This is a genomic window from Pseudomonas azerbaijanorientalis (assembly GCF_019139795.1).
In the GTDB taxonomy this organism is placed as follows: Bacteria; Pseudomonadota; Gammaproteobacteria; order Pseudomonadales; family Pseudomonadaceae; genus Aquipseudomonas; species Aquipseudomonas laurylsulfatiphila.
Genome location: NZ_CP077078.1, coordinates 1,421,545 through 1,650,040, shown reverse-complemented (window position 1 = coordinate 1,650,040; position 228,496 = coordinate 1,421,545). Strand labels below are relative to the sequence as shown.

Sequence of the window (228,496 nt, the reverse complement as noted above, 5' to 3'; positions counted from 1 at the left end):
AATGAGCGAGCTGGCGGAAAAGGTCCAACAGGATTTGGTTGAGGCCATCAATAACGATGACCTGGTTCTGCCAACGTTACCGGAAGTGGCCCTGCAAATTCGCAAGGCCGCGGAAAACCCGGAAGTCAGCGTCAGTACCCTGAGCAAAGTGATCGGCCGTGATACCGCGCTGTCGGCGCGCCTGATCAAAGTGGTCAACAGCCCGCTGTTGCGCGCGACCCAGGAAGTGACCGACCTGCACACCGCGATCACTCGCCTGGGCATCAACTACAGCTGCAATCTGGCGATCGGCCTGGTCATGGAGCAGATTTTCCACGCCCGCTCCGACGTGGTGGAACAGAAAATGCGCGAAGTCTGGCGCAAAAGCCTGGAAATCGCCGGCGTCAGCTATGCCCTGTGCCGCAGTTACACCCGACTCAAGCCCGACCAGGCCGCCCTTGGCGGGCTGGTGCATCAGATCGGCGTACTACCGATCCTGACCTACGCCGAAGATCACTATGAATTGCTGTCCGACCCGGTCAGCCTCAACCATGTGATCGACCGGATTCATCCCCTGATCGGCGAAAAACTGCTCAGGGTCTGGGACTTTCCCGACATGCTGGTGCAGGTACCGCAGCTCTACCTGAATTTCAAACGCCAGTCGGCGCAGGTCGACTATGTGGATCTGGTGCAGGTCGCCAGCCTGTATTGCCACAAGGACACCGACCATCCGTTCGCTCGTATTGATCCGTTGAGCGTGCCGGCCTTCCATGCAATTGGCATCGACATCGACGACGACGCGATGTGCGCCGACCTGGAAGAAACCCGCACGATGTTTTACTGATCAAAGACCGCGTCGCCCCCTTCGCGAGCAAGCCCGCTCCCACATTTGATCTGCGGCGACTCGGTTCAATGTGGGAGCGGGCTTGCTCGCGAAGGGGCCAGAACAGACACTGCATCAATCCCCTGCAACAAAGCTCACCCGCACCTTCAACCCCGCCCGCTCTCCATCATGCAGGCTGATCTGCGCCAGATGCGCGCGGCAGATTTCGCCGACAATCGCCAAACCCAACCCTGAGCCAGCCACTTGCTGATTGCGCCGGTAAAAACGCTCGAATACCCGGTCACGCTCCTCAAGAGGAATACCGGGGCCATCATCTTCGACTTCCAGCACGGCGGGGGCCGAGACTCGCAGAATCACATTGCCGCCCGGCGGCGTGTGAGCCAGTGCGTTATCCACCAGATTGCTCAGCAGTTCGTTCAACAGCGTCGGCTCGCCCCGCAACCAGACGGGTTCATCCGCTTCCAGCGCCAGCGCGATGCCGCGCTTGTGGGCCAACGGCGCCATGGCCATGCCCAGCTCCCGAGCCAATTGACTGAGGTCGAGCAACTGCGCGCCCCCCTCGGCAATCGCCCGGGCGCCATTTTCGACCCGTGCCAGGGAAAGCAGCTGATTGGCCAGGTGGGTCAAGCGGTCAGTGCCCTGGGCGGCGGTCTCCAGCGTGCTGCGCCAGGTTTCGGGCTCGGCTGAGCGCATGCCCAGCTCCAGTCGCGCCTTGAGGGCTGCCAATGGCGTGCGCAACTCGTGGGCGGCATCGGCTATGAATTGCGCCTGCTTCTCGAACTGTCCACGTAGACGCTCGGTAAAGTGATTGAGGGCGCGCACCAGCGGCCACAATTCGCGCTGCACTTCCACCAATGGCAAGGGGCGCAGATCGTCCGGCTGGCGCTCTTCCACCGCCGTGCGCAGGCGCTCCAGCGGGCGCAACGCGGCACTCACCGCAAACCACACCAGCATCAACGCACCGATTGCCAGCATGCCCAGGCGCAGCAAGGTATCCGCCGCCAGACTGCGGGCCATGCTGACGCGCGCCTCATCGGTTTCCGCCACGCGGATTTCCGCCATGCCGTTCATGTTTGGCTCGCTCACGGGCTTGAGCAGGCTCACCACACGCACGTTCTGCCCGCGGTACTGGGCGTTGTAGAAGCGCGCCAGCGCCGGGTAATCATCGGTGCGCGGCGTTCCCGGCGGTGGCGCGGGCAGGTTTTCGTAACCGGAAATCAGCTTCTGATTGATGTCATTGACCAGGTAGAAAATTCGCCCGGCACTGTCGTAGGCAAAGGTATCGAGGGCCACGTAGGGCACGTCGGCACTCAGGGTGCCGTCGCGCTGGGAGACGCCGGCGGCGATGGTGCGCGCCGAGGCCAGCAAGGTCCGGTCATAGGCCGTATCGGCGGCTTCACGACCGTTCCAGTAGGCGCTCAACCCGCTGGCCAGCATCAACACCACCAGCAACAGCGCCAGGTTCCACAACAACCGCCAGCGCAAGCTGCTGGGCTTATGCATCGCGGCTTTCCAGCAAGTAACCGAGGCCACGGAAGGTCACGATGGCGACCGGCTGGCCATCCAGTTTCTTGCGCAGGCGGTGCACGTAGATTTCGATCGCATCGGGACTGGCCTCTTCATCCAGACCGAACACCTGCGACGCCAGTTGCTCCTTGCTCATCACCCGACCGGGGCGCGCGATCAGGGCTTCGAGTACCGCCTGTTCGCGGGAGGTCAGGGTCAGCAACTCTTCACCGAGGGTGAAACGCCGGGTTTCCAGGTCATAGGCCAGCACACCACAACGCTGGATACGCTCACCGCCCAGCACACTACGACGCAGCAACGCCTTGACCCGGGCTTCGAGTTCGGTCAGTTCGAACGGCTTGGCCAGGTAATCGTCGGCGCCGAGGTTCAGGCCATGGACCCTATCCTTGACGTCACTGCGGGCGGTCAGCATCAGCACCGGCAGGTTCTTGCCCCGCGCCCGCAGGCGCGCCAGCACTTCGAAACCATCCATGCGCGGCAAGCCGACATCGAGGATCGCCATGGCGTATTCCTCGCTGCCCAGCGCCAGGTCGGCGGCCACGCCATCGTGCAGAACGTCCACGGTCAGCCCGGTGCTCTTGAGCGCCTGGGCGACACTTTCGGCGAGCTGCAAATGGTCTTCGACGAGCAGGACACGCATGGATCTATACCTCGTTCAGGGATGGCCGACGCCATTCTTTGGCGCGGAGTTTACAGCCGCAATCACCGCTGTGAAGCCCGAAAAACCGTGAAAGCCCGCTGAAAGGTTAGCGAAAGGTTGGGTCGTTAGAGTCGCCCCACGGATGGTTTCGACTGCAGACCATCGAATCGTAGTTTGAAAACGTGCTTTGACATGTAACTACCGAAAAACGCCTCGAAGCGTTTTCGCCAATAAAAACAATAAACGAGGTACTGCACCATGCTGTCCACACAGCTTCAGGCTTGCCCGCCCCGCCCTTTCTCTCGCTCCCCGATTTTTATGCTTGCCAGCGCCGAAGCCGGCTGCCCGTCGTTCGATCCGTGCGGATTCGAACACGCCAGCACCGCGCGAAATCGTCGCACCTGAATCATCCCAAAAACAAAAACTCCACTGGAGACAAAAATGAATCGTTCAATGCGCCGTTTCGCCCTCGCCGCCAGCTGTGTGCTGTTCGCCGGCCAACTCATGGCTGAGCCCAAACGCCCGGAATGCATCGCCCCGGCCTCGCCCGGTGGTGGTTTCGACCTGACCTGCAAACTGGCGCAAAGCGCGCTGGTCAACGAAAAACTGCTGACCAAACCGATGCGGGTGACTTACATGCCCGGCGGTGTCGGCGCGGTGGCGTACAACGCGGTAGTCGCCCAGCGTCCGGCCGATGCCGGTACGCTGGTGGCCTGGTCCAGTGGTTCGCTGCTGAACCTGGCCCAAGGCAAGTTCGGTCGTTTCGATGAAAGCAATGTGCGCTGGCTGGCCGCCGTCGGCACCAGCTACGGCGCCATCGCGGTGAAGAGCGATTCGCCCTACAAGACCCTCGACGATCTGGTCCAGGCACTGAAGAAAGATCCGAGCAAAGTGGTGATCGGTTCCGGCGGCACCGTCGGCAGCCAGGACTGGATGCAGACCGCGCTGATCGCCAAGGCCGCCGGGATCAATCCGCGTGACCTGCGTTACGTCGCCCTCGAAGGTGGCGGCGAGATCGCCACGGCCCTGCTCGGCGGTCATATCCAGGTTGGCAGTACCGACATTTCCGACTCCATGCCGCACATCCAGAGCGGTGACATGCGTCTGCTGGCGGTGTTCTCCGACAAGCGTCTGGACGAGCCGGAAATGAAGAACATCCCGACCGCCCGCGAACAAGGCTACGACATCGTCTGGCCGGTGGTTCGCGGCTTCTACCTGGGGCCGAAGGTCAGCGACGAGGACTACGCCTGGTGGAAGGACTCCTTCGACAAACTGCTGGCTTCACCGGAGTTCGCCAAGTTGCGCGACCAGCGTGAACTGTTCCCGTTCGCCATGACCGGTCCGGAACTGGACACCTATGTGAAGAAGCAGGTCGCGGACTACAAAGTGCTGGCCAAAGAGTTCGGCCTGATCCAGTGATCGCCTCTGTCTAGCGGCCGCGACTCCGTTTGGCGGAGTCGCGGCACAGGAGTTCCCCATGCTCTTACAACGCATTTTTGCTTCGGTGCTGTTGCTGGCCTGTCTCAGCCTGGTGCTGATGGCCTTACCCTACCAGGCACCTTTTTCCTACGAACCGATCGGCCCACGCGCGTTCCCCCTGTTGATGCTGGGGCTGATGGGCCTGGCGCTGGTTTACATGGTGTATCGGCCCTCGCCGATCAAGCACACCGATGAAGATCCGCCGATGGATCGCGAGACCCTGACCAAAATTGGTGTTTGCGTGCTGTTGCTGCTGGTCTTCGCCGGGCTGTTCGAACCGCTGGGTTTCATCCTCAGCAGCATGCTGGTTGGCATTCCAATGGCTCGCCTGTACGGCGGGCGCTGGCTGCCGGGCGCGATCATCATCAGCCTGATGAGTGTCGGCCTGTACCTGCTGTTCGACAAAGTCATGGACGTGCCACTGCCTCTGGGCCTGCTCGACGTTCTGGAGAACTGATATGGATACGCTTGGTTACTTGAGTCACGGCTTCGGCGTCGCACTCACCCCTTACAACCTGGTGACCGCTCTCAGCGGCACGCTGATCGGTACGGTCGTCGGCCTGCTTCCGGGGCTGGGCCCGATCAATGGCGTGGCGTTGTTGATCCCGATCGCTTTCGCCCTCGGCCTGCCACCGGAGTCGGCGCTGATCCTGCTGGCCGCGGTTTACCTGGGTTGCGAGTACGGCGGTCGTATCAGTTCAATCCTGCTGAACATCCCGGGCGAAGCTTCCACCGTCATGACCACCCTCGATGGCTACCCGATGGCCCGCCAGGGTCTGGCCGGTGTGGCGTTGTCGTTGTCGGCGTGGAGTTCGTTCATCGGCGCCTTCATTGCGACCTGCGGGATGGTCGTGTTCGCGCCGATGCTGGCGAAATGGGCGATTGCCTTCGGTCCGGCGGAGTATTTCGTACTGATGGTGTTCGCCATTGTCTGCCTCGGCGGCATGGCGGGTGACAGGCCGCTCAAGACGTTCATCGCGGCGCTGATCGGCCTGTTCCTGTCGACCGTCGGCATTGATGCCAACAGCGGCGTTTACCGTTTCACCGGGGACAACATCCACCTCACCGACGGCATTCAATTCGTGGTCCTGGTGCTGGGCCTGTTTTCCATCAGCGAAATCCTCCTGCTGCTGGAAAAAACCCATCGTGGCCAGGAAGCCTTCCAGGCCACCGGCCGGATGCTGTTCAACTTCAAGGAAGCCGCTTCGGTGTTCTGGGTGAACATGCGTTGCGGTGTGCTCGGTTTCATCATGGGCGTGTTGCCGGGTGCGGGCGCCACACTGGCCAGCGCCGTGGCCTACATGACCGAGAAACGTATCGCTGGCCCAAGCGGAAAATTCGGACAAGGCGACAAGCGTGGCCTGGCTGCACCGGAAACCGCCATTGGCGCAGAAGCGTGCGGTGCACTGGTGCCGATGCTGACCCTCGGCGTTCCCGGTTCGGGAACCACGGCCGTGATGATCGGTGCGTTGTCGCTGTACAACATCACGCCGGGCCCACTGCTGTTTCAACAGCAACCGGACATCGTCTGGGGCCTGATTGCTTCGTTGTTCATCGCCAACATCATGCTGGTGATCCTCAACATTCCGATGATCCGGATCTTCACCAAAATCCTTGCCGTACCAAACTGGGCGCTGGTGCCGATGATCGCAATCATCACCGCCATTGGCGTGTATGCCGTGCATGCCACGACCTTCGACCTGTTCCTGATGATCGGCATCGGCATCTTCGGTTACATCCTGCGCAAGCTGGACTTCCCGTTGTCCCCGGTGTTGCTGGGTTTCATCCTCGGTGGCTTGATGGAACAGAACCTGCGTCGGGCGCTGTCGATTTCCAACGGTTCGCTGGATATTCTCTGGTCGAGCGGTATCACCGTCGGTGTCTGGGGGTTGATCGTGGTCATGTTGCTGGTGCCCATTGTGCGTATCTGGCGTAAACGTTCGGTTACCCGGCGCGTCATCGCCGATGTCTGATCGAACACCTTTCAAAGCCTGGTGGGGAACCCCGCTGGTCGGCCTGCTGGGCGGTTACCTCGCCAGCCAGGTCGGCTGGCCTTTGCCGTGGATGGTCGGCTCGTTGCTGGCGATCATCCTCGTGCGCTGCCTGACCCCCTGGCAACTGGCCGAAATCCCTGGCGGCCGCAAGTGCGGCCAGTGGATCGTCGGCATCGGTATCGGCCTGCACTTCACCCCGCTGGTGATGGAGCAGGTGCTGAGTCATTTCGGTCTGATCTTCTTCGGTGCGTTGGTCACCAGCCTGTCCGCAGTGGTCGCCGTGTGGCTGATGCGCCGCACCGGTGAAGATCGCGCCACCGCGTTCTTTTCCAGCATGCCCGGCGGTTCCGGGGAGATGGTCAACCTCGGCGCGCGCAATGGTGCGGTGCTCAGCCGTGTGGCGGCGGGACAAAGTTTGCGGGTGTTGGTGGTGGTGCTGTGCGTACCGGCGGCCTTCAAGTATTTGCTGGGTGACGGTGCGCCGATTTCCCACGCGGGCAGTATCGATTGGCGCTGGCTGGCGGTGCTGTTTCCTGCTGGCGCATTGGCGGCGTGGATCTGGGAACGCCTGCGTCAACCCAACCCCTGGCTGTTCGGGCCGTTGCTGGTCAGTGCGGCGGTCAGCATCGGCTGGGATCTGCACATCGGCCTGCCCAACGGCGGCAGCCAGATCGGCCAGTGGTTGATCGGCAGCGGTCTGGGCTGTCACTTCAACCGGCAGTTTTTCCGGCGTGCGCCATCGTTCATGGGCCGCACCTTGATCGGCACGGTGCTGTCCATGCTGATTGCGACTGCCGCAGCACTGGGCTTGAGTGCGCTGACCCACCTGGATCTGCGCTCACTGACATTGGGCATGATGCCGGGCGGTATTGCCGAGATGAGCCTGACGGCGGAGACCCTGCAATTGTCGGTGCCGCTGGTGACGGCGATGCAGGTGATGAGGTTGTTGTTTGTGCTGTTTCTGGCGGAGCCGTTGTTCAAGTATTGGAATCGCAATCCGGATTCAGACAACTAATCCGAGTCGCCCCCATCGCGGGCAAGCCCGCTCCCACAAGGACCGCGCAAACCCTGTGGGAGCGGGCTTGCCCGCGAAGAGGCCCTCGAAATCAACGCTTAAACCGGCGGCAACCGCCACTCGATCGGCGTCTCGCCATTCTGCTCCAGAAACTTGTTGGTCCGGCTGAAATGCCCGCAACCGAGGAAGCCGCGATAGGCGGACAGCGGTGACGGGTGCACCGAGGTCAGCACCAGGTGCTTGGTCGCATCGATCAGCTTCTGCTTGCTCTGGGCATGGGCGCCCCACAGCATGAACACCAGGTGCGGCTGCTGCTGGCTGACCACTTCAATGACCCGATCGGTGAAAAACTGCCAGCCCTTGTCCTTGTGGGCATTGGCGTTGGCGCGCTCGACGGTCATGGTGGTGTTGAGCATCAGCACGCCCTGATCGGCCCAGCTCTGCAGGTAACCATGGTTGGGGATGTCGATGTTCAGGTCGCGCTTGAGCTCTTTATAGATGTTCACCAGCGACGGTGGCGCCGGTACGCCGGGTTGCACCGAGAAGCACAAACCGTGGGCCTGGCCCGGGCCGTGATAGGGATCCTGGCCGAGGATCACCACCTTGACCTTGTCCAGCGGCGTGGAATTGAGCGCGTTGAAAATCATCGGCCCCGGCGGATAGATCTCCTTGCCGGCCGCCCGCTCCTGTTGCAGGAAGTTTCGCAACTCTGCCATGTAAGGCTGGTCGAATTCGGCACGCAGTGCCTCCTTCCAGCCCGGTTCGAGTTTGATACGGTCGTCAGCAGTCATGGTTACATCCGGCAAAAACAATGGGGCGAACCCTAGGAAAGCTCACCACGCTTGTCAATTGATCTGATGCAGATCCGGCACTTTCCCACACAGCGATCATACTTAACCCTCAAATTCCCGATCGAGGTCACGATGAATCTGCACTTCGAAGAACTCACCGGCACCGACGGCGCGCGCATCGGCATCGCCAGCCTGGATGCCGAAAAATCCCTGAACGCCCTGTCCCTGCCCATGATCAACGCCCTGCGCGACCGCATGGAAGCCTGGGCCAAGGACCCGCAGATCGTCTGCGTCCTGTTGCGCGGCAATGGCGCCAAGGCCTTTTGCGCTGGCGGTGAAGTGCGCAGCCTGGTGCAAGCCTGTCGCGTCCATCCGGGTGAAGTACCGCCACTGGCTGCGCAGTTTTTTGCGGCGGAGTATCGCCTGGACTTCAAACTGCACACCTACCCCAAGCCGTTGATCTGCTGGGGGCACGGCTATGTGCTCGGCGGCGGCATGGGACTGTTGCAAGGGGCGAGCACCCGTATCGTCACGCCGAGCAGCCGCCTGGCCATGCCGGAGATCAGCATCGGCCTGTACCCGGATGTTGGCGCCAGCTGGTTCCTGTCGCGCCTGCCCGGCAAGCTCGGGTTGTTCCTGGGCCTGACCGGCGCGCACATGAACGGCCGCGATGCCATCGATCTGGACCTGGCGGATCGTTTTATGCTCGATGAGCAGCAGCCGAAGTTGATCGAAGGCCTGCTGCAACTGAACTGGCAGGAACAGACACCCATGCAGCTCAACAGCCTGCTCAAGGCCTTGCAGCAGGAAGCCGTGGCGCAGATGCCCGAAGCCCAGTGGCTGCCGCGTCGTCGTCAGATCGACGAGCTACTGGATGTCAGCGATGTGCGTTGCGCCTGGAAGGCCATCAGCGCCCTGCGCGACCACAGCGACCTGTTGCTCAGCCGTGCGGCCAGGACCCTGAGTGAAGGCGCGCCGCTGACCGCGCATCTGGTATGGGAACAGATCATCCGGGCCAGGCACCTGTCGCTGGCCGAAGTCTTCCAGATGGAATACACCCTGAGCCTCAACTGCTGCCGTCATCCGGAATTCAGTGAAGGCGTGCGTGCGCGGTTGATCGACAAGGACCAGAAGCCGCACTGGCACTGGCCGGACATCAACACCGTGCCGGACGCTGTGGTCGAGGCGCATTTTCACAAGGCCTGGGAAGGTCGGCATCCGCTGGCGGATTTGTCCGAATACTGAAAATTGCACACAACACTGTGGGAGCGGGCTTGCTCGCGAAGGCGTCATTTCAGCAACATTGATGTTGACTGACACTCCGCCTTCGCGAGCAAGCCCGCTCCCACATTAGAACCGCGATTGGCTATCGGTGACCGCCCCGCCCGTTGCGATAGCCGCGACCGTTACCGCGATAGTCGTTGTTCCAGTTCCCGCGGTTACGGCCATCCCAGCCATGGTTCTGATGCGTGCGGTAGTCGCCCCGCGACGGCTGATAATAACGAGTGGCCGACTGGGAATGGCGCGACGATTGATGCATCCGCGGCTGCGAGTAATAGCGCGACGGTTGATATATCCGCGGCTGTGAGTAATAGCGCGGTGTCGGCTGGTAATACCGCGCTGGAGGCACGTAGTACCGGGGCGGCGGTGTGTAGTAACCGCCACCATTGGAGTAGTAGGAACTCCCTCCGGCGTAATAGGTTGGCGATGGCGAGGTATAGACCTCGGAACTGTAGTAACTGCCTCCTTCATCGTAGTAAGGCACGCACCCACCAAGGGACAATCCCAACACTGCAAGCAGTAGAATTCGGCGCAGCTTTTTTTGACAGAGCATGGCGGCCTCCTGGACCGCGGATGAGCCACACCAGCGACGCTGGCAGGCGACAGTCAAATGTTCGGTGACTGTCGAAAGATCAGACACCGAATTCGGAATCTGGTGCGCCCCCGAAACAAGTAGAAACATCTGCCCGATGAAAGGTTTTTCATCCATTCACGCCCTGATCAACGGTGTCCACCACGATGTCCACCACCATGATGTCCACCACCGTGACCACGGTAGTAACCATGCCCGCCGTAGTAATAGGCGCGATAACCACCGTAATAGCGCGGACCGTAGTAACCGTAGTAATAGGGCGAGTAATAGCCGGGGTAGTAATAAGATCCCCCGTAGTAATCGGCAGGACCGTCGTAGTAGTAGCAGCCAGACAATCCGAGACCGAGCACTGCTCCCAACAACAATCGACGTAACATGGCGGCCTCCGTAAAGACCTGTGACAGCAGTCGGCACACACCGGCTGACACCTGTTTTGACTGGCAATCCCCTGCCAAGTGCGATGTTGCACCCACCTTCTGATCAGCGGCGGACAGGTTCCAATGCGGTGCACCCGCGCACCATCACAAGGCAGTACACCTTTCCAATTAACACCGTCGACCTCCCCGTCGCCCGAACTAGAGCGCTCGGGCCAACTTGGCACGCCTCTCGCTTTAACAACCGGGTGCAGGAGTCACTACAGGTTCGCGGCACCACAATTTGCAAATGGCTGACTAGGGTTCCGGCTCGCAAACGCGAGTGACTGGTCCGAGAGTTGGCGACCTCCAGTTGAGGTTACACGGCGGGACAAAAGCCCGGGAGACAAGCCACCGTTAGCGGTGCCGCTGCCGTCCTGTCCGTCCTTGATCAACTGGAGAACCACCATGTCCCAGCTTCGTTTACCCGCCCTGCTCGCCGCTGCGTTCGCCGCCCTCGTGAGCTTCTCGTCCCAGGCTGCCCAGAAAGACCACTTCAGCGTGTGCTGGACCATTTACGCCGGCTGGATGCCATGGGAGTACGCCGGTAGCCAGGGCATCGTCGACAAATGGGCGAAGAAGTACGGCATCCAGATCGATGTGGTGCAGCTCAATGACTATGTCGAATCGATCAACCAGTACACCGCCGGCCAGTTCGACGGCTGCACCATGACCAACATGGACGCGCTGACCATTCCGGCCGCCGGCGGCGTCGACAGCACCGCGCTGATCGTCAGCGATTTCTCCAACGGCAACGACGGCATCGTGCTCAAGGGTGAAGGCAAGACTGTCACCGACCTCAAGGGCATGGACGTCAACCTGGTAGAGCTCTCGGTCTCCCATTACCTGCTGGCCCGGGCGCTGGACTCGGTGGACCTCACCGAGAAAGACCTGAAAGTGGTCAACACCTCCGACGCCGATATCTCCGCCGCCTTCAACACCGAACAGGTCAACGCCGTCACCACCTGGAACCCGATGCTCTCGGACATCAAGGCCAAGCCCGCGGTGACCGAAGTGTTCAATTCGAGCCAGATCCCCGGCGAAATCATGGACATGATGGTGGTCAACAGCGCCACCCTCAAAGACAACCCGGCCCTGGGCAAGGCACTGACCGGTGCCTGGTTTGAAGTGGTCGAGTTGATGAACGCGAAAAACGCCGCCGGCAAAGCCGCGCTGGAACACATGGCCAAGGCCTCGGGCACCGATCTGGCGGGTTTTCAGGCGCAACTGGATACCACCCGATTGTTCGCCACACCCAAGGAAGCCCTGGCGTTCAGCACCAGCAAGCAACTGCCGGAAACCATGCGCAAAGTCGCCGAGTTCTCCTTCCAGCACGGCTTGCTGGGTGAGGGCGCCAAGGACACCAGCGCTGTCGGCATGGCCTTCGCCAACGGCGTGACCAGCGGCGACAAAGGCAACCTCAAGCTGCGTTTCGACCCGAGCTACGTGCAGATGGCCGCCGACGCCAAGCTGTAATCAGGAGAACCGGCCATGCGCCTGATCAACCGTCATCCGGACCGCCCGAGTCGCCTGTTGTTGGTGATCCTGCCGTTCGCCCTGGTGCTGTTCGCCTATTTCATGGGTTCGGCCGAGCGACTGCTGGACAACCCCAACGACAAGCTGCTGCCCAGCGCCGTGCAGATGGCCGATGCAGTGAAACGCCTGGCCTTCGTGGCCGACACCCGCACCGGCGAATACCTGCTCTGGCAGGACACGGCCTCCAGCCTGCAACGCCTGGCCATAGGCCTGGGCATCAGCGCCCTGGCCGGGCTGTGCCTGGGCATCGCCGCAGGCACCCTGCCGCTGTTCGGTGCGCCGTTGTCCCCCCTGCTGACGGTGCTGTCGATGGTGCCACCGCTGGCGATCCTGCCGATCCTGTTCATCGTCTTCGGCCTGGGGGAATTGTCGAAAGTGATGCTGATCGTCATCGGCATCACCCCGGCGCTGGCCCGGGACCTGGAACAGCGTGCCCGGGAAATTCCCGTGGAACTGCTGATCAAGGCCCAGACCCTCGGCGCCTCGACCTGGACCCTGATGCTGCGGGTGGTGTTGCCGCAACTGTTGCCACGGCTGTTGATCTCGCTGCGCTTGATGCTCGGCTCGGCATGGCTGTTCCTGATCGCCGCCGAAGCCATTGCCTCCACTGATGGCCTTGGCTACCGGATCTTCCTGGTGCGTCGCTACCTGGCGATGGACGTGATCCTGCCGTATGTGGTGTGGATCACCCTGCTCGCCTGGCTGATGGATTGGGGCCTTAAACGCCTGACCCGGCGTGCGTTCCCCTGGTATGAGGGGGCCGCCAAATGAGCTTCATCACCGTTAAAAACGTCTGGCAGCAATACGCCGATCAAGTGGTGCTCGAAGGCCTCAACCTGAACGTCAACGAGGGTGAGTTCTGCACACTGGTGGGGGCGTCCGGTTGTGGTAAATCGACCTTCCTGCGTCTGCTGCTCGGCCAGGAACGCGCCAGTCGCGGCGAGATCCTGCTCGACGGCCAGCCCTTGGCCGGTGAGCCGGACGCCAGCCGTGGCGTGGTGTTCCAGCGCTACTCGGTGTTCCCGCACCTGAGCGTGCTGGACAACGTCGCCCTCGGCCTCGAACTGCCGCGTTCGCCCTTGTTCGGGCGCCTGTTCGGCAGTGCGAAAAAAGAGGCCCGCGAACAGGCCTCGGTGCTGCTGCACAAGGTCGGCCTCGGCCATTCGCTGGACAAGTATCCGGCGCAGCTCTCCGGCGGCATGCAACAACGGCTGGCCATTGCCCAGGCGCTGATCATGAAGCCGCGGGTGTTGTTGCTCGACGAACCCTTCGGCGCCCTCGATCCGGGCATCCGCAAAGACATGCACGCTTTGCTCCTGGAGCTGTGGCGCGAGACCCGGCTGACGGTGTTCATGGTCACCCATGACCTGTCCGAAGGCTTCAGCCTCGGCACGCGCCTGCTGGTGTTCGACAAGGTCCGTCTCGACCCGCATGCGCCCGGTCGCTATGGCGCACGCATCACCTACGACATCCCTTTGAACAGCGACCGCCGCGCCCAGTGCAAAGCCGTCAACGCCCTGCCGCTGCCGGTGGCGGGCACGCTTCGTATCGCTTAGAGGATTTTTCACAATGACTGATTCGACTCAACTGTTCCCGCCCTTCGCCGAAGAAATGCTCCCCGGCGGCGGCCATCGTTCCTTCGTGCTCAAGCGCGGCCAATTGCTGCGCCTGACCGACCTGCGCGGCGGCGCCAACGTCAGCCTGACACTGCTCAACGCCAACGAAAAAACCGAGCGCCTGAACCTGCCCGACAGCCTCAAATGCCAACACACCGCCAAGCTCACCGCCGGCCATTGCCTGTACTCGGACATGGGCCGCGTGCTGGCCGCCATCACCGCCGACACCTGCGGCTGGAGCGACAGCCTGGGCGGCGTGCTCTGCGCCGAAGAAGTGGCAGAAAAGTACGGCGCGGGCCGCTATCAGGAACTGCGCAACGGCTTCTTCCGCAACGGCACCGACAACCTGCTGGTGGAGCTGGGCAAGTGGGGACTTGGCCTGTCCGATCTGCTGATGACGCTCAACCTGTTCAGCCGCGTGAACGTCGATGACGCCGGACGCTTCCATTTCGTCGAGGGCAATTCCAAGGCTGGCGACTACATCGAGTTGTACGCACCGATGGACACCCTGGTGGTGCTCACCGCTCTGCAGCACCCGATGGATCCATCGCCGGAATATGCACCGAAACCGCTGAAGCTCAGCTGGATGAACGCCGACGCCAGCGTCGCCGAACACTGCCGCACCTCGCGCCCGGAAAACGAGCGCGGCTTCATCAACACCGACCGTCTGTTCGCCTGAGGATCGCTGCCATGTCACTCGCAATCGCTACCGCTGCCGTTCACACAAGCAGACAACCAGACACCGCGATCTACCGCGCCACCATCCCCGCCGGCGAACCCTGGCTGATGGAGGTCAAGGCCGGCCAGACCCTGCGCATCCTCGATCTTGAAGGCAATCAGGCCGTCGACACCTTGTTCTACAGCGTCGCCAATCCCAAGGAACGCTACGACGTGCAGCGCACGTTGCGTCGGCAGAACAGCGTGTACCTGAGCACCGGCAGCGTGCTGTATTCCAACCTCGGCAAACCGATGCTGACCATCGTCGCCGACACTTGCGGGCGTCACGACACCCTCGGCGGCGCCTGTGCGCAAGAGAGCAACACCGTGCGCTACGCCCTGGAGAAGCGCTACATGCACAGCTGCCGCGACAACTACCTGCGCGCCTGTGTCCACGACGGACGCCTGGGCAAGGGCGACATCGGGCCGAACATCAACTTCTTCATGAACGTGCCGGTCACCGCCGACGGCGGCTTGACGTTCGAAGACGGGATTTCCGCGCCGGGCAAGTACGTCGACCTGCGCGCCGAGATGGACGTGATCGTGCTGATCTCCAACTGCCCGCAACTGAACAACCCGTGCAACGCCTACAACCCGACACCAGCGGAGCTACTGGTATGGAACTGAAACTCGCGCGCTTGCGCCGCTGGCTGTTCACCCTGTGCCAGGCCCGTTCAGGGCAGTGCCTCAGAAAGTAAAAGCCACCACCGCCCTCTGTAGGAGCGAGCTTGCTCGCGAAAAACCCAAGAGCGCCGCTGGGTATCTGGTTTTACGCGTAATCGTTCACGACCATCGCGAGCAAGCTCGCTCCTACAAGGGGCCAATGGTGTTTTGGAACGAATTGATTCAGTCATCCGGGACGGCCCGGATGCATTTCGAAAAACTGCGGGACGGCCCGCATCCCAGTCGAGGCTGATGCGCAATCGCCTCCGGGGGTTATGCCATGTTCGAAAAAGTCCTGATTGCCAACCGTGGCGCCATTGCTTGCCGCATCCTGCGGACCTTGCGTGAACTGCACGTGCGGGGTGTCGCCGTTTACTCCGAAGCCGACGCGGCCAGCCTGCACATCCTGCAGGCCGACGAAGCGCACAGCCTCGGTGAAGGCGCAGCCGCCGGCACCTACCTGGCGATCGATAAAATCCTCGCCATCGCCAAGTCCAGCGGCGCCACCGCGATCCATCCCGGTTACGGCTTCCTCTCGGAAAACGCCACATTCGCCGAAGCCTGCGAAGCCGTCGACATCGCCTTCATCGGCCCGACACCGGAACAACTGCGGGTGTTCGGCCTCAAGCACACCGCCCGCGCCCTGGCCCGGCAACAGGGTGTGCCCATGCTTGAAGGCACCGAGTTGCTCGAGAGCCTCGACGCAGCATTGATCGCCGGTGAACAGGTCGGCTACCCGGTGATGCTCAAGAGCACCGCCGGCGGTGGCGGCATCGGCATGCGCGTGTGCCGCAGCGCGGTCGAGTTGAGCGAATCCTTCGAAGCAGTCAAACGCCTGGGCCAGAACAATTTCAGCGACGCCGGGGTGTTCATCGAGAAGTACATCCAGCGTGCCCGTCACCTGGAAGTGCAGGTGTTCGGCGACGGTCGCGGCGAGGTGATCGCCCTCGGTGTACGCGACTGTTCGGTGCAGCGTCGCAACCAGAAAGTCCTCGAGGAAACCCCGGCACCGAACCTGCCCGAGGGCATGGCCGATGAACTTTGCACGGCGGCGATCAAACTGGCCAAAGCGGTGAACTACCGCAGCGCCGGCACCGTGGAGTTCGTCTTCGACAGCGATGCGCGGCGTTTCTATTTCCTGGAAGTGAACACCCGTTTGCAGGTGGAACACGGCGTCACCGAACAGGTGTGGGGCGTCGACCTGGTGCGCTGGATGGTGCAACTGGCGGCCGGTGAGCTGCCGCCGCTGAGCGATCTGGTACAGGGTTTGAAGCCGCAGGGTCATGCGATTCAGGCGCGGTTGTATGCCGAGGATCCGGGGCGCGATTTCCAGCCAAGCCCCGGTTTGCTCACGGCGGTGAATTTCCCTGACGCCGACGGCAAACGACTGCGCATCGACACCTGGGTCGAAGCGGGCTGCGAAATCCCGCCGTATTTCGACCCAATGATCGCCAAAGTCATCAGTTGGGCGCCGACGCGCGAAGAGGCTGCTGCGGATCTGCATCAAGCGCTGGGTGCCAGCCTGCTCTACGGCGTGGAAATCAACCGCGATTACCTGCGCCAGATACTGCTCGATACGCCTTTCGCCAGCGGCCAGCCGTGGACCCGTTGCCTGGAAGGCCTGGTGTATCAGGCCAACACGTTCGAGGTACTCAGCGCCGGTACGCAAACCAGTGTTCAGGATTATCCGGGGCGCCTCGGTTACTGGGCGGTCGGCGTGCCGCCTTCAGGGCCGATGGACAGTCGGGCGCTGCGCCTGGGTAACCGTTTGCTGGGCAACGACGAAGGCGCGGCGGCGCTGGAAATCACCATGAGCGGGCCGTTGCTGCGCTTCAATTGCGAGGCGGTGGTGGCGGTGACCGGTGCGGTGATTCCATTGCTGCTCGACGGCCAAAGCGTGCCGATGAACACTGCGCTGGTGGTTCCGGCAGGCGCCAGCTTGAGCCTCGGCACCATTGCCGGCGCAGGCGCGCGCAGTTATCTGTGTCTGCGTGGCGGCCTGCAGGTGCCGGACTATCTGGGCAGCAAAAGCACCTTCACGCTGGGGCAATTTGGCGGGCACGGTGGTCGCGCCTTGCGGGCCGGTGACGTATTGCACCTGCCAGCGCTGAATGACCGCAGCGCCGGTCAACAACTGGCAGAAGATCAGGTCACCGGGTTGCCGGCGGTTCGGCAGATTCGCGTGATCTACGGCCCCCACGGTGCGCCGGAATACTTCACGGAAAACTACATCAGTACCTTCTTCGCCACGCAGTGGGAAGTGCATTTCAACTCCAGCCGCACCGGTGTGCGCCTGATCGGGCCGAAGCCTGAATGGGTGCGTGCCGACGGTGGGGAGGCCGGGCTGCATCCGTCGAATATCCACGATAATCCCTATGCGATCGGAGCAGTGGATTTCACCGGTGACATGCCGGTCATCCTCGGCCCGGATGGCCCAAGCCTGGGCGGGTTCGTGTGCCCGGTGACGGTGATCGAGGCGGATCTTTGGCAACTGGGGCAGCTCAAGGCAGGGGACAAGGTGCAGTTCTCCCCCATCGACATCAAGACCGCCCGCACCCTGGCCTTGAAATGGGATCAATGTGGGAGCGGGCTTGCTCGCGAAGAGGGCGCGTCAGTCAACATTGATGTGTCTGAAGCACCGCTTTCGCGAGCAAGTCGGACCGCCGCACCGCCGCTCCCACAGGGGATGGTGTCGCCTGTTGTATTGGACATTGGCCAGGGAGATACGCGGCTGGTTGCACGACTGTCCGGCGATACGCATCTGCTGCTGGAGATCGGCGCACCGGAACTCGACCTGGTCCTGCGCTTCCGCGCCCACGCCCTGATGCAAGCCCTGGAAAGCCAACACCTGCACGGCGTGATCGACCTGACGCCAGGCATCCGCTCACTGCAAGTCCACTACCAACCCGAACAACTGCCACTGGCCGACCTGCTCGGCATCGTCGCCGGCGAATGGGACGCCGTGTGCGCCGCCAAAGACCTGCAATTGCCCTCGCGCATCGTCCATCTGCCACTGTCCTGGGACGACCCGGCGTGCCAGTTGGCCATCGAGAAATACATGACCACGGTGCGCAAGGACGCGCCCTGGTGCCCGAGCAACCTGGAGTTCATCCGCCGCATCAACGACCTGCCGAACCTCGATGAAGTGCAACGCACAGTGTTCGACGCCAGTTACCTGGTGATGGGCCTGGGCGACGTTTACCTCGGCGCGCCGGTCGCCACCCCGCTCGATCCGCGCCATCGCCTGGTCACGACCAAGTACAACCCGGCGCGCACCTGGACCGCGGAAAACTCGGTGGGTATCGGTGGCGCGTACATGTGCGTCTACGGCATGGAAGGCCCAGGCGGTTATCAGTTTGTCGGGCGCACGCTACAGATGTGGAACCGCTACCGCGAAGTCGCCGCGTTCGATGGCAAGCCATGGTTGCTGCGGTTTTTCGACCAGATCCGTTTCTACCCGGTCAGCGCCAATGAACTGCTGCGCATTCGCCAGGATTTCCCCCTCGGACGCTTCCACCTGAACATCGAACACAGTCAGTTGAACCTGGCGGATTACCAGGCGTTTCTGACGCAGGAAGCCCAGACCATCGGCGCGTTTCGCGAGCAGCAAAAAAGCGCATTCAATGCCGAGCGTGAGCGCTGGATCGCCAGCGGCCAGGCGCATTTCGACAGCGAAGAGCCGGCCCCGGAGACGACCGAGGAGGCGCCGCTGGCCAGCGGTCAACAGAGCGTCGACAGCCACATCGCCGGCAACCTCTGGCAGGTTCAGGTCGAGGCCGGCAAGCGCGTCGCGGCCGGTGATGTGCTGGTGATCCTGGAGTCGATGAAGATGGAAATCCCCCTGCTCGCCCCCATGGCCGGTGTGGTGCGCGAGGTGCGCGTGCAACCGGGTTCGGCGGTGCGCGCCGGACAGCGCGTCGTGGTGCTGGAACTTGACTGAACCCATTTTGAAAAGGACGCATGCCATGAATATCAATCTGCAACTCGACGCCCTGCGCAGCGCCTACCGCGACGGCAGCCTTAACCCCCGTCAATTGCTGACGAACCTGCGGGACAAAGCCGCCGCGCTGAATCCGGACTATCACCTGTTCATCCACCTGCTAAGCGCCGAGGAACTGGAGCCGTACCTCGCCGCCCTCGATGGCCGCGACCTCGACAGCCTGCCGCTGTACGGCGTGCCATTTGCGATCAAGGACAACATCGACCTGGCGGGCATTCCGACCACGGCAGCGTGCCCGGCATTTGCCTACGTGCCGCAGCGTTCGGCGACCATCGTCGAACAACTGCTGGCCCTGGGTGCGATTCCGTTGGGCAAGACCAATCTCGACCAGTTCGCCACCGGGCTCAACGGCAGCCGCTCACCCTATGGCGTGTGTCCCAACAGCGTGTTGCCGGAGTATCCGTCGGGCGGCTCCAGCGCCGGTTCGGCGCTGGCGGTGGCGCTCGGGGTCGCGAGTTTTTCCCTGGGTACCGACACCGCCGGCTCCGGGCGCGTGCCGGCGGCGTTGAACAACCTGGTCGGCATGAAAGCCACCAAGGGCCTGATCTCGACGGCCGGCGTGGTGCCGGCCTGTCGTACCCTCGATTGCGTCACTACGTTCACCGCCACCGCGCGGGAGGCCAGTCAGTTGCTGGCGCTCACCGCACGCTTCGACCCGCGGGACGAATACAGCCGCAGCAACCCGCTGTGGAATGACGGCTCGGCGTTCGGCACACCACGGCCGTTCCGGTTCGGCGTACCACGTGCACAGGACCTGCAATTCTTTGGATGCCCTGAAGGCCCGCGGTTGTTCGGTGATGCCATCGACCGTCTCAAGGCCTTGGGCGGCGAAGCGGTGGAATTGGACCTGTCACCGTTTCTGGAGGCTGCACGCTTGCTCTATGAAGGCCCGTGGGTGGCCGAGCGCTACAGCGTGGCCGGGGAGTTGATGGCACAAAACCCCGAGGCCGTGTTGCCGGTGATTCGCGCTGTATTGGCCAAGGCACCCGCCGTCGACGGCGTGCAGACCTTCCGCGCCCAATACCGGCTGCAAGCGCTCAAGGCCCTGTGCGACGCAGCGCTGGAAGGTCTCGATTGTGTCGTCACGCCCACCATCGGCCGCCCGGTGTCGCTGGCGGAACTCGAGGCCGAACCGGTGCTGCGCAATTCGGACCTCGGCTACTACACCAACTTCATGAACCTGCTCGACTACGCCGCCGTCGCCGTGCCCAGCGCCTTCATGGACAACGGCCTGCCATGGGGCGTGACATTGTTTGGCCGGGCCTTCACCGATCAGTACCTGTTGAGCGTGGCGGATGCCTTGCAGCGCCAGCAAGGCCTGGCCGCTCCCGCACCGGCACCGGTTGCCCGCCATGATCGAGCGCGGCTGGTGGTCTGCGGCGCGCATCTGGACGGGCTGGCGTTGAACTGGCAGCTCAGGCAGCGTGGCGCCCGGTTGCTGGAAACAACCTTCAGCTCGCCGGATTATCAACTCCATGCCCTGGCCGGCGGCCCGCCGTTGCGTCCGGGCATGGTCCGCGTGAAGGATGGCGGCGTGGCGATTGCCGTGGAAGTCTGGGAGTTGCCCAGCCGAGAACTGGGTTCGTTCCTGACCGGGATTCCGGCACCGCTGGGATTGGGCAAGGTGCAACTGGCGGACGGCCGCTGGGAGAGCGGGTTTATCTGCGAGGCGTATGGACTGGAGGGCGCGGTGAACATCAGCCATTTCGGCGGCTGGCGGATGTACCTGAAAACACTGGGCTAAACACCAGACTCATAACCCTGTGGGAGCGAGCTTGCTCGCGATAGCGGTGTGACATTCAGCCTTGATGTGGCAGACACGCCGCCATCGCGAGCAAGCTCGCTCCCACAAGGTCCGTGCAAGATTTACGACCATTCGCAGCGCACATGGAGCAGTTATTTCCCGGCAGTACCCTTAGAATGCCTGCCATCGGATGACTGCCAATGGAACTGCCATGCCGCTTCGCTCGCCGCTGTATTCTCAACGCTCGTTGGTGCTCACGCTGGTCGCATTGCTGGGCGCAGGCTTCCTCGCCACCTCCTTTCTCAGTTACTACGCCTCCCGGGCCTCGATCCGCGACAACATCGTCAACACCGAACTGCCGCTGACATCGGACACGGTCTACTCGGAAATCCAGAAAGACCTGGTCAGGCCGATCCTGATTTCCTCGATGATGGCCCGCGACACCTTCATGCGCGACTGGGTGGTCAATGGTGAAAAGGATTCCGACCAGATGACCCGGTACCTCAACGAGGTCATGACCCACTACGGCGCCTACACCGCGTTCTTCGTCTCCAACACCAGCCTGACTTACTACCACGCCAAGGGTGTGCTCAAGCAGGTCAAGGCCACCGAGCCCCGCGACGCCTGGTATTTCCGCGTGCGGGACATGAAGGATCCGTACGAGATCAACGTCGACCCGGACCTCGCCAACAAGGACAACCTGACCTTTTTCATCAACTACAAGGTTCACGACTACAACGACCGGTTCATCGGCGCAGCCGGCGTTGGCCTGACCGTCGACGCCGTGATCAAGCTGATCGACAAGTACCAGCAGCGTTATCAGCGCAGCGTGTATTTCGTCGACAACTTCGGACGCCTCGTGCTGACAGGCGCCGAAGGCGGTCCGCAGGGTGCGCGCATCGGGCAGAAACTCGGTGAACTGGACGGCATGAAGGACCTGGTCAGTCGGCTGCCCAAACCCCACAGCGGCAGCTACGAATATTCCGTGCAGGGCCAGGGGCATTTCCTCAATGTGCGGTTCATCCCGGAACTGAACTGGTACCTGTTCGTCGACAAACGCGAGGACAGCGCCCTGGGTGAAATCCGCCAGTCGCTGTACCTCAACCTGCTGATCTGCCTGCTGGTCACGCTGATCGTGCTGGTCCTGCTCAACCAGGTCATCAAGCGCCTTCAGGACAAGATCCAGGCCCAGGCCACCCTCGACAGCCTGACCGAACTGCCCAACCGTCGCGGCTTCGACCTGCTGGCCATACAGGCCATGCACGAAGCCCGGCGCGAGCCCAAACCGCTGACTGCCTTGCTGCTGGACCTCGACCGCTTCAAGGTGTTGAACGACACCTATGGCCACCTGGCCGGCGATCAGGTATTGAATGGTTTTGCCCAGGATCTGAAGAGCTGCCTGCGGCACTCCGACATCGTCTGCCGCTGGGGCGGTGAAGAGTTCATCGTGCTGCTCAAGGACACCGATGGTCAGACCGGTCTGATAATCGCCGAGAAAATTCGTCAGTACGTGGAGCAACAGAGCTACACCTACAACGGCCAGATCTTGCGAGTGACCGTCAGCATCGGCCTGACCACCCTGCAGCCCGATGACACCTTGCACACCCTGCTGTCACGGGCGGATCATGCGATGTACCGGGCCAAGCAAAGTGGCCGTAACCGAACCTGCGTGGAAATGGCTCACTCCATCCATGAACCAGCCTGACCTCTGCCCCGCCTGCGGCGCACCCAACGACTGCACCCTGGCCGACCCGCGAACCGCCGACCGCGCCTGCTGGTGCTACGGCGTCAGCATCGACCCGGCCGTGCTCCAGGCGCTGCCGGCGCAACTGCGCAATGCCTCGTGCCTGTGCCCGCGCTGCGCCGAGGTCGAGGCGCAGTTGCAAGCAGCGTCCGAATCGATCAAGTAAGATGCGCGGCCCTTTCTTCACTGATCCCTAAGTCATGCGTGTCGACCGATTTCTCAGCAACCTGCCGTGCTTCAACCGTAAGCAGGTGCGCCTGTTGCTGGTGGAAAAACGCGTCAGGATTGATGGAAAAGTCGTCAGCGACCCACACAGTGAAGTCCGCGAGTTCAGCCGCGTCGAAGTCGACAGCGACGTGCTGCAAGTCGGCAAACCCCTGCGCCATTTCATGCTGCACAAACCCGCCGGATGCGTCAGCGCCACCCGGGATCCGCAGCACCCGACCGTGCTCGATTTGATCCATGAGCCAGACAAGGACGAACTGCACATAGCCGGTCGCCTGGACTTCAACACCACCGGCCTGATGCTGATCACCAACGACGGCAGCTGGTCGCGGCGCCTGACCCAACCGCAGACCAAATTGCCCAAGGTCTACTACGTCGAAACCGAACAGGACATCGGCCCTGAATACGCGATCAAGTTCAGCCAGGGGCTGTACTTCGCCTTCGAAGACCTCACCACGCAACCCGCCGGGCTGGAGCTGCTCGGGCCGAAAAGTGCGCGCCTGAGCATCGTCGAAGGCCGTTATCACCAGGTCAAGCGCATGTTTGGCCACTTCAACAACAAGGTGATGCGCCTGCACCGCGAGCGCATGGGCCCGCTGGCGCTCGACGACAGGTTGAAACCGGGCGAATACCGCCCACTGAGCGATGAAGAGATCGGATTGATCTAAGCAGGCGACCGCTGAGCAGAAGTTGTCGAACAATTTACCAATGGCACTTGCGCGATGACGTGACCCCTGCTTGAATCAGGACGTCGGCCGAAATGTGACCGATGAGTCACCCCATACTTCTAAGAAACTTTTTGCCGGTAGGAACCCAAGGGTTCCGGCCTCATCCGGCAGACTGCCCGCCAATAACAATACCCGTCGACCGGACTGCATTGGATCGACATGGGCCTCTCAAATTCCAGGCGTATGCCTACCTGTCACAAAGCTCGTGCAATCTCTATTGCGCGCATACCCGCTTGCCAGGAGTCTTATGACATGAGGCCAGAAATCGCTGTGTTGGATATACAGGGTCAGTATCGGGTTTACACGGAGTTCTATCGCGCAGACGCCGCAGAGAAGACCATTATCCTGGTCAACGGCTCGATGGCCACGACTGCGTCGTTTGCACAAACCGTGAAAAACCTCCATCCGCAGTTCAACGTCGTCTGCTACGACCAGCCCTATGCAGGCCGGTCAAAAGCCCACAACCTGCACGAGAAATTGCTGACCAAGGAAGTCGAAGGGCAGATCCTTCTGGAGCTGATCGACCACTTCGCCGCCGAACACGTGCTGTCGTTTTCCTGGGGTGGCGCCGCGACCCTGGTCGCCTTGGCCCAACGGCCACGACGCATCGAAAAAGCCGTGATCAGCTCGTTCTCCCCGGAGATCAACGCGCACATGCTCGACTACCTCGAGCGCGGAGTCGATTACCTCGGCAGCCGGGATGGCGACCGGGTCGGCAACCTGGTGAACAGCACCATCGGCAAACACCTGCCGACCCTGTTCAAGCGCTTCAACTATCGGCACGTCAGCAGCCTGGCAGATCATGAATACGGGCAGATGCACTTCCACATCAGCGACCTGCTGCACAGCGATCGCCAATGCTTTTTCAAAGCGGCGGAAAAAATCAACGTGCCGGTGCTGTTCATGAACGGCGAATGGGACGAATACACCGCCGCCGACGGCGCACGGTTGTTCGCCAACCACGTGCAGCACGCCACCTTCACGACCCTTCAGGCCACCGGCCACTTTCTCGACATGGAACACAAAGCCGCCTGCCGAGACAGCCGCAACGCACTGATGGGGTTCCTGAAACCGGCCCAGCACGATAGCCGACCGCGTTACCACTACGTCCAGGACCACCATGCATTGGCACTTTGAAACAGAGTCATCGCGAGCAAGCCCCACCCTGCTGAATCAAACGTATTCTGCAGGCGCGAGGCTGCCCGCGATCGACCGCCATGCGCCCCACGCCTTGTCGGTACATCGCGTTAAACCCGCCCCACGTAAAGAAAAACTTCAAATCGCCGGCCGTATCTGGTACAAAGTCAGCGCTCCGAGCGGGTGTCGTATAATGGCATTACTCCAGCTTCCCAAGCTGATAACGAGGGTTCGATTCCCTTCACCCGCTCCAATCGAATTTTGATCTCACGTCAGGGTGGTTTTGACGGGGGATGCAGAGACAGAAAAAACCGGTCCAAGTGGCCGGTTTTTTGTGGGCGGGATTTGGGTTAGCGTCTCCAAACCCTGAAAATTAGCGTTTTCGCGCAAGATCCACGTTTTGTTAACGTTTTACTTGTCTCGATAATGGATTTCCTCCACGACATCAGAGATTGCAACTCTCCATAACTCAGACTAACATCTCCCAAAACGGGAGGACGTGCAGTGCGTGTGATTGCAAAAGGGACATTGCGGGAGTTCTGGGAAAGTAGCCCGGCTTATGCTGACTCCGAAACACCACTGGTTGAATGGTATCGGCACATGGAAAAGCCGTTTATGGCACACCGCAAGAGGTCAAAGCGGAGCTGAGAACGGCCAGCATCCTCAAGGGCGGCAGGGTTGTATTCAACATCGGCGGCAACAAATACCGAGTGATCATGGCAATCGACTATCAGCGCCAGCTCGGTTTCATACGATTCGTTGGCACCCACGCCCAGTACGATCAGATCAACGCGGAGACCGTGTGATGGACATTAAACCTATTCGCAACCAAGAAGACCTTACCGCTGCATTTGTACGCGTGGAACAACTGTGGGGAGCTGAAATGGGTTCACCCGAGGGTGATGAGCTGGAAATTCTGGCGCTGCTCATCGAAAAGTACGAAGACGAGCATTACCCAATGCCTCCGTCCGATCCGATTGAGGCCATTAAATTTCGCATGGATCAGCAAGGCCTGACTCCTCGTGACCTGGAACCCTTTATCGGCACAAGCGGACGCGTATCCGAGGTACTGAACCGCAAACGCAAATTGAGCCTGTCAATGATCAAGCGTCTGCACGATGGGTTGCGAATTCCTTACGAAAGCTTGCTCGCGGGTGTAGCCTGATAGCTCTCCCCCAATTCCAACCTCAGCACAGGTTGTCTGACGGGAGACGCAGAGTTAGAAAAAACCGGTCCATGTGGCCGGTTTTTTTGTGCGCGGAATTTGGTGATGCGCCCTCCAACGTTAGTGCTAAGACCCACATTTATAGGCCCAACAGAGATCAACGCTAGAAAAAGCAATGTCCTACACGACACTGGGAATTGTCCGTACACTTGCGCATTGCTGTGCCTTTGTCATGACCCCTATAGTCCGACCGCGCCCAAATGGCGTATCGGGTTTGGCGACTCGATGGCAAAGCATAGAAACCTCCGAGCCATCTCGGAGCGTTTCTGAACGCACTTGGCTACCTGTTTATGGTGGCTGTGCGTGGGAGACCTTTGGGTCTGCCGGTTTGCCTTGTCCCGGTTCGCCAACCTGCGTACAGCTACCACCCTTTGTTTGGCGACACTGAGTGGTGGTTCACCTCAATTCAAGGAATCACTCATGAAAGAATTCATGGCTTTAACCAGCAACGCCGACGACCTCCCCTCGCTGTACGTGAACACCACCCAACCGCTGCACTCCCTGCTCAGCACCGCCAGTTACCGCATCCGAGCGGTAACGCAACTCCTCGAAAATCTTGCAATGCGCGGCGACCTAACCTCTGACACCGTGGTGCTGAGCGACTTCGCATTGCTCTGCTGCGTGCCGTTGCGCGATGGTTGCGATGTGCTGGATGTGATCGCTCGCCGCATGGACGCAGAACCGTCCTAAGATTGCACCGGGCGGCATGCTGTTGTGGCGAGGGAGCTTGTCGGATCGCCGCACCGTCCCGTTGGACTGCGCAGCAGGCCCTGTTCGGGCTCGCTTCGCGACCCAACGGGAGCAAGCTCCCTCGCCACAGGTGCCTTCACTTATCATGTGAACACTTCAACAGAGCAACCCGAGCATGACCCAAAACATCTACGACGACCCTCAATTCTTCCAGGGCTACAGCCAGATGGCCCGCTCCGTCGGCGGTCTCGATGCCGCGCCGGAATGGCCGGCGCTGATGGCCATGCTGCCGCCCATGCAGGGCTTGAAGGTGGTGGATCTCGGCTGCGGTTACGGCTGGTTTTGTCGTTGGGCCAGTGAGCAAGGGGCTGACAGCGTGCTCGGTCTGGATGTTTCGCAAAAGATGCTGGAGCAGGCACGCAAAACCACCTCCGCATCAAACATCCGTTATGAGCGCGCCGACCTGGAAGCCCTCCATCTGCCCGCCGGCGGTTTCGACCTGGCCTACAGCTCCCTGGCGTTGCACTACATCAAGGACTTGCCGGGGTTGTTCGCCAATGTGCACGCGGCGCTCAAGCCCGGTTCGCAGTTCGTGTTTTCCATCGAGCACCCGATCTTCATGGCACCGCGTAATCCTGGCTGGATCATCGATGCCGAGGGCTGCAAGCGTTGGCCGGTGGACGGTTATCAGCGTGAAGGCGAGCGCGTGACCAACTGGCTGGCCGAGGGTGTGATCAAGCAGCATCGCACCATTGGCACCTTGCTCAACCTGCTGATTGCAGCGGGTTTCAGCATTCGCCATGTCAACGAATGGGGGCCGAGCGATGCCGAGGTGGCGGCGCAACCGGCGCTGGCCGAAGAGCGCGAGCGGCCGATGATGATGTTGGTCGGCGTTCAGCGCTGAGCCACGCGCGTATCTTTTGCGTATAGATCCCGGCACGCGAATAAAGAAACCGTAGCGCGGCGTTGAGCTCGGAAATAGATCCCTTATTCTCCCGGCTCATCCATCGCCCCGAGATCGACATGCACAATTCAGAGTTGGGAATCATGATCATTTCATTGATCGGGTTGTTCGGCTTTGCCTCGTTTGCTTTTGAATACTTGAGCGCCCGACGCTCGAAAAAAAACAAACTGCCGTGATTGTTCCAAGCGATAAAAGGGACAGGTGACGCTCATCAACTGTCCCTTTTTCTCATCAGCGAGTCGCGACGATAAACAGTCGCGGGAACGGCAACAGCACCGCCCCATCGGCCAAGGCCGGATACGCCCGCTCGATAGCCGCCTGGTATTGCTTCAGATACTGCGCCCGTTCCGCCTCGTCCAGCGGTTCCAGAAACGGCCGCAAGCCACTGCCCTTGAACCACTCCACCACGCCAGACGCGCCGCCTGCGAGCGGATGATGGTAAGTGGTGCGCCACACATCGACGCGTGAGCAACAGGCCTTGAGGATCGAGTAATAACCACTGGCATCGGCCATCTCGGTCCGCTGCCCGGCTGCGCCTGCCAGTTTGCTGGCCCAAGGACCATCAGCGGCGACTTCACGCATCAAGCGGTGCGAAGGTTCATTGAGGTTGTCGGGCATCTGGATCGCCAGGCTGCCACCCGGTGCCAATTTACTCAACAGTGAAGGAAACAGCGCCGCGTGATCGGGCAGCCACTGCAACACTGCGTTGGCGAAAATCACATCGAAGGGGCCTGCGTCGTTCCAGGTGTCGATGTCGGCGATGTCGAACTGCACCTGCGGCAAGCGATTGCGTGCGGCCTCGATCATGTCGGTCGAACTGTCCAGGCCTCGGATCGTGGCGTTGGCAAAACGCTCGACCAGCAACTCGGTGGAGTTACCGGGGCCACAACCGATATCGATGGCCGAACGCACATCCCCGGCGGGGATGGCCGCCAGCAGGTCTCGGGCGGGACGAGTGCGTTCATCTTCAAAAGCGACGTACTGTTTGGCGGACCAACTCATTGCGTTCTCCTGTCGGTGCGTTGTCCTCGGGTCGCTACGATACCGCGGCGAGCGCCGCCAAAGGTTTCAGAAAACTACCTTTTCACGTTTGAGCTGGAGAAACTGAGAAAGCACTACCGCAGCCTTGGCGAAGGCCTGACCATTGACCTGGACGGCACCGTCGTCCAGGTCAATGGTCAGCAAAATCTGAATAATTGCTGATGATCAGCTTCTGGCTTGCAGGGCCTTGGCCATTTGCAGATGATTTTGCAATTTTGGCAGGGTTTCTTCGGCGAACGCCTTGATTTGCGGCACGTCGGTGGTCTGCGCCTCCTGCTGCAACCGTTCGATGGCTTGCTGCGTGGTCTTCACCTGGCTGGCCGTATAGGCCTCATCGAAGGTCGTCCCCTCCATGACTTGTGGCATCAGGGCTTTGGCCTTTTCGACGATTTCTTCGCGCGGCGCTACCGGCAAATCCAGTTGTCTGGCGATTTTCGCCAGGTGCTGGTTCGCCGTGGTGCGGTCGTTGATGACGACGATGGTGTAGTCCTTGACCTCTTTGGACTCGGACTTCTGGTGTGCCAGGCGACTGGCCTCGATATCGGCCATGCCCTGGGCCGACGCATCGTCGATGAATTCGGCAGGTGACTGGGCGAAGGCGTTGCTGGCAAACAGGCCCAGTAATGTGGCAATACTGGCATTACATAATCGGGTGGCCATCCGTTTCATGGTCGCGCCCTCCTTTTTCAAATTCAAACGGGAGCTTGCGCCCCCGCTTCTCAATCAAAACCACCTGCATCCATTACTTGGATTTCTGTCCGGGTTTGCGGCCCATGTCGGGTTTCGCAGGTTCTTTATCGACAGTCGTCGTGGTGGTTTTCCCACCCTTGCGACCGGCTTCAGACGCCTTCGTTCGATCGTTGGCGAAATTTCCCGAGTTCGAGTTTCTTGAATTAGGCATGATTCTCTTCCTCTTGGTGATAGTCGCGGCGAGCTGGCGCCCGCATAGAATCTGAATTTGCGCGTCGCAAAAGGTTTAGAAAAATGCGTGGATCGCACGACGAACGGTGTACGGACTATCAGACCATTCGCAGGTGATGCTCACGTTTGGCGCAGTACATCGCCTCGTCGGCATACCGGAATAACTGCTTCTCTTCAGTGCCGTGTTCGGGGTATCGGGCGACGCCGATGCTTGGATGGATGCTCAGGTTGTGCCCGTCCAGACGCAGGGGCCGGGCCAGGACCTGACGGATTTTTCCGACCACGATGTCGGTATCGTCTGCGGCATGAATGCGGTGCAGCAACACCACGAATTCATCGCCGCCAATGCGGGCCACGGTGTCGGTTTCCCGCACACAGCCCTTGAGCCGGTTGGCCACCGCTTGCAGCAGCATGTCACCGACCGCATGGCCATGGGTGTCATTGACTTGCTTGAAGCGGTCGAGGTCGACGTACAACAGGGCCATGCGCCCGCCGTCCATGCGGGCCAATTGCAGTGACGCCTTGAGGCGGTCGCGCAACAGTTCACGGTTGGGTAGCTGGGTCAGTTGGTCGTACTGGGCCAAATGTTGCAGGCGGGCGTGCAACTGCTTGCGCTCGATGGCCGTCGCGACCTGGGCGCAGACGTACTGCAGCAATTCCTTGTCTTGCTCGGTGTAGCGCTCGCCGCCCGGAACGCTTTTGACGATCAACGCGCCGATGGTGCCGTTCTGCGAGTTCAGCGGCACACCCAGCCAGCAGGGTGCGTTCTGCCCGGTCATCAGCGCTTCGAAGCCGGCAGACGGCGTGCACGGGTTCGGGTTCGGGGTCAAAAGGATCGGCTGCCCCGTGCGGATCACTTCGGTGCACACCCGCCCGGTCATGGTCCCGGGCAGTTCGGGTTGTGGCTCCTGGTCATCGACGTGATAAGGGAAATTGAGCTGCGCACAGTGCTCGTCGTACAGCGCCACGGAAAAATTCAGCGCAGGCAGCCACTCGCCGATGATCATGTGGATGCGCCTGAACAACGCCAGCAGATCCTCCGCCGCGTGGGCCGCTTCGGATATCGCATACAACGCGGCCTGCCGGGATTCGGCCTGCTTGCGTTCGGTGATGTCGCGCGCCACGGCAATGCGCAACTGGTCGACCTCGGACCAACGTGCCGACCAGAGGATGTGCACCACACGGCCATCCTTGCGCAGGTAGCGGTTTTCGAAGTTGAGCTTGGGCTCGCCGCCCATGATTTCCCGGGCGGCATCGAGGGTACGCAAGCGATCTGCGGGGTGCACCATGTCGATCATCAATTGACCGATCATTTCATCGGCGCTGTAGCCGAAAATGCGCTCGCACGCCGCACTGACAAAGACGAAGCGGCCCTGCTTGTCCACTGCACAAACGGCGTCCAGCAACAGATCGATATAGCTCGCCAGTGGCGCGGAATTACGGTTTTCCATGGTTCAGCGTGGGTGTCCCGATAATGCAGCGCTCATCAATCATCCCTGCCCGGTCGGCCTTGCTTCCTTGTGATCACATTCAAGCCTTGTTCGGCATCAGCCCCGGCAACGCATGGACCAGCGCGTTGATGGCAAAGCCGATGAACATTACCCCGCACAACCGGGTGATCGCCAGTTCATGACGTTGATACAAAGTGCGCACCCGCCGAGCCCCAACGATGCCGATGAGGATAGCGTAGGCGAGCAATCCACCGACAAAGCTCAGGCCAATCAGTGCTGGCAGCATTGACCAGTTGAGCAGTTCCGCGCGGCTCGACAACAGCGCCGTGAATGTCGCCACCGCCACCGGATAAGCCTTGGGATTGGTCAGGCCGAACAGAATGCCATGCCAGAACGGCTGCCGCGCCGGACCCTGTGGCGCATCGCCATTGCTGCGCCGGGCGCGCACCGCACGCCAGCCGAGCCAGAACAGGTACAGGCCGCTAAGCACACCCAGCACGTCGAACGCGGTACTGCCGATCTCCCGAGCACCGACAATCGCGATCAACGCCGTGCCGCACCAGATCACATCGCCGAGCAAATGCCCGCACAGAAACCCCGCCCCGGCCCGTCGCCCATGGGCCGCGCCAATGCCGAACACTGCCAGCACGCCCGGTCCCGGGGTGATGCCGTAGATAAATCCCGAGGCAAGCACGGCCATTAGTAGCGATGGGGTCATGCGGCGTCCTTTTGTACTGCTGGGTAAATGGTGGCCAGTCTATATCAGGTCCCGCAACATCGACTTACAGATCGTCGAAGAACTTCATCCCCGCATCGAGACGGCGGATCAGGCTTTTTTTGCAGCAACGGGTACTCGGCGAAGTCGGCTCGGGCGAAGTCGCAGCATAACGTTCTTCGCCCGCGTCGTGCCGTGGTCGGGCAGCCGGTCGTGATAAAGTCGCCGCCCAAAGACCTTTTGCCGTGAGACGAAGACCGCAATGACCGATTTCCAGGATGTCGACGCCCAACTTGAAGACTGGAACGCCTTGCGCAGCACCGCTTCGTTCAGTGGTTTGCTGGTGGGCAACGGTGCCAGTCGCGCGGTTTGGGACGATTTCGGCTACGAGTCGCTGTTCGAAAATGCCCGCACCGTTGAAGAAAAACCCCTGAGCCCGTCCGAGCTGAGCGTGTTCGACGCGATGCAGACTCGCAGTTTCGAGCAGGTACTGAGCGCGCTGAAAACCACCAGCCGGGTCAACAAGGCCCTGGCAGTCAGCTCCGCCGCCCCGCGCAATCGTTATTACGCGATCAAGGAAGCGCTGATCAACACCGTGCATGCGGTGCATATCCCGTGGCGACTGGTGGTGCCTTCGACGCTGGCGACCATCAATCAGGAACTGGCCAGCTACCGCACGGTGTTCACCACCAATTACGACCTGATCAACTACTGGGCGGTGCAACACCGGCCCGAGGCGATCACCGATCTGTTCCAGGGTGCCGAACCCGCTTTCGACCTGAGCGACACAGCCACCGAAAAGACCCGTTTGCTGTACCTGCACGGCGGTCTGCACCTGGTGCGCAACCAGGACGGCACGGCGCGCAAGCTGATGTCGACCGAGGGCACGTTGCTGGGCAACTTCGCCATCAACAACACGATCAAGACCCTCGACGACGTGCCGCTGTTCGTCAACGAAGGGCCGAGTGCGGACAAGCTCAAGACCATTCGCAGTTCGGATTATCTGTCGTTCTGCTACGAGCAATTGCTCGGTCACGGCCAGGCGCTGTGCATCTTCGGCCATGCGTTGGGGGAGCAGGACAGCCACATCATCCACGCTTTGCGCCTGGCGAAACCGCAGGTGCTGGCGATCTCGATTTACCCGCGCAGCAAGGCCTTCATCCAGCACCAGAAGCGGCATTACGCGAAGGTGTTTGAGGGGACGGGGGTTGAGTTGCGGTTTTTTGATTCCAAGAGCCATGCGTTGGGTGGCCCGAAGCTGACCGTTCCAGTCGAGGTTTAGCGGCGACTGATCTGACGCATTCGCGAGCAGGCTCGCTCCCACAGTAAAGTACATGACCCCTGTGGGAGCGAGCCTGCTCGCGAAGCTTTTAAGGTTGACTCATTCCTCGGTGCTGTGCACCACCACCAGCAACTGCGCCTGTACCTCACCCACCGAACGAATCCGGTGCGGTTTTTGCGCATTGAAGTGCAGCGCATCGCCACGATCGAGCAGCACGCGCTCGTGCATGAAGTCCACTTCCACCCGCCCTTCGTGGACGAACAGAAACTCCTCGCCCAGATGCTCCTTGAAGGTTTTGTCGGTGAACTCCGCCGGCGGGTAAATGATGAACGGCAGCAGGCTGCGTTCACTGACCTGATGGGCCAGCACCGCGTAACCCGGATTGTTGCCGCTGGCCCCCAAAGGTTGCCGCTCGTGGCTGCGCACCAGGCTGTAGCTGTCGAGGCCGGCGTTGTCTTCAGAGAACAACTCCTCGACCTTCACGTTCAGCGCCTTGGCCAGTTTCAACGCTGCCGCAATCGACGGCGTGTTCAAGCCGCGCTCGACTTTCGACAGGTAACTCTTGGTCATGCCGGATTGTTCGGCCAGCGCTTCCAATGTCACGCCAAGTTTTTTTCTTAGTAATTTCAAACGGATAGACATGTGGAGCGATTAATCCATCAAGGAGGCAACGATTTGTCCTTGCCAATGACACAATGTGTCATTTAGGCTCTTTAGTGTCATTTGCGCTCACCGACGACTTTGCGAGGAACCGGTGAGCGACAAACCCGACGTCCATTGAATCACCCAAAGGACACCGATATGGCCAAGACATTAGCACTGCCCAAAGAGCAACTGGTCAAGCACGCGCTGAGCCAAATGCAAAATACCCTGGCGGATAATACGTGGACCGCCCGGCAAAAGCTGGCCCTGACCTGCCGCATTCTGTTCGAGCACGGTCACGATTCCGGTCTTGCCGGGCAAATCACCGCCCGTGGCCCGCAGCCCGGCACTTACTACACTCAACAACTGGGCCTGGGTTTCGACGAAATCACCGCAGGCAACCTGCTGCTGGTCAACGAAGACCTGGAGGTGCTAGAAGGCCACGGCATGCCCAACCCGGCCAATCGTTTTCACAGTTGGGTGTATCGCGCCCGTCCGGATGTGAACTGCATCATCCACACCCATCCGACCCACATTGCAGCCTTGTCGATGCTGGAAGTACCGTTGCAGATTTCCCACATGGACCTCTGCCCGCTCTATGAAGACTGTGCGTTTCTCGAGGGTTGGCCAGGTGTGCCGGTGGGCAACGAGGAAGGCGAATTGATTGCCGGGGCGTTGGGCGACAAGCGGGCGATCCTGCTTTCGCACCACGGCCAATTGTCCACCGGCAATACCATCGAGGAAGCCTGTGTCATCGCGCAACTGATCGAACGTGCCGCGAAGCTGCAATTGCTGGCGATGAGCGCCGGGACCATCAAGCCGATCATCCCCGCGCTGGGCCGTGAAGCCCATGACTGGATTGCCCGCCCGAAACGTCACGCCGCCGCTTTCAACTACTACGCCCGGCAGAGCCTGCGCCAACACGCCGATTGCCTGAACTGAACTGAACCCAGACCTTTTTGAACGGAGAGACACCATGTCCACCGCCAACATTCACGGCATCATCGGCTACACCATCACCCCTTTCACCGTCCATGGCGAAGGCGTTGACCTGGACGCCCTCGGGCGCTCCATCGACCGCCTGATCGAGGGCGGCGTGCACGCTATCGCCCCGCTGGGCAGCACCGGTGAAGGTGCCTACCTGAGCGACGCGGAGTGGGATCAGGTCAGCGAATTCAGTATCAAGCACGTGGCCAAACGCGTGCCGACCGTTGTCAGCGTGTCCGACCTGACCACCGCCAAAGCGGTGCGTCGCGCGCGCTTCGCCGAAGCCCATGGTGCCGATGTGGTGATGGTGCTGCCCGCGTCCTACTGGAAGCTCAGTGAAGCGGAAATCCTCGCCCATTACCGCGCCATCGGCGACAGCATCGGCGTGCCGATCATGCTCTACAACAACCCGGCCACCAGCGGCACCGACATGTCGGTGGACCTGATCCTGCGTATCGTCAAGGCCGTGGAAAACGTGACCATGGTCAAAGAGAGTACCGGCGACATCCAGCGCATGCATCAACTGCAACGTCTCGGCGACGGCCAGGTGCCGTTCTACAACGGCTGCAATCCGCTGGCCCTGGAGGCCTTTGCCGCTGGCGCGAAAGGCTGGTGCACCGCTGCGCCGAACCTGATCCCGCAACTCAACCTTGATTTGTATGATGCAGTGCTGGCCAACGACTTGGTCAAGGCCCGGGAGCTGTTCTACCGCCAGTTGCCGCTACTGGATTTCATCCTCAAGGGTGGCTTGCCGGCGACGATCAAGGCGGGTTTGCGGGCGACAGGTCTGGAGGTGGGGGAGCCGCGGCTGCCGGTGTTTCCGTTGGGTGAGGCGGGTTGCGCTCAGTTGCAAGGGCTGTTGAAAACCCTGCGCTGATTCTCAGCCACACACAAAACCAAAAAATGTGGGAGCGGGCTTGCTCGCGAAGAGGTCGTCACATTCAGCATATGTGTTGAATGTTCCATCGCCTTCGCGAGCAAGCCCGCTCCCACAGGGGATATGTGTTGATCTCAAAGCACCGGTAAGGTTTTGTCCTTGACCACCTTGCTCGGGCCGTTGGCCTTCACGCTGGCGATGCCTTTCTCCATGGCGGCAGCGGAGGAATAGGTCTCGCTGCTGCCGATGATTTCGTGATTGCCGGCCTTGAGGTTGAAATACGGATGGCCATCCTTGGTGGTTTTTTTCTCGTAGCGCTCATCCAGCGGGCTGTTGGCCTGGACCGAGGCGATGCCTTTGTCGGCGGCGGCGTGGGTGGTGTACAGCTCGCTGGTCAGAATGGTCTCGGCGTTGGCCGCCTTGAGGACGAACCTGAACTGGCCATTGCTGCTTTTGCTCACTTCATACCATCCGGACATGCTGTTTCTCCTTGGCGATTGAGAGGTTGTGCGCTTCACAGTAAAGACCAGCCAGGTGTTTCTGTCGCCTGTACCGGCCCCTTCGCGAGCAAGCCCGCTCCCACAGGATCAGCGTAATCCCTGTGGGAGCGGGCTTGCCCGCGAAGGGGGCGACGCAGTTTTGACTACTTCGCCACTGCCCGCACCACCGACAACTCCGGCGCCTGCGTCCGCCGCTGGCTCAAGTACCGCGTACAACTGACCCGCAGGAACGAAGCGAAATTGACCACCTCGCCGCGATAGTCCATCACCTCTTCATACAGCTTGGCGATCAACTGGTTGGTGGTCATGCCGTCGACCTCGGCGATTTCGCTGAGGATGTCCCAAAACTGATTTTCCAGCCGCAGGGTGGTGACCACCCCGCAGATGCGCAGCGAGCGGGAGCGCGATTCGTAAAGAATCGGGTCGGCTTTGACGTACAGCTCGCACATGGACATGTCCCTCGTTACAGCGTGATTTTGGTACCCAGCAACCCCAGGAAACCGGCCAGCCAGTTCGGGTGCGCAGGCCAGGCCGGCGCCGTGGCCAGATTGCCCTGAACATAGCCGTCCGTCACCGGGATGTCGATATACGTACCGCCCGCCAGGCGCACTTCCGGAGCGCAGGCCGGATAAGCGCTGCATTCACGGCCTTCGAGAATACCCGCTGCCGCCAGCAACTGCGCGCCATGGCACACGGCGGCGATCGGCTTGCCGGCCTTGTCGAATGCGCGCACCAGCTCCAGGACCTTTTCGTTCAGGCGCAGATACTCCGGCGCACGGCCACCCGGAATCAGCACGGCGTCATAATCGGCGGCGTTGACCTTGGCGAAATCGAAGTTGAGGGCAAACAGGTGACCGGGCTTTTCACTGTAGGTCTGGTCGCCTTCAAAGTCATGGATCGCCGTGCGCACGGTCTGGCCCGCAGACTTGTCCGGGCAAACGGCGTGCACCGTGTGACCGACCATCAGCAGCGCCTGGAACGGCACCATCACCTCATAGTCTTCGACGTAATCACCAACCAGCATCAGAATTTTTTTCGCAGCCATGGGGAGGACTCCTCTGGAAGTGGGCGTGCAGGAGTATTCAAGGTAGTCCTTATCCGGCGGGCCGGGTAACAACCGGCTACTACCTGATGGACCGCGTTATCGTTCTTCGCGAGCAAGCCCGCTCCCACAGGGGGAACGCATTCCAATGTGGGAGCGGCGGTGCGGCGATCCGACTTGCTCGCGAAGAGGCCCGCAAACTGTACGGATAAGTCTGTGCCTAGCTGTAACAGCGGACAACCCATGGTTTATGGCTATATGGAGCCTTACCTCATCACCCAAAATTCTGGTTGCCATCATGTCCTCGCGCGAAAACACCGGCATGGCCCTGGGCCTGCTCGGCGTTGTGATCTTCAGCCTCACCCTGCCCTTCACGCGGATCGTCGTGCAGGAACTCCACCCGCTGCTCAACGGCCTGGGCCGGGCATTGTTTGCGGCGGTTCCGGCGGCGGTGCTGTTGCTGTGGCACAGGGAAAAATGGCCGACCTGGAAACAGCTCAAAGGCCTGACCCTGGTGATGGCCGGGGTGATTCTCGGTTTCCCGGTGTTGTCGGCCTGGGCCATGCAAACCTTGCCGGCGTCCCACGGCGCGCTGGTCAATGGTTTGCAGCCGCTGTGCGTGGCGCTGTACGCCGCGTGGCTTTCCCACGAACGGCCTTCGAAAGCGTTCTGGGCCTGCGCCGCATTGGGCAGTGCGCTGGTACTCGGTTATGCACTGATCAGCGGTGCCGGCAGCATTCAGGCCGGTGACCTGCTGATGCTTGGCGCCATTGCCGTGGGCGGACTGGGCTACGCCGAGGGAGGCCGACTGGCCAGGGAGATGGGCGGCTGGCAGGTGATCTGCTGGGCGCTGGTACTGTCGACGCCGCTGTTGATCGGCCCGGTGGTGTATCTGGCGCTGCAACACCAGGGCGGGATTTCCGCCAGGACCTGGTGGGCCTTCGGTTATGTCTCGCTGTTTTCGCAGTTCATCGGCTTCTTCGCCTGGTACGCCGGGCTGGCCATGGGCGGCATTGCCCGGGTCAGCCAGATTCAGTTGTTGCAGATCTTCTTCACCATCGCCTTCTCGGCGCTGTTCTTCGGTGAACATGTGGAGCCGATCACCTGGCTGTTTGCCGGTGGGGTCATTGTGACGGTGATGCTGGGCCGCAAGACCGCAATCAAACCCAGTGTGGGAGCGGGCTTGCTCGCGAATACCGCTCCACATTCAACACCAATATCGACTGACCCAACGCCTTCGCGAGCAAGCCCGCTCCCACAGAATCAGAGGTAGCCGTCAGCGCGCAGCAACGTTTCCAGGCAATGCTCGCTGATGTGGTAGAAATCCTTCAGCTCCTGAATCTTCGCCAATAGCTGGGCCGGTTCCACCGGTTCGGCGCGCTTGACCGCCAGGATCATCTTGTTCTTGTTGGTGTGGTCCAGCGAGATGAACTCGAACACCTTGGTCTCGTAGCCGCAGGCCTCAAGGAACAACGCGCGCAAACTGTCGGTGACCATCTCCGCCTGCTGGCCCAGGTGCAAGCCGTATTGCAGCATCGGCTTGAGCAGCGCCGGGCTCTGGATTTGCAGGCGGATCTGTTTGTGACAGCAAGGCGAGCACATGATGATCGACGCGCCGGAACGGATACCGGTGTGGATCGCATAGTCGGTGGCGATATCGCAGGCATGCAGGGCGATCATCACGTCCAGCTCGCTCGGTGCCACGCTGCGCACGTCTCCGCACTTGAACACCAGGCCGGGGTGCTCAAGCCTGGCGGCCGCGGTGTTGCACAGGGTGACCATGTCTTCACGCAGCTCGACACCGGTCACTTCGCCTTCAGCTTTCAAGGTGTTTCGCAGGTAATCGTGGATGGCGAAGGTCAGGTACCCCTTGCCCGAACCGAAGTCTGCCACACGCACCGGTTTGTCCAGCGCCAGGGGTGACGAGGTCAGTGCATGGCTGAACACTTCGATGAACTTGTTGATCTGCTTCCACTTGCGCGACATCGCCGGGATCAGTTCATGCTGCTTGTTGGTCACCCCCAGGTCGGCGAGAAACGGCCGGCTCAGGTCAAGAAAACGGTTTTTTTCACGGTTGTGCTCGGCTGATGGCACTTCGCGCAATTGTTGAGGTTTGCTCTTGAACAGCGATGACTTGCCCTTTTTGCTGTATTCAAGCTGGGCTTCGTCGGTCAACGACAACAAATGCGCATTTTTGAACGACGCCGGCAGCAACCCGGCAATGCTCGCCACGCCTTCGGCCAGCGCCAGGTTCTTGGTGATATCGCGGGTCTTGTAGCGATAGACGAAAGACAGGCAAGGCTGCGCCTTGACCGTCACCGGCTTGATGATGATCCGCTGCAGGTCCGTTTCATCGCCCGCGTACTTGGCCAGCACCAGTTTGATGAACGCATTGTGCTCGAGGCTGGCTTGCAGCAGCTCGATGAACTGGGCGTGATGATCCGGCGCGAGGCTGGCGGGAGTGGCGGTGACGGACATGGAAAAACGGCCTCAGGCGATGCAAATCGGAGAATGCCGGTATTTTAAGGTGGACGAGGACTTTGGGCACGGGGTTATTTTGTGGCAGGTCCCAGTCACGCAGCCCAGGACCTCGATACAAACGTTGAAGCCTCAGGGTTCCACCAGACGAAGCTTGCGATTGTTCGGTGAATTAATGATGTGTTTGACGATCAGTCCCACTGGCACTGCCCAGGTCAGGCCATTGGCAGGGTCGGTCACCACGGCGACCGTTTCGGAACTTGCATCGATGTCCAGGCGCCGACGATCATTGCACGACTTGAGTAAGCCATAGGCACGGCTAACCATCCTTTCGGCCAGGAACATCGGTACATCCATACTCTGCAGATGCTTCACCGCGCGACAGAACAGGACTTGATCATCGATCCCCCCTTCACTTTCATGACGCCCCAGAAACGCCTGGGCAATAGCCAATAACTCCTCATTCAGACCTGCATTTTCATCGGTAACCTTCATGCTCAAGTCTCCTGTGGCGCTTCTAACGTGTCAGGACCGACGGCAACAGGCCGGGAAGCACGGCGCAAATCGGGTCCGGCGCAAGGCAGGCGTACGGCCGGATTAGGCATGCCACTGGGCGAAAGCTCATGGGTCATTTCAAATTCGGCACGCACGGACCAACCACAAGCTTCCGACGTGCATTGCAGATACGCCACCCGCAGGAAAATATGACGGCCTTCGCTGGTGCGGATGCGCATCCGGCTCAAGCAGTGCGGGCACACCATTTTATAAGTACTCATGCTTGAATCCCGAGGGTCATTGGGTGGCAATCAACCTGATCAAACGCAATACTGCTTGAGGCGTTCATCGCGGCACTCCGGGCTTGCGAACAGTGTCTGCCAGGCATAAGGAACTGCATCGGGCAGACGCGTAATGGGGTCGAGCCATGCTCGTAGGAAATCCCCCTGATACCATTAGGAAGTTTCGACATCGTATTCTTCTGACTCATCTTTGATGATTGATTACTTACAAGAAAAAAAGTACTCATTACGCATAAATTAGGCACTCAAAAAGCATATGTCAAAAGGAAGCGGCTCAAATTGCGTAGCAAAAAATCACAAGCTGTTCTGGCTCGTCTAAAGCAAGTTACCGGTACAAAAACCGATGCTTCTTTATCTTCCGCGCTACAGATCAGCCCGCAAACCCTTAGTAGCTGGCGAGGCCGCGACAGCACACCTTACTCATTATGCGTAGAAATCGCGCAAGCCCGGGGAATATCCCTTGACTGGCTGTTGCTGGGCGAAGGGCCGATTTTGAGACAAACAATTACTGATTCTTCGGAGAGTGGTCAGGAAAACACCACACGGGAAAACACCATTCTCGCGCTCTGGCGGTTGCTCGACGAAAACGATCGCTGCGCCATACAAAACGCACTCGAGGAAAAGCAACGACTGCGTGATATGGAACTCAGGCTTTCCGAAATGGCCACCATCCTGGCAACACTCAAACCTTCGAATGAAACCTGATGAACTGTGTCATCCGAAGTTGCATGGCTTCCCGTTCCGGATATCAAGACAACCCCATTCACGGACCATCATCTTCGTCCTCTCAGGTGTCGAATGATTTCGCCGATACCGGCACCATCGACCCATTGCATGAGCTTGATGCTGATGGGAATAACGATCAGCGCACAAAGAAATGCCGTTACACCTTCTGTCAGAAATGGCGCCAGCGAATGTGCGACAGGCGTAAAGAGGTAACCGACACCCGCAGACAGCAACCAGGAACCGATGCGCTGCCAGGCCTTGAAGCTGGTGCGAGTGGTGGTGACCAGCCACGCGCCGAGCATCGCACCGAACAGTACCTCGCCATTGACCACTGGCAGCGTTGCAATCCCCATTCCCAACATGAGCCCATTGATGCCGTTGTATGCCGAATCAGTCAGGCTCATGCGCACCTCGCGCAACGACCGAATCCACCTGGATCGCTCCCGACTCGATCGCCCTGAGCAATGCGCAAGTGCGGGAGCTGACGTCGAACTTTCGGCGAATATTGGCGAAGTGAAAATTGACGGTAGATTCCGTGCAATTCTCGATCCTGGCGATTTCCCAGGAAGTTTTGCCCTTGAAACACCACATCAGGATTTGCGTTTCTTTCGCCGTCAGTTTCGCCTTGGGCTTGTTTTCCCCAGCGCCATTGGCTGCACGTGCCAAAGAGTCAATCGATTGTCGGGTTGCCATAAGAATCCCTCTTCGCGGGAACGCCCGTCGCTGGGCGTCCACTGTTGGAGAGAAATACTGACGACAAGGCTGAACCCGGACAATTGACGGGAGTTGTAGCGGCAAGCGCTACACAACGCCAGGGAGGACTTAGCCGAGTACCACCAAGCGGTTCGGCAGTTCATTGCGCACGTGGGTCACGGGCACATGCACCTTGAGCAGCTCGCCGCAGGCTTCGACGCAGCTGACAAAACCTTGCAACGTCTGCCCCTGCTTCACCTGTTGGGTGAAGGTGGCGACGATGGCATCCCAGTTCTTGTTGTCCAGCCGACTGGAAATGCCTTCATCCACCAGAATCTCCACATAACGCTCGGCTTCGGAGACGAAAATCAGAACACCGGTGCTGCCTTCGGTGTGGTGCAGGTTCTGCTCCAGAAACTGCCGGCGCGCCAGGTTCGAGGCGCGCCAGTGGCGCACCGAGCGCGGGACCAGATGGGTAGTGACTTTCGGCAGACGGAACACCAGGCACAGGACGATGAAGATGGCCCATTGCACCAGCAGCAGGCTGTGCAGGGTCAGCCAACCGGTGAGGTAATGCACGATGCCCGGCACCAGCAGCGCCAGCAGGCTGGCCCACAGCAACGGGATGTACGCGTAGTCGTCGGCGCGGGCCGCGAGCACGGTCACCAGTTCTGCGTCAGTGTCGCGCTCGACCCGGGCGATTGCCTCGGCGACTTTGCGTTGTTCGTGTTCGGTCAGTAATGCCATGTCGTGAATTGCCTGCTCATTTTTATTATCACCAGCCGCCGGACGAACCGCCGCCGCCGAAACTGCCTCCGCCGCCGCTGAAGCCTCCGCCTCCACCGCCGCCGCCAAATCCACCACCGCCAAAACCGCCCCCGGATCCTCCGGAGCCGCCCCGGCCGGCGGGAAGAATACCGAGCATCTGACACACAAAAACAGTCAGGATGAACAGCATCACCAAAAACACCAACAAGCCGGGATGTCGCGAGACGAAATCGTCCCCTGGATCGCCTCTGGACTCATACGCCGTGGAGGGTTCGTCCAAGGGGTTGCCGCCCAGCACCACCAGCATCGCCGCCACTCCGTCGCTGATGCCTTTACTGAAGTTGCCGGTCTTGAACGCCGGGGTGATGACCTGGTTGATGATCACTGAACTCTGGGCGTCGGTCAGGCGATCCTCCAGGCCATATCCGACTTCGATACGCAACCTGCGCTCGTTTCGGGCGATGATCAGCAGGGCGCCGTTGTTCTTGTCCTTCTGCCCGATCCCCCAGTGGCGGCCGAGCTGGTAACCGAAATCGGCGATGTCGGTGCCCTGCAAGTCCGGCAACGTCACGACCACAAGCTGCTCGCCTGTGGCCTGTTCATGGGCCTGAAGCTGTTGGCTGAGCTGATCGCGCACCACAGGCTCGATCATCTGCGCGTTGTCGACCACGCGCCCGGTCAGCGCCGGAAAACTCAGTTCGGCCCGGGCCGTGATCGCCACCATCCACAACAACAGCATCAGGCCCGTTTTCAACACGCGCATTGGCTACCTCTTCCATCCCGAACCTGGTCTGTAGGAGCTGCCGAAGGCTGCGATCTTTTGACGTTGCGCTAAAAGATCGCAGCCTTCGGCAGCTCCTACAGGGTTGCGTCAGAATTTGACTTCCGGGGCCTTTTCCGAACCCGGCGTGGCTTCGAAGGTCTCACGCACCGGCAGGTCGCTGTACATCACCGTGTGCCACAGGCGACCGGGGAAGGTGCGGATCTCGGTGTTGTATTTCTGCACCGCGAGGATGAAATCGCGCCGAGCCACGCTGATGCGGTTCTCGGTGCCTTCGAGCTGCGATTGCAGGGCGAGGAAGTTCTGGTTGGCCTTGAGGTCCGGATAACGCTCGGAGACCACCATCAAACGACTCAAGGCGCCACTGAGCTGATCCTGGGCCTGTTGGTACTGCTTGAGTTTTTCCGGGTTGTCGAGGGTCGAGGCATCCACCTGGATCGATGTGGCCTTGGCCCGCGCCTCAATCACCGCGGTCAGTGTCTCTTCTTCATGTTTTGCGTAGCCCTTGACCGTTTCCACCAGGTTGGGAATCAGATCGGAGCGCCGCTGATACTGGTTCTGCACCTGGCCCCAGGCGGCCTTGGCCTGTTCGTCGAGGGTCGGGATATTGTTGATGCCGCAGGCGGTCAGCAACGTGGCCAGCATCAGCAGCGTGACTACCTGCAAACGCGAGCGGTAGGTTGGACTTGCATTCATCAGGATGTCGCTCCCTTGTACATTCATGAAAAAACCGACCGTGAAACCTTCTAGGCCGGCTCTTGGGGCATAATCGCCCGCGCCTCTGGATTGCAACGGGCCGATGGGCTAAAAAGAGGCCCTGCGTGAAAACGCATCCGCCACCTGGCTGTCGTTTTTTGGCTCTGGTTTTTTGAGCCGGCACCCGAACAACAATAGACGCTCCCTAAATTTTGGCTGGCCGGCGTGCATATCGCCGTTTGGGCCCTTGAGAAAACTATTCATGAAGAAGCTGTGTTTGCTGGGCCTGTTCGTCAGCCTGGCCAGTCATAACGTATTGGCCGCCACGACGCCCGCACCCCTGGAGAACAAGGAAGCCTTCGTCAGCAACCTGATGAAGCAAATGACCCTCGATGAAAAAATCGGCCAGTTGCGCCTGATCAGCATCGGCCCGGAAATGCCTCGCGAAATGATCCGCAAGGAAATCGCGGCGGGAAACATCGGCGGTACGTTCAACTCGATCACCCGTCCGGAAAACCGGCCGATGCAGGACGCGGCCATGCGCAGCCGCCTGAAGATCCCGATGTTCTTCGCCTACGACGTAATCCACGGCCACCGCACCATTTTCCCGATCCCGCTGGCCCTGGCCTCGAGTTGGGACATGGATGCCATCGGCCTGTCCGGGCGCATCGCCGCCAAGGAAGCCGCGGCTGACAGCCTCGACATCACCTTCGCGCCGATGGTCGACATCTCCCGCGACCCGCGTTGGGGCCGTACCTCCGAAGGCTTCGGCGAAGACACCTACCTGGTGTCGCGCATTGCCGGCGTGATGGTCAAGGCGTTCCAGGGTACTGGCGCGAACGCGGCCGACAGCATCATGGCCAGCGTCAAGCACTTCGCCCTGTACGGCGCGGTCGAGGGTGGCCGCGACTACAACATAGTCGACATGAGCCCGGTCAAGATGTACCAGGACTACCTGCCACCGTACCGCGCCGCCATTGATGCCGGCGCTGGCGGGGTCATGGTCGCGCTGAACTCGGTCAACGGCGTGCCGGCCACCGCCAACACCTGGCTGATGAACGACCTGCTGCGCAAGGAGTGGGGTTTCAAGGGCCTGGCCGTCAGCGACCACGGGGCGATTTTCGAGCTGATCAAACACGGCGTTGCCGCCGACGGTCGCGAAGCGGCGAAGCTGGCGATCAAGGCCGGCATCCACATGAGCATGAACGACACCCTGTACGGCAAAGAGCTGCCTGGGCTGCTGAAGTCTGGCGAGATCCAGCAGAGCGACATCGACAACGCCGTGCGTGCGGTGCTCGAAGCCAAATACGACATGGGCCTGTTCAAGGACCCATACCTGCGCATCGGCAAAGCCGAGGACGATCCGGTCGACACCTACGCCGACAGCCGCCTGCACCGCGCCGAGGCCCGTGATGTGGCGCGCCGCAGCCAGGTGCTGTTGAAGAACCGGAACGAGACCCTGCCGCTGAAGAAGACCGCGAAAATCGCCCTGGTCGGTCCGCTGGCCAAGGCGCCCATCGACATGATGGGCAGCTGGGCCGCCGCGGGCAGGCCTGCGCAGTCCGTCACCCTGTTCGACGGCATGACCAACGCCCTGGGCGATAAATCGACGCTGATCTACGCCCGTGGCGCCAACATCACCAGCGACCCGAAAATCCTCGGTTACCTGAACTTCCTCAACTTCGACGCCCCGGAAGTGGTGGATGATCCGCGTCCGGCGAACGTGCTGATCGACGAAGCGGTGAAAGCGGCCAAGGATGCGGATGTCGTCGTTGCCGCCGTTGGCGAGTCCCGTGGCATGTCCCACGAATCGTCGAGCCGCACCGACCTGAACATCCCGGAAAACCAGCGCGAGCTGATCCGTGCCCTGAAAGCCACCGGCAAACCGCTGGTGCTGGTGTTGATGAACGGCCGCCCGCTGACGATCCTCGAGGAGAAAGAACAGGCCGACGCGATCCTCGAAACCTGGTTCACCGGCACCGAAGGCGGCAACGCCATCGCCGACGTGCTGTTCGGCGACTACAACCCCTCGGGCAAACTGCCGATCAGCATCCCGCGTTCGGTCGGCCAGATTCCGACCTACTACAACCACCTGACCATTGGCCGGCCGTTCACCCCGGGCAAGCCGGGCAACTACACTTCGCAGTATTTCGATGACACCACAGGCCCGCTGTACCCGTTCGGTTACGGCCTGAGCTACACCGAGTTCAGCCTGAGCGACATGGCGCTGTCGTCGACCACGTTGAACAAGACCGGCAAGCTCGACGCCAGTGTCACGGTGAAAAACACCGGCAAGCGCGACGGCGAAACCGTGGTGCAGTTGTACATCCAGGACGTGGCAGGCTCGATGATCCGCCCGATCAAGGAACTGAAGAACTTCCAGAAGGTGATGATCAAGGCCGGCGAACAGAAGGTCGTGCATTTCACCATCACCGAGGACGACCTGAAGTTCTACAACACCCAGCTCAAGTACGCGGCGGAACCGGGCAAGTTCAACGTGCAGATCGGCCTGGATTCAGAGGACGTGACGCAGCAGAGTTTTGAGTTGCTCTAACTCCGTTACACCGCAATACAAATGTGGGAGCGGGCTTGCTCGCGAAGACGGAGTGTCAGTCGAAATCATCGTTGACTGACACTCCGTCTTCGCGAGCAAGCCCGCTCCCACAGTGGTTTGTGGTGTTCAGAAACCCGAGATCAGCCCCTCCGATCCAGCAGATTCACCACCACCCGATCCACCCATCCCCACACCCGCTGCTTGATCCGCCGCCACAGCGGCCGACGCCTCCATTCTTCCAGGCTGACTTGCTGGCTCAGGGCGAAGTCGTGCTCGAAGCTCGCCGCTACCGCTCGGGTCAATCCGGGGTCCAGTGCTTCCAGGTTGGCTTCCAGGTTGAAGCGCAGGTTCCAGTGATCGAAGTTGCACGAGCCGATGCTCACCCAGTCGTCGATCAGGACCATTTTCAAGTGCAGGAAACACGGCTGGTATTCGTAGATCTCCACCCCGGCCTTGAGCAGTCGCGGGTAGTAGCGATGGCCGGCGTAGCGCACGGAGGGGTGATCGGTACGCGGGCCGGTCAGCAGCAGGCGCACATCCACGCCGCGGGCAGCCGCCCGGCGCAGGGAACGGCGCACTTTCCAGGTCGGCAGAAAGTACGGCGTGGCCAGCCAGATCCGTCGGTGACCGCTGTTCAGGGCGCGCACCAGCGATTGCAGAATGTCCCGGTGTTGACGGGCGTCGGCATAGGCCACCCGGCCCATACCATCGCCACTGGCCGGTACACGGGGTAAGCGCGGCAAGCCGAAATGCGAGGCCGGTCGCCAGGCGCGACGATGGCGGTTGGCGATCCACTGACGATCGAACAGCAGCTGCCAATCGAGCACCAGCGGGCCGGTGATTTCCACCATCACTTCGTGCCATTCGCTGACGTCTTCGCCCGGCGTCCAGAACTCATCGGTGACGCCCGTGCCCCCGACCACGGCCAGACTCTGGTCCACCAGCAATAATTTGCGGTGGTCGCGGTAGAAGTTGCCGACCCAGCGCCGCCAGCTCAGACGATTGTAGAAACGCAGCTCCACCCCGGCGGCCATCAGCCGCTGGCGCAAGGCCAGGGTGAAGGCGAGGCTGCCGTAATCATCGAACAGGCAGCGCACCCGCACACCGCGCTCGGCGGCCTGAACCAAAGCCTGGACCATGGCTTCGGCACAGGCACCCGCCTCCACCAGATACAGCTCCAGCTCCACCTGTTCTTCAGCCCGGGCAATCGCCACCAGCATGCGCGGGAAAAACTGCGGGCCATCGATCAGCAGTTCGAAGTGGTTGCCTTCGCGCCAGGGAAAAATCGCTCCGGCCATGTCAACGCGCCGTGAAAATCAGCACCGCACCCACCGGCACCGAAAGACTGATGGCCGAGAGGCCGGCCATTTTGCGCAACGTTTCCAGACCCGGTGCCAGATCGAAATCCTCGGCGTTGATCACCAGCGGTTCGAGGGTCACCACCTGGAAGCGCCGGTCATCGAGACGGGTGGCCAGCAGTTCGGCCTGGTATTGGTGTTGTTTGCCGTGCAGGTCGACCATCAGCGGCAGGCGCAACTCCAGCTGTGCACCGGGAGCGAGGTCGTTGATCGGGCGCAGATCGATTTTCGTGGAGATCAAGGCGTCGGGGAACCGCTCGATCTGGAACAGCTCCTTGCGCATGCGCTCATCGCGCAACGGGATGCCGCTGTTGATCGACTCCAGCTCGACTTCCACCTGCGCCAGCCCCTGGGGATCGACTTTGCCGTGCAGCACCAGAAAGCGCTGCACTTCGGAAACATTGGCGTTCTTGGTGCTGACAAACGACAGGCGTGAAGACTCGCCGTCCAGGTACCAATCGGCACGGGCCGACAACGCGGCACCGGTCAGCAGCAGGAAAGCGAGGGTTTGAAGGGTGGAGCGCTTGAACATAGAGACTCGTGAGGGCAGATAAACCTGTGCTGAACCTTAACCGGCCCTCAGCGCATTGCAAGCCGTCTACTGCACCAAACCCGCTTTTGTGGCGAGGGGGCTTGCCCCCGTTCGGCTGCGAAGCAGTCGTAAACTCGGTGATCGCGGTTTTTCTGGTTCACTGAAGTTGCAGGTTTTGGGGCCGCTTCGCGACCCAACGGGGGCAAGCCCCCTCGCCACAAGAGCCCTCGCCTGGCCTCACCATTTCAGCGTGATCAAGGTTGCAAGCGACAGCCCTGACGCTCGCCGATCCACACGGCGCTGTTGCTGCGCCCCATGCCGCTGACCGTTACGCGTCTGGCGCTCGGGTCATCGATAAAGCCACTGCTGGGCAGCCATTGCTTCACATAGCCGTGGCAGTACTGGGTATCGTTACCCATCACGTAGCGGCACGAACAATATTCCTTGGCGGTGTAGGCGCTGATGATGTCGGGGAACGCCCACAGCGCCTCACGCTCGTGCCAGATCCAGCCGAGCAAGGCAATCAGTGCAATCAGCAATAGCGAACTGACCGGTCGACGACGGATGAACCCGGTCATGGCTGCACCTTCCCGGCAAAGGCCTTGAGCGCGAGCCTGAGCAATTCGTTGTGCCGGTAACTGTCGTCGCGGTCATCGCCGTAGCGGACGATCACCAGCTGTTCACTGGGGATCACATACATCGCCTGCCCCCAATGCCCCAGCGCCGCGAAGGTATCGGCGGGGGCATCGGGCCAGGGTTGTGGCGCGCCCTCAACCGCTCGATTGAGCCACCACTGGCCGCCGGGGACGGCATCGTCTTGCCGGGCATGATAATGAGCGAACGGCTCGCGGTTGAACGCCACCCAGTCCTTGGGCAGCAGTTGCCTGTCTCCCCAGCGCCCCTCGCGGGCCATCAACAGACCGACCCGGGCCAGATCCCGTGCCGTCAGGTAGGCATAGGACGACGCGACGAACGTGCCGGTGTCATCGGTTTCCCAAACGGCGTGGCGAATGCCCAGCGGTTCGAACACCGCAGTCCATGGATAGTCGGGATAGCGGTCGGGGCCGACGATGGTTTTCAGCGCGGCGGACAACAGGTTGCTGTCACCGCTGGAGTAACGAAAGGCCTGACCCGGCGCGGCGTACGCAGCATGCGCCGCAGTGAACCCGGCCATGTCGTGGCGCCCGCGGGTGTAGAGCATGGCCACCACCGAAGATTTCAGCGGTGCGTATTCGTAGTCCTCCTGCCAGTCCAGGCCTGAGGCCCAGTGCAGCACGTCGGCCATTGTCATGTCGGGATGTTTTTGCAGGGGCGGATAAAACTTCGCCACCGGATCACCGAGTTTGAACAAGCCTTCGCCATAGGCCACCCCGAGGACGGCGGCCATCAGGCTCTTGCTGATCGACCAGGTCAGGTGCGGCGTCTCGGCCGTCGTCGGGCCGGCGTAGCGCTCGTAGAGCAACTGGCCGTCGCGAATCACCAGCAAGGCATCGGTGCGAATGCCCTGGCGAGTGCTGTCATCGCGGGACGGGAAGGCGTAGGCCTCCAGGGCTTGAAGCGTCGGGCCGGTCGGCGTCGGGGCGGTCGGCCATTGCTCGGCGGGCCAGTACTCGGCCTGGGCCGTGAAGCTGAGCAACATCAGGAAAATCAGGGACAAGCCTTTGGCCATGGCGGGGGCTCGGAGATTGAACCTGCTGAGCCTAGTCGAGGTTGATGACAGTCTGAAATTTGTAGCGCCAATAAAGACGTCTTCACTGGCAAGCCAGCTCCCACAGGGATCTCTGGCGCACACAAAATCATGCAAGACACAGAACTTGTGGGAGCTGGCTTGCCAGCGATGAGGCCCGTCAATGCGCCGCCAACGCCTTGGCCAGCCTCTTCCCCCGGGCCCCCGCCGCCAGATCCATCACCGCTTGATCGCGCTGCCACATCGCCGCCCACTCCGGCGGCCCATCGGCCAGGGCCTCATTCACCTCAGTCTTGAGCGCGTCAAACTGCGCGAACAACCCGCCAAGCACCACATGCCCGGCCAGACTGGTCGGTGGCTGGCGGCTGGCCTCCGCGCACCCTGCCAACAGCCCCAGCAGACGCAATTGCAAGGATGGCGGCCAGGCACAGTCCTGACCGACCCCATACAGCCACGCCGTCATGGCGCTCAGTACATAGATGTCTTCCAGCGTGCGAAACGGTTTGACGTATGCATCCCAGCCGTCCCCGGCGAGCAATTCGCACAAGGCATTATCCAGAAACAACCGGCCGTGGCTGATATCTGGCATCAACGGGATCGGCGCCAGTTTTTCCACCCGCACGCCCGGCTCATCGCGATAGATCACCGCCAGGCTCAAGCGCGGGTCGGCGCCGGGTTCCTCGCAGCGTGCAGCCACCAGCAACCAGTCGGCGGCATCGCCGGCTGTGACGAAATCCTTGCGTCCGCTCAGACGCAAACCGCTCAGGCGGGTTTGCATGTCGGCCGGTCGCAGGCTGCGCTGTTCCGTCGCGCACAAGGCGCCGAGGCTCAGTGGCGCGCTCGGCCAGAGCATGCGCAATGCCGCTTGATATCCCACAAGAAACGCCAGCCCCGGCGTTGCCATCAGCCGCCCGCCCAGCACGGCCAATTCAAACGGCGCGACCGTGCCCAGCTGCTGCAACAAAGTCGCGAAACCTTCGGCCAGGTCCGGGTTGGCGGGCAAGCGATCACGGCGGTTCAACAGGGTTTGCCAGGGCATAAGAGGCTCCTCGTGGGCTGTCATATAAGCATCACCAAAGCTTAATGGCGATGACACCAGGGCTACATAGCCTGACTTTGCACAACACGGCTAGACAAAGAAAGTCGATTCGCTGTAGCCCAAAGACGGGTGAGCAGCCCGCACGGAGATTCGCCATGACTCAGATCGCCCGCATCAGCGACACCGCCAACGAACGCCGCCTGCAAGCCGAACGCCTGGTGGGCGCCGAGGCGCTGCAGGAAGCCCAGGCCTTGCGTTTCAACGTGTTCAGCGGCGAATTCAACGCCAAGCTCAAGGGCGCTGAACGGGGTCTGGACATGGATGACTACGACGTTCACTGCGCCCACATCGGCGTGCGTGACCTGAACACCGGGCGCCTGGTGGCTACCACCCGTTTGCTCGACCACACGGCTGCCAGCAGCCTGGGCAAGTTCTACAGCGAAGAAGAATTCAGCCTCCACGGCCTGGTACACCTGCAAGGCCCGATCCTGGAAATCGGTCGCACCTGCGTCGACCCGGCCTACCGCAACGGCGGCACCATCGCCGTGCTCTGGGGCGAACTGGCCGAAGTCCTGAACCAGGGCGGCTACAGCTACCTGATGGGTTGCGCGAGCATTCCGATGCAGGATGGCGGTGTACAGGCCCACGCGATCATGCAGCGTCTGCGCGAACGCTACCTGTGCACCGAACACCTGCGCGCCGAGCCGAAAAACCCGCTGCCAAGCCTGGACATCCCGTCCAACGTGATTGCCGAAATGCCACCGCTGCTCAAGGCCTACATGCGCCTGGGCGCGAAGATCTGCGGCGAGCCTTGCTGGGACGAAGACTTCCAGGTCGCCGACGTATTCATCCTGCTCAAGCGCGACGAACTCTGCCCACGCTACGCCAAACACTTCAAGGCGGCTGTGTAATGAGCCGGTTGCGGGTGTACGCGCGAATCGCGCGGGTGCTGATGGTGGTGACGCTGGGCCTGGGCATGGCCAGTGTGTTCGGCGTGTTCGAACGCCTGGGCCTGGCCCATTCGATGGCGCGCCGTCAGCGCTGGTCGCGATTTTTCATGGCCCGCCTGGGCAACGCCCTGCCCTTTGACGTGACCGTCCACGGTGAGCTGCCGAAGACACCGATGCTCTGGGTCAGCAACCATGTGTCCTGGACCGATATTCCGCTGCTGGGCATGCTCACGCCGCTGTCGTTCCTGTCCAAGGCCGAAGTGCGCACCTGGCCGGTGGCCGGCTGGCTGGCGGCCAAGGCCGGCAGCCTGTTCATCCGTCGTGGCGCGGGTGACAGCCAGTTGATCCGCAAGCAGATGACCCGCCATCTGGAACAAGCCTACCCACTGCTGATGTTCCCGGAAGGCACCACCACCGATGGCCGTTCGCTGCGCACCTTCCATGGCCGCCTGCTGTCCGCCGCCATCGACTCCGAAGTGGCGCTGCAGCCGGTGGCGATCCGTTATGTGCGTGACGGCCAGCCTTGCGCGCTGGCGCCATTCATTGGCGACGATGATCTGCTGTCGCACCTGATGCGTCTGTTCGCCAATGACCGTGGCGGCGTGGAGATTCATCTGCTCAAGCCAATCGCCTGTGAAGGCCGGGAGCGCGCGGCACTGGCGTTCGAGGCGCAGCAGGCGGTGCAGAAGGCGTTGTTTGGGACTGTCGTTGAACCTCAGCGAGCACCGATGCGCCCTGCCATTGCGGCGTGACGCGATCCTTGATTCACTGAAATACCCTGTGGGAGCGAGCTTGCTCGCGATAGCGGTGGGTCATTCAGCATCATCGTTGAATGTTGATCCGCTATCGCGGGCAAGCCCGCTCCCACAGTGGTTTTAAGTTGCTGGATAGTTCCGGGCGAAATCCTGCAGTTGCGGATAGAACAACCGAAAGTCCTCGCTCAACGGTTCATACAACCGTCGCAACTCCTGCATCGCCGCCGCCAGTTCCTCCGGCCGGGTCAGGCGCCGCGAGATCCCGCGCAACACCTGCTCCAGTACTTCAAATTCCTGATACGAGCCCAACCAGTCATTGGCCACCATGTGCGGCGCAATTTTCGCCAGCCGCTCCGGCAGTTGCCGCTCGCTGGACAGCACGCGATAAACGTCCGAGGTGAACAGTTCCAGCGGCTGGTCGGCATACAACCTCCAGTCCCGGGCCAGGCAATGGTCGAAAAACACGTCGAGCACGATCCCCGCATAGCGACGACGGGTCAGGGAGAAACGCGACAACGCGACATCCACCTGCGGATGGCGATCGGTGAACACGTCGATGCTGCGGTGCAACTGGATAGCCCCCTCGATGTCCGGAGCGAACTGCCCTTGCAGCCGCCCCTTGACGAAATCGCCATACAGACTGCCGAGCAATTGGCCGGGACGCTGGCCACCGAGGTGAAGATGTGCGAGATAGTTCATGGGCGCAGCTTAGCACTGCCCCCTTGTCTTGTTACACTCAACGTATCGTTATAACTCGATATACCGAAATATGAGCTGGTCAGAGCCAAATCATATTTGTATATCGCGAAATACCGATTTAAAGTTCGCCTCATCGCGATATAGCGTTTTAAACATCACGAGCCCACATCATGACCATCAATCTCGACGAAATAATAAAAGCCCTGGCACACCCAGTACGGCGAGAAATCCTGCACTGGCTCAAGGACCCGACCGTCGAATTTCCCGACCAGTCCCACAGCAACGAGCACGGCGTTTGCGCCGGGCAGATCGATCAACGTTGCGGCCTGTCGCAGTCCACGGTGTCGGCACACCTGGCGACCCTGCAACGCGCCGGCCTGATCAGCAGCCGCAAAGTCGGCCAGTGGCATTTTTTCAAACGCAATGAGGAAACCATTCAGGAGTTCCTCAAAACCTTCAGTAAAGAGCTCTGACCCTTAAAGTCAGTCAGCCGAAAAGGAATCAGACATGCCCCTCTCGCTACTCATCCTGGCCTTGAGCGCCTTCGCCATCGGCACCACCGAGTTCGTCATCATGGGCCTGCTGCCCAACGTGGCGGCCGACCTCGGAGTGTCGATTCCCGGTGCCGGCTGGCTGGTGACCGGTTACGCCCTGGGCGTGGCCATCGGCGCGCCGTTCATGGCGCTGGCCACCGCCAGGCTGCCGCGCAAGGCCGCCCTGGTGGCGTTGATGGGCATCTTCATTATCGGCAACCTGCTCTGCGCAGTGGCCGGCGACTACAACGTGCTGATGTTTGCCCGTGTGGTCACCGCGCTGTGCCACGGCGCCTTCTTCGGCATCGGTTCGGTGGTGGCTGCCGGCCTGGTGCCGGCGAACAAACGTGCCTCGGCCGTGGCCCTGATGTTCACCGGCCTGACCCTGGCCAACGTCCTTGGCGTACCGCTGGGCACCGCCCTCGGCCAGGAAGCCGGCTGGCGTTCGACCTTCTGGGCCGTGACCGTGATCGGTGTGATTGCACTGATCGGTCTGATCCGCTTCCTGCCGGCCAAGCGCGATGAAGAAAAACTCGACATGCGCGCCGAACTGGCCGCACTCAAGGGCGCTGGCATCTGGCTGTCCCTGAGCATGACGGCACTGTTCGCCGCCTCGGTGTTCACCCTGTTCACCTACGTCGCGCCGCTGTTGGGCGAAGTCACTGGGGTCTCGCCCCGTGGCGTGACCTGGACCCTGATGCTCATCGGCCTGGGCCTGACGGTAGGCAACATCATCGGCGGCAAGCTGGCCGATAAAGGCATGGCCGCGACCCTGATCGGTGTGTTCGTGACCATGGCCGTGGTGTCCACTGTGCTGACCTGGACCAGCGTCGCCCTGATCCCGACCGAAATCACCCTGTTCCTCTGGGCCACCGCGTGCTTCGCCGCCGTACCGGCGCTGCAAGTGAACGTGGTGACGTTCGGCAAAGCCGCACCGAACCTGGTGTCGACCCTGAACATCGGCGCTTTCAACATCGGCAACGCCTTGGGTGCCTGGGTCGGCGGCAGCGTGATCGCCCATGGCTTCGGCCTGACCAGCGTGCCGCTCGCCGCAGCCGTACTGGCGGTACTCGCCCTGCTGGTGACCCTGATTACTTTCCGCCAGAGCGGCAACCCCGATCTGGCACCTGCTACCAACTAACCACCTGAAACCTCACGAGGGTTGTACTTCATGACGACTATTTTCGATCCAATCAAACTGGGCGACCTCGAGTTGGCCAACCGCATCATCATGGCACCGCTGACCCGCTGCCGCGCCGACGAAGGCCGCGTACCCAATGCGCTGATGGCCGAGTACTACGTGCAGCGTGCGTCCGCCGGGCTGATCCTCAGCGAGGCGACCTCGGTGACACCGATGGGCGTCGGCTACCCGGACACCCCGGGCATCTGGTCCAACGATCAGGTACGTGGCTGGTCCAACGTGACCAAGGCCATCCATGGCGCGGGCGGCAAGATCTTCCTGCAGTTGTGGCACGTGGGTCGCATTTCCCACGGTTTGTACCTGAACGATGAAGCCCCGGTCGCCCCGAGTGCCATCCAGCCCAAGGGCCACGTCAGTCTGGTTCGTCCGCTGGCCGACTTCCCGGTGCCGCGCGCCCTGGAAACCGCTGAAATCGCCGACATCGTCGACGCTTACCGCGTCGGTGCCGAGAACGCCAAGGCCGCCGGCTTCGACGGTGTGGAAATCCACGCCGCCAACGGTTACCTGCTCGACCAGTTCCTGCAAAGCAGCACCAACCAGCGCACCGACAACTATGGCGGCTCCCTGGAAAACCGTGCCCGCCTGCTGCTGGAGGTGACTGACGCCGCCATCGAAATCTGGGGCGCCGGCCGTGTAGGTGTGCACCTGTCGCCACGCGCCGACCTGCATGACATGGGCGACGACAACCTGGCTGAAACCTTCACCTACGTCGCTCGCGAACTGGGCAAGCGTGGCATCGCCTTCATCTGCTCGCGCGAGAAAGAAGGTGCCGACAGCCTCGGCCCACAACTCAAGGAAGCCTTCGGCGGCCCCTACATTGCCAACGAGCGTTTCACCAAGGACAGCGCTAATGCGTTGCTCGCCAGCGGCAAGGCCGATGCAGTTGCCTTCGGCGTACCTTTCATTGCCAACCCTGACCTGCCGGCACGCTTGAAGGCCGATGCACCGCTTAACGAAGCACGCCCGGAGCTGTTCTATGCCAAGGGCCCGGTTGGTTACATCGACTATCCAACATTGTAAGACTGCGCAAACTCAAAAAGCCCGGCGTTTCGGACGCCGGGCTTTTTTTGCTTTAAATAAGCTAAAACCCGCTTGCCAGACTTAAACCCCTGACAACTTACCTGCCATTCAAACCAGTATCACACCCACACCCACCTGCATACAAACTTACAACTAAAATCCAGACAAACTCAAAAAAACAATTTAATACTTCACAACGCCTCGTCACAACATATCGAGCGCTATGGAAAGCCCCTAAAAAACTTTAAAGGATTAACAGCATGGATAACAACGGCCCGATACATGCGCCCCAAATCATTGCACAAACAGAATATGAAGCTGGAGACTTCAGCTTTTCTGCCTCAGCCAGCAAATTCCCTGATAAGTACACCGTGATGACCATCAACATCGCCAACAACACTAATGGCACGATCCGGCTCTTGAAAGCAGGCTGGGATTTGACCGGAACGTCGCTGTCAGACTTCGAAATCGAAATGAACGATGAGCAAACTCTCGAACTTCCATACTTTCGGGACTTCTCCAGTAATGGAATTCATTACAAAAAAAGGAAGTTCCCTCCGATCCTGCAAGAGTTCTCTTACATCACCGAAGATGGATTAATTTGCACGTTAGCTATTCAGCTGACAGTTTCAGTGGGTTACGGATTCCTGCATCCAACCCTGAATCCAATCTGGACAAAAAAAATAACGCGATCCGGAAACAGCAGCAGCTCATATAAAGTCACGGCCAACATCGTGAAAAAGAATGAAGAGGCGCCCTTCAGTTTTAGCGTCGACCTGATAATCGGTTAATATCAATCAGACAAAAAATACGCCGATGAAAAAACGTATCAGACCAGCTTACTGATGTCTTTTTTCGCCACATTCCAGACCCCGACTCGCAAAGCCGGGGTTCTTTTTCACGAGCGGCGGTATCGTTCGAAGTTCATGCCCCATGCAAGCTCGATACAAAATCCCTACAAATTATGTAGCTTGATAGCTGTCAACCTGACACGAGCCCATATATAAAAGCACCCCATTACAAAAAGGCGCATGAAGCAAAATGATCCTCGGGGGGGGATTTCAACGGTTGACTTGCCGGGAGCCAGTTTTTCATTTTGTTTCATTTGCGCAGGCTGGGGCTCAAGCGCAGCATGTCCAGCCCGGTATCGACCCATCGTTCGGCTTCGGTGTGCAATTCAAAACTGTCGGGGGCCAGCAACCACTGGTACAGGATGCCGTCAATATAAGCATGCAAGCTGATCGCGGCGCGGGCGGTGTCGAGGTTTTCCGGCAACTGCCCTCGATTGACGGCATTGCTCAGGGCCAGACCGATTCGCACGTTGCATTCGAGGCTGGCTGACACACGCTGTTGGCGCAGGTCGCACATTTCATCGGTGAATTCGCACTTATGAAAAAGAATCTCGTTGATGCGTCGGGTTTTCGGGTCCAGCGCAATTTGATGAAACAAATGAATCAGCAGCTTGCGCATGCAGCCCAAGGGATCGAGTTCGTCTTCACTCTCGCTGGCCTTGGCCATTTCTTCCAGCGGTTCATGCAAGGTGTCGAGCATGGCCTGCACCAGATCGGCCTTGTTGCTGAAATGCCAGTAAATGGCCCCACGAGTGACGCCGGCCAGGGTGGCGATATCCGCCAGGGTCGTACGCGCCACGCCTCGCTCGTAAAAGGCCTTTTCGGCCGCCACGAGAATTTGCGCGCGGGTTTCCTGAGCTTCCTCTTTGGTACGACGGACCATGGCAGTACAACCTCAATCAGGGTGCTTCAGCGATGTCTGAATATCAGCTGAATAAAAGTGGGGCGAACGTTCTGGGGGTTCGTCCCCGGCCTACAATTCCAGCGTTTCAACGGCTTGTGTAATGGCTTTTGTAACGGCGCTGATACGCAGCCTGGGTATTTACAAACAGCCATGTACGTAAGTATATTACTTAGCAAGCTACTTATCCACTCGGCAACCATATTTCAACCTTCCACCTTTCTAGTGCGCACGTTGCGCGCCTGACCCGAGGATTTTCATGCAATTCAAGCCAGCTGTTACCGCTCTGGTCGCCGCCGTCGCCCTGGCATCGCTGCTCAGCGGATGCAAAAAGGAAGAGGCAGCGCCGGCCGCCCCACCGCCTCAGGTCGGCGTCGTGACTCTGCAACCGCAAGCGTTCACCCTGACATCCGATCTGCCCGGCCGTACCAGTGCGTTCCGCATTGCCGAAGTCCGTCCTCAGGTCAACGGCATCATTCTCAAGCGCCTGTTCAAGGAAGGCAGCGACGTCAAGGCCGGCCAGCAGCTCTATCAGATCGATCCGTCGGTCTATGAAGCGACATTGAAAAGCGCCGAAGCCAACCTGCGCTCGACCAAGTCGATTTCCGACCGCTACAAGCAACTGGTCGACGAGCAGGCTGTAAGCCGTCAGGAATACGACACCGCCGTGGCCAACCGCCTGCAATCGGAAGCCGCACTGCAAACGGCACAGATCAACGTGCGCTACACCAAGGTCTATGCACCGCTGACCGGCCGCATCGGCCGCTCCTCGGTGACCGAAGGCGCGCTGGTCAGCAATGCCCAGGTCGATGCGATGGCGGTGATTCAGCAAATCGACCCGATCTACGTCGACGTGACGCAGTCTTCGGTCGAGCTGTTGCAACTGCGCCGCGAGCTGGAAAGCGGTCGCCTGCAAAAAGCCGGCGACAACGCGGCCTCGGTCAAGCTGACCCTGGAAGACGGCAGCGAGTACAAGCTGGACGGCAAGCTGGAGTTCTCCGAAATCTCGGTTGACCAGACCACCGGTTCCGTCACCCTGCGTGCCATTTTCCCGAACCCTGACCACACCCTTCTGCCTGGCATGTTCGTGCACGCCAAGTTGCTGGCCGGTGTGAACAGCGCGGCGATCCTGGCCCCGCAGCAAGGCGTGACCCGCGACCTCAAGGGTACCCCGACCGCTCTGGTTGTCGGCCCGGACAACAAGGTCGAACTGCGTCAACTCAAGGCCAACCGCACCGTCGGCAACCAGTGGCTGATCGAAGACGGCCTGAAGGCCGGCGATCGCCTGATCACCGAAGGTCTGCAATTCGTCAAACCCGGCATCGAAGTCAAGGCCAGTGAAGCGACCAACGTAGCCGTAAAGAACCCGGCCCCCGCTCAGACAGCTGATAAAGCCTCTGGCGGAAAAGGGGAGTAAACCATGTCGAGATTTTTTATCGACCGTCCGATTTTCGCCTGGGTAATTGCCCTGGTGATCATGTTGGTCGGGGCACTATCGATCCTGCGGTTGCCGATCAACCAGTACCCGAGCATTGCGCCTCCAGCGATCGCAATTTCCGTGACCTACCCGGGTGCTTCGGCACAAACGGTTCAGGACACCGTGGTTCAGGTGATCGAGCAACAGCTCAACGGTATCGACAACCTGCGTTATGTCTCGTCGGAAAGTAACTCCGACGGCACCATGACCATTACCGCGACCTTCGAGCAAGGCACCAACTCCGACACCGCACAGGTTCAGGTGCAGAACAAGCTGAACCTGGCCACCCCGCTGCTGCCGCAGGAAGTGCAACAGCAAGGTATCCGCGTCACCAAGGCGGTGAAGAACTTCCTGCTGGTGATCGGCGTGGTGTCGCGTGACGGCAGCATGACCAAGGACGACTTGTCCAACTACATCGTGTCGAACATGCAAGACCCGATCTCGCGGACCGCCGGTGTCGGTGACTTCCAGGTGTTCGGTTCGCAATACGCCATGCGTATCTGGCTCGACCCGGCCAAGTTGAACAACTACAACCTGACCCCGATCGACGTCAAGACCGCCATCGCGGCGCAAAACGTCCAGGTGTCGTCCGGTCAGCTCGGCGGCCTGCCTGCCCTGCCCGGCACCCAGTTGAACGCGACGATCATCGGCAAGACCCGCCTGCAGACCGCGGAGCAATTCGACAAGATCCTGCTCAAGGTCAACAAGGACGGCTCCCAGGTTCGCCTCAAAGATGTTGCCGAAGTCGGCCTGGGTGGCGAGAACTACAGCATCAACGCCCAGTTCAACGGCGCCCCGGCTTCCGGCCTGGCGGTGAAACTGGCCACCGGTGCCAACGCGCTCGATACCGCCAAGGCCCTGCGCGCGACCATCGACAACCTCAAGCCGTTCTTCCCGCAAGGGATGGAAGTGGTGTTCCCGTACGACACCACGCCGGTGGTGACCGAGTCGATCAAAGGTGTGGTGCACACCCTGGTCGAAGCGATCGCGCTGGTGTTCCTGGTGATGTTCCTGTTCCTGCAAAACTTCCGCGCCACCGTGATCACCACGATGACCGTGCCGGTGGTATTGCTCGGTACATTCGGGATCCTCGCGGCCGCCGGTTTCAGCATCAACACCCTGACCATGTTCGGTATGGTGCTGGCCATCGGCTTGCTGGTGGACGACGCCATCGTCGTGGTGGAAAACGTCGAACGGGTGATGAGCGAAGAAGGCCTGTCACCGAAGGAAGCCACCAAGAAGTCCATGGGCCAGATCCAGGGCGCACTGGTCGGTATCGCCCTGGTGTTGTCGGCGGTTCTGCTGCCAATGGCGTTCTTCAGCGGCTCCACCGGTGTGATCTACAAGCAGTTCTCGATCACCATCGTTTCGGCCATGGCCCTGTCGGTACTGGTTGCGCTGATCTTCACCCCAGCGCTTTGCGCCACCATGCTCAAGCCGATTCCGAAAGGTGAGCACGGCGTACCCAAGCGTGGTTTCTTTGGCTGGTTCAACCGCAATTTCGACCGCGGCGTGCGCGGCTACGAACGCGGTGTAGGCAATATCCTGCAGCGCAAGATCCCGTACCTGCTGGCGTACCTGCTGATCGTGGTGGGCATGATCTGGCTGTTCACCCGCATTCCAACGGCGTTCCTGCCGGAAGAAGACCAGGGTGTACTGTTTGCCCAGGTGCAAACCCCGGCCGGCTCCACAGCCCAGCGTACCCAGGTGGTCGTGGATGAAATGCGTGAATTCCTGCTGCGCCCGGGCAAGGATGGCGGCGAAGGCGATGCGGTGAACTCGGTGTTTACCGTGACCGGTTTCAACTTCGCCGGCCGTGGCCAGAGTTCGGGTATGGCGTTCATCATGCTGCGTCCGTGGGACGAACGTAACGCCGACAACAACGTGTTCAAGGTGGCGGCCCGTGCCCAGCAGCACTTCTTCACCTTCCGCGATGCCATGGTGTTCGCCTTTGCACCGCCGGCGGTACTGGAGTTGGGTAACGCCACCGGTTTCGACGTGTTCCTGCAGGACCGCGCCGGTATCGGCCACGAAAAACTGATGGAAGCGCGCAACCAGTTCCTTGGCATGGCCGCACAAAGCAAGATCCTGTCTCAGGTGCGTCCGAACGGCCTGAACGACGAACCGCAATACCAACTGGAAATCGATGACGAGAAGGCCAGTGCCCTGGGCATTACCATCGCCGACATCAACAACACCCTGTCGATTGCCCTGGGCAGTAGCTACGTCAACGACTTCATCGACCGTGGTCGGGTGAAGAAGGTTTACGTGCAAGGCCAGCCAGGCTCTCGAATGGGCCCGGAAGACTTGCAGAAGTGGTACGTGCGCAACGCCCAGGGAACCATGGTGCCGTTCTCGGCATTCGCCAAGGGCGAGTGGATCTACGGTTCGCCGAAACTGGCCCGTTACAACGGCGTGGAAGCGATGGAAATCCTCGGCGCCCCGGCACCGGGTTACTCCACCGGTGAAGCCATGCTCGAAGTCGAAGCCATTGCCAGGAAACTGCCGGCCGGTGTCGGTATTTCCTGGACCGGCCTGTCGTACGAGGAACGTCTGTCCGGTTCGCAAGCGCCGGCGCTGTACGCCCTGTCGCTGCTGATGGTGTTCCTGTGCCTGGCGGCGTTGTATGAAAGCTGGTCGATTCCGATCGCGGTGATGTTGGTGGTACCGCTTGGGATCATCGGTGCACTGATGGCCACCAGCCTGCGCGGTTTGTCCAACGACGTGTACTTCCAGGTAGGCCTGTTGACGACTATCGGTCTGGCGGCGAAAAACGCCATTCTGATTGTCGAATTTGCCAAGGAACTGCACGAACAGGGGCGTAGCCTGCGCGACGCGGCAATCGAAGCCTGCCGCATGCGTCTGCGACCGATCATCATGACCTCCCTCGCCTTCGTTCTGGGTGTGGTACCACTGGCGATATCCACGGGCGCAGGTTCGGGTAGCCAGCATGCGATCGGTACCGGCGTGATCGGCGGTATGATCACGGCCACTGTGCTGGCGATCTTCTGGGTCCCGCTGTTCTTCGTCACCGTGTCGTCCATTGGCCAGCGTAAGATTGCCGACCAGGATGACGCTACTGAAACTCCTAAAGAGGCTGGCTAATGAGCAAGTCGCTACTCTCCCTGGCAGTCGCCGCCTTCGTGCTCGGTGGCTGCTCGCTGATACCTGACTATCAGCAGCCCGAAGCACCGGTGGCGGGGCAATACCCGCAGGGCCCGGCGTATTCGCCGGCCCAGGCACCGGCGCAAGCGGCGGCCGAGCAGGGCTGGAAGCAGTTTTTCCATGACCCGGCGCTGCAACAGCTGATCCAGGTCGCCCTGGAAAACAACCGTGACCTGCGTGTCGCGGCCCTGAACATCGACGCCTTTGCGGCTCAGTACCGCATCTCCCGCGCCGACCTGTTCCCGGCCGTTTCGGCCAATGGCACCGGCAGCCGTCAGCGCCTTCCGGCTAACGCGTCGCAGACCGGCGAAGCCGGCATCACCAGTTCCTACTCGGCAACGGTTGGCGTCAACGCCTACGAACTCGACCTGTTCGGTCGGGTTCGCAGCCTGAACGAGGAAGCATTGCAGAAGTACTTCGCCACCGAAGAAGGCCGGCGCAGCACGCAGCTCAGCCTGGTGGCCAGCGTCGCCAACGCCTACCTGACCTGGCAGGCCGACAAGGAACTGCTGAAAGTCACCCAGGACACCCTCGCCGCGTTCGAGGAGAGCTACAAGCTCACCGCGCGCAGCAATGAAGTGGGAGTCGCCTCGGCCCTGGACCTGGCGCAGTCGCGGACCTCGGTGGAAAACGCCCGTGCGCAACTGGCCCGTTACACCCGTCAGGTCGCCCAGGATGAAAACAGCCTGGTACTGCTATTGGGTACCGGCGTCCCGGCCAACCTGCCAGCGGCCAAACCGTTGAACGACGATCTGTTGGCCGAAGTACCGGCCGGCCTGCCGTCGGACTTGCTGCAACGTCGTCCGGACATCCTCCAGGCCGAGCACAACCTCAAGGCGGCCAACGCCAACATCGGCGCGGCACGGGCAGCGTTCTTCCCGAGCATCAGCCTGACCGCCAACGCCGGAACCCTGAGCCCGGACCTGTCCGGCCTGTTCAAGGGCGGTTCGGGTACCTGGCTGTTCCAGCCGCAGATCAACCTGCCGATCTTCAACGCCGGCAGCCTGCGCGCCAGCCTGGATTACTCGAAGATCCAGAAAGACATTGGTGTGGCGAACTACGAGAAGTCCATTCAAACGGCCTTCCAGGAAGTCGCCGACGGCCTGGCCGCACGCGGGACCTATACCGACCAGGTACAGGCACAGCGTAATCTGGTCAGCGCCAACCAGGACTACTACCGCCTGGCCGAGCGTCGTTATCGCATCGGTGTCGACAGCAACCTGACGTTCCTCGATGCCCAGCGTCAGCTGTTCAACTCCGAACAGAATCTGATCACCGATCGCCTGGCGCAGCTGATCAGTCAGGTCAACCTGTACAAGGCACTGGGTGGTGGCTGGAACGAACAGACGGCGAAGAACGAGCCGTTGAAAGAAGAAGCGCCGAAGATGAAGTATTTCTGATAGCGCTGTGAAAACACGAAGCCCACCGATTGGTGGGCTTTTTGTTGGCTGCGGGAAAAGGTGTGTCGTCAGGCATGGCCTCTTCGCGAGCAAGCTCGCTCCCACATTAACCGGGTTCTTTCAGAAGGAATGCAGTCGACTGTGGGAGCGGGCTTGCTCGCGAAGAGACCGGTCCACAATCCACATAAACTTGGATCAAGGTTATGTTCGATAATCGCCCAGAACCCGCTTTTTACGATTGAACCATCCAGTACATCCCAAGCACCATCCGAACCACAAAACCAATAACAACAGGTTCGACACCATGCCCCCGCGCCCTGCCCTCCCCGGCTGATTCGCTTCGCTTTTCATGATTTCGACTGTTCGTCTGCAACCCGCGGGTTGCGGCATCACCGCGTTTCATCCCCAAGAATTAGAGAGACCCGAGCCCATGACGCCTACTCCCGCGCCGTACTTCGTTCCCAGCCTGATCGCCATTGCCCTGGCCTGCGCGGCCCTGCCCGCCAGCGCCGAGGAATCGGGTTTTGTCGAGGGCGCCAAGGTCAACCTGAACCTGCGCAATTTCTACATCAATCGCAACTTCACCAACCCGACCAAGGCCCAGGGCAAAGCTGAGGAGTGGACGCAGAGTTTCATCCTCGATGCCAAATCCGGGTTCACCCAGGGCACTGTCGGCTTCGGCATGGATGTGCTGGGTTTGTATTCGGTGAAGCTCGACGGCGGCAAAGGCACCGGCGGTACGCAACTGCTGCCGCTGGACCATGACGGCCGCCCGGCGGACAACTTCGGCCGCACCAACGTGGCGTTCAAAGCGAAGCTGTCCCAGACAGAAGTGAAGGTTGGCGAATGGATGCCGGTGCTGCCGATCCTGCGTTCGGACGATGGTCGTTCGCTGCCGCAAACCTTCCGTGGCGGTCAGATCACCTCGAAAGAAATCAACGGACTAACGTTGTACGGCGGCCAGTTCCGCGCCAACAGCCCGCGCGATGACAGCAGCATGAACGACATGTCGATGACCGGCAAAGCTGCGTTCACCTCCGACCGCTTTAACTTCCAGGGCGGTGAGTACGTGTTCAATGACAAGCGCACCCAGATTGGTCTGTGGAACGCCGAGCTCAAGGACATCTACAGCCAGCAATTCGTCAACCTGATCCACAGCCAACCGCTTGGCGACTGGACCCTGGGCGCCAACCTGGGTTTCTTCTACGGCAAGGATGACGGCAGCGCCCAGGCCGGCGAGCTGGACAACAAAACCCTGTACGGTTTGTTCTCGGCCAAATACGGCGGCAACACCTTCTACGTCGGCCTGCAGAAACTCACCGGCGACAGCGCCTGGATGCGGGTCAACGGCACCAGCGGCGGCACTCTGGCCAACGACAGCTACAACTCCAGCTACGACAACGCCCGGGAGAAATCCTGGCAAGTACGCCACGACTACAACTTCGTCGCCCTTGGCGTACCGGGCCTGACCCTGATGAACCGCTACATCAGCGGCGACAATGTGCACACCGGCAACATCACCGACGGCAAGGAATGGGGACGTGAATCGGAACTGGGCTACACCGTGCAGAGCGGCGTGCTGAAAGACTTGAATCTGAAATGGCGCAACTCGACCATGCGCCGGGATTACAGCAATAACGAGTTCGATGAGAACCGGTTGATCATCAGCTATCCGATCAGCTTGCTCTAGACCTTACGAGCGCCTTCGCGAGCAAGCCCGCTCCCACAGTTGACCGAGTCGCAATGGCAAACACGGTCTAATGTGGGAGCGGGCTTGCTCGCGAAGACGTCAGTTCAGTTAATGCAAGTCGCCGGGATCACTCCCGCGATTCGACCCCCAACTCCTCCCACACCGACTCGGCCAGGTGGAAGGTCGCATTGGCCGCCGGAATACCGCAGTAGATGGCGCTCTGCATGATCACTTCCTTGATCTCGCCACGGCTCACGCCGTTGTTGGCGGCAGCGCGCAGGTGCAGTTTGAGTTCGCCCTCGCGGTTCATGCCGATCAGCATGGCGATGGTGATCAGGCTGCGGGTATGGCGCGGCAGGCCCGGGCGGGTCCAGATGTCGCCCCAGGCGTGGCGGGTGATCATCTCCTGAAACTCCGAGTTGAACTCGGTCAGGGTCGTCAGGCTGCGGTCGACATGCGCGTCTCCAAGGACCGCGCGACGGACCTTCATGCCCTCGTCATAACGTTGTTTTTCGTCCACGAGAATCCCCTCAATCAGCCAACAGAAACGCCATCACGCGCTCGCTGAACGCGTCGCCTGCCTGGACGTTGGACAAATGCGCGGCGTAGAACTCGGCGTACTCGGCCCCGCGCACATGCTCCTGAATGAAATGCCCACCGGATGGCGGCGTCACCGCGTCTTCGGTCCCGGCAATCACCAGCAACGGCGCCTTGATCGAGGACAACCGATCGCGGAAATCGGCATCACGCACCGCCGCGCAATTGGCCGCATAGCCTTCGGGCGAAGTGGCCGCGAGCATGTCGGTAATCTGCTTGGCCGCCGCCGGGTTGGCGGCAGAGAAGTCCGGAGTGAACCAGCGGGCAATCGAGGCATCACGCAAGGCAACCATGGCCGCCTGACCATCACGCTGGACCATTTCGATACGCGGACTCCACACTGACGGATCGCCGATTTTCGCCGCAGTGTTGCACACGATCAGTTTGTTCAGGCGCTCGCTGGCATTGATCCCCAGCCACTGGCCAATCAGTCCGCCCATGGACAAGCCACAGAAGTGCGCGCGCTCGATGTGCAAGGCATCCAGCAAGGCGAGCACGTCGTGGCCCAGTTGCTCGATGCTGTAAGGCCCCGGTGTGACCAATGACTGGCCATGGCCGCGAGTATCAAAACGCAACACGCGAAAATGCTTGGAGAACGCCGGGATTTGCGTGTCCCACATGTGCAGGTCGGTGCCCAAAGAGTTGGACAGCACCAGCACCGGCGCATCGACCGGTCCATCCAGTTGATAATGCAGTTCGCCCTCGGCGAGTTGTACAAAAGCCACAGCAATTCTCCTTCAGGCAGAAAATGAAGAATGTTCGGCCACCGCCCGCTCGACCCAGGTTTGGGCCTGGCCGAGGTATTGGGCAGGGTCCAGCAGATGATCGAGCTCAGCCGCCGACAGCTCGGCGGTCACTTGCGGTTCGTCGCCGAGCACCGCACGCAGGTGACGCTGTTCGGCCACCGCGCGTTTGCAGCAGCGTTCGAGCAGATGGTGTGCGGTATCGCGGCCGACCCGTTGGGCGAGGACGATGCTCACCGCTTCGGCTAGCACCAGGCCCTGGGTCAGATCGAGGTTGTGCGCCATACGCCCGGCATCCACTTCCAGTCCCTGGGCAATCAGCAAAGCTTGCTGCAGGCTGCCCGACACCAGGCAGCAAATCTCCGGCAGGGTTTCCCACTCGGCATGCCACAGGCCGAGACTGCGCTCGTGTTCCTGGGGCATGGCGCTGAACAGTGTCGAGAGCAAACCGGGTACACGCGTCGCCGCGCCGATCAACACCGCCGCGCCCACCGGATTGCGCTTGTGCGGCATGGTCGAGGAACCGCCCTTGCCCGGCGCCGAAGGTTCGAACACTTCGGCGGCTTCGGTTTGCATCAGCAGGCTGACGTCGCGACCGAGTTTGCCGAGACTGCCGGCGATCAACCCGAGCACCGCGCCGAACTCCACCACTCGATCGCGCTGGGTGTGCCACGGTTGCTCGGGCAAGGTCAGTTGCAGCTCTTCGGCCAGCGCCCGGGCAATCGGCATGGCTTGCTCGCCAAGTGCCGCAAGGGTGCCGGACGCACCGCCGAATTGCAGCACCAGCAAACGCGGTTTCAATTCGGCCAGGCGTTGGCGACTACGGGTCACGGCGCCCAGCCAACCGGCGATTTTCATGCCGAGGGTCACCGGCGTTGCATGTTGCAACCAGGTGCGCCCGGCCAATGGTGTGGTCGCGTATTGCCGGGCCTGGGACGCGAGGACCTGCCCCAGTTGCGCCAGATCGCTTTCGATCAGCTCCAGCGCACGACGCAATTGCAGCACCAGGCCGCTGTCCATCACATCCTGGCTGGTCGCGCCCAGATGTACGTAACGCTCGGCCTCGGCATTCTGCGCAGCGATCTGCTTGCCCAGCGCCTTGACCAACGGAATCGCCGAGTTACCCGCCGTGGCAGTCGCCTCACCCAACGCCGCAAAGTCGTATAGCCCGACGCTGCAAGCCGCCTCAATCGGCGCGACTGCACTCGATGGTATCAAGCCGACTCGCGCTTGTGCCCGGGACAGTGCCGCTTCGAAATCGAGCATGGCCTGGACCCGGCCCTGATCGCAGAACACTTCACGCATATCGCGGGTAGTGAAATAGGCATCGAACAATTGATTGCCCGGTCGCTGGTTCATAAGCAGTTCCTGAAGGCGCGGGCCTTTGCGACCCGCGCGTGAAGATCAAAGATCGCGATGCAGATACTTCGCCTGTTTCGGCAAGAAGTCGAACCATTCGACCAGATTGCCGGACGAGGCACCGACGATGGCGAAGATCCGCTTGCTGCGCTCCTCATCGGCGTATAGCGCTGGTCGTTGTCATTGTTTTTCACTCAATGGGGACAGTCAGAGTCTAGACACGCCTTGCAACAGCCTCGTTCCACAGATAGATCGGCAACACAAATCCACTGTGGGAGCGGCGCTGCGACGATTCGACTTGCTCGCGAAGGCGTAGTGTCAGTCGATAAAAATGTTGCCTGACATGCCGCTTTCGCGAGCAATCCCGCTCCCACAGATTTTGCGGTGTTCATTCAATAATCGAAGAACACCGTCTCCGCATCAGTGCCTTGAAGAATCACATTCCACTGATAGACACCCGACGCATCCTTCCTGGCCAGCAAGGTACCGCGACGCTCGGCCGGCACGCATTCCAGCAACGGATCGTTTACGTTGGCCGCCTCACCCTCAAAGTAGATCCGTGTCAGCAGGTGCTTAACCAGACCACGGGCAAACACCAGCACCACCAGGTGCGGTGCCTGAGTCGTGCCTTTGAGCCCCTCGACCGTTCCCGGCTTGATGGTAGTGAAACGAAAACGCCCTTCGGCATCCACCGGCACCCGGCCAAAGCCTTCGAAATTCGGGTCCAGGGGTTTTTCCTGCTCGTCTTCCGGATGGTCATACTTACCGGCGGCGTTGGCCTGCCAGACTTCCAGCATCGCGTCGTTGACGATGTCGCCATTGCCGTCGAGCACTTGCCCGGTGATCGCCACGCGCTCGCCCAGGGTTTGTTCGACGGTCAGGTCTTCGCGGTTCAGCCAGGTCAGGCCGATGTGGTAGTACGGCCCGACGGTGTGGGACGTGGTCGCAGTCAGCGTCATCTTATTTCTCCATCGGCGTGGCGTCGCGGCCGCGCAAAACGATGTCCCAGCGATAACCGAGGGCATAGGACGGGATGGTTTTTTCCAGATCGAACGAGGCAATCAAGCGCTCTTTGGCGCGGGTATCGGGTACGCAGTTGTAGATCGGGTCGTACGCCAGCAGCGGGTCGCCCGGGAAATACATTTGCGTCACCAGGCGCGTCAGGATGCTCGGCCCGAACAGCGAGAAGTGGATGTGCGCCGGGCGCCAGGCGTTGTGGTGGTTGCCCCACGGATACGCACCGGGCTTGATGGTCTGGAACTGATACCAGCCATCGGCGTCGGTCACGGTACGGCCGGTGCCGGTGAAGTTCGGGTCCAGCGGCGCATCGTGCAGGTCACGGGCATGGGCATAGCGACCGGCGGCGTTGGCCTGCCAGATCTCCACCAGAATCCCCGGAACCGGCAGACCGTTTTCGTCCAGCACGCGGCCGTGAATGATGATGCGCTCGCCCTGTGGCTGACCGTCGTGCTGAGCGGTGAGGTCATTGTCCTTCTCGTTGACGCGCTCGGCGCCGACGGTTGGCCCGGTGATTTCCGACAACGAATGGGGCAGAAACACCAACGGCTTGGACGGCGAGCGCAGATTGGTGGATTGATAGGTCGGATGCAGGTACTCCGGCTGAGTACCCTCCTGCGGGCGACGGTAACCAGGCTTGTCAGTCATTACTCTTTCCTCAGTTCTTATTAGCCGACAGGGTGTGTCAGACCCGTTCGATTGCCAAAGCCAGACCCTGGCCGACACCGACGCACATGGTCGCCAGTCCTTTCTTGCCACCGGTCTTTTCCAGCTGATGCAACGCCGTCAGTACCAGACGCGCACCACTCATGCCCAACGGATGGCCCAGGGCAATAGCGCCGCCGTTCGGGTTGACCTGGGCGGCATCGTCGGCGATCCCCAGTTCACGCAGAACCGCCAAGCCCTGGCTGGCGAAGGCTTCGTTGAGTTCGATCACATCGAAATCGCTGACTGCCACGCCGAGGCGCTCGGTCAGTTTGCGCACCGCGGGCACCGGGCCGATGCCCATCACCCGCGGTGCAACACCGGCGCTGGCCATGCCCAGCACTTTGGCCCGGGCGGTCAGGCCGTGTTTCTTCACGGCTTCGGCCGAGGCCAGGATCAACGCGGCGGCACCGTCGTTCACACCCGAGGCATTGCCGGCGGTGACGGTTTTATCGGGGCCGTTGACCGGTTTCAGTCTGGTCAGGGCTTCCAGGGTGGTGTCGGCGCGAGGATGCTCGTCCTGGCTGACCACGGTTTCACCCTTCTTGTGGGCAATCCGCACCTCGACGATTTCTTCGGCGAAATACCCGGCAGCTTGCGCGACGGCGGTGCGCTGCTGGCTGCGCAGGGCAAAGGCGTCCTGGTCTTCGCGGGAGACGTTGTAATCGTCGGCCACGTTGTCAGCGGTCTGCGGCATCGCGTCCACGCCGTACTGGGCTTTCATCAGCGGATTGATGAAGCGCCAGCCGATGGTGGTGTCTTCGAGTTTCATGTTGCGCGAGAACGCCGCGTCAGCCTTGCCCATCACGAACGGTGCGCGGGACATCGACTCGACGCCGCCGGCAATCGCCAGCTCCATCTCGCCGCTGGCGATCGCGCGGAACGCGGTGCCGATGGCATCCATGCCCGAAGCGCAGAGGCGGTTGAGGGTCACGCCGGGAATGCTTTGCGGCAGCCCCGCCAACAGCAGCGCCATGCGCGCGACGTTGCGGTTGTCTTCGCCAGCCTGGTTGGCGCAGCCGAGGAACACCTCGTCCACGGCGCTCCAGTCCACCGACGGGTTGCGCTCCATCAAGGCCTTGATCGGCACGGCGGCCAGGTCGTCGGCACGCACCGTCGACAGACCGCCGCCGAAACGGCCGATGGGGGTACGAATCGCGTCGCAGATAAAAACGTCACGCATCACGCTTCTCCGGGTGCTTGGCCGTGGGCCGCTGCGGTACGGGCTTCGAGATCGCGCAGCGCGGTCAGCTCGACGTCGGTCGGCTCGGCGGTTTGCTCAACGTTGTCGGCAAAACGGATTGCCCAACCGGTGGCGGCGACCACTTGCTCGCGGGTCACGCCCGGGTGCAGTGCAGTGACCACAAACTCATGGGTGCCTGCTTCCGGCTCCATGATGCACAGGTCAGTGATGATCCCCACCGGACCGGCGCCTGGCAGGCCGAGACGCTTGCGCGAATCGCCGCCCTCGCCGTGGCCGACCGAGGTAATGAAGTCGAGTTTGTCGACAAAGGAGCGCGCCGACTGCTTGAGGATAATCAACACGCTCTTGGCGGAACCGGCAATCTCCGGCGCGCCACCGGCGCCTGGCAGACGCACTTTCGGCGCGTGGTAATCGCCGACCACTGTGGTGTTGATGTTGCCGAAACGGTCGACCTGCGCCGCGCCGAGAAAGCCGACGTCGATGCGTCCGCCCTGCAGCCAGTAGCGGAAAATCTCGCCGGTCGGGACCACGGTGTCGGCGGTTTCCGCCAATTCACCGTCACCGATCGACAGCGGCAATACGCTCGGCTTGGCACCGATCGGACCCGATTCGTAGATCAGTACCACATCAGGCGAAGACGTCAGACGCGCCAGGTTGGCCGCTTTCGACGGCAAGCCGATGCCAACGAAGCACACAGAACCGTTCTTCAAGCGGCGAGCGGCGGCGACGGTCATCATTTCATTGGTGGTGTAAGTCATTACTTCGCCTCCGAAGCGGCGGCCAGTTTGGCCTGGAACTCGCTGAAGTCAGCGCTGCCGTGGATGTATTCGTTGATCCACGCGGTGAAGGTTTCACGGTCGCGGGCAATCGGGTCCCAGGCCTGGTAGAAACGGTTGTCGCGTTCGGTGTAACCGTGGGCGTAGGACGGATGCGCACCGCCAGGTACGTGGCAAACCGCGCTCAAGGCCCAGGTCGGCAGCACGCAGGCGTTCATCGGTGCATTGAGGTCATCGACGATCTCTTCAACGGTGACAATGCAACGCTTGGCTGCCAGTGCGGCTTCTTTCTGCACACCGAGAATGCCCCAGAGCAGCACGTTGCCTTTGCGGTCGGCTTTCTGTGCATGGATCACGGTGATGTCCGGGCGCACCGAAGGCACGGCGGCGAGCACTTCGCCGGTGAACGGGCAGGTAACGGACTTGATCAGCGGGTTGACCTTCGGCAGGTCGGAACCGGCGTAGGCTCGCAGCACCGCGAACGGCAGGCCGGAAGCACCGGCGACGTAGGCATTGGCCAGGTCGGCATGGCTGTGCTCTTCGATTTCCAGCGGGTGCGGCCACTGTTTCTCGACGGCGTCACGCAGTCGATGCAGGGAACCGACACCCGGGTTGCCGCCCCAGGAGAAAATCAGCTTGCGGGCACAACCGGCACCGATCAACTGGTCGTAGATCAGGTCAGGGGTCATCCGCACCAGGGTCAGGTCTTTCTTGCCCTGGCGAATGATTTCGTGACCCGCGGCAGTCGGGATCAGATGGGTAAAGCCTTCGAGTGCGACCGTATCGCCGTCGTTCACGAATTGCTTCACCGCGTCGTGCAGCGAAAGAATTTCAGCCATTGGGGCAGGCTCCCGTTTGTTGTTAACCGACAGTGGAAGAAGGCGCCGATGCGCAGCGCCGGAATGACTGAAGGTTAAGCCTGTGCAAAACACCAAACAATCCGATAATCGACTAACTGTTCGATAATCGAACATATTGTTACTCGACTAACAGTCCAGATCAAAAGCTTCGCGAGCAAGCCCGCTCCCACAGGTGACCGCGTATCCCTGTGGGAGCGGGCTTGCCCGCGAATGGGTCCTCAAACCAACACGAGATTCCGGATCAGACTGTCAGGTCGCATCCGCATGACTGACCATGCCCTTGATCACAACGGCCGCAGTCGCCAGCGCCGCCGGAATCACCAGCGCCGTCAGCACTTGTTCGAAGTTCCAGCCCAACCCCAGCAGCGTCGCGCCCATCCACGCCCCGAGAATGGCGCCGAAGCGGCCGATCCCGAGCATCCACGACACTCCGGTGGCCCGCCCCTGAGTCGGGTAAAACCGTGCCGCCAGCGACGGCATTGCCGACTGCGCACCGTTGACACACATCCCCGCCACCAGCACCAGCGTCGCCAGTATTGTGATGTTGCCCAGGCTCTGCCCCACCGCGTAGGCAAACACCCCGGCCAGCAGGTAGAAAGTACCGATGACCTTGTGCGGATTGAACCGATCCATCGCCCAGCCCACGCCCACTGCACTCAGCACGCCACCGAACTGGAACAGCGCGCCGATGAAGGCGGCCTGCTCCATGCTCGCGCCACTGTCACGCATCAGCGTCGGCAGCCAGCTAGTCAGCAGGTAGACGATCACCAGGCCCATGAAGTAGGTCAGCCACAGCAGCAAGGTGCCGACGCTGTAGGTACCGGAGAAGATCACCGCAAACACATTGCGCGCCTTCACGGTTTTCTGTTCCGGCACGCTGAAACTGGACGCCTGGGCCACCACCGTCGGGTCAATCGGCGCCAGTGCCCTGCGCACTTTGTCCGTACCGCGGTTACGCACCACCAGGTAACGCGCCGACTCCGGCAGCCAGAACAGCAAAACGACGGCGAGGATCAGCGGCAGGACTCCACCGATCAGCAGCAAGCTGTGCCAGCCAAAGGCCGGAATGAGCTTGGCCGAGATAAAGCCACCGCCAGCCATGCCAAGGTTGAAACCGCAGAACATGCTGGTCACCAGCAGGGACTTCTTGCGCTCCGGGGTGTACTCCGACAGCAGAGTCGTGGCGTTCGGCATGCCGGCGCCCAGGCCCAACCCGGTTAAAAAGCGCAACACCAGCAATTGCTCGACGTTGGTGCTGTAGGCCGAAGCCAGGCTGAAGGCACCGAACAACAACACCGCCCCGACCAGTACGACTTTTCGCCCAAAGCGGTCAGCCAATGGCCCGGAGCCCAGTGCACCAAAGACCATGCCGATCAGAGCCGCGCTCATCACCGGGCCGAGGCTGGCGCGATCGATTCCCCAATCCTGCGAAAGAGCCGGCGCAATGAACCCCATGGCCGCGGTATCGAGGCCATCGAGAAAGACAATCAGGAAACACAGGATGACTACACGCCACTGGTAGCGCGAAATGGGTTGAGCATTGATGAAGGACTGCACGTCAAGGCAGTTTCCTACAGCAGACTGGGGCTGGTTCATTATTTTTATTCCGTGGATCACAGTCGATAAGGGGCCAGCGGAGGCTGACGCAGACGCGACAGTAATGATCCATAGGAAACAGCGTCAATTCGCCAAACGCAACTCTGTGCGTTTATCGAACAGCTTAGGTGAACAGTTGGGTACTGAGGTCGCGGCTGGCACTCAGCAGGCCGGGCAGGAAGCGTTGTTCCAGCTCGTTACGACTGACTCGCCCGGCGTGGGTACTGACATTGAGGGCCGCGACCACCTGGCCGGAGGCGTCGTACACCGGGACGGCAATCGAGCGCAGCCCCTGTTCAAGCTCCTGGTCGACGATGCACCAGCCTTGCTGTCGCACCTCTTGCAGGCATTCGAGCAGTGCCTCGGGGGTGTGAATCGTGCGACTCGTCTTGGCCTGCAGTTCGGCGTGGTCCAGGTATTCGCCCAGCGACGTGTCATCCAGCGCGGCCAGCAGGATCCGTCCCATCGACGTGCAATAGGCCGGCAGGCGCCCGCCCACCGACAGGTCCACCGAAATCAGGCGCTGGGTGGTCGCGGAGCGGGCGATGTACAGAATGTCATCACCTTCCAGCGTGGCCATGTTGCAGGCCTCGTGCAGCTGTTCGCTCATGCGGTCCAGATAAGGCTGGGCGGACACCGCCAGCGGCGTTGATGACACATAGGCATGGCCGAGGGTCAGTACTTTGGGCAGCAGCGAATAGGTGCGGCCGTCGGTGGTGGCGTAGCCGAGTTTGATCAGGGTGTGCAGGCAACGGCGCACGGCAGCGCGGGGAATTTCCGTGCGGTGGCTGATCTGGGCGATGGTCAGGTGCCGTTTGCGCTCCTGGAACGCCTGCACCACAGCCAGGCCACGGGCCAGGGACGTCATGAAATCCGGGTCGCCGGTCAGTGCCTGGATCCGTTTGGCCGGTGAGGCAACGATGGGGGGAGCCACTGAAGCGAAGGAATTGCGCATTTGATCGTTCATACAAGGTCCTTTTACCCACTCGGATCAGCGACTATTACAAAGGGCTACCGCCTGACGCTCAAGCCCGGCCCGCCAACTCCGGGCGATTATCGAACGCTCGACCGATAATCGCAATCCACCGTATCAATCACCGGGTGCGCTGATATCCGTTTTTCGCTGAATCACGAACTCGTTTACAGCCGATCGCCCCTGGGCCTTAATGAGGCATTCTAAATACCGTAACTTGTTCGACTTAATGGCGTCAGAAAGGCATCGCAGCAATCAGGGATCGGTCGACGTTCTAGTGGAACGTAAAGTTTCGCACAACAAAACTCTCCCCCCCAAGACCCGCTTTTAACTCTTTGGATATAGTGTTCTTCAAATAGGCCGCTATAATACAATTCAGTAGCGCTCCGGTTTTTTTACTTGCCGGACCTGCTGCCCGGCAATGCGATGTTCCATCGCCGTTGCCCGTTGCAAGCGCCAGATCTGCATTGCACCGCCTTGCCCGTGCGCTTGCTGAAACAGGAAACTGAAGCTACGTCAGCTGTTTATCTCTGGTGCCGTGGCCGCCTGTGACATGGAAGTATTGATCCCGGTTGTTGCCAAAACGATGCCTTGACGGGCATTGCCATTCGACGGACGTGATCAATCGATTTGATGCAGCGCGTTTTCACCAGAATTTATCCAACTCAATCAGGTAGCACTGTGACGAAAGACGAACTGCGCGCGGAACTAGAGCGCCAGGAACAACGCTACAAGGAAGTTTACGGCGGAGAAGTCACCACTTACGCCGCTCAACCCGAACCGGAACGCAAACCCTGGCGTAAACGCGCCACCGTTCAGGATCAGGTTTTCCAGCAAGAACTTGAAAAAATGGAAAAGGAACTCAAAGCCGAAGAGCCATGACTGCTTCGGCCTGATCCTTACAAGGACCTACCTCTGCACCTGTTAAAAGCGGGATGTATGGAGGTCGCCTTGCGCGCCCGCTACGAGCGGGCAGCGGCCACTGTCCTCCCCGGATGAAGGCAGATTTTGATATCTGATGTATTTCTCAGATATTTCGTACAGGCATTCGACCCCATCCTTCAGCCGTGCGCCCCCCTTGCCGTGGCGATCTTCTCTAGCAAAATCAATAAGTTAAAAAACACAGCAAAACCCTTGGGCTTTGGGTGCCGCGGCAAAAAAATTCGTTGAAGAATGTTACCGATGAGCAGCTAGTGCATTGATTAGCAGTCTTTTCTGGCATAATCGCGCCCCCTTATGACCGGGTCAGAAAACCTTCATGATCGATTTATTCAGCGGACTGGATGCTTGGGTGCTTGTGAGCCTCTTGCTCGCCCTGGCCTTTGTCCTCGCCTTCGAGTTCATCAACGGCTTTCATGACACCGCTAACGCGGTGGCCACCGTTATCTACACCAAAGCCATGCCGCCTCACCTGGCGGTGTTTTTCTCCGGGGTGTTCAACTTCCTCGGCGTGCTGCTGGGCGGGGTCGGCGTGGCGTATGCCATTGTCCACCTGCTGCCGGTAGAACTGCTGATCAATGTGAACACCGGTCACGGACTGGCCATGGTGTTCTCATTGCTCGCCGCCGCCATTACCTGGAACTTGGGCACCTGGTACTTCGGTATTCCCGCTTCCAGTTCCCACACGCTGATCGGTTCGATCCTCGGTGTCGGCCTGGCCAACGCCCTGATCAACGATATTCCGTTGGCCGACGGGGTGAACTGGCAAAAGGCGATCGATATCGGCATGTCACTGGTGTTCTCGCCAATGGCCGGTTTCCTGATCGCCGCGCTGATCCTGATCGGCCTTAAATGGTGGCGCCCTCTGTCGAAGATGCACAAGACGCCGGAACAGCGCCGCAAGATCGACGACAAGAAACACCCGCCGTTCTGGAATCGCCTGGTACTGGTGATCTCGGCCATGGCCGTGAGTTTCGTGCACGGTTCCAACGATGGCCAGAAAGGTATCGGCCTGATCATGCTGGTCCTGATCGGTATCGTGCCGGCCCAGTTCGTCCTCGACCTGAACAGCACGACCTATCAGATCGAGCGGACTCGCGACGCGACCCTGCACCTGAGCCAGTTCTACCAGCGCAATTCCGAAACCTTGGGCGAATTCCTGGCCCTGGGCAAGAGCCAGAACGGCGACCTGCCGGAGAAGTTCCGTTGCAACCCGCAACAGACCGAACCGACCATCACCGCCCTGCTCGACACCCTCAAGGGTGTAGCCGACTACCATTCGCTGTCGGCTGAAAGCCGTATCGAAGTCCGTCGCTACCTGCTCTGCCTGGACGATACAGCGAAGAAAGTCAGCAAGTTGCCAACTCTCGGGGCCCGTGAAAAGGCAGACCTGGACAAGTTGCGCAAAGACCTGACCACTACCACCGAATACGCCCCGTTCTGGGTGATTCTGGCAGTGGCGCTGGCCCTGGGCCTGGGCACCATGGTTGGCTGGAAACGCGTGGTACTGACCATTGGCGAGAAGATCGGCAAGCAAGGCATGACTTATTCTCAAGGCATGTCGGCGCAGATCACCACCGCCAGCCTGATCGGCATGGCGAACATCTTCAGCCTGCCGGTTTCCACCACCCACGTGCTGTCCTCGGGCGTGGCGGGCACCATGGTCGCCAATAAAAGTGGCCTGCAAGGCGGCACCGTCAGAACCATCCTGCTGGCCTGGGTATTGACCCTGCCAGCCACCGTGGCCCTGTCGGCCGGGTTGTTCTGGCTCGCTTCGAAGGCGCTTGGCAGCTGACAGGCAGCCAAACGAAAAAGGCGCGCTCCGCAAGGAACGCGCCTTTTTTATTGCCATAGTTTTCGCCACACCACAAGTCATTGTGGGAGCGAGCTTGCTCGCGATAGCGGCCTTGCAGTCAATATAGATGCTGAATGTTATGGCCTCATCGCGAGCAAGCTCGCTCCCACAGGGTTTGCGTGTATCGATAGAGTTTTACAGGCAAAAAAAAGGGCAACCGAAGTTGCCCAAAATGCCTTGCGTGCTCATTACATCCAGAAAGAACCACGGTTATTTCCGCTTGTGCGAATCCTTCCAGATAAAAAGTCCGAAACCTGCAAAAAATACAAACATGAGGCTGACAGTCAGCACTCCGGCGATCACCACGTTATCGAAAAACATGACGCGTCTCCTGCACTTGCCCTGTTGCGATAGGGCTAAGTTAACCAAACGGGCAGGAGAGAATATTGACCGGGATCAATGTCGCCCGAGACTGGGCAAGAGGAAGGGAAAAGTTTGACCCGCATCAATGAATGCGGGGAGGAGGATCAGCGTTTTTTCGGTTTGTTTTTCGGCTTTTTCTTCACCTTGCCCAACGGCATGGCTTGTTCGAACGCCTGGCGAACTTCATTGAGTCGTTTGTCATTGAGGTCATGAACACGCTTGGCGCGCTCAGCGTTGAGGTCAATCAGTTTGTCGTCTTGGCTCATGGCAGTCAGTGCATCGCTTGAAATGAGTTTCAGCCACCGTAGCGTTCGGCAACCCTGCGCCAATAATGCGGCCTGACGGCCGCGCTGACCAGCCGCGTGCTCAAATCTCGATGTCGACCCACAACCCCTGCCGCGGCTGATCCTCCATCAGCGGCGCCACCGGCACGGTGTTGTCGGCATTGAGTTCATCCCCGGGAATCGCCAAGTGAGCCTCGGGATCATTATCAGCCTCGTGGCGACGCCGTTCCTGCTCCTGCCTGCGGCGCTGCTCCTCGCGCAGCACCAGCCCGTCCTCTTCAGGATTGCGCTTTTGCAGGTCGATGGTGCTTTCACTGGAGCTTTCCTGCACCGGCACCACCGGTGGAATATCCGGGCGCTGGCGGATCGGATCAGTCTGTGAAGTGATCGGCACGGCACTCAAGGGAAGCATCGGTGGCAGCATGGTTTTCAGTCTCCTGTCAGCAGGCTGTCGGCTGCGGGGATGGCGACTTGAGCCATCGGTCGCAAACTGTGACCCAATTGGCACTCATTAGTGCACTGAGCGGCGCGTCATGCACAGGTGGGCTAACGTTTGACTGTGAGTTTTTCTGAGAGTCCTTTGGCCCTGAAGCCCTCATTCCGTTAAGATAGCCGGCTTTTTCAAGGTGGGAGTCAGGCAGCATGGCGCAGCAGTATCAACCGGGGCAACGCTGGATCAGTGACAGCGAAGCCGAGCTGGGTTTAGGCACCGTTCTGGCACAGGACGGCCGCTTGTTGACCGTGCTCTACCCGGCCACTGGCGACACCCGCCAGTACGCGCTACGGAATGCGCCTCTGACCCGCGTGCGGTTTTCGCCGGGTGACTCCATCACTCACTTCGAAGGCTGGAAGCTGACTGTCCGCGAAGTCGATGACATTGATGGCCTGCTGGTTTACCACGGCCTCAACGGGCAGAACGAAGTGGTCACCCTGCCGGAAACCCAACTGTCGAACTTCATCCAGTTCCGCCTGGCCAGCGACCGTCTGTTCGCCGGCCAGATCGACCCGCTGCCGTGGTTCTCCCTGCGTTATCACACTCTGGAACACACCAGCCGTCAGTTGCAGTCCTCCCTGTGGGGCCTGGGCGGCGTGCGTGCGCAACCGATCGCGCACCAGTTGCACATTGCCCGCGAGGTCGCCGACCGTATCGCGCCGCGGGTTCTGCTGGCCGACGAAGTGGGCCTGGGTAAAACCATCGAAGCCGGCCTGGTGATCCATCGCCAGTTGCTCTCGGGCCGCGCCAGCCGTGTGCTGATCCTGGTTCCGGAGAACCTGCAGCACCAGTGGCTGGTCGAGATGCGTCGGCGTTTCAACCTGCAGGTCGCGCTGTTCGACGAAGAGCGCTTCATCGAAAGCGATGCCAGCAACCCGTTCGAAGACACCCAACTCGCGCTGGTCGCGCTTGAGTGGCTGGTGGACGACGAGAAAGCCCAGGACGCGCTGTTCGCGGCAGGCTGGGACTTGCTGGTGGTCGACGAGGCGCACCACCTGGTGTGGCACGAAGATCAGGTCAGCCCTGAATACTCGCTGGTCGAGCAACTCGCCGAAACCATTCCTGGCGTACTGCTGTTGACCGCCACCCCGGAACAACTGGGCCAGGACAGCCACTTCGCCCGTCTGCGCCTGCTCGACCCGAACCGTTTCCATGACCTGCAAGCCTTCCGCGCCGAGAGCGAAAACTATCGCCCGGTGGCCGAAGCCGTTCAGGAGTTGCTGGATCAGGGACGCCTATCCCCGCAAGCCCACAAGACCATCCACGGTTTCCTCGGCAACGAAGGCGAAGCCCTGCTGGCCGCCGTCAACGATGGCGACACAGAAGCCAGCGCGCGCCTGGTGCGCGAATTGCTCGACCGTCACGGCACCGGCCGCGTACTGTTCCGCAACACCCGCGCCGCCGTGCAAGGCTTCCCGGAACGCAAGCTGCATCCGTACCCGCTGCCGTGCCCGGACGAATACCTCGAACTGCCGCTGGGCGATCACGCCGAGCTGTACCCGGAAGTCAGCTTCCAGGCCCAGCCGGACGCCAGCGAAGAAGAGCGCTGGTGGAAATTCGACCCGCGCGTCGAGTGGCTGATCGACCAGTTGAAGATGCTCAAGCGCACCAAAGTGCTGGTGATCTGCGCCCACGCCGAAACCGCCATGGACCTGGAAGACGCCCTGCGCGTACGTTCCGGCATCCCGGCCACGGTGTTCCATGAAGGCATGAACATCCTCGAGCGTGACCGCGCCGCCGCCTACTTCGCCGACGAAGAGTTTGGCGCGCAAGTGCTGATCTGCTCGGAAATCGGCAGTGAAGGCCGCAACTTCCAGTTCTCCCATCACCTGGTGCTGTTCGACCTGCCGTCCCACCCGGACCTGCTGGAGCAACGCATTGGTCGTCTGGACCGGATCGGCCAGAAGCACATCATCGAACTGCACGTGCCGTACCTGGAAACCAGCCCGCAAGAGCGCCTGTTCCAGTGGTACCACGAAGCGCTGAACGCCTTCCTCAACACCTGCCCGACCGGCAACGCCTTGCAGCACCAGTTCGGCCCGCGCCTGCTGCCGCTGCTCGAAGAAGCCGACGATGGCGAGTGGCAAGCACTGATCGACGAAGCCCGTACCGAGCGTGAGCGCCTGGAAGCCGAACTGCACACCGGCCGTGACCGCTTGCTGGAGCTGAACTCCGGTGGCGCGGGCGAAGGCGATGCACTGGTGGAAGATATCCTTGAGCAGGACGACCAGTTCGCGCTGCCGATTTACATGGAAACCCTGTTTGACGCCTTCGGCATCGACAGCGAAGACCATTCGGAAAACGCCCTGATCCTCAAGCCGAGCGAAAAAATGCTCGACGCCAGCTTCCCGCTGGGCGACGACGAAGGCGTGACCATCACTTACGACCGCAACCAGGCGCTGTCTCGCGAAGACATGCAATTCATTACCTGGGAGCACCCGATGGTGCAGGGTGGCATGGATCTGGTGCTGTCAGGTTCCATGGGCAACACCGCCGTGGCGCTGATCAAGAACAAGGCGCTGAAGCCGGGCACCGTGTTGCTGGAACTGTTGTATGTCAGCGAAGTGGTTGCCCCGCGCTCGCTGCAATTGGGCCGCTACCTGCCGCCGGCCGCCCTGCGCTGCCTGCTCGATACCAACGGCAACGACCTGTCGGCCCGCGTGTCGTTCGAAACCTTGAACGATCAGCTCGAAAGCGTGCCACGTGCCAGCGCCAACAAGTTCATCCAGGCTCAGCGTGACCAACTGGCACCGCGGATCAACGCCGGTGAGGCGAAGATCCTGCCGCGCCACACTGAACGTGTCGCCGAGGCGCAGCGTCGCCTGGCCGCCGATACCGACGAAGAACTGGCGCGCCTGACCGCCTTGCAAGCGGTCAACCCGACCGTGCGCGACAGCGAACTGGTGGCCCTGCGCAAACAACGCGAGCAAGGCCTGGCCATGCTCGACAAGGCTGCGTTGCGACTGGAAGCGATTCGGGTGTTGGTGGCGGGTTAATCCCCTCCCCGACTCACAAATAAAGAAGGCCCGCAGCGATGCGGGCCTTTTTTTTTGATTCAATTTCAGTAGTGCTGCTAATGGCCTCTTCGCGGGCAAGCCCGCTCCCACAATTGTTAGTGTCGAATACAAATCTCGTGAACAACACTAAACATGTGGGAGCGGGCTTGCCCGCGAAAGGGATCAGGCAGTCACCACAGAACCTTCAGGCTCACCCACCGCCACCAACCCGTCCTTCATCCGCTTGGCATCGCGCACAAAACACCGCGAAGCCAGGAACAGAAACACCACGGTAAGCAACAGCGCCACCGGAATCAGGTACATCGCGTCATGCAGGCCAACCGCCTTGAACGCTTCGGTCATCTGCTCGGCGCCAGCGGCGAGCATTGCCGTGTGGGCGAAGTGATCGGACAAGGCCCCGACCACCATCGGCCCCAGGCCACCGCCCAACAGGTACAGCCCGGCAAAGAACAGCGCCATGGCCGTCGCCCGCAAGCGCGGTTCGACCACGTCCTGAATCGCCGTGTACACGCAGGTGTAGAAGTTGTAGGCGAACAGCCAACCGACACTGAATACGGCGACGAACACACCGATCTCGATTCGCCCGGAATGCAGCGCCCACGCGGTGCAGACCGTCGAAATCACCAGGCTGAAGGCGGCAAACAATAGCCGCCCGTTAGCGACCCGCTGGTGAATCTTGTCCGCGATCCAGCCACCGAGGGTCAGGCCGACCAAGCCGGTCACGCCGACAATAACCCCGGTCGCCACTGCGGCTTCCTGCAACGGCATGAGGAAGTAGCGTTGCAGCATCGGCACCAGAAACGAATTACAGGCATAGGTGGCGAAGTTGAAACAGAGGCCCGCCATCACCAGCCACAGGAAGGTTGGTACGGCCAGGACCCGACGGATCGGTCGATCGATCTTTTCCTGCGAAACCTGAACGCTCTCGGCGGCGCCGCGTTTCGGTTCCCTGATGAAAAACATGAAGATCGCCAGGACCAGCCCGGGCACCGCCGCAATAAAGAATGGCGCGCGCCAGCTATCGAAGGCCTTGACCATCGCGCCGATGGTGAAGAACGCCAGCAACAGCCCCAACGGCAGCCCCAGCATGAAGATGCCCATGGCCCGTGCCCGGCGGTGAGCCGGAAACAAATCGCCGATCAACGAGTTGGCGGCTGGCGCGTAGCTGGCCTCGCCGATGCCGACGCCCATGCGCACGATCAGGAAGCTCCAGAAACTGCCCACCATGCCGTTCACGGCCGTCAACCCGCTCCACACCGCGAGTCCCCAGCCCATCAGCTTGCTGCGCGAGCCGGTATCGGCCATGCGCCCCAGTGGCAAGCCGGCAATGGCGTAGACGATGGTGAATGCCGTACCGATGATCCCCAACTGGAAATCACTGAGGTGCCATTCCATGCGAATGGGCTCGATGATGATAGCCGGGATGGTGCGGTCGAAAAAATTGAACAGGTTGGCCAGGAACAACAGGAACAGGATGCGCCAGGCATTGGCCGCTTGGGTCGAGTTCTGCATGGGTCCGTCTCTTTTATTGTTTTTGGGGTGTCACTGCCCCCGGACTTTGCAATCTAGACAGGCTGGCCGCACCTGTCTTTCATTATTCGCCAGGCTGATACCTGCCCATGGGACGCAACCCGTAGGAACTTTCGCAGGGCGGGTATTTCGCAGCTCGTCCGGTCGATGAAAAATACCTCTTGCCCCCCCTTCCCAAGCCGTTGCCGAAGCCTAGAATAGCGGCCTTGATTCCCCCCTGTGTCTCCACTCCTCCTCACGATAATCGCCCATGTCCGAAGCCAGTCCGTGTCTGAATTGCGGTGCCTGCTGTTCTCATTTTCGCGTGTCATTTTTCTGGGGTGAGTGCGCCTCCTCCGGGGGGACGGTACCCGATGAGCTTGTCGAGCAGATCAGCCCCAGCCGGGTTGCGATGATCGGCACCGGCTGCAAACCCGTGCGCTGCACCAGCCTGGTCGGAGACGTGGGCAGTACGGTGCAGTGCTCGATTTACGAAAAACGCTCCAGTACCTGCCGGGAGTTCGACGCTTCATGGGTCGATGGTCAGGCCAATCCCGATTGCGACGCGGCCCGTGCCGCATTCGGCTTGCCGGCCCTGCAACCGGTGTTCGAGACACCTCAGAAGCAAATGGCCTGAGTAATAGCACCAATTGCTATTAGGTTAATGTCAAAATATTTGGCACCAATGTGCCACTACCGCTTGCGCTCCATCCATGCCCTCTATACTCCATGACATTCGCTGGCGCTCTTGCTCCGGCCTGAAGGATAAAGATGGGGCATGCTATGGAGTGGCTTGGTCTGCATTTCATTACCGAGCTACCAGAGAGTGGGCAGGTCATACTCAATTGCACACATGACCCTTTTCTGGTGCTGCTGGCTTATCTGGTCGCCTGTGTCGGCTGTTTCGCGACACTGGACATGGCCGAACGGGTAGCCCACGCTGAAAAAACCGCGTCCAAAACGCGCTGGCGCTGGGTGGGCAGCGGCTGCCTGGCGGGTGGTATCTGGGCCATGCACTTCGTCGCAATGCTGGCATTCAAGGCGCCTGTCGACCTTCACTACCAACTGCCCGTCACGGTGTTCTCGCTAACCATCGCGCTGCTTGCCGCGTGGCTGGCCATGCATACCCTAAGCCTTCCCCAGCTGAGTTTTCGGCAGTGCCTCAAGGCATCGATCGGGATCGGCCTGGGTATCGCGACCATGCATTACGTGGGCATGACGGCGATGCACTCCAGCGCCACCGTCTATTACCATCCTGGTCTGTTCGCCCTTTCCATCGCGATCGCGATCGGCGCCGCGCTGGCAGCCCTGTTGCTGGCCTGGTATCTGCGCGATGGCGCTGGCATGCTGCATCAACTCTTCAAATACTGCGCCAGCCTGCTGCTCGGGGCTGGCATCCTGAGCATGCACCTCACGGCCATGGCCGCTTTCAATCTGGTGTTGCCCAGCGACAGCCTGCCAGTGCAAACCGGTGAACACAGCCATCTGCAACTGGCGCTGACCGTGACAGTCATGGCCCTGCTGATCATCGGAAGCAGCATCAGCGCGGCACTGGCGGACAAGAAACTGCAACACAAGGACCACGACCTGCAGCGGGTCAACTCCCTGCTCAGCCAACTGGACCAGGCGCGCATGTCGCTGCAGCAGGTGGCGCACTACGACGCGTTGACCAACCTGATCAACCGTCGCGGGTTCAATCAGATCTTCGCCGAAAAACTCATCGAGAAAACCAACGAGGGCGGGATGTTGGCAGTCCTGTTCCTGGACATCGACCATTTCAAGCGGATCAACGACAGCCTTGGCCACGATGCCGGAGACGAACTGCTCAAAGTGCTTGCCGCGCACATCAAGAGCTCGGTTCGCAGTCACGAGGATGTGGTCGCACGCTTCGGCGGCGACGAGTTCTGCCTGCTCATCGACCTGCATGATCGTGACGAAGCGCGACAGTTGGCCCAACGCATCATGCTGAAAATGAAGGAGCCCATCGAACTGGCCGGCAGGCGCATGGTGATGACCACCAGCATCGGTATCAGCCTGTTTCCTGAAGACGGCAAGACATGTGAGGAACTGTTGAAGAACGCCGACCTCGCGCTGTATCAGTCCAAGGGCAGCGGCCGCAACGGGTTGAATTTTTTCAGTGCCAACCTGAAAACCCGCGCAACGCTTGAGCTGCAACTGGAAGAGGAGTTGCGCCACGCGTTGCGTGAAGACACCGGCCTGATGCTCTATTACCAGCCGATCTATGACCTCAAGACTGGTCAGGTCAGCAAGCTCGAAGCCTTGATCCGCTGGCAACACCCGGTCCACGGTTTCCTCGTGCCGGATCGTTTTATCGCCATCGCCGAGGCCAACGGCCTGATCGCCGAGCTGGATAACTGGGTGCTGCGCAAAGCCTGCGAGGATCTGGGCGAGCTGTCGCGCCAAGGCTGTGAAGACCTCAAGATCGCCGTGAATTGTTCGCCCCTGAACCTGGCGCGCGAAGAACTGGCCGATGAGATCGAGTACGCGTTGCGGGCCGCCGGTGTCGAGCCCCATCGGCTGGAGCTGGAAGTCACGGAAAACGCCTTGATGGGCAATATCGCCAACACACTGGTGTTGCTGCGGCAGATACGCGCCCTCGGCGTATCGCTGTCTATCGATGACTTCGGCACCGGCTATTCATCCCTGGCCTACCTCAAGCGCCTACCGCTCAACACCCTGAAAATCGACCGTTCCTTCATCCAGGACATTCCCAAAGCGACCCAGGACATGGAAATTGTCCAGGCCATTATCGTCATGGCCCATACCCTGCAACTGCAAGTGGTCACCGAAGGGGTCGAAACCTTCGAGCAATACCAGTTCCTGGAAGACCATGGCTGTGACTTCGTTCAGGGCTATTTGCTCAGTCGGCCGGTACCGCTGACCGAGTTACTCCCGGTGCTCAACGAAATCAACCAGCGCAAGCACGCCTACACGGTCACGGCGCTGGGTCTGGCTCACGGTACATCTGCACTAATGTAGACGGATCTTTTTCAAGGAAACCCTGACTCCCGTGCAGGCGCATCAACTGCGCGGCCAGACCGCTGATCGGTGTCGCCGAGCCCTGCTCACGGGAAAACTTTACCGCGGCATCCAGATCCTTGAGCAAGGTGCGCACGTGCCACTTGACCGGTTCGAAACGGTTTTCAGCCATCTGCGGGGCCAGGAACTGCAGGGGTTTGGAATCGGCAAAACCGCCAGCCAGCGCTTCGGCGATCAGGCTTGCGTCAACCCCGGAACGCTCCGCCAGCGCGACCACTTCGGCGATCACCAATGCATTGCAGGCGACGATCATCTGATTGCACGCCTTGGTCACCTGCCCTGCCCCGATACCGCCCATGTGTGTCACACGTTGCCCCAGGTTCAACAAGACAGGCCGGACGCGTTCCAGATCCTGTGCGTCACCGCCGACCATGATCGCCAGGCTTGCGGCTTCTGCGCCGACCACGCCACCGGACACCGGTGTATCGAGCCAGCCCATGCCGGTTCTAACGGCGAGGTCTGCGGCCATCTCCCGCGTGGCGTTAGGCTCCAGGCTGGAAAAGTCCACCAGCAGCTGGCCTTTTTTTGCCCCCTCGACAATGCCTGCCGGGCCAAACACTACCTCGCGAACGACCGCCGTATCCGCCAGGCACAACATCACCACGTCAGCGTGCTGGCACAGTTCGGCCGGGCTGGCGACCTGGCGTGCGCCAGCCTCGACCAGTGGTTTGCACTTGTCCGGATTACGATTCCATACCGCCAGCGGATAACCCGCGGCCAGCAGTCGCCGGCACATCGGCAACCCCATCAGGCCGATCCCGGCAAACCCCAGCGAAGGTAGCGTTGACATCATTTAGCCTCCTTTTGATTAAAGATCGCCAAATACTGGCCGATTCATCATGACTTGGGAAAGGATTCCCCCAGAGCAATGCTCAAGCCAATGACCAAGGCATGGTCCAGGTACGCGCTGAAAAAAGACGCGATTCTATTCCGTGACGGTTCGACGACAGTCAGTCGGCCAACCAATCAGCCCAGGTAGATGGCGAACAATGACTTCTAAAAACAACCCGGCCACTGCGATAACCGATCTGACGCTGAGCCCCGCGGCCAACAGCCCGTCATCACCGAAGCCATTGATTCAATCCCGCCCGTTGGCGACCCAGCAATACCTCTACTTCACCGAAACCAACACCGACCGCATCCTCGACAACCTCGACGGCCTGCGCGACATGGTGTTCCCGCGCCCACCGCATCTGGAAGGCGACAGCGAGCAGCACAGCGACCAGGAATTCCCCTCGGTGTGCCTGATCGGCCTGGGCCGCTGCGGTTCGAACATTGCGCTGGACGTGGCAGAACTGGTGTACAACGCCCGCAAGTTCTACCTCAACGAATTCAACAACGAAGATCGCCTGTCACCGGACAAGCGTTTTGCCGAAAAGGGCTACAGCCCGGCCCAGTGGATCCGCAACAACCTGCGCCTGGGTCAGAACAAGAACACCAAACCGGTGTTTCTGGTCGAGCCGCTGGTGATGCTTGGCGACCTGGACAAAGACATCGCCGGACGCATCCGCTTCTCGCGCAAGGGCGAAAAAAGCGGTTTCCTGCGCGACTACAGCAAGATGAAAATCATGGACCTGTCGGAAGTCCACGCCGGTGGCGCCGGTAACGCGCCGATCCTGGGCCAGTACCTGGCCAAGATCATCCTGAACAAGGACACCCAGCGTTTCTCCAGCCCTGACTGGAAAATGATTCACTCGTACCTGATCGACAGCTGCGGCATCAAGGCCAACCAGTCGCGCCTGTATTTCTCAATCTTCAGTGCCGGCGGCGGTACCGGCTCCGGCATGGCCTCGGAATTCGGCCTGGCCCAGCAGCACTCGTACATGAACAAGACGTTCGACACCAAACCGATGGACGAGCACGACAGCAAGAGCGGCCACTCCTTCGTCTTCGAACCGATCTTCACCAGCGGCATCTGTGTACTGCCGAACATCTCCGACCACCGCAGTGAAATGTCCGAGGCGCTGCACATCAACGCCGGGCGCCTGCTGTGCAAATACCTGTCGGAAGAGTGGGACTTCTCCTACAACTTCGCCAACGAAGACAGCAGCGAAGCCAGCGTCATGGGTCGCATCCGCCCATGGAACGCGATGATGCTGATTTCCAACGACATCATGCGTTACGCCGAAGAGAACGATGACGGCAATATCCAGAACATTGATGTCAATGCCATGGAAAAGCACGCCAACCAGTACATCTCGCAGCAGATATTCAACATTCTGACGGCTCAGGCGGTCACCACCGACTACGACCAGAACTATTTCCGTCGGGCCGGCATCGACATCGGCGAAACCATTCGCCTGGACGCCAACGACCTGTTCATGAGCCTGGCCGGCCCGGTGGCGATTGCCTATGCCGAGTCCGTGGTGCCGGAAACCCCGCCGCCAAGCAGCGACAAGTTCAAGGTGTTCGAGAAAGAGCCGCAGCGCCTGAACATCGACGACCTGTTCTTCCGTTCGATCGACCTGCCGCACTTCAACAAGGTCACCCAGGCCATCGAAGGCATCAGCCTGTTGCCGATCGAGTCCAAGCGCTATCGCGCGTCGTTGGAGCAGTACAAGAACTCGGGTTACGACGCGGCGGCCCTGCACGACCTGCACTTCTTCAAGAATTGCTCGTCGGTGGTGTCGATCGTTTCCTTGCCGAAGGATTACAAGCTGTCCTACATGGACCTGAACCGGTTGAAGACCCACCTCAACAGCCTGTTCCCCAACACCACGCTCAAGCGCTACGCGCTGGTGATCGGTGCCTCGGCCAACCTGTCCCTGACCACCCTGATCGCCAAGAGCCCGTGCCTGTCGGACGATTTCCTGACGTTGATCGTGGCCTTCATCAAGCGCTGCTTTGCGAAGAATCCGTACCGCTTCGACGAGACTCTGGATAACTCGATCCTGGACTTCATCATCAACGAACAGTTCGATGAAGACCGGATCGACGAGTTGCTCAACGAATTCGAGAATCCGGCGAAGATCCTCGATACCAACTGGTACGCGATCAAGCCGATGTACGAGAAGAAGTACCGTGAACTGATCAACGACAAGGACAAGTTCGTATCAATCAACGACATCCGCCTGTCGCGGGACTGCGTGAAGAAATCGATCAAGTACCTGCGCGAGATCTATCGTCACCGGATCGGCAAGACCAAGGTTATTTCGCTGAATAACCATACGGGCAAGACTGCTTACTAAGCGTCGTCCCCATTCGCGAGCAAGCTCGCTCCCACATTCGACTGCATTCCTTCTGGAAGAACACGGTTAAATGTGGGAGCGGGCTTGCTCGCGAAGGCGGCCTTGAATTCACCGCAAATCAACATCCAGAAACAATTGAGCAGCCGTTCAGTTGTCTTCTCAACTGTTCCCGTTACGTTTACGTCACCGTGAGGCTGTGGCCTTTCTCTACGGCAACATGCCATCACGCTACTCGGCTACACACTTTCCTGTCTGAAAGGAGCGCACCAGGCCGGTGCAATCTTTTAAACCTGCGCCCTTTCCTGGATCAGAATCCACGGTGAAACAACCACGGCCCACAACTGCGGATCACGTTCAAAAAGATCCAGCGCCCGCGTTTCAGACAGCTTGGCGACCTTGTCTTCGGCCAGCCAGGCAGCCACTTTCTCACCTTCATCACTCGCTACGGCCTCTGCCGCGGCGATCAAATCCAGGCTCGGGTCGACCCACAATAGGGCACCCTTGGCAAAGAACGGCTCCAGTTCCTTCCAGGTAATAGATGCGGTTTCACCAAGCAGCTTGGCATAGAGGGTGCTAGGTTCTTGATTCATGGGACTGTCCGGAAAAGAAATCGACGCAGATGATAACGTCGGTGGACTGGCAGAAAAACCCGGATGCAATTGAGTGACCGAAATGAAAAGCGCAGGAAAGCCAGGGAATGCAGTGAATCCGGCTATAAGCCCCTCAACGCCCCGCCGCAATTCTGTCTTTTTCTTTCAATAAAGCGACACTTGCAGGTTTTGCCCCTCGGCGCTGCCTTCCCAGGCTGACAATCGGCGCTCTACACTGTACCGGTACAGTTGCCGAGGGGCTTTTCCGGGGAATGTCGTAGATATCTGACCCGGTTCTGCTGCTTTCGGCGCCAGGACTATAAAAACTACAACAGTAAGAGTGGAGCACTATGACTAAGGCTACTAAGCAGATTTCCAAACTGTTTGCCGCTATGGTTCTGGCCGGGGTTGCCAGCCATTCGTTCGCAGCTGACACCATCAAGATCGGCATCGCCGGCCCTAAAACCGGCCCTGTAGCCCAATACGGCGACATGCAGTTCAGTGGCGCCAAAATGGCCATCGAGCAGATCAACGCCAAGGGCGGCGTAGACGGCAAGAAACTCGAAGCCGTTGAATACGATGACGCCTGTGATCCAAAACAAGCCGTGGCGGTCGCGAACAAAGTCGTCAACGACGGCGTCAAGTTCGTGGTTGGTCACCTGTGCTCCAGCTCCACTCAACCGGCTTCGGACATCTACGAAGACGAAGGCGTGATCATGATCACCCCGGCTGCCACCAGCCCGGACATCACCGCCCGTGGTTACAAAATGGTCTTCCGTACCATCGGTCTGGACAGCGCCCAGGGCCCTGCCGCCGGTAACTACATCGCCGACTTCGTCAAACCGAAAATCGTTGCTGTCCTGCACGACAAACAGCAGTACGGTGAAGGCATCGCCAGCGCCGTGAAGAAAACCCTGGAAGGCAAAGGCGTCAAGGTTGCCGTGTTCGAAGGCGTCAACGCCGGCGACAAAGACTTCTCCTCGATGATCGCCAAGCTCAAGCAAGCCAACGTCGACTTCGTCTACTACGGCGGCTACCACCCTGAGCTGGGTCTGATCCTGCGTCAATCCCAGGAAAAAGGCCTGAAAGCCAAGTTCATGGGTCCGGAAGGCGTGGGTAACGACTCCATTTCGCAGATCGCCAAAGACGCTTCCGAAGGCCTGCTGGTGACCCTGCCGAAATCCTTCGACCAGGATCCGGCCAACGTTGCCCTGGCTGATGCGTTCAAAGCCAAGAAAGAAGACCCGAGCGGTCCATTCGTGTTCCCGGCCTACTCGGCTGTGACCGTGATTGCCGATGGTATCAAGGCTGCCAAGTCCGAAGACTCCGCCAAAGTGGCTGAAGCCATCCACGCCGGCACCTTCAAGACCCCGACCGGCGACCTGAGCTTCGACGAGAAAGGTGACCTGAAGGACTTCAAATTTGTGGTTTACGAGTGGCACTTCGGCAAACCAAAAACTGAAGCCAAGCCTCAGTAAGGCGTTGCCTGACTGACTGCCAATAAAGCCCACGGCGTGCCGTGGGCTTTGTTTTACGAACGTACTTGGGCCGCGCTGGCGTGATCCGCCAGTCTCCCCACCTGAAAATCTCAAAACCGTCATCAGCGGTTCGCTGGCAAACCCCGAATTCGAAGTGGATGCAGATCCACGGGGCTCGGGCGGGAAAATGACTCCACCAGTGAAATGCGTATCAGGTTTTTAGGAGCGCTGTAATGCCTGACATCTATCACTTTTTCCAACAGCTGGTTAATGGCATGACCATTGGCAGCACGTATGCCCTGATCGCCATCGGCTATACGATGGTCTACGGCATCATTGGAATGATCAACTTCGCCCACGGCGAGGTGTACATGATCGGCTCCTACGTGGCGTTCATCGCCATCGCCGGGCTGGCCATGCTGGGACTCGACAGCGTTCCGCTGTTGATGACCGCCGCTTTCCTTGCAACCATCGTTGTCACCAGTGCCTATGGCTACAGCATCGAACGGATCGCCTACCGCCCCTTGCGCGGCAGCAACCGTCTGATCCCGCTGATCTCCGCCATCGGCATGTCGATCTTCCTGCAGAACACCGTTCTGCTGGCGCAAGACTCCAAGGACAAATCCATTCCCAACCTGATTCCGGGCAATATTGCCTTTGGCCCAGGTGGCGCACATGAAGTGCTGATTTCCTACATGCAAATCGTGGTGTTCGTGGTGACCCTGGTCGCCATGCTCGGCCTGACGCTGTTCATCTCCCGCTCTCGCCTGGGCCGCGCCTGCCGTGCCTGCGCCGAAGACATCAAGATGGCCAACCTGCTGGGTATCAACACCAACAACATCATCGCCCTGACCTTCGTCATCGGTGCCGCGCTGGCGGCCATCGCGGCCGTGCTGCTGAGCATGCAATACGGCGTGATCAACCCGAACGCCGGTTTCCTGGTCGGCCTCAAGGCCTTCACCGCAGCGGTACTGGGCGGTATCGGCAGCATTCCGGGCGCCATGCTCGGCGGGCTCGTTTTGGGTGTGGCGGAAGCCTTTGGTGCCGATATCTTCGGCGACCAGTACAAGGACGTCGTGGCGTTCGGCCTGCTGGTTCTGGTGCTGTTGTTCCGGCCAACCGGCCTGCTGGGCCGTCCGGAGGTTGAGAAGGTATGACTAGGAATCTTAAACAGGCGCTGTTCAGCGCCTTGCTGGTGTGGGCCGTGGCCTACCCGGTACTCGGTCTGAAGCTGACCATCGTCGGCATCAACCTCGAAGTTCATGGCACCAGCGACGCCACCCTGATCACCATCGCCGTGTGTTCGGTGCTGATGTTCCTGCGTGTGCTGTTCGACCAGCAGATCAGCTCGGCCTGGCGTTCGTCGCCAGGCATGCCGCTGATTCCGGCCAAGGCCAGCAACTTCCTGACCCTGCCGACCACGCAACGCTGGATCATCATCGCGCTGATCGCCGGTGCCCTGGTCTGGCCGTTCTTCGGCTCCCGCGGTGCGGTGGATATCGCGACCCTGGTGCTGATCTACGTGATGCTCGGCCTCGGCCTGAACATCGTGGTCGGTCTGGCCGGCCTGCTCGACCTCGGTTACGTCGGTTTCTATGCCGTCGGCGCCTACAGCTACGCGCTGTTGTCGCACTACTACGGTCTGAGCTTCTGGATCTGCCTGCCGATTGCCGGCCTGATGGCGGCCACTTTCGGCTTTCTGCTGGGCTTCCCGGTGTTGCGTCTGCGCGGTGACTATCTGGCGATCGTGACCCTGGGCTTCGGTGAAATCATCCGTCTGTTCCTGCGCAACCTGACCGACATCACTGGCGGTCCTAACGGCATCAGCAACATCGAGAAACCGACGTTCTTCGGCCTGACCTTCGAACGTAAGGCCGCGGAAGGCCTGCAAACCTTCCATGAGTACTTCGGCCTGGAATACAACTCGATCAACAAGGTGATTTTCCTTTACCTCGTTGCCCTGTTCCTGGCACTGGCTGCGCTGTTTGTCATCAACCGTTTGCTGCGCATGCCGCTGGGCCGTGCCTGGGAAGCGTTGCGTGAAGACGAAATCGCCTGCCGTGCGCTGGGCCTGAACCCGACCATCATCAAGTTGTCGGCCTTCACCCTGGGTGCGAGCTTCGCCGGTTTCGCCGGCAGCTTCTTCGCCGCTCGCCAGGGCCTGGTGACGCCTGAGTCCTTCACCTTCATCGAGTCGGCGATCATCCTCGCCATCGTGGTGCTCGGTGGCATGGGCTCGCAGTTGGGCGTGATCCTGGCTGCCGTGGTGATGATCCTGTTGCCGGAAATGATGCGTGAGTTCAGTGAGTACCGCATGTTGATGTTCGGTGCCTTGATGGTACTGATGATGATCTGGCGCCCTCAGGGTCTGCTGCCCATGCAACGTCCTCACATGGAGCTGCGCAAATGAGCCGCGAGATCCTTAAAGTAGAAAACCTGAGCATGCGCTTCGGCGGCTTGCTGGCGGTCAATGGCGTGGCCTTGAGCGTGAAAGAGAAACAAGTGGTGGCATTGATCGGCCCTAACGGCGCCGGCAAGACCACCGTGTTCAACTGCCTGACCGGCTTCTACAAGCCAAGCGGCGGCAGCATCCTGCTGGACGGCGAGCCGATCGAAGGCCTGCCGGGTCACAAGATCGCCCTCAAAGGCGTAGTGCGGACCTTCCAGAACGTACGGTTGTTCAAGGACATGACCGCGGTCGAGAACCTCTTGATCGCCCAGCATCGCCACCTGAACACCAACTTCCTGTCCGGCCTGTTCAAGACCCCGTCGTTCCGCAAGAGCGAGCGCGAGGCCATGGAGTACGCCGAATACTGGCTGGACAAGGTCAATCTGCGTGAGTTCGCCAACCGTCCGGCTGGCACCCTGGCCTACGGTCAGCAACGTCGCCTGGAAATCGCCCGCTGCATGATGACCCGTCCGCGGATTCTCATGCTCGACGAACCGGCCGCCGGCCTGAACCCGAAGGAAACCGAAGACCTCAAGGCGCTGATCAGTGTGCTGCGTGAAGAGCACAACGTTACCGTGCTGCTGATCGAACACGATATGAAACTGGTCATGAGCATTTCCGACCACATCGTCGTGATCAACCAGGGCACGCCCCTGGCCAACGGCACGCCGGAACAGATCCGCGACAATCCTGAAGTGATCAAAGCCTACCTGGGGGAAGCGTAAATGCTGCAGTTCGAAAACGTTTCCACCTTCTACGGCAAGATCCAGGCCCTGCACAGCGTCAACGTCGAAGTCCGTCAGGGCGAGATCGTGACCCTGATCGGCGCCAACGGTGCCGGCAAGTCCACGCTGCTGATGACGCTTTGCGGTTCGCCGCGGGCCCACAGCGGCAGCATCCGCTACATGGGTGAGGAACTGGTCGGCCAGGACTCCTCACAGATCATGCGCAAGAGCATTGCCGTGGTGCCGGAAGGTCGTCGGGTATTTTCCCGGCTGACCGTGGAAGAAAACCTGTCGATGGGCGGTTTCTTCACCGCCAAGGGCGACTATCAGGAACAGATGGACAAGGTCCTCGGACTTTTCCCACGCCTGAAAGAGCGTTTCAACCAGCGTGGCGGCACCATGTCCGGCGGCGAACAGCAAATGCTCGCCATCGGCCGTGCACTGATGAGCAAGCCCAAGCTGTTGCTGCTCGACGAGCCGTCGCTGGGTCTGGCGCCGATCATCATCCAGCAGATCTTCGACATCATCGAACAGCTGCGCAAGGACGGTGTGACGGTGTTCCTGGTCGAGCAAAACGCCAACCAGGCACTGAAAATCGCTGACCGCGCCTACGTTCTGGAGAACGGCCGGGTAGTGATGCAAGGCACTGGTGAAGCGCTGCTGACCGACCCGAAAGTGCGCGAAGCGTACCTCGGTGGTTGAGCTATTGCGCTAAAACAAAAAACGGCCTTTGCAGGCCGTTTTTTATGCCTGACACCTTTTCCACAACGTTGAAGATCCCTTGTGGGAGCGGGCTTGCTCGCGAATAGGGAGGGTCAGTTGATAGGGTTGTTGTCTGACACGCCGCATTCGCGATGCAAGCCCGCTCCCACAGGTTTTGTGCAATCCATTACAACCGGTCCAGCACCTCCCCACTACGCTTGAACCAGCCAATCAAATAATCCGCCAGCACCTGCGTACGCTTGGGCAAACCGCCCTGATACGGATGCACCAGGTACATCGGCATGCTGCGGGTCTGATAGTCGCGCAGCAGCCATCGCAAACGCCCGTCCGCCAGCTCCGCTGGCAAACAGTAGGAGGGCAGGCGCGCAATACCGGCGCCAACCAGTGCGGCTTTCTTCAACAGGTTGTAGTGGTTGCTGGCGAACGGCCCCGACACCCGCACCCGCAACAACTCATGCTGCTGGTGATACAGCCATTCTTCGCGGCCGCTGTAATGACTGTTGAGCAGGCAGCGATGTTCGGCCAGCGCCTGGGGTGTTTGCGGTTCACCGTATTGCTCCAGATAAGCCGGGCTGGCACAGGTCAGTTCCTGCCACGCCAGCAACGGGCGCGCGACCAGTCTCTGGTCAAGGGCCACGTCAGAGCGAATCGCCAGGTCGAATCCGTCCCGGGACAATTCGCGGTAGCTGTTGTTGAGCTCCAGCTCAATCTGCACTTGGGGATACTGGGTCGAGAACTCCAGCAACAGACCATCGAAGAAGGTTTCCCCGAGCGACACCGGCACCGTCATCCGCACCGGGCCGGCCATGTCGTCCTTCAGTCGCGCCAGGGCCTGGCGTGCCCGCTCGACTTGCACCACCAGCGCCTGGGCCTGGGGCAACAACGCAGCGCCAGCGGCGGTCAGGCTCAAGCGGCGAGTGGTACGTTGCAACAGCACCACGGAAAACTGCGCTTCCAGCTGGCTGATGCGCTTGGACAGCTGGCCTTTGCTGCAACCGAGCTGCTGTGCCGCCAGGGTGAAACTTCCCGCTTCGATCAATACGGCGAACGCGGCCAGGTCATCCATCTCGCTCATGGATTGTTTCCATTTGAAAACCAAAGGTTGCCTATTAGCTCGCTTATCTACGAAAAAAACCACCCTAAACTGATACCTCGTTCAACCCATACGAGGATCAGCCCCATGAAAATTCTTTTGATCGGCGCAAACGGCACCATCGGCTCGGCAGTCGACAAGGAACTGTCGCAACGCCACGAAATCATCCGGATTGGCCGCAACAGCGGCGATTTTCAGGTGGACATCAGTGACAGCGCCTCGATTCGCAAATTGTTCGAGCAGACCGGCAAGTTTGATGCGCTGATCTGCGCCGCCGGCAACGTGACCTTCGCACCGCTCAACGAGATGACCGAAGAAAGCTTTGCCCTGGGCCTGAAAGACAAGCTCATGGGCCAGGTCAATTTGCTGTTGATCGGGCGCGACTTCGCCAATAACGGTGCGTCGTTCACCTTCACTACCGGCGTACTCAGCCACGACCCGATTCGCAGTGGCGCCTCGGCGGCGCTGGTCAACGGTGCACTGGACAGCTTCGTTCGCGCCGCCGCCATCGAACTGCCGCGCGGTCTGCGGGTGAACTCGATCAGCCCCAACGTCCTGGTCGAAGCCATGGGCAAATACGCACCGTACTTCCGAGGCTTCAAGCCGGTGCCAGCACTGGATGTGGCCTTGGCCTACGCCAAAAGCGTAGAAGGCCTGCAAACGGGTCAGACCTTTCACGTAGGCTGAGTCGGTTCAAGCTCAATCAACCAACGTGGGCAATAGGTCTTTGGCGATGGCTTTCGGGATGGACACCTGGAACTGCGAGCCCAAGGCCGATTGCACCGTCGCCGTAGAAATCTTCCAGCCATTGATCGACAGCGTCAATTTCTGGCCTATCGACTCACGGGTAATGCGATGCATACGCTCAGCTGCCTCAGGACTGAGCGTTACATTCATCTCCAGCACCGAATGAAGTCTGTCGTGGTCCTTCAACAGCAACTCCATCCGGGTGAAGTCGGTAGCCGAAGACAAATTGATCTCGGCAGCATGACTGCCCGTGGCCCCCGTCATCACCAACAGAAACAACCCGATCTTCCAGCCCATTGCCTGTTTCATATTCGCTTCCTGCAAAAAAGCGGCAGCTTACCTTTGGCATCCCGATACTCGGCATCGGAATAATTCACAAGATGTTGCCGGAAATCGTCCTCTGCTTTGCCAGAGCCCCACTCCAGCCTTGTGATGAACGGTCAGCCTGAGTAACGTGGCAGCACTTGTCAGGAGACCCCAAGATGCGTGTTGCCCGTTCCTTAGTCCTCGTTGCCCTGCTTCCGCTGTTCGCCGCTTGCCAGTTGTTCGAGGGTGAGCGGCAGAACGCCTCCCATGTCGGCCAGACACGCATGCAAGGCCAGTTGACTGCAGCGGACGGCAAACTGCTGTTCCAGCCGTGCAACCAGACAGCCCGCTACGTGGTCAACGACACCGGCGGTACCAGCGTCCTGCAGCAGGCCGCCAGCCTGGCGGACAAGCAAGGCAAACTGTTTGCCGACGTGCGTGGACGGGTTGTGGCCGGCAGCGGTGGTGACGGCCAACTCGATCTGGAGCAGTTGTACCGCGTCGAGCGCTCGAGCAACGCGTGTGAGGATCCGAATTTCAAGCTGCTGATCCTGCGCGCCGCCGGCCACAGCCCGGAATGGAGCGTGAAAGTCAGTGGCAAAGGCATGGTCATCGACCGGGCCGGCCAGCCACCCTTGGCCCTGCCTTACGTCGAAGAGCAGCTAGGCGATGGCCGTTTCAACCTCAGCACCGAAGCCAACAACCAGCACATCGAACTGTGGGTTGCACCGCAACGCTGCGTCGACAGCAGCACCGCCAGCATCCAGCACATGAGCGCCGAGCTGCGCATCGACGGTCAGGTACAGCGCGGCTGCGGGTATTTCGGCGGATCGCGCGACGACTGATCGTTTAAGCCTCACGGGCCTGCGCCTTTGAGGCTTATAATCGCGGGTTTCAAACGCCCTGGCGCAGTTGTGCGCCCCGCGAACCGGATCCCGCCATGTTACGAATCACCGAACTCAAGTTGCCGATCGACCATCCCGATGAAGACCTGCGCCCTGCCATCGTGCAGCGCCTGGGGCTTGCCAGCGATGACCTGCTCGACTTCACCTTGTTCAAGCGCAGCTACGATGCGCGTAAAAAGTCCTCCGAGCTGTGCTTCATCTACACCATCGACCTTGAAGTTCGCGACGAGGCAGCGGTGCTGCACAAGTTCGCCGATGACCGTAATGTCAACGTGGCGCCGGATGTCAGCTATAAAATGGTTGGCCAGGCACCGGTCGACCTGAGCGCACGTCCGATCGTCGTCGGCTTCGGTCCGTGCGGGATTTTCGCCGGGCTGCTGCTGGCGCAAATGGGCTTCAAGCCGATCATCCTCGAACGCGGCACCGAAGTCCGCCAACGCACCAAGGACACCTGGGGCCTGTGGCGCAAAAGCGTGCTCAACCCGGAATCCAACGTGCAATTCGGCGAAGGCGGCGCGGGGACATTCTCCGACGGCAAGCTCTACAGCCAGATCAAGGATCCGAAGTTCCTCGGTCGCAAGGTCCTGCACGAGTTCGTCAAGGCCGGCGCACCGGAAGAAATCCTCTACGTCAGCAAGCCGCACATCGGTACGTTCCGCCTGACCGGCGTGGTGGAAAACATGCGTGAGCAGATTCGTGCACTGGGTGGTGAAGTGCGCTTCCAGCAGCGTGTCACCGACGTGCTGATCGAAGACGGCCAACTGGTCGGCGTCGAGCTCAATGGCGGCGAACAGATCCATTCGAAACATGTGATCCTCGCCCTCGGCCACAGTGCCCGCGATACCTTCCGCATGCTCCACGGCCGTGGCGTGTACATGGAGGCCAAGCCTTTCTCGGTGGGTTTCCGTATCGAGCACCCACAGTCGCTGATCGACCGCGCGCGGTTGGGCAAGTACGCCGGGCACCCGAAACTCGGCGCCGCCGACTACAAACTGGTGCACCACGCCAAGAACGGCCGTTCGGTCTACAGCTTCTGCATGTGCCCGGGTGGTACCGTGGTGGCGGCGACGTCCGAGCCGAACCGCGTGGTCACCAATGGCATGAGCCAGTACTCGCGTAACGAGCGCAATGCCAACTCCGGAATCGTTGTCGGCATCACGCCGGAAGTCGATTATCCGGGCGGCCCGCTGGCCGGTATCGAACTGCAGGAACGCCTGGAATCCCACGCCTTTGTGCTGGGTGGCAGCAACTACGAAGCCCCGGCGCAACTGGTCGGCGATTTCATCGCAGGCAAGCCGTCCACCGAACTGGGCAGTGTCGAGCCGTCCTACAAGCCAGGCGTTGCCCTGGGTGATCTGGCGCTGGCACTGCCGGCGTTCGCCATCGAAGCGATTCGCGAAGCCTTGCCGGCGTTCGAGAAGCAGATTCGTGGCTACTCGCTGCACGACGCGGTGTTGACCGGCATCGAGACCCGCACCTCCTCGCCGCTGCGTATTACCCGCAATGAGTCGATGCAGAGCCTGAACGTGAAAGGCTTGTTCCCGGCCGGTGAAGGTGCCGGTTATGCGGGCGGGATTCTGTCGGCGGGTGTCGACGGGATTCGGATTGCAGAAGCAGTGGCCCGGGATATCCTCGGTCTCGACGCCTGATACCAGCCTGATGTGGGAGCGGGCTTGCTCGCGAAGGCGGTTTCACATCCAACATATGTGTTGGCTGATCCACCGCTTTGGCAAGCAAGCCCGCTCCCACATTTGATCTTCTGTGTGTCAGATATTGGCGCGCAGAACCGAGTCCGGCAGCGGCTCACCCCGCTCCACCGTCGCCGCGACCGCAGCCATCAAACCACTCAACTCATACCCCTGGGCCTTGAGCCACTGCGGATCGTAATAGGTCGTGGCGTAGCGTTCGCCGCTGTCACACAGAATCGCTACCATCGACCCCGTCTCCCCTGCCGCTTTCATGTGCTGAGCGGCCATCAGGGCGCCGATCAGGTTGGTCCCGCTGGACCCGCCCACATGGCGTCCCAGACGTTCCGCCAGGTAATGCATGGCCGCCAGTGACAGGGCATCCGGCACCTTGACCATGGCGTCGATCACCTTGGGCAGAAACGACGCCTCCACTCGCGGCCGGCCAATGCCCTCGATGCGCGAACCGTGGTCCAGTCGCAGGCTGGCATCGCCAGTCTGGTAGTAATCGAAGAACACCGAACGCTCGGCATCGGCACACAGCACGCGAGTGCAATGCTGGCGATAACGCACGTATCGGCCCAGTGTGGCCGTGGTGCCTCCGGTACCGGGGCTGGAAATCAGCCAGCTCGGCTCGGGATGCTGCTCGAATCGCATCTGCTGAAAAATCGACTCGGCAATATTGTTGTTCGCTCGCCAGTCGGTGGCGCGCTCGGCGTAGGTGAACTGATCGATGAAGTGCCCGTCGTGCTCACGAGCCAGACGCTCGGACTCGGCGTAGATCTGGGTCGGGTCGTCGACCAGATGACTTTGGCCACCGTAGAAGGCGATCTGCGCGATCTTTTCCTTTGAGGTAGTCGCCGGCATCACCGCAATGAACGGCAAGCCCAGCATGCGCGCAAAGTACGCTTCGGAAATTGCCGTGGAACCGCTGGAAGCTTCAATGACCGGCGCACCGGGTTTGAGCCAGCCGTTACACAGCGCATACAGGAACAGCGAACGGGCCAGGCGGTGCTTGAGGCTGCCCGTGGGGTGGCTGGATTCATCCTTGAAATACAACTCGATGCCCGGAAAACCCGGGAGCGGCAAGGGGATCAAGTGGGTGTCGGCGCTGCGCTGGTAATCAGCTTCGATGATCCGGATCGCCTCGCGGGACCACTGTCGGTTGTCGCTCATGATGGTTTTCTCGTTGAATCGGGCAAGAGTTGGCCTTTGTACAAGGCCCATCCAGCCAGCTTAGGAAAAATCCTGCATCCGGCACAGGTACAGCTGCGATCCAATACGTCCGACAACTGCTAGGCTCAGCTCGCTGGCGTCGGATCACTCTGTAACGGGATATAACAAAAAAGAATATAACTTTTGTTTTAACAACTAACAGTACTTGTTAGGGTGTAACACCTTTTGAATTCACAGATGGAGAGCGACCTTGCCTCTGCGTAGCACTTTCACGCGTTTCTTTCAGTTGGAAGCTGCCAGCGGTCTGTTACTGATCGCCGCTGCCGTTCTGGCTCTGATCATCAACAACTCACCGCTGTCGTGGCTGTACAACGGCCTGCTGGACACTCCAGTGGTGGCCCAGGTCGGCGCGCTGAAAATCGCCAAGCCGTTGCTGCTATGGATCAACGACGGCCTGATGGCCCTGTTCTTCCTGCTGATCGGCCTGGAAGTGAAGCGCGAAGTCCTCGACGGCCAGTTGTCCAAACCGTCGCAAATCGTCCTGCCTGGTGCGGCGGCCATTGGCGGCATGGTGGTGCCGGCGCTGATCTACTGGTACCTCAACCGCGACACGCCAGCGGCCCTCAACGGCTGGGCAATCCCGACCGCGACCGACATTGCCTTCGCCCTTGGCGTGCTGGCGTTGCTTGGCAAACGGGTTCCGGTTTCGCTGAAACTGTTCCTGATGACCCTGGCGATCATCGACGACCTCGGCGCGATCATCATCATTGCGATCTTCTATTCCGGTGCGCTGTCGACCCTCTCCCTGGCGCTGGCGGCAGCCTGTATCGCGGCGCTGATCGGGATGAACCGGCTTGGCGTAGTCAAGCTCGGGCCGTACATGATCATCGGCCTGATCCTCTGGGTCTGCGTGCTCAAGAGCGGTGTCCACGCCACGCTGGCCGGCGTAACCCTGGCTTTCTGCATTCCGCTGCGCACAAAAAATGCCGAACCTTCGCCACTGCTGGCCCTGGAACACGCCCTGCACCCGTGGGTCGCCTACGGCATCCTGCCGCTGTTCGCCTTCGCCAACGCCGGCCTTTCCCTGAGCGGCGTCACCGTCGAAAGTTTCACTCATCACGTTCCCATGGGTATCGCCATCGGGCTGTTGCTGGGCAAGGCTGTCGGTGTCTTCGGCCTGACCTGGCTGGCCGTGAAAACCGGTATCGCCGCCCTGCCCCAAGGCGCCAATTGGGGCCAGATATTGGGCGTAGCGATTCTCTGCGGTATCGGTTTCACCATGAGTCTGTTTGTCGGCTCACTGGCCTTTGAACCGGGTGTAAGCGATTTCGCCGGAATGGATCGCATGGGAATCCTGACCGGTTCGATTCTCGCCGCGCTGATCGGTTATGGGGTGACCGCGATGGCGAGTCGCAAGAGCTCTGGCCTGGCCTCCTGATAAACCGCGAAAACAAAAAACCCGATCAGTCACCTGATCGGGTTTTTGTTTATCCGGTGTTTGCGCTTAGTGCGAAACGCGGCTGGTGCCATTCACACTGGCGATGCGAACACGCTCGCCAACACGGAACACTTCGTTCGGCTGAACTTCCTGAACGTAGGCGCGCATGCTGCCATCGTCTTCGCGCACAGTGATTTCCACGCCCTGGGTGCGGGTCATACCCTCTTCTGCGGCCGAACCGATCAGGCCGCCAGCGACTGCACCGATGACCGCAGCAACGATACTGCCTTTGCCGCCACCGATGGCGCTGCCGCCAACGCCGCCAACCACTGCGCCTGCAGCGCCGCCGATCGGGGTTTTGGTGCCTTCGATTTTCACCGGACGCAATGCTTCGATGGTACCCATGCGAACGGTCTGCACGCGACGCGCCTCGTCACGGGAGTAGGAGTCACCGGTCAGGCTCGATTGGCAACCAGTGAGCAACATCGCCATCGTGGAAAAGGAAGCAACCAGCAGAACAGACTTACGCATAGCATCAACTCCAAAGAAACAGATGTTCATTAAACTCCGCAGCTTGACGCTTGTCACGGCACCGCTCGGGTAAAATTGCTTTGATTCAGGCTCCGTTAAGGCGCCTCCACGAACTCACACAGTAACGGCAAAATCGGAAAGCCGCCCACGGGCCAAGGATTTTCATGGACTACTTTATCATCGTCGTCACGACGGTTGCCGGTTTGTACTTCCACTGGTGGCTGTACGTACGGATCAAACGCTGGATGGACCGCGACCTGGCGCTAGCGCTGGCGGGCAAGGACGAGCAGAAAAAAGCCTTCATGCTCGAACAGTTGGCGAGTGCCCAGGCGCAGAAGATCAAGCGTCGAGACCTGCCCAAGTGGCTGGAGGCCGCTGCGGCAGGCTATCCCGATCGGTAGACTGCTCAGGGTGCCAGGCGTTCAAGAATCCAGTCGGCGCCCTGCTGGCGGTAATTGAGGCGGTCGTGCAGGCGGCTTGGGCGGCCCTGCCAGAACTCGATGCGCTCCGGCAACAGGCGATAACCGCCCCAGTGTTCCGGGCAATGCGGCTGGGTGTCGCTGAAACGTTGCGCGGTGTCCTTGAGCAGCGCTTCGAGCTCGCCACGATCGGCGATCACGCGGCTTTGCGGCGATGCCCAGGCTCCCAGGCGACTGCCCAGAGGACGGACCTGATAATAGGCATCGGACTCCTCAGGCGTCACCTTCACCACCCGCCCTTCGATGCGCACCTGACGCTCCAGCGCCGGCCAGAAAAACGTCATGGCCGCGAACGGATTCGCGGCCAGATGCTGGCCCTTGGCGCTTTCGTAGTTGGTGAAGAAGGTGAAACCCAGTTCGTCCAGCCCCTTGAGCAACAGAATGCGACAGTGCGGTCGACCGTCCTGGTCGACGGTGGCCAGGGTCATGGCGTTGGCCTCCACCGGCGCCTGTTCGGTTTTCACCGCGTCGGCGAACCAATGGTGGAACAACGCAAACGGCTCGGCCGGGGCTTGCACCTCGGTCAGGCCATCACGGGTGTAGTCACGACGCATATCAGCCAGGCCCTGGGTCATGGCGCATTCCTTTTGGTTAACGGATCACTGCTTTGCAGTATCAGTGGCGACGACTTTCTTGTCAGCCGTGGAGGCTTTGGCTGGCGTGGTTTTCTTCGCCGGCGTTGCGGTTTTCGCAGGTGCTTTCTTGGCCGCCGTTTTTTTCGCCGGGGCTTTTTTCGTCGCTGGAACAGCAGCCTTTTTAGTCGCCGGGGCCGGTGTCACAGGCTTGGCGACCGGCTTGACGTCAGCGGCTGCAACCATGTTCACAGGGGCTGGGGCCGGCATGTTGTACTTGCTCAGCAGCGCGACCATGGTGTTTTGCGGGGTCACCAGCAGTTCCACACGGCGGTTCAACGCACGGCCTTGCGCACTGTCGTTGGCGGCACGCGGCGCATCACCGCCCAGGCCACGCAGCATCAGGCGATCACGCTGCAAACCACTGAGACGGAAAATCGCCGCAACGGACTGGGCACGCTCCTGGCTCAGCTTGACGTTGGCAGGCGCCGCGCCCGACGTATCGCTGTGGCCGAGGATCAAGACAGCGGTCTTTGGATCGGCTTCAAGGATCTTGGCAACGCGGGTAAACGGACCGAGCGTGACCGGCAGCAGCATGGCCGGGCGGTCAGGGTTGAACGAGCCCTCGACCGGCGCCGTCACCACCAGCACGTTTTCGCGGCGCTCGAGTTGCAGGTTGCTGTCCTTGACCGCCTCGCGCAGACGCGGTTCGTAGTCGTCAAGCCAGGCCTGGGTGACTTTCGGGTCGGGCATCGGCACGACCTTCGAGGCGCTCTGCTCGTTACCGCCGAACGGCCACCACCACTTGCTGCCATTCTCGGTTTCGGCCTTGGCCTTGGCCACCGCCACGGGTTTGACTTCAGGTTTTACCTCCGGCTTGACCACAGGCTTGCCGGCGCTTTCGTCAGAACCGAACGGCCAGTACCAGTGGCTGCCGCTTTCAGTCTTGGCGACAGGTGCCGTCGCGTCTTTCTGTGGAGTCTGTGCGCAACCGGTAATGGCGAAGCACAGGGCCAAGGCGAGGGTTTTATTGGATGACATTGGATATCCACAAGAATGAAGTCAAAAAAATCAGGCCACGTCGGCCCGCACAAACTGATGTTTTGAAACTGAAAAGGCTATAGGGTTCCAGCCTTGGTGACCGATAGCCGCCTTTACAGACAGGTGGCCAGGACCCGCACCAGCTTTTGCGCGCGCGGGTCCATCAAGACGTAGGGGCCCAGGGTATTTGTCACAAATCCGAAGGCTACATCGTGCTCCGGGTCGGCAAAGCCGATGGAGCCGCCGGCACCCGGATGACCAAACGCCCGCGGGCCAAGGCCGAAGGTGGCATTGGCAACGTCCGGTTGATCGAGCATGCAACCCAGGCCAAAACGGGTCCGGGTCAGTAAAGTCTTGTCCTCGCCGAGGCTGTGCTCACGAGTCAACTCATCGAGCATTTCGCTTTCCAACAGGCTGCCGTCGAGCAGACCAGCGTAGAAACCGGCCAGGCTACGGGCATTGCCATGGCCATTGGCGGCCGGCTGCTGCATGCGTCGCCACTCGGGCTTGTTGGTGCTGGTCATGATCGACGGCGGGTTGGTGAACGCCCGGGTCGTCATGGCCGTTGGCTCACGCATGGTCACTTGCAGCAGGCGCTGGGCGGCGGCATCGCCGACATTGCCCTTGCCCCGCGCAATATGGGCCACGCGATAGAACTCTTCGTCGGCCAGCCCCACATGGAAGTCCAGGCCCAACGGTTTGGCGACCCGCGCGACAATGGATTCCCCTGGCCCACGACCGTCGGCACGGCGCAGCAATTCGCCGATCAGCCAGCCATAAGTGATCGCCGCATACCCGTGGCCTTCGCCCGGCGTCCACCACGGCGTTTCGGCGGCCAGGGCGTCGACCATGGTTTGCCAGTCGTAGAGGGCTTCGGGGGCCAGCAGCTCGCGCAATGCCGGAAGGCCGGCTTGATGGCAGAGCAGTTGACGCAAGGTGACGGACGCTTTGCCGGCAGCGGCAAATTCTGGCCAGTAGCGCGCCACCGGCGCATCCAGTTGCAGCTTGCCTTCGGCCACCAGTTGCAGCGCAGTGACGGCGGTAAAGGTCTTGGTGCAGGAGAACAGGTTGGCGATGGTGTCGCTGTGCCAGGCCTCGGCCCCGTCCTTGTCGGCGGTGCCGGCCCACAGATCAAGGACGGTTTCGCCACCAATCTGAATGCACAATGCTGCGCCACGCTCCTGGGGATCGTCGAACAGCGCTGCGAAAGCCTCTCGCACCGCTTCGAACTTAAGCTCGTAATGACCCTGAATCTGCACCCGCAACTCCCCCCGGATTAACGCTCTACAAAGTGGCGGGCATTGTTCCAGCCCTTGAGGGTTTTGGGAACAGGGTTGGGCCGGACGGTTGTTTCGCCACCGATCCCTTGTGGCGAGGGGGATTGTCGGATCGCCACAGGGTTTCAGCTTTTAATGGCCTTGGCCGGAATGCCCACCCGCGCCCTTCCCCGGCCCCTTGCCGGCCTCGGCCTTGCGACCGCCCTCGGCGTCGTGGCTGGCTTTGTCGGCGTCAGCTGCAGCCTTCCCGGCCTCTTTGCCCAATTGTTCGACCGTCGCCAGGTTGCTCTTGCGCACACTGTCGACAAAGCCCTGAAACGGCAGATCCGTGATGCCCACCAACCCGAAGTGACCGTTTTCACCATCAAGCAGGCGCCCGGTGACCGGTTGATCGAGATACTGGAACCAATGCACGCCAACAATCGACGGTTCGCTCATTGCCTGCTTGAGGAAGTTGGCATACGCCGCACCACGGTCCTCCTCTTTCGCCAACGGCGTGACACCGCTCCAGAACGGCCCACGATCAGCCGAGCCGAAATTGAACTCGGTGATCAGCACCGGTTTGTCGAGACTGCGCAGTTTGGCGAAGTCGTAACCATCCTGGGGTTGCAGGGTGTACATGTTGAAGCTCAGCACGTCGCAGTACTGGGCGCAGGACTCCACGGCTTCCGGCGTGCTGATGGCGAAACGGCCACCGAGCAGCAGCTGGTTTGGCGCGTGCCACTTGAGTGAGTCGGAAATGGTCTTGAAGTAAGTGTCGGCAAAGACCTTCTGGAAGTATTTGAAGTCGGCTTCGATTTCCGGGTGCTCGGCGCTCGGCAGCGGTGGCACGAATCCCGGATCCTCCATCAATTCCCAGGCGGGCAGATCAATGCCCCAGGCTTTCGACAGGCCCGCCTGATTGCGGTACTTGTCACGCAGTTGCTTGAGGAATGCACGTTTGGCCGGCACATCGGTGGTCATTTTCAAGGTGCCGTAGGCCAGGGCATAACGGGCTTTGGGATCATCCCCGGGACCGGCCCAGGCCAGTTCGTTGTCGGCGTAGTAACCGATCAGCCACGGATCATCACGATGGTCGCGGGCGGCAATCGCCACTGCACGTTCGGTGGCCATGGCAAAACGTGGGTCGAACGGATCGGGCATGCCGCCCCACCAGTCGGTACCGGTGCTGATGCTGGCGTAGTCGCCGACGATCGACAGCGGCAAGGTGTATGGCACGCGATCGGCGTTGCCCAGTACCGGGGCGCTCCAGTTGCCGATGGTATTGAAGCCCCAGGCCTGCAGGCGATCAAGGGTATGACTGGCCCAGCGCTGCTCGTCGAACAACGCTTTGCACGGTTCGACCGATGCTGGCTCTGCCGCTGTTACTACCGTCGCTTCAGTCTTGGCGGCTTCGGCGACGCCAGATTCGGCGGTTGCAGGAGCAACGGGTTGCTCCGCAGCCTTGATCGCTGTCGCTTCAACCGCATCCGCCTTGGCCGCTGTGGCGACTCCCGCTTTGGTGTCGCTGCCCAAAGCGCAAGGATCGCCATACAGACGTTGCAGGTTGGCACCGTAGAAGTCGTACCAGCGCCCGGCATTGTAGCCGCGCCCTTGATCGGCACCATTGCCGCCACGGTTGTCGCCTTCGCCGTAGTGGCTGGCCAGCGCCTCGTCAGCTTTGGGCAGGGACTCGAACATCCACTCGCGACCGGCCACATAGGTCTGGTTGACATCCGGGGCCATGGTATTGACCCCAAGGGAATAGAACGGATGGCCTTCAGGCGTCACCAGATACCAGCGACCGTTGCGCTTCTCGGTGTGGAAAAAGCCGCTGGCCTTGAACGACGGGCCTTTGGTCAATCCGCCAAATTTGTCCAGCGAAGACTTCTGACGTTCAGCGAGCCAGGTTTTCAGTTGTTGCTGCTCCTTGGCGGCGGCGCTTTTCATCTGCTCGTCGCTGCTGACTTTTTCCGGCCATTTGGCCCGGGTCGACTGGCCATACGCATCCACCAACCCGCCATACACGACTTGGCTGACCGACTCGCCGTCCTGCACACCAAAGCGCTCCAACAGGATGCTTTGCGCGGCTTTGGGCTGGTCCATCGACAACGTCACGGACACCACCTGGCTGCGATCCAGCTCACCGGCGCTGCTGGCCAGCAACACACGCTGGCCCTCAACGATCATCGGCATCGGCGGGCCGGCCTTCATGCCCTGGCTCAGCGGTGATGTCGCTTGCAGCGGCACCAACAGGGTTTGCGCAGGCCCGGCTGGCAAATCGACGCGACTGACCAGGGTCTTGCCGTCGTTGCTCTGGATGGTCACGTACAGGGTCAAGGCCCAGTTCATCGCGCTCTGGATCCGCAGGCTCATGACGCCTGACTGCGACCAGTCCCAGGCACCGGTTTGCGGGGTCAGGCGCAACGTCGGGCGGGCGACCGGGTTGAAGGTCACCCGGCGCAACACTTCGCCTTCAGGGGTTTGCTCGGCGTTGGATTGCGGCAGGCTGGCGTCCTGTGTCGCCACCTGGACCACGTCGGCGGGGCGCACAAAGTTGAACAGCGTCTGCTGGCTGGCGGGGGCGGCCAACAGCGGTGTTGCGAACAACAGGGCAAATACGGCAGGCAACGAACGGCAAATCATGAGAACGAAATTCTCCCTAACGACCTCAATGGGCCAGTGAAAAAGCGGTGGCAGAGAGATAGACAACGCGGTGGGCAAAACTGCCCACCGGTGCTTCAGGAAATTTCTCGACGGAACGGCGGCAACGCGTTGAGGATGGCTTTGCCATAGCGCTGGGTCACCAGGCGCCGGTCGAGCAAGGTGATGGTGCCGCGGTCCTCTTCGGTGCGCAGCAAGCGACCGCAGGCCTGGACCAGTTTCAGCGAGGCGTCCGGTACGGAGATTTCCATGAACGGATTGCCGCCCCGTGCTTCGATCCATTCCGACAGCGCCGCTTCGACGGGATCATCGGGTACCGAGAATGGAATCTTGGCAATGACCACGTGCTCGCAATAGGCACCGGGCAAGTCGACCCCTTCGGCGAAGCTCGCCAGGCCGAACAGCACGCTGGAATCCCCGCCATCGACCCGCGCCTTGTGCTTGTTCAGGGTTTCCTGCTTCGACAGGTTGCCCTGAATGAACACTTGCTTGCGCCAGTCGCGGTCCAGGCCATCGAACACGTCCTGCATCTGTTTGCGCGAGGAAAACAGCACCAGTGTGCCCCGCGAGCCCTCGACCAGTTCCGGCAGATCACGAATGATCGCGGCGGTATGTGCCGCTGCATCACGGGGATCGGCGTTCAGGTTCGGCACCCGCAGCACACCGGCGTCGGCATGATGAAAGGGGCTCGGCACCACCGCCGTCACGGCTTTTTTCGGCAGCCCGGCGCGCATGCGGAAGCGGTCGAAGGTACCGAGGGCGGTCAAGGTCGCCGACGTCACCAGGCAGCCATACGCCACGTTCCACAGGTTGCGCCGGAGCATTTCCGCCGCGAGGATGGGGCTTGCGTTGACCTCGATGTCGAACAGCGAACCGCTTTCGGCCAGGGTCAGCCAGCGAGCCATGGGCGGGTTGTCTTCCGGGTCTTCGACGGTGAAGGCGGTCCACAGCTCCCAGTTGCCGGAAGAGCGCGACAGCAGGCTGCCGAACAGCGGGTACCACTCTTCAGCCTGGTTGCTGGCGATGCCAATGTTGACCTCGCCGTCCATGCCTTCCTTGAGCAGGTCGGTCAGGCGGGTGAACAAGTCGGTCAGCCGAGCGAAGCCTTTCTTCAGTTCGATGCCCATTTCACGCATGTGCTCGGGAATCACCCCGCCGACGAATCGGTGACGCGGGCGCTCGCGGCCCTCAACGTCTTCGCCGGGTTTGAAGTCGGCAATCTGCTCGCACGCGGTGAACATGAACTGCTGCTGGGTCTTGATCTCCCGCGCCAGCTCCGGCACCTGCTCGATCAACTTGCCCAGGTCGCCCGGCAACGGGTGTTGGGCCAGCAATTTGGTGAGGTTCTTGGCGGTGGTTTCCAGCCAGTCGGCAGTGGAGCGCAGTCGCGTGTAATGGGCGAAGTGGCCGATGGCCTTGTCCGGCAGGTGATGGCCTTCGTCGAACACGTAGATGGTGTCGCGCGGGTCCGGCAGTACGGCGCCGCCGCCCAGGGCCAGGTCGGCCAGGACCATGTCGTGGTTGGTGACGATCACGTCGACCTTGCCCATGCCTTCGCGGGCCTTGTAGAAAGCGCACTGGCCGAAGTTCGGGCAATGACGGTTGGTGCACTGGCTGTGATCGGTGGTCAGGCGCGCCCAGTCGGCGTCTTCCAGGGCGGTGGACCAACTGTCGCGGTCGCCGTCCCACTTATTGCCGGCGAGCTTCTCGATCATGCTGGTGAACAGCTTCTGGCTGGCCTCGTCGACCTCGATCTTGAAACCCTCTTCTTCGAACAGTTGCGCAGTGGCAGTCTGCGCGTGGCCTTCCTGGAGCAACATGTCGAGTTTGGACAGGCACATGTAGCGCCCGCGCCCCTTGGCCAGGGCGAAGCTGAAGTTCAGCCCGCTGTTGCGCATCAGGTCGGGCAAGTCCTTGTAGACGATCTGCTCCTGCAGGGCCACGGTGGCCGTGGCGATCACCAGGCGCTTGCCGGCGGCCTTGGCCGTAGGAATCGCCGCCAGGCTGTAGGCCACGGTCTTGCCAGTACCGGTGCCGGCTTCCACCGCGACAATCGCGGGGTCGCCACTGCGCCGGCCTTCGTCGTCGGTGTCGATGTCACCCAGGACCTTGGCGACTTCGGCAATCATCAGGCGTTGGCCGTAGCGCGGCTTGAGGCTCTTGGCTTCGAGAAAACGCGAGTAGGCGCCCTGGATCGTGGTTTTGAGTTCGGTGCTGATCATGGATTGTCGGGCGCAAAAAACGCTGGATAAATTTTCAGTGGTTCGGATCGACGGCTATCATACCCCGCTAATGAATCCTGCGCAGAACGGAGTACCCGAATGACACCTTTTAGCCTCATATATAGCCTGCATGTACTGGCTGCCCTGCTCTGGGTCGGCGGCATGTTTTTCGCCTGGATGGTCCTGCGCCCCGCCGCGATCAAGGCACTTGAAGGCCCTGCCCGGCTGAAGTTGTGGGTAGAAGTGTTTCAAGGTTTTTTCCGCTGGGTCTGGGTGGCGGTGGTGCTGTTGCCGGTCAGCGGAGTGGGCATGCTGCATATGCACTTCAACGGCTTTGAAGCCGCACCGCGCTATGTGCAAGTGATGATGGGTCTGTATGTGGTAATGACCGCGCTGTTTATCCGCATTCAGGCGCTGATGCTGCCGGAACTGCGCACCGCCGTGGCCGAACAGGATTGGTCGGCGGGTGCTGCGATACTGGGGCGGATTCGCCGGTTGGTGGGGATCAATCTGTTGGTGGGGTTGGCTGTGGTGGCGATTGCGGCGGCTCGACCGATGTTTTGAATCTAAAGCGCTTTTGTGGCGAGGGGGCTTGTCGGATCGCCGCACCGCCCCGCTCGGCTGCGAAGCAGTCGTAAAACCAGACACCGCTAACCTTCAGCAGTATTGCGATTGCCGGAATTGGGGCCGCTTCGCGGCCCAACGGGGGCAAGCCCCCTCGCCACAGGCAAGCCCCCTCGCCACAGTAGTTCTTGGTTAACTTTATAACCGCTGCACAGTCACCGAACCCGCTGCACCTTCAGACCCCGGCTGCCCGTCGACGCCAGGTTTGCCGCTCTTGCCGCCATCGGCCTTGTAGACCAGGCAGCCCTTGGCCTTGCCGCCCGCCCCCGGTTTGCCGCCCGGGCCGGCCAGGCCACCGGCACCGCCAGCCACCTGCACCTTGATCCGGTCTGCCGGAAAGTCGTGGGGCACTGCCAGCCTGACCAACGCACCCGGCGCGCCTGGTTGACCATTGCTGCCATCACTGCCATCGGCACCGCGACCGGCCTGGCCCCAGGTGCAGCCAGGGTCCTGACCGTTGGCGCCATCCAGGCCGACAAATCCCGGTGCGCCTGCGCCGCCTCGTGCGTCCACCAACAATTGCGGTGCATTCAGTGTCTTGATCTGCAAATCAAGATTGCGCCCGGAGCGGGCGGCTTTCTGATAGGTCCCGGGCGCGCCACGCGCGGTGATCTGGCTGCCTTCGGACAAATCAGCGCGACGGACCTTCAGCGCCAGCGCCTGCTCTCCCGGCACAATGGCGATGCGCGCTTCACGTCCCAGATGCAACTCACCCACGGTGACTTCGGTGACGTTCGAAGGAATCAGCAAGGTGCCGTAATCGGCCACTTCCAGGCGTTCCAGTTGCAGGGTGCTGGCGGTGTTGGGCAAGCGCATCAGCGAGTTGGGTTCGACACTCACCACCTGTGCGCTGGCCAATGGACTGATGAGTGCAGCGAACAGACAGAGTTTACGCATGGGAAGCCTTCGAAGCGCCGGGGGCTGGAATGGTTTGCAGGTGGAATACACCGAAAATGACGATCTTCAGGCGGTCAAGCCAGGGATGGGCGCGACCTCGCAGGCTGCGATAGCACAACAGTGCTTCCAGAAGATGGATGAACCCCAACAGGCCCCCGGCCAGATTGACCAACAGGTGCAGCGGAAAGACAAATGGCGTGAGCTGATTGACCAGCACCACCAACCAGAACAGCAGGGTCAATAACCGCCCCAGCCCCCATAAGACTTTCATACGCTCCCCCGATGAGAATTATTGTTTGGGCGCACAGTAACGGCTTCCGCGCGGGATAAGCCAGAGGGCAACGGAAAATTCTTCATGAAGGCCGCCGAACGGCCGTCGCAGCGCTAACAACTGTCGCTCGACGGCTCTATCTCTTGGCTCAGCGGTTTACATGCAGTTCCACTCGACGGTTTTTCGCACGACCTTCGTCCGTTTCATTGTCGGCAATCGGCTGACTTTCGCCCCTGCCTTCGCTGGTGACTTTGTTCGGCGCCACACCCTGGCTGATCAAGTATTCCGCCACGCTGCTGGCGCGTCGCTCCGACAAGGCCTGGTTATAGGCATCCGAACCGACGCTGTCGGTATGGCCAACTACTTTGATGCTGACCACATCGGCATCCAGGAACTGGCTCATCAACGCATCCAGTTGACTCTTGGCCGTCGGGGTCAGATCGGATTGATTGAAGACAAACAGTAGATCGCTCAGCGTAATGACTTGGGTTTGCGCAGGCTCGATCTGGACGCGGTCCGGGTACTGCGGCACCGGGCAACCGCGATGGTCGGCCGGGGTATTGGCGGGAGTATCAGCGCAACGGTCGCGCCGGTCGAAAACGCCGTCGCCGTCTTCGTCGCCATCCTGGGCATAGCAGATCAAGCCGCCGGACAAGATACCCAGCGCCGCCCCGCCCGCGGCCCAGGCACCACTCTCGATTGCGCCCAGACCACCACCGACCAAGCCGCCGATAAGGCTGCAGATTGGCCAGGTTCGTTGATTGAGGGGGGCAGTGCCATCGCTGTGGGTCGCGCAGCCGGTCAAGAGGCTGCCAAGTAGCAGAACCGGCAAGACGGTCCTTGTGAGAACGATCATATTGAAAGCTCCTGTGTCACCGGCCCATACCGGTTACACAGGAGTAAAGACCCGCATCCGCGACTGCACAAGGCGCGGATGCGAGGGGCGGTTAACGCTGGATTTTGATTTCCGTACGACGGTTCTGTGCACGGCCGTCAGCGGTTTTGTTGTCCGCAACCGGCTGGCTTTCACCGGCACCGACCACCGACACGAAGTTGCTGCGAGGTACGCCTTGATCGATGAGGTATTCAACCACCGAGTGGGCGCGTTTATCCGACAGTTTCTGGTTGTAGGCGTCGCTGCCCACGCTGTCGGTATGACCGGTTACGGTCAGTTGAGCAGTCGGGGCTTCGGCTTTCAGGCGAGTGGCAATCTTATCGAGGACCTGTTTATCGGACGAGGTAAGCGTGGCTTTATCAAACTGGAAGTGAACATCGCGGATGACGATGGTTTCTTCCTTGACCACAACCACTTCTTCAACCACAGGCGCTGGTGGTGGGCAACCGTTGGCATCGACCTGAACGCCTTTAGGCGTGCCCGGGCACTTGTCGCGACTATCCGGCACACCGTCGCCGTCTTCGTCGCCATCACCGTGCACCCAGCAATAAGCCGCTGCCGTACCGCCGACAAGCAGAGCACCATACCCTGCCCATGCCGAGCTTTCGGTCGCACCGAGGCCCGCACCCACGACACCACCAACCGCCGCACAGGTCGGCCAGTCGGTTTTCTGCAAACCTGCGCAACCAGTCAACACACTGGTTAGCAGAACCAAGGGTAATGCTGTCCGAACTATGCTCATCTAGTTTTCTCCTGAAGGATCGGCTTAGAACCGATTCAGGTAGTAAAGACCCGAGTATTAATCTCCGCCAGCAATAGGCCATGCTGTTTATTGAGGCATTAACGGCAGCTTGGCGCATTTGTCGCCAAGCCGCTCTAGGCCCGAACGGCCGGGCAGGCTAGTCTTGGCAGATCTGATTGAGGATCTTCGATGATTGCAGGTATTTCTTCACGCACGCCGCAGCAGGCACTGGCCGCTTTACTTGACCGATATGCCCCCGCGCGCCTGTTGTTGATCGGCGCCAGCGAATTCCCGGCACTGGAAGCATTCAAACTCGCGCACCCGGACAGTTGCGTTGCTTTCGCGGCCCCAGGCCCATTGCCCGACGAGTTGGCGGCCCGCCGATTCGACCTGGCCCTGGTGGTCGATTGCCTGGAGCATTTGCCCAAGCGCGACGGCCTGAACCTGTTGGGCGGCATCCGCAACCTCAACGCCAGCCGCATCGCCGTGCTGGCGGATCTGCCGGCCTGTGGCTGGCAGGAAACCGACTTTTTCTCCCTGGCCCTGCAAGCCAGCGAGCGCTTTCAACGGGACGAACAGGTCTTGACCCTGTTTACCTACGATCTGCTTGAATACAAACAAGTCCCCGACTGGCTCAATTCGCGCTTCTGGGCCAATCCGGAAAACTTCGGGAAATACTGGTGGTAAAGCAATGAGTACATCCATTTGCCCTTGCGGCAGCGGCACCCTGCTTGATGCCTGCTGCGGTCACTACCATGCCGGACACTCGGCGCCATGTGCCGAAGCCTTGATGCGCTCGCGCTACAGCGCCTACGTGCTGGGGTTGGTCGACTATCTGGTGGCCACCACCCTGCCCGCCCAACAGGCCGGTCTGGACCGTCAATCGATCAGTGACTGGAGTGCGCAAAGTACGTGGCTGGGCCTTGAGGTGGAAAGCTCCGAAGTGCTGGGTGGCCAGCCTGAACACGCTTTCGTGACCTTCACCGCGCGGTGGCACGACAGCAGTGGCGAGCACAGCCATCGAGAGCGCTCATCGTTCGTTCAGAACACCGGGCGCTGGTATTTCATCGACCCGACCGTGCCACTCAAACTCGGGCGCAATGACCCCTGCCCCTGTGCCAGTGGACAGAAGTTCAAGAAATGTTGTGCGGGTTACTTCAGCAGCCAGTCCATGGAATGACTGCCCACCACGCAGCAGCTGTCGAAGGCTGCGATCCTTTGGGTCTAGACTGGGACTCAAGGGAGAAACTCCACGATGATCATCCGCCGCTGCGCACGCTGTCTGCTTACCCTGTTCCTGACATTGGGACTTGGCGGCTGTGCGTCGTGGTTCGACGACGACTTGCCGGACCCCGAGGTCCATCTGGTGAAGGTCGAAGTGGTCAGCGCCAAACTGCTGGAACAGAAACTCCTCCTGCATTTTCGCATCGACAACCCCAACGACAGTGACCTGACAGTGCGCAGTCTGGAGTACCGCGTTCACCTGGCTGACATACTGCTGGCCGACGGCGAGTACGAACACTGGTTCACCATCAGCCCCAGGCACAGTGCCTACTTCAAGGTACCGATCCGCACCAACCTGTGGTCCAAGGTCCGGGATCTGGCCAAACTGCTGAAAAAATCCGACCAACCCATTCCCTATCGTCTGGAAGGTGAACTGGAAACCGGTATATTCATCGCCCACTACGTGCACCTGGCGCGCAATGGCGTGATAATCGCCACCGATTTAATTCCGGAGCAACACCGATGACCCAGCAACCCCATGTCCACGGCCCTGACTGCAACCACGATCACGATCATGACCACCATGATCACGACCACGGCCATGTCCACGGTCCGAACTGCGGCCACGCCCACCAGGAACCGGTGCGCAATGCCCTGAAAGACGTCGGCCGCAACGATCCGTGCCCATGCGGCAACGGCAAGAAATTCAAGAAGTGCCACGGCGCTTGATACTTCGGGCGAAGACTTGCTTCGCCTGTTGAATCGTCTTCGCGAGCAGACCTGTGCTGTGAATGCAGTTCCCTTGTGGGAGCGGGCTTGCTCGCGAAAGCGGTGTGTCAGGCAAAAACGATGTTGAAGCTGAGGCCCTCTTCGCGAGCAAGCCCGCTCCCACAATAGTTGTCAGTCATCCATCAGAAGGGTGGCAGCGCTGACCACCGTCGCATACTCGCCATGCAGATTCCCCAGCGACATCGCATGCACCTCTTCGGCACTATGGGCATGGCCGAAAAAGTCAGCCTTGTCGAAGGTAAAGCACGCATCCTCGGCCACCCAGGTATCAAACCCCAGGTTGCCCGCGGTGCGCGCCGTAGACTCCACCGAGTTGTGGGTCGCGACACCCACAATGATCAACTGCCCGATCCCGACCTCGCGCAACTGCATCTCCAGCCCCGTCGAACAAAACGCATCCGGCACCTGCTTCTGGATCAAGCGTTCACCGGCCATTGGCGCGAACCGCTCCTGAAACTCCACTCCCGACTGCTGCGGCCAGAACACCGAGTCCTCCGAGCGGGACAGGTGCTGCACATGGATCACCGGCCGAGCGGTGCGCCGCCAATGCCCGAGCAATTCCAGCATGCGCTCTTCGGCCTGAGGGTTATTCCTGCGGCCAAGCCTGGGGTGAAGGATGCCTTTTTGTTGATCGATGATGATCAGTGCCGCGTTTGCCTTGAGCTCCATGCTGGTTTTTCTCCCAGGATTGTTGACCGTGTCGCACTTCAACATCACCGGTTACGGCTGGCAAGCCACTGTCGAGAATCAAAAGGACGCAGCCTTCGGCAGCTCCTACCGGGATACGCCGATCTTTGACAAATCCCGAAATAACCTTGTACCCCGCTTGCGCGGCCACCTCCCGCTCACTAACGTAGCGCCTTTATTGCGCCCCACCGCCTCTACCCCCCGCAGGAGCTTTGCCATGGCCTCGCCAGCCCTTACTCATTTTCTACCCCGGTTCGGCGTTGCCGCAGCAGTGGCGGGCGTTTTGAGCCTGAACGGTTGTCAGAACTTCAACGCCCAGGACACCCTCCCGCCGACCTCCGGCGTGCAGCCGCTCAAGGGCCTGGCGCAGAACGTTTCGGTGCGCCGCAATGCCATGGGCATGCCGCTGATCGAAAGCAACAGCTTCCACGACGCGCTGTTCACACTCGGTTACGTGCATGCCAGCGACCGCATCACGCAGATGGTCACCCTGCGCCTGCTGGCCCAGGGTCGATTGGCCGAGATGCACGGCGCGGACCTGCTGGATGCCGACCGTTACATGCGGGCGGTCAACCTGAAGAAAAGTGCCGGCGAGTTGTACAAGGCCTCTTCGCCGCGCCTCAAGCGTTTCTTCGAAGTCTATGCGCGGGGTGTCAACGCCTACCTTTTCCGCTACCGCGACAAGCTGCCGGCGGACCTCGCGGCCACCGGCTACCAGCCTGAATATTGGCAGCCGGAAGATTCGGCGCTGATTTTCTGCCTGTTGAACTTCAGCCAGTCGACCAACCTGCCGGAAGAGATTTCCTCGCTGGTACTGGCCCAGACCGTCACCACCGACAAACTGGCGTGGCTGACGCCGTCCGCCCCCGATGAAAAACTGCCGGTCGCCGAGAGCGAAAAACTCCAGGGCCTCAAGCTCAACGGGCAAGTACCGGGCCTGGCCGAACTCAGCAAAGCCACGGGACAACTGTCGGACCTGAGCCTGCTGGGCGCCACCTCGTCGAACAACTGGGCCATCGCCGCGCAACGCAGCCGCAGCGGCATGAGCCTGTTGGCCAGTGACAGTCACGGCCCGCTGGGCGTGCCTTCATTGTTCAGTTACGTGCAGATTCGCGCGCCGAAGTATCAGGCGTCCGGCGTGACCATCGCGGGCCTGCCGATGGTGCTCGGTGGTTTCAACGGTAAAGTGGCTTGGAGCATGGCGTCCGTGATGGGCGACAACCAGGACCTGTTCCTGGAAAAGATCAAGCGCCAGGGCAACGGACTTGCCTACGAAAACGCCGGGAAGTGGCAGCCGACGATCGTGCGCAACGAAACCTATTTCGTCAAAGGCCAGCGGCCGATTCGCGAAGCGGTGTACGAAACCCGCCATGGCCCGCTGCTCAACAGCGCCCAGGGCACCATGCTGGCCAATGGTTTCGGCCTGGCCTTGCAGATGCCGAACTTCACCGACGACAAGACCCTGGACGCGTTCTTCGACCTGTCCCGCGCCCAGAGCGCCGAGAGAGCATCGGATGCCAGCCGCGAAATCCGCGCCATCGCACTGAACCTGGTGTTTGCCGACGCCAGCCACATCGGCTGGCAGGTCACCGGCCGCTACCCGAACCGCCGCGAAGGCGAAGGCCTGCTGCCCTCGCCGGGTTGGGAAGGTCGATATGACTGGGACGGTTATGCCGACCCGATGCTGCACCCGTACGACCAGGACCCGGCCCAAGGCTGGCTCGGCACCGCCAATCAGCGGGTCATCCCCCATGGCTACGGCATGCAGCTGTCCAATTCCTGGGCCGCTCCGGAGCGCGGCGAGCGTCTGGCCGAACTGGCCGGCGCAGGCAAACACGACAGCCGCAGCCTGATCGCCATGCAGTACGACCAGACCACTACCTTCGCTGCCAAGCTGAAAAAAATGTTCGAAACGCCAGGCATGGCCCAGCCACTCAAACAAGCCATCGACGCCTTGCCGACGGCCGATCGCGCCAAGGCACACGAAGCCTACAGCCGCTTGATGGCGTTCGATGGCAAGCTCAGCCCGACTTCCACCGATGCGGCCATCTACGAACTGTTCCTGCAGGAAAGCACCCGGCAGATCTTCCTCGACGAACTGGGCCCGGAAGGCAATCCGGCGTGGAAGGCCTTTGTCGCCGATGGCAAGTTGTCCTACGCAGCCCAGGCCGATCACTTGCTCGGGCGTGAGGACAGCCCGTTCTGGGATGACGTGCGCACCGCACACAAAGAAGACAAACCGGCCATCCTCGCGCGCAGCCTCGCTGCAGCGATCAGCGCTGGCGACAGCCAGTTGGGCGGCGATCACAAAGCCTGGCAGTGGGGCAAACTGCATCGCTATGAATGGAAGAACAGCAGCGGCCAGACGGTACGCGGTCCGCTGCCAGCCGGTGGCGATCACACCACACTCAACACCGCCGCGTTCGCCTGGGGCCAGGACTTCAACACCACGCTGGCGCCCGCCATGCGCTTTATCGTCGACTTCGGCCAGTCCGAACCGCTGATGGCACAGAACGGCACCGGTCAGTCCGGCAACCCGGCCAGTGCGAATTACCTCAACAGCATCGAACCCTGGCTCAAGGGCCAGTACATGAGCCTGCCGATGCAGCCGCAAAACTTCGACAAGGCCTATGGCAAGAATCGACTGACACTGACACCCGGCAAGTAACGCTGATCCCTGTGGGAGCGGGCTTGCTCGCTCCCACACTGGTTTTCATCCGCTCATAAAGCCCGATAGTACTTCCCGCCCCGCGCCAACCTCATAGCTGACAAGTCACCGAGTCGACCTTTGGCCTGCCGATCTACCGCTGGCAACCCCAGGGTACAGGTGCTTGCAAATCTGCTCAGCTACCCCTCTATTCATCCTCAAATATTTTTCTTTTTGAGTCGCACTGGTGCAGCCATTTCCCTGCGCCCGTTTTCGTGCATAAATCTGTCTCCGGTTATTTCCAGACACCTTTTAAAACGCTTGTTCGGCACTCTGGTTCGGAAATTGCTACTTTCAACATGTCTTACGCTTTCCAGTAACAATAATTCTGCGCCACAAGCGCTCATATTGGTTTTAGGGATTGAATAATGAAAAAAGCATTGCTGACCCTTTCTGCACTGGCATTGTGCATGGCTGCTAGCTCCGCCATGGCGAAAGAATACAAAGAACTGCGTTTCGGCGTTGACCCTTCCTACGCACCGTTCGAGTCGAAAGCGGCCGATGGCAGCCTGGTAGGCTTCGACATCGATCTGGGGAACGCGATCTGCGCCGAACTGAAGGTCAAGTGCAAGTGGGTCGAAAGTGACTTCGATGGCATGATCCCTGGCCTCAAAGCCAACAAATTCGACGGTGTGATCTCGTCGATGACCGTTACCGAAGCCCGTGAAAAAGTCATCGACTTTTCCAGCGAGCTGTTCTCCGGCCCAACCGCCTATGTGTTCAAGAAAGGCTCCGGCCTGACCGAGGACGTCGCTTCGCTGAAGGGCAAAACCGTAGGCTACGAGCAAGGCACCATCCAGGAAGCCTACGCCAAAGCCGTTCTCGACAAGGCCGGCGTAAAAACCCAGGCCTATCAGAATCAGGATCAGGTGTATTCCGACCTGACTTCCGGCCGTCTCGACGCAGCGATCCAGGACATGCTGCAAGCCGAACTGGGTTTCTTGAAGTCACCAAAAGGTGAAGGCTACGAAGTCAGCAAGCCAGTCGACAGCGAACTGCTGCCAGCCAAAACCGCGATCGGCATTAAGAAAGGTAACACCGAGCTGAAAGCACTTTTGGATAAAGGTATCAAAGCGTTACACGATGATGGCACCTACGCCACCATTCAGAAGAAACACTTTGGCGATCTGAATCTGTACAGCGGCAAATAATGCCCGGCGCCCATCTTGCGATGGGCGCTTTTTTCATCCGATCAGGTTGCTGATTTATGTTCGAAAACCTATTAGAAAATCTGGGGCTCTCTGCCTTCAGCCTCAAGGGCTTCGGTCCGCTGCTGATGCAAGGCACCTGGATGACGATCAAGTTGTCGGCGTTATCGCTGTTGGTGGCCGTGTTGCTCGGGCTGCTCGGCGCCAGTGCCAAGCTGTCAAAAGTCAAACTGATGCGCGTGCCTGCCCAGTTCTACACCACCCTCATTCGCGGCGTTCCGGACCTGGTCCTGATGCTGTTGATCTTCTACAGCCTGCAAACCTGGCTGACCTCCTTTACCGATTACATGGAATGGGAATACATCGAGATCAACCCGTTCAGTGCCGGGGTCATTACCCTGGGCTTCATCTACGGTGCGTATTTCACCGAAACCTTCCGTGGCGCGATCCTTTCCGTCCCACGGGGTCAGGTCGAAGCGGCCACCGCCTATGGCCTCAAGCGCGGCCAGCGCTTCTGGATCGTGGTGTTCCCGCAGATGATGCGTTATGCCCTGCCGGGGATCGGCAACAACTGGATGGTGATGCTCAAGGCCACCGCCCTGGTGTCGATCATCGGCCTCGCCGACCTGGTCAAGGCTGCCCAGGACGCCGGTAAAAGCACCTATCAGCTGTTTTACTTCCTGGTGCTTGCCGCATTGATCTACCTGGTGATCACCAGCGCGTCCAACTTCATCCTGCGCTGGCTTGAGCGTCGTTACTCCGCCGGTACCCGGGAGGCCGTACGATGATCGAACTTCTGCAAGAGTACTGGAAACCCTTTCTCTATAGCGACGGCAACAACATCACTGGCTTGGCCATGACGATGTGGCTGCTCAGCGCGTCGATCCTCATCGGTTTTATCGTGTCGATCCCGCTGTCCATCGCCCGTGTATCGCCGAACTTCTACATCCGTTGGCCGGTGCAGTTCTATACCTACCTGTTCCGTGGCACGCCGCTCTATATCCAGTTGCTGATCTGTTACACGGGGATCTACAGCCTGGCCGCCATTCGGGCCCAGCCAGTACTGGACGCATTCTTTCGCGATGCGATGAACTGCACGATCCTGGCCTTTGCACTGAACACCTGCGCCTACACCACGGAGATTTTCGCCGGGGCAATCCGCAGCATGGCCCACGGTGAAGTGGAAGCGGCCAAGGCTTACGGCCTGACAGGCTGGAAGCTGTATGCCTACGTGATCATGCCGTCGGCCCTGCGTCGCTCGTTGCCGTACTACAGCAACGAAGTGATTCTGATGCTGCACTCGACCACCGTGGCCTTCACCGCAACCATCCCCGACGTCCTGAAAGTCGCGCGGGACGCCAACTCGGCGACATTCCTGACCTTCCAGTCGTTCGGCATCGCCGCGCTGATCTACCTGACCGTCACTTTTGCGCTGGTCGGCCTGTTCCGCCTTGCCGAACGCCGATGGCTGGCCTTCCTCGGGCCGACCCACTAGGTCTCAATCTGCTTCAGGAACAACAGATGCGCCACCAGAAACATGACCTGCTGGCCCCGCTGCCGGGGACCGCACGACAGATCCACAGTTTTCACTTCGGCCCACAACCAGCCAACGGCAAGATCTACATCCAGGCCTCTCTGCACGCCGACGAAATGCCCGGCATGCTGGTGGCCTGGCACCTCAAGCAACGCCTGGCAGAGCTGGAAGCCGCCGGTCGCCTGCGCAGCGAAATCGTGCTCGTGCCCATCGCCAACCCGGTGGGCCTGGAACAGGTGCTGATGGATGTACCACTGGGCCGCTACGAGCTGGAAAGCGGCCAGAACTTCAACCGCTGGTTCCTCGACCTCAGTGAAGAGGTCGGCAACGCGATCGAGGGCAAGCTCGGTGACGATCCGCAGCGCAACCAGCAACTGATCCGCAGCAGCCTGCGCGAAGCGCTGGCCCGACAGACTGCCGACACCCAATTGCAATCCCAGCGCCTGACCCTGCAACGACTGGCCTGCGACGCCGACATGGTGCTCGACCTGCATTGCGACTTCGAAGCGGTCGCGCATCTGTACACCACCCCGGAGGCCTGGCCGCAGGTCGAGCCGCTGGCCCGTTACATCGGCGCCGAAGCCAGCCTGCTGGCGACGGACTCTGGCGGCCAGTCGTTCGATGAATGCTTCACCCTGCTGTGGTGGCAGTTGAAAGAGCGCTTCGGCGAACACTTCGACATTCCACCGGGCAGTTTTTCGGTGACCGTCGAATTGCGCGGTCAGGGCGACGTCAATCATCCGCTGGCGAACCGTGATTGCCAGGCACTGATCGATTACCTGATCCATTACGGCGCGATCGCCGGCGAATCCGCGCCCCTGCCCGACCTGCCCTATCCGGCGACACCGCTGGCCGGTGTAGAACCGGTAGCCACGCCTGCCGGCGGGCTGCTGGTGTTCACCGCACTGCCGGGGCAATACCTGGAAGCGGGGCAACTGATCGCCGAGGTCATTGATCCGATCAACGATCACGTCACTCCCGTCCACTGCACCGCCGCCGGGCTGATGTACGCCCGCTCGCTGCGCCGCATGGCCACTGCCGGCATGGTGATCGCCCACGTCGCGGGCACCGAAGCCTATCGCAGCGGCTATCTACTTTCGCCTTGAGGATGCACGCCCCATGTACAAATTGACCATCGAAGGCCTGCATAAAAGCTATGGCGACCATGAAGTCCTCAAAGGTGTTTCGCTCAAGGCCAAGACCGGCGACGTCATCAGCCTGATCGGCGCCAGTGGCTCGGGTAAAAGTACCTTTCTGCGTTGCATCAACTTCCTGGAACAACCCAACGACGGCGCCATGAGCCTCGACGGGCAGAACATCCGCATGATCAAGGATCGTCACGGCATGCACGTGGCCGATGCCGATGAACTGCAGCGGATTCGCACCCGCCTGGCCATGGTGTTCCAGCACTTCAACCTGTGGAGCCACATGACGGTGCTGGAAAACATCACCATGGCGCCGCGCCGGGTGCTGGGCTGCGACAGGAAAGAAGCCGAGGACCGCGCCCGGCGCTACCTCGACAAGGTAGGGCTGGCCTCCCGTGTGGCGGACCAGTACCCGGCATTCCTGTCCGGCGGCCAGCAACAACGGGTAGCGATTGCCCGCGCACTGGCCATGGAACCGGAAGTCATGCTGTTCGACGAACCGACCTCGGCGCTGGACCCGGAACTGGTGGGCGAAGTGCTCAAGGTGATCCAGGGCCTGGCCGAAGAGGGCCGGACCATGATCATGGTGACCCACGAAATGAGCTTTGCCCGCAAAGTATCGAGCCAGGTACTGTTTCTGCACCAGGGCCTGGTGGAGGAAGAAGGCGCGCCGGAAGAAGTGCTGGGCAATCCGAAAAGCGAGCGGTTGAAGCAGTTCCTCAGTGGCAACCTGAAATAACCACCGACAGGAAGAGTGGAAGCCGGTTTGCCCGGCTTCCAACATCCGTCAACCGTTATGCCGTCGCTTCGTTTTCCAACCTGAAACTGCCATTACTCACCTGCAGACCATTAGCGTCCGTCCCGCTGAAGCGCCCGGCAAACTGCGCGTCACCTCCCACCGTCAACTCGAGCGTTCCCGGATAAAGCTCTGCCTCCGAGTTGCCGCTCACATGGATGACCATGGGCGATCCCTCGGTGAGCCCCAGGCTGAAACCGCCACTCTGGATTCCCATCGGCAAACACACGTAAAAGGCTGTCCCCTGACCGTTATCCGCCTCAATGCGATGAATGTTTGACCGCTGATAAAAATCGAGTCCATCCGTTACGCGAAACTGCATGGAGCCGTCCGTTGAGGTGACATCGGCACTCATATGTCCCGATCGATTTGCACTCATCTGAATGTTCCTTTTCATATTCGTCGTTAACTGACTGGCGCCCCCTTTTGCCAACGGCCGGGCACGCAGCTCACAGATGGAACCACGGCCATACCCGTCGATTGGTTTCGACGATAGACACAGTTACTTCCGAATATGAGCAGGCCGATTCAGACTCTACGTTCGTGAATGGCAAAAAACAGACGCAAACCTGCTTGCTGAAGACAACCACCGCCGTTCACCGGCCATGAATGGCGGAGATCGAAAATCAGGCAACAGGCGCAGGCGGTGGCTCATCCGGCAGGGTGGGCTCTCCCGGCTCGTTGGGTTGCTCGTTCGGGGTATCAGGATCAGGCTGGCCGGGAATGCCCCCTGCCATGCTGACGGGCGGATGTGCCAACAAGGACCAGGCCAGAACGCCAACCTGATTGGGTTCAAGCCTTGCCAGTTCGGCACTGATTCGCGGATCGATCTTCATTCGGCACTCCTGGGCGATGGCCCGACCCGCCTTGCGCGGATCGGAACAGTACACTCCATAGAGTGTACCCCCGCCCAGGAATTCCCGACATTTGTCAGACGGTTGACTCAGGTGCGCGGCAGGGTCACGCCACGCTGGCCCTGATACTTGCCGCCACGGTCCTTGTAGGACACTTCACACTCTTCGTCCGACTCAAGGAACAGCATCTGCGCCACGCCTTCGTTGGCGTAGATTTTCGCCGGCAGATTGGTGGTGTTGGAGAACTCCAGGGTCACGTGACCTTCCCACTCAGGCTCGAGCGGGGTGACGTTGACGATGATGCCGCAGCGCGCGTAAGTGCTTTTACCCAGGCAAATGGTCAATACATTGCGCGGAATGCGGAAGTATTCGACGGTGCTGGCCAGGGCAAAGGAGTTCGGCGGAATGATGCACACGTCGCTGTGGATGTCGACGAAACTGCCGGCATCGAAGTTCTTCGGGTCGACGATGGCCGAATTGATGTTGGTGAACACCTTGAAATGATTGGTGCAACGCACGTCGTAGCCGTAGCTCGACACGCCGTAGGAGATCACACGGCTATCATCGCTGCCGCGCATCTGGCGCTCGACGAAAGGCTCGATCATGCCGTGTTCCTGCGCCATGCGGCGAATCCACTTGTCCGATTTGATGCTCATGGCGGGTGTCCTGAATTGCGAGGTCGAAAAATTCTGTCCGGCATCTTACCGGGCGCGCCGCCGGGTTCAAAGTCCGGGGTGAAATTCTCGCTGAACAGGCAGGAATTACGCGCATTGGCGACGAACCGTCACACCGCCGATCCTTAAAACAGAGAAACCTTCGCAAGAAGCATTGGCACGTCCCGGAAAAAGGGTTAAGGTGGCGTCACTGTGCTGCTTGTGTCACTGAGAATCTCTACACGATATGTTGAATTTCGATCCAACCATCTACAAGAATTTTTCCTGCTCTTTGCACTCAGTCTCGGCCAGGGTTCTTCCTGAGTCGCAGTTATCTTTGTTCAAGGAGTTACACCATGTCTAATCGCCAAACCGGTACCGTTAAGTGGTTCAACGATGAAAAAGGCTTCGGCTTCATCACCCCACAATCCGGTGACGACCTGTTCGTTCACTTCAAAGCTATCCAGTCCGACGGCTTCAAAAGCCTGAAAGAAGGCCAACAGGTTTCTTTCATCGCTACTCGCGGTCAGAAAGGCATGCAAGCTGAAGAAGTTCAAGTTATCTAACTTGTACTTGCTTTAGTAAAAAGCCCCGCCCTCAACAGCGGGGCTTTTTTGTGCCTGTGTGTTTTTCACAGGTAAAAAAGATCGCAGCCTGCGGCAGCCCCTACAGAGCTGCCGCAGGCTGCGATCTTTAGCGGCTTACCAGGTCACGCCAAACCCTGCGGTGTAGCGCGTCTTGTCCAGATCCGCATCGTCGGTACCGCTGATGATGTCCCGCTCCGCCTTCAGGTTCAGCGAAGCCCAGTCAGTCACCTTGTAGCGCAACCCCATCTCGGCATCGAGTGCGTAGTCGGCCACACCCGACAGCGGCTTGGCGACCTCACCATTGGTGAAGAACTCGACACGCTTGCCGATCAGGTAGCGGTTGTAGTCCCACGTCATGGCCAGGGCGTAGAAATTTTCCTTGCTGCCATCGGAGAAATCATAGTCCGTGCGGTTGACCAGCGACCCCAGTGAGAACGCCCCGAGTTCGTTATCCCAGAACTGATATCCGGGACCCGTGCCAACGGTGCGTTGACGGGAAAGGTCTTCGACCTTGTCGCGCTTGTACACCAGGCGTCCCTGCCAGAACCATTGCTCGGTCAGGAACCGGTCGATGGAGTACTCGGCCCGCCAGTTGTCCGTGGTCACCACGTCGTCCTGGAACTCGCGGTTGTATTCGCCTTCGGCGGTATGCCGCCAGCGACCGTGGCGCGCAGTGGTCTTGAAATCGATGTCGTAGTCATCGGTTTCGTTTTCCGCCCGCTGATAGTCCAGCGCGACATCGACATTGCCTTTCCACACCAGATCCTCGACCACCGGTTTTGGCTTGAGAATCTGCTGAATGCTCGCCAGTTCGACCGTCTTCGGTGCCTCGCCGTTGGCCAGCGTGACCTTGCCGGCGTCCGCCGCTTTCAGCGACCTGGCTTTCTCGCCCGTGTAGGCATCCTGCTTGACCAGCAACTCCTGATCGCTGTCCAGGGTCTTGACCTGCTTCCAGTCGATCGTCACCGCACCGGCATACTCGGTCTGGATCAGCAGCTTGCCGCCATCGAACAGCGTGATCTTGCCACTGAGCTTGTCACCGTTCTTCAACCACACGGTATCGGCTAGCAAGGGAGTGGAGGCGCCAAGGACAGCGAGGCATAGCAGGGATCTGGACAACAACATAAGCAAAATACAGGCTCGGGATTGCGAAAAAAATCGGCATTATCCGTAGGAATAAGGCCCTGACAAGGACTGACCCGACTATTTCTGTTGAGTTCATTTCTCAAGCGCCCGTGCAGGAATTACTCTACAGACGGTAAAGCAGATTTCTTCAGGACTGACGGACGTGACCGATCCAACCGATGAACCCGAGAGCGCAGCGCAAATCCGACGCACGGCGCTGTATCTGACTCTGGCGCAAGTTCCCGAGGGCAAAGTCGTCAGCTACGGCCAGTTGGCCGAGCTTGCAGGATTGGGTCGCGCCGCTCGCTGGGTCGGCCGCACACTCAGCCAATTGCCGAGCGACAGCAAGCTGCCCTGGCACCGCGTTCTGGGCGCAAACGGGCGTATCAGCCTGCCGGTCGGCAGCCCTTCAGGCGATGAGCAGCGCGCACGATTACGCATGGAGGGCATCAGTGTCCTGAATAATCGTGTTGATATTCAGCGCCATGGCTGGCGCCCGGTAGAGCACAGCGGTTAGAGTGCGCGCTTTGTTTCCGTATTTCTTGAGGCAGACTCCAGCCCATGCCCCGTAAAACCTGGCGCGCCGCGCTCGCCGCTTATGCCAGCCCCTCGACACTCGTGCTGTTGCTGCTTGGCTTCGCCGCCGGCCTGCCCTACATGCTGGTGTTTTCGACTCTTTCGGTCTGGCTCCGTGAAGCCGGCGTGGCTCGTGAAACCATTGGCTATGCAAGCCTGATCGGCCTGGCCTATGCCTTCAAATGGGTCTGGTCGCCCTTGCTCGACCAATGGCGACTGCCATTGCTCGGCAAACTCGGCCGACGACGATCCTGGCTCGTATTGTCCCAGGCACTGGTCATCCTGGGCCTGATCGGGATGGGTTTCTGCGACCCGCAAAAGCATCTGTCCTGGCTGATCGCCATTGCCGTGGTCGTCGCTTTCGCATCAGCGACGCAAGACATTGCAGTAGACGCCTACCGCCTGGAAATCGCCGAAGACAATCGCCAGGCCGCCCTGGCCGCCAGCTACATGTCCGGTTACCGGGTCGCTGCGCTGCTGGCTACCGCAGGCGCGCTGTACTTCGCCGAAGGCTTTGGCTCCACCGGCTTCAACTACAAGCATTCGGCCTGGGCCGGCACCTACATCCTGTTCGGTGCGCTGATGGTCCCGGCACTGCTGACGTCCCTGTTCATGCGCGAACCACCCGTGCCGTTGCGCACGCAACTGCAGGCCGGGCGCTACAGCTTCATGCATCAACTGGCCTCGGTGTTCGTGCTGATCATTTTGCTGGTGTCCGTGCCAGCCATGTTCACCCAGCTCTACAACACCGACTTCGCCAGCGTACTGTTCGAAGGTGTGAGCCTGCTCGACCTGCTGCTCGAAGACCGCGCACTCCTGAGGGCCATCCTCTACATCACGCTCACCGCCCTGTGCCTCTCGGCCATGGGCCGTCGCGGCCTGGCGCCGGTGCTGACGCCGGTCAACGACTTCATCCTGCGATACCGCTGGCAAGCGCTGCTGCTGCTCGGCCTGATCGCCACCTATCGGATGTCCGATACGGTCATGGGCGTGATGGCCAACGTGTTCTACATCGACCAGGGCTTCACCAAGGACCAGATCGCCAGCGTGAGCAAAATCTTCGGCCTGATCATGACCCTGGTCGGCGCCGGCATGGGCGGCCTCCTGATCGTGCGTTTCGGCATCCTGCCAATCCTGTTCATCGGCGGCATCGCATCCGCGGCGACCAACATCCTGTTCCTGATGCTCGCTGACATGGGCCCCAACCTGAACATGCTGGTACTGACCATCTCCCTGGACAACTTCAGTTCTGGCCTGGCCACCTCGGCCTTCGTGGCCTACCTGTCGAGCCTGACCAACCTCAAGTTCTCCGCCACCCAGTACGCCTTGCTCAGCTCGATCATGCTGTTGCTGCCACGACTGATCGGCGGCTACTCCGGGGTCATGGTGGAGAAGTTCGGTTATCACGATTTCTTCCTGATTACCGCCCTGCTGGGCGTCCCGACCCTGCTGTTGATCGCCTTGCACTGGTTCCAGGAGAACCGCCGCGCAGGCCCGACACCCACCCCGGAACCGGTGCAGACACCGGTCGCCGAAGAATCGTAGGTTTTTACTGCAGGAAGAATCGCGGAGGGCCGAGTGAATCGCGCCCTCCTGCCACACCACCGACCGCACGCCTGTACGCCAGCGGATCTCGCCCGTACAATGCTCCGTCATTTCTCGTCATCAGCAATCGATAACGGCCAACCATGCGCACCAGTCAATTTTTGCTCGCCACACAAAAAGAAACGCCTTCCGACGCGGTCGTGATCAGCCACCAGCTGATGCTGCGCGCCGGCATGATCCGCAAGCTTGCCTCGGGCCTGTACACCTGGCTGCCGATGGGCTTGCGGGTAATGCGCAAGGTCGAAGCCGTCGTTCGTGAAGAAATGAACGCCGCCGGCTCTCTCGAAGTGTTGATGCCGAGCACACAACCGGCCGAGCTGTGGCAGGAATCCGGGCGCTGGGAAGAGTACGGCCCTGAATTGCTGCGCTTCAAGGATCGCCACGGCCGCGACTTCTGCGCCGGCCCGACCCACGAAGAAGTCATCACCGATCTGATGCGCAACGAGTTGAGCAGCTACAAGCAGCTGCCGATCAACCTGTACCAGATCCAGACCAAATTCCGTGACGAAATCCGCCCACGCTTCGGCTTGATGCGCGGCCGCGAATTCATCATGAAGGACGCCTACTCGTTCCACGCTGACCAGGCTTCGCTGCAGGTCACCTACGACCGCATGCACCAGGCCTACTGCAACGTGTTCACCCGTCTGGGCCTGAAGTTCCGCCCTGTTGAAGCCGACAACGGCTCCATCGGCGGTGCCGGTTCCCACGAGTTCCACGTTCTGGCCGAGTCCGGTGAAGACGACATCGTGTTCAGCAACGGCTCCGACTACGCCGCGAACATCGAGAAAGCCGAAGCCGTGCCACGGGAAACCTCGCGCGCCGCTGCGACCGAACAACTGCGCCTGGTCGACACGCCGAACGCCAAGACCATTGCGCAACTGGTCGAAGGCTTCAACCTGCCGATCGAGAAAACCATCAAGACCCTCGTGGTGCACGCCGAAGAGAAAGGCAAGCTGATCGCCCTGATCATCCGTGGCGACCATGAGCTGAACGAAATCAAGGCCGCCAACCAGCCAGGCGTGGCCAGCCCTCTGGTCATGGCCTCGGAAAGCGAACTGCGCGAAGCCATTGGCGCCGGCGCCGGCTCCCTCGGCCCGTTGAACCTGCCGCTGCCGATCATCATCGACCGCTCGGTCGAACTGATGAGCGACTTCGGCATCGGTGCCAACATCGACGACAAACACTACTTCGGCGTGAACTGGGAGCGCGACTTGCCTGTTCCGACCGTTGCCGACCTGCGCAACGTAGTTTCCGGCGACCCGAGCCCTGACGGCAAAGGCACCCTGGAAATCAAGCGCGGCATCGAAGTCGGGCACATCTTCCAGCTGGGCAACAAGTACAGCAAAGCGATGAAGTGCGAAGTACTGGGCGAGAACGGCAAGCCGGTCACCCTGGAAATGGGCTGCTACGGCATTGGCGTGTCTCGCGTGGTGGCGGCTGCCATCGAGCAGAACAACGACGAAAACGGGATCATCTGGAGCGACACGCTCGCGCCGTTCCAGATTGCCCTGGTACCGCTGCGCTACGAAACCGAGCAGGTTCGCGAAGCCACCGACAAGCTGTACGCGGAACTGACCGCTGCCGGCTTCGAAGTGCTGCTGGACGACCGTGACAAGAAAACCAGCCCGGGCATCAAGTTCGCGGACATGGAACTGATCGGCATTCCACACCGGATCGTGGTCAGCGACCGCGGCCTGGCCGAAGGCAACCTGGAATACAAGAGCCGTACCGAGGCCGACGCAGAAGCGCTGCCGGTCGCCGACGTGCTGTCCTTCCTTCAGGCCCGCATCCGCCGCTGATAGCAGATATAGAGACGTCATGTTCAAGCGAAACACCTTAGGCCTCGGTGGTGCCGCCTTGTGCGGCACCCTGCTGGTCAGCGGCTGTGCCAATCACATGTCACAACGCAGCGAGCACGAGGAACGGATCGAGCGCAAACTGCTCGATCACAGCCTGCAGATCGATGTCGGTGAGCCCAAGGTGCTTGAGCTGCCGCAACGGCGGGTGAAAATCCACGAGCAGAAGACTTTCGAAGTCACCGAGTACGAAGTCACGCGTCACTATGACCGCTATACACCGTACCAACCCTGGCGGGAGATCTACGAAATCCCGCTGGGCGCGGTGGCCGTGGTGGCGGGTGTCGGTGCCAACGTGGTCAATGTGTTCGCCCTCGGCAATCTGCCGGACAGCGTGACCAGGGACTGGCTGAGCTACGGTTTCGCCGGGCTCAACCCGTTCATGAACGTGCAGTCCCATGGCCGCGCGCAGCAGAACCTGGCCGGCATTGATGAAGTCCAGCGCGACAAACGCACGGAGTACTCAAGCCTGCCCTGGAGCGAGCGCCCGGTCGAGGTCAAGGCCGGCAAGGAAACCTTCGAACTGACCACCGACAAAAATGGCGTGCTGCGCCTGAATCTGTTGGATAACCCGTTCGCCGAACATGACATCAATCATCTGAGCCGCTTGCTGATTCGTGTTGAGGCTGCACAGGACAACGTGCACGCCGATTCCACCCTGGCCGTCAGCAGCACCTTGCGCAGCAAGCTCTACGAGGCTCATGGGCTGATTTATGACGATCTCGAAGGCGACGAAGTCAGCCAGTGGGTCCACCGGGTCAAACGCCTGTCGGAGCTGGGTCTTGAAGAGGAAGCCAGTGAGCTGGAACAGAGCCTGATCGAGCTGACGCGCAACGATCCAGAATTGCAGACCGAGTTCCTGAAGTCGCTGGCCCGCAATGGCGAGCGACTGGTGGCGAATCCGGGACTCAATTAAAGCCAAAAAGCTTCGTCGGATCGCCTTCGCGAGCAAGCCCGCTCCCACATTGGATTTCCATTACTCACAAATCCAATGTGGGAGCGGGCTTGCTCGCGAAGGCGACCTGACATTCACCACCAAACCTCTATCTTCCGCTACCGCTCAAACAACTCCATCTGCTCGAACCCGCCCCGCAAGTCCTCCAGCCGCACGCCCACGCCCAACAACCGCACCGCTTTACCGCCGCGATTGAAGGCCTGGGTCAACATCAACTGATAACTCCCCAGATCCCGCCCTGCCCCGGCCTGCTCCAATGTCGTCTGCGTGAAGTCGTGAAATTTCACTTTGACGAATGGCTTGCCCGGACGATAACTGCTGTCGATTCGCGCCATGCGACCGGCCAGGGTCTCCAGCAGCTCGGGCAACTTATCCAGGCAACTCTTCAGGTCCGGCAGGTCAACGTCGTAGGTATTTTCGACACTGATTGACTGACGACGACTGTCGTTGTGCACCACCCGCTCATCAATCCCACGGGCCAGGCTCCAGAGTCGCTCGCCAAAGCTGCCGAACTCACGCACCAGCGCCAACTTGTCCCACTCGCGCAATTGCAGGCAATCAGTGATACCCAGCTTGCCAAGCTTGTCGGCGGTGACTTTACCGACTCCGTGCAGCTTGCTCACCGGCAAGCCACTGACAAAGTCCTCGACCTGGTCCGGAGTGATGACGAACAGCCCGTTGGGCTTTTTCCAGTCACTGGCGATCTTGGCCAGAAACTTGTTCGGCGCCACGCCCGCCGACACGGTGATGTGCAACTGATTGGAGACCCGACGCCGGATGTCCTGGGCAATTCGCGTTGCACTGCCAGCGAAATGCGCGCTGTCCGACACATCGAGGTACGCCTCGTCGAGCGAGAGCGGCTCGATGATCTCGGTGTAATCGCGAAAAATCGTGTGGATTTCCCTGGAGGCTTCTCGATAGGCATCCATGCGTGGCTTGACGATGGTCAGGTCGGGGCACAGCTTCAAGGCATGCCCCGAGGACATCGCCGAACGCACCCCGTACGCCCGCGCCTCGTAATTGCAGGTCGCGATCACTCCGCGCCGGTCCGCCGAGCCGCCCACCGCCAATGGCTTGCCGGCCAGACGCGGGTCGTCACGCATCTCAATGGCGGCGTAGAAACAGTCACAATCGACGTGGATGATCTTTCGCTGGGTCATGGCAAAGCAGAGTTCATGGCAAGGAAAAGGCGTGTTGGTGTGACGGACATCCAGTATCTCACCGACACCTGTATATAGCACCAGTAGTCTGAATGTTCTTTTTGACGCGTGGGAAATGTCGTTGGTAAATTTATTTTCTCAATCAGAAAAACATTCCCGATAGAGCTGCAGGCCTTGCCCCGCCTGCCTCACAGGCTGACCAATCCGCTCATCGGCAAGCTAACCGATTGAAGATGAACAGGTTTTATCTGAATTGAAGGTTGACACCCCGGCGTATCTCTATAGAATGCCGACACACAGACGCGGGATGGAGCAGTCTGGTAGCTCGTCGGGCTCATAACCCGAAGGTCGTCGGTTCAAATCCGGCTCCCGCAACCAAACATCAAAAAAGGCTACTCGAAAGAGTGGCCTTTTTTGTGCGCGCCTGTTTTGTAGCGCCCTGCGTCAAACCAAGGTCTTGACACTCAGCGACGCCAAAACTGGAAATCGTTCTAATTCCGAAACTTAGGCCATCGCTGCGACCGTTTGCCGCAATTCAACGTTTATTTGACCTGCTTCAGGATTAACGGTTGACACCCCGGCGTATCTCTATAGAATGCCGCCACACAGACGCGGGATGGAGCAGTCTGGTAGCTCGTCGGGCTCATAACCCGAAGGTCGTCGGTTCAAATCCGGCTCCCGCAACCAAACATCAAAAAAGGCTACTCGAAAGAGTGGCCTTTTTTGTATCTGTTGAAAAAGTCCTTTCGCAACAATGATCTGTCACTGTGCAGCAAGCCGTTTGGGGCCATCCATGCGCCGGGTTCAGACTATGCTCAATCGCAGGCTGAAGCCCTCACGACTGATGTCGCGCCGTCCCCGCCGCCCGGTGACAGGCGTTAATATTTGTGATTATTTTTTTCTACAGGGATTGGTAACTTGGCTGGATACCCCCATCCTGTCGCGCACAATCCAAGAGGTGATTGATGCGCGCCAACTCGTCTGATTCACAAGACACTGTCACAGCGACACAACCGATCAAGGCTGAGCGTTTGCGCCTGCTTGATCGATTGAGCAAATACCGCCAACCCATTGGCCTGGCGATCACCCTGCTGTTGTTCGCGATCGCGTTGATTGCCTGTCGCCACCTGCTGAGCGAGCTCGACCTTTACGCGCTGCACGACTCGATCCTCGAAGTTCCGAAACCTGCCTTGATGGGCGCTCTGGGCGCAACCGTGGTGGGCTTCATCATTCTGCTCGGCTACGAATGGTCGGCCAGCCGCTATGCCGGGGTGAGCCTGGCACCGCGCGAGTTGGCGCTGGGTGGCTTCACAGCCTTTGCCATCGGCAACGCCATCGGCCTTTCAATGTTGTCGGGCGGCTCGGTTCGCTATCGCCTCTATGCCCGCCATGGCCTGGGAGCGGCTGAAGTCGCCCGCATGACGCTGTTCGCCAGCCTCTCGCTGGGTTGCGCCCTGCCGCCGCTGGCCGCCCTGGCGACGCTCAGCGACCTGCCTGCCGCGGCCACCGCCCTGGGACTCTCCGAGACATTGCTTGGCGTAGTGGCGAGTGCCGTGCTCATGTTGTTTTCGGTGCTGGCCATCGGCATCTACCGTCGCCGGCTGCCGGAACAGCCTTACCCGGACAACCTGCTGGTCAGGATCGGGCGCCGCACACTGCGCCTTCCCGGGACTCGCCTGACGTTCCTGCAATTGATCATCACCGCCCTTGACGTTGCCGCCGCCGCAACGGTGCTCTATCTGCTGCTGCCGGAAACGCCGCCCTTTGGTGCATTCCTTCTGGTGTACCTGCTGGCTTTGGCTGCCGGTGTGCTCAGCCATGTGCCGGGCGGTGTCGGGGTGTTCGAGGCGATCTTGCTGGCGGCCTTTTCCGACACCCTGGGTGCTGCGCCACTGGCGGCCGCCCTGCTGCTCTATCGCCTGATCTACGTGGTCCTGCCCTTGCTGGTGGCCTGCCTGCTGTTGCTGGTCAACGAAGGTCAGCGCCTGTTCCAGACCCGCCAGACATTGCGCGCGGCCTCAGGCCTGGCGGCGCCGATACTGGCGGTGCTGGTGTTTCTGTCCGGCGTTGTCCTGCTGTTCTCCGGCGTCACCCCGGAAATCGACACCCGCCTGGAACACATCGGCTTTCTGATCCCCCATCGACTGGTCGACGCTTCGCACTTCGGCGCCAGCCTGGTCGGCGTGCTTTGCCTGTTGCTGGCCCAGGGCCTGCGCCGCCGGTTGTCGGCCGCGTGGATGCTGACCACCATCCTGTTGCTGGTCGGCGCCCTGCTCTCACTGCTCAAGGGTTTCGACTGGGAAGAAGCCAGCCTGATGGTGCTGACGGCGAGCCTGCTCGGGGTATTCCGCCGCTCGTTCTACCGCCCCAGTCGCCTGACCGAAGTACCGTTCTCGCCGCTGTACCTGGTGGCCAGCCTGTGCGTGCTCGGGGCGTCGATCTGGTTGCTGCTGTTCGCCTATCAGGACGTTCCGTACAGCCATCAACTATGGTGGCAATTCACGCTGGACGCCGATGCCCCTCGCGGCCTGCGTTCGCTGCTCGGGGCTGCCGTGCTGCTGGTCGTGGTGTCGCTGACCTGGTTGCTGCGCACCGCGCGCCCGGTCATTCACCTGCCGACACCCGAGGAGCTGGAGCGCGCCAGCAAGATCCTCATGGCCTCCGCGCAACCCGATGGCGGCCTGGCCCTGACCGGTGACAAAGCGCTGCTGTTCCACCCCAACGACGAGGCATTCCTGATGTACGCCCGTCGCGGCCGCAGCCTGGTGGCGCTGTATGACCCGATCGGCCCGGGCCAGCAACGGGCGGAAATGATCTGGCAGTTCCGCGACCTGTGCGACATCCACCACGCCCGCCCCGTGTTCTATCAGGTACGCGCGGAAAACCTGCCGTACTACATGGACATCGGCCTGACCGCGATCAAGCTCGGCGAAGAAGCCCGGGTCGATCTCAAGCGCTTTGATCTCGAAGCCAAGGGCAAAGAGATGAAGGACCTGCGCTACACCTGGAACCGCGGCACCCGTGACGGCCTGTCGCTGGAGATCTTCGAGCCGGGCCAGGCGCCGATGGATGAACTCAAGGTGATTTCCGAAGCCTGGCTGACCGGCAAGAACGTCCGCGAGAAAGGCTTTTCGCTGGGCCGTTTCAGCGATGACTACCTCAAGTATTTCCGCATTGCCGTGATTCGCTTCGAAGGACGCCCGGTGGCGTTCGCCAACTTGCTCGAGACCTACGGCCATGACCTGGCCAGCCTCGACCTGATGCGCGCGCACCCGGACGCGCCGAAGCTGACCATGGAATTCATGATGGTCGGCCTGATTCAACATTATAAAAACCATGGATACGCGCGTTTCAGCCTGGGCATGGTGCCGTTGTCGGGGTTGCAACCCCGTCGCGGCGCGCCATTGACCCAGCGCCTGGGCTCGATGGTATTCCGCCGTGGTGAGCAGCTGTACAACTTCCAGGGCTTGCGCCGCTTCAAAGACAAGTTCCAGCCTGATTGGGAACCCCGTTATATGGCCGTGCCCGCCGGACTCGATCCGCTGGTTGCGCTGGCCGACACTGCCGCCCTGATCGCGGGCGGCTTGACCGGATTGGTGAAACGCTGATGATTCAACGCTCCTTGCGGTATGTATTGGGCACACTGGTAATAGTGGCCCTGATTCTCGCTGGCGGTTTCTGGTACCTGAAACGCCCGGCACCGGAACCGACCCTCGAATCGCTGACCCCGACCGACGGTGCGGCGATGACCCGTGTCATCCCCGGCACCACGCCACGCGCCCAGGTGCTGGTGGCGGTCAACGAAGACCAGAAACTCAGCGACAAACAATTGATGACCCTGAGCCGCAGTGGCTCGGCGCAGATTGTCCAGGTGATCCTGCCCAAGGACTGCCTGCTGCAAAGTCGCGCCCTGCAATCGGGCCTCAGAGAACTCGAAGGCCCGGCGACCCTGGTCAGCGGCATCGGCCCGGGTGCCGTGCTGGCCTGGCGCTGGTTGTCCGAGCAGAAGAATGACAAGGTCCAGGCCGTCTCGGTCGACCTGGCCCTGGAAAAGGGTGGCTGCACTCACCTGCTGCCCAAAAGCGCTGCCCACGGTCACTGGCTGGTCGCGTGGAACGACAACCCGGACGACACCAGTGCCGGCTTCGTGCGTGATCAGCCTAACGCCGAAACCAGTATCAGCGACTACGACATCAACCTGCCGCAAGTGCTGAACAACGAACTGCGCAAGATCCTCGTCGGCGGCGACAAAGCCGCTGGCGGCCTGCAGATTCCGGTGGTCGAAGTGCCAGCCGGCCAAGCCAGGGACACCGTCACCCTGTTCCTGTCCGGTGACGGCGGCTGGCGCGACCTCGACCGCGACGTGGCGGGCGAGATGGCCAAGATCGGCTACCCGGTGGTCGGCATCGACACCCTGCGCTACTACTGGCAGCACAAGAGCCCTGAGCAAAGCGCACTGGACCTGACCGAACTGATGCAGCACTACCGGCAGAAATGGGGCACCAAGCGCTTCATCCTGACCGGTTACTCGTTCGGTGCCGATGTTCTGCCAGCGATCTATAACCGCCTGGCCGAATCGGAACAGCAACGCGTCGACGCGATCATCCTGCTGGCCTTCGCTCGCACCGGCAGCTTCGAAATCGAAGTCGAAGGCTGGCTCGGCAACGCCGGCAAGGAAGCCGCCACTGGCCCGGAAATGGCCAAGCTGCCAGCCGCCAAAGTGGTGTGCATCTACGGAGAAGAAGAAACCGACGAGAGTGGCTGCACCGACAAGACGGCGGTGGGCGAAGCCATCAAGCTGCCTGGCGGCCACCACTTCGACGAGAACTACCCGGCGCTGGCCAAGCGTCTGGTGGAGGTGATCGAGAAGCGGCAGGTGAAGGAAACGGCGGCTGCAGAGTGATCTGACAGCCTGCAAAAAGCCCTCGTTACCTCACGGTAGCGGGGGCTTTTTCATTCCTGCGTGCACCATACATCCCCTGTGGGAGCGAGCTTGCTCGCGATAGCGGTAGATCAGTCAGCATTTCTGTTGAATGTGGCACCGCCATCGCGAGCAAGCTCGCTCCCACAGAGGTTCTGAAGTATCCAGCGACCATCCACAAAAAAGCCCCCGCTGCCGCAAGGCAACGGGGGCTTTTTGTGGGGCGCTTACATCTCCACCTGAGTACCCAACTCAATCACCCGGTTCAGCGGCAGATTGAAGAAGCGCAAATTGCCATTGGCGTTCTGCAGCATGAAGGCGAACAACGCCTCACGCCAGCGGGCCATGCCTTCGAGTTTGGAGGCAATGACCGTCTCGCGGCTGAGGAAGTAGGTGGTGCGCATCGGGCTGAAATCCAGGTCATCGAGATGACACAGCTTCAGCGCTTGCGGCACATCCGGCTCGTCGACGAAGCCAAAGTGCAGGATCACCCGGAAGAAACCCTCGCCGTAGGAGTCGACCTCGAAACGCCGTGATGCCGGCACCCGCGGGATGTCTTCGTACACCACCGTCAGCAGCACCACTTGCTCATGCAGCACCTGGTTATGCAGCAGGTTGTGTAGCAGCGCATGAGGCACGGCGTCCGGGCGTGCGGTCAGGAACACGGCGGTGCCCTGGACGCGATGCGGCGGTTGCACGGCGATGCTGCTGATGAAGATCGGCAGCGGCAAGCCGCCCTCGTCGAGACGATCAACCAGCAATTGCTTGCCGCGTTTCCAGGTGGTCATCAGCACAAACAGCACGATACCGGCGATCACCGGGAACGCCCCGCCCTGAATGATTTTCGGCACGTTGGCAGCGAAGTACAGACTGTCCACCAAGAGGAATCCGAGCAACAGCGGAACCGCCAGGACCGGTGGCCATTTCCACAGCAGCAATATCACCGCCGACACCAGGATGGTGGTCATCAGCATCGTGCCCGTCACGGCCACGCCGTAAGCCGCAGCCAGCGCGCCGGAGGACTCGAAGCCCAGCACCAACAGGATGACGCCGACCATCAGCGCCCAGTTCACCGCGCCGATGTAGATCTGGCCTTGTTCGGCACTGGAGGTGTGCTGAATGTGCATGCGCGGTATGTAACCGAGCTGAATCGCCTGACGAGTCAGGGAGAACGCACCGGAAATCACCGCCTGAGAAGCAATCACCGTGGCCAGGGTCGACAACCCCACCAACGGAATCAGGGCCCAGCTTGGAGCCAGCAGGTAGAACGGGTTGCGAGCGGCTTCCGGATCACCGAGCAGCAACGCGCCTTGGCCGAAGTAGTTCAGCATTAGTGCCGGCAGCACGAGGAGGAACCACGCGCGCGCGATCGGCTTGCGGCCGAAGTGGCCCATGTCGGCGTACAGCGCTTCGGCACCGGTCAGTGCCAGCACCACCGCGCCGAGAATCGCCACGCCCATGCCCGGGTGAACGATGAAGAAACGCACACCCCAGATCGGGTTCATCGCTTGCAACACTTCCGGGTGCTGCAAGATACCATAGACGCCCAGCGCCCCCAGCACGACAAACCAGGTCACCATGATCGGCCCGAACAGAATGCCGATCCGCGCGGTGCCGTGACGTTGAATCAGGAACAGCGCCACCAGCACGACCAACGACAGCGGCACCACCCAATGGTCGATGCCGTCAAACGCCAGCCCCAGCCCCTCAATCGCCGAAAGAACGGAAATCGCCGGAGTGATCATGCTGTCGCCATAAAACAGCGCCGCGCCGATCAGCCCGCAGACCACCAGCAACGTGCGCAACTTCGGATGCCCGGCCGCAGCCCGCCGAGCGAGGGCGGTCAAGGCCATGATCCCGCCTTCGCCCTGGTTGTCGGCACGCAGCACGAACAGCACGTATTTGATCGAAACGACCCAGATCAACGACCAGAAGATCAGCGCCAGAATCCCGAAGACTCCATAATGGTTGACCGGAACCCCATAGTGCCCGGCGAAAACCTCTTTGAGGGTATACAGCGGGCTCGTGCCGATATCGCCATAAACCACACCGACCGCCGCGACCAGCATGCCGATCGGTTTTGCCGCCGAATGCTCAGCGCCCGCCGCCTGACTACTTGCCTGCCCCATCCAAAACTCCTACTACTCAGACCCGGACTTCTTATAAGAAGCACTATGCTTTGCCGTGCAGCATGCGCCGTTTTACTAACTGTTACAGACGTTTTGTTGACTGTAAAAAACCAGTAAAGCGTAACGGCGCGAAGCATAGCGCAGCACTCGTCGTATTTCCCTGCATAAAGCTGGTCAAGTGAGCGACTCATCGCTAGAATTGCGCACTTTTTGATCAGAGGCGCAGTTCAAGCGCCCGTCCGTCGGTTTTGCCCTGCCCGGCAAGCGGCGTCACAAAATACCGAGGTTAGACATGTCCACCACTCCTGCGCCGGCCAATCCAAAGGTTGGCTTCGTATCCCTGGGTTGCCCCAAAGCACTGGTCGACTCCGAGCGCATCCTTACCCAGCTGCGCATGGAAGGCTATGACGTCGTGTCCACCTACCAGGACGCCGACGTCGTGGTGGTCAACACCTGCGGCTTCATCGATTCGGCCAAGGCCGAGTCTCTGGAAGTGATCGGCGAAGCCATCAAGGAAAACGGCAAGGTCATCGTGACCGGCTGCATGGGCGTCGAAGAAGGCAACATTCGCGACGTACACCCAAGCGTGCTGGCCGTGACCGGTCCGCAGCAGTACGAGCAAGTGGTCAACGCCGTGCACGAAGTCGTGCCGCCACGCCAGGACCACAACCCGCTGATCGACCTGGTGCCGCCACAAGGCATCAAGCTGACTCCGCGCCACTACGCCTACCTGAAGATTTCCGAAGGCTGCAACCACAGCTGCAGCTTCTGCATCATCCCGTCGATGCGCGGCAAACTGGTCAGCCGTCCGGTGGGCGACGTGCTCGACGAGGCCCAGCGCCTGGTCAAGTCCGGCGTCAAGGAGCTGCTGGTGATCTCCCAGGACACCAGCGCCTACGGCGTCGACGTGAAATACCGCACCGGTTTCTGGAACGGCGCGCCGGTGAAAACCCGCATGACCGAACTCTGCGAAGCCCTGAGCACCCTCGGCGTCTGGGTTCGCCTGCACTACGTTTACCCGTACCCGCACGTTGACGAACTGATCCCGCTGATGGCCGCCGGCAAGATCCTGCCGTACCTGGACATCCCGTTCCAGCACGCCAGCCCGAAGGTGTTGAAGTCGATGAAGCGCCCGGCCTTCGAAGACAAGACCCTGGCACGCATCAAGAACTGGCGCGAAATCTGCCCGGACCTGATCATCCGCTCGACCTTCATCGTCGGCTTCCCGGGCGAAACCGAAGAGGACTTCCAGTACCTGCTGAACTGGCTGACCGAAGCCCAGCTCGACCGCGTCGGCTGCTTCCAGTACTCGCCGGTTGAAGGCGCACCGGCCAATGACCTGGACCTGGAAATCGTCCCCGACGACGTCAAGCAGGACCGTTGGGAGCGCTTCATGGCGCACCAGCAAGCCATCAGCTCGGCGCGCCTGCAAATGCGCATCGGCCGCGAGATCGAAGTGTTGGTCGATGAAGTCGACGAGCAAGGCGCCGTCGGCCGCTGCTTCTTCGACGCCCCGGAAATCGATGGCAACGTATTCATCGACAACGGCAGCAACCTCAAGCCAGGCGACAAGGTCTGGTGCAAGGTGACCGACGCCGACGAATACGATCTGTGGGCTGAACAGATCTAATCGCAAAAAATACAAAAAGCCCCGCTCTCTTGACGAGATGCGGGGCTTTTTTACGACTATCGTTTGCACATGGAAGGATTCCTATCAACCACTGCATAAGAGGCAGACGGGCATGCGTCAGCATTCGGTCATCCACACGCCGAAACTCGGCGACTACGAAGAATTGACCCGGGTCTGGGAGGCCTCGGTGCGCGCCACCCACGACTTCCTGCCCGACAGCTACATCAAACTGCTGAAAAACCTTGTGCTGACCCGCTACCTCGACTCGGTGATGCTGATCTGCACCAAGGATTCGAGCCAGCGCATCACCGGATTCGCCGGCGTCGCGGCCGGCAAGATCGAAATGCTCTTCATCGACCCCGACCATCGCGGCCAGGGCCTGGGCAAGAAATTGTTGCGCTATGCCCTGGAACACCTGAACGCCGATGAACTGGACGTCAACGAACAGAACCCGCAAGCCCTCGGCTTTTACTTCAAACAGGGTTTCGAGGTCATCGGTCGCTCGGAAGTCGATGGCATGGGCCAGCCGTATCCGTTGTTGCATATGCGTATGCGTCAAAGCCAGCAACACTCCCGACATGGCTGACACAACACAAAACCACTGTGGGAGCGGGCTTGCTCGCGAAGGGGTCATCAACTTCAACAATTATGTTGGCTGACACACCGCCTTCGCGAGCAAGCCCGCTCCCACAAAAGTCAAACAGCGTAAATGGAACCGGGATTAACCGGCGCCAGGCAGGTACAATGCCCACCCCCTTTTTGTTACGGCCCTGACATGACTGACCCGATTCGTCTCTCCAAACGCCTCATCGAACTCGTCGGCTGTTCCCGTCGGGAGGCTGAGCTGTTCATCGAGGGCGGCTGGGTCACCGTCGACGGCGTGGTCATCGACGAGCCGCAATTCAAGGTCGACACCCAGAAAGTCGAGCTTGATCCAGAAGCCAAGGCCACCGCGCCGGAACCGGTGACCCTGCTGCTCAACGTGCCGGCCGGCATGGACGCAGACACCGCCATGGCCACCCTCGGCGCCGAGACCCTGAGCGAAGAACACCGCTACGGCAAGCGCCCCTTGCGTGGGCACTTCCTGCGACTGACCGCCAGCACCGACCTGCAGGCCAACGCCAGCGGGCTGCTGGTGTTCACCCAGGACTGGAAAATCCTGCGCAAACTCACCGCCGACTCCAACAAGATCGAGCAAGAGTATGTGGTCGAGGTTGAAGGCGAGATGGTGGCTCACGGCCTCAACCGTCTGAACCATGGCCTGACCTACAAGGGCAAGGAATTGCCGGCGGTCAAGGCCAGCTGGCAGAACGAAAACCGCCTGCGCTTTGCCATGAAGAACCCGCAACCGGGCATCATCGCCCTGCTGTGCCAGGCCGTCGGCCTGAAGGTCGTCGCCATCCGCCGCATCCGCATCGGCGGCGTGTCCATCGGCAAAGTGCCCGTGGGGCAATGGCGCTACTTGTCCGGCAAAGAGAAATTCTAAGGCTTTGCGCACCGCCACACTTTTCGGTGCTGCTGTTTTCGGCGGCACCCATAGCTGAATTATCAGGACTGCACACATGATTCATAACGACGTACTGCGCAGCGTGCGCTACATGCTCGACATCAGCGACAAGAAAGTCATCGAGATCATCAAGCTCGGCGGCCTGGACGTGACCCTGGCAGACCTGGTGACCTATCTCGACAAGAAAGAGGAAGACGAGGAAGGCTTTGTACGCTGCCCCGACGAAGTCATGGCACATTTCCTCGACGGCCTGGTGATCTTCAAGCGCGGCAAGGACGAAAGCCGTCCGCCGCAGCCGATCGAAGTGCCGGTGACCAACAACATCATCCTGAAAAAGCTGCGGGTCGCATTCGAGCTGAAAGAAGACGACATGCACGCGATCCTCAAGGCCGCCGAGTTCCCGGTGTCCAAGCCTGAGCTGAGCGCGCTGTTCCGCAAGTTCGGCCACACCAACTATCGCCCGTGCGGCGACCAGTTGCTGCGCAATTTCCTCAAGGGGCTGACTCTGCGAGTACGCCCGCAGTAAACCGTTCCCTGTAGGAGCGAGCTTGCTCGCGATGGATTCGACAACGCCGCAATTATCCAGCAAACACGCGTTATCGTTAGCGACCATCGCTGGCCAGCTCCTACAAGGCCGAATGCCCCCTCATTCTCTTCGAAAATAGTGGCTCCGCTGACCGCGGCTGACGACTAGGGTATCAAGACCCTCAGCTCTCAGGATTCGCCATGCATCCCTACTTTTCCCTGCAAGGCCGCACCGCCCTGGTGACCGGCGGCACCCGTGGTATCGGCAAGATGATCGCCAAGGCCTACGTCGAGGCGGGCGCCACCGTGTACGTCTGCGCCCGCGACGCCGAAGCCTGCCGGCAAACCGCCGACGAACTCGGAGCGCTTGGACACTGCCACGCCATGGTGACCAACCTCGCCACCGAAGAGGGCGTCCTGCAACTGGCCACACGCCTGGGCGAGCAGATTTCCCAACTGGACATCCTGGTGAACAATGCCGGCACCACCTGGGGTGCACCACTGGAGAGCTACCCGATCAAGGGTTGGGAAAAAGTCATGCAGCTCAACGTGACATCGGTATTCAACTGTATCCAGCAATTGCTGCCCCTGCTGCGCAAGGCCGGTTCAGCGCAAAATCCCGCGCGGATCATCAACATTGGTTCGGTGGCCGGGATTTCATCCTTCGGCGAACAGGCGTATGCCTACGGGCCGAGCAAGGCAGCGCTGCATCAACTGTCGAGGATTCTGGCGCGCGAACTGGTGAGCCAGCACATCAATGTCAATGTGATCGCTCCGGGTCGCTTTCCGAGCAAGATGACCCAGCACATTGGCGATGATGAACAGGCATTGGCTGAGGATACGGCGCTGATTCCCATGAAGCGTTGGGGCCGCGAGGAAGAGATGGCGGCGTTGGCGATCAGTCTGGCGAGTACCGCGGGGGCCTACATGACCGGGAATATCATTCCTTTGGATGGCGGATTCAGTCTGTAGATCGGCGGCGCGCCCATCGCGGGCAAGCCACGCTCCCACAGGGTTCTAGAGCGCACACAAAATTTGTGTCCATCACAAAACCTGTGGGAGCGTGGCTTGCCCGCGATGACGGACTGACAGGCGCCACCGGGCTAGAGGTCATGTGAGTTATCATGCCCCCCTCTTCCCGCCTCGACCTCAAACCATGACCTACAGCGTTTCCCCCATCGGCTTCGTACGCTCCTGCTTCAAGGAGAAGTTCGCCATTCCGCGCCAGCCGCAACTGGCCCCGGCCGCCCGTGGGGTACTGGAACTGGTGGCTCCGTTCGATCAAGGGGACGCAGTGCAGGGCCTGGAGCAGGTCAGCCACGTGTGGCTGCTGTTCCTGTTCCACCAGGCTCTGGAGGAAAAGCCTCGCCTGAAGGTCCGCCCCCCTCGCCTCGGCGGCAATAAATCCATGGGCGTGTTTGCCACCCGCGCCACCCACCGCCCCAATGGCATCGGGCAATCAGTGGTGAAACTGGACAGGGTCGAAGCCAACCGCCTGTGGATCTCGGGCATCGATTTGCTTGATGGCACGCCGATTCTCGATATCAAGCCCTACGTACCCTACGCCGACATCGTCGATACAGCCGCCAACAGCATCGCCAGCGCTGCGCCGCAGCTGATTCCCGTGCAGTGGACGGACACAGCGCTGCTGCAGGCTCACGAGCATGCCCGGCGCCTTGATGAGCCTTTGGTCGAGTTGATCGAGCAATGTCTGGCACAAGACCCACGCCCGGCCTATCAAACGCCGGCACCCGAGCGGGAATACGGCGCGCAGTTCTGGGATCTGGACGTGCGTTGGCATTACCCGACACCGGAGCTGATCCGCGTCCTGGAAGTCATTCCCGCAAAGGGCTGAACGCCGGAAACGAATAAGCCCGCATGACCTTCCCAAGTCATGCGGGCTTTTCAGATGCGCTGCAAATCTACTGTAGGAGCGAGCCTGCTCGCGAAAAACCTGAGGACGCCGCTGGGTATCAAGCTTCCCGCGTTATCGTTGACCTCCATCGCGAGCAGGCTCGCTCCTACAACGTGACCTGCGGTCACTTCTCTACGAACGCACGCTCGATCAGGTAGTCACCCGGCTCGCGCATCCGCGGCGAAACCTTCAGGCCGAAGCTGTTCAGCACTTCGCTGGTCTCGTCGAGCATGCTCGGGCTGCCGCACAGCATGGCGCGGTCGTCCTGCGGGTTGATCGGTGGCAGACCGATGTCGCTGAACAGCTTGCCGCTGCGCATCAGGTCGGTCAGGCGGCCTTCGTTCTCGAACGGCTCGCGGGTCACGGTCGGGTAGTAGATCAACTTGTCACGCAGCGCCTCGCCGAAGAATTCGTTCTGCGGCAAGTGCTCGGTGATGAACTCGCGGTAAGCGACTTCGTTGACGTAACGCACGCCGTGGCACAGGATCACTTTTTCGAAACGCTCGTAGGTTTCCGGGTCCTGGATGACGCTCATGAACGGTGCCAGACCGGTACCGGTGCTGAGCAGGTACAAATGTTTGCCAGGCTTCAAGTCATCCAGCACCAGCGTGCCGGTAGGCTTCTTGCTGATGATGATCTCGTCGCCTTCCTTCAGATGCTGCAACTGCGAAGTCAGCGGACCATCAGGCACCTTGATGCTGAAGAACTCGAGATGCTCTTCCCAGTTCGGGCTGGCAATCGAGTAAGCGCGCATAAGCGGGCGGCCGTTGGGCTGTTGCAGGCCGATCATCACGAACTGACCGTTCTCGAAGCGCAGGCCCGGATCACGGGTGCACTTGAAGCTGAACAGAGTGTCGTTCCAGTGGTGAACACTGAGGACACGCTCGTGGTTCATGTTGCTCATGTACGTGGGACTCCTGGAGATTGGTCTGCGCGTGTTCAGTGTGCTCTGCAAGAAAGCCAGCTCTGCGCAATTGCATCGCATTCTAAAGGCAGAGACAATATCTGTTAAATGGATTATTAAGATAAGGGTTATCGGTTATATCGATATGCGATTTACTCTCCGTCAACTTCAAGTATTCGTCGCCGTCGCCCAGCAGGAAAGCGTGTCCCGTGCTGCGGGCCTGCTCAACCTCTCGCAATCGGCGGCGAGCACCTCGATCACCGAACTGGAGCGCCAGTGCAGCTGCCAACTGTTCGACCGCGCCGGCAAACGGCTGAGCCTGAACGCCCTCGGCAAACAACTATTGCCGCAAGCTGTCGCCCTGCTGGACCAGGCCAAGGAAATCGAAGACCTGCTCAACGGCAAGTCCGGTTTCGGCTCGCTGGCCGTGGGCGCGACCCTGACCATCGGCAATTACCTGGCCACCCTGCTGATCGGCAGCTTCATGCAGCGCCATCCGGAAAGCCAGGTGAAGCTGCATGTGCAGAACACTGCCAACATTGTGCAGCAGGTGGCCCACTATGAAATTGACCTGGGTCTGATCGAAGGCGACTGCAGTCACCCGGACATCGAAGTGCAAAGCTGGGTCGAGGACGAACTGGTGGTGTTTTGCGCCCCTCAGCATCCGCTGGCCCAGCGCGGCACGGCCACCATGGACGAGTTGAGCCACGAAGCCTGGATCTTGCGCGAACAGGGTTCCGGCACACGGTTGACCTTCGATCAAGCCATGCGTCATCACCGTTCTTCCTTGAATATCCGCCTGGAGCTTGAGCACACCGAAGCGATCAAGCGCGCGGTGGAATCAGGTTTGGGGATTGGCTGCATTTCCCGGCTGGCTTTGCGTGACGCATTTCGCCGCGGCAGCCTGGTGCCTGTCGAAACGCCGGATCTGGATCTGGCGCGACAGTTTTATTTCATCTGGCATAAACAGAAATATCAGACCTCGGCGATGCGCGAATTCCTCGATCTATGCCGCGCCTTCACCGCCGGGGTTCAGCGCAGCGACGAGATCGTGCTACCGACGATCGCTTAGAGCAGGATGACCGCCCACACCAGGGCAATCATGCTCAATGCCACGAACTGGGCGGCACTGCCCATGTCCTTGGCATTCTTGGACAGCGGGTGCCGCTCAAGGGAAATGCGGTCGATGGCCGCTTCCACGGCCGAATTGAGCAACTCGACGATCAACGCCAACAGGCATACCGCGATCAACAACGCCTGTTCGACCCGGCTGACATTCAGGAAGAACGACAAGGGAATCAGGATGACGTTGAGCAATACCAGTTGCCGAAAGGCGGCTTCGCCGGTGAAGGCTGCGCGCAGGCCGTCCAGCGAATACCCGGAGGCATTGAGAATACGTTTCAGACCGGTCTGGCCTTTGAAAGGTGACATAGAGTAGGCAACTGACAAAAAAGGAAGTGGGAAAGCTAGTTCAACCAAAGTCAAAAAAGCGTGAAGTTGCCAGCCTTTAATGGCTGGAAGTTGACTCAAGTTGTTGCAAGAGCAGCGCAGCCTGGGTCCGGGTCCGCACATTCAGTTTACGGAAAATCGCGGTCACGTGCGCCTTGATAGTCGCCTCGGAAACACTCAACTCGTAGGCGATCTGCTTGTTCAGCAAGCCTTCGCAGACCATGGTCAGCACGCGGAATTGCTGCGGTGTCAGACTGGCAAGGCCTTCGCTGGCCGCCTTGGCCTCTGCCGAAACGCTGACCGCTTCGAACGCCTGCGGTGGCCAGAACACATCGCCATCGAGGACCGCACGCACGGCTTTCTGGATCACACTCAAGTCGCTGGATTTGGGAATGAAACCACTGGCGCCGAATTCACGGGACTTGACCATGATGGTCGGCTCTTCCTGGGCCGAGACCATGACCACCGGAATCTGCGGGTACTGACCGCGCAGCAGGACCAGCCCGGAAAAACCGTAGGCCCCCGGCATGTTCAGGTCCAGCAGTACCAGATCCCAGTCGGACTTTTCCGTCAGGCGGACTTCCAGTTCGGCAATGCTCGCCACCTCCACCAGACGGACATCCGGGCCAAGGCCCAGGGTCAACGCTTGATGCAAGGCACTACGAAACAGTGGGTGGTCATCGGCAATCAGGATTTCGTATGTGGCCATTTTTCAAATGATCCTGTTTTTTTTATGGGACGCCCGATGCATTCGGACCTCGCCAAAGCACCTCAAGGCACAGCCATGGAGCTGCACTGACCAGGCACATTCAACGCAAGAAACGCCATTACGAACGCTGGCCGCACCCTGATCGGCGCCAAGCATGCCCAGCGAAGCCGGGGTGGTCAAGCAGCATGCCCGGTACAGTTTATTGCAGTATGAGCGACAATCAGTCCACTCATGGAGTGACCGACTGGACATAGGGCATCAACTCGGCATGCGCCGGGGTCGAAACGTTCATGTCCAACTGATGTTTGGCGTCGAGGTAATGCTGGCTGAACACATCAAAGTAGGCATCCAGCGCCGAGGCTGCGTCGACATCGCCCGCAAGGTCGAGACACAGCGCCGCCACTTCCGCCGTGCACAGATGCTCGCTGCGGGTCGAGCGGCGCAACCGGTAGCGCGAGAGTTTTTCGGGCAGCAGGCTGAGGATCGGCAAACGATCGAAATAGGGACTCTTGCGAAAGATCTTCCGCGCTTCGGTCCAGGTCGCGTCCAACAGAATAAACAACGGACGCTTCGTGCCATCGACATCCACACTGTTTGTCACCCGCTCAGGCTCGACATACTCACCCGGAAACACCAGGTAGGGCTGCCATTGCGGGTCGGACAACAGCGCCAGCAACTTCGGATCGACCTCCGTACGGGACCAGATGAAGGCGTGGTTGTCAGGGACCACATCGGCGATCAGCCAACCGGTGTTGCTCGGCTTGAACACTTCCTTGTTGGTCATGATCAGGCACACGCCGGAGCGGGTCGCGACCTGCGGACGCCATGCGCACAAGCAGTGGCTCTCGATCACCCGGCAGTCACGGCAACGCGGCGCACGCCAGCCGCGGGCCTGAATCGGCTTGATGCCTTCCTCCTCACGCTGATCGCGCAAGCGGGCTACGGCATTCAAGGCAAAGCGCGCGGGGGTAGTGCTCATAGCGGGCAACGCCCACAGAGAAGAGAACTCGACACGAAAAACACTCGACAGGGCAAAAAGTGCCAGCAGTTTACCAGACCGCCCGGTGCAAGCCTGTACCGTCCAGCCCGCCTCCCCTATAATTCGCCGCCACTGAACGCACAGTCACGTGACGGGTCAAACCCCCATCACTGAACCAGGAGAGTTTCATGCTGCGCCTTATCGTTCCTACCGCGGCTATTTTGCTGGCGTCGTCCCTCAATGCCCAGGCTGCGTCCTTGAAAGACACGGAACTGAACAAAATGCTGCAAAACGTCGCCACCCAGAGCAGCGTCGGCACTCCTCGAGCGATCAACGAAGACATACTCGATCAAGGCTACACCGTTGAAGGCAAACAGCTGATCAACCACCTGAGCGTGCAGAGCAGCCACGCCGACAAGATGCGTGCAGACCCGAAGGCTGTGTACTTCCAGTTGGGCGCTTCTGTCTGCAGAAACGAAGGGTTTCGCAAGCTGATGGCCAAGGGCGCGATCATGCGTTACGACTTCACCGAGGTGAAGACCAACCGTCCGGTTGGTTCCGCAAGCTTCCAGGAATCGGATTGCCTGCAACCGGCCAAGAAGAAAAAGTAATCACCGGGAATTGGCGCGCCGCTGTTCATCTTCGGCGCGCAATTCTGCCAGCAGCGCCTGCAAGTAATGCGAACGGCGTTCGCCGCCACGCAAACGCCGGCAGCACTCCTCTTCGAGGCTCAAATGATTGGCCTCGGCTGATGACTTCAACAATCGATACAGTTGCGTATCGACCTCCAGAACGACTCTGGCCATGGCTTCCCGCCTCCCTGCACTTCACTCATGTTTGAGCGATTAAATCCTTGAACTGCATATACCGTGCGTCCTGCCGTTGACGCAAAGTTGTCGTGTGGCACCTGTAACTTAGTAAATCAGAGTGCGGCACACACGACGACTGTTCAGACGAGCGGTGAAACCACCTTGCAAATCATCAATAAGCGGTTGCCAGCAAAGACGTTGTGGCGCAATGATAAATCAGCGCAAATCGTTGTGAACGTCTAGATTTCAGGTGTCCACCTTCACTTTTTCAGGGCTGGAAAGGGGCTGGCCGTCGCTTGTCGTGTTATGCGATTGTTTCTTTCATCCAAGGGAAAAACAGAACCTGTTTGGATGATCCGATGCCTTTCGGGTCAAGTAGATCGCCCAGGCATGGGCTTGGGCAGACAGCGACACATGAAGTGTCGTGGCGCGACGTACGTTGTCGGGCTGAAGGTTCTGTGCAGAAGGAGAAGTTGAATGCCTTACCAACCGAATGACCTCCTGAGCCGTCATTTTGAAGAAAGCGGCCACGACCTCCTCAGCAAGGTCGAAGAACAACTCAAGCTGATTTCACCCAACAGCCCGAATATCCCGATCTACCGTGACATGATCCTGACCGTGCTGCGCATGGCCCAGGAAGACCACAACCGCTGGAACGCCAAAATCACCCTGCAAGCCCTGCGCGAACTGGAACAGGCCTTCCGCGTGCTCGAACAATTCAAGGGACGGCGCAAGGTCACGGTTTTCGGCTCGGCCCGTACCCCCATGGAACATCCCCTCTACAGGATGGCCCGGGAACTCGGCGCCGCTCTGGCGCGCTCGGACATGATGGTCATTACCGGCGCCGGTGGCGGCATCATGGCCGCCGCCCACGAGGGCGCCGGCCTGACACACAGCCTGGGGTTCAACATCACCCTGCCCTTCGAGCAGCATGCCAACCCCACTGTCGACGGCACGACCAACCTGCTGCCCTTCCATTTTTTCTTCACCCGCAAGCTGTTCTTCGTCAAGGAAGCCGATGCCCTGGTGCTGTGCCCGGGCGGTTTTGGCACATTGGATGAAGCCCTGGAAGTGCTGACGCTGATTCAGACCGGCAAGAGCCCATTGGTGCCCGTGGTGCTGCTCGACGCGCCGGGCGGTAAATTCTGGCAAGGCGCACTGGACTTCATTCACCAGCAACTGGAGGAAAACCACTACATCCTGCCCACTGACATGAAGCTGGTGAGACTGGTCTACAACATCGAAGAAGCGGTAGAGCACATCAACCAGTTCTACGGCAACTTCCACTCCAGTCGCTGGCTCAAGCATCAGTTCCTGATTCGCATGAATCACTCACTCAACGACCAGGCACTCGAATACATGCAGGAGGCTTTCGCCGACCTGTGCCTGAGTGATCATTTCCATCAGCACACTTACAGCGGTGAAGAACACGACGAAGCCGAATTCAGCCATCTGGCGCGACTGGTCTTCAACTTCAACGCCCGCAATCATGGCCGCCTGCGCGAACTTGTGGACTACATCAACCTGCCGGAAAACTGGGCACAATCAAAACCCCAGGCACAACAACGCACGCGGGAGTCGTCAAAGGTTACGTAAGGCATAAAAAAACGGCCCGCTATCGAAATAGCGGGCCGTTTCAGTTCAGTCGTCCATCCCTCGACCGCTGAACAGGCGGTTGATCATTTCCATGGAGTATCCCCGATACGCCAGGAACCTGCCTTGTTTGGCGCGCTCCCGAACATCTGCCGGCAATTGCCCGGAGAATTTACGTCGCCAGGTGTCGGCCAGTTGCTCCTGCCAGTCGATACCGCTCTCACGCAGGGCAAGTTCAATATCGGTGCGCTGCAGGCCGCGCTGGCTCAACTCTTCACGAATGCGTAAAGGGCCATAACCGGAACGGGCGCGGTAGGAAACAAAACTTTCGAGGTAACGGGTTTCAGACAACAACCCCTCTTCCGTCAACCGGTCGAGTGCTGTTTCGATCATTTCAGGGAGGGCGCCGCGCTGACGCAGTTTACGCGTCAGCTCGACTCGACCGTGCTCGCGTCGTGCGAGCAGGTCCATTGCGGTTCGCCGCACCGCGACGAGTGTATCGAGTACGGCGGTCATCGCTTCGATCAGATATCAGCGTCAACCAGGTCGTCTTCGGTCTCTTTGACCGCAGAAGCTTTGGCGTCTGCTACGGATGCCGGGGACAGGAGCTTGTCACGCAGTTGCTTCTCCAGCTTTGCCGCGACTTCCGGATTGTCCGCCAGGAACTTGGCCGAGTTGGCCTTGCCCTGACCGATCTTGGTGCCTTCATAGGCATACCAGGCGCCGGACTTCTCAACGAAACCGTGCAGAACACCCAAGTCGATCATCTCACCGTTGAGGTAGATGCCCTTGCCGTAAAGAATCTGGAACTCGGCCTGACGGAACGGCGAAGCCACCTTGTTCTTCACGACCTTGACGCGGGTTTCGCTACCAACGACTTCATCACCTTCCTTCACCGCGCCAGTACGACGGATGTCCAGACGAACCGATGCGTAGAACTTCAGAGCGTTACCACCGGTGGTGGTTTCCGGGCTACCGAACATCACGCCGATTTTCATGCGGATCTGGTTGATGAAGATCACCAGGCAGTTGGCGTTCTTGATGTTACCGGTGATTTTACGCAGCGCCTGGGACATCAGGCGGGCTTGCAGGCCCACGTGCATGTCACCCATTTCGCCTTCGATTTCAGCCTTTGGCACCAGGGCGGCCACGGAGTCGACGATGATCACGTCAACCGCGTTGGAACGCACCAGCATGTCGGTGATTTCCAGGGCCTGCTCGCCGGTGTCCGGCTGGGAAACCAGCAGGTCGTCAACGTTGACGCCCAGCTTGCCGGCGTACTCAGGGTCGAGGGCGTGTTCGGCGTCGACGAATGCGCAGGTCGCGCCGGCTTTTTGAGCCTGGGCGATCACGGACAAGGTCAGCGTGGTTTTACCGGAAGATTCAGGACCGTAGATTTCAACAATACGGCCTTTTGGCAGACCGCCGATGCCAAGAGCAATGTCCAGACCCAGAGAGCCAGTGGAAATGGCCGGGATCGCCTGACGGTCCTGATCGCCCATACGCATTACGGCACCCTTGCCGAATTGACGTTCGATCTGACCCAGGGCCGCAGCCAAGGCTTTCTTCTTGTTGTCGTCCATTAAAGTCCTCACGTAATCAATAAGGCCTGACGGCCAACACCTGTATAAGTAGCCAGTATTATTCCACAGCGATTCCGGATCGCCTACCCCTGATTTGAGATTTCTGCCGTGGCATAGCGCAGCAGCCCCTCTAGCGCGGCCTTCACCGTTTGTCGGCGCACCTCGTCGCGGTCACCGGCGAAGTGTTGCAACTCGCTGAACACTCGCTCGCCCACACCCCAGGCCAGCCAAACCGTCCCCACCGGCTTGCTCGGCGAACCACCGTCCGGCCCGGCTACGCCACTGACCGCCACGGAAAAATATGCGCGACTTTTCTCCTGCGCGCCCCTGGCCATCGCCTCGACCACCTCGCGACTGACCGCCCCCACCGTGGTGAACAACTCCACAGGAACATCCAGTTGCAGGTTCTTCTGCAGATTGGAGTAGGTGACATAACCGGCCTCGAACCACGCCGAGCTGCCGGGAATACGGGTGATCGCCTCGGCGATCCCGCCTCCGGTGCAGGACTCGGCCGTGGAAACGTGGGCATTGAGAACCTGCAATTGCCTGCCAAGGTCAGCGGCGAGTTGGGTGATTACTTTCACGGTCATCTCCTGATGGGCGGGATGGGTTAACCGTACACCAGCAGACCGCACTTGCAAGCGACTGGAGCGATCAAAATGTAAAGAACCAGAGGCTCTGGAAAAGGCCTGCCGAGGGTTCAATCTTCGACGTCGCCGGATGGAACTTGACTGACGCCCATGCGTTTGGCCGCCCAACGCTCATACAACCCCAAAACCACGTCAGTCCCGGCCATCGCCGCCAAACAACCGCCTGCACAAGCAGCCCAAATGGAAACATTGGCGGCGTGCAGCAACATGATGACCGAGGCGCCGCAGATCATGCTGGAACCAGACCGCAGGCTCAGGCGCCGGATAAGGGGCCAGCCACGAACGCCCTCTTTATCGGCACGCCACATTTCACCGGTAACGCCACCGAGTATTGGCAGGCTGATGACCAGCCAAAGAGGCATGTCCAGCAACGCATATTGCTCAGCGGTCATTTCATGCCTCCTTGAGTGAACGGTCATTCCGTGTTCTTGAACAGATAGGCAACAAGATTATGCACCAATGCATAATCAGTCAATGCGCAAACGCATAAAAGAAGACAATCCGATGCCTTCAGCAAACGAAAAAACCCGCTCGGGAAGCGGGTTATATCTGAACGCAGGAGGTGTTAGCGAGCGTACATGCCCCACCAGAAGACATGTCCGAGGATAACAATCGGCTCCTCCTGGATGTCCTGAAAGGTGTAATCCTCATCCGGGTGTTCATCACGATTGAAGCTGCGCAGGCGAATCCCGGTCGGCAGGCGATAAAGCTGCTTCACCCGAAGTTGGCCGTTGTGATTGATTGCATAAAGGTCGCCGTCAACGATATCGCCAATGCCGCACTTACCAGCATTGACCCCGACCGTCGCGCCATCGCGCAGTACAGGCAGCATGCTGTTGCCACGCACCGTCACGCATTTCGCCTGATCGAACTGCACACCATTGTGGCGCAGACTACGCTTTCCAAAGCGCAGGCTAGAGCGCTCGCTTTCCTCAATGACGAATCTTCCCGACCCTGCGGCCAACTCAACCTCACGAAGAAAAGGAACTGACACCTCATCGTCATCGACAGGGGTATCGTCGTCCCACAGGCTTATATCCTTGAGTTCCGAATGCACAGGAGCGCGCCCGGCATTGGTGGCGGGCGCGACGTCCGCGCGGCCACGCAACTGGTCGGTGCTCACGGAAAAATAGTCGGCAATTTTCGAAATATGCCGATCCGAAGGATCGACGATCCTCCCGCTGAGAATACGCGAGAGCGTGGATTGAGGCACGCCGGTACGACGGTGAAGCTCCGTGGGGGAGATCCCGTGCTGATCGAGCAATGCCCTTAAGACAGTAGATACGTTGCGTTTGTGCATAACGCGCATAGTGCTGGTTATTTCCGCAGAAGACAAATGCCCAATTGCATAATCGATGCATGACCTGTTTTTTGCATCGTAAAAGATGTCACCCGGCCGCGATGCCTGCGTCGGGTAGAGCGCCCATGGTAACCTTGCGCCCATCGCGGAAAAGCCTGGCCGTTGCCCCGCTTTTGCCCCACCTCTTTCAACGAGCTTCCTGACAATCCGATGAATAAAGCCGTCTCCGACCTGTCTTCCCACACCCCGATGATGCAGCAGTACTGGCGCCTGAAAAACCAGCACCCGGACCAGCTGATGTTCTACCGCATGGGCGACTTCTACGAGATCTTCTATGAAGACGCGAAGAAGGCCGCCAAGTTGCTGGACATCACCCTGACCGCCCGCGGGCAGTCGGCGGGGCAGGCGATTCCGATGTGCGGGATTCCTTACCATGCCGCCGAGGGTTACCTGGCAAAACTGGTGAAGCTTGGCGAGTCGGTGGTGATCTGCGAGCAGGTCGGTGACCCCGCCACCAGCAAAGGGCCCGTGGAGCGGCAGGTGGTGCGCATCATCACGCCGGGGACGGTGAGTGACGAGGCGCTGCTGGATGAGCGTCGAGACAACCTGATCGCTGCCGTTCTGGGTGACGAGCGCCTGTTCGGTCTGGCGGTGCTGGACATCACCAGTGGCAACTTCAGCGTGCTGGAAATCAAGGGGTGGGAAAACCTGCTGGCGGAGCTGGAGCGGGTCAACCCGGTGGAATTGCTGATCCCGGATGACTGGCCCAAGGATTTGCCGGCGGAAAAACGCCGCGGTGTGCGTCGCCGTGCGCCGTGGGATTTTGAGCGTGATTCGGCGCTAAAAAGCCTGTGCCAGCAATTCTCGACCCAGGATCTCAAGGGCTTTGGCTGCGAAAACCTGACCCTGGCCATCGGCGCCGCCGGTTGCCTGCTGGCCTACGCCAAGGAAACCCAGCGCACCGCCCTGCCCCATTTGCGCAGCCTGCGTCATGAGCGCCTCGACGACACCGTGGTGCTCGATGGCGCCAGCCGTCGCAACCTGGAGCTCGACACCAACCTGGCCGGGGGCCGCGACAACACCCTGCAATCGGTGGTGGACCGTTGCCAGACCGCCATGGGCAGCCGCCTGCTGACCCGCTGGCTGAATCGCCCGTTACGCGATTTGACGGTGCTGTTGGCGCGCCAGACCTCGATCACCTGCCTGCTCGACGGCTACCGCTTCGAAAGACTGCAACCGCAGCTCAAGGAAATCGGCGACATCGAGCGGATTCTTGCGCGGATCGGCCTGCGCAACGCCCGCCCGCGCGACCTCGCCCGCTTGCGTGACGCCCTCGGCGCACTGCCCGAACTGCAAGTGGCGATGACTGAGCTCGAAGCCCCGCACCTCCAGCAACTCGCCAGCATTACCAGTACCTACCCGGAACTGGCAGCACTGCTGGAGAAGGCCATCATCGACAACCCGCCGGCGGTCATTCGTGACGGTGGCGTACTGAAAACCGGCTACGACAGCGAACTCGACGAACTGCAATCGCTCAGCGAAAACGCCGGGCAATTCCTGATCGACCTCGAGGCACGGGAAAAGGCCCGCACCGGCCTGTCGCACCTGAAGGTCGGCTACAACCGCATTCACGGTTACTTCATCGAGCTGCCAAGCAAGCAGGCGGAGTCGGCACCGGCCGACTATATTCGCCGCCAGACACTCAAAGGCGCCGAGCGTTTCATTACGCCGGAACTCAAGGCGTTCGAAGACAAGGCATTGTCAGCCAAGAGCCGCGCCCTGGCCCGCGAGAAGATGCTGTACGAAGCGCTGCTCGAAGACCTGATCGCCCAGTTGCCACCCTTGCAGGACACCGCCGGCGCCCTGGCCGAACTGGACGTCTTGAGCAACCTGGCCGAGCGTGCACTGAACCTCGACCTGAACTGCCCGCGCTTCGTCAGCGAACCGTGCATGCGCATCAGCCAGGGCCGCCATCCGGTGGTCGAGCAGGTGCTGACCACGCCGTTCGTGGCCAACGACCTGAGCCTGGACGACAACACGCGCATGCTGGTGATCACCGGCCCGAACATGGGCGGTAAATCCACCTACATGCGTCAGACCGCCCTGATTGTGCTGCTGGCGCATATCGGCAGCTTCGTGCCGGCGGCCAGTTGCGAATTATCGCTCGTCGACCGCATCTTCACCCGGATCGGTTCCAGCGATGACCTGGCCGGCGGGCGCTCGACCTTCATGGTGGAAATGAGCGAAACCGCGAACATTCTGCACAACGCCACCGAGCGCAGCCTGGTGTTGATGGACGAAGTCGGGCGCGGCACCAGTACCTTCGATGGCCTGTCCCTGGCATGGGCAGCGGCCGAACGCCTGGCGCATCTGCGTGCCTACACGCTGTTCGCCACCCACTACTTCGAACTGACCGTCCTGCCGGAAGCCCAGCCGCTGGTGGCCAACGTGCACCTCAATGCCACCGAGCACAATGAACGCATCGTGTTCCTGCACCACGTGCTGCCCGGCCCGGCCAGCCAGAGTTACGGCCTGGCGGTCGCGCAGCTGGCGGGCGTACCGAGTGAGGTGATCACCCGTGCCCGCGAGCATTTGAGCCGCCTGGAAGACACCGCACTGCCCCATGAGTCGCCAGCACCTGCCAAAGGCAAACCGGCGGTTCCACAGCAAAGCGACCTGTTTGCCAGCCTGCCACACCCGGTGCTGGAGGAACTGGCCAAGCTCGATCTGGACGACATGACACCACGTCGTGCTCTCGAAATGCTCTATACACTGAAGACACGGATCTAACGCAGCGGCTTGCAAGCTGTTAGAATCTCGCGCGGTTTGGGATGCTGCTGGCTAATAGCCTGGCCAGCAGACTATCGCTCCCAAACCTGGCGACCCCTACGAGAAGGGGCGCAGCAAGCCGCGCCTGAGGAGAAAATTAGAAATGACCTTCGTCGTCACCGACAACTGCATCAAGTGCAAGTACACCGACTGCGTAGAAGTCTGTCCGGTGGACTGCTTTTACGAAGGCCCGAATTTCCTGGTGATTCACCCGGATGAGTGCATCGATTGCGCGCTGTGCGAACCTGAATGCCCTGCCGTGGCTATCTTCTCCGAAGATGAGGTTCCGGCCGGCATGGAGAACTTCATCGAGCTGAACGCTGAGTTGGCCGATATCTGGCCAAACATCACCGAACGCAAGGATCCAATGCCCGATTCCGCAGAATGGGATGGCAAGCCAGGCAAGATCGCAGACCTCGAACGCTGATTACCCCCGCGTTCGCGAAAAAGGCCCCACAAGGGCCTTTTTGCTTTTCTGCAGGCAAAAAAAGGGGCGGTTTGACCCGCCCACATTTTTTCCCTATTCCCTGTGTTCCTTTTCATCATCCTGATGAATCGCGTCCTGCGATATCCCTATCCCTCATCCTTGAAGGACGTGTCTGTCCGTCGACACAACCTCAATACTAGAGTGTTCCCCTGCGGGATCAATCGCCCCTTGGCGCGAAACCCAGCTGTCACACGTAATTAATAATAAAAAATAGTTATATAAATCAAAAAGATAAAAACGAAAGGCGTTCATCATGGACGATTGCCAGGGTGTAAAAATAACGAACACTTACGCAAGTGTAAGCCTGGGCTTACAGCACGAAACCGAAATCCAGAGGGGATTCGGTCTCTTGGTCTGGCAATAAAAAACCCCGAGCCAGTCGGGGTTTTTCATGCCATCGCATTGAGTGCCTTATTGGAACAGCGACTCACTCGACAGACCATTTTTTTCCAGGATCTCGCGCAGCCGCTTCAAGCCTTCCACCTGAATCTGCCGGACCCGCTCACGGGTCAGGCCGATTTCCAGACCGACGTCTTCAAGGGTGCTGCTTTCATGACCGCGCAAGCCGAAGCGGCGTACAACCACTTCGCGTTGCTTGTCGGTCAGCTCCGAGAGCCATTGATCGATGCTCTGGGACAGGTCGTCGTCCTGCAACAGTTCGCATGGATCGGTCGGGCGGTCGTCAGTCAGGGTGTCGAGCAGGGTTTTATCCGAATCCGGACCCAGCGAGACGTCGACCGAAGAAACCCGTTCGTTAAGGCCGAGCATACGCTTGACCTCTCCCACCGGTTTTTCCAGCAGGTTGGCGATTTCTTCGGGTGAGGGTTCATGGTCGAGTTTTTGCGTCAGTTCCCGCGCAGCCCGCAGGTACACATTCAGCTCTTTGACCACATGGATCGGCAGACGGATGGTCCGGGTCTGATTCATGATTGCACGTTCGATGGTCTGGCGAATCCACCAGGTCGCGTAGGTCGAGAAACGGAAACCGCGTTCCGGATCGAACTTCTCCACCGCCCGGATCAAACCGAGGTTGCCCTCTTCGATCAGATCCAGTAGTGACAGCCCACGATTGACATAGCGTCGGGCGATTTTCACCACCAGTCGCAGGTTGCTTTCGATCATGCGCTTGCGCCCGGCCGGATCGCCACTTTGCGACAGGCGCGCAAAATGAACTTCTTCTTCGGGTGACAGGAGGGGAGAAAAACCAATTTCATTGAGATACAACTGCGTGGCATCGAGTGCCCGCGTGTAGTCAATGTACTTGTGTTGTTTCAACGATGCGGAGTGTTTGGATTTGGCACGAACGGAAGGTGGAGCCGCCCCTTCATCATTCGACATCGAATCCGTATCGATGCCGCTCTCCATCAGGAGAACCTCATCGTCGATGTCAAACTCCGGCACTTCTTTACTGAGAGCCATTGTTATAGTCCTTTGGTGAGTTCGACCTCAAGCTCAAGCGGCGCCTTTCTCCCTGGCAACGCTGGAGCCTGTCCCCTCTACGCGACGGAACAGGCTGGTAAGCGATCAACGACGTGGCAGGAATTGCAGCGGATCTACAGGTTTACCCTGACGGCGAATCTCAAAATGCAGTTTCACCCGGTCTGTACCCGTTGACCCCATTTCGGCAATTGTCTGTCCGACCTTGACCTGCTGCCCCTCCCGAACCAACAGCCTGCGGTTATGTCCGTAGGCACTGACGTAGGTTTCACTGTGCTTGATGATCACTAATTCGCCGTAGCCCCTTAAGCCACTCCCGGCGTATACCACCGTCCCATCAGACGCAGCTAAAACAGGCTGTCCCAAATCTCCGGCGATATCAATTCCTTTATTCAAACTACCGTTTGAAGAGAATTTTCCAATCAGAATGCCATTAGATGGCCATCCCCAGCCTGTCGGGGCTGGCCCCGGAGGAGGTAACGGAGCGGGGGCAGGTTTGTTCGCGACGGACGGTACAACTGTCGTTGTGCTGGTAGTCGTACCGTTTGCCGAACGACGGATGACCGTGGTTTTACTCGACGACGAAGGCGTTGAACTGGACGAACTGACCACCGCCGTCGACGTTGAACCGGTACGACCATCAAAGCGAATCGTCTGACCCGGATGGATGGTGTAGGGCGCGGGAATATTGTTTCGGGCCGCAAGGGCCTTGTAGTCCCAGCCGTAACGGAAAGCAATGGAAAACAGGGTGTCCTTTGGACGCACCACGTATTGCCCGGTGGTCACGGCTGGACGCTGAGCCGCCGCATTGTTGCGGTCCACGACACGAACATCACTGGATTTGTTGCTGGAACAACCGACCAGCAATGTACTCAATACAAGGCCAGTCACCAGGCGCTGAAAGCTCGTTTTACTCATACGCTGCGCAATGACTGTGAGACTCACCCGCCGCTCCCTCTGTGGTGGCTGAAAATGTTAAATACCGGAGTCCGGCATGAACTGTCGCAAGTATAACGGGCCGTGCACGCTTTACCTTTAATGTGGCGAATCGCTGTCGCGCACACGTTTGCTGCCTGAAGATGAATCCCGTTGAAACAATCGATGCCGCTGTAAGACAAAGGCAATCGAAGAGAATTCAGCGCGCCGAAACAAATGCTCAGGCCAATGGCCCATTGAGCAATGGCACGAAGCGCACAGCCCCCAGAACATGCCTGGAAAAACCTTGTTCCTCGCGGATGATCAGCATCAATTGCTGGACTTCGCCGGCCCCGACCGGGATCACCATTCGGCCTCCCGGAGCCAACTGGTCAAGCAATGCCTGGGGCACGTCAGTCGCCACGGCGGTGACGATAATCCCGTTATACGGCGCCAGTGCCGGCCAACCTTCCCAACCATCGCCCCAGCGAAACACCACGTTGCGCAGGTTCAGTTCGACCAGGCGTTCCTTTGCCCGATCCTGCAGAACCTTGATGCGCTCGACCGAGAACACACGCTCGACCAGTTGCGACAGCACTGCCGTCTGGTAACCCGACCCGGTGCCGATTTCCAGCACCTTGTCGAGGGGACCGGCCTCCAGCAGCAGCTCGCTCATGCGCGCCACCATATAAGGCTGGGAGATGGTCTGGTTATTACCTATCGGTAGCGCGGTGTCTTCATAGGCACGGTGCGCCAGCGCTTCATCGACGAACAGGTGACGCGGGGTCCGGCGAATGACCTCCAGCACCCTGGCGTTGGAGATGCCTTCTTCATACAGGCGCTGGATGAGCCGCTCCCGGGTTCGCTGGGAGGTCATGCCGATGCCGCGACGCAGCATATCGTCTTGTTCGCGGCCCATCAGCGCAACCCCTCCAGCCAGCCGTCCAGACTTCTGAAGGCATCATTGAAGGTGCGATCCAGTTGCAGCGGCGTGATCGACACGTAACCCTGCATCACTGCATGGAAATCGGTACCCGGTCCACCGTCCTCGGCATCCCCGGCCGCGGCGATCCAGTAACCGGACTTGCCTCGCGGATCTACCACTTTAATCGGTGCCGCGGCACGGGCGCGATGGCCCAGGCGGGTCAACTGGATACCGCGGATGCGATCGAGCGGCAAATTCGGAATGTTCACGTTCAGTACCGTACGCGGTGGCAGATCCAGGTCAGCATGGGCTTCAACCAGTTTGCGCGCGAAATGGGCAGCTGTGGGAAGGTTCTCTACCTGGCGTGAGACCAGCGAAAAGGCAAACGAAGGGTGTTTCAGGAAACGCCCCTCAAGGGCCGCCGCCACCGTGCCGGAATACAGGACATCGTCCCCCAGGTTCGCGCCCAGGTTGATACCGGAAACCACCATGTCCGCTTCGCGCTCCAGCAGGCCGTTGAGGCCCAGGTGCACACAATCGGTTGGCGTGCCGTTGAGGCTGATAAAGCCGTTGGCCAGGGTTTGCGGGTGCAACGGACGGTCGAGCGTCAGCGAACTGCTGGCGCCGCTCTTGTCCTGGTCCGGGGCGATAACCACGCACTCGGTGTAATCCGCCAGCGCAGCATAAAGCGCGGCGAGACCGGGTGCTGTTACCCCATCGTCGTTAGAAATCAGAATACGCATGGGCTGTCCGTCTGCCCCACCGGCACCAGATCAACAAGCTCGCGCACCAATACGGTGGCGAAGCATCCGGCCGGCAGGACGAATTCCAGTTGCAGAATGTCCAGCGAGGGATAATGCCACGTCAAACCGCCAATGGGCAGCCGCAGGATGCGACGTTCGTGGCTCATACCGGCGTTGATCAGCCAATCACGCAAATCCGCTTCGCGTTCGGCGATGGCCTGCTCCAGTTCATGGACAACCCCCAGGGCCGGCGAGTCACCTTCGCCCCACTGCGGACCGGTCGGGTGCAGATCGAGAATTGCCAGGCGCGGGTCGCTGCACTCGGCTTCACCTGCCGGGAAAAAGCTGCGGCTGTCGGTAAATGCCAGCAGATCGCCCACCTGGGCACGCTGCCAGGTGCCGTCGGCGACACGTGCAGCCAATACCTGGTTGAACAGAAAACTGCGCGCCGTGGAGAGCAGCCGCGAGCGTACGTTACGTTGCTCCGGCAGGGCCTTGCGCGCGGCCCAGGCGCGAGCATCGACGACGTTACCGCCGTCATGGCCGAAACGCTGGGCGCCGAAATAATTGGGGATGCCTTGTTTGGCGATCAGTTGCAGACGCTCTTCAAGCGCAGCCTTGTCACCGGCGAACTGCGTCAGGCGCAAGGTAAAGCCGTTGGCCGAGTGCGCGCCACGTTGCAGCTTGCGCTTGTGGCGGGCGGTCTTGAGGATCTTCAGCGTATCGTTTTCCGCGGCTGTCAAATCAGGGTCGGCCTTGCCCGGCAGCTGCACGCTGAACCACTGGCGAGTCAACGCCTGACGGTCCTTGAGCCCGGCATAACTGACGGTACGCAACGGCACACCCGCAGCCTTGGCAATCCGTCGCGCCGCTTCTTCAGTATTCAGGCCGCGCTTTTCCACCCAGATCCACAGGTGTTCACCTTCGCCACTGAGGGGAATGTCGAGGACTTCGTCGACCTGGAAGTCTTCCGCGATCGCCTTGAGGACCGCCGTGCCGAGGGCCTCACCGTAAGCCCGAGGGCCGAGCAATTGCAGTTCGTTCATGCGCGCAGCAACAAGGCAACGGAGTGCACGGCAATGCCTTCTTCGCGACCGACAAAGCCGAGCTTTTCGGTGGTGGTAGCTTTCACGTTCACTTGATCCAACTCTACTTGAAGATCCGCGGCAATCAGCGCGCGCATCGATTCGATATGCGGGGCCATTTTCGGCGCCTGGGCGACGATGGTGTTGTCGACATTGCCGACTTTCCAGCCCTTGGCATGGACCAGTGCGACGACGTGACGCAACAGCGCACGGCTGTCGGCGCCCTTGAATTGCGGGTCGGTATCCGGGAAATGCTTGCCGATGTCGCCCAGCGCCGCGGCGCCAAGCAAGGCATCGCTCAAGGCGTGCAGGAGGACGTCACCGTCTGAGTGGGCGAGCAGCCCGAAGCTGTGTGCAATGCGCACACCGCCCAGAGTGATGAAATCGCCTTCAGCGAAACGGTGCACATCATAGCCGTGGCCAATACGCATAAAAAAAACGCCCCGATTTTTGTCAGGGCGTGATTCTACCTGCATTAGCCAACCAGAGCATGCGCGTGATGCCGCAAGTGCTCATCGATGAAACTGGCGATGAAGAAATAGCTGTGGTCATAGCCCGGTTGCAGGCGCAACGTCAGCGGATGACCGGCCAGTTTGGTCGCCTGTTGCAAGGCTTCAGGCTTGAGTTGAGTGGCAAGGAAATCGTCGCGATCACCCTGGTCGACCAGCAGCGGCAGCTTTTCATCGGCCTCGGCGATCAACGCGCAGGCATCCCATTCCCGCCATTTCGAACGATCCTCTCCCAGGTAGCGGGAGAAGGCTTTGTGCCCCCACGGGCAATCCATCGGATTGTTGATGGGCGAGAACGCCGATACCGAACGATAACGTCCCGGGTTGCGCAAAGCACAGACCAGCGCGCCGTGGCCGCCCATGGAATGTCCACTGATGCCGCGCTTGTCCGACGCCGGGAAATGGGCTTCAACCAATGTCGGCAATTCCTGCACAACGTAGTCATGCATCCGATAGTGTCGCGACCAGGGTTCCTGGGTGGCATTCAGATAAAATCCGGCGCCGAGGCCGAAGTCCCAGGCGCCATCCGGATCGCCCGGCACATCAGGACCGCGAGGGCTGGTGTCCGGTGCGACGATGATCAGCCCCAACTCGGCGGCCATGCGCATGGCGCCGGCCTTCTGCATGAAGTTCTCGTCGGTGCAGGTCAGGCCGGACAACCAGTACAACACCGGCAGCTTGCCGCCCTGCTCCGCCTGCGGCGGCAGATAGACGGCGAACACCATGTCGCAGCCGAGCACGTCAGAGCGATGGCGATAGCGCTTGTGCCAGCCACCGAAGCTTTTCTGGCAGGAGATGTTTTCCAGGCTCATGACAGACCTCAGAAATGAATGACGGAGCGGATGCTTTCTCCTTCATGCATCAGGTCAAACGCCTTGTTGATATCTTCCAGGCCCATGGTGTGGGTGATGAAGGTATCCAGCGGGATCTCACCGGTCTCGGCCATTTCCACATAGCTTGGCAACTCGGTACGGCCACGCACACCGCCGAACGCCGAACCGCGCCAGACGCGGCCGGTGACCAACTGGAACGGACGGGTGGAGATTTCCTGACCAGCAGCGGCAACACCAATGATGACCGACTCGCCCCAACCCTTGTGGCAGCACTCCAGTGCCGCGCGCATCAGTTGCACATTGCCGATGCACTCGAAGGAAAAGTCGACACCACCGTCGGTCATGTCGACGATGACTTCCTGGATCGGACGATCGAAGTCTTTAGGGTTCACGCAATCGGTTGCACCCAGCTGTTTGGCGATCTCGAACTTCGCCGGGTTGATGTCGATGGCGATGATGCGGGCAGCCTTGGCTTTGACCGCGCCAATCACAGCCGACAGACCGATGCCGCCGAGGCCGAAAATGGCCACGGTATCACCCGGTTTTACCTTGGCGGTGTTGAGCACGGCGCCGATACCGGTAGTGACGCCGCAGCCCAGCAGGCAGACTTTTTCCAGTGGCGCTTCCTTGGCGATTTTCGCAACGGAAATCTCCGGAAGCACGGTGTACTCGGAGAAGGTCGAAGTACCCATGTAGTGGAAAATCGTTTCGCCCTTGTAGGAAAAACGCGAAGTGCCGTCCGGCATCAAACCTTTGCCCTGGGTCGCGCGAATCGCCTGGCAGAGGTTGGTCTTGCCCGACAGGCAGAATTTGCACTGGCGGCATTCCGGGGTGTACAGCGGGATCACATGGTCGCCTACCGCCACGGAGGTCACACCCTCGCCGACGGCTTCAACGATCGCCCCGCCTTCGTGACCGAGGATCGACGGGAAGATGCCTTCCGGATCAGCGCCGGACAAGGTGTAGGCATCGGTATGGCAGACACCGGAGGCCACCACGCGCAGCAAGACTTCGCCGGCCTTGGGCATGGCGACATCGACTTCTACGATTTCGAGGGGCTTCTTGGCCTCGAAGGCAACGGCGGCGCGCGACTTGATCATGATGACTCTCCAGTGAATAAAAACGAGACAAGGAGTGTAATACATGGCCAACCGATGAATAATCGACGCAAATGCAAAATATTATTGCCACACAGGGATAATCATCGATGTCCGAAAACCGCTGGGAAGGGATCGACGAGTTTGTCGCTGTCGCCGAGTGCAACCAGTTCACCGCTGCGGCGGAGCGCCTGGGGGTTTCTTCCTCCCATATCAGTCGACAAATCGTACGCCTCGAAGAGCGCCTGCAAACCCGTTTGCTCTACCGCAGTACCCGCCGGGTCGCGCTGACCGAGGCCGGGCAAACTTTCCTGCAGCATTGCCAACGCTTGCAGGACGGCCGCGAAGAGGCACTGCGCGCGGTGGGTGACTTGACCAGCGAGCCCAAAGGCATGCTGCGCATGACGTGCGCCGTGGCTTACGGTGAACGCTTCATCGTGCCGCTGGTGACCCGCTTCATGGGGCTGTATCCGCAACTGCGCATCGATATCGAATTGACCAATCGGCAACTCGACCTGGTACATGATGGCCTCGATCTGGCGATCCGCCTCGGGCGCTTGCAGGATTCACGGCTGGTTGCCACCCGCCTCGCGCCACGGCGCATGTTTCTCTGCGCATCACCCTCCTACATTGAGCGCTACGGCCGGCCGCACAGCCTGTCGGAACTCAGTCGCCACAACTGCCTTATCGGCAGTTCGGATCTCTGGCAACTGGAGCAGAACGGACGGGAATTTTCCCAGCGAGTCCAGGGAAACTGGCGCTGCAATAGTGGGCAAGCCGTACTGGACGCGGCACTACAAGGCGTGGGGTTGTGTCAGTTGCCGGACTATTACGTGCTCGAGCATTTGAAGAGCGGCGCATTGATTTCGTTGTTGGAGGCGCATCAACCACCGAACACCGCGGTTTGGGCGCTTTATCCACAACAACGGCATTTGTCGCCGAAGGTAAGAAAACTGGTGGACTACCTGAAGGAAGGGTTGGCCGAACGGCCGGAGTATCGGGGTTAGAACCACCAGTGTTTCTCAGTGACAGATTGGCTGACTGAACCGGCGCTTTCGCGAGCAAGTACGCTCCCACAGGGGAACAGTCTTGCTCACAAAAATTGCGGGCACATTGGTCAAATGTAGGAGCGGGCTTGCTCGCGAAAGGCGCGACGCGGTCTCAAAGTTGATTGCCGCACAACTTAGTGACGATTGGCCCAACGCTGCCTCAACCATTCAAGATCTTCGGGACGCGTCACCTTGAGGTTATCGGACCGCCCTTCGATCAGCCGTGGTGCCGAACCGGCCCACTCCATGGCCGATGCTTCGTCGGTAATAACGGCATCCGCCACCAGGCTGTCAGCCAACGCCCGATGCAATGCCCCAAGGCGAAACATCTGCGGCGTGTAGGCCTGCCAGATCACACCGCGATCCACGGTTTCGAGTACACGACCGTGCTTGTCGACCCGCTTGAGCGTATCCCGTGCCGGAACCGCCAGCAGTCCGCCGACAGGGTCGTCAGCCAGTTCAGCCAACAACTTGTCCAGGTCGTCACGACTGAGGTTAGGTCGTGCGGCATCGTGAACCAGTACCCAATCCTCATCATCGGCACCCTGCGCGTGCAAATGCAGCAAGGCATTGAGCACCGATCCGGAACGTTCGGAACCGCCCTCGACCCGGGCAATACGCGGGTCACTGGCACACGCCAGACTCGGCCAATAAGGATCGTCGACAGCAAGACTGACCACCAGGCCTTTCAGGCACGGGTGATCAAGGAAACAGCCGAGGCTGTGTTCGAGAATAGTGCGCCCGCCCAGTTGCAAGTATTGCTTGGGACGGTCCGCGGCCATACGGGCACCGACGCCCGCGGCAGGAATCACGGCCCAGAAGGCCGGTAACGTCTGGCTCATTGCGCCAACTGGTAAAGGGTTTCACCGTCCTTGACCATGCCCAGCTCATGGCGAGCCCGCTCTTCAACGGTCTCCATACCCTTTTTCAACTCACTGACTTCGGCGTCCATTACCCGATTGCGCTCCAGCAATGCCTGGTTCTCAGCTTGCTGATCCGCGATCTGCTGCGTCAACTCGGCCACTTGCGCCAGACTGCCGTTTCCCACCCACAGGCGGTACTGCAAGCCAGCCAGCAACAAAAGCAGAATGAGGAACAACCAATTGGGACTGCGCATCGAATATCAGGTATCCAGTGAAAAAAGACAGCCATGCCAAACGTGAAGCTTCTGATAGCACGAAGCCTGGAAGAACCAGGCTTGTGCTTATAAGGCATCAGATTAGTGGCAAAAACATCGCTGTAGCGATTTTTCCGACACAATCCGGTGTCTTTTTACCAATTTCCGCTTAACCGCGGAATTCGCCGCGACCGTTGTACTTGGCCTTGCCATTCAACTGTTCTTCGATACGCAACAGTTGGTTGTACTTGGAAACGCGGTCGGAACGGCACAGGGAGCCAGTCTTGATCTGGCCAGCCGAGGTACCCACTGCCAGGTCGGCAATGGTCGAATCTTCGGTTTCGCCGGAGCGGTGCGAGATCACGGCGGTGTAACCGGCAGCCTTGGCCATCTGGATGGCTTCCAGGGTTTCGGTCAGGGTGCCGATCTGGTTGAACTTGATCAGGATCGAGTTGGCGATCTTCTTGTCGATGCCTTCTTTCAGGATCTTGGTGTTGGTGACGAACAGGTCGTCGCCTACCAGTTGGGTCTTCTCGCCGATCTTGTCGGTGAGGATCTTCCAGCCAGCCCAGTCGGACTCGTCCAGGCCATCTTCGATGGAGATGATCGGGTAACGCTCGGTCAGGCCTTTGAGGTAGTCAGCGAAACCTTCGGCGGTGAACACCTGGCCTTCGCCGGACAGGTTGTACTTGCCGTCTTCGTAGAATTCGCTGGCCGCGCAGTCCAGGGCCAGGGTCACGTCGGTGCCCAGCTTGTAACCGGCATTGGCCACGGCTTCGGAGATCACTTTCAAAGCGTCTTCGTTGGAAGCCAGGTTCGGCGCGAAACCACCTTCGTCACCGACGGCAGTGCTCAGGCCACGGGCCTTCAGTACGGCTTTGAGGTGGTGGAAAATCTCGGTGCCCATGCGCAGACCTTCCGAGAAAGACTTGGCGCCAACCGGCTGAACCATGAATTCCTGGATGTCGACGTTGTTATCGGCGTGCTCGCCGCCGTTGATGATGTTCATCATCGGAACCGGCATCGAGTAGACACCCGGGGTGCCGTTCAGGTTGGCGATGTGAGCGTACAGCGGCAGGTCCTGGTCCTGTGCTGCGGCCTTGGCTGCAGCCAGGGAAACGGCGAGGATCGCGTTGGCGCCCAGGGAACCTTTGTTTTCAGTACCGTCGAGCTTGATCATTGCCAGATCGAGCGCTTTCTGGTCGCTTGGGTCCATGCCTTTCAACAGGTCTTTGATCGGACCGTTGATGTTGGCTACGGCCTTCAGAACACCCTTGCCCAGGTAACGGCTCTTGTCGCCATCACGCAGCTCGAGCGCTTCACGCGAGCCAGTGGAAGCACCGGATGGCGCGCAGGCGCTGCCGATGATGCCGTTATCGAGAAGCACATCCGCTTCCACGGTGGGATTGCCACGGGAGTCGAGAACTTCACGACCTTTGATGTCGACGATTTTAGCCATTGTTGTAAACACTCCAAAGTTGACGAAAACGACGCAGCTGTAGGAAATCTTTGGTCGTCGGCAAGCGAGGTGCAGCGGGCAGTCTTGCAGACGAAAAGGCTCAGGCTCGAGGGCCTGAGCGTTAAATCGTGCGGTACTTTACCGGAGAATTGAGGATTACGCGGTTTCTACCGTCGGAAAACTCTTCACCAGTTCGTCCAGGGCTTTGAGCTGGGCCAGGAATGGCTCCAGTTTGTCCAGGCGCAAGGCGCAAGGACCGTCACATTTGGCGTTGTCCGGATCCGGGTGGGCTTCCAGGAACAGTCCGGCCAGCGACTGGCTCATGCCGGCCTTCGCCAGGTCGGTGACCTGGGCGCGACGACCGCCGGCGGAATCGGAGCGACCGCCAGGCATTTGCAGCGCGTGGGTCACGTCGAAGAACACCGGATATTCGAACTGCTTCATGATGCCGAAGCCGAGCATGTCGACGACCAGGTTGTTGTAGCCGAAGCTCGAACCACGCTCGCAGAGAATCAACTGATCATTACCCGCTTCCACGCACTTGTTCAGGATGTGCTTCATTTCCTGGGGGGCGAGGAACTGGGCTTTCTTGATGTTGATCACGGCGCCCGTTTTGGCCATCGCGACCACGAGGTCGGTCTGGCGCGACAGGAAGGCCGGCAACTGGATGATGTCGCAGACTTCAGCGACGACCGCGGCCTGGTCAGGCTCGTGGACGTCGGTGATGATCGGCACGCCGAAGGCTTGCTTGATGTCCTGGAAGATACGCATGCCTTCTTCCAGGCCAGGACCACGATAGGAGGTCACAGAAGACCGGTTGGCCTTGTCGAAACTGGCCTTGAACACGTAAGGGATACCGAGCTTTTCGGTGACCTTCACATACTCTTCGCAAACCTGCATGGCCATGTCACGGCTTTCCAGCACGTTCATGCCGCCGAACAGCACCATGGGTTTGTCGTTGGCAATCTCGATGTCGCCGACGCGGATGATCTTCTGTGCCATCGGGGTTACGCCTTCTTCTGGTGTTGAGCCAACGCGGCCTTGACGAAACCGCTGAACAGCGGATGACCGTCGCGTGGCGTCGAGGTGAACTCAGGGTGGAACTGGCAAGCGACGAACCATGGATGATCCGGTGCTTCAACCACTTCAACCAGTGCGCCATCCCCGGAACGACCGGAGATTTTCAAACCGGCTTCCATGATTTGCGGCAGCAGGTTGTTGTTCACTTCGTAGCGATGACGGTGACGCTCGACGATCACGTCCTTGCCGTAGCAACCATGAACCAGGGAACCTGGCTCCAGCAGGCAATCCTGCGCGCCCAGGCGCATGGTGCCGCCCAGATCGGAAGCTTCGGTACGGGTTTCGACCGCGCCGGTGGCATCTTCCCACTCGGTGATCAGGCCCACGACCGGGTGGCCGCTTGCACGATCGAACTCGGTGGAGTTGGCGTCTTTCCAGCCCATCACGTTACGGGCGAACTCGATTACGGCCACTTGCATGCCCAGACAGATGCCCAGGTATGGAACCTTGTTTTCGCGAGCGTATTGAACGGCAGTGATCTTGCCTTCAACGCCACGCAGACCGAAGCCGCCAGGCACCAGGATCGCGTCGACGCCTTCCAGCAGCGCAGTGCCCTGGTTCTCGATGTCTTCGGAATCGATGTAGCGCAGGTTGACCTTGGTACGGTTGCTGATGCCGGCGTGACTCATCGCTTCGATCAGCGACTTGTAGGCGTCCAGCAGCTCCATGTACTTGCCGACCATGGCGATGGTGACTTCGTGCTCAGGGTTGAGCTTGGCGTCGACCACGGCTTCCCACTCGGACAGATCGGCACCGCCGCATTGCAGGCCGAAGCGCTCGACGACGAAATCGTCCAGGCCCTGAGAGTGCAGGATACCCGGGATCTTGTAGATGGTATCGGCGTCTTCCAGCGCAATCACCGCACGTTCTTCAACGTTGGTGAACTGCGCGATCTTGCGACGCGACGACACATCGATCGGGTGGTCGGAGCGGCAGACCAGCACGTCTGGTTGCAGGCCGATGGAACGCAGTTCCTTCACCGAGTGCTGGGTTGGCTTGGTCTTGGTTTCACCGGCAGTGGCGATGTACGGCACCAGTGTCAGGTGCATCAGCATCGCGCGCTTGGCGCCGACTTCGAAACGCAGTTGGCGGATCGCCTCGAGGAACGGTTGCGACTCGATGTCACCCACGGTGCCACCGATCTCGACCATGGCCACGTCAGCGTCGCCGGCACCCTTGATGATGCGGCGCTTGATTTCGTCGGTGATGTGCGGAATCACCTGGATGGTTGCACCCAGGTAGTCACCACGGCGTTCTTTGCGCAGCACGTGTTCGTAGACACGGCCGGTGGTGAAGTTGTTGTTCTGGGTCATGGTCGTGCGGATGAACCGCTCGTAGTGGCCCAGGTCCAGGTCGGTCTCGGCGCCGTCGTGGGTGACGAACACTTCACCGTGCTGGAACGGGCTCATGGTGCCCGGGTCGACGTTGATGTACGGGTCCAGCTTCAGCATGGTGACCTTAAGTCCCCGCGCCTCCAGGATGGCCGCCAATGATGCCGATGCAATGCCTTTCCCCAATGAAGAAACAACACCGCCCGTGACGAATATGTAGCGCGTCATGAAAAACCCTAGAAGTCTGCGTTAAAGCGGTCCGAGCCGCCGGGGAAAGCGAAGGAAGGCCGAAGCCCCCGATCACCTGCATTAATCACAGTGCACCTTTCAAAAAAACCGCCGCGTTGGGACAGACCGGGAAATGAATCACCGGTTCGTTGCTCGCTACACATTTTTTGGAATCGCCCAGCAAAGACTGCTTGGTAATCGGCAACTCCTGCAATTCAGGCGAATCCACAGAAGTTGTATCAAGAAGGGAGCGTAGTCTACCGGAAAGCCCCTTTCAGCTCAAACCTTGATCTTCGTTCTGTGGCTGCCAATGCAAATGCCAGTTACCGATCGCACCGCCATCGAGCCCATTGAGGTTCGCTACCGCCAGCAATTGCCCGTCTTTGTAGAGCAGCGGCAATCTGCCGCGCACGAAGGACGGTACAGCGCTTTCATTGAGCAAACGTTTCAGGTCCCGATGGCCGCGGCCTGGCAAAGCCATGACCTCTCCCCCTTCACGATAGCGGATCTGTAACGGGCCATCGGGGATTTGTCCGGTGAGCGACAGCGTGCCGTTGTCCGGAGTTACCAGCGGTGAACGCGGGTCCTGCCACGCTCCGGCGACAGGCAGAGGGCGCAACCAGCGGCCGGACAACCACCAGATCCGCCCGCCAGCCCGATGCAGCTCGCCATCGGCCAGCCGCCACACCGGGCAGGCATCGCCGCTGGCGTCGCGCAAATCCTGCCAGCCCGACCAATGGTCAGTGTCCGGCAGGCGGGTCAGCGGTTCGAGCCAATGACTCAAGGCATTGCGCTGCCGGGCGTCGGAGAGTTGCGCAAGCGACGCCAGTTCAAGGGATCGCAAGCCCAGCCAGGCGAATTCACTGACAGAGTTGGCGTTACGCAAATCCATGTCTGCCAGCTCTTCGAGCAACCCCTGCGCCTCGGTCAGATGCGCCGCGCTGCGGGCCATGGTTGCCACCGCTTGTGGCCAGCGCCGGGTCAATGCGGGGAAGACTTGATGCCGCAGGTAGTTGCGCGAGTACTGCCGATCTTCGTTTGAAGGGTCTTCGATCCAGCTCAAGCCATGCTCGTTGGCATAGGCCTCCAGTTCAGCCCGCGTGACGTCGAGCAATGGCCTCAGCAGATGGCCCTTGCCCAACGAGCGCTGACGCGGCATACCCGACAGCCCGCGCACGCCGGCCCCACGCAACATACGGAACAACAAGGTTTCCGCCTGATCGTCGCGGTGCTGGGCTGTCAGCAGGACCTCCTCGGGCAGTATCACTTCGGTGAACGCGTGATAACGCGCGTCCCGCGCCGCACGCTCCAGACTGGCACCGGGCTGCACCTGCACCCGAACGATCTGCAACGGGACGCCCAGCGTAGCGCACACAGAACGACAATGTTCCGGCCAGGCATCGGCCACAGCTTGAAGGCCGTGATGAACATGGATGGCGCACAGCGCCGGCAGGGATTCGGTTTTTGCGAGATGTGCAAGGAGGTGCAGCAGGACGGTGGAGTCCAGGCCGCCGGAGAAGGCGATGTGCCAAGCCGGAGCGTTACGCCACGGTTTCAGATTCAGCAAAAGCCTGGAAGGCAAATCAATCGCGGACTGACTCATATCTGCCTCTATGCACAAATCAAATGTGGGAGCGAGCTTGCTCGCGATAGCGGCCTAACATTCAACACATTCGTCGACTGTTACACCCTCATCGCGAGCAAGCTCGCTCCCACATGGGCACTGCGTGTTCGGCTTAGAGACCGTAGCTCATCAGACGATCGTAACGGCGCTTGAGCAGCGCGTCGTTGTCGAACTTCTTCAGCATCGCCAGTTGCGAGCTCAGCTCGGCGCGGATCGATGCAGCGGCAGCAGCCGGATCACGGTGCGCGCCGCCCAATGGCTCGCCAATCACCTTGTCCACGATGCCCAGGCCTTTTAGGCGCTCGGCGGTGATGCCCATCGCTTCTGCGGCATCCGGTGCCTTCTCGGCGGTTTTCCACAGAATCGAAGCGCAACCTTCCGGCGAAATCACCGCGTAAGTCGAGTATTGCAGCATGTTCAACTGGTCGCAGACACCAATTGCCAGTGCACCACCGGAACCACCCTCACCGATCACGGTGGCGATGATTGGGGTTTTCAGGCGCGCCATGACCCGCAGGTTCCAGGCAATCGCTTCGCTCTGGTTGCGCTCTTCAGCGTCGATGCCAGGGTAGGCGCCCGGGGTATCGATGAAGGTCAGGATCGGCATCTTGAAACGCTCGGCCATTTCCATCAGGCGGCAAGCCTTGCGATAGCCTTCCGGACGCGGCATGCCGAAATTGCGGCGAACCTTCTCGCGCACTTCACGGCCCTTCTGGTGGCCGATGACCATGACCGGCTTGTCGTCCAGACGGGCGATGCCGCCAACGATGGCCGCGTCGTCGGAGAAGTGACGATCACCGTGCAGTTCGTCGAACTCGGTGAAGATGTGTTCGATGTAGTCCAGGGTATACGGACGTTTCGGGTGACGCGCCAGGCGTGCGATCTGCCAGCTGGTCAGCTTGCCGAAAATGTCTTCGGTCAGCGTTTTGCTCTTGTCCTGCAGGCGGGAGATCTCATCGCCGATATTCAGCGAATTGTCATTACCGACCAAGCGCAACTCTTCGATCTTGGCTTGCAGGTCGGCGATCGGCTGTTCGAAATCTAGAAAATTCGGGTTCATAGGCGTCCGTCTTGGGTCGAGTCCCAAGGGATCTTGGGCCGGCCGGTTGTCTATTCGCGCCCTACCTTAAGGGACAGGCGCGTTGAGGTCGAGATTAAAAATTCAGGTCTGGGTCAGGGCAATCTGATAGCACTGACCGTCAACGGTATTGGAGGAAGACGTTGTCTCGCCCGAACTGGTCACGCAGGGCTTGAATCAACGCATCCGCCGGATCGATCCGCCAGCCCTCGCCGAACTGCAACAAGGCCTTCGCATCAGGGCTGGTGTAGTCCATGGTGATCGGACATGCACCGCGGTGACGCTTCAACAGTTCGCCCAACCAGCGTAGCTGATCGCCCTTGAGATCCTTGGCATGCAACTTCAGGCGCAGGCTTTCGGCCAGGTTGGTGCGCGCATCTTCCATGCTCATCACCCGCTTGACCCGCAATTTCAGGCCTCCGGAGAAGTCGTCGTTGCTGACCTCGCCTTCGACCACCACCATCGCGTCGGTCTGCAACAATGATTGCGCCGAATGGAACGCCTCGGAAAACAGCGAGGCCTCGATCCGTCCGGAACGGTCGTCGAGGGTGATGAACCCCATCTTGTCGCCCTTTTTGTTCTTCATCACCCGCAAGGCGATGATCATCCCGGCAACGGTCTGGGTATCACGCGCAGGTTTCAGATCGATGATGCGCTGGCGGGCAAAGCGACGGATTTCACCTTCATATTCGTCAATCGGGTGACCGGTCAGATACAGGCCGAGGGTATCTTTCTCGCCTTTGAGACGCTCCTTGAGGGTCAGTTCCTTGGCCTTGCGGTGATTGGCGTAGACGTCGGCGTCTTCTTCGACAAACAGACCGCCGAACAGGTCGGAGTGACCGCTGTCCTGGGTCCGCGCGGTCTGTTCGGCCGCCTTTATCGCTTCTTCCATGGCCGTCAGCAACACCGCGCGATTGCGGTCGATGTTGGCCTGGTAGGCTTTCTGCTCATCGTGGAAGTACGGCCCGAGGCGATCCAGGGCACCGCTGCGGATCAAACCATCGAGGGTGCGCTTGTTGATGCGCTTGAGGTCGACCCGGGCACAGAAATCGAACAGATCCTTGAACGGGCCCGCCAGACGCGCTTCGGTGATCGCCTCGACCGGCCCCTCACCCACGCCCTTGATGGCCCCCAGGCCGTAGATGATCCGGCCTTCGTCGTTCACCGTGAACTTGAATTCGGAGGTATTTACGTCCGGTGCGTCGAGACGCAACTTCATGGTCCGCACTTCTTCGATCAAGGTCACGACCTTGTCGGTGTTGTGCATGTCCGCCGAGAGTACCGCGGCCATGAACGGCGCCGGGTAGTGCGCCTTCAGCCACGCGGTCTGGTACGACACCAGGCCATAGGCGGCGGAGTGGGACTTGTTGAAGCCGTAACCGGCGAACTTTTCCACCAGGTCGAAAATGTTACCGGCCAGGTCCGCGTCGATATTGTTGGTGGCGCAACCTTCAATGAAACCGCCGCGCTGCTTGGCCATTTCCTCGGGTTTTTTCTTACCCATGGCGCGACGCAGCATGTCCGCACCACCGAGGGTGTAACCGGCCATGACCTGGGCAATCTGCATCACCTGTTCCTGATACAGGATGATGCCGTAGGTCGGTGCCAGTACGGGCTTGAGGCCTTCGTACTGGTAGTCCGAGTGCGGATACGCCAGCTCGGCGCGACCGTGCTTGCGGTTGATGAAGTCGTCCACCATGCCCGATTGCAGCGGACCCGGACGGAACAGGGCCACCAGTGCGATCAAGTCTTCCAGGCAGTCGGGCTTGAGCTTTTTGATCAGCTCTTTCATGCCCCGGGATTCAAGCTGGAACACCGCCGTGGTTTCGGCTTTTTGCAGCAAGGTGTAGGTCGGTTTGTCGTCCAGCGGAATGAACGCGATATCCAGCGGCGGCTCGTTGACCTTGGCGCGGTCGCGGTTGATGGTTTTCAGCGCCCAATCGATGATCGTCAGGGTCCGCAAACCGAGGAAGTCGAACTTCACCAGGCCGGCCGCTTCAACGTCGTCCTTGTCGAACTGGGTTACCAGGCCATCGCCCGCTTCGTCGCAGTAGATCGGCGAGAAGTCGGTCAGTTTGGTCGGGGCGATCACCACACCACCGGCGTGCTTGCCGACGTTACGCACAACGCCTTCGAGCTTGCGGGCCATCTCCCAGATTTCCGCGGCTTCTTCATCGACCTTGATGAAGTCGCGCAGGATCTCTTCCTGTTCGTAGGCCTTTTCCAGGGTCATGCCGACTTCAAACGGGATCATCTTCGACAGACGGTCCGCCAGGCCATAGGACTTGCCCTGCACCCGCGCCACGTCGCGGACCACAGCCTTGGCGGCCATGGAACCAAAAGTGATGATCTGGCTTACCGCGTTGCGGCCGTATTTCTCGGCCACGTAGTCGATCACCCGATCGCGACCGTCCATGCAGAAGTCGACGTCGAAGTCGGGCATCGATACCCGTTCCGGATTGAGGAAACGCTCGAACAGCAGGTCATATTCCAGCGGGTCGAGGTCGGTGATCTTCTGTACATAGGCCACCAGCGATCCGGCACCCGACCCACGGCCAGGACCTACCGGTACGCCGTTGTTCTTGGCCCACTGGATAAAGTCCATCACGATCAGGAAGTAACCGGGGAAGCCCATCTGGATAATGATATCCAGCTCGAAATTCAGCCGGTCGACATAGACCTGACGCTTGGCTTCATAGTCTTCGGTGGTGTCCTTGGGCAGCAGGACGGCAAGGCGCTCTTCCAGGCCATCGAAGGACACCTTGCGGAAGTACTCGTCGATGGTCATGCCATCGGGGATCGGGAAGTTGGGCAGGAAGTGCGTACCCAGCTTCACTTCGATGTTGCAACGCTTGGCGATCTCGACGGTGTTTTCCAGCGCCTCGGGAATGTCGCTGAACAGCTCGGCCATTTCCTCGGCGCTTTTGAGGTACTGCTGATCGCTGTAATTCTTCGAACGCCGCGGATCGTCGAGGGCACGGCCCTCACCGATGCAGACGCGGGTTTCGTGGGCGGCGAAGTCTTCCTGCTTGATGAAACGCACGTCGTTGGTCGCCACCAGCGGCGCACCGAGCTTCTCGGCCAGGGCCACGGCGCCGTGCAGTTGTTCTTCATCGTTGGGGCGATTGGTGCGCTGGATCTCCAGGTAGAAACGATCCGGAAAAACGTCCATCCATTCGCGGGCCAGGGTTTCGGCCTCCGCGTGGTTGCCGCTGAGCATGGCCTGGCCGATCTCGCCCTCTTTGGCCGCCGACAACATGATCAAGCCGGCGCTGGCTTCAGCGACCCATTCGCGCTCGATGATGATTGCGCCATTGCGCTGACCTTCGATAAAGCCGCGGGAAATCAGTTCGGTGAGGTTGCGATAGCCTTCAGCGTTCATCACCAGCAGGCTGATCCGGCTCAGCGGGTTGTCCGGATCCTTGTTCGACAGCCACAGGTCGGCGCCGCAGATCGGCTTGATCCCGGCACCCATGGCGTTTTTATAGAATTTGACCAGGGAACACATGTTGTTCTGGTCGGTGACCGCCACGGCAGGCATGTTCATGCCGACCAGGGTCTTGACCAGCGGCTTGATCCGCACCAGACCGTCGACCAGGGAGTATTCAGTGTGCAGGCGTAGGTGAACGAATGAAGCCGGCATAGTGATCCTGCGTTAAGTCATGAAAACAACAAGGCCCGGATTGTACCGGGCCTTGGTAAAAAAAATCAGCCTTGCGACTAACTCTCGATGAGACTTTCCCGTGCCTCATACGCCAGCCGCACCGGGGCAAACGAACGCCGGTGAATCGGGGTCGGGCCAAGACGGGCGAGCGCCTCCAGATGAACGGGCGTCGGGTAGCCTTTATGCCCGCCGATGCCGTAACCCGGGTAGATCAACTCGAACGCGGCCATTTCCCGGTCGCGACTGACCTTGGCCAGAATCGAAGCAGCGGCAATGGCGGGAACCTTGCTATCGCCTTTGACCACGGCTTCGGAACGCATCGGCAGTTTCGGGCAGCGGTTGCCGTCGATCATCGCCAGTTTCGGCTGAATATGCAGCCCGGCGACGGCGCGCTGCATGGCGAGCATGGTGGCGTGCAGGATATTCAGTTCGTCGATTTCTTCGACTTCGGCGCGAGCGATGCACCAGCTCAGGGCTTTTTCGCAGATTTCGTCGTAGAGCTTTTCGCGACGGGCCTCGGTGAGTTTCTTCGAGTCGTTCAGGCCGAGAATCGGGCGGTTCGGATCAAGAATCACCGCCGCCGTCACTACCGCGCCACAGAGCGGGCCGCGACCGACTTCATCGACGCCGGCAACCAACTCTTCGACTTCAGCGACCAAGGTAAAGTCCAGCCCCATCTGCATGTTCGTTTTACTCATTCTACTTGGCCGATCAGGTTCAGCACGGCGTCCGCCGCCTGGTTGGAGGCATCCAGACGCAGGGTCCGGTGAATTTCATCAAAACCACGGGTCTGCTCTTCCCCACCCTCGATCAAGGGTGACAAGGTCTGGGCCAGTGCTTCCACCGTGGCATCGTCCTGCAACAACTCGGGCACCAACAGACGCTGTGCCAACAGGTTCGGCAACGAAATGTAGGGGCTTTTCACCATGCGCTTGAGAATCCAGAACGTCAGCGGCGCCAGGCGATAGGCGACCACCATCGGCCGCTTGTACAGCAATGCTTCAAGCGTCGCGGTACCGGAGGCAATCAACACCGCATCGCACGCTGCCAGGGCCAGATGCGACTGTCCGTCGAGCAGCGTCAGCGGCAGATCGCGACCAGCCAACAGCTCTTCAAGCTGTGCGCGACGTTGTGCACTGGCGCAAGGCATGACAAACCGCACACCCGGGCGCAACGCCCGCAAGCGCTGCGCGGTATCGAGAAACAACGCACCTAGCCGGCCAACTTCACCGCCACGGCTGCCTGGCATCAACGCCACCAGCGGCCCGTCAGGCAAACCGAGCTGGGCCCGCGCAGCCGCGCGATCGGCTTCGAGTGGAATGGCATCGGCCAAGGTATGACCGACAAACCGCACCGGCACGCCTTTCTCTTCATAGAACCTGGCTTCGAACGGGAACAGCGTGAGCATCAGGTCGCAGCCTTCGCGAATCTTCAGCACGCGCTTCTGCCGCCAGGCCCACACCGACGGACTGACGTAATGCACGGTCTTGATACCGGCCTGACGCAGTTTGAGTTCGATATTGAGGTTGAAGTCCGGCGCATCGATACCGATGAACACATCGGGTTTCGCGGCGATCAGGTCGGCGACCAGCTTCTTGCGCCGCGCCAGCAACTCGCGCAACCGGCCCAGCACTTCCACCAGGCCCATGACGGACAAACGTTCCATCGGGAAATACGAGGTCAGGCCTTCAGCCTGCATCAACGGACCACCGACACCGATGAACTCGATCGCCGGGTGGCGAGCCTTGAGCGCGCGCATGAGGCCCGCACCCAGAATGTCACCGGAAGCCTCACCCGCTACCAGCGCAATACGCAGATTGGCCATGGTTAGCGGGTAATGCCGCGGGTCGAAGACTGGATGGAGTCACGGAACACCGCCACTTCCGGATACTGGGCGGACGGCTCTGCCAGTTCGGCAAGCGCCTGCTCCACGGTCAGGCCCTGGCGGTACACCACCTTGTAGGCACGACGCAGAGCGTGGATCGCATCTTCGCTGAAACCCCGACGGCGCATGCCCTCGAAGTTCATGCTGCGGGCTTCGGCAGGGTTGCCGAACACCGTGACGTAGGCTGGAACATCCTTGCCGATCGCCGTACCCATGCCGGAAAAACTGTGGGCGCCAATGTGGCAATACTGGTGAACCAGGGTAAATCCGGAGAGGATCGCCCAGTCTTCCACATGCACATGGCCCGCCAGTGCGGTGTTGTTCACCAGGATGCAGTGGTTGCCAATCACGCTGTCGTGGCCGATGTGGGCATAGGCCATGATCAGGTTGTGATCGCCCAGGGTCGTTTCCGAACGATCCTGGATGGTGCCACGGTGGATCGTCACGCCTTCACGGATGACGTTGTGATCGCCAATCACCAGGCGGGTTTCCTCGCCCTTGTACTTCAGGTCAGGCGTGTCTTCACCCACCGAGGAAAACTGGTAGATGCGATTGTGCTTGCCGATTCGGGTCGGGCCCTTGAGGATCACGTGCGGCCCGATGACTGTCCCCTCGCCGATTTCCACACCTGCGCCGACGATCGACCACGGGCCGACCTCGACACCGTCAGCCAGGATGGCTGTCGGATCGATGATTGCACGAGGGTCAATCAAACTCATAGTTTGCGTTCCGCGCAGATGATTTCAGCGGAGCAGACCGGCTTGCCATCGACCGAAGCCTGGCATTCGAATTTCCAGATCTGACGCTTGCAGCTGATGAACTTGGCTTCAAGGATCAACTGATCGCCTGGCAGAACCGGCTGGCGGAAGCGCAGCTTGTCGGAACCGACGAAGTAATAGAGGGTGCCGTCGGCCGGTTTCACGTCGAGCATCTTGAAACCAAGGATCCCGGCAGCCTGAGCCATGGCTTCGATGATCAATACGCCCGGCATGATTGGATGCGCGGGGAAGTGACCATTGAAGAACGGCTCGTTGATGCTGACATTCTTGTAGGCGCGAATGCGCTTGCCTTCAACATCCAGCTCCACTACCCGGTCCACCAGCAGGAACGGGTAACGGTGAGGCAGGTATTCGCGAATCTCGTTGATGTCCATCATTTCGGGGGGAAGCCTATGTAAAGATTGGGAACGCGCGACTGACGCACGTTCCGCTAGCAAATCAAAGATGCAAGTCTAGCGGCTGTGCACACTTGATATGGAAATGGTATCAGCCATCTGATGAAGCATTACCGTCAGGGGTCACTTCCCCTACTTGCTTTTCAAGCTGTCGCAGGCGCCGCGCGATGTCATCGAGCTGACGGATACGAGCCGCGCTTTTGCGCCATTCGGCTGCTGGCTGCATGGCCGTACCGGAAGAATAGGAACCCTTTTCGGTAATCGAGTGGGTCACCATGGTCATCCCGGTGATGAAAACGTTATCGCAAATTTCGATATGCCCCACCAGCCCAACACCGCCAGCGAGCATGCAATGCTTGCCGATCTTGGTACTGCCGGAGATCCCGACACAGGCGGCCATGGCGGTGTGATCACCGACCTGAACGTTGTGGGCGATCTGGATCTGGTTGTCGAGCTTCACACCATTGCCGAGAATGGTATCGGCCAATGCGCCGCGATCAATAGCGGTATTCACGCCAATTTCGACATCGTCACCGACCAGCACACCACCGATCTGGGCAATCTTCTGCCAGACACCTTTCTCATTGGCAAAACCGAAGCCTTCACCGCCGAGCACGGCCCCCGACTGAATGACCACACGCTTGCCGATGCGCACGTCGTGGTACAGCGTGACCCGCGGGGCCAGCCAACCGCCTTCGCCGATTTCGCAACGGGCACCGATGAAGCAATGCGCACCGATGGTCACGCCGGCAGCAATTCGTGCCGCGCTTTCGATCACTGCAAAGGCGCCAATACTCGCAGCCGGGTCAACTACCGCGTCCTCGGCCACAACGGCTGTCGGGTGAATGCCGGCAGCCGCTTTCGGCTTAGGATCGAACAGATGGGAAACACGCGCATAGGCCAGATAAGGATCAGGCACCACCAGCGCATTACCGGCATAACCTTCGGCATCAGCAGCCTTCAGCAACAGTGCTGCGGCCCGGCTGTCCGCCAGGTACTTACGGTATTGAGGGTTTGCGAGAAAGCTCAACTGAGCTGGGCCAGCCTCCTGCAAGGTGGCTAGCCCAGTAATTTTTCTCTCCGGGTCGCCACGTAGCGTGGCGCCGAGGAACTCGGCCAGCTGGCCGAGCTTAATGGTCACGGTCATGGATTACTTCAGCTGATTCATGCGCTCGATAACCTGGCGAGTAATGTCGTACTGAGGCTTGACATCAATCACTGCGCCACGCTCGAAGACCAGGTCAAAAGCACCTTTCTTGATGACTTCTTCCACAGCACTGTCCAGTTTCGGCTTGAGCTGCTTCAGCATTTCACGGTCGGCAACGGCTTTGGCTTCGTTCAGTTCCTTGGACTGGAACTGGAAGTCACGGGCCTTTTGCTTGAATTCAAGCTCCAGACGCTCGCGCTCGCCCTGCTGCATTTTGTCGCCACCGGCCATCAGGCGGTCCTGAATACCCTTGGCGCTGGTTTCCAGCGTCTTGAGCTTGGTCAGCTGAGGACCGAACTTCTTCTCGGCATCCACGGCGTATTTCTTGGCCGCGTCGGACTCCAGCAGAGCCATCTGATAGTTCAGAACTGCAATTTTCATGTCGGCAAATGCCGGACCAGCGACCAATACGCTGGCCAGGAGAACCAATTGAGTCAACTTACGCACGATGCACTCCTACAAAATTCATTGTCGTTATCTTGGGTCAGACGCTTAGAACGTCTGGCCGAGGGAAAATTGGAACACTTGAGTCTCGGCGTCATCCGGTTTCTTGACCGGCATGGCCAATGCGAAACTCAAAGGACCCAGTGCAGTGACCCACGTCACACCTACACCAACAGAACTGGCCATATTGCTCAGGCTAATGTCGTTGCACTTGGTGTCGGACTTCGTGCCATCAGCGTTTGTGGTATCCGAGCACGACGAATCGAACACGTTACCCACATCCCAGAATACCGAGGTACGCAGGGAGCGTTGATCTTTGACGAACGGCAGCGGGAACAGAACTTCCACACCGCCCTGGATCAGGACATTACCACCGAACGGCAGTGGATCCTGGTCCGGGTCGAACGCTGTACCAGGGTTCTTGCCGGTACTTGGCGTACTGCGAGGACCCAGGGTGCTGTCCTTGAAGCCGCGTACCGAGTTGAAACCACCAGCATAGTAGTTTTCATAGAATGGCAAGCCGTCGGTCGAACCGTAACCATCGCCATAACCCAGTTCGGTGTGCAGGCGCATGGTGTAGTTCTCGCTCAATGGCTGGAACAACTGGCCACGGTAGTCGAGCTTGAAGAACGACAGGTCGCTGCCTGGAATCGTGGATTCCAGCACCAGGCTCTGGGAATGACCACGGGTAGCAAGCACGCCCTTGTTCAGGGTGGACTCGGACCAACCGGCCGAAGCCTTGAAGTTCAGGTACTTGTCGCCTTCCTTGTTAACGAAGTCGAAGATCTCGTCGACGGTGTAAACGCCGGTCTTGATTTCGTCTTGTTGCGCATTCAGGCCGAAGGTCAGACGCGAAGTCTCGCTGATTGGATAACCGACACTCACACCGGCACCCAGGCTGTCTACGGCGTAGCTGGCGACATCAGTATCGAGGTCATCGTAGTCGGTGGTGCGGTAGAAGGCGTTGTAACCCAGGCTCACGCCATCGGCGGTCCAGTAGGGGTCGACGAAACCGAAGTTGTAGCGGGTCTGGTATTCGCTTTTGGTCAAGCCGACGCTGACCTTGTTACCGGTACCCAGGAAGTTGTTCTGGGTGATCGAACCACCGAGGATCAGACCGGCGCTCTGGGCGAAACCGACGCTGGCGGTAATCGAACCGGAAGCTTGCTCTTCAACGCTGTAGTTGACGTCCACCTGGTCATCGACACCCGGTACGGCAGGGGTTTCGACGTTGACTTCCTTGAAGAAGCCCAGACGTTCCAGACGGGTCTTGGATTGATCGATCAGGTAGGTCGAAGCCCAGCCGCCTTCCATCTGACGCATTTCACGACGCAGCACTTCGTCTTCGGACTTGGTGTTGCCACGGAAGTTGATGCGGTTCACGTAGGCACGCTTGCCCGGATCGACCGCGAAGAGGATGTCCACCGTGTGATCTTCATCGTGCGGTTGAGGCACGCCGTTGACGTTGGCGAAGGTGTAGCCTTCGTTACCCAGGCGACGGGTGATCAGTTCGGAAGTGGTGGTCATCAGCTTGCGCGAGAACACCTGGCCTTTTTGCACCAGCAACAGGGACTTGATCTGATCTTCAGGGACTTTCAGGTCACCGCTGAGCTTGACGTCACGAACGGTGTATTTCTCGCCTTCGTTGACGTTGACGGTGATGTAGACGTGTTTCTTGTCTGGCGTAATGGAAACCTGGGTCGAAGCGATATCCATGTTGATATAGCCACGGTCCAGGTAGTAGGAACGCAGACGCTCCAGGTCACCGGACAGTTTTTCACGGGCGTACTTGTCATCGTTCTTGAAGAACGACAACCAGTTGGTGGTCTTGAGTTCGAAAAGGTCGATCAGGTCTTCATCGGGGAAGACCGTGTTGCCCACCACGTTGATGTGCTGGATAGCCGCAACGGTACCTTCGTTAATGTTGACCTTCAGGCCAACGCGGTTACGCGGCTGCGGCACCACCTCGGTGTCGACGGTAGCCGAGTAGCGACCCTGGGCGACGTATTGGCGCTGCAGTTCGTTACGCACACCTTCAAGGGTGGCACGCTGGAAGATTTCGCCTTCGGCCAGACCGGATTGCTTGAGGCCTTTCATCAGGTCTTCGGTAGAGATCGCCTTGTTGCCTTCGATCTCGATACTGGCGACCGACGGGCGCTCGACTACCGTGATGACCAGGACGTTGCCATCGCGGCCCAGCTGGATATCTTGAAAGAAACCGGTTTTGAACAACGCACGAGTGGATTCCACCAGGCGACGATCATCCGCCTGTTCACCGACGTTCAACGGCAAAGCACCAAAGACGCTACCCGCGGAGACCCGCTGGAGGCCATTGACGCGAATATCAGAGATAGTGAAGGACTCGGCGTGAACTTCGGCGATCATCAATACGGTGAGAACCGCAGTTAGCAGCAGACGTTTCATGAAGTCCTTTCTTATTCCAACTGGCAATAAACAAACTGCCGCAAAATGCGGCAGATTCGCAATTCAGCGACGTTACAGACGACCCAGATCATTAACCAGAGCGAGCAACATCACTCCGATCACCAAACTGATGCCGATCTGTATCCCCCAACCTTGCACCCGATCCGACAAGGGACGACCACGCGCCCACTCGATCAGATAAAACAACAAATGCCCCCCATCCAGCACAGGAATGGGCAGCAAATTCAGAACACCCAGGCTAATACTCAGATAAGCAAGGAAATTCAGGAAATCAGCAACACCCGACTGGGCCGAAGCGCCCGCCACTTTAGCAATGGTTATCGGTCCACTCAAGTTTTTTACCGAGAGCTCGCCGAACAACATTTTCTTCAGTGAATCGAGGGTCAGCACACTCATGGTCCAGGTGCGCCGAGCCCCCTCGCCAATCGCTGCCAATGGTCCATAACTGACCTCGCGGATCATCTCCGGCGGCCAATCGACTGCCTTCACCCCTGCCCCCAGGTAGCCGCTGGGTGACTTGCTCTCGCCGCGAGCGGCAAGCGTCACCGGGACGTCGATTTGAGCACCGTCTCGCTCGACCCGCAGCATGATTTTGGTATCTGGATGCATACGGACGGTATCGACGACCTGCTGCCAATCATCCAGCGCACGACCATCGAGCGCCAGCAACCGGTCACCGGTCTTCAGGCCGGCAGCCTGGGCCGGCCCCTTTGGATCGAGTTCGGCCAGAACAGGCGGCAATGCCGGTCGCCACGGGCGAATCCCCAACGAATGAATGGGGTCGGGTTCGTCGGCCCCTTTGAGCCATTTATCCAGCGCAAGTTCACGTGGCGAATCGGTTGTCGAGCCTTGCTCGCGAACCAATATCTGCAATGAGCCGCTTTCGCCCAGACGACGAACCAGTTGCAGATTCACCTCCGCCCAGCCGGAAGTCAGCTCACCATCAATGGCCACGATTTCCTGGCCGGGACTCAAACCCGCCTTGGCCGCGATGCTGCCGGACTCGACAGCCCCGATGACCGGACGCACCTGCTCGCTGCCGAGCATTGCCAGGCCCCAGAAGAACACCAATGCCAGCAGGAAGTTGGCGATCGGCCCCGCCGCTACGATGGCAATGCGCTGACGAACGGATTTGCGATTGAAGGATTGATCAAGCTGATCGGGCGGCACTTCGCCTTCGCGCTCGTCGAGCATTTTCACGTAGCCGCCCAACGGGATGGCGGCAACGACGAATTCGGTACCCTGCTTGTCGTGCCAACGCAGCAAAGGCGTGCCAAAGCCTACGGAGAAGCGCAGCACCTTGACCCCACAGCGACGCGCGACCCAGAAGTGGCCGAACTCGTGGAAGGTAACCAGCACACCCAGAGCGACCAGGGTGCCGACAATCATATAGAGCGCGCTCATCTACTTTCTCCGCAATCCTATTCGCTGCTGCCTGGGTCGACTATCTGCAGCATTTACCGCCCGTGACGGCTCAACCATTGTCCGGCCAGCAATCGCGCTTTCGCGTCTGCCGTGAACACTGCCTCGAGATCATTCACTGCCACGACGGGCTCCAGACTCAGTACTTCCTCGATGATACTCGCGATTTCCGGGTAACGAACCCGCTCGTCGAGAAATGCCGCCACCGCCACTTCATTTGCCGCATTGAGCATGGCTGGCGCGCTATTACCCGCTTCGGCCGCCTGACGGGCCAGACGCAAACAAGGGAAACGTTCTTCATCGGGCGCCTGGAAGTCCAGCCGTGCAATGGCAAACAGATCCAGCGGCGCCACACCCGAATCGATCCGCTCCGGCCAGGCCAGGGCATTGGCGATGGGCGTGCGCATATCCGGATTACCCAACTGCGCCAAGACAGAACCATCTACGTAGTCAACCAGCGAATGGATCACACTTTGTGGGTGAATCACCACCTCGACCTGGGCTGGCCTGGCATCGAACAGCCAGCAGGCTTCGATCAGCTCAAGCCCTTTGTTCATCATGCTGGCCGAGTCCACGGAAATCTTTCGCCCCATGGACCAGTTCGGATGCGCACACGCCTGGTCAGGTGAAACATGCGCCAATTCAGCCAGTGGCGTCTGACGGAACGGACCGCCGGAAGCTGTCAGCAAAATCCGGCGTACGCCGACTGCCTCGAGGCCACGGGCATAATCGTGCGGCATGCACTGGAAAATGGCGTTGTGCTCGCTATCGATCGGCAGCAATACCGAACCACTCTTGCGCACCGCCTGCATGAACAGCGCGCCGGACATCACCAGCGCTTCTTTATTGGCCAGGAGGATCTTCTTGCCCGCTTCGACCGCCGCCAGTGTCGGGCGCAATCCCGCCGCACCGACGATGGCCGCCATGACCGTATCGACCTCCGGATCGGAAGCGACCTGACACAAACCTTCTTCACCCACCAGAACACGGGTTGGAAGACCCGCCGCGCGCAAATCATCCTGCAAGGTGCGGGCAGCCGCGACCTCAGGCACTACGGCAAATCGCGGGATATGGCGCACGCAGAGCGCCAGCAATTCACTCAAGCGAGAGAAGCCGCTCAAGGCAAAGACCTGGTAACGATCAGGATGACGAGCGACGACGTCGAGCGTACTCAGGCCAATCGAACCGGTTGCCCCCAGAACGGTAATCCGTTGCGGGCGGCTCATGGTGCCGCCATCCACAACAGCACGGCGAACACCGGAATGGCCGCTGTCAGGCTGTCGATACGATCCAGCACACCACCATGCCCCGGAAGCAGATTGCTGCTGTCCTTGATCCCGGACTGACGCTTGAACATGCTTTCAGTGAGATCGCCCACCACCGAAATGAACACGATCAGCGCAGCACAGATCAGCCCTTTGAACAGCTGCGCCACCGTCCAGTCGCGCACCAGAGCAACGAGCGTGGTAATGACCAGGCTCAGCGCCAGCCCACCGTACACGCCCTCCCAGCTTTTGCCCGGACTGACCTGTGGCGCGAGTTTACGCTTGCCGAAAGCACGACCGGAGAAGTAGGCACCGATATCGGCCCCCCAGACCAGCACCATCACCGCCATGATCAACCAGTTACCCAGCGGGTACTGCTTGATCTGCACCAGCCCCTGCCAGGCCGGCAGGAGAATCAACAGGCCGATCACCAGCTTGGTTGCCGCATTGGACCAATGCTCGCTCGAACGCGGATAGGTCAGTACCAGATACGTCGCCACCGCCCACCACAGCACCGAAGCGCCCAATACCCAAGGCGCCAGCCCGGGCAAGATGTACATGACGAACAGCATCAAGGCGACCACAGCGGCAAAGCCGACGCGGAACGTTTGCCCGGCGAAACCCGCCAGACGTGCCCACTCCCATGCACCAAGGGTAACTACCAGCCCGATGAACAGTGCAAAACCGGAACCTTCAAGCAGGAAAAACCCGCACAGGGCAATCGGCAGCAGGATCAGTGCGGTGATGATTCGTTGTTTAAGCATTAAACCCGGGCTCCAGCCTCGACCTGCTCGCTCGTTTTACCGAAGCGGCGCTGGCGGGAAGCGTAATCGGCCAGCGCATTGCGCATGGCATCGTGTTTGAAGTCCGGCCAGAACAGGTCGGAAAAATACAGCTCGGCATAGGCCAGCTGCCAGAGCAGGAAATTGCTGATGCGATGCTCGCCACCGGTACGGATACACAAGTCAGGCAGCGGCAGGTCACCTGTGGCCAGGCAGGTCTGCAGCAGATCAGGCGTGATGTCTTCCGGACGCAAGTGTCCGGCCTGAACCTCTCGAGCCAGTCGTTGCGCCGCTTGCGCGATATCCCACTGACCGCCGTAATTGGCGGCGATCTGCAGGACAAAACGATTGGCGCCAGCCGTCATGGCCTCGGCTTCGCGCATGGCAGCCTGCAGCTCGGGATGAAAACGCGAGCGGTCACCAATGATGCGCAGGCTGATGTTGTTGTCGTTGAGGCGCTTGGCCTCACGACGCAGCGCCTTGAAGAACAGATCCATCAAGGCGCTGACCTCATCGGCCGGACGCTGCCAGTTCTCGCTGGAAAAGGCGAACAAGGTCAGCACCTCGACCTTGGCCTCGGCACAGACTTCAATGACCGCACGTACCGCATCCACACCCGCTTTATGCCCGGCGACACCTGGCATAAAGCGTTTTTTCGCCCAGCGATTGTTACCATCCATGATGATCGCGACATGGCGCGGCACCGCGGACGGTGCAGTCTGCTTGGTCTTTTCCATGAAAACGCGACCCTTATACGGCCATCAGGTCTTTTTCTTTCTCCGCCAACTTAGCGTCGATTTCAGCTACGAACTTCTTGGTCAGATCGTCGATCTCGCCAGTGGCGCGACGCTCTTCGTCTTCGCTGATTTCCTTTTCCTTGACCAGATCCTTCAGCGAGCTGTTTGCATCGCGACGGATGTTGCGCACGGCAACACGGGCATCTTCAGCCACATCACGGGCCTGCTTGGTGAAACCGCGACGGGTTTCTTCGGTCAGGGCCGGCATGCTGATCAGCAGCAGCTCACCAAGGTTGGTCGGGTTCAGGTTCAGACCTGCACTACCGATCGCCTTGTCGACGGCACCCAGCATGTTGCGCTCGAAGGCAACGACTTGCAGGGTACGGGCATCTTTGACGGTGATGTTGGCCACTTGCTTGATCGGGGTGTCGGAACCGTAGTACGGCACCATCACGCCTTCCAGGATGCTCGGGTGCGCTTGACCGGTACGAATGCGGCCGAAGTTGTGCGCCAGCGATTCCACGGACTTCTGCATGCGCTCTTTAGCGTCTTTCTTGATTTCGTTGATCATTGTTGGCCTTCCTCGATCAGGGTTCCTTCAGCGCCGCCATGTACGATGTTCAGCAGGGCGCCGGGCTTGTTCATGTTAAATACGCGTAGCGGCATCTTGTGGTCGCGGCACAGGCAAATGGCCGTCAGGTCCATAACACCCAGCTTGCGATCCAGCACTTCATCGTAAGTCAGATGATCGAACTTCTCGGCATGCGGGTCTTTGAACGGGTCAGCGGTGTAGACGCCATCGACCTTGGTCGCCTTGAGCACGACATCGGCATCGATTTCGATTGCACGCAGGCAGGCAGCCGAATCCGTCGTAAAGAACGGGTTGCCGGTACCGGCCGCGAAAATCACCACGTCCTTGGAGTTCAAGTGGCGCATGGCCTTGCGGCGATCATAGTGATCGGTCACACCAACCATGGAAATAGCGGACATCACGATGGCCGAGATGTTGGCGCGCTCAAGGGCGTCGCGCATGGCCAGGGCGTTCATCACAGTGGCCAGCATGCCCATGTGGTCGCCGGTCACCCGATCCATGCCAGCTTTGCTCAGCGCTTCACCGCGGAACAGGTTGCCACCACCGATAACCAGACCGACCTGAACACCGATGCCGACCAGCTGGCCAACTTCCAATGCCATGCGATCCAGAACTTTCGGATCGATCCCGAACTCTTCCGAGCCCATCAGGGCCTCGCCGCTGAGCTTGAGTAGAATGCGTTTATAGCGAGCCTGATAACCACTGCCCTGCTGAGCCATTGCGAATCTCTCCTGCGGCGTATTTTAAAAATTCTTTGCGAGCTGTTTACAGCTGGCGTTCACTCTAGCTTGGCGCTGCTTCAGCGCCATCGGAACATGGCTTTGTAAGCCAGTTCCAAAAGGAAACCAATAAAAATTGGTGCCCCATCTGAAAAGAGGCTGCGCGCGTGAGCGGGCAGCCTCTTCTGGGCGACAGTTAAAAAACCGTCTTATTGCTTGGCAGCAGCCAGCTGGGCAGCAACTTCTTCTGCGAAGTTGTCCACTGGCTTCTCGATGCCTTCGCCTACCTTGAAGTAAGTGAAGGAAACGATTTCAGCGCCGGCTTTCTTGGCCAGAGCACCTACGGTGACTTCCGGGTTCATGACGAAAGCTTGCTCGACCAGGCTGGCTTCAGCCAGGAACTTGGTGATACGACCAGCGATCATCTTCTCGACGATTTCAGCCGGCTTGCCTTTCATCTTGTCTTCGTTCAAAGACAGGAAAACGGCTTTTTCGCGCTCGATGGCTTCTGGCGAAACCTGCGATGGCAGCAGGAACTCAGGGTTGCTTGCAGCCACGTGCATGGCGATCTCTTTGGCCAGCTGAACATCGCCGCCCTTGAGAACAACAGCAACACCGATCTTGTTACCGTGCAGGTAGGTGCCGACAACGTCGCCCTCTACACGCACCAGGCGACGGATGTTGACGTTTTCGCCAACTTTGGCAACCAGTGCTTCACGAGCCGATTCCTGAGCGGCGATCAGCGGAGCTGCGTCGGTCAGTTTTTCGTCGAAGGCTTTCTCTACGCTGGCAGCAACGAAGTTCTTGAAGTCGTCTTGCAGGGCCAGGAAGTCGGTCTGCGAGTTGACTTCCAGCAGCACGGCTGCCTTGTCGTCAGCCTTGATGGCGATAGCGCCTTCAGCGGCAACGTTGCCGGCTTTCTTGGCGGCCTTGATGGCGCCCGAAGCACGCATGTCATCAATGGCTTTCTCGATGTCGCCGCCAGCCTTGGTCAAGGCCTTTTTGCAGTCCATCATGCCTTCGCCAGTACGCTCGCGCAGTTCTTTGACCAACGCTGCAGTAATCTCTGCCATTTCAAAATCCTCTTGGATAGGTTTTCAACCATTCCACCCGATCGAACGGGCGATCAATTCTTCCCGAACCACCCTTGTTAGCTGCCGCACATTACAGATAGAGCAGTGGGCGCCGACAAATGGTTTTCGAGGTGGCAAAAAGGGGGCCAAGCCCCCTTTTTGCTTACTGAGTCAACGCCAAGGCGTCAATTACTCAGCTGCTGCTACCGGAGCTTCTTCAACGAAAACTTCGGTGCCGCCGGCAACGTTGTTGCGGCCACGGATCACAGCGTCAGCCATCGAACCCATGTACAGCTGGATAGCGCGGATTGCGTCATCGTTGCCTGGGATGATGTAGTCAACGCCTTCCGGGCTGCTGTTGGTATCGACTACGCCGATAACCGGGATGCCCAGCTTGTTGGCTTCGGTGATCGCGATGCGCTCGTGATCAACGTCGATAACGAACAGAGCGTCTGGCAGACCGCCCATGTCCTTGATACCACCCAGGGAACGATCCAGCTTTTCCAGGTCACGAGTGCGCATCAGCGCTTCTTTCTTGGTCAGCTTGGCGAAAGTACCGTCTTCGGCTTGAACTTCAAGGTCACGCAGACGCTTGATGGAAGCACGGATGGTTTTGAAGTTGGTCAGCATGCCGCCCAACCAGCGGTGATCGACGTACGGCGAACCGCAACGTGCTGCTTCTTCAGCAACGATCTTGCCAGCGGAACGCTTGGTGCCGACGAACAAAATCTTGTTTTTGCCCTGGGCCAGACGCTCTACGAAAGTCAGAGCTTCGTTGAACATTGGCAGGGTTTTTTCAAGGTTGATGATGTGGATCTTGTTACGCGCGCCGAAAATGTACTTGCCCATTTTCGGGTTCCAGTAACGGGTCTGGTGACCGAAGTGCACACCGGCCTTCAGCATATCGCGCATGTTGACTTGGGACATGATAGTTCCTTAATAAGTCGGGTTTGGCCTCCACGTATCCCAATGACCAACCAGCAGCATCAGCTGAAGGCACCCAGGTCATCGTGTCGACACGTGTGTGGATTTAGGCTTTTCGAGACATCCCCGGAAAGCGGCGCATTTTATATCACAAGGCAGGGCAAAACGGAACCCGGATTCTGAAATCCTGGCGAGCGCTTTGCGCCATCCCTTGGAATCCTCCAAGAATGCACCATTCTATAGAGAGAAGCGATGCACACAGGCGCAGATTTGCGCTGATCGTCTGGTAGAATCGTATTTTTCAGGGCTGCGAAGACCCATCGCGCAATGCCCTTTCCGTTCAGAAAGCGCCGCCTGGCGCAGAGAGAGCCCGTATGACCGTCACCCTCAAAACGCCCGAGGATATCGCCAAAATGCGTATCGCCGGCAAACTGGCCGCCGATGTGCTGGAAATGATTGCCGAACATGTCAAGCCGGGCGTTACCACCGATCAACTGAACCAGATCTGCCACGACTACATTGTCAATGAGCAGAAAGCCATCCCTGCCCCGCTCAACTACAAGGGCTATCCAAAGTCGATCTGCACGTCGATCAACCATGTGGTCTGCCACGGCATCCCGAACGACAAGCCGCTCAAAGACGGCGACACCCTGAACATCGACGTCACCGTCATCAAGGACGGCTACCACGGCGACACCAGCCGCATGTTCCACGTCGGCACCGTGCCGGTCTGGGCCGAGCGCCTGTCCCAGGTGACCCAGGAATGTATGTACAAGGCGATTGAAATAGTCAAACCCGGCTGCCGCCTGGGCGATATCGGTGAAATCATCCAGAAGCACGCTGAAAAGAACGGATTCTCGGTGGTTCGAGAATTCTGCGGCCACGGTATCGGCAAGGTGTTCCACGAAGAGCCGCAGATCCTGCACTACGGCCGCGCTGGCACCGGCATGGAACTCAAGGCCGGCATGACCTTCACCATCGAGCCGATGATCAACCAGGGCCGTGCCGACACCAAGGTTCTGGGCGACGGCTGGACCGCGATCACCAAGGACCGCAAGCTCTCGGCACAGTGGGAACACACCCTGCTGGTGACCGAAACCGGTTACGAGATCTTCACCCTGCGCAGCGATGACACCATCCCTCGCGTTTCGGCCTGATCTCGCCAGCGTATCTCGCCTATAGAAAGGAAAGCCAATCGATGCCGCAGGTGGACCCCGAACTCTTCGACCGTGGCCAGTTCCAGGCTGAACTGGCCCTGAAGGCAAGCCCGATCGCAGCCTTCAAGAAGGCGATCCGCCAGGCCCGCGAGGTGCTCGACGCACGCTTTCGCAATGGCCGGGACATTCGCCGGCTGATCGAGGATCGCGCCTGGTTCGTCGACAACATCCTGCAAAAGGCCTGGGAGCAGTTCAACTGGAGCGAGGACGCCGACATCGCGCTGGTCGCGGTCGGCGGCTACGGCCGCGGTGAATTGCACCCTTATTCCGACATCGATTTGCTGATCCTGCTGGACAGCGCGGACCACGAAGTTTTCCGCGATTCCATCGAACGCTTTCTGACACTGTTGTGGGACATCGGCCTGGAGGTCGGTCAGAGCGTTCGCTCAGTCGACGAATGCGCCGTCGAGGCCCGCGCCGACCTGACGGTCGTCACCAACCTGATGGAAAGCCGCACCATCGCCGGCCCCGAGCGTTTGCGCCAGCGCATGCTGGACGTCACCAGTACCGGGCACATGTGGCCAAGCAAGGACTTCTTCCTGGCCAAGCGTGCCGAACAAAAGGCCCGGCACCACAAGTACAACGACACCGAATACAACCTGGAACCCAACGTCAAGGGCTCGCCCGGCGGCCTGCGGGATATCCAGACGATTCTGTGGGTGGCCCGTCGCGAGTACGGCACCCTGAACCTGCGGGCACTGGCGGGCGAAGGCTTCCTGGTCGAAAGTGAAAACGCATTGCTCGCCTCCTCCCAGGAGTTCCTGTGGAAGGTTCGCTATGCCCTGCACATGCTCGCCGGTCGCGCCGAAGACCGCCTGCTGTTCGATCACCAGCGCACCATTGCCGGACTGCTGGGCTTCAAAGGCGACGACGCCAAGCAAGCCATCGAAAATTTCATGCAGCAGTATTACCGGGTGGTGATGAGCATCGCCCAGCTCAGCGACCTGATCATCCAGCACTTCGAGGAAGTCATCCTCGCACCTGAAGATGAGGCACCACCGCAGCCGATCAATTCGCGCTTCCAGTTGCATGATGGCTATATCGAAGCACGCAACCACAACGTTTTCCGCCGCACGCCGTTCGCCATGCTGGAAATTTTCGTATTGATGGCCCAGCAGCCGGAAATCAAGGGCGTGCGCGCCGACACCATTCGTATGCTACGGGAAAGCCGTCACCTGATCGACGACGACTTCCGCAACGATATTCGCAACACCAGCCTGTTTATCGAGCTGTTCAAGTGCAAGATCGGTATCCACCGCAACCTGCGACGAATGAACCGCTACGGCATCCTGGGTCGTTATCTGCCCGAATTCGGTTTTATCGTCGGGCAGATGCAGCATGACCTGTTCCACATCTATACGGTCGATGCCCATACCCTGAACCTGATCAAGCACCTGCGTAAGCTGCAGTACACTCAGGTGTCGGAAAAATTCCCGCTGGCCAGCAAGCTCATGGGTAAGTTACCCAAACCCGAGCTGATCTACATGGCCGGCCTGTACCACGATATCGGCAAAGGCCGCCATGGCGACCACTCGGACATCGGCGCGGTCGACGCCGAGGCGTTTTGCCAGCGCCATCAACTGCCATTGTGGGACAGCCGCCTGATCGTATGGCTGGTGCAAAACCATCTGGTGATGTCGACCACCGCCCAGCGCAAGGACCTGTCCGACCCGCAGGTGATCCACGACTTCGCACAGATCGTCGGCGACGAAACCCGCCTTGACTACCTGTATGTGCTGACCGTCGCCGACATCAACGCCACCAACCCGACGCTATGGAATTCCTGGCGCGCCAGCCTGCTGCGCCAGCTCTACACCGAAACCAAGCGTGCCCTGCGTCGCGGCCTGGAGAATCCGGTGGATCGCGAAGAGCAGATCCGCCAGACCCAGAGCGCCGCCCTGGACATTCTGGTACGCGGCGGCACCGACCCGGACGATGTCGAGCAACTGTGGGCGCAGTTGGGTGATGACTATTTCCTGCGCCATACCGCCGGCGATGTGGCCTGGCACAGCGACGCGATCCTCCAGCAACCGGCCGATGGCGGACCACTGGTGCTGATCAAGGAGACTACCCAGCGCGAGTTCGAAGGCGGGACCCAGATCTTCATCTACGCCCCCGACCAGCACGACTTCTTCGCCGTGACCGTGGCCGCGATGGACCAGCTCAACCTGAACATCCATGACGCCCGGGTCATCACCTCCAGCAGCCAGTTCACCCTCGACACCTACATCGTGCTCGACACCGACGGCGACTCGATTGGCGACAACCCGGCACGGGTCAAACAGATCCGCGACGGCCTTACCGAGGCCCTGCGCAACCCGGACAACTACCCGACCATCATCCAGCGCCGGGTACCGCGCCAGCTCAAGCATTTCGCCTTTGCACCACAGGTAACGATCCACAACGACGCCCAGCGGCCGGTAACGGTGCTGGAACTCACGGCACCCGACCGCCCGGGCCTGCTGGCGCGGATCGGCACGATTTTCCTGGAGTTCGATCTGTCGCTGCAAAACGCCAAGATCGCCACTCTCGGCGAGCGCGTGGAAGACGTGTTCTTCATCACCGACGCCCACAATCAGCCGCTGTCCGACCCGCTGCTGTGCAGCCGCCTGCAGGATGCGATCGTCGAACAACTGAGCGTCAACCAGGAACCCGATATCAAACTGTCGCGCATCAGCATCTGACTTAACAACGGCCCGCCTTTTGTAGGAGCGAACTGGCTCGCGATGATCTCAAATACGCCGCGTTATTCTGGCAAGAACGCGTTATCGTTGACGACCATCGCGATCAAGCTCGCTCCTACAGGGACCTGCGCCGCTCCAACACCGAACGAGATTTATCGATGAACAACGCTCTGTCCCAGCTCCAGCCCTACCCGTTCGAAAAACTCCGCGCCTTGCTCGGCAGCGTCACGCCCAACCCGGACAAGCGCCCTATTGCACTGTCCATTGGCGAGCCTAAACACCGCTCGCCAAGCTTCGTCGCCGAAGCACTGGCCAGCAATCTCGATCAGATGGCCGTATACCCGACCACCCTCGGCATCCCGGCCCTGCGCGAAGCCATCGCCGCCTGGTGCGAACGTCGCTTCGATGTCCCCAAAGGCTGGATCGATCCGGCGCGCAACGTGCTGCCGGTCAACGGCACCCGCGAGGCGCTGTTCGCCTTCACCCAGACCGTGGTCAACCGTGGCGATGACGCGCTGGTGGTCAGCCCGAACCCGTTCTACCAGATCTACGAAGGCGCGGCGTTCCTCGCCGGGGCCAAGCCGCATTACCTGCCATGCCTGGACGAAAACGGCTTCAATCCGGATTTCGACGCCGTTTCGCCGGACATCTGGAAACGCTGCCAGATCCTGTTCCTATGCTCGCCAGGCAACCCGACCGGCGCATTGATTCCGGTCGAGACCCTGAAAAAGCTGATCGCCCTGGCCGATGAGCACGACTTCGTGATTGCCGCGGACGAGTGCTACAGCGAACTCTACTTCGACGAACAGACGCCGCCGCCAGGCCTGCTCAGCGCCTGCGCAGAACTGGGCCGCAAGGACTTCAAGCGCTGCGTGGTGTTCCACAGCCTGTCCAAGCGTTCGAACCTGCCAGGCCTGCGCTCGGGTTTTGTCGCCGGTGACGCCGACATTCTCAAAGGCTTCCTGCTTTACCGCACCTACCACGGCTGCGCGATGCCGGTTCAAACCCAACTGGCCAGCGTTGCTGCATGGAATGACGAAGTGCATGTGCGCGCCAATCGAGCGTTGTATCGCGAGAAATTTGATGCGGTACTGGAAATTCTCAGCCCGGTGCTGGACGTACAGCGTCCGGATGGCAGTTTCTACCTGTGGCCGAATGTGGCCGGTGACGATGCAGCGTTCTGCCGCGACCTGTTCGAGCAGGAGCATGTGACCGTGGTGCCGGGCTCTTACCTGTCGCGGGATGTCGATGGCGTCAATCCGGGCGCCGGGCGCGTGCGCATGGCGCTGGTTGCGCCGTTGGCGGAGTGTGTCGAGGCTGCCGAACGAATCCGTGCATTTATTACGAGAAACCAGTAAGCGCTCCAAGCCTGCACCGTGCAACGCGGTGCAGGCCATGCTTAGTTATCGCAACATCCCCTAATAGGCAGCAACTTTACCCACAACAGAACGACAACTAATCTCCAAGCTGAATCAACCGATTCAACTAAAAATATGACAAGGAGATAGTCAATGTCTCATTCACACCCCTGCAAAGTTATCGAACCAGCAGACATACAAGCCTCTTATGACGCCGCCATTAATGAAAACCCTGACAATGCCAACATTGCGACCACTGGAAGTCGAAAAAAAAGAGGAGTATCAACTCACTCCAAATTTTGGGCTAACCAGAGGACACTCAAAGTAGCATTTCTCAACCCGCCGTCCGACACACATCGCGAGGCCGCCATAAAAGCCATCATGCTATGGCAACCATCTATCAACTTGAATCTGGAGTTTGTCAGCGGCTCCGAGGGTGACATTCGGATCACCATGGAAGCCCCCTTAAACTACTCAGCCATCGGCACCGACGCCACGCTGCGCGGCCCTGGCGAAAACACCATGAACATTGGCACCGCTCCCGACCATCCTTGGTTTGAAGCTGCGGTATTGCACGAATTCGGCCATGCACTCGGCATGGAGCATGAACATCAACATCCAAAAGCTAATATCCCGTGGAACAAACCTGCGGTATATGAGCACTACTGGACCGCTTTTCAATGGAGCAAGGAGGAAGTTGATCACAATCTATTTAGATTGCTGGAAACAGCAACTGCTCGAACCACTGCTTATGATCCAACCTCAATAATGCACTACCCCATACCCAACGAACTGACAATCGGGGATTGGGCGGTATATAAAAACACAACAATAAGCCAAAACGATCGCCGACTAATGCGCAAAGCATATCCAAAGCCAGATTAAGACATCAATTATCACTCAGCGTAAACCAAACAACGAACCTCTTTATTATTTCACCGCTCCCAACTTGGCCTCACTCAGATCCAGTTCCCCCAACACCTCACGCAACACGTCATCGCCAATCTGGTGCTGACGACTGAGGCTATACAACTCCAGGCGCTGTGCCCGCAGCGCCTTCAAACGTAGACGCCGCTCCAGCAAGTCCATCTGAAAGGCCAAGGCCTGGGCTTCGGCTGAATCGTTGAACACCTCCAACTGGTGCCGGTACTCGGACATGATCCGCGCCTTGAGTTCGGCCGCCAGCGCGGACTGGGCAGCGTCCTGCGGGTTGATTTCTTCTGTCTCAAGCGCATGAATGGCCGCTTCGGCGGTCTTGCGCCAGGCGTCGCGCACTTCGTTGCGGCGCTTGTCGTCCGGGCTGGCTTCGATGCCCCGCAACAACAGTGGCAGCGCGATGCAGGCCGCAATCAACGACAGCAGAATCACCCCGGCGGCGATGAATATCAGCAGATCGCGCTCGGGAAACGCACTATCCCCCATGAGCATCGGCACCGACATTACCCCCGCCAGCGTCACGGCCCCACGCACGCCACCGACGGTCAGCAACCAGCAGGAACGCGCGCTTGGCACCCGGGTTATCTCAGCCTTGCCACGCCAGCGCCGCACAAAAATGGACAGCCGCCAGATGCTTTGCACCCAGACGAACCGCAAAACCAGCAGCACCAGGAAAATCGCCAGCACATCCAGCCCGCGATACAACAACGTCGGCCATAGCGAGGTTTCGTGACTGGCCACCGCCTTGATGATGTCCGGCAACTGCAGGCCCAACAGCAGGAAAATCAAGCCGTTGAAGGCGAATTCCAGCAATGACCAGACACTGCGATTGAGCAGGCGCGTGTTGGTCTGGCGCGGCAGCAGATCGAGCCAGCTCTGCATCATCCCCGCCGCCACCGCCGAGAGGATGCCTGACACTTCCATGCGCTCGGCCAGCACATAGGCCGCAAACGGCAGCAACAACATGAACACCACGTGCGTCGCGGGGTCGTCCCAGCCGCGCGCGATCATCCACGCCCGCAGACGGCCAACCAGCCAGCTCAAGGCCACCCCGACGGCCAGCCCGCCGACGGCGACCAGCACGAACGTCAGGCTGGCATTGGCCAGTGAGAACACGCCGGTCACCGCCGCCACCAAGGCAAACTTGAACGTCACCAGACCCGAGGCGTCGTTCATCAGCGCCTCACCCTGCAAGATGTGCATCAATGGCGTGGGCAGTCGATTGCGGGAGATCGCCGACACCGCCACCGCATCCGTCGGCGACAGCACGGCCGCCAGGGCAAACGCCACCGGCAATGGCACACTGGGTAGCAGCCAATGAATGAAATAGCCGGCGCCAACCACGGTAAACAACACCAGGCCCACCGCCAGGGTCAGGATAGGTCCGCGCAGGTGCCAGAATTCGCGCTTGGGCATGCACCAACCGTCGGAGAACAGTAGCGGTGGCAGGAACAGAAACAGGAACAACTCGGGATTCAGGGCCACATGCAATCCCAGAGTCGGCCACGCAAGCAATGCCCCTGCGGCGATTTGCACCAGCGGCAACGGCAGCGGGATCACCCGTCCGATCAGGCGCGAAACGCCGACCAGCATCAACAGGATCAGGACGGTGTAGGCGGTTTGCATAAAACGTGGTTCCCGGACAATCGACAGCATGGAAGTGCCATATTAGCTGCTTAGACTGGCTGGGGGGCCTTGCACCAATGTCGCACGCCGCAATACCGCCCTCCTGTAGGAGCGAGCTCGCTCGCGATGGTCGTTAACGATTACGCGGCATGCCTGATACCCCGCGGCGCTCTCAGGTTCATCGCGAGCAAGCTCGCTCCTGCAAAGGGATTTATGGCATGACAAAAATACAAACCCGACCACAGCCGCCGCGAAACCGTCCGGCCATGGCATAATCCTCCACCTTTTATTTCCAGCACCTGCAAAGGGGGCAATTCCTTGACCGTTTCAAGCAAAACGTTGCACCTTTTCGGCATCAAAGCCTGCGACACCATGAAAAAGGCGCGCACCTGGCTCGATGAACACGCTGTCAGCTATGACTTTCATGATTACAAAGCGGTCGGTATCGACCGTGAACACCTGACCCAATGGTGCAGCGAGCACGGCTGGGAAGTGGTGTTGAACCGTGCAGGCACGACCTTTCGCAAGCTCGACGACGAACGCAAAGCCCATCTCGACCAGACGAAAGCCATCGAACTGATGCTCGCACAACCCTCGATGATCAAGCGCCCGGTGCTCGATCTCGGTGACCGAACCCTGATTGGCTTCAAGCCAGATATCTACGCGGCCGCGCTCAAGTAAGCAGCCCGTTCAATTTTGTTAGAGGTATTCACATGTCCACTACCCTGTTCAGCCTGGCCTTCGGCGTCGGCACTCAAAACCGTCAAGGCGCATGGCTGGAAGTGTTCTATGCCGCCCCGGTTCTCAAGCCATCGGCGGAAGTCGTCGCCGCTATCGCACCGATCCTGGGCTACACCGAAGGCAATCAGGCCATCGCATTCAGCACCGCACAGGCCTCGCAACTGGCCGAAGCCCTCAAAGGCGTCGACGCTGCCCAGGCTGCCCTGCTGACCCGACTGGCCGAGAGCCACAAGCCGCTGGTCGCCACCCTGCTGGCTGAAGACGCCCAGCTGTCGTCCACCCCGGAGGCCTACCTCAAGCTGCACCTGCTGAGCCATCGCCTGGTCAAGCCTCACGGCCTGAACCTGGCCGGGATCTTCCCGCTGCTGCCGAACGTGGCCTGGACCAGCCAGGGCGCTGTCGACCTGGGCGAACTGGCCGAACTGCAACTCGAAGCCCGCCTGCGCGGCGAGTTGCTGGAAGTGTTCTCGGTGGACAAGTTCCCGAAAATGACCGACTACGTGGTTCCGGCCGGCGTGCGTATCGCTGACGCTGCGCGTCTGCGCCTGGGTGCCTACGTGGGCGAAGGCACCACCGTGATGCACGAAGGTTTCATCAACTTCAACGCCGGCACCGAAGGCCCGGGCATGATCGAAGGCCGCGTATCCGCTGGCGTATTCGTCGGCAAGGGTTCGGACCTGGGCGGCGGCTGCTCGACCATGGGCACCCTGTCGGGCGGCGGCAACATCGTGATCAAGGTCGGCGAAGGCTGCCTGATCGGCGCCAACGCCGGTATCGGTATCCCGTTGGGCGACCGCAACACCGTCGAGTCGGGCCTGTACGTGACCGCCGGTACCAAAGTCGCGCTGCTGGACGAGAACAATCAACTGGTCAAAGTGGTCAAGGCCCGTGAACTGGCCGGCCAGACGGACCTGCTGTTCCGTCGCAATTCGGAGACCGGTGCCGTGGAATGCAAAACCCACAAATCGGCCATCGAGTTGAACGAAGCGCTGCACGCTCACAACTAAGCGTCACCTGTACCTGTAGGAGCGAGCCTGCTCGCGATGATCAAATGAACGACACGGGCTGTCTGGTACCCCGCGTTATCGTTGAGGTCCATCGCGAGCATGCTCGCTCCTACAGGGGTCAGGCGTACAGGCGAACAACATGATGATTCTCTCTCCCTGGCGCGCCGATTTTCCGGCCATCGCTGCCCTGCAGCGACAAGGCCAGACCTATCTGGACAACGCCGCCACCACGCAAAAACCCCAAGCCCTGCTGGACGCCCTGGCGCACTACTACGCCAATGGCGCGGCCAACGTGCATCGGGCACAACACTTGCCCGGCGCCCACGCCACCCAGGCGTTCGAGGACAGCCGTCGCAAAGCCGCGCAATGGCTCAATGCTGGCGATTGCGGGCAGATCATCTTTACCCACGGCGCGACGTCCGCGCTGAATCTCCTGGCCTATGGCCTGGAACACCTTTTCAATCCGGGCGACGAAATTGTCATCAGCGCCCTGGAGCATCACGCCAACCTTTTGCCGTGGCAGCAACTGGCACACCGTCGCGAGCTGAAGCTGGTGATCCTGCCGCTGGACGCCGACGGCGTGATCGACCTTGAAGCCGCCGCCGGTTTGATCGGCCCACGCACGCGTCTGTTGGCCGTCAGTCAGCTGTCCAACGTGATTGGCGCGTGGCAGCCGCTGCCTCAATTGCTGGCACTGGCCAAGGCGCACAATGCCCTGACCGTGATCGATGGCGCCCAGGGCGTGGTCCATGGCCGCCACGACGTGCAAGCATTGGGCTGCGATTTTTATGTGTTCTCCAGCCACAAGCTCTACGGTCCCGATGGCCTGGGCGTGCTGTTCGGGCGCAACACCGCGCTGCAACAGCTGCGTCCCTGGCAGTTCGGCGGTGAAATGGTGCTCGATGCCAATTATCACGACGCCCGCTTTCGCCCGGCACCTCTGGGCTTCGAGGCCGGGACGCCGCCGATTGCCAGTGTGATCGGCCTGGGAGCGACCCTGGATTACCTCGCCGGGCTTGACCAGGACGCCGTGTCCGCCCATGAAACGGCGCTGCATGCCGGCTTGCTCAAGGGTCTTGAGGCACGTCACGGAATCCGTTTGCTGGGTAGGCCACAAGTGGCACTGGCCAGTTTTACCGTCGAGGGTGTGCATAACGCAGACCTGGCGCACTTGCTGACTGAGCAAGGGATTGCAGTGCGCGCTGGCCATCACTGCGCCATGCCGTTGCTCAAACGCTTTGAACTGGCGGGGGCGATTCGGGTGTCGTTGGCGCTGTACAACGACTCCGAAGACCTGGAACGGTTTTTTGAAGCCCTGGATCAGGCCCTGGAGCTGCTGCGATGAACCTGCCTGCCGATGCCGTGACCGCACTCGATACCTTTGGCAAAGCCGCCAGCTGGGAACAACGCGCACGCCTGCTGATGCAATGGGGCGAGCGCCTGCCTGCCTTGAGTGATACGCAGATGTGCGACGCCAACCGGGTGCACGGTTGTGAAAGCCAGGTGTGGCTGGTGGGCGAATTGCGCGACGGCCATTGGCAGTTCAGCGCCAACAGCGATGCGCGGTTGATTCGCGGGTTGGTGGCGTTGCTGCTGGCGCGGGTCAACGGCTTGTCGGCGGCTCAATTGCAGCAGGTGGATTTGCCGGACTGGTTCAATCAGCTGGGATTGGGGCGGCAGTTGTCCCAGTCTCGTAGCAATGGCCTCAATGCCGTACTTCAGCGAATGAATGAGTTGGCCGGTTAATCGCCTTCGCGAGCAAGCCCGCTCCCACATTGGATTTCGGTCGTACACAAAAACTGTATTCACTGAACATCGAATGTGGGAGCGGGCTTGCTCGCGAAGAGGCCATCAGTAGCAACACTTAAATCTGAGGCTTGACCCGCTCCGCCGGCCGCCGCACTCCCGCCACAATCTTGTCCACAGCCTTGGTCGCCGCGACCATGCCGAAGGTCGCCGTCACCATCATCACCGCGCCAAACCCGCCGGCGCAGTCGAGCTTCACGCCATCACCGACAAAACTCTTCTGCAGGCAAATGCTGCCGTCCGGTTTCGGATAACGCAGCTGCTCGGTGGAAAACACGCACGGCACGCTGTAATGGCGGGTCACGGTGCGTGAGAAGCCGTAGTCGCGGCGCAGCGTGGAGCGCACTTTCGACGCCAGCGGGTCGTTGAACGTGCGGTTCAGGTCGCAGACCTGAATCAAGGTCGGGTCGATCTGCCCGCCTGCGCCGCCGGTGGTGATGATCTGGATCTTGCGACGCTTGCACCAGGCGATCAGCGCAGCCTTGGCGTTGACGCTGTCGATGCAGTCGATCACGCAGTCGATGTTCGGCGTGATGTACTCGGCCATGGTGTAGCGGGTGACGAAGTCCGGCACCGCGTGCACCGTGCAGTCCGGGTTGATCCCGCGCAGACGCTCGGCCATCACCTCGACCTTGGGTTTGCCGACGGTGCTGTCCAGCGCGTGCAACTGACGGTTGGCGTTGCTGACGCAGACGTCATCCAGATCGAACAGCGAAATCTCGCCCACGCCACAACGGGCCATGGCTTCCGCCGCCCAGGAACCGACCCCACCGACGCCGACAATCGCCACATGGGCTGCGCGCAGGCGTTCAAGGCCTTCGATGCCATACAAACGGGCAATGCCGGCAAAACGCGGATCTTCAGTACTCATGACCATTACCCCAAAAACCGGCGGGCATTATATGGCGATATGAAGACAAAATCAGTTACATGAAAAATAGAAAGAACTTTAACGAAATCAGATTGCCCAACGTCCGGCAATTCCCTGTCCGCTGCAGGACCAGAGAATGCCCGGTGTAGGATGCGCGCCCATTGGCGACGGCCAACCGTTCCTCCGTTCCACAGTCTTTGGAACCCGAAATAGCTATGTCATCGCGTAAATTTGGACTCAACCTGGTCGTGGTGCTCGCCATCGCGGCCTTGTTTACCGGCTTCTGGGCGCTGATCAACCGCCCGGTCACCGCCCCCAACTGGCCTGAACAGATCTCCGGCTTCTCGTACTCGCCATTCCAGCAGGGCCAGTTCCCGCAGAAAGACCAGTACCCGACCGACGATCAAATGCGTCGCGACCTGGAGATCATGAGCAAGCTGACGGATAACATCCGCATCTACTCGGTCGATGGCACCCTGCAAGACATCCCGAAACTGGCGGAAGAGTTTGGTTTGCGGGTGACACTGGGGATCTGGATCAGTCCGGACCAGGAACGCAACGAACGGGAAATTACCCGCGCCATCGAAATCGCCAACTCTTCGCGCAGCGTGGTTCGTGTGGTGGTCGGCAACGAAGCGATCTTCCGCAAGGAAATCACCGCCGCCGAACTGAGCGTGATGCTCGATCGTGTCCGCGCCGCCGTGAAGGTGCCGGTGACCACGTCCGAGCAATGGCACGTCTGGGAAGAACACCCGGAACTGGCCAAGCACGTCGACCTGATCGCAGCCCACGTCCTGCCTTACTGGGAATTCATCCCGATGGACAAGGCCGGGCAGTTCGTCCTCGACCGCGCCCGCGACCTGAAAAAGATGTTCCCGAAAAAGCCGCTGCTGCTGTCCGAAGTGGGCTGGCCGAGCAACGGCCGCATGCGCGGCGGCGCCGATGCTTCGCCCGCAGACCAGGCGATCTACCTGCGAACCCTGGTCAACAAGCTCAATCGCCAGGGCTTCAACTACTTCGTGATCGAAGCGTTTGACCAGCCGTGGAAAGTCAGCGACGAAGGTTCCGTTGGCGCCTACTGGGGCGTATTCAACGCCGCGCGCCAGCAGAAGTTCAACTTCGAAGGCCCGGTGGTGGCGATTCCGCAGTGGCGCGTGTTGGCCATCGGTTCGGTGGTATTGGCGCTGTTGTCGCTGACCCTGCTGATGATCGACGGCTCGGCCCTGCGCCAGCGTGGTCGCACCTTCCTGACCTTCATTGCGTTCCTCTGTGGTTCGGTGCTGGTGTGGATCGGCTACGACTACAGCCAGCAGTACAGCACCTGGTTCAGCCTGACAGTGGGTTTCCTGCTTGCCCTCGGTGCGCTCGGGGTGTTCATCGTGCTGCTGACCGAAGCCCATGAACTGGCCGAAGCGGTGTGGGTGCACAAGCGCCGCCGCGAGTTCCTGCCGGTGGAAGGCGATTCCAGCTACCGCCCGAAAGTGTCGATTCACGTGCCCTGCTACAACGAACCGCCGGAGATGGTCAAACAGACCCTCAACGCCCTGGCCAACCTCGACTATCCGGATTTCGAAGTCCTGATCATCGACAACAACACCAAGGATCCGGCGGTCTGGGAACCGGTGCGCGACTACTGCGCCACCCTCGGCCCGCGCTTCAAGTTCTTCCACGTGGCACCGCTGGCCGGCTTCAAGGGTGGCGCACTGAACTACCTGATTCCGCACACCGCCAAGGACGCCGAAGTGATTGCCGTGATCGACTCGGACTACTGCGTCGACCGCAACTGGCTCAAGCACATGGTGCCGCATTTCGCCGACCCGAAAATCGCCGTGGTGCAGTCGCCACAGGATTACCGCGATCAGAACGAAAGCACCTTCAAGAAGCTCTGCTACGCGGAATACAAAGGTTTCTTCCATATCGGCATGGTCACCCGCAACGACCGCGATGCGATCATCCAGCACGGCACCATGACCATGACCCGCCGTTCGGTGCTCGAAGAGCTGGGCTGGGCCGACTGGTGCATCTGTGAAGACGCCGAGTTGGGCCTGCGCGTATTCGAGAAAGGCCTGTCGGCGGCGTACTACCACACCAGCTACGGCAAAGGCCTGATGCCCGATACCTTCATCGACTTCAAGAAACAGCGTTTCCGCTGGGCCTACGGAGCGATTCAGATCATCAAGCGCCACACCGCCAGCCTGCTGCGCGGCAAGGGCACCGAGCTGACCCGCGGCCAGCGTTACCACTTCCTCGCGGGTTGGTTGCCGTGGGTGGCAGACGGTATGAACATCTTCTTCACCGTCGGTGCGCTGTTGTGGTCGGCGGCAATGATCATCGTGCCGCAACGGGTCGATCCGCCGCTGCTGATCTTCGCAATCCCGCCGTTGGCGCTGTTCGTATTCAAGGTCGCCAAGATCATCTTCCTCTACCGTCGTGCGGTCGGGGTGAACTTGAAGGATGCCTTCTGCGCGGCGCTGGCCGGTCTGGCGTTGTCCCACACCATCGCCAAAGCGGTGCTGTACGGCTTCTTCACCAGCAGCATTCCGTTCTTCCGCACACCGAAAAATGCCGACAACCATGGCTTCTGGGTCGCGATTTCCGAAGCGCGCGAAGAGTTGTTCATCATGCTGCTGTTGTGGAGCGCGGCGTTGGGGATTTATCTGGTCAACGGCATGCCGAGCAACGACATGCGCTTCTGGGTCACCATGCTGTTGGTGCAGTCGCTACCGTATCTGGCGGCGCTGATCATGGCGTTCCTGTCGTCGCTGCCGAAACCGGCCGCCGAGCCTGAAACGGCACCTGTCGTCTAAATCTTTGCGGATGCACTAAACGGCGGCCAATGGTCGCCGTTTTGCTTTAAGATAACCGCCATTTTGCGGGGCTTGGCGTGTCGCGGTTTGCCGATCGAACCCAATACCTGTGGGAGCGGGCTTGCTCGCGAATGCGTTGTAACAGTTGAGGCGTATGTTGACTGACACACCGCTTTCGCGAGCAAGCCCGCTCCCACATTGAAGCCCAAGCCCATATTCCATGATTCCGGAGTTTTCCATGACGGCCCACGCCGACCTTTCGCCGACCCTTCAACTCGCCATCGACCTGATCCGCCGTCCGTCCGTGACGCCGGTCGACGCCGATTGCCAGAAGCAGATGATGCAGCGCCTGGGCGATGCCGGTTTCACCCTGGAACCGATGCGCATCGAAGATGTGGATAACTTCTGGGCCACCCACGGCCAGGACGACGGTCCGGTGCTGTGCTTCGCCGGCCACACCGACGTGGTCCCGACCGGCCCGGTGTCAGCCTGGCAGATCGAACCGTTCAACGCGCTGATCGACGAACACGGCATGCTCTGCGGCCGTGGCGCTGCCGACATGAAAGGCAGTCTCGCCGCCATGACCGTCGCGTCCGAGCGTTTTGTCGCCGACTACCCGAATCACAAGGGCAAAGTCGCGTTCCTGATCACCAGCGATGAAGAAGGTCCGGCGCACCACGGCACCAAGGCAGTGGTCGAACGCCTCGCCGCGCGCAAGGAGCGCCTGGACTGGTGCATCGTCGGCGAACCGTCGAGCACCACCCTGGTGGGTGACGTGGTCAAGAACGGCCGTCGCGGCTCCCTCGGCGCCAAGCTGACCGTGCGCGGCGTGCAAGGTCACGTGGCTTACCCGCACCTGGCAAAGAATCCGATCCACCTCGCCGCTCCGGCATTGGCAGAACTGGCCGCCGAGCATTGGGACCACGGCAACGATTTCTTCCCGCCGACCAGTTTCCAGATCTCCAACGTCAACTCCGGCACCGGTGCGACCAACGTGATCCCGGGTGACCTGGTGGCGGTGTTCAACTTCCGCTTTTCCACCGAGTCCACGGTCGAAGGCCTGCAGAAGCGCGTCGCCGACATCCTCGACAAGCATGGCCTGGACTGGCACGTCGACTGGGCCTTGTCCGGCCTGCCGTTCCTCACCGAGCCAGGCGCGCTGCTGGACGCGGTGTCGTCGAGCATCAAGGACATCACCGGTCGCGACACCAAGGCGTCCACCAGCGGCGGTACCTCCGACGGGCGCTTCATCGCAACCATGGGCACGCAAGTGGTTGAGCTGGGCCCGGTCAACGCGACCATCCACCAGGTCAACGAGCGCGTGCTGGCAGCCGATCTCGACGTACTGACCGAGATCTACTACCAGACCCTGATCAAGTTGCTCGCCTGATGCTTGCCTGCCCAATCTGCAGCGCACCGCTCAACGCGGTGGACAACGGTGTGGTCTGCCCCGCCGGGCATCGGTTCGACCGTGCGCGCCAGGGTTACCTGAACCTGCTACCGGTGCAGCACAAGAACAGCCGCGATCCCGGGGATAACCAGGCGATGGTCGAAGCCCGCCGCGACTTCCTGAATGCCGGGCACTATGCGCCGGTGGCCAGGCGTCTGGCGGAGCTGGCCGCCAGCTATGCGCCGCAGCGCTGGCTGGACATCGGTTGCGGCGAGGGCTACTACACCGCGCAGATCGCCGAGGCGCTGCCGGATGCCGAAGGTTATGCCCTGGACATCTCCCGCGAAGCGGTCAAACGCGCCTGCAAACGCAACCCGCAGCTCACCTGGTTGATTGCCAGCATGGCGCGGGTGCCGTTGGCTTCCGGCAGTTGCCAGTTCCTCGCCAGCGTCTTCAGCCCGCTGGATTGGGAAGAGGCCAAGCGCCTGCTGAGCGTCGGCGGCGGCCTGATGAAAGTCGGGCCGACCAGCGGCCACCTGATGGAATTACGCGAGCGGCTGTACGATGAGGTCCGCGAGTACATCGACGACAAGCACCTGGACCTGGTACCGGAAGGCATGGCGCTGGCGCACAGCGAAACCCTGGAATTCAAACTGACGCTCCACAGTGGTCAGGACCGGGCGAACCTGCTGGCGATGACGCCCCACGGCTGGCGCGCCAGTGCCGAACGCCGTGCTGCCGTTATCGAGCAGGCCGAGCCGTTCGAGGTCACCGTGTCGATGCGCTACGATTATTTCGTTCTTCAATAACTTCAAACATTTTTGGTCTTGGGCAACGGCTCAAGGCCGGCTAAATCCGCGAATGGATTTTTCAGACCCGCAGTGAGGACATCCATGCGCCAGCCCGATATCGAGATTTACCTGAAAGACGCCGACGTCGATCACAAAGCCATTGCCGCCTGGCTGGGCGCGGCACTTGGCCCGTGTTCGGATTGGGTCCAGAAGGGCCAGACCTACAAGTGCAAGGCCGGCAACGTACCGGTGACCTGGCTGCCAAAAGCGGTCGGCAAGTGGAACAGCCTGTACCTGGAAAGCGACCAGACCCCATGGGACGACGACATCGCCTGCGCCCGCGCCGCGTTTGCCGCGCTGAACGTCGAAGTGCGTTGCGCGCCGGGAACCTGGGTCGAGGAAGAAGGTGAAGAGACGGCGGACCGCTGGATTCGCATCAGCGCCGATGGTGAAGAAGAGATCACCTGGAAAACCGCTTAATAGCCAACAACACCGATCAAATGTGGGAGCGGGCTTGCTCGCGAATGCGGTGGATCAGCCGGCATCAACTGCGACTGGCACACCGCATTCGCGAGCAAGCCCGCTCCCACAATGGTTTTGCGTGATTACAGACCTACAACATCCTCAGCCTGCAACCCCTTCTGCCCTTCGACCACCGCATATTCAACCTGCTGGCCTTCGGTCAGTGAACGGTGCCCCTCGCCACGAATCGCGCGGTAGTGCACGAACACGTCCACTCCGTCCTCGCGCTGAATGAAGCCGTAGCCCTTGGCGTCGTTGAACCACTTCACGTTGCCGGTTTCGCGTGTTGCCATTTGTTCATACTCCCTTTTTATTATTGATCGGGCTTTTCGCAGGAAAGCCTCGGGAACGTCAGCCTGCGCATACCGGTCCCATGTGGGCAACGGCGACAGAGCGCCGAGTATATGACAGACGCTGAAACTCTCAATAGCAGTTTACTTCGCCGCTTTTTTGCCGATTTTCGACGAATCCGGCACACTACGCAGCGCCCGAGCAAACGCTCGGTTTCATTCACTCACGCAGAAGCCGTATGACCCGCTCCCCGTTCCGCCGTCTTGTGTTTGGCACCCTGCGCCGACTGTTGTACCTCTGGGTTCGCTCGGAAACGATCAACCAGTCGTCGTTCACCCTCAACCTCGACCGCAGTCGTCCGGTGTTCTACGTCCTGCAAAACCCTTCGCTGACCGACCTTGCCGTGGTCGATACCGAGTGCAGCAAGGCCGGCCTGCCGCGCCCCGTGCTGCCGGTATCGGTGGGCAACCTGCTGGAACCGGCCGCGTTCTTCTACCTGACGCCGGACCCGGACTGGCTCGGCCGCCATGACAAGCGCGGCGCGCCGCCAACCTTGACCCGCCTGGTCAGCGCCCTGAGCCAGAACGCCGCCGAAGACGCGCAAATCATTCCGGTCAGCGTGTTCTGGGGCCAGTCGCCGGACAGCGAAAGCAGCCCATGGAAACTCCTGTTCGCCGATAGCTGGGCGGTGACCGGGCGTCTGCGGCGCTTGTTGAGCATCATCGTACTGGGGCGCAAGACCCGCGTGCAGTTCTCCGCGCCGATCCACCTGCGCGAACTGATCGAACACAACAAGGGCCACGAGCGCACCGTGCGCATGGCCCAGCGCATCCTGCGGGTACACTTTCGCAACCTGAAGGCGGCGGTGATCGGCCCGGACATTTCCCACCGTCGCAACCTGGTCAAGGGCCTGCTGAACCAGCCGCAGGTCAGACAAGCGATCCTCGACGAAGCCGAACGCGAGAACATTTCGCCGGAAAAAGCCAAGGCCCAGGCCCTGCGCTATGGCAACGAAATCGCCTCGGACTACACCTACACCGCCATCCGTTTTATGGAAGTGGTGCTGAGCTGGTTCTGGAACAAGATCTACGACGGCATCAAGGTCAACCACATCGAAGGCGTGCAGAAGGTCGCCCAGGGTCACGAAGTGATCTACGTACCCTGCCACCGCAGCCACATCGATTATCTGCTGCTGTCCTACCTGTTGTTCCGCAACGGCCTGACCCCGCCGCACATCGCCGCCGGGATCAACCTGAACATGCCGGTGATCGGCGGCCTGCTGCGTCGTGGCGGCGCGTTCTTCATGCGCCGGACGTTCAAGGGCAACCCGCTGTACACCTCGGTGTTCAACGAATACCTGCACACCCTGTTCACCAAGGGCTTCCCGGTGGAGTATTTCGTCGAGGGTGGCCGTTCGCGCACCGGGCGCATGCTGCAACCGAAGACCGGGATGCTCGCGATCACCCTGCGCAGCTTCCTGCGTTCGTCGCGCATGCCCATTGTCTTCGTGCCGGTGTACATCGGCTACGAGCGCGTACTGGAAGGCCGGACCTACCTCGGCGAGTTGCGCGGTGCGGCCAAGAAGAAAGAATCGATCTTCGACATCTTCAAAGTCATCGGCGCACTCAAGCAGCGCTTCGGCCAGGTCGCGGTGAACTTCGGCGAGCCGATCAAACTCGCGGAATTTCTCGACAACGAACAGCCGGACTGGCGCCAGCAGGAACTCGGCCCGCAGTTCAGACCCGCCTGGCTCAACGAGACCACCAACCGCCTCGGCGAGAAGGTCGCGCGGCATCTGAACGAAGCGGCAGCGATCAACCCGGTCAACCTCGTCGCCCTGGCTCTGCTGTCCACCAGCCGCCTGGCCCTGGACGACCGCGCCATGGCACGGGTGCTCGACCTGTATCTAGCGCTGCTGCGCAAGGTGCCGTACTCGCCACACACCACCCTGCCGGAAGGTGACGGCCGGGCGCTGATCGAGCACGTGAAGGACATGGACCTGCTGTCCGAGCAGAGCGATGCCCTGGGCAAGATTCTCTATCTGGACGAGCAGAATGCCGTCCTGATGACCTACTACCGCAACAACGTATTGCACATCTTCGCCCTGCCGGCACTGCTGGCGAGCTTCTTCCAGAGTGCCTCGCGCATGAGTCGCGAACAGATCCTGCGCTACACCCGCGCGCTGTACCCATACCTGCAAGCGGAGCTGTTCATTCGCTGGTCGCTGGACGAACTGGATGCTGTGATCGACCAGTGGCTGGAGGCGTTCGTCGAGCAAGGCCTGCTGCGCGTCGAGAACGATGTGTACCTGCGCCCGGCGCCAAGCTCACGGCATTTCGTGTTGCTGACGCTGCTGTCGAAAAGCATCGCCCAGACCCTGCAGCGTTTCTACATGACCGTGTCCCTGCTGCTCAACAGCGGCCAGAACAGCATCAGTGCCGAAGAACTGGAAGACCTGTGCACGGTCATGGCCCAGCGCCTGTCGATCCTGCATGGCCTGAACGCCCCGGAATTCTTCGACAAGAGCCTGTTCCGCCACTTCATCCAGACCCTGCTCGACCTCGAAGTGCTCAAGCGCGACGAAGCGGGCAAGTTGAGCTACCACGAACTGCTCGGCGAGCTGGCCGAAGGCGCGGCCAAACGGGTGTTGCCGGCGGAGATCCGCTTGTCGATCCGGCAGGTGGCGTTGCATCGCAGTGAAGATGCGGCGGAATTGGTGACGCCAGTCTGAATCACTCAGATCACTGCGCGTGGGTTTTATGGCTGAAGCAAGGACGCTTCTGACTCATGTCACTCCAACTTTGCCCCTATCCGCAGGAATCCCCCTACATAGAAATCGCTATCTCGACCCTATGCTGGGCGCTCGTCACTACCGACGATCAATCGATAAGGAAATCAATATGAGCAACGAAACCGTAAAGACCATTAGTGGCAAAGTGAGTTACGCGGTAAAGATGGCGCTGCCGCGTAACTCGACTCTTCATGTCCGTCTGGAGGATGACAGTCTGCAAGATGTCGCAGCAAAAGAGCTGGCCGCACAGATCATTACCAACGCAGAAAAAGCCGGGCTGAACTTCAACCTGACGTACAAGCTTGCTGATGTCCTGCCCGGCCATCGCTATGCAATCAGCGCGCGCATCACCCACGAGGACCATCTGTACTTCATCTCCACTCAACATCACCCGGTGGAACTGGGTGTCGATCATGTAAAGGAACAGGAAGTGCTGGTCCAGCTTGTCTGAGAACACCCCCGAGGCAAGTTGGGCGATATCCTCGGTAAAATCCGTTAAATTGTCGTTGGCGCCGGTCTTCTTCGGGCGCCAATGACAAGGATCCGCTTCATGAAAAAACTCTCTCTCCTCGGGCTTACGGTTTTGCTCGGCGCCTGCCAATCCCTGCAACCTGCCCCGAAGGCCAGCCTCTACGGCGAAGTCTTTTACCTGCAACGCAGCGCCCTGCCGCCCACCGCTACCCTGAACGTGAGCTTGCAGGACGTGTCTGTGGCCGACGCACCGGCCATTGTCCTCGACGAACAGAACGGCCCGGTCAAAGGCCAGGTGCCACTGCCGTTTCATCTGAGTTACGATCCGGCGCAGGTCAAACCAGGCCATCGCTACTCGGTCAGCGCGCGCATCGAAGTCGACGGAAAGCTGATGTTCATCACCACCGAACACCATGCCGTGCGTCTTGATGGCAAAGACCCGCAACCGCTGAAAATCCGCGTCGACGCCGTTCGCTAATTCTCTCTTTTCTGAACAAGGAAGCTGCCATGCTCCGCCCTACCCTTCGTTTTGCCGGCCTGTGCGCAGGTTTGATGATCTGTGCCAACGCCCTGGCGCTATCCCTCAGCGACCTGTCGCAGAAAGACGCCACCGGCGGGCTCAAGGACGCACTGACTCAAGGCGCGCAACTGGCCGTGAAACAACTCGGCACCCCGGGCGGCTTCAGCAACAACCCGGAAGTAAAAATCGAACTGCCGGGCAAACTGGGCAAGGTCGCCAGCAAAATGAAACAGTTCGGCATGGGTGACCAGGTCGATGAACTGGAAGCCAGCATGAACAAAGCGGCCGAAACCGCCGTGACCCAGGCCCAGCCAATCCTCGTCGATGCCGTGAAGAAAATGACCGTGGAAGACGCCAAGGGCATCCTCAGCGGCGGCAACGACTCGGCCACCCAATACCTCAACAAGACCAGCCGCGAACAGATCCGCGCCAAGTTTCTGCCGATCGTCAAGCAAGCCACCGACAAGGTGGGCCTGGCCCAGCAGTACAACTCGTTCGCCGGACAAGCGGCGACCATGGGCGTATTGGACGCGAAGAATGCCAACGTCGAAAACTACGTCACCGAGCAGGCGTTGAATGGCTTGTTCGAAATGATCGGCAAACAGGAAGAAACCATCCGCCAGAACCCGGCGGCTGCGGCGACCAGTTTGGCGAAAAAGGTGTTTGGGACCTTGTAACTTTTAGCTGACGGCAACAACCAAAAGCCCGCCGACCTTCAAAGGTTCAGCGGGCTTTTTCGTTGTGCTATCGAAGCGAATCCAATTGATCCAGCACACGATTCACCGATAGCTGCGCCAAGACAATCATCTGCTGAATGCCGAGTGTCAGATTGCAGGTTGGGCAGGTCAGGACGGACGACAATTCGGTTGCCATTACATTGGCTGAGGCGAGGGTTTCGTAGGCATGGACCAGCAAGGTTTCGGAGTCGACGCCTGGGTGGATGGTGAAAATTGGGCAGGGGCGGTTTGAAGTGCCGGTATTTTCTTCGGACTCTGGAGCCGGGGGGTTGGGGCTGGGTTTGATCATTGTGAAGCTCCTAACGAAAGTTGGAGCAGCCAGCATCACTTGCAGATGATGGGTGGCAGCTGTATGCGGGTCTGCAAGACCGAGTTGTTAGGCAAACCCGGCAGACCCGAAGATCTCCCGCACACAGCCACCATAAATCGGTGGTCGCTAAAAAAGCGCCACGATTATAGGTGCGCCAGTGGGCGCCTAACAAACTATTGGCGGGCTTGCAGTCCCGGTCGCTGAATTGGCAGCGACCGTCAGAGGCTAGTGAGCGTGCTTCCGACAGGCAACCTGAAAGTCTTGTGGGAATGGTCTGAATGGTTGGCTTGGGCGATAAACGTTGTTGACTGTTGGGCAGCCATCGCGAGCAAGCTCGCTCCCACAGTTGGGCCGGGGACACCTGAAAGAAATTGGTTGGCTGGCAGGCCGTCTTCGCGGGCAAGCCCGCTCCCACAATTTGACCGAGTACATCTGAAAGAAATTGGTCGGCTGTCAGGTCGCCTTCGCGAGCAGGCTCGCTCCCACTGTTGGGCCGGGAACACCTGAAAGAAATTGGTTGGCTGGCAGGCCGTCTTCGCGAGCAAGCCCGCTCCCACAATTTGACCAAGTACATCTGAAAGAAACTGGTCGGCTGGCAGGCCGCCTTCGCGAGCAGGCTCGCTCCCACAGAAGAGCAAAGGCCGATCGGCGTACACCCACGCTCTTCACCACTCAACAGGCCGAGCGTTAGCTCGCCTGCAGCTCTTGATCTTGATCCACCCGCCCCCTCGGCAGGCTGAGTGGAGGTGTTCATCCGGGGATGGGCGCGCAGCGCCGTTCGGCGCAGCCGAACTCATTGCATGTAGGTCGAAGCGAAGCCGACCGGAGGGCAATGCCCCCGGATGAATACCGCAGCGAAGGAACCCCGAGCCTCAGCGAGGGGCCGTACGTAAGGGGCGAGACCTTTGGTTCCTTTGGGGCGTTTGCCAAAGGGACTCGCCGTAAGGGCGAAACCATAAGTCGCCGTTACCGCAGAAACGGATATGTACTCAACCAACCAGAAACCTGGTCGGCCCGAAGGCCGCCAAGGTCAAACGGGTTCTTTGCGAACCCGAAACCAAGCCGCATAAAGCGCAGGCAAAAACAGCAGCGTCAACGCCGTAGCAACGATCAACCCCCCCATGATCGCCACCGCCATCGGCCCGAAAAACACACTGCGTGACAAAGGAATCATCGCCAGAACAGCAGCAAGTGCCGTCAACACAATCGGCCGGAACCGCCGCACCGTCGCCTCGATGATCGCCTGCCAAGGCTTGAGCCCCGCAGCAATGTCCTGCTCGATCTGATCCACCAGAATCACCGAGTTACGCATGATCATCCCCGACAAGGCGATAGTCCCCAGCATCGCCACGAACCCGAACGGCTGGCGAAACACCAACAGAAACAGCGTCACCCCGATCAACCCCAGCGGCGCCGTCAGAAACACCATCGCCGTGCGCGAGAAACTGCGCAGTTGCAGCATCAGCAAGGTCAACACCACCACAATGAACAACGGCACGCCGGCCTTCACCGAGTTCTGTCCACGCGCCGAATCTTCAACGGTGCCCCCGACATCCAGCAAGTAGCCATCAGGCAGTTCGGCGCGGATCGGATCGAGGGTCGGCATGATTTGCTGCACCAGTGTCGCCGGTTGCTGCTTGTCATAGATGTCGGCGCGAACCGTCACGTTAGGCTGGCGGTTGCGGTGCCAGATGATGCCCTCTTCGAAGCCGTACTCCAGGGTCGCGATTTGCGACAACGCGACGCTGCGACCGTTATCGGTCGGCACCGCCAGGCTCGGCAGCAATGATAGCTCGGTGCGTTCATGTACGGTGCCGCGCAACAGGATCTCGATCAACTCGTTGTCTTCACGGTACTGACTGACGCTGGAACCGGTGAGAGAACTTTGCAGGAACTTCGACAGGTTGGCCGTGCTCACGCCCAGCGCCCGCGCGCGGTCCTGATCGATGTTCAGGTACACCACCTTGCTCGGTTCTTCCCAGTCCAGGTGGACGTTGACCACATGCGGGTTCTCGCGAACCTTGGCCGCGACTTTGCGTGCCAGCGCCCGCACCGCCTCGATGTGCTCCCCGGTCACGCGGAACTGTACCGGGTAGCCAACCGGCGGACCGTTTTCCAGACGTGTGACCCGCGAGCGCAGAGCGGGGAATTGCTCGTTGAGGGTTGAGATCAACCAGGTGCGCAGGGCTTCCCGTTCTTCGATGGTTTTCGCCAGGACGACAAACTGGGCGAAGCTCGCCGCCGGCAGTTGCTGATCCAGCGGCAGGTAAAAGCGCGGCGAACCGGTGCCGACGTAGGCCACGTAGTTGTCGATCCCTGCCTTGTCCTTGAGCAACGCTTCGAGGCGTTTGACCTCGTCGGCGGTATTACTCAGCGAAGCACCTTCGGCCAGTTTCAGGTCGACCATCAACTCGAGGCGACCCGATGCCGGGAAGAACTGCTGCGGTACAAACTTGAACAGCACGATGGATGCGATGAACAACACCACAGTCGCGGCGATCACGGTTTTGCGCCAGTGCACGCACCACTCCACCAGACGCCGGACGCGCTGATAGAACGGCGTGCCATAGGGATCGGGTTGGCCGGCACCGTGCTTGGCGGCGTGAATTTTCGCCAGGTCCGGCAGGAGTTTTTCCCCGAGATACGGCACGAAAACCACCGCGGCCACCCATGACGCCAACAGCGCGATGGTGACCACCTCGAAGATCGAACGGGTGTATTCGCCAGTGCCCGATTGCGCCGTGGCAATCGGCAGGAAGCCGGCCGCGGTGATCAGCGTACCGGTGAGCATCGGGAACGCAGTGCTGGTCCAGGCGTAACTCGCGGCTTTGACCCGGTCGAAACCCTGCTCCATTTTGATCGCCATCATTTCCACGGCGATGATCGCGTCGTCCACCAGCAAGCCCAGCGCCAGTACCAACGCGCCGAGAGAAATCTTGTGCAGGCCGATGCCGAGGTAATACATGCTGGCAAACGTCATCGCCAGCACCAGCGGAATCGCCAGGGCCACCACCATGCCAGTGCGCACGCCGAGGGAGAAGAAGCTCACCAGCAACACGATGGCCAGCGCCTCGACCAGCACTTGCACGAACTCGCCAACCCCGGTTTTCACCGCCGCCGGCTGGTCGGAGACTTTGCGCAGCTCCATACCGGCCGGGAGGTTTTTCTGGATGCGGGCGAATTCGACTTCCAGTGCCTTGCCCAGCACCAGAATGTCACCGCCGTCCTTCATCGCCACCGCCAGGCCGATGGCGTCTTGCGCCATGAAGCGCATGCGCGGCGCCGGCGGATCATTGAAACCACGCCGAACGTCGGCCACATCGGAGATGCGGAAGGTGCGATCACCGACGCGGATCGGGAAGTTCTTGATCTCGTCGACCGTCTGGAAATTCCCCGTCACCCGTAGCTGCAAACGCTCGCTGCTGGTTTCGAAGAAACCTGCCGTGGACACTGCGTTCTGTTCTTCAAGGGCTTGCTGGACAGCCGCCAGCGGCAAGCCGAGGGTGGCGAGCTTGACGTTGGACAGCTCGATCCAGATTTTCTCGTCCTGCAACCCCAGCAGTTCGACCTTGCCCACATCCTTGACCCGTTGCAGCTGGATCTGGATGCGGTCGGCGTAATCCTTGAGCACGGCGTAGTCGAAACCCGCGCCGGTCAGGGCGTAGATGTTGCCGAACGTGGTACCGAACTCATCGTTGAAGAACGGCCCCTGAATCCCCGGCGGCAGGGTATGACGGATGTCGCTGATTTTCTTGCGCACCTGATACCAGAGCTCCGGGATCTCTGCCGAGTGCATGGAATCACGCGCAATGAAGGTGACCTGGGATTCCCCGGGCCGCGAGAACGAAACGATGCGCTCGTACTCGCCGGTTTCCATCAGCTTTTTTTCGATGCGTTCGGTGACTTGGCGCGAGACTTCCTCGGCGGTCGCGCCCGGCCAGTTGGTGCGAATCACCATGGCCTTGAAGGTGAACGGCGGGTCTTCACTCTGGCCGAGCTTGGTGTAGGAAAGTGCGCCGACGATGGCCAGCAACAGCATCAGGAACAAGACGATCTGGCGATTACGCAGCGCCCATTCGGAAACGTTGAAGCGCATCGGGGCTTACTCCTTGTTCGCCAGATTGACCACGCGATTGGAGCGATCCACCGGACGCACCTGCTGCCCTTCGAGAAGCACATGGACACCGGCGGCCACAACCCAGTCGCTGGCGTTGAGCCCCTCGAGCACCGGTACGGTTTTCTCACCGAAGGCACCCACTCGCACCGGGGTTTTCTTCAAGGTGTTGTTGGCGCTGACGACCCAGACATAGGTCACGCCGTTTTCTGCGGTCAACGCCGACAGCGGAACGGACAGAGGCACCACGTCGGCGGCCTGCACGAACACCCGGGCGCTCTGGCCCAGCTCCACCGGCACCTTGCCGGAGGTGAAGGCGATGCGCGCCGCGAAGGTGCGGGACTTTGGATCAGCGGCTGGCGACAGCTCACGGATGCGCCCTTCGAAACGCTGGCCGGGTTGGGTCCAGAGCTCCACTGCCACCGGTTCACCGACCTTGAAGCGGCCGAAGTTCTGCTCCGGCAGGCTGATCAACACTTCACGCTCGCCATCGGTCGCCAGTGTGAACACCGTTTGCCCCGCGGCCACGACTTGCCCGACTTCCACCAGACGCTTGGCCACGACGCCGTCCTGCGGCGCACGCAGCACGGCGTAGCTGGCCTGGTTATTGGAAACGTTGTATTCGGCCTTGATTTGCTTGAGGCGCGCTTCGCCGGAGCGGTAGAGATTTTCGTGATTGTCGTACTGCGAGCGGCTGACCAGCTGACGCTCCATCAGGGTTTTGTAGCGATCACGCTCGGCACGCACCATGCTCAGATTGGCTTCAGCTGCAGCGACCTGGGCCCGGGTGGCCTCCAGTTGCAGGCGCACGTCCTGAGGATCGAGCTCTGCCAAAGGTTGATCGGCCTTGACCCGCTGCCCTTCCTCGACCAGTCGTCGGCTGACTTTACCGCCAATGCGGAACGCCAGGTCCGGCTCATAACGCGCGCGGACTTCACCTGGATAACTTTCCATGGCCTGTGCCGAAGGCTCTGGCTGAACCACCATGGCCGGGCGCACGCCGACTGGCGGCACTTCGTCGGAGCCACACGCTGACAATAAAAAAGCCAGGGTGACTGGCAACGCGAGGGGCAAGGCATAGCGGAACATGGTGAAGGACCTTTCGCTAATGGTGCTTTGAATAATTATACTGAGCAGTATGTTATTAATAGCAAACTCACCAGTCCAGTAATAAAAGCGAATATGCCAAACAATCTTTCAGCACCCAATGGCCCAGGCAGACCCAAGGATCTGGTGAAACGCCAGGCCATTCTCGATGCGGCAAAAGTGCTGTTTCTGAGTAAGGGTTATGCCAATACCAGCATGGATGCCGTCGCAGCCGAGGCCGGTGTGTCGAAGCTGACGGTCTACAGCCACTTCAACGACAAGGAGACGCTGTTCTCCGCCGCCGTGGTGGCCAAGTGCGAGGAGCAGTTGCCCCCGCTGTTCTTCGAATTGCCTGAAGGCGTGGCAGTGGAAACCGTGCTGCTGAATATCGCGCGCGGCTTTCATCAGCTGATCAACAGTGACGAATCAGTGAACCTGCACCGACTGATGATGACCTTGGGCAGCCAGGACCCGAAACTCGCGCAAATCTTCTTTGAGGCGGGCCCGGAGCGCATGCTGCATGGCATGGAACGCTTGCTGAGACGGATCGACGAAAGTGGCGTGCTTAGCATCGACAAGCCGCACAACGCCGCCGAGCACTTCTTCTGCCTGCTCAAGGGCGCCGGGAATTTCCGCTTGCTGTATGGCTGCGGCGAGCCGCCGGTCGGCGAGGCCGCGGAGAGCCATGTGCGGGAAGTGGTGGGGTTGTTTATGCGGGCTTATCGGCCTCAGTGAACCTGACAGCATTGCGTTGACTGTACCGACGCCTTCGCGGGCAAGCCCGCTCCCACAGGGTCCGAGGTGTACTCGAATTTTGAACCCGGCACAAAACCTGTGGGAGCGTGGCTTGCCCGCGATGAAGGCGACTCGGTCTTAAGGCTTGAGCGCTTTCTTCGGATAAATATCGTACCGGCTCGACTTGCCATCCAGCGCATGGCTCGGCTTCGGCCCGTCGATGCACGGCGCCTTGCGCGGGCGCTTGACCACTACCCGGTGGCTGGCCAGGGCCAACGCCGCTTCGAGCAAGGCCGGCGCATCCGGGTCATCGCCCACCAGCGGCCGGAACAGGCGCATTTCCTTCTTCACCAGCGCGGTTTTCTCACGGTGCGGGAACATCGGGTCCAGGTAGATCACCTGTGGCGGTTCACCCTCCCAATTGCGCATCACCTCGATCGAGTTGCCCTTGAGCAGCCGCATGCGCGCCACGATCGGCGCCACGTCGAAGTCTTCCGCGCCACGGGCCAGACCATCTTCCAGCAAGGCGCCAATCAGCGGCTGACGCTCGATGAGACTCATCTCGCAACCGAGGCTGGCCAGCACGAACGCGTCCTTGCCCAGCCCTGCCGTGGCATCCAGTACCCGCGGGCGCACGCCCTGGGCGACGCCAACAGCCTTGGCGATCATCTGCCCGCTGCCGCCGCCGTACAGACGGCGATGGGCCGCACCGCCCTCGACGAAGTCCACCCGCACCGGCCCCGGCGCGTCCGGCCCAAGCTGTTGCAACTGCAAACCCTGGTCACCCACCTGCAAGGCAAATTCGCCGTCCGCCACTTGCATCGGCAAGCCCAGGCGCTCGGCCCATTGCTCGGCTTGTGGCTCGAAAGCCACGTCCAGGGCCTGGACATGGATGCGGCAGGCCGCGGGTTGATCAATCATCGGAAAACACGCTCAAAAAATTAATGATCGGCAAAAACTGCCGATAACAAAACTATCGAGCATTTTGCCAGAGCTGAGCGTCGACCGAGAGAAATGTCAGACATTCAACCCACAATCACAGGTTTTATATCGCCCTACGGCAATTACAACCTGCGAAACACCCAGGCACTGAGCGGTGTCAGTCACATCTGGCAGGATTTCTTTGCCCGTGCACTGGCCGATCAGTCGGGTGATGTGCTGCCTGAATCACTGAATTTCCCACCGGTCGATCTCGAAAGCCCGGTCGAGCCGACCGTTGGCAGCGAGCTGCTGGAACACATCGTTTCCCAGCGTGAGTGCGACGTCAAAGAGACCCAGGTCCGCCCGCCAGAACCTCTGTTCCTGCCCATTGCCGAATTCGAAATGGACCTGGCCGACAAGCCATTCCCACCGTTCCCGGCAGATGAAATCGTCGCCCAGCAAAAACACCAGGACTTCGACAGCGGCTGGGTTCGCCCGATCGTGCTCAACGCCGGTCAGCCACTGCCGCAAGCCAGCCCTGCCCCGCAACCACGTCCGCTGCACCTGCCGATTGCCGAATTCGACCTGGATTTGCTCGACAAGCCGTTCCCGCCGTTCTCCCCGGAAGAACGGATCGAACAGCAGAAACAACTGGATTTCGACAATGGTTGGGCGCGCCCGATCATCCTGCAAAACCTGCGCATCGCCGCCTGACCCTCAGCCCTTGAAGAACTGATTGGCCTTCTGGTACGGCATCGACCGCGAAGTGAAGCCAAACGTGCCAGACGTCTGGATTTCTTCGGCGGCGCGAAAAAATTCGCCATAGGCTGCCAACGCCAGCGCCGAACCGACGCTGATGCGTTTGACGCCCATTTCAGCCAACTGCGCGACCGTCAGCTTCAAGCCGCCCGACATCAACACATTCACCGGTTTGGGCGCCACCGCGCGCACCACCGCCAGCACATCCTCGGCGTTGCGCAGACCGGGTGCGTAGAGCACATCGGCACCGGCCTCGGCGAATGCCTGCAAGCGGCCGATGGTGTCGGCCAGATCAGGATTGCCGTGCAGGAAGTTTTCGGCCCGGGCGGTCAATGTGAAGGGGAACGGCAAACTGCGAGCGGCAGCCACAGAGGCCTCGATGCGCGCCACTGCGTGGTCGAAACAGTAGATGGGGCCTTCTTCGCGGCCGGTGGCGTCTTCAATCGAACCTCCAACGGCTCCCGCCTCTGCCGCGCGCAAAATGCTTTTCGCGCAATCAGCCGGGTTGTCGGCAAAGCCGTTTTCCAGGTCCACGGCAACCGGCAGGTCAGTGGCGGCGACAATCGCCTGAACGTTCATCAGGGTATCGTCGAGGCTCAAGCCGCCATCGGCACGACCCTGGGAAAAGGCATAACCGGCACTGGTGGTCGCCAGCGCCTCGAAGCCGAGGCTGGCGAGCATCTTCGCTGAACCCGCATCCCACGGATTGGGAATCACAAAAGCGCCGGATCGTTCGTGAAGGGCTTTGAACGCCTGGGCTCGAAGGGTTTGCGCATCCATGGGGCAGGCTCCTGAAGAGGGGAAAGGAATCCGCCTCAGAGCAGACCAAGTTGCTCGGCGGCGGGTTCTCTGTATAGCTCAGGCAGCGCCGGCAAGCCAGGCAGACGCCGCATCAGCCTGGCGTGAAAACGCTGCGCCAGTTTCGCCGCCAGCAGGTTGTCGGCGGTGTGCAGGAAGATATACGGCGTGCGTCCTTCTTCGATCCACAGCGCGATTTTCTCGACCCAGGGCTCCAGGAACGGATCGTTGGCCTCAAGCACCGGATGGCCGATAAAACGCACCTGCGGACACTGCGTGAACGCTGCCGGACGCGGAGGCACCCGGGGCTTCTTCGATTGAGCGTGAAGCACTGACGGCTCGGTCGATGTGCAACTGAACAACGCTCGGGGATCAAGACAGATGCGTTCAACACCGCGATCCAGCAGCAGACGATTGAGCATCCGCTCGCTGTCTCCCTTGGCGAAAAAATCGCCATGGCGCACTTCAACGGCCAGCGGGCGCTGCAGGGCATCGATAAATCCGGCCAGCTCGGGCAAGCGTTGGGGCGTGAAGTTTTTCGACAGCTGCAACCACAATGGCGACACCCGATCACCCAGCGGACTGAGCAATTGCAGGAAGGTTTCGGCGGCTGTCAGCTGTTCGCGCAGATCGCCACCGTGACTGATCTCGCCGGGAAACTTGGCGGTAAAGCGAAAGTGCTGCGGCATGGTTTCGGCCCAACGCTGCACAGTGCTGGCAGCAGGGCTGGCGTAGAAGGTCGTGTTGCCTTCCACGGCATTGAATACCTGGCAATAGAGATCAAGAAATTCAGCGGGTCGGGCGTGCGGCGGATACAGGTAATCGCGCCAGGCGTTCTCGCTCCAGGACGGGCAACCGAGGTAATACGGCAGCACCATCAGATGTACAGGTCGAGACCCAGCACATCCGTATCCCAATCGACGAAACCGGCGGTACTCAGGTAGCTGGCCAGCGCCGTCGCCACGCTTTTGCTCATGGCACGGTGGTAAATCATGTCTTGCTGACGGGCGGGAAGATTGCTCGGTTTTTGCGCAGAGGCTTTGGCGGCGCGGGCAGCCAACTGCTCTTCAGTCGGGAATTCCAGCTCGCCTTCGATATCAATGGCGTCGTCTTCCACCACACGGCCTTTGCGTGGCTTGCGCTTGATGGGGTAGGACTGAGAGGAAACGCCGTCGATACGCATACGTGCATACTCGGAATCAGTGATGGCAGTTTAGTGGCGCAAAACCCACTTCGCAAACCGC

216 protein-coding genes, 3 tRNA genes, 2 pseudogenes and 1 riboswitch are annotated in these 228,496 nt (G+C 60.1%); of the genes and pseudogenes, 104 read left to right on the top strand and 117 right to left on the bottom strand.

Annotated elements, in window-relative coordinates:
- Position 1: 1 nt before the first annotated feature.
- A complete protein-coding gene (locus KSS91_RS07255; protein WP_217837463.1) occupies positions 2-823 on the top strand; it encodes an HDOD domain-containing protein in 822 nt (273 codons plus the stop codon).
- A gap of 114 nt (positions 824-937) precedes the next feature.
- On the opposite strand, the gene KSS91_RS07250 is transcribed toward KSS91_RS07255, so the two are convergent.
- Both KSS91_RS07250 and KSS91_RS07245 read right to left on the bottom strand, forming a co-directional pair.
- Positions 938-2,326: a sensor histidine kinase gene (locus tag KSS91_RS07250; protein ID WP_126049840.1), complete on the bottom strand. Its 1,389-nt coding sequence runs from the start codon at positions 2,324-2,326 to the stop codon at positions 938-940.
- On the bottom strand, positions 2,319-2,990 hold the full coding sequence (locus tag KSS91_RS07245) for a response regulator (protein WP_007979804.1): 672 nt from the start codon (positions 2,988-2,990) through the stop codon (positions 2,319-2,321). Before KSS91_RS07245 ends, KSS91_RS07250 begins: the two co-directional genes overlap by 8 nt.
- A 441-nt stretch (positions 2,991-3,431) precedes the next feature.
- On the opposite strand from KSS91_RS07245, the gene KSS91_RS07240 reads away from it, so the two are divergent.
- Genes KSS91_RS07240 through KSS91_RS07225 form a run of 4 tightly spaced genes read left to right on the top strand, consistent with a single transcriptional unit; the run spans position 3,432 to position 7,478 of the window.
- Complete coding sequence (locus KSS91_RS07240) at positions 3,432-4,409, top strand: Bug family tripartite tricarboxylate transporter substrate binding protein (RefSeq protein ID WP_015093906.1); 978 nt, start codon at positions 3,432-3,434, stop codon at positions 4,407-4,409.
- A 58-nt stretch (positions 4,410-4,467) separates the two neighbouring features.
- Positions 4,468-4,926 carry a tripartite tricarboxylate transporter TctB family protein gene (locus KSS91_RS07235; protein ID WP_102698996.1) on the top strand — a complete coding sequence of 153 codons (459 nt, stop codon included), beginning with the start codon at positions 4,468-4,470 and terminating at the stop codon, positions 4,924-4,926.
- A 1-nt stretch (position 4,927) separates the two neighbouring features.
- The gene (locus KSS91_RS07230) at positions 4,928-6,442 is read left to right on the top strand and encodes a tripartite tricarboxylate transporter permease (protein WP_008050724.1); all 1,515 of its coding nucleotides are present in this window, start codon (positions 4,928-4,930) and stop codon (positions 6,440-6,442) included.
- A complete protein-coding gene (locus KSS91_RS07225) occupies positions 6,435-7,478 on the top strand; it encodes an AbrB family transcriptional regulator (protein WP_217837462.1) in 1,044 nt (347 codons plus the stop codon). The genes KSS91_RS07230 and KSS91_RS07225 overlap by 8 nt, the downstream gene beginning before the upstream one ends.
- 98 nt (positions 7,479-7,576) lie before the next feature.
- Here the strand turns inward: KSS91_RS07225 and ung are convergent, their stop codons facing one another.
- Entirely contained in the window at positions 7,577-8,269 is a 693-nt protein-coding gene (ung, locus tag KSS91_RS07220; protein ID WP_008050720.1) for a uracil-DNA glycosylase, read from the bottom strand.
- Between the two features lie 132 nt (positions 8,270-8,401).
- Between ung and dspII the strand changes: the two genes are divergently transcribed.
- Positions 8,402-9,514, top strand: a complete 1,113-nt coding sequence (gene dspII, locus KSS91_RS07215) for an enoyl-CoA hydratase/isomerase DspII (protein ID WP_217837461.1) — start codon at positions 8,402-8,404, stop codon at positions 9,512-9,514.
- Between the two features lie 121 nt (positions 9,515-9,635).
- Here dspII and KSS91_RS07210 read toward each other — a convergent pair whose 3' ends face one another.
- Both KSS91_RS07210 and KSS91_RS07205 read right to left on the bottom strand, forming a co-directional pair.
- A complete protein-coding gene (locus KSS91_RS07210) occupies positions 9,636-10,103 on the bottom strand; it encodes a hypothetical protein (RefSeq protein ID WP_217837460.1) in 468 nt (155 codons plus the stop codon).
- A 167-nt stretch (positions 10,104-10,270) separates the two neighbouring features.
- Entirely contained in the window at positions 10,271-10,519 is a 249-nt protein-coding gene (locus KSS91_RS07205) for a hypothetical protein (RefSeq protein ID WP_095966270.1), read from the bottom strand.
- 283 nt (positions 10,520-10,802) lie between these two features.
- Positions 10,803-10,903, top strand: a riboswitch (guanidine-I (ykkC/yxkD leader).
- Between the two features lie 60 nt (positions 10,904-10,963).
- Here KSS91_RS07205 and KSS91_RS07200 point away from each other — a divergent pair.
- From KSS91_RS07200 to KSS91_RS07125, 16 genes and pseudogenes are all read left to right on the top strand, one after another.
- The gene (locus KSS91_RS07200) at positions 10,964-12,031 is read left to right on the top strand and encodes a putative urea ABC transporter substrate-binding protein (protein WP_126049832.1); all 1,068 of its coding nucleotides are present in this window, start codon (positions 10,964-10,966) and stop codon (positions 12,029-12,031) included.
- A gap of 15 nt (positions 12,032-12,046) precedes the next feature.
- Positions 12,047-12,862: an ABC transporter permease gene (locus tag KSS91_RS07195; protein ID WP_217837459.1), complete on the top strand. Its 816-nt coding sequence runs from the start codon at positions 12,047-12,049 to the stop codon at positions 12,860-12,862.
- Positions 12,859-13,647, top strand: a complete 789-nt coding sequence (locus KSS91_RS07190) for an ABC transporter ATP-binding protein (RefSeq protein ID WP_217837458.1) — start codon at positions 12,859-12,861, stop codon at positions 13,645-13,647. The genes KSS91_RS07195 and KSS91_RS07190 overlap by 4 nt, the downstream gene beginning before the upstream one ends.
- A gap of 13 nt (positions 13,648-13,660) precedes the next feature.
- Positions 13,661-14,386 (top strand): urea amidolyase associated protein UAAP1, encoded by a 726-nt coding sequence (locus KSS91_RS07185; protein ID WP_015093897.1) that lies wholly within the window; start codon positions 13,661-13,663, stop codon positions 14,384-14,386.
- 11 nt (positions 14,387-14,397) lie between these two features.
- The gene (locus tag KSS91_RS07180; protein ID WP_007979832.1) at positions 14,398-15,051 is read left to right on the top strand and encodes an urea amidolyase associated protein UAAP2; all 654 of its coding nucleotides are present in this window, start codon (positions 14,398-14,400) and stop codon (positions 15,049-15,051) included.
- Between the two features lie 316 nt (positions 15,052-15,367).
- Positions 15,368-19,027: an urea carboxylase gene (gene uca / locus KSS91_RS07175; RefSeq protein WP_217837457.1), complete on the top strand. Its 3,660-nt coding sequence runs from the start codon at positions 15,368-15,370 to the stop codon at positions 19,025-19,027.
- A 25-nt stretch (positions 19,028-19,052) separates the two neighbouring features.
- A complete protein-coding gene (gene atzF, locus KSS91_RS07170) occupies positions 19,053-20,831 on the top strand; it encodes an allophanate hydrolase (RefSeq protein ID WP_217837456.1) in 1,779 nt (592 codons plus the stop codon).
- A gap of 211 nt (positions 20,832-21,042) precedes the next feature.
- The gene (locus tag KSS91_RS07165) at positions 21,043-22,536 is read left to right on the top strand and encodes a sensor domain-containing diguanylate cyclase (protein ID WP_217837455.1); all 1,494 of its coding nucleotides are present in this window, start codon (positions 21,043-21,045) and stop codon (positions 22,534-22,536) included.
- Positions 22,523-22,741: a cysteine-rich CWC family protein gene (locus KSS91_RS07160; RefSeq protein ID WP_007979840.1), complete on the top strand. Its 219-nt coding sequence runs from the start codon at positions 22,523-22,525 to the stop codon at positions 22,739-22,741. The genes KSS91_RS07165 and KSS91_RS07160 overlap by 14 nt, the downstream gene beginning before the upstream one ends.
- Positions 22,742-22,775: 34 nt before the next feature.
- On the top strand, positions 22,776-23,468 hold the full coding sequence (locus tag KSS91_RS07155; RefSeq protein ID WP_217837454.1) for a pseudouridine synthase: 693 nt from the start codon (positions 22,776-22,778) through the stop codon (positions 23,466-23,468).
- 312 nt (positions 23,469-23,780) lie between these two features.
- Positions 23,781-24,665 carry an alpha/beta fold hydrolase gene (locus KSS91_RS07150; protein ID WP_007979844.1) on the top strand — a complete coding sequence of 295 codons (885 nt, stop codon included), beginning with the start codon at positions 23,781-23,783 and terminating at the stop codon, positions 24,663-24,665.
- Between the two features lie 179 nt (positions 24,666-24,844).
- Positions 24,845-24,918 (top strand) — tRNA-Gly (locus KSS91_RS07145).
- Positions 24,919-25,169: 251 nt separating this feature from the next.
- Positions 25,170-25,471 (top strand): annotated as a pseudogene (locus KSS91_RS07140) (type II toxin-antitoxin system HigB family toxin).
- On the top strand, positions 25,471-25,830 hold the full coding sequence (locus tag KSS91_RS07135) for a helix-turn-helix domain-containing protein (RefSeq protein ID WP_217837453.1): 360 nt from the start codon (positions 25,471-25,473) through the stop codon (positions 25,828-25,830). Before KSS91_RS07140 ends, KSS91_RS07135 begins: the two are co-directional and overlap by 1 nt.
- A 480-nt stretch (positions 25,831-26,310) precedes the next feature.
- The gene (locus tag KSS91_RS07130; protein ID WP_102699017.1) at positions 26,311-26,580 is read left to right on the top strand and encodes a short-chain dehydrogenase; all 270 of its coding nucleotides are present in this window, start codon (positions 26,311-26,313) and stop codon (positions 26,578-26,580) included.
- 175 nt (positions 26,581-26,755) lie between these two features.
- Complete coding sequence (locus tag KSS91_RS07125) at positions 26,756-27,484, top strand: class I SAM-dependent methyltransferase (RefSeq protein WP_217837452.1); 729 nt, start codon at positions 26,756-26,758, stop codon at positions 27,482-27,484.
- 291 nt (positions 27,485-27,775) lie between these two features.
- Here the strand turns inward: KSS91_RS07125 and tam are convergent, their stop codons facing one another.
- The 5 genes from tam to KSS91_RS07100 form a co-directional block, all read right to left on the bottom strand.
- A complete protein-coding gene (gene tam, locus KSS91_RS07120) occupies positions 27,776-28,546 on the bottom strand; it encodes a trans-aconitate 2-methyltransferase (protein ID WP_217837451.1) in 771 nt (256 codons plus the stop codon).
- A 204-nt stretch (positions 28,547-28,750) separates the two neighbouring features.
- Positions 28,751-29,254, bottom strand: coding sequence for a DUF4142 domain-containing protein (locus KSS91_RS07115; protein ID WP_217837450.1), 504 nt, complete (start codon positions 29,252-29,254; stop codon positions 28,751-28,753).
- Between the two features lie 73 nt (positions 29,255-29,327).
- Positions 29,328-29,486, bottom strand: coding sequence for a KGG domain-containing protein (locus tag KSS91_RS07110; RefSeq protein ID WP_007976786.1), 159 nt, complete (start codon positions 29,484-29,486; stop codon positions 29,328-29,330).
- A 118-nt stretch (positions 29,487-29,604) separates the two neighbouring features.
- Positions 29,605-30,957 carry a sensor domain-containing protein gene (locus KSS91_RS07105; RefSeq protein ID WP_217837449.1) on the bottom strand — a complete coding sequence of 451 codons (1,353 nt, stop codon included), beginning with the start codon at positions 30,955-30,957 and terminating at the stop codon, positions 29,605-29,607.
- A gap of 79 nt (positions 30,958-31,036) precedes the next feature.
- Positions 31,037-31,675: a LysE family translocator gene (locus KSS91_RS07100; protein WP_217837448.1), complete on the bottom strand. Its 639-nt coding sequence runs from the start codon at positions 31,673-31,675 to the stop codon at positions 31,037-31,039.
- A 259-nt stretch (positions 31,676-31,934) separates the two neighbouring features.
- On the opposite strand from KSS91_RS07100, the gene KSS91_RS07095 reads away from it, so the two are divergent.
- Positions 31,935-32,954: a DUF4917 family protein gene (locus tag KSS91_RS07095; protein ID WP_217837447.1), complete on the top strand. Its 1,020-nt coding sequence runs from the start codon at positions 31,935-31,937 to the stop codon at positions 32,952-32,954.
- 99 nt (positions 32,955-33,053) lie between these two features.
- On the opposite strand, the gene KSS91_RS07090 is transcribed toward KSS91_RS07095, so the two are convergent.
- A complete protein-coding gene (locus KSS91_RS07090; RefSeq protein ID WP_217837446.1) occupies positions 33,054-33,596 on the bottom strand; it encodes a helix-turn-helix domain-containing protein in 543 nt (180 codons plus the stop codon).
- Between the two features lie 159 nt (positions 33,597-33,755).
- On the opposite strand from KSS91_RS07090, the gene KSS91_RS07085 reads away from it, so the two are divergent.
- Positions 33,756-34,538, top strand: a complete 783-nt coding sequence (locus KSS91_RS07085; protein WP_217837445.1) for an aldolase — start codon at positions 33,756-33,758, stop codon at positions 34,536-34,538.
- A gap of 34 nt (positions 34,539-34,572) precedes the next feature.
- Complete coding sequence (locus KSS91_RS07080) at positions 34,573-35,460, top strand: dihydrodipicolinate synthase family protein (protein WP_217837444.1); 888 nt, start codon at positions 34,573-34,575, stop codon at positions 35,458-35,460.
- Between the two features lie 134 nt (positions 35,461-35,594).
- Here KSS91_RS07080 and KSS91_RS07075 read toward each other — a convergent pair whose 3' ends face one another.
- The 3 genes from KSS91_RS07075 to KSS91_RS07065 form a co-directional block, all read right to left on the bottom strand.
- Positions 35,595-35,939 carry a YegP family protein gene (locus tag KSS91_RS07075; RefSeq protein ID WP_217837443.1) on the bottom strand — a complete coding sequence of 115 codons (345 nt, stop codon included), beginning with the start codon at positions 35,937-35,939 and terminating at the stop codon, positions 35,595-35,597.
- A 164-nt stretch (positions 35,940-36,103) separates the two neighbouring features.
- Positions 36,104-36,409 carry a ribbon-helix-helix domain-containing protein gene (locus tag KSS91_RS07070; protein ID WP_015093879.1) on the bottom strand — a complete coding sequence of 102 codons (306 nt, stop codon included), beginning with the start codon at positions 36,407-36,409 and terminating at the stop codon, positions 36,104-36,106.
- Positions 36,410-36,423: 14 nt separating this feature from the next.
- Complete coding sequence (locus tag KSS91_RS07065) at positions 36,424-37,005, bottom strand: DJ-1/PfpI family protein (RefSeq protein ID WP_217837442.1); 582 nt, start codon at positions 37,003-37,005, stop codon at positions 36,424-36,426.
- A 295-nt stretch (positions 37,006-37,300) separates the two neighbouring features.
- Between KSS91_RS07065 and KSS91_RS07060 the strand changes: the two genes are divergently transcribed.
- Entirely contained in the window at positions 37,301-38,275 is a 975-nt protein-coding gene (locus KSS91_RS07060; RefSeq protein ID WP_217837441.1) for a DMT family transporter, read from the top strand.
- On the opposite strand, the gene KSS91_RS07055 is transcribed toward KSS91_RS07060, so the two are convergent.
- The 3 genes from KSS91_RS07055 to KSS91_RS07045 form a co-directional block, all read right to left on the bottom strand.
- Complete coding sequence (locus KSS91_RS07055; RefSeq protein WP_217837440.1) at positions 38,266-39,480, bottom strand: class I SAM-dependent methyltransferase; 1,215 nt, start codon at positions 39,478-39,480, stop codon at positions 38,266-38,268. The two genes, KSS91_RS07060 and KSS91_RS07055, sit on opposite strands and share 10 nt — an antisense overlap.
- Positions 39,481-39,612: 132 nt before the next feature.
- Positions 39,613-39,975, bottom strand: a complete 363-nt coding sequence (locus KSS91_RS07050; protein ID WP_217837439.1) for a hypothetical protein — start codon at positions 39,973-39,975, stop codon at positions 39,613-39,615.
- A 2-nt stretch (positions 39,976-39,977) separates the two neighbouring features.
- Complete coding sequence (locus tag KSS91_RS07045) at positions 39,978-40,256, bottom strand: Ogr/Delta-like zinc finger protein (protein ID WP_217837438.1); 279 nt, start codon at positions 40,254-40,256, stop codon at positions 39,978-39,980.
- Positions 40,257-40,556: 300 nt separating this feature from the next.
- On the opposite strand from KSS91_RS07045, the gene KSS91_RS07040 reads away from it, so the two are divergent.
- The gene (locus KSS91_RS07040) at positions 40,557-40,982 is read left to right on the top strand and encodes a helix-turn-helix domain-containing protein (RefSeq protein ID WP_217837437.1); all 426 of its coding nucleotides are present in this window, start codon (positions 40,557-40,559) and stop codon (positions 40,980-40,982) included.
- Positions 40,983-41,050: 68 nt separating this feature from the next.
- On the opposite strand, the gene KSS91_RS07035 is transcribed toward KSS91_RS07040, so the two are convergent.
- From KSS91_RS07035 to KSS91_RS07015, 5 genes are all read right to left on the bottom strand, one after another.
- Positions 41,051-41,407, bottom strand: a complete 357-nt coding sequence (locus tag KSS91_RS07035; RefSeq protein WP_217837436.1) for a putative holin — start codon at positions 41,405-41,407, stop codon at positions 41,051-41,053.
- Positions 41,394-41,696, bottom strand: a complete 303-nt coding sequence (locus KSS91_RS07030) for a helix-turn-helix domain-containing protein (RefSeq protein ID WP_217837435.1) — start codon at positions 41,694-41,696, stop codon at positions 41,394-41,396. Before KSS91_RS07030 ends, KSS91_RS07035 begins: the two co-directional genes overlap by 14 nt.
- 129 nt (positions 41,697-41,825) lie before the next feature.
- Positions 41,826-42,443: a TPM domain-containing protein gene (locus tag KSS91_RS07025; RefSeq protein ID WP_095966228.1), complete on the bottom strand. Its 618-nt coding sequence runs from the start codon at positions 42,441-42,443 to the stop codon at positions 41,826-41,828.
- A gap of 28 nt (positions 42,444-42,471) precedes the next feature.
- On the bottom strand, positions 42,472-43,227 hold the full coding sequence (locus tag KSS91_RS07020; RefSeq protein ID WP_217837434.1) for a TPM domain-containing protein: 756 nt from the start codon (positions 43,225-43,227) through the stop codon (positions 42,472-42,474).
- 108 nt (positions 43,228-43,335) lie between these two features.
- Complete coding sequence (locus KSS91_RS07015; RefSeq protein WP_217837433.1) at positions 43,336-43,941, bottom strand: LemA family protein; 606 nt, start codon at positions 43,939-43,941, stop codon at positions 43,336-43,338.
- Positions 43,942-44,203: 262 nt separating this feature from the next.
- Between KSS91_RS07015 and bglX the strand changes: the two genes are divergently transcribed.
- Positions 44,204-46,495, top strand: coding sequence for a beta-glucosidase BglX (bglX, locus tag KSS91_RS07010; RefSeq protein WP_126049780.1), 2,292 nt, complete (start codon positions 44,204-44,206; stop codon positions 46,493-46,495).
- A gap of 140 nt (positions 46,496-46,635) precedes the next feature.
- Here bglX and KSS91_RS07005 read toward each other — a convergent pair whose 3' ends face one another.
- The 5 genes from KSS91_RS07005 to KSS91_RS06985 form a co-directional block, all read right to left on the bottom strand.
- Positions 46,636-47,793 carry a phospholipase D-like domain-containing protein gene (locus tag KSS91_RS07005; RefSeq protein ID WP_217837432.1) on the bottom strand — a complete coding sequence of 386 codons (1,158 nt, stop codon included), beginning with the start codon at positions 47,791-47,793 and terminating at the stop codon, positions 46,636-46,638.
- 1 nt (position 47,794) lies between these two features.
- Complete coding sequence (locus KSS91_RS07000; protein WP_015093866.1) at positions 47,795-48,385, bottom strand: YceI family protein; 591 nt, start codon at positions 48,383-48,385, stop codon at positions 47,795-47,797.
- Between the two features lie 254 nt (positions 48,386-48,639).
- Positions 48,640-48,963 carry an amidase gene (locus KSS91_RS06995; RefSeq protein ID WP_217837431.1) on the bottom strand — a complete coding sequence of 108 codons (324 nt, stop codon included), beginning with the start codon at positions 48,961-48,963 and terminating at the stop codon, positions 48,640-48,642.
- A complete protein-coding gene (locus tag KSS91_RS06990) occupies positions 48,960-50,054 on the bottom strand; it encodes a serine hydrolase domain-containing protein (RefSeq protein WP_217837430.1) in 1,095 nt (364 codons plus the stop codon). Before KSS91_RS06990 ends, KSS91_RS06995 begins: the two co-directional genes overlap by 4 nt.
- A gap of 178 nt (positions 50,055-50,232) precedes the next feature.
- Positions 50,233-51,111, bottom strand: a complete 879-nt coding sequence (locus tag KSS91_RS06985; RefSeq protein ID WP_217837429.1) for an acyl-CoA dehydrogenase family protein — start codon at positions 51,109-51,111, stop codon at positions 50,233-50,235.
- A gap of 155 nt (positions 51,112-51,266) precedes the next feature.
- On the opposite strand from KSS91_RS06985, the gene olsB reads away from it, so the two are divergent.
- The gene (gene olsB / locus KSS91_RS06980; protein WP_015093862.1) at positions 51,267-52,022 is read left to right on the top strand and encodes an L-ornithine N(alpha)-acyltransferase; all 756 of its coding nucleotides are present in this window, start codon (positions 51,267-51,269) and stop codon (positions 52,020-52,022) included.
- A complete protein-coding gene (locus KSS91_RS06975; protein ID WP_015093861.1) occupies positions 52,022-52,813 on the top strand; it encodes a lysophospholipid acyltransferase family protein in 792 nt (263 codons plus the stop codon). The genes olsB and KSS91_RS06975 overlap by 1 nt, the downstream gene beginning before the upstream one ends.
- Before the next feature lie 123 nt (positions 52,814-52,936).
- On the opposite strand, the gene KSS91_RS06970 is transcribed toward KSS91_RS06975, so the two are convergent.
- Positions 52,937-53,515: an acyl carrier protein phosphodiesterase gene (locus KSS91_RS06970; RefSeq protein ID WP_217837428.1), complete on the bottom strand. Its 579-nt coding sequence runs from the start codon at positions 53,513-53,515 to the stop codon at positions 52,937-52,939.
- Positions 53,516-53,685: 170 nt separating this feature from the next.
- Between KSS91_RS06970 and KSS91_RS06965 the strand changes: the two genes are divergently transcribed.
- The 4 genes from KSS91_RS06965 (at position 53,686) to KSS91_RS06950 (ending at position 57,060) form a co-directional block, all read left to right on the top strand.
- A complete protein-coding gene (locus KSS91_RS06965; RefSeq protein WP_007983055.1) occupies positions 53,686-53,988 on the top strand; it encodes an ArsR/SmtB family transcription factor in 303 nt (100 codons plus the stop codon).
- 34 nt (positions 53,989-54,022) lie between these two features.
- Positions 54,023-55,189, top strand: a complete 1,167-nt coding sequence (locus KSS91_RS06960; RefSeq protein ID WP_217837427.1) for an MFS transporter — start codon at positions 54,023-54,025, stop codon at positions 55,187-55,189.
- A 30-nt stretch (positions 55,190-55,219) separates the two neighbouring features.
- The gene (locus KSS91_RS06955; RefSeq protein ID WP_217837426.1) at positions 55,220-56,269 is read left to right on the top strand and encodes an alkene reductase; all 1,050 of its coding nucleotides are present in this window, start codon (positions 55,220-55,222) and stop codon (positions 56,267-56,269) included.
- Between the two features lie 260 nt (positions 56,270-56,529).
- Positions 56,530-57,060: a hypothetical protein gene (locus KSS91_RS06950; protein WP_015093858.1), complete on the top strand. Its 531-nt coding sequence runs from the start codon at positions 56,530-56,532 to the stop codon at positions 57,058-57,060.
- A 310-nt stretch (positions 57,061-57,370) separates the two neighbouring features.
- Here the strand turns inward: KSS91_RS06950 and emhR are convergent, their stop codons facing one another.
- Positions 57,371-58,003, bottom strand: a complete 633-nt coding sequence (emhR, locus tag KSS91_RS06945) for an efflux system transcriptional repressor EmhR (RefSeq protein WP_015093857.1) — start codon at positions 58,001-58,003, stop codon at positions 57,371-57,373.
- Between the two features lie 277 nt (positions 58,004-58,280).
- Here emhR and emhA point away from each other — a divergent pair, with 277 nt between their 5' ends.
- The 4 genes from emhA (at position 58,281) to KSS91_RS06925 (ending at position 65,753) form a co-directional block, all read left to right on the top strand.
- Positions 58,281-59,438, top strand: coding sequence for an efflux RND transporter periplasmic adaptor subunit EmhA (emhA, locus tag KSS91_RS06940; RefSeq protein WP_015093856.1), 1,158 nt, complete (start codon positions 58,281-58,283; stop codon positions 59,436-59,438).
- Between the two features lie 3 nt (positions 59,439-59,441).
- Positions 59,442-62,603 carry an efflux RND transporter permease subunit EmhB gene (gene emhB, locus KSS91_RS06935; RefSeq protein WP_015093855.1) on the top strand — a complete coding sequence of 1,054 codons (3,162 nt, stop codon included), beginning with the start codon at positions 59,442-59,444 and terminating at the stop codon, positions 62,601-62,603.
- On the top strand, positions 62,603-64,063 hold the full coding sequence (gene emhC, locus KSS91_RS06930) for an efflux RND transporter outer membrane subunit EmhC (RefSeq protein ID WP_217837425.1): 1,461 nt from the start codon (positions 62,603-62,605) through the stop codon (positions 64,061-64,063). The genes emhB and emhC overlap by 1 nt, the downstream gene beginning before the upstream one ends.
- A 430-nt stretch (positions 64,064-64,493) precedes the next feature.
- Positions 64,494-65,753, top strand: a complete 1,260-nt coding sequence (locus tag KSS91_RS06925) for an OprD family porin (RefSeq protein WP_217837424.1) — start codon at positions 64,494-64,496, stop codon at positions 65,751-65,753.
- A 127-nt stretch (positions 65,754-65,880) separates the two neighbouring features.
- Here the strand turns inward: KSS91_RS06925 and pcaC are convergent, their stop codons facing one another.
- The 11 genes and pseudogenes from pcaC to pcaR form a co-directional block, all read right to left on the bottom strand.
- On the bottom strand, positions 65,881-66,273 hold the full coding sequence (gene pcaC, locus KSS91_RS06920) for a 4-carboxymuconolactone decarboxylase (protein WP_217837423.1): 393 nt from the start codon (positions 66,271-66,273) through the stop codon (positions 65,881-65,883).
- A gap of 10 nt (positions 66,274-66,283) precedes the next feature.
- The gene (gene pcaD, locus KSS91_RS06915; protein WP_217837422.1) at positions 66,284-67,075 is read right to left on the bottom strand and encodes a 3-oxoadipate enol-lactonase; all 792 of its coding nucleotides are present in this window, start codon (positions 67,073-67,075) and stop codon (positions 66,284-66,286) included.
- Positions 67,076-67,087: 12 nt separating this feature from the next.
- The gene (locus KSS91_RS06910; RefSeq protein ID WP_217837421.1) at positions 67,088-68,452 is read right to left on the bottom strand and encodes a 3-carboxy-cis,cis-muconate cycloisomerase; all 1,365 of its coding nucleotides are present in this window, start codon (positions 68,450-68,452) and stop codon (positions 67,088-67,090) included.
- Positions 68,453-68,536: 84 nt separating this feature from the next.
- A pseudogene (locus tag KSS91_RS28100) lies at positions 68,537-68,636 on the bottom strand (hypothetical protein); the annotation flags it as partial.
- A 208-nt stretch (positions 68,637-68,844) separates the two neighbouring features.
- Positions 68,845-69,411 (bottom strand): protocatechuate 3,4-dioxygenase subunit alpha, encoded by a 567-nt coding sequence (gene pcaG, locus KSS91_RS06905; protein ID WP_217837420.1) that lies wholly within the window; start codon positions 69,409-69,411, stop codon positions 68,845-68,847.
- A 1-nt stretch (position 69,412) separates the two neighbouring features.
- The gene (pcaH, locus tag KSS91_RS06900; protein WP_217837419.1) at positions 69,413-70,117 is read right to left on the bottom strand and encodes a protocatechuate 3,4-dioxygenase subunit beta; all 705 of its coding nucleotides are present in this window, start codon (positions 70,115-70,117) and stop codon (positions 69,413-69,415) included.
- A gap of 37 nt (positions 70,118-70,154) precedes the next feature.
- Positions 70,155-71,360 (bottom strand): 3-oxoadipyl-CoA thiolase, encoded by a 1,206-nt coding sequence (gene pcaF / locus KSS91_RS06895; RefSeq protein WP_302469996.1) that lies wholly within the window; start codon positions 71,358-71,360, stop codon positions 70,155-70,157.
- On the bottom strand, positions 71,357-72,136 hold the full coding sequence (locus KSS91_RS06890; RefSeq protein ID WP_015093847.1) for a CoA-transferase subunit beta: 780 nt from the start codon (positions 72,134-72,136) through the stop codon (positions 71,357-71,359). Before KSS91_RS06890 ends, pcaF begins: the two co-directional genes overlap by 4 nt.
- Positions 72,136-72,993, bottom strand: coding sequence for a CoA transferase subunit A (locus KSS91_RS06885; protein WP_007976681.1), 858 nt, complete (start codon positions 72,991-72,993; stop codon positions 72,136-72,138). Before KSS91_RS06885 ends, KSS91_RS06890 begins: the two co-directional genes overlap by 1 nt.
- 270 nt (positions 72,994-73,263) lie before the next feature.
- On the bottom strand, positions 73,264-74,610 hold the full coding sequence (gene pcaK / locus KSS91_RS06880; RefSeq protein ID WP_015093846.1) for a 4-hydroxybenzoate transporter PcaK: 1,347 nt from the start codon (positions 74,608-74,610) through the stop codon (positions 73,264-73,266).
- Positions 74,611-74,734: 124 nt separating this feature from the next.
- Positions 74,735-75,577, bottom strand: coding sequence for a pca regulon transcriptional regulator PcaR (pcaR, locus tag KSS91_RS06875; protein ID WP_007986334.1), 843 nt, complete (start codon positions 75,575-75,577; stop codon positions 74,735-74,737).
- Positions 75,578-76,264: 687 nt separating this feature from the next.
- On the opposite strand from pcaR, the gene KSS91_RS06870 reads away from it, so the two are divergent.
- Entirely contained in the window at positions 76,265-76,465 is a 201-nt protein-coding gene (locus KSS91_RS06870) for a hypothetical protein (protein ID WP_007976673.1), read from the top strand.
- A 376-nt stretch (positions 76,466-76,841) separates the two neighbouring features.
- Complete coding sequence (locus tag KSS91_RS06865) at positions 76,842-78,317, top strand: inorganic phosphate transporter (RefSeq protein WP_217837417.1); 1,476 nt, start codon at positions 76,842-76,844, stop codon at positions 78,315-78,317.
- A gap of 270 nt (positions 78,318-78,587) precedes the next feature.
- Here KSS91_RS06865 and ccoM read toward each other — a convergent pair whose 3' ends face one another.
- From ccoM to KSS91_RS06855, 3 genes are all read right to left on the bottom strand, one after another.
- Positions 78,588-78,698 carry a cytochrome c oxidase subunit CcoM gene (ccoM, locus tag KSS91_RS28555; protein ID WP_007976669.1) on the bottom strand — a complete coding sequence of 37 codons (111 nt, stop codon included), beginning with the start codon at positions 78,696-78,698 and terminating at the stop codon, positions 78,588-78,590.
- Between the two features lie 146 nt (positions 78,699-78,844).
- Complete coding sequence (locus tag KSS91_RS06860) at positions 78,845-79,006, bottom strand: hypothetical protein (RefSeq protein ID WP_086776977.1); 162 nt, start codon at positions 79,004-79,006, stop codon at positions 78,845-78,847.
- Between the two features lie 100 nt (positions 79,007-79,106).
- Positions 79,107-79,448 (bottom strand): hypothetical protein, encoded by a 342-nt coding sequence (locus KSS91_RS06855; RefSeq protein WP_008054180.1) that lies wholly within the window; start codon positions 79,446-79,448, stop codon positions 79,107-79,109.
- 218 nt (positions 79,449-79,666) lie between these two features.
- On the opposite strand from KSS91_RS06855, the gene rapA reads away from it, so the two are divergent.
- Positions 79,667-82,513 carry an RNA polymerase-associated protein RapA gene (rapA, locus tag KSS91_RS06850; protein ID WP_015093843.1) on the top strand — a complete coding sequence of 949 codons (2,847 nt, stop codon included), beginning with the start codon at positions 79,667-79,669 and terminating at the stop codon, positions 82,511-82,513.
- A gap of 183 nt (positions 82,514-82,696) precedes the next feature.
- On the opposite strand, the gene KSS91_RS06845 is transcribed toward rapA, so the two are convergent.
- A complete protein-coding gene (locus tag KSS91_RS06845) occupies positions 82,697-84,046 on the bottom strand; it encodes a spinster family MFS transporter (protein WP_217837416.1) in 1,350 nt (449 codons plus the stop codon).
- Between the two features lie 268 nt (positions 84,047-84,314).
- On the opposite strand from KSS91_RS06845, the gene KSS91_RS06840 reads away from it, so the two are divergent.
- Positions 84,315-84,680, top strand: a complete 366-nt coding sequence (locus tag KSS91_RS06840; protein ID WP_217837415.1) for a YkgJ family cysteine cluster protein — start codon at positions 84,315-84,317, stop codon at positions 84,678-84,680.
- Between the two features lie 146 nt (positions 84,681-84,826).
- Positions 84,827-87,043, top strand: coding sequence for a putative bifunctional diguanylate cyclase/phosphodiesterase (locus KSS91_RS06835; protein ID WP_217837414.1), 2,217 nt, complete (start codon positions 84,827-84,829; stop codon positions 87,041-87,043).
- On the opposite strand, the gene KSS91_RS06830 is transcribed toward KSS91_RS06835, so the two are convergent.
- A complete protein-coding gene (locus tag KSS91_RS06830; RefSeq protein ID WP_217837413.1) occupies positions 87,000-87,896 on the bottom strand; it encodes an NAD(P)-dependent oxidoreductase in 897 nt (298 codons plus the stop codon). The genes KSS91_RS06835 and KSS91_RS06830 overlap by 44 nt on opposite strands.
- A 196-nt stretch (positions 87,897-88,092) precedes the next feature.
- Between KSS91_RS06830 and KSS91_RS06825 the strand changes: the two genes are divergently transcribed.
- A complete protein-coding gene (locus KSS91_RS06825) occupies positions 88,093-90,291 on the top strand; it encodes a hypothetical protein (protein ID WP_126049744.1) in 2,199 nt (732 codons plus the stop codon).
- Between the two features lie 284 nt (positions 90,292-90,575).
- Here KSS91_RS06825 and KSS91_RS06820 read toward each other — a convergent pair whose 3' ends face one another.
- Positions 90,576-90,881 carry a DUF2288 domain-containing protein gene (locus KSS91_RS06820; RefSeq protein ID WP_217837412.1) on the bottom strand — a complete coding sequence of 102 codons (306 nt, stop codon included), beginning with the start codon at positions 90,879-90,881 and terminating at the stop codon, positions 90,576-90,578.
- A 350-nt stretch (positions 90,882-91,231) separates the two neighbouring features.
- Between KSS91_RS06820 and KSS91_RS06815 the strand changes: the two genes are divergently transcribed.
- From KSS91_RS06815 to KSS91_RS06795, 5 genes are all read left to right on the top strand, one after another.
- Complete coding sequence (locus tag KSS91_RS06815) at positions 91,232-92,359, top strand: branched-chain amino acid ABC transporter substrate-binding protein (protein WP_015093836.1); 1,128 nt, start codon at positions 91,232-91,234, stop codon at positions 92,357-92,359.
- Positions 92,360-92,592: 233 nt separating this feature from the next.
- Positions 92,593-93,516, top strand: a complete 924-nt coding sequence (gene livH, locus KSS91_RS06810) for a high-affinity branched-chain amino acid ABC transporter permease LivH (RefSeq protein WP_007976647.1) — start codon at positions 92,593-92,595, stop codon at positions 93,514-93,516.
- Positions 93,513-94,769, top strand: a complete 1,257-nt coding sequence (locus tag KSS91_RS06805) for a high-affinity branched-chain amino acid ABC transporter permease LivM (RefSeq protein ID WP_126049740.1) — start codon at positions 93,513-93,515, stop codon at positions 94,767-94,769. The genes livH and KSS91_RS06805 overlap by 4 nt, the downstream gene beginning before the upstream one ends.
- Complete coding sequence (gene livG / locus KSS91_RS06800; protein WP_007976644.1) at positions 94,766-95,533, top strand: high-affinity branched-chain amino acid ABC transporter ATP-binding protein LivG; 768 nt, start codon at positions 94,766-94,768, stop codon at positions 95,531-95,533. Before KSS91_RS06805 ends, livG begins: the two co-directional genes overlap by 4 nt.
- Positions 95,534-96,235: an ABC transporter ATP-binding protein gene (locus KSS91_RS06795; protein ID WP_015093834.1), complete on the top strand. Its 702-nt coding sequence runs from the start codon at positions 95,534-95,536 to the stop codon at positions 96,233-96,235. It abuts the gene before it with no gap.
- Positions 96,236-96,422: 187 nt separating this feature from the next.
- Here KSS91_RS06795 and KSS91_RS06790 read toward each other — a convergent pair whose 3' ends face one another.
- Complete coding sequence (locus KSS91_RS06790) at positions 96,423-97,331, bottom strand: LysR family transcriptional regulator (RefSeq protein ID WP_217837411.1); 909 nt, start codon at positions 97,329-97,331, stop codon at positions 96,423-96,425.
- 105 nt (positions 97,332-97,436) lie between these two features.
- On the opposite strand from KSS91_RS06790, the gene KSS91_RS06785 reads away from it, so the two are divergent.
- The gene (locus tag KSS91_RS06785) at positions 97,437-98,036 is read left to right on the top strand and encodes a short chain dehydrogenase (RefSeq protein ID WP_217837410.1); all 600 of its coding nucleotides are present in this window, start codon (positions 97,437-97,439) and stop codon (positions 98,034-98,036) included.
- A gap of 12 nt (positions 98,037-98,048) precedes the next feature.
- Here KSS91_RS06785 and KSS91_RS06780 read toward each other — a convergent pair whose 3' ends face one another.
- Entirely contained in the window at positions 98,049-98,405 is a 357-nt protein-coding gene (locus KSS91_RS06780; RefSeq protein ID WP_095965093.1) for a SecDF P1 head subdomain-containing protein, read from the bottom strand.
- 173 nt (positions 98,406-98,578) lie between these two features.
- Here KSS91_RS06780 and KSS91_RS06775 point away from each other — a divergent pair, with 173 nt between their 5' ends.
- Both KSS91_RS06775 and KSS91_RS06770 read left to right on the top strand, forming a co-directional pair.
- Entirely contained in the window at positions 98,579-99,247 is a 669-nt protein-coding gene (locus tag KSS91_RS06775) for a COG3650 family protein (RefSeq protein ID WP_217837409.1), read from the top strand.
- A gap of 95 nt (positions 99,248-99,342) precedes the next feature.
- On the top strand, positions 99,343-100,956 hold the full coding sequence (locus KSS91_RS06770) for an NAD(P)/FAD-dependent oxidoreductase (RefSeq protein WP_217837408.1): 1,614 nt from the start codon (positions 99,343-99,345) through the stop codon (positions 100,954-100,956).
- 117 nt (positions 100,957-101,073) lie between these two features.
- Here the strand turns inward: KSS91_RS06770 and KSS91_RS06765 are convergent, their stop codons facing one another.
- Positions 101,074-102,171, bottom strand: coding sequence for a PLP-dependent cysteine synthase family protein (locus tag KSS91_RS06765; RefSeq protein WP_172435695.1), 1,098 nt, complete (start codon positions 102,169-102,171; stop codon positions 101,074-101,076).
- Positions 102,172-102,418: 247 nt separating this feature from the next.
- On the opposite strand from KSS91_RS06765, the gene nhaA reads away from it, so the two are divergent.
- On the top strand, positions 102,419-103,606 hold the full coding sequence (nhaA, locus tag KSS91_RS06760) for a Na+/H+ antiporter NhaA (RefSeq protein WP_217837407.1): 1,188 nt from the start codon (positions 102,419-102,421) through the stop codon (positions 103,604-103,606).
- 66 nt (positions 103,607-103,672) lie between these two features.
- Here nhaA and KSS91_RS06755 read toward each other — a convergent pair whose 3' ends face one another.
- Positions 103,673-104,137 carry an outer membrane lipoprotein gene (locus tag KSS91_RS06755; protein WP_007971612.1) on the bottom strand — a complete coding sequence of 155 codons (465 nt, stop codon included), beginning with the start codon at positions 104,135-104,137 and terminating at the stop codon, positions 103,673-103,675.
- A gap of 164 nt (positions 104,138-104,301) precedes the next feature.
- Here KSS91_RS06755 and KSS91_RS06750 point away from each other — a divergent pair, with 164 nt between their 5' ends.
- On the top strand, positions 104,302-104,538 hold the full coding sequence (locus KSS91_RS06750) for a hypothetical protein (protein ID WP_217837406.1): 237 nt from the start codon (positions 104,302-104,304) through the stop codon (positions 104,536-104,538).
- Positions 104,539-104,543: 5 nt separating this feature from the next.
- On the opposite strand, the gene pdxH is transcribed toward KSS91_RS06750, so the two are convergent.
- The 5 genes from pdxH to dinG all read right to left on the bottom strand — a co-directional run bounded on the left by pdxH (position 104,544) and on the right by dinG (position 112,371).
- Positions 104,544-105,191 carry a pyridoxamine 5'-phosphate oxidase gene (pdxH, locus tag KSS91_RS06745; protein ID WP_217837405.1) on the bottom strand — a complete coding sequence of 216 codons (648 nt, stop codon included), beginning with the start codon at positions 105,189-105,191 and terminating at the stop codon, positions 104,544-104,546.
- Positions 105,192-105,215: 24 nt separating this feature from the next.
- Complete coding sequence (locus KSS91_RS06740; RefSeq protein WP_217837404.1) at positions 105,216-106,229, bottom strand: OmpA family protein; 1,014 nt, start codon at positions 106,227-106,229, stop codon at positions 105,216-105,218.
- Positions 106,230-106,342: 113 nt separating this feature from the next.
- On the bottom strand, positions 106,343-107,488 hold the full coding sequence (locus tag KSS91_RS06735; RefSeq protein WP_015093823.1) for a serine hydrolase domain-containing protein: 1,146 nt from the start codon (positions 107,486-107,488) through the stop codon (positions 106,343-106,345).
- A 150-nt stretch (positions 107,489-107,638) separates the two neighbouring features.
- A complete protein-coding gene (locus KSS91_RS06730) occupies positions 107,639-110,131 on the bottom strand; it encodes a beta-galactosidase (RefSeq protein WP_217837403.1) in 2,493 nt (830 codons plus the stop codon).
- 95 nt (positions 110,132-110,226) lie between these two features.
- Positions 110,227-112,371: an ATP-dependent DNA helicase DinG gene (gene dinG, locus KSS91_RS06725; RefSeq protein WP_008016067.1), complete on the bottom strand. Its 2,145-nt coding sequence runs from the start codon at positions 112,369-112,371 to the stop codon at positions 110,227-110,229.
- Between the two features lie 99 nt (positions 112,372-112,470).
- Here dinG and KSS91_RS06720 point away from each other — a divergent pair, with 99 nt between their 5' ends.
- Positions 112,471-112,935 (top strand): CopD family protein, encoded by a 465-nt coding sequence (locus tag KSS91_RS06720; protein WP_217837402.1) that lies wholly within the window; start codon positions 112,471-112,473, stop codon positions 112,933-112,935.
- A gap of 198 nt (positions 112,936-113,133) precedes the next feature.
- Here KSS91_RS06720 and KSS91_RS06715 read toward each other — a convergent pair whose 3' ends face one another.
- The 4 genes from KSS91_RS06715 to KSS91_RS06700 all read right to left on the bottom strand — a co-directional run bounded on the left by KSS91_RS06715 (position 113,134) and on the right by KSS91_RS06700 (position 115,800).
- The gene (locus tag KSS91_RS06715) at positions 113,134-113,892 is read right to left on the bottom strand and encodes a collagen-like protein (RefSeq protein ID WP_217837401.1); all 759 of its coding nucleotides are present in this window, start codon (positions 113,890-113,892) and stop codon (positions 113,134-113,136) included.
- Entirely contained in the window at positions 113,885-114,163 is a 279-nt protein-coding gene (locus tag KSS91_RS06710) for a DUF1145 domain-containing protein (RefSeq protein ID WP_015093819.1), read from the bottom strand. Before KSS91_RS06710 ends, KSS91_RS06715 begins: the two co-directional genes overlap by 8 nt.
- A 148-nt stretch (positions 114,164-114,311) precedes the next feature.
- A complete protein-coding gene (locus tag KSS91_RS06705) occupies positions 114,312-115,019 on the bottom strand; it encodes a PA1041 family peptidoglycan-binding anchor lipoprotein (protein WP_217837400.1) in 708 nt (235 codons plus the stop codon).
- A 91-nt stretch (positions 115,020-115,110) separates the two neighbouring features.
- Positions 115,111-115,800 (bottom strand): PA1041 family peptidoglycan-binding anchor lipoprotein, encoded by a 690-nt coding sequence (locus KSS91_RS06700; protein WP_095965078.1) that lies wholly within the window; start codon positions 115,798-115,800, stop codon positions 115,111-115,113.
- Positions 115,801-115,989: 189 nt separating this feature from the next.
- Here KSS91_RS06700 and KSS91_RS06695 point away from each other — a divergent pair, with 189 nt between their 5' ends.
- The 4 genes from KSS91_RS06695 to KSS91_RS06680 all read left to right on the top strand — a co-directional run bounded on the left by KSS91_RS06695 (position 115,990) and on the right by KSS91_RS06680 (position 117,753).
- A complete protein-coding gene (locus KSS91_RS06695; protein ID WP_007971634.1) occupies positions 115,990-116,487 on the top strand; it encodes a DUF6231 family protein in 498 nt (165 codons plus the stop codon).
- A 4-nt stretch (positions 116,488-116,491) separates the two neighbouring features.
- Positions 116,492-116,980, top strand: coding sequence for a YchJ family protein (locus KSS91_RS06690; protein ID WP_217837399.1), 489 nt, complete (start codon positions 116,492-116,494; stop codon positions 116,978-116,980).
- A 75-nt stretch (positions 116,981-117,055) separates the two neighbouring features.
- Positions 117,056-117,550 (top strand): LEA/WHy family protein, encoded by a 495-nt coding sequence (locus tag KSS91_RS06685; protein WP_217837398.1) that lies wholly within the window; start codon positions 117,056-117,058, stop codon positions 117,548-117,550.
- Positions 117,547-117,753 (top strand): SEC-C metal-binding domain-containing protein, encoded by a 207-nt coding sequence (locus KSS91_RS06680; protein ID WP_007918601.1) that lies wholly within the window; start codon positions 117,547-117,549, stop codon positions 117,751-117,753. The genes KSS91_RS06685 and KSS91_RS06680 overlap by 4 nt, the downstream gene beginning before the upstream one ends.
- Positions 117,754-117,924: 171 nt before the next feature.
- Here KSS91_RS06680 and KSS91_RS06675 read toward each other — a convergent pair whose 3' ends face one another.
- The gene (locus KSS91_RS06675; protein ID WP_217837397.1) at positions 117,925-118,482 is read right to left on the bottom strand and encodes a cysteine hydrolase family protein; all 558 of its coding nucleotides are present in this window, start codon (positions 118,480-118,482) and stop codon (positions 117,925-117,927) included.
- 235 nt (positions 118,483-118,717) lie between these two features.
- On the opposite strand from KSS91_RS06675, the gene KSS91_RS06670 reads away from it, so the two are divergent.
- The 6 genes from KSS91_RS06670 to KSS91_RS06645 all read left to right on the top strand — a co-directional run bounded on the left by KSS91_RS06670 (position 118,718) and on the right by KSS91_RS06645 (position 125,773).
- Positions 118,718-121,168 (top strand): penicillin acylase family protein, encoded by a 2,451-nt coding sequence (locus tag KSS91_RS06670; RefSeq protein WP_217837396.1) that lies wholly within the window; start codon positions 118,718-118,720, stop codon positions 121,166-121,168.
- A 407-nt stretch (positions 121,169-121,575) separates the two neighbouring features.
- Positions 121,576-122,358 (top strand): transporter substrate-binding domain-containing protein, encoded by a 783-nt coding sequence (locus tag KSS91_RS06665; RefSeq protein WP_217837395.1) that lies wholly within the window; start codon positions 121,576-121,578, stop codon positions 122,356-122,358.
- A gap of 56 nt (positions 122,359-122,414) precedes the next feature.
- Complete coding sequence (locus KSS91_RS06660) at positions 122,415-123,143, top strand: ABC transporter permease (protein ID WP_217837394.1); 729 nt, start codon at positions 122,415-122,417, stop codon at positions 123,141-123,143.
- On the top strand, positions 123,140-123,850 hold the full coding sequence (locus tag KSS91_RS06655) for an ABC transporter permease (RefSeq protein ID WP_015093809.1): 711 nt from the start codon (positions 123,140-123,142) through the stop codon (positions 123,848-123,850). Before KSS91_RS06660 ends, KSS91_RS06655 begins: the two co-directional genes overlap by 4 nt.
- A 26-nt stretch (positions 123,851-123,876) precedes the next feature.
- Entirely contained in the window at positions 123,877-124,995 is a 1,119-nt protein-coding gene (locus tag KSS91_RS06650; RefSeq protein ID WP_217837393.1) for a succinylglutamate desuccinylase/aspartoacylase family protein, read from the top strand.
- Positions 124,996-125,008: 13 nt separating this feature from the next.
- Positions 125,009-125,773 carry an ABC transporter ATP-binding protein gene (locus KSS91_RS06645; RefSeq protein ID WP_150727640.1) on the top strand — a complete coding sequence of 255 codons (765 nt, stop codon included), beginning with the start codon at positions 125,009-125,011 and terminating at the stop codon, positions 125,771-125,773.
- Positions 125,774-125,828: 55 nt separating this feature from the next.
- On the opposite strand, the gene KSS91_RS06640 is transcribed toward KSS91_RS06645, so the two are convergent.
- The 3 genes from KSS91_RS06640 to dcd all read right to left on the bottom strand — a co-directional run bounded on the left by KSS91_RS06640 (position 125,829) and on the right by dcd (position 127,340).
- Positions 125,829-126,209 (bottom strand): hypothetical protein, encoded by a 381-nt coding sequence (locus KSS91_RS06640; RefSeq protein WP_225923723.1) that lies wholly within the window; start codon positions 126,207-126,209, stop codon positions 125,829-125,831.
- A gap of 247 nt (positions 126,210-126,456) precedes the next feature.
- Positions 126,457-126,666, bottom strand: coding sequence for a hypothetical protein (locus KSS91_RS06635; protein WP_033047523.1), 210 nt, complete (start codon positions 126,664-126,666; stop codon positions 126,457-126,459).
- Positions 126,667-126,773: 107 nt separating this feature from the next.
- Positions 126,774-127,340: a dCTP deaminase gene (gene dcd / locus KSS91_RS06630; RefSeq protein ID WP_007940589.1), complete on the bottom strand. Its 567-nt coding sequence runs from the start codon at positions 127,338-127,340 to the stop codon at positions 126,774-126,776.
- A 353-nt stretch (positions 127,341-127,693) separates the two neighbouring features.
- On the opposite strand from dcd, the gene KSS91_RS06625 reads away from it, so the two are divergent.
- The gene (locus tag KSS91_RS06625; RefSeq protein ID WP_002554837.1) at positions 127,694-127,903 is read left to right on the top strand and encodes a cold-shock protein; all 210 of its coding nucleotides are present in this window, start codon (positions 127,694-127,696) and stop codon (positions 127,901-127,903) included.
- A 135-nt stretch (positions 127,904-128,038) separates the two neighbouring features.
- Here the strand turns inward: KSS91_RS06625 and KSS91_RS06620 are convergent, their stop codons facing one another.
- Entirely contained in the window at positions 128,039-129,046 is a 1,008-nt protein-coding gene (locus tag KSS91_RS06620; protein ID WP_217838368.1) for a DUF481 domain-containing protein, read from the bottom strand.
- A 166-nt stretch (positions 129,047-129,212) separates the two neighbouring features.
- On the opposite strand from KSS91_RS06620, the gene KSS91_RS06615 reads away from it, so the two are divergent.
- The 4 genes from KSS91_RS06615 (at position 129,213) to KSS91_RS06600 (ending at position 134,002) form a co-directional block, all read left to right on the top strand.
- Positions 129,213-129,566, top strand: coding sequence for an MGMT family protein (locus KSS91_RS06615; protein WP_007971652.1), 354 nt, complete (start codon positions 129,213-129,215; stop codon positions 129,564-129,566).
- 44 nt (positions 129,567-129,610) lie between these two features.
- Positions 129,611-131,170 carry an AmpG family muropeptide MFS transporter gene (locus tag KSS91_RS06610; protein ID WP_095965067.1) on the top strand — a complete coding sequence of 520 codons (1,560 nt, stop codon included), beginning with the start codon at positions 129,611-129,613 and terminating at the stop codon, positions 131,168-131,170.
- Positions 131,171-131,313: 143 nt separating this feature from the next.
- Positions 131,314-133,029, top strand: coding sequence for a proline--tRNA ligase (locus KSS91_RS06605; protein ID WP_217837391.1), 1,716 nt, complete (start codon positions 131,314-131,316; stop codon positions 133,027-133,029).
- Between the two features lie 19 nt (positions 133,030-133,048).
- Positions 133,049-134,002, top strand: coding sequence for a hypothetical protein (locus KSS91_RS06600; protein ID WP_217837390.1), 954 nt, complete (start codon positions 133,049-133,051; stop codon positions 134,000-134,002).
- 137 nt (positions 134,003-134,139) lie between these two features.
- Here the strand turns inward: KSS91_RS06600 and dinB are convergent, their stop codons facing one another.
- Positions 134,140-135,201 (bottom strand): DNA polymerase IV, encoded by a 1,062-nt coding sequence (dinB, locus tag KSS91_RS06595; protein WP_015093801.1) that lies wholly within the window; start codon positions 135,199-135,201, stop codon positions 134,140-134,142.
- A 301-nt stretch (positions 135,202-135,502) separates the two neighbouring features.
- On the opposite strand from dinB, the gene KSS91_RS06590 reads away from it, so the two are divergent.
- The 4 genes from KSS91_RS06590 (at position 135,503) to KSS91_RS06575 (ending at position 140,104) form a co-directional block, all read left to right on the top strand.
- A tRNA-Met gene (locus tag KSS91_RS06590) sits at positions 135,503-135,579 on the top strand.
- Positions 135,580-135,811: 232 nt separating this feature from the next.
- Positions 135,812-135,888, top strand: a tRNA-Met gene (locus KSS91_RS06585).
- A gap of 278 nt (positions 135,889-136,166) precedes the next feature.
- Entirely contained in the window at positions 136,167-138,809 is a 2,643-nt protein-coding gene (mprF, locus tag KSS91_RS06580; protein ID WP_217837389.1) for a bifunctional lysylphosphatidylglycerol flippase/synthetase MprF, read from the top strand.
- A complete protein-coding gene (locus tag KSS91_RS06575) occupies positions 138,809-140,104 on the top strand; it encodes a virulence factor family protein (RefSeq protein ID WP_217837388.1) in 1,296 nt (431 codons plus the stop codon). The genes mprF and KSS91_RS06575 overlap by 1 nt, the downstream gene beginning before the upstream one ends.
- A 245-nt stretch (positions 140,105-140,349) precedes the next feature.
- Here KSS91_RS06575 and KSS91_RS06570 read toward each other — a convergent pair whose 3' ends face one another.
- Positions 140,350-142,251, bottom strand: coding sequence for a potassium transporter Kup (locus KSS91_RS06570; RefSeq protein ID WP_217837387.1), 1,902 nt, complete (start codon positions 142,249-142,251; stop codon positions 140,350-140,352).
- 292 nt (positions 142,252-142,543) lie between these two features.
- Between KSS91_RS06570 and rimO the strand changes: the two genes are divergently transcribed.
- The 6 genes from rimO (at position 142,544) to tsaA (ending at position 147,768) form a co-directional block, all read left to right on the top strand.
- Positions 142,544-143,881 carry a 30S ribosomal protein S12 methylthiotransferase RimO gene (rimO, locus tag KSS91_RS06565; RefSeq protein WP_015093797.1) on the top strand — a complete coding sequence of 446 codons (1,338 nt, stop codon included), beginning with the start codon at positions 142,544-142,546 and terminating at the stop codon, positions 143,879-143,881.
- Positions 143,882-143,993: 112 nt separating this feature from the next.
- A complete protein-coding gene (locus tag KSS91_RS06560; protein WP_217837386.1) occupies positions 143,994-144,467 on the top strand; it encodes a GNAT family N-acetyltransferase in 474 nt (157 codons plus the stop codon).
- Positions 144,468-144,656: 189 nt separating this feature from the next.
- Positions 144,657-145,367 carry an rRNA pseudouridine synthase gene (locus tag KSS91_RS06555; protein WP_126049700.1) on the top strand — a complete coding sequence of 237 codons (711 nt, stop codon included), beginning with the start codon at positions 144,657-144,659 and terminating at the stop codon, positions 145,365-145,367.
- A 76-nt stretch (positions 145,368-145,443) separates the two neighbouring features.
- Positions 145,444-145,914 carry a YehS family protein gene (locus KSS91_RS06550; protein WP_007971161.1) on the top strand — a complete coding sequence of 157 codons (471 nt, stop codon included), beginning with the start codon at positions 145,444-145,446 and terminating at the stop codon, positions 145,912-145,914.
- A gap of 200 nt (positions 145,915-146,114) precedes the next feature.
- On the top strand, positions 146,115-146,885 hold the full coding sequence (locus KSS91_RS06545) for an SDR family oxidoreductase (protein WP_217837385.1): 771 nt from the start codon (positions 146,115-146,117) through the stop codon (positions 146,883-146,885).
- 184 nt (positions 146,886-147,069) lie between these two features.
- Entirely contained in the window at positions 147,070-147,768 is a 699-nt protein-coding gene (gene tsaA / locus KSS91_RS06540; RefSeq protein WP_217837384.1) for a tRNA (N6-threonylcarbamoyladenosine(37)-N6)-methyltransferase TrmO, read from the top strand.
- A gap of 184 nt (positions 147,769-147,952) precedes the next feature.
- Here the strand turns inward: tsaA and fpr are convergent, their stop codons facing one another.
- The gene (gene fpr / locus KSS91_RS06535; RefSeq protein ID WP_003443014.1) at positions 147,953-148,732 is read right to left on the bottom strand and encodes a ferredoxin-NADP reductase; all 780 of its coding nucleotides are present in this window, start codon (positions 148,730-148,732) and stop codon (positions 147,953-147,955) included.
- Positions 148,733-148,877: 145 nt separating this feature from the next.
- Here fpr and KSS91_RS06530 point away from each other — a divergent pair, with 145 nt between their 5' ends.
- Positions 148,878-149,804, top strand: coding sequence for a LysR family transcriptional regulator (locus tag KSS91_RS06530; RefSeq protein ID WP_015093792.1), 927 nt, complete (start codon positions 148,878-148,880; stop codon positions 149,802-149,804).
- Here KSS91_RS06530 and KSS91_RS06525 read toward each other — a convergent pair.
- The 3 genes from KSS91_RS06525 to KSS91_RS06515 all read right to left on the bottom strand — a co-directional run bounded on the left by KSS91_RS06525 (position 149,801) and on the right by KSS91_RS06515 (position 151,869).
- Positions 149,801-150,163 carry a diacylglycerol kinase gene (locus KSS91_RS06525; protein WP_015093791.1) on the bottom strand — a complete coding sequence of 121 codons (363 nt, stop codon included), beginning with the start codon at positions 150,161-150,163 and terminating at the stop codon, positions 149,801-149,803. The genes KSS91_RS06530 and KSS91_RS06525 overlap by 4 nt on opposite strands.
- 76 nt (positions 150,164-150,239) lie before the next feature.
- The gene (erdR, locus tag KSS91_RS06520; RefSeq protein ID WP_007971156.1) at positions 150,240-150,890 is read right to left on the bottom strand and encodes a response regulator transcription factor ErdR; all 651 of its coding nucleotides are present in this window, start codon (positions 150,888-150,890) and stop codon (positions 150,240-150,242) included.
- Positions 150,891-151,119: 229 nt separating this feature from the next.
- Entirely contained in the window at positions 151,120-151,869 is a 750-nt protein-coding gene (locus tag KSS91_RS06515; protein WP_217837383.1) for a tRNA-uridine aminocarboxypropyltransferase, read from the bottom strand.
- A gap of 188 nt (positions 151,870-152,057) precedes the next feature.
- On the opposite strand from KSS91_RS06515, the gene KSS91_RS06510 reads away from it, so the two are divergent.
- The gene (locus tag KSS91_RS06510; protein WP_007971154.1) at positions 152,058-152,480 is read left to right on the top strand and encodes a quorum-sensing-regulated virulence factor family protein; all 423 of its coding nucleotides are present in this window, start codon (positions 152,058-152,060) and stop codon (positions 152,478-152,480) included.
- Here the strand turns inward: KSS91_RS06510 and KSS91_RS06505 are convergent, their stop codons facing one another.
- The gene (locus KSS91_RS06505; protein ID WP_007971153.1) at positions 152,481-152,675 is read right to left on the bottom strand and encodes a hypothetical protein; all 195 of its coding nucleotides are present in this window, start codon (positions 152,673-152,675) and stop codon (positions 152,481-152,483) included.
- 480 nt (positions 152,676-153,155) lie between these two features.
- On the opposite strand from KSS91_RS06505, the gene KSS91_RS06500 reads away from it, so the two are divergent.
- A complete protein-coding gene (locus KSS91_RS06500; protein ID WP_217837382.1) occupies positions 153,156-154,274 on the top strand; it encodes an LOG family protein in 1,119 nt (372 codons plus the stop codon).
- Between the two features lie 45 nt (positions 154,275-154,319).
- On the opposite strand, the gene recX is transcribed toward KSS91_RS06500, so the two are convergent.
- The 5 genes from recX to KSS91_RS06475 all read right to left on the bottom strand — a co-directional run bounded on the left by recX (position 154,320) and on the right by KSS91_RS06475 (position 157,804).
- Positions 154,320-154,787 carry a recombination regulator RecX gene (gene recX / locus KSS91_RS06495; protein WP_095965054.1) on the bottom strand — a complete coding sequence of 156 codons (468 nt, stop codon included), beginning with the start codon at positions 154,785-154,787 and terminating at the stop codon, positions 154,320-154,322.
- A gap of 8 nt (positions 154,788-154,795) precedes the next feature.
- Complete coding sequence (recA, locus tag KSS91_RS06490) at positions 154,796-155,854, bottom strand: recombinase RecA (protein ID WP_007971148.1); 1,059 nt, start codon at positions 155,852-155,854, stop codon at positions 154,796-154,798.
- An 83-nt stretch (positions 155,855-155,937) separates the two neighbouring features.
- A complete protein-coding gene (locus KSS91_RS06485) occupies positions 155,938-156,438 on the bottom strand; it encodes a CinA family protein (RefSeq protein WP_126049686.1) in 501 nt (166 codons plus the stop codon).
- Between the two features lie 116 nt (positions 156,439-156,554).
- On the bottom strand, positions 156,555-156,896 hold the full coding sequence (locus tag KSS91_RS06480; RefSeq protein ID WP_095965053.1) for a phage holin family protein: 342 nt from the start codon (positions 156,894-156,896) through the stop codon (positions 156,555-156,557).
- A gap of 173 nt (positions 156,897-157,069) precedes the next feature.
- Positions 157,070-157,804, bottom strand: a complete 735-nt coding sequence (locus tag KSS91_RS06475; RefSeq protein WP_217837381.1) for a LexA family transcriptional regulator — start codon at positions 157,802-157,804, stop codon at positions 157,070-157,072.
- Between the two features lie 210 nt (positions 157,805-158,014).
- On the opposite strand from KSS91_RS06475, the gene mutS reads away from it, so the two are divergent.
- Both mutS and fdxA read left to right on the top strand, forming a co-directional pair.
- On the top strand, positions 158,015-160,594 hold the full coding sequence (mutS, locus tag KSS91_RS06470) for a DNA mismatch repair protein MutS (protein ID WP_095965052.1): 2,580 nt from the start codon (positions 158,015-158,017) through the stop codon (positions 160,592-160,594).
- A 142-nt stretch (positions 160,595-160,736) separates the two neighbouring features.
- Positions 160,737-161,060 (top strand): ferredoxin FdxA, encoded by a 324-nt coding sequence (gene fdxA, locus KSS91_RS06465; RefSeq protein WP_007970729.1) that lies wholly within the window; start codon positions 160,737-160,739, stop codon positions 161,058-161,060.
- A 471-nt stretch (positions 161,061-161,531) separates the two neighbouring features.
- Here the strand turns inward: fdxA and rpoS are convergent, their stop codons facing one another.
- The 8 genes from rpoS to KSS91_RS06425 form a co-directional block, all read right to left on the bottom strand.
- On the bottom strand, positions 161,532-162,539 hold the full coding sequence (rpoS, locus tag KSS91_RS06460; RefSeq protein ID WP_007970728.1) for an RNA polymerase sigma factor RpoS: 1,008 nt from the start codon (positions 162,537-162,539) through the stop codon (positions 161,532-161,534).
- A 105-nt stretch (positions 162,540-162,644) separates the two neighbouring features.
- Complete coding sequence (locus tag KSS91_RS06455) at positions 162,645-163,502, bottom strand: peptidoglycan DD-metalloendopeptidase family protein (protein WP_217837380.1); 858 nt, start codon at positions 163,500-163,502, stop codon at positions 162,645-162,647.
- A gap of 211 nt (positions 163,503-163,713) precedes the next feature.
- Positions 163,714-164,349: a protein-L-isoaspartate(D-aspartate) O-methyltransferase gene (locus tag KSS91_RS06450; RefSeq protein ID WP_172435346.1), complete on the bottom strand. Its 636-nt coding sequence runs from the start codon at positions 164,347-164,349 to the stop codon at positions 163,714-163,716.
- A gap of 41 nt (positions 164,350-164,390) precedes the next feature.
- Positions 164,391-165,140, bottom strand: a complete 750-nt coding sequence (surE, locus tag KSS91_RS06445; RefSeq protein WP_015093781.1) for a 5'/3'-nucleotidase SurE — start codon at positions 165,138-165,140, stop codon at positions 164,391-164,393.
- On the bottom strand, positions 165,128-166,186 hold the full coding sequence (truD, locus tag KSS91_RS06440; RefSeq protein WP_217837379.1) for a tRNA pseudouridine(13) synthase TruD: 1,059 nt from the start codon (positions 166,184-166,186) through the stop codon (positions 165,128-165,130). Before truD ends, surE begins: the two co-directional genes overlap by 13 nt.
- On the bottom strand, positions 166,183-166,656 hold the full coding sequence (gene ispF / locus KSS91_RS06435) for a 2-C-methyl-D-erythritol 2,4-cyclodiphosphate synthase (protein ID WP_007970721.1): 474 nt from the start codon (positions 166,654-166,656) through the stop codon (positions 166,183-166,185). The genes truD and ispF overlap by 4 nt, the downstream gene beginning before the upstream one ends.
- 44 nt (positions 166,657-166,700) lie before the next feature.
- On the bottom strand, positions 166,701-167,546 hold the full coding sequence (gene fghA, locus KSS91_RS06430; RefSeq protein WP_095965047.1) for an S-formylglutathione hydrolase: 846 nt from the start codon (positions 167,544-167,546) through the stop codon (positions 166,701-166,703).
- Between the two features lie 8 nt (positions 167,547-167,554).
- A complete protein-coding gene (locus tag KSS91_RS06425; RefSeq protein ID WP_217837378.1) occupies positions 167,555-168,667 on the bottom strand; it encodes an S-(hydroxymethyl)glutathione dehydrogenase/class III alcohol dehydrogenase in 1,113 nt (370 codons plus the stop codon).
- Positions 168,668-168,774: 107 nt separating this feature from the next.
- Here KSS91_RS06425 and KSS91_RS06420 point away from each other — a divergent pair, with 107 nt between their 5' ends.
- Positions 168,775-169,671: a LysR family transcriptional regulator gene (locus KSS91_RS06420; RefSeq protein ID WP_015093776.1), complete on the top strand. Its 897-nt coding sequence runs from the start codon at positions 168,775-168,777 to the stop codon at positions 169,669-169,671.
- Positions 169,672-169,847: 176 nt separating this feature from the next.
- On the opposite strand, the gene ispD is transcribed toward KSS91_RS06420, so the two are convergent.
- From ispD to rpsB, 23 genes are all read right to left on the bottom strand, one after another.
- Positions 169,848-170,555 carry a 2-C-methyl-D-erythritol 4-phosphate cytidylyltransferase gene (ispD, locus tag KSS91_RS06415; protein WP_217837377.1) on the bottom strand — a complete coding sequence of 236 codons (708 nt, stop codon included), beginning with the start codon at positions 170,553-170,555 and terminating at the stop codon, positions 169,848-169,850.
- Positions 170,552-170,830 (bottom strand): cell division protein FtsB, encoded by a 279-nt coding sequence (gene ftsB, locus KSS91_RS06410; RefSeq protein ID WP_007970710.1) that lies wholly within the window; start codon positions 170,828-170,830, stop codon positions 170,552-170,554. Before ftsB ends, ispD begins: the two co-directional genes overlap by 4 nt.
- Positions 170,831-170,999: 169 nt before the next feature.
- Positions 171,000-172,289: a phosphopyruvate hydratase gene (gene eno / locus KSS91_RS06405; RefSeq protein ID WP_015093774.1), complete on the bottom strand. Its 1,290-nt coding sequence runs from the start codon at positions 172,287-172,289 to the stop codon at positions 171,000-171,002.
- A 156-nt stretch (positions 172,290-172,445) separates the two neighbouring features.
- The gene (kdsA, locus tag KSS91_RS06400; RefSeq protein WP_015093773.1) at positions 172,446-173,291 is read right to left on the bottom strand and encodes a 3-deoxy-8-phosphooctulonate synthase; all 846 of its coding nucleotides are present in this window, start codon (positions 173,289-173,291) and stop codon (positions 172,446-172,448) included.
- A gap of 5 nt (positions 173,292-173,296) precedes the next feature.
- Positions 173,297-174,928 carry a CTP synthase gene (gene pyrG, locus KSS91_RS06395; protein WP_007970707.1) on the bottom strand — a complete coding sequence of 544 codons (1,632 nt, stop codon included), beginning with the start codon at positions 174,926-174,928 and terminating at the stop codon, positions 173,297-173,299.
- Between the two features lie 274 nt (positions 174,929-175,202).
- Entirely contained in the window at positions 175,203-176,531 is a 1,329-nt protein-coding gene (gene tilS, locus KSS91_RS06390) for a tRNA lysidine(34) synthetase TilS (protein WP_217837376.1), read from the bottom strand.
- 133 nt (positions 176,532-176,664) lie between these two features.
- On the bottom strand, positions 176,665-177,612 hold the full coding sequence (locus KSS91_RS06385; RefSeq protein ID WP_007978369.1) for an acetyl-CoA carboxylase carboxyltransferase subunit alpha: 948 nt from the start codon (positions 177,610-177,612) through the stop codon (positions 176,665-176,667).
- 139 nt (positions 177,613-177,751) lie between these two features.
- On the bottom strand, positions 177,752-181,273 hold the full coding sequence (gene dnaE / locus KSS91_RS06380) for a DNA polymerase III subunit alpha (RefSeq protein ID WP_015093771.1): 3,522 nt from the start codon (positions 181,271-181,273) through the stop codon (positions 177,752-177,754).
- 77 nt (positions 181,274-181,350) lie between these two features.
- Positions 181,351-181,977 carry a ribonuclease HII gene (gene rnhB, locus KSS91_RS06375; protein ID WP_007978371.1) on the bottom strand — a complete coding sequence of 209 codons (627 nt, stop codon included), beginning with the start codon at positions 181,975-181,977 and terminating at the stop codon, positions 181,351-181,353.
- Between the two features lie 11 nt (positions 181,978-181,988).
- On the bottom strand, positions 181,989-183,119 hold the full coding sequence (gene lpxB / locus KSS91_RS06370) for a lipid-A-disaccharide synthase (RefSeq protein ID WP_217837375.1): 1,131 nt from the start codon (positions 183,117-183,119) through the stop codon (positions 181,989-181,991).
- Between the two features lie 2 nt (positions 183,120-183,121).
- Positions 183,122-183,898, bottom strand: coding sequence for an acyl-ACP--UDP-N-acetylglucosamine O-acyltransferase (gene lpxA / locus KSS91_RS06365; RefSeq protein ID WP_007978373.1), 777 nt, complete (start codon positions 183,896-183,898; stop codon positions 183,122-183,124).
- Positions 183,895-184,335: a 3-hydroxyacyl-ACP dehydratase FabZ gene (gene fabZ, locus KSS91_RS06360; protein ID WP_007978374.1), complete on the bottom strand. Its 441-nt coding sequence runs from the start codon at positions 184,333-184,335 to the stop codon at positions 183,895-183,897. The genes lpxA and fabZ overlap by 4 nt, the downstream gene beginning before the upstream one ends.
- A 109-nt stretch (positions 184,336-184,444) precedes the next feature.
- Positions 184,445-185,500, bottom strand: a complete 1,056-nt coding sequence (gene lpxD / locus KSS91_RS06355) for a UDP-3-O-(3-hydroxymyristoyl)glucosamine N-acyltransferase (RefSeq protein ID WP_217837374.1) — start codon at positions 185,498-185,500, stop codon at positions 184,445-184,447.
- A 3-nt stretch (positions 185,501-185,503) separates the two neighbouring features.
- Positions 185,504-186,007, bottom strand: a complete 504-nt coding sequence (locus tag KSS91_RS06350; protein WP_015093768.1) for an OmpH/Skp family outer membrane protein — start codon at positions 186,005-186,007, stop codon at positions 185,504-185,506.
- 45 nt (positions 186,008-186,052) lie between these two features.
- Positions 186,053-188,428: an outer membrane protein assembly factor BamA gene (gene bamA, locus KSS91_RS06345; RefSeq protein WP_015093767.1), complete on the bottom strand. Its 2,376-nt coding sequence runs from the start codon at positions 188,426-188,428 to the stop codon at positions 186,053-186,055.
- Between the two features lie 72 nt (positions 188,429-188,500).
- Entirely contained in the window at positions 188,501-189,853 is a 1,353-nt protein-coding gene (gene rseP / locus KSS91_RS06340) for a sigma E protease regulator RseP (RefSeq protein ID WP_217837373.1), read from the bottom strand.
- A gap of 53 nt (positions 189,854-189,906) precedes the next feature.
- A complete protein-coding gene (ispC, locus tag KSS91_RS06335; protein ID WP_217837372.1) occupies positions 189,907-191,097 on the bottom strand; it encodes a 1-deoxy-D-xylulose-5-phosphate reductoisomerase in 1,191 nt (396 codons plus the stop codon).
- A complete protein-coding gene (locus KSS91_RS06330; protein ID WP_217837371.1) occupies positions 191,094-191,900 on the bottom strand; it encodes a phosphatidate cytidylyltransferase in 807 nt (268 codons plus the stop codon). Before KSS91_RS06330 ends, ispC begins: the two co-directional genes overlap by 4 nt.
- Positions 191,900-192,655 (bottom strand): polyprenyl diphosphate synthase, encoded by a 756-nt coding sequence (gene uppS / locus KSS91_RS06325; RefSeq protein ID WP_102699380.1) that lies wholly within the window; start codon positions 192,653-192,655, stop codon positions 191,900-191,902. Before uppS ends, KSS91_RS06330 begins: the two co-directional genes overlap by 1 nt.
- 13 nt (positions 192,656-192,668) lie before the next feature.
- Complete coding sequence (gene frr / locus KSS91_RS06320; RefSeq protein ID WP_007978385.1) at positions 192,669-193,226, bottom strand: ribosome recycling factor; 558 nt, start codon at positions 193,224-193,226, stop codon at positions 192,669-192,671.
- The gene (gene pyrH, locus KSS91_RS06315) at positions 193,223-193,966 is read right to left on the bottom strand and encodes a UMP kinase (protein WP_003222124.1); all 744 of its coding nucleotides are present in this window, start codon (positions 193,964-193,966) and stop codon (positions 193,223-193,225) included. Before pyrH ends, frr begins: the two co-directional genes overlap by 4 nt.
- Positions 193,967-194,175: 209 nt before the next feature.
- Positions 194,176-195,039, bottom strand: a complete 864-nt coding sequence (gene tsf, locus KSS91_RS06310; protein WP_015093762.1) for a translation elongation factor Ts — start codon at positions 195,037-195,039, stop codon at positions 194,176-194,178.
- A 189-nt stretch (positions 195,040-195,228) separates the two neighbouring features.
- Entirely contained in the window at positions 195,229-195,966 is a 738-nt protein-coding gene (rpsB, locus tag KSS91_RS06305) for a 30S ribosomal protein S2 (protein WP_007978390.1), read from the bottom strand.
- A 293-nt stretch (positions 195,967-196,259) separates the two neighbouring features.
- Between rpsB and map the strand changes: the two genes are divergently transcribed.
- The 4 genes from map (at position 196,260) to KSS91_RS06285 (ending at position 202,107) form a co-directional block, all read left to right on the top strand.
- Complete coding sequence (gene map, locus KSS91_RS06300) at positions 196,260-197,120, top strand: type I methionyl aminopeptidase (RefSeq protein ID WP_302470070.1); 861 nt, start codon at positions 196,260-196,262, stop codon at positions 197,118-197,120.
- A gap of 41 nt (positions 197,121-197,161) precedes the next feature.
- On the top strand, positions 197,162-199,864 hold the full coding sequence (locus KSS91_RS06295) for a [protein-PII] uridylyltransferase (RefSeq protein WP_217837370.1): 2,703 nt from the start codon (positions 197,162-197,164) through the stop codon (positions 199,862-199,864).
- 158 nt (positions 199,865-200,022) lie between these two features.
- Positions 200,023-201,222 carry a succinyldiaminopimelate transaminase gene (gene dapC, locus KSS91_RS06290; RefSeq protein WP_015093759.1) on the top strand — a complete coding sequence of 400 codons (1,200 nt, stop codon included), beginning with the start codon at positions 200,023-200,025 and terminating at the stop codon, positions 201,220-201,222.
- Between the two features lie 153 nt (positions 201,223-201,375).
- Complete coding sequence (locus KSS91_RS06285) at positions 201,376-202,107, top strand: M12 family metallopeptidase (RefSeq protein ID WP_217837369.1); 732 nt, start codon at positions 201,376-201,378, stop codon at positions 202,105-202,107.
- Positions 202,108-202,152: 45 nt separating this feature from the next.
- Here KSS91_RS06285 and KSS91_RS06280 read toward each other — a convergent pair whose 3' ends face one another.
- The gene (locus KSS91_RS06280) at positions 202,153-203,784 is read right to left on the bottom strand and encodes a Na+/H+ antiporter (protein WP_217837368.1); all 1,632 of its coding nucleotides are present in this window, start codon (positions 203,782-203,784) and stop codon (positions 202,153-202,155) included.
- Between the two features lie 318 nt (positions 203,785-204,102).
- On the opposite strand from KSS91_RS06280, the gene KSS91_RS06275 reads away from it, so the two are divergent.
- The 4 genes from KSS91_RS06275 to KSS91_RS06260 all read left to right on the top strand — a co-directional run bounded on the left by KSS91_RS06275 (position 204,103) and on the right by KSS91_RS06260 (position 207,278).
- On the top strand, positions 204,103-204,465 hold the full coding sequence (locus KSS91_RS06275) for an ArsC family reductase (RefSeq protein WP_217837367.1): 363 nt from the start codon (positions 204,103-204,105) through the stop codon (positions 204,463-204,465).
- A gap of 32 nt (positions 204,466-204,497) precedes the next feature.
- Positions 204,498-205,532: a 2,3,4,5-tetrahydropyridine-2,6-dicarboxylate N-succinyltransferase gene (dapD, locus tag KSS91_RS06270; protein WP_217837366.1), complete on the top strand. Its 1,035-nt coding sequence runs from the start codon at positions 204,498-204,500 to the stop codon at positions 205,530-205,532.
- A gap of 139 nt (positions 205,533-205,671) precedes the next feature.
- Positions 205,672-206,877 carry an aminotransferase class V-fold PLP-dependent enzyme gene (locus KSS91_RS06265; protein ID WP_217837365.1) on the top strand — a complete coding sequence of 402 codons (1,206 nt, stop codon included), beginning with the start codon at positions 205,672-205,674 and terminating at the stop codon, positions 206,875-206,877.
- Entirely contained in the window at positions 206,874-207,278 is a 405-nt protein-coding gene (locus tag KSS91_RS06260) for a SufE family protein (protein WP_217837364.1), read from the top strand. The genes KSS91_RS06265 and KSS91_RS06260 overlap by 4 nt, the downstream gene beginning before the upstream one ends.
- Before the next feature lie 118 nt (positions 207,279-207,396).
- Here the strand turns inward: KSS91_RS06260 and tcdA are convergent, their stop codons facing one another.
- Positions 207,397-208,215, bottom strand: a complete 819-nt coding sequence (gene tcdA / locus KSS91_RS06255) for a tRNA cyclic N6-threonylcarbamoyladenosine(37) synthase TcdA (RefSeq protein ID WP_217837363.1) — start codon at positions 208,213-208,215, stop codon at positions 207,397-207,399.
- Between the two features lie 209 nt (positions 208,216-208,424).
- On the opposite strand from tcdA, the gene KSS91_RS06250 reads away from it, so the two are divergent.
- From KSS91_RS06250 to KSS91_RS06235, 4 genes are all read left to right on the top strand, one after another.
- Positions 208,425-211,016 carry a glycosyltransferase gene (locus KSS91_RS06250; protein WP_015093752.1) on the top strand — a complete coding sequence of 864 codons (2,592 nt, stop codon included), beginning with the start codon at positions 208,425-208,427 and terminating at the stop codon, positions 211,014-211,016.
- 238 nt (positions 211,017-211,254) lie between these two features.
- Positions 211,255-212,406, top strand: a complete 1,152-nt coding sequence (gene dapE / locus KSS91_RS06245; RefSeq protein WP_015093751.1) for a succinyl-diaminopimelate desuccinylase — start codon at positions 211,255-211,257, stop codon at positions 212,404-212,406.
- On the top strand, positions 212,406-213,215 hold the full coding sequence (locus KSS91_RS06240; protein ID WP_217837362.1) for a putative RNA methyltransferase: 810 nt from the start codon (positions 212,406-212,408) through the stop codon (positions 213,213-213,215). Before dapE ends, KSS91_RS06240 begins: the two co-directional genes overlap by 1 nt.
- Before the next feature lie 84 nt (positions 213,216-213,299).
- Complete coding sequence (locus KSS91_RS06235; protein WP_007978418.1) at positions 213,300-213,677, top strand: hypothetical protein; 378 nt, start codon at positions 213,300-213,302, stop codon at positions 213,675-213,677.
- 125 nt (positions 213,678-213,802) lie between these two features.
- Here KSS91_RS06235 and KSS91_RS06230 read toward each other — a convergent pair whose 3' ends face one another.
- Positions 213,803-214,012 (bottom strand): cold shock domain-containing protein, encoded by a 210-nt coding sequence (locus tag KSS91_RS06230; RefSeq protein WP_007954750.1) that lies wholly within the window; start codon positions 214,010-214,012, stop codon positions 213,803-213,805.
- Between the two features lie 236 nt (positions 214,013-214,248).
- On the opposite strand from KSS91_RS06230, the gene plsB reads away from it, so the two are divergent.
- The 4 genes from plsB (at position 214,249) to KSS91_RS06210 (ending at position 218,469) form a co-directional block, all read left to right on the top strand.
- Positions 214,249-216,741, top strand: coding sequence for a glycerol-3-phosphate 1-O-acyltransferase PlsB (gene plsB / locus KSS91_RS06225; protein ID WP_217837361.1), 2,493 nt, complete (start codon positions 214,249-214,251; stop codon positions 216,739-216,741).
- 169 nt (positions 216,742-216,910) lie between these two features.
- Complete coding sequence (locus KSS91_RS06220) at positions 216,911-217,252, top strand: YbaY family lipoprotein (protein ID WP_217837360.1); 342 nt, start codon at positions 216,911-216,913, stop codon at positions 217,250-217,252.
- A 99-nt stretch (positions 217,253-217,351) separates the two neighbouring features.
- Positions 217,352-217,750, top strand: a complete 399-nt coding sequence (locus KSS91_RS06215; RefSeq protein WP_217837359.1) for a YbaY family lipoprotein — start codon at positions 217,352-217,354, stop codon at positions 217,748-217,750.
- A gap of 29 nt (positions 217,751-217,779) precedes the next feature.
- Entirely contained in the window at positions 217,780-218,469 is a 690-nt protein-coding gene (locus KSS91_RS06210) for a DUF4197 domain-containing protein (protein WP_102699395.1), read from the top strand.
- Positions 218,470-218,536: 67 nt separating this feature from the next.
- Here KSS91_RS06210 and KSS91_RS06205 read toward each other — a convergent pair whose 3' ends face one another.
- From KSS91_RS06205 to KSS91_RS06195, 3 genes are all read right to left on the bottom strand, one after another.
- Positions 218,537-218,818 (bottom strand): DUF6124 family protein, encoded by a 282-nt coding sequence (locus KSS91_RS06205; RefSeq protein ID WP_217837358.1) that lies wholly within the window; start codon positions 218,816-218,818, stop codon positions 218,537-218,539.
- Between the two features lie 1,051 nt (positions 218,819-219,869).
- Entirely contained in the window at positions 219,870-222,935 is a 3,066-nt protein-coding gene (locus tag KSS91_RS06200; RefSeq protein WP_217837357.1) for an efflux RND transporter permease subunit, read from the bottom strand.
- Between the two features lie 6 nt (positions 222,936-222,941).
- On the bottom strand, positions 222,942-224,042 hold the full coding sequence (locus KSS91_RS06195; RefSeq protein WP_217837356.1) for an efflux RND transporter periplasmic adaptor subunit: 1,101 nt from the start codon (positions 224,040-224,042) through the stop codon (positions 222,942-222,944).
- A 93-nt stretch (positions 224,043-224,135) separates the two neighbouring features.
- Between KSS91_RS06195 and KSS91_RS06190 the strand changes: the two genes are divergently transcribed.
- Positions 224,136-224,774, top strand: a complete 639-nt coding sequence (locus KSS91_RS06190; RefSeq protein WP_217837355.1) for a TetR/AcrR family transcriptional regulator — start codon at positions 224,136-224,138, stop codon at positions 224,772-224,774.
- A 138-nt stretch (positions 224,775-224,912) separates the two neighbouring features.
- On the opposite strand, the gene KSS91_RS06185 is transcribed toward KSS91_RS06190, so the two are convergent.
- A complete protein-coding gene (locus KSS91_RS06185) occupies positions 224,913-225,695 on the bottom strand; it encodes a class I SAM-dependent methyltransferase (protein ID WP_108227936.1) in 783 nt (260 codons plus the stop codon).
- 93 nt (positions 225,696-225,788) lie between these two features.
- On the opposite strand from KSS91_RS06185, the gene KSS91_RS06180 reads away from it, so the two are divergent.
- A complete protein-coding gene (locus KSS91_RS06180) occupies positions 225,789-226,409 on the top strand; it encodes an energy transducer TonB (RefSeq protein ID WP_126049628.1) in 621 nt (206 codons plus the stop codon).
- A gap of 3 nt (positions 226,410-226,412) precedes the next feature.
- On the opposite strand, the gene KSS91_RS06175 is transcribed toward KSS91_RS06180, so the two are convergent.
- The 3 genes from KSS91_RS06175 to KSS91_RS06165 are packed head-to-tail and all read right to left on the bottom strand — an operon-like array spanning position 226,413 to position 228,435.
- On the bottom strand, positions 226,413-227,234 hold the full coding sequence (locus tag KSS91_RS06175; protein ID WP_217837354.1) for an isocitrate lyase/PEP mutase family protein: 822 nt from the start codon (positions 227,232-227,234) through the stop codon (positions 226,413-226,415).
- Positions 227,235-227,269: 35 nt separating this feature from the next.
- Positions 227,270-228,130: a DUF72 domain-containing protein gene (locus KSS91_RS06170; RefSeq protein ID WP_217837353.1), complete on the bottom strand. Its 861-nt coding sequence runs from the start codon at positions 228,128-228,130 to the stop codon at positions 227,270-227,272.
- The gene (locus KSS91_RS06165; RefSeq protein WP_217837352.1) at positions 228,130-228,435 is read right to left on the bottom strand and encodes a hypothetical protein; all 306 of its coding nucleotides are present in this window, start codon (positions 228,433-228,435) and stop codon (positions 228,130-228,132) included. The genes KSS91_RS06170 and KSS91_RS06165 overlap by 1 nt, the downstream gene beginning before the upstream one ends.
- Positions 228,436-228,496 lie beyond the last annotated feature (61 nt).

Coding starts and splice junctions, on each gene's coding strand:
- KSS91_RS06650 (WP_217837393.1), top strand. CDS start 123,877: ATGCGCCACCAGAAACATGACCTGCTGGCCCCGCTGCCGGGGACCGCA.
- KSS91_RS06285 (WP_217837369.1), top strand. CDS start 201,376: ATGTCTCATTCACACCCCTGCAAAGTTATCGAACCAGCAGACATACAA.
- ung (WP_008050720.1), bottom strand. CDS start 8,269: ATGACTGCTGACGACCGTATCAAACTCGAACCGGGCTGGAAGGAGGCA.
- KSS91_RS07055 (WP_217837440.1), bottom strand. CDS start 39,480: ATGTCCGTCACCGCCACTCCCGCCAGCCTCGCGCCGGATCATCACGCC.
- tsf (WP_015093762.1), bottom strand. CDS start 195,039: ATGGCAGAGATTACTGCAGCGTTGGTCAAAGAACTGCGCGAGCGTACT.
- recX (WP_095965054.1), bottom strand. CDS start 154,787: ATGACCGCCGTACTCGATACACTCGTCGCGGTGCGGCGAACCGCAATG.
- KSS91_RS07005 (WP_217837432.1), bottom strand. CDS start 47,793: ATGGCCGGAGCGATTTTTCCCTGGCGCGAAGGCAACCACTTCGAACTG.
- KSS91_RS06500 (WP_217837382.1), top strand. CDS start 153,156: ATGCCTTACCAACCGAATGACCTCCTGAGCCGTCATTTTGAAGAAAGC.
- surE (WP_015093781.1), bottom strand. CDS start 165,140: ATGCGTATTCTGATTTCTAACGACGATGGGGTAACAGCACCCGGTCTC.
- pyrG (WP_007970707.1), bottom strand. CDS start 174,928: ATGACGCGCTACATATTCGTCACGGGCGGTGTTGTTTCTTCATTGGGG.
- KSS91_RS06775 (WP_217837409.1), top strand. CDS start 98,579: ATGCGTGTTGCCCGTTCCTTAGTCCTCGTTGCCCTGCTTCCGCTGTTC.
- KSS91_RS06780 (WP_095965093.1), bottom strand. CDS start 98,405: ATGAAACAGGCAATGGGCTGGAAGATCGGGTTGTTTCTGTTGGTGATG.
- KSS91_RS07100 (WP_217837448.1), bottom strand. CDS start 31,675: ATGACCCCATCGCTACTAATGGCCGTGCTTGCCTCGGGATTTATCTAC.
- KSS91_RS06770 (WP_217837408.1), top strand. CDS start 99,343: ATGTTACGAATCACCGAACTCAAGTTGCCGATCGACCATCCCGATGAA.
- dinG (WP_008016067.1), bottom strand. CDS start 112,371: ATGATCAGCACCGAACTCAAAACCACGATCCAGGGCGCCTACTCGCGT.
- ccoM (WP_007976669.1), bottom strand. CDS start 78,698: ATGTTTTTCGATAACGTGGTGATCGCCGGAGTGCTGACTGTCAGCCTC.
- KSS91_RS06965 (WP_007983055.1), top strand. CDS start 53,686: ATGACCATCAATCTCGACGAAATAATAAAAGCCCTGGCACACCCAGTA.
- KSS91_RS06215 (WP_217837359.1), top strand. CDS start 217,352: ATGAAAAAACTCTCTCTCCTCGGGCTTACGGTTTTGCTCGGCGCCTGC.
- KSS91_RS06715 (WP_217837401.1), bottom strand. CDS start 113,892: ATGCGTAAACTCTGTCTGTTCGCTGCACTCATCAGTCCATTGGCCAGC.
- KSS91_RS06635 (WP_033047523.1), bottom strand. CDS start 126,666: ATGAAGATCGATCCGCGAATCAGTGCCGAACTGGCAAGGCTTGAACCC.
- KSS91_RS06690 (WP_217837399.1), top strand. CDS start 116,492: ATGAGTACATCCATTTGCCCTTGCGGCAGCGGCACCCTGCTTGATGCC.
- KSS91_RS06925 (WP_217837424.1), top strand. CDS start 64,494: ATGACGCCTACTCCCGCGCCGTACTTCGTTCCCAGCCTGATCGCCATT.
- dinB (WP_015093801.1), bottom strand. CDS start 135,201: ATGACCCAGCGAAAGATCATCCACGTCGATTGTGACTGTTTCTACGCC.
- pcaR (WP_007986334.1), bottom strand. CDS start 75,577: ATGAACGATCAAATGCGCAATTCCTTCGCTTCAGTGGCTCCCCCCATC.
- KSS91_RS06600 (WP_217837390.1), top strand. CDS start 133,049: ATGTTCAAGCGAAACACCTTAGGCCTCGGTGGTGCCGCCTTGTGCGGC.
- KSS91_RS07015 (WP_217837433.1), bottom strand. CDS start 43,941: ATGAATGCAAGTCCAACCTACCGCTCGCGTTTGCAGGTAGTCACGCTG.
- dnaE (WP_015093771.1), bottom strand. CDS start 181,273: ATGCCGGCTTCATTCGTTCACCTACGCCTGCACACTGAATACTCCCTG.
- KSS91_RS07135 (WP_217837453.1), top strand. CDS start 25,471: ATGGACATTAAACCTATTCGCAACCAAGAAGACCTTACCGCTGCATTT.
- KSS91_RS06645 (WP_150727640.1), top strand. CDS start 125,009: ATGTACAAATTGACCATCGAAGGCCTGCATAAAAGCTATGGCGACCAT.
- KSS91_RS06210 (WP_102699395.1), top strand. CDS start 217,780: ATGCTCCGCCCTACCCTTCGTTTTGCCGGCCTGTGCGCAGGTTTGATG.
- kdsA (WP_015093773.1), bottom strand. CDS start 173,291: ATGGCACAGAAGATCATCCGCGTCGGCGACATCGAGATTGCCAACGAC.
- ftsB (WP_007970710.1), bottom strand. CDS start 170,830: ATGCGCAGTCCCAATTGGTTGTTCCTCATTCTGCTTTTGTTGCTGGCT.
- KSS91_RS07165 (WP_217837455.1), top strand. CDS start 21,043: ATGCCGCTTCGCTCGCCGCTGTATTCTCAACGCTCGTTGGTGCTCACG.
- eno (WP_015093774.1), bottom strand. CDS start 172,289: ATGGCTAAAATCGTCGACATCAAAGGTCGTGAAGTTCTCGACTCCCGT.
- KSS91_RS06200 (WP_217837357.1), bottom strand. CDS start 222,935: ATGCGCTTCAACGTTTCCGAATGGGCGCTGCGTAATCGCCAGATCGTC.
- KSS91_RS06260 (WP_217837364.1), top strand. CDS start 206,874: ATGAACCTGCCTGCCGATGCCGTGACCGCACTCGATACCTTTGGCAAA.
- KSS91_RS06420 (WP_015093776.1), top strand. CDS start 168,775: ATGTCCGAAAACCGCTGGGAAGGGATCGACGAGTTTGTCGCTGTCGCC.
- KSS91_RS07150 (WP_007979844.1), top strand. CDS start 23,781: ATGAGGCCAGAAATCGCTGTGTTGGATATACAGGGTCAGTATCGGGTT.
- KSS91_RS06560 (WP_217837386.1), top strand. CDS start 143,994: ATGCGTCAGCATTCGGTCATCCACACGCCGAAACTCGGCGACTACGAA.
- pcaG (WP_217837420.1), bottom strand. CDS start 69,411: ATGACGCTGACTGCGACCACGTCCCACACCGTCGGGCCGTACTACCAC.
- KSS91_RS06665 (WP_217837395.1), top strand. CDS start 121,576: ATGAAAAAAGCATTGCTGACCCTTTCTGCACTGGCATTGTGCATGGCT.
- KSS91_RS06740 (WP_217837404.1), bottom strand. CDS start 106,229: ATGTCATCCAATAAAACCCTCGCCTTGGCCCTGTGCTTCGCCATTACC.
- KSS91_RS06805 (WP_126049740.1), top strand. CDS start 93,513: ATGACTAGGAATCTTAAACAGGCGCTGTTCAGCGCCTTGCTGGTGTGG.
- KSS91_RS06680 (WP_007918601.1), top strand. CDS start 117,547: ATGACCCAGCAACCCCATGTCCACGGCCCTGACTGCAACCACGATCAC.
- lpxD (WP_217837374.1), bottom strand. CDS start 185,500: ATGACCGTGACCATTAAGCTCGGCCAGCTGGCCGAGTTCCTCGGCGCC.
- bglX (WP_126049780.1), top strand. CDS start 44,204: ATGAAGAAGCTGTGTTTGCTGGGCCTGTTCGTCAGCCTGGCCAGTCAT.
- KSS91_RS07105 (WP_217837449.1), bottom strand. CDS start 30,957: ATGGAAAACCGTAATTCCGCGCCACTGGCGAGCTATATCGATCTGTTG.
- KSS91_RS06955 (WP_217837426.1), top strand. CDS start 55,220: ATGACGACTATTTTCGATCCAATCAAACTGGGCGACCTCGAGTTGGCC.
- atzF (WP_217837456.1), top strand. CDS start 19,053: ATGAATATCAATCTGCAACTCGACGCCCTGCGCAGCGCCTACCGCGAC.
- rpoS (WP_007970728.1), bottom strand. CDS start 162,539: ATGGCTCTCAGTAAAGAAGTGCCGGAGTTTGACATCGACGATGAGGTT.
- KSS91_RS06825 (WP_126049744.1), top strand. CDS start 88,093: ATGACTTCTAAAAACAACCCGGCCACTGCGATAACCGATCTGACGCTG.
- KSS91_RS06845 (WP_217837416.1), bottom strand. CDS start 84,046: ATGCAGAACTCGACCCAAGCGGCCAATGCCTGGCGCATCCTGTTCCTG.
- KSS91_RS07195 (WP_217837459.1), top strand. CDS start 12,047: ATGCGCCTGATCAACCGTCATCCGGACCGCCCGAGTCGCCTGTTGTTG.
- KSS91_RS06180 (WP_126049628.1), top strand. CDS start 225,789: ATGTCAGACATTCAACCCACAATCACAGGTTTTATATCGCCCTACGGC.
- KSS91_RS06670 (WP_217837396.1), top strand. CDS start 118,718: ATGGCCTCGCCAGCCCTTACTCATTTTCTACCCCGGTTCGGCGTTGCC.
- dapE (WP_015093751.1), top strand. CDS start 211,255: ATGACGGCCCACGCCGACCTTTCGCCGACCCTTCAACTCGCCATCGAC.
- KSS91_RS06985 (WP_217837429.1), bottom strand. CDS start 51,111: ATGCCCTGGCAAACCCTGTTGAACCGCCGTGATCGCTTGCCCGCCAAC.
- plsB (WP_217837361.1), top strand. CDS start 214,249: ATGACCCGCTCCCCGTTCCGCCGTCTTGTGTTTGGCACCCTGCGCCGA.
- fabZ (WP_007978374.1), bottom strand. CDS start 184,335: ATGATGGACATCAACGAGATTCGCGAATACCTGCCTCACCGTTACCCG.
- emhA (WP_015093856.1), top strand. CDS start 58,281: ATGCAATTCAAGCCAGCTGTTACCGCTCTGGTCGCCGCCGTCGCCCTG.
- KSS91_RS06885 (WP_007976681.1), bottom strand. CDS start 72,993: ATGGCTGAAATTCTTTCGCTGCACGACGCGGTGAAGCAATTCGTGAAC.
- dapC (WP_015093759.1), top strand. CDS start 200,023: ATGAACAACGCTCTGTCCCAGCTCCAGCCCTACCCGTTCGAAAAACTC.
- KSS91_RS06235 (WP_007978418.1), top strand. CDS start 213,300: ATGCGCCAGCCCGATATCGAGATTTACCTGAAAGACGCCGACGTCGAT.
- rseP (WP_217837373.1), bottom strand. CDS start 189,853: ATGAGCGCGCTCTATATGATTGTCGGCACCCTGGTCGCTCTGGGTGTG.
- fpr (WP_003443014.1), bottom strand. CDS start 148,732: ATGAGCAACATGAACCACGAGCGTGTCCTCAGTGTTCACCACTGGAAC.
- KSS91_RS07060 (WP_217837441.1), top strand. CDS start 37,301: ATGTCCTCGCGCGAAAACACCGGCATGGCCCTGGGCCTGCTCGGCGTT.
- KSS91_RS07250 (WP_126049840.1), bottom strand. CDS start 2,326: ATGCATAAGCCCAGCAGCTTGCGCTGGCGGTTGTTGTGGAACCTGGCG.
- uppS (WP_102699380.1), bottom strand. CDS start 192,655: ATGGAAAAGACCAAGCAGACTGCACCGTCCGCGGTGCCGCGCCATGTC.
- KSS91_RS06890 (WP_015093847.1), bottom strand. CDS start 72,136: ATGACTTACACCACCAATGAAATGATGACCGTCGCCGCCGCTCGCCGC.
- KSS91_RS07080 (WP_217837444.1), top strand. CDS start 34,573: ATGTCCACCGCCAACATTCACGGCATCATCGGCTACACCATCACCCCT.
- tsaA (WP_217837384.1), top strand. CDS start 147,070: ATGACCTACAGCGTTTCCCCCATCGGCTTCGTACGCTCCTGCTTCAAG.
- mprF (WP_217837389.1), top strand. CDS start 136,167: ATGCGCGCCAACTCGTCTGATTCACAAGACACTGTCACAGCGACACAA.
- KSS91_RS06820 (WP_217837412.1), bottom strand. CDS start 90,881: ATGAATCAAGAACCTAGCACCCTCTATGCCAAGCTGCTTGGTGAAACC.
- KSS91_RS07160 (WP_007979840.1), top strand. CDS start 22,523: ATGAACCAGCCTGACCTCTGCCCCGCCTGCGGCGCACCCAACGACTGC.
- ispC (WP_217837372.1), bottom strand. CDS start 191,097: ATGAGCCGCCCGCAACGGATTACCGTTCTGGGGGCAACCGGTTCGATT.
- KSS91_RS07075 (WP_217837443.1), bottom strand. CDS start 35,939: ATGTCCGGATGGTATGAAGTGAGCAAAAGCAGCAATGGCCAGTTCAGG.
- KSS91_RS06185 (WP_108227936.1), bottom strand. CDS start 225,695: ATGATTGATCAACCCGCGGCCTGCCGCATCCATGTCCAGGCCCTGGAC.
- KSS91_RS06865 (WP_217837417.1), top strand. CDS start 76,842: ATGATCGATTTATTCAGCGGACTGGATGCTTGGGTGCTTGTGAGCCTC.
- pdxH (WP_217837405.1), bottom strand. CDS start 105,191: ATGACCCAGGGCCTGGCTGATATGCGTCGTGACTACACCCGTGATGGC.
- KSS91_RS06640 (WP_225923723.1), bottom strand. CDS start 126,209: ATGAGTGCAAATCGATCGGGACATATGAGTGCCGATGTCACCTCAACG.
- KSS91_RS07090 (WP_217837446.1), bottom strand. CDS start 33,596: ATGTCTATCCGTTTGAAATTACTAAGAAAAAAACTTGGCGTGACATTG.
- erdR (WP_007971156.1), bottom strand. CDS start 150,890: ATGGCCACATACGAAATCCTGATTGCCGATGACCACCCACTGTTTCGT.
- KSS91_RS07190 (WP_217837458.1), top strand. CDS start 12,859: ATGAGCTTCATCACCGTTAAAAACGTCTGGCAGCAATACGCCGATCAA.
- emhB (WP_015093855.1), top strand. CDS start 59,442: ATGTCGAGATTTTTTATCGACCGTCCGATTTTCGCCTGGGTAATTGCC.
- KSS91_RS06710 (WP_015093819.1), bottom strand. CDS start 114,163: ATGAAAGTCTTATGGGGGCTGGGGCGGTTATTGACCCTGCTGTTCTGG.
- fghA (WP_095965047.1), bottom strand. CDS start 167,546: ATGAGCCTGGAAAACATCTCCTGCCAGAAAAGCTTCGGTGGCTGGCAC.
- KSS91_RS06505 (WP_007971153.1), bottom strand. CDS start 152,675: ATGGCCAGAGTCGTTCTGGAGGTCGATACGCAACTGTATCGATTGTTG.
- KSS91_RS06720 (WP_217837402.1), top strand. CDS start 112,471: ATGACACCTTTTAGCCTCATATATAGCCTGCATGTACTGGCTGCCCTG.
- KSS91_RS06550 (WP_007971161.1), top strand. CDS start 145,444: ATGATTCATAACGACGTACTGCGCAGCGTGCGCTACATGCTCGACATC.
- KSS91_RS06280 (WP_217837368.1), bottom strand. CDS start 203,784: ATGCAAACCGCCTACACCGTCCTGATCCTGTTGATGCTGGTCGGCGTT.
- KSS91_RS07230 (WP_008050724.1), top strand. CDS start 4,928: ATGGATACGCTTGGTTACTTGAGTCACGGCTTCGGCGTCGCACTCACC.
- livG (WP_007976644.1), top strand. CDS start 94,766: ATGAGCCGCGAGATCCTTAAAGTAGAAAACCTGAGCATGCGCTTCGGC.
- tcdA (WP_217837363.1), bottom strand. CDS start 208,215: ATGGTCATGAGTACTGAAGATCCGCGTTTTGCCGGCATTGCCCGTTTG.
- KSS91_RS06555 (WP_126049700.1), top strand. CDS start 144,657: ATGACTGACCCGATTCGTCTCTCCAAACGCCTCATCGAACTCGTCGGC.
- KSS91_RS06700 (WP_095965078.1), bottom strand. CDS start 115,800: ATGAGCATAGTTCGGACAGCATTACCCTTGGTTCTGCTAACCAGTGTG.
- KSS91_RS06570 (WP_217837387.1), bottom strand. CDS start 142,251: ATGGGGCAGGCAAGTAGTCAGGCGGCGGGCGCTGAGCATTCGGCGGCA.
- KSS91_RS06840 (WP_217837415.1), top strand. CDS start 84,315: ATGTCCGAAGCCAGTCCGTGTCTGAATTGCGGTGCCTGCTGTTCTCAT.
- KSS91_RS07025 (WP_095966228.1), bottom strand. CDS start 42,443: ATGGCATTACTGACCGAACACGAACAACGCAAAGTCGCCGAGGCAATC.
- dcd (WP_007940589.1), bottom strand. CDS start 127,340: ATGAGCATCAAATCGGACAAGTGGATTCGCCGCATGGCGCAGGAACAC.
- KSS91_RS06165 (WP_217837352.1), bottom strand. CDS start 228,435: ATGCGTATCGACGGCGTTTCCTCTCAGTCCTACCCCATCAAGCGCAAG.
- KSS91_RS06475 (WP_217837381.1), bottom strand. CDS start 157,804: ATGCACAAACGCAACGTATCTACTGTCTTAAGGGCATTGCTCGATCAG.
- KSS91_RS06750 (WP_217837406.1), top strand. CDS start 104,302: ATGGACTACTTTATCATCGTCGTCACGACGGTTGCCGGTTTGTACTTC.
- KSS91_RS07110 (WP_007976786.1), bottom strand. CDS start 29,486: ATGCCTAATTCAAGAAACTCGAACTCGGGAAATTTCGCCAACGATCGA.
- KSS91_RS07180 (WP_007979832.1), top strand. CDS start 14,398: ATGTCACTCGCAATCGCTACCGCTGCCGTTCACACAAGCAGACAACCA.
- pcaH (WP_217837419.1), bottom strand. CDS start 70,117: ATGACTGACAAGCCTGGTTACCGTCGCCCGCAGGAGGGTACTCAGCCG.
- KSS91_RS06705 (WP_217837400.1), bottom strand. CDS start 115,019: ATGATCGTTCTCACAAGGACCGTCTTGCCGGTTCTGCTACTTGGCAGC.
- emhR (WP_015093857.1), bottom strand. CDS start 58,003: ATGGTCCGTCGTACCAAAGAGGAAGCTCAGGAAACCCGCGCGCAAATT.
- KSS91_RS06295 (WP_217837370.1), top strand. CDS start 197,162: ATGCCGCAGGTGGACCCCGAACTCTTCGACCGTGGCCAGTTCCAGGCT.
- KSS91_RS07035 (WP_217837436.1), bottom strand. CDS start 41,407: ATGAGCCTGACTGATTCGGCATACAACGGCATCAATGGGCTCATGTTG.
- KSS91_RS07085 (WP_217837445.1), top strand. CDS start 33,756: ATGGCCAAGACATTAGCACTGCCCAAAGAGCAACTGGTCAAGCACGCG.
- KSS91_RS06605 (WP_217837391.1), top strand. CDS start 131,314: ATGCGCACCAGTCAATTTTTGCTCGCCACACAAAAAGAAACGCCTTCC.
- KSS91_RS06575 (WP_217837388.1), top strand. CDS start 138,809: ATGATTCAACGCTCCTTGCGGTATGTATTGGGCACACTGGTAATAGTG.
- KSS91_RS07235 (WP_102698996.1), top strand. CDS start 4,468: ATGCTCTTACAACGCATTTTTGCTTCGGTGCTGTTGCTGGCCTGTCTC.
- KSS91_RS07050 (WP_217837439.1), bottom strand. CDS start 39,975: ATGAAGGTTACCGATGAAAATGCAGGTCTGAATGAGGAGTTATTGGCT.
- bamA (WP_015093767.1), bottom strand. CDS start 188,428: ATGAAACGTCTGCTGCTAACTGCGGTTCTCACCGTATTGATGATCGCC.
- KSS91_RS07245 (WP_007979804.1), bottom strand. CDS start 2,990: ATGCGTGTCCTGCTCGTCGAAGACCATTTGCAGCTCGCCGAAAGTGTC.
- KSS91_RS06230 (WP_007954750.1), bottom strand. CDS start 214,012: ATGGCAACACGCGAAACCGGCAACGTGAAGTGGTTCAACGACGCCAAG.
- emhC (WP_217837425.1), top strand. CDS start 62,603: ATGAGCAAGTCGCTACTCTCCCTGGCAGTCGCCGCCTTCGTGCTCGGT.
- KSS91_RS06655 (WP_015093809.1), top strand. CDS start 123,140: ATGATCGAACTTCTGCAAGAGTACTGGAAACCCTTTCTCTATAGCGAC.
- KSS91_RS07185 (WP_015093897.1), top strand. CDS start 13,661: ATGACTGATTCGACTCAACTGTTCCCGCCCTTCGCCGAAGAAATGCTC.
- KSS91_RS06195 (WP_217837356.1), bottom strand. CDS start 224,042: ATGTTCCGCTATGCCTTGCCCCTCGCGTTGCCAGTCACCCTGGCTTTT.
- KSS91_RS06545 (WP_217837385.1), top strand. CDS start 146,115: ATGCATCCCTACTTTTCCCTGCAAGGCCGCACCGCCCTGGTGACCGGC.
- KSS91_RS07210 (WP_217837460.1), bottom strand. CDS start 10,103: ATGCTCTGTCAAAAAAAGCTGCGCCGAATTCTACTGCTTGCAGTGTTG.
- KSS91_RS06695 (WP_007971634.1), top strand. CDS start 115,990: ATGATTGCAGGTATTTCTTCACGCACGCCGCAGCAGGCACTGGCCGCT.
- KSS91_RS07125 (WP_217837452.1), top strand. CDS start 26,756: ATGACCCAAAACATCTACGACGACCCTCAATTCTTCCAGGGCTACAGC.
- dspII (WP_217837461.1), top strand. CDS start 8,402: ATGAATCTGCACTTCGAAGAACTCACCGGCACCGACGGCGCGCGCATC.
- KSS91_RS07045 (WP_217837438.1), bottom strand. CDS start 40,256: ATGAGTACTTATAAAATGGTGTGCCCGCACTGCTTGAGCCGGATGCGC.
- KSS91_RS06970 (WP_217837428.1), bottom strand. CDS start 53,515: ATGAACTATCTCGCACATCTTCACCTCGGTGGCCAGCGTCCCGGCCAA.
- KSS91_RS06960 (WP_217837427.1), top strand. CDS start 54,023: ATGCCCCTCTCGCTACTCATCCTGGCCTTGAGCGCCTTCGCCATCGGC.
- lpxB (WP_217837375.1), bottom strand. CDS start 183,119: ATGGCCAATCTGCGTATTGCGCTGGTAGCGGGTGAGGCTTCCGGTGAC.
- KSS91_RS06860 (WP_086776977.1), bottom strand. CDS start 79,006: ATGAGCCAAGACGACAAACTGATTGACCTCAACGCTGAGCGCGCCAAG.
- KSS91_RS06175 (WP_217837354.1), bottom strand. CDS start 227,234: ATGGATGCGCAAACCCTTCGAGCCCAGGCGTTCAAAGCCCTTCACGAA.
- rimO (WP_015093797.1), top strand. CDS start 142,544: ATGTCCACCACTCCTGCGCCGGCCAATCCAAAGGTTGGCTTCGTATCC.
- mutS (WP_095965052.1), top strand. CDS start 158,015: ATGAATAAAGCCGTCTCCGACCTGTCTTCCCACACCCCGATGATGCAG.
- KSS91_RS07095 (WP_217837447.1), top strand. CDS start 31,935: ATGACCGATTTCCAGGATGTCGACGCCCAACTTGAAGACTGGAACGCC.
- KSS91_RS06170 (WP_217837353.1), bottom strand. CDS start 228,130: ATGGTGCTGCCGTATTACCTCGGTTGCCCGTCCTGGAGCGAGAACGCC.
- rnhB (WP_007978371.1), bottom strand. CDS start 181,977: ATGCAGATGGGGCTGGACTTTACCTTGGTCGCTGAAGTCGAAGAGTTG.
- tilS (WP_217837376.1), bottom strand. CDS start 176,531: ATGAGTCAGTCCGCGATTGATTTGCCTTCCAGGCTTTTGCTGAATCTG.
- uca (WP_217837457.1), top strand. CDS start 15,368: ATGTTCGAAAAAGTCCTGATTGCCAACCGTGGCGCCATTGCTTGCCGC.
- KSS91_RS06990 (WP_217837430.1), bottom strand. CDS start 50,054: ATGGCCAAAGGCTTGTCCCTGATTTTCCTGATGTTGCTCAGCTTCACG.
- KSS91_RS06675 (WP_217837397.1), bottom strand. CDS start 118,482: ATGGAGCTCAAGGCAAACGCGGCACTGATCATCATCGATCAACAAAAA.
- rapA (WP_015093843.1), top strand. CDS start 79,667: ATGGCGCAGCAGTATCAACCGGGGCAACGCTGGATCAGTGACAGCGAA.
- KSS91_RS07155 (WP_217837454.1), top strand. CDS start 22,776: ATGCGTGTCGACCGATTTCTCAGCAACCTGCCGTGCTTCAACCGTAAG.
- KSS91_RS06835 (WP_217837414.1), top strand. CDS start 84,827: ATGGAGTGGCTTGGTCTGCATTTCATTACCGAGCTACCAGAGAGTGGG.
- recA (WP_007971148.1), bottom strand. CDS start 155,854: ATGGACGACAACAAGAAGAAAGCCTTGGCTGCGGCCCTGGGTCAGATC.
- KSS91_RS07020 (WP_217837434.1), bottom strand. CDS start 43,227: ATGCGCGTGTTGAAAACGGGCCTGATGCTGTTGTTGTGGATGGTGGCG.
- KSS91_RS06610 (WP_095965067.1), top strand. CDS start 129,611: ATGCCCCGTAAAACCTGGCGCGCCGCGCTCGCCGCTTATGCCAGCCCC.
- KSS91_RS06755 (WP_007971612.1), bottom strand. CDS start 104,137: ATGCGTAAGTCTGTTCTGCTGGTTGCTTCCTTTTCCACGATGGCGATG.
- KSS91_RS07030 (WP_217837435.1), bottom strand. CDS start 41,696: ATGGCAACCCGACAATCGATTGACTCTTTGGCACGTGCAGCCAATGGC.
- ispD (WP_217837377.1), bottom strand. CDS start 170,555: ATGAGCCAGACGTTACCGGCCTTCTGGGCCGTGATTCCTGCCGCGGGC.
- KSS91_RS06855 (WP_008054180.1), bottom strand. CDS start 79,448: ATGCTGCCACCGATGCTTCCCTTGAGTGCCGTGCCGATCACTTCACAG.
- KSS91_RS06265 (WP_217837365.1), top strand. CDS start 205,672: ATGATGATTCTCTCTCCCTGGCGCGCCGATTTTCCGGCCATCGCTGCC.
- KSS91_RS06950 (WP_015093858.1), top strand. CDS start 56,530: ATGGATAACAACGGCCCGATACATGCGCCCCAAATCATTGCACAAACA.
- KSS91_RS06790 (WP_217837411.1), bottom strand. CDS start 97,331: ATGAGCGAGATGGATGACCTGGCCGCGTTCGCCGTATTGATCGAAGCG.
- KSS91_RS07130 (WP_102699017.1), top strand. CDS start 26,311: ATGAAAGAATTCATGGCTTTAACCAGCAACGCCGACGACCTCCCCTCG.
- KSS91_RS06205 (WP_217837358.1), bottom strand. CDS start 218,818: ATGATCAAACCCAGCCCCAACCCCCCGGCTCCAGAGTCCGAAGAAAAT.
- KSS91_RS06795 (WP_015093834.1), top strand. CDS start 95,534: ATGCTGCAGTTCGAAAACGTTTCCACCTTCTACGGCAAGATCCAGGCC.
- KSS91_RS07200 (WP_126049832.1), top strand. CDS start 10,964: ATGTCCCAGCTTCGTTTACCCGCCCTGCTCGCCGCTGCGTTCGCCGCC.
- lpxA (WP_007978373.1), bottom strand. CDS start 183,898: ATGAGTTTGATTGACCCTCGTGCAATCATCGATCCGACAGCCATCCTG.
- KSS91_RS06830 (WP_217837413.1), bottom strand. CDS start 87,896: ATGATGTCAACGCTACCTTCGCTGGGGTTTGCCGGGATCGGCCTGATG.
- frr (WP_007978385.1), bottom strand. CDS start 193,226: ATGATCAACGAAATCAAGAAAGACGCTAAAGAGCGCATGCAGAAGTCC.
- KSS91_RS06910 (WP_217837421.1), bottom strand. CDS start 68,452: ATGAACCAGCGACCGGGCAATCAATTGTTCGATGCCTATTTCACTACC.
- tam (WP_217837451.1), bottom strand. CDS start 28,546: ATGAGTTGGTCCGCCAAACAGTACGTCGCTTTTGAAGATGAACGCACT.
- KSS91_RS06785 (WP_217837410.1), top strand. CDS start 97,437: ATGAAAATTCTTTTGATCGGCGCAAACGGCACCATCGGCTCGGCAGTC.
- KSS91_RS06815 (WP_015093836.1), top strand. CDS start 91,232: ATGACTAAGGCTACTAAGCAGATTTCCAAACTGTTTGCCGCTATGGTT.
- KSS91_RS06330 (WP_217837371.1), bottom strand. CDS start 191,900: ATGCTTAAACAACGAATCATCACCGCACTGATCCTGCTGCCGATTGCC.
- pcaK (WP_015093846.1), bottom strand. CDS start 74,610: ATGAACCAGCCCCAGTCTGCTGTAGGAAACTGCCTTGACGTGCAGTCC.
- KSS91_RS06240 (WP_217837362.1), top strand. CDS start 212,406: ATGCTTGCCTGCCCAATCTGCAGCGCACCGCTCAACGCGGTGGACAAC.
- KSS91_RS06480 (WP_095965053.1), bottom strand. CDS start 156,896: ATGACCGCTGAGCAATATGCGTTGCTGGACATGCCTCTTTGGCTGGTC.
- KSS91_RS06625 (WP_002554837.1), top strand. CDS start 127,694: ATGTCTAATCGCCAAACCGGTACCGTTAAGTGGTTCAACGATGAAAAA.
- KSS91_RS06515 (WP_217837383.1), bottom strand. CDS start 151,869: ATGAGCACTACCCCCGCGCGCTTTGCCTTGAATGCCGTAGCCCGCTTG.
- KSS91_RS06975 (WP_015093861.1), top strand. CDS start 52,022: ATGAGCCGGTTGCGGGTGTACGCGCGAATCGCGCGGGTGCTGATGGTG.
- KSS91_RS06530 (WP_015093792.1), top strand. CDS start 148,878: ATGCGATTTACTCTCCGTCAACTTCAAGTATTCGTCGCCGTCGCCCAG.
- KSS91_RS06425 (WP_217837378.1), bottom strand. CDS start 168,667: ATGATCAAGTCGCGCGCCGCCGTTGCCTTCGAGGCCAAGAAGCCCCTC.
- KSS91_RS06685 (WP_217837398.1), top strand. CDS start 117,056: ATGATCATCCGCCGCTGCGCACGCTGTCTGCTTACCCTGTTCCTGACA.
- KSS91_RS07115 (WP_217837450.1), bottom strand. CDS start 29,254: ATGAAACGGATGGCCACCCGATTATGTAATGCCAGTATTGCCACATTA.
- rpsB (WP_007978390.1), bottom strand. CDS start 195,966: ATGTCCCAAGTCAACATGCGCGATATGCTGAAGGCCGGTGTGCACTTC.
- KSS91_RS07000 (WP_015093866.1), bottom strand. CDS start 48,385: ATGTTCAAGCGCTCCACCCTTCAAACCCTCGCTTTCCTGCTGCTGACC.
- KSS91_RS06450 (WP_172435346.1), bottom strand. CDS start 164,349: ATGACCTCCCAGCGAACCCGGGAGCGGCTCATCCAGCGCCTGTATGAA.
- ispF (WP_007970721.1), bottom strand. CDS start 166,656: ATGCGTATTGGCCACGGCTATGATGTGCACCGTTTCGCTGAAGGCGAT.
- KSS91_RS06995 (WP_217837431.1), bottom strand. CDS start 48,963: ATGACCGGGTTCATCCGTCGTCGACCGGTCAGTTCGCTATTGCTGATT.
- pyrH (WP_003222124.1), bottom strand. CDS start 193,966: ATGGCTCAGCAGGGCAGTGGTTATCAGGCTCGCTATAAACGCATTCTA.
- KSS91_RS06385 (WP_007978369.1), bottom strand. CDS start 177,612: ATGAACCCGAATTTTCTAGATTTCGAACAGCCGATCGCCGACCTGCAA.
- KSS91_RS06250 (WP_015093752.1), top strand. CDS start 208,425: ATGTCATCGCGTAAATTTGGACTCAACCTGGTCGTGGTGCTCGCCATC.
- KSS91_RS06190 (WP_217837355.1), top strand. CDS start 224,136: ATGCCAAACAATCTTTCAGCACCCAATGGCCCAGGCAGACCCAAGGAT.
- KSS91_RS07255 (WP_217837463.1), top strand. CDS start 2: ATGAGCGAGCTGGCGGAAAAGGTCCAACAGGATTTGGTTGAGGCCATC.
- livH (WP_007976647.1), top strand. CDS start 92,593: ATGCCTGACATCTATCACTTTTTCCAACAGCTGGTTAATGGCATGACC.
- KSS91_RS06220 (WP_217837360.1), top strand. CDS start 216,911: ATGAGCAACGAAACCGTAAAGACCATTAGTGGCAAAGTGAGTTACGCG.
- KSS91_RS07225 (WP_217837462.1), top strand. CDS start 6,435: ATGTCTGATCGAACACCTTTCAAAGCCTGGTGGGGAACCCCGCTGGTC.
- KSS91_RS06660 (WP_217837394.1), top strand. CDS start 122,415: ATGTTCGAAAACCTATTAGAAAATCTGGGGCTCTCTGCCTTCAGCCTC.
- KSS91_RS07070 (WP_015093879.1), bottom strand. CDS start 36,409: ATGTGCGAGCTGTACGTCAAAGCCGACCCGATTCTTTACGAATCGCGC.
- KSS91_RS07065 (WP_217837442.1), bottom strand. CDS start 37,005: ATGGCTGCGAAAAAAATTCTGATGCTGGTTGGTGATTACGTCGAAGAC.
- olsB (WP_015093862.1), top strand. CDS start 51,267: ATGACTCAGATCGCCCGCATCAGCGACACCGCCAACGAACGCCGCCTG.
- fdxA (WP_007970729.1), top strand. CDS start 160,737: ATGACCTTCGTCGTCACCGACAACTGCATCAAGTGCAAGTACACCGAC.
- KSS91_RS06730 (WP_217837403.1), bottom strand. CDS start 110,131: ATGATTTGCCGTTCGTTGCCTGCCGTATTTGCCCTGTTGTTCGCAACA.
- dapD (WP_217837366.1), top strand. CDS start 204,498: ATGTCCACTACCCTGTTCAGCCTGGCCTTCGGCGTCGGCACTCAAAAC.
- KSS91_RS06525 (WP_015093791.1), bottom strand. CDS start 150,163: ATGTCACCTTTCAAAGGCCAGACCGGTCTGAAACGTATTCTCAATGCC.
- KSS91_RS07240 (WP_015093906.1), top strand. CDS start 3,432: ATGAATCGTTCAATGCGCCGTTTCGCCCTCGCCGCCAGCTGTGTGCTG.
- KSS91_RS06510 (WP_007971154.1), top strand. CDS start 152,058: ATGCTGCGCCTTATCGTTCCTACCGCGGCTATTTTGCTGGCGTCGTCC.
- KSS91_RS07205 (WP_095966270.1), bottom strand. CDS start 10,519: ATGTTACGTCGATTGTTGTTGGGAGCAGTGCTCGGTCTCGGATTGTCT.
- truD (WP_217837379.1), bottom strand. CDS start 166,186: ATGAACGAACTGCAATTGCTCGGCCCTCGGGCTTACGGTGAGGCCCTC.